At 63.3% G+C, this 230686-nt stretch carries 221 protein-coding genes, 2 tRNA genes, 1 rRNA gene and 4 riboswitches (1 of these 228 cut by a window edge); of the genes, 139 read left to right on the plus strand and 85 right to left on the minus strand.

Annotated features, from left to right (window positions below; genetic code table 11):
- The first annotated feature begins 117 nt into the window (after window positions 1–117).
- From rrf to N7568_RS03305, 3 genes are all read left to right on the plus strand, one after another.
- A 5S ribosomal RNA gene (rrf, locus tag N7568_RS03295) occupies window positions 118–234 on the plus strand.
- Between the two features lie 107 nt (window positions 235–341).
- A complete protein-coding gene (locus tag N7568_RS03300; protein WP_261609013.1) occupies window positions 342–836 on the plus strand; it encodes an SRPBCC domain-containing protein in 495 nt (164 codons plus the stop codon).
- Window positions 829–1368: a GNAT family N-acetyltransferase gene (locus tag N7568_RS03305; protein ID WP_261608496.1), complete on the plus strand. Its 540-nt coding sequence runs from the start codon at window positions 829–831 to the stop codon at window positions 1366–1368. The genes N7568_RS03300 and N7568_RS03305 overlap by 8 nt, the downstream gene beginning before the upstream one ends.
- Here the strand turns inward: N7568_RS03305 and N7568_RS03310 are convergent.
- On the minus strand, window positions 1365–2387 hold the full coding sequence (locus N7568_RS03310) for a LacI family DNA-binding transcriptional regulator (RefSeq protein WP_261608497.1): 1023 nt from the start codon (window positions 2385–2387) through the stop codon (window positions 1365–1367). The two genes, N7568_RS03305 and N7568_RS03310, sit on opposite strands and share 4 nt — an antisense overlap.
- 20 nt (window positions 2388–2407) lie before the next feature.
- A complete protein-coding gene (locus tag N7568_RS03315; RefSeq protein ID WP_261609014.1) occupies window positions 2408–4138 on the minus strand; it encodes a glycoside hydrolase family 13 protein in 1731 nt (576 codons plus the stop codon).
- Between the two features lie 322 nt (window positions 4139–4460).
- Here N7568_RS03315 and N7568_RS03320 point away from each other — a divergent pair, with 322 nt between their 5' ends.
- Both N7568_RS03320 and N7568_RS03325 read left to right on the plus strand, forming a co-directional pair.
- Window positions 4461–5906 (plus strand): FAD-binding oxidoreductase, encoded by a 1446-nt coding sequence (locus N7568_RS03320; RefSeq protein ID WP_261609015.1) that lies wholly within the window; start codon window positions 4461–4463, stop codon window positions 5904–5906.
- Window positions 5907–6036: 130 nt separating this feature from the next.
- Window positions 6037–7371 carry an MFS transporter gene (locus N7568_RS03325; RefSeq protein ID WP_261608498.1) on the plus strand — a complete coding sequence of 445 codons (1335 nt, stop codon included), beginning with the start codon at window positions 6037–6039 and terminating at the stop codon, window positions 7369–7371.
- 138 nt (window positions 7372–7509) lie between these two features.
- Here N7568_RS03325 and N7568_RS03330 read toward each other — a convergent pair whose 3' ends face one another.
- The 3 genes from N7568_RS03330 to N7568_RS03340 are packed head-to-tail and all read right to left on the minus strand — an operon-like array spanning window position 7510 to window position 10642.
- On the minus strand, window positions 7510–9018 hold the full coding sequence (locus tag N7568_RS03330) for a tripartite tricarboxylate transporter permease (protein WP_261608499.1): 1509 nt from the start codon (window positions 9016–9018) through the stop codon (window positions 7510–7512).
- A complete protein-coding gene (locus N7568_RS03335) occupies window positions 9018–9665 on the minus strand; it encodes a tripartite tricarboxylate transporter TctB family protein (protein ID WP_261608500.1) in 648 nt (215 codons plus the stop codon). Before N7568_RS03335 ends, N7568_RS03330 begins: the two co-directional genes overlap by 1 nt.
- The gene (locus tag N7568_RS03340; RefSeq protein WP_261608501.1) at window positions 9662–10642 is read right to left on the minus strand and encodes a Bug family tripartite tricarboxylate transporter substrate binding protein; all 981 of its coding nucleotides are present in this window, start codon (window positions 10640–10642) and stop codon (window positions 9662–9664) included. Before N7568_RS03340 ends, N7568_RS03335 begins: the two co-directional genes overlap by 4 nt.
- A gap of 241 nt (window positions 10643–10883) precedes the next feature.
- Between N7568_RS03340 and tcuA the strand changes: the two genes are divergently transcribed.
- Together tcuA and N7568_RS03350 are read left to right on the plus strand one after the other, a co-directional pair.
- The gene (gene tcuA / locus N7568_RS03345) at window positions 10884–12377 is read left to right on the plus strand and encodes an FAD-dependent tricarballylate dehydrogenase TcuA (RefSeq protein WP_261608502.1); all 1494 of its coding nucleotides are present in this window, start codon (window positions 10884–10886) and stop codon (window positions 12375–12377) included.
- A gap of 69 nt (window positions 12378–12446) precedes the next feature.
- Window positions 12447–13139 carry a GntR family transcriptional regulator gene (locus N7568_RS03350; RefSeq protein WP_261608503.1) on the plus strand — a complete coding sequence of 231 codons (693 nt, stop codon included), beginning with the start codon at window positions 12447–12449 and terminating at the stop codon, window positions 13137–13139.
- Between the two features lie 144 nt (window positions 13140–13283).
- Here N7568_RS03350 and N7568_RS03355 read toward each other — a convergent pair whose 3' ends face one another.
- A complete protein-coding gene (locus N7568_RS03355) occupies window positions 13284–13664 on the minus strand; it encodes a nuclear transport factor 2 family protein (protein ID WP_261608504.1) in 381 nt (126 codons plus the stop codon).
- A 161-nt stretch (window positions 13665–13825) separates the two neighbouring features.
- Between N7568_RS03355 and N7568_RS03360 the strand changes: the two genes are divergently transcribed.
- Complete coding sequence (locus N7568_RS03360; RefSeq protein ID WP_261608505.1) at window positions 13826–14314, plus strand: pyridoxamine 5'-phosphate oxidase family protein; 489 nt, start codon at window positions 13826–13828, stop codon at window positions 14312–14314.
- A gap of 84 nt (window positions 14315–14398) precedes the next feature.
- On the opposite strand, the gene N7568_RS03365 is transcribed toward N7568_RS03360, so the two are convergent.
- The 6 genes from N7568_RS03365 to N7568_RS03390 form a co-directional block, all read right to left on the minus strand.
- A complete protein-coding gene (locus N7568_RS03365; protein WP_261608506.1) occupies window positions 14399–15628 on the minus strand; it encodes an amidohydrolase family protein in 1230 nt (409 codons plus the stop codon).
- Window positions 15629–15664: 36 nt separating this feature from the next.
- Entirely contained in the window at window positions 15665–16687 is a 1023-nt protein-coding gene (locus N7568_RS03370; protein WP_261608507.1) for an ABC transporter ATP-binding protein, read from the minus strand.
- 8 nt (window positions 16688–16695) lie between these two features.
- The gene (locus tag N7568_RS03375; RefSeq protein WP_261608508.1) at window positions 16696–17751 is read right to left on the minus strand and encodes an ABC transporter ATP-binding protein; all 1056 of its coding nucleotides are present in this window, start codon (window positions 17749–17751) and stop codon (window positions 16696–16698) included.
- Window positions 17748–18749, minus strand: coding sequence for an ABC transporter permease (locus N7568_RS03380; protein ID WP_261608509.1), 1002 nt, complete (start codon window positions 18747–18749; stop codon window positions 17748–17750). The genes N7568_RS03375 and N7568_RS03380 overlap by 4 nt, the downstream gene beginning before the upstream one ends.
- A 74-nt stretch (window positions 18750–18823) precedes the next feature.
- Complete coding sequence (locus N7568_RS03385) at window positions 18824–20548, minus strand: ABC transporter substrate-binding protein (protein WP_261608510.1); 1725 nt, start codon at window positions 20546–20548, stop codon at window positions 18824–18826.
- A gap of 49 nt (window positions 20549–20597) precedes the next feature.
- Window positions 20598–21653, minus strand: a complete 1056-nt coding sequence (locus tag N7568_RS03390) for an ABC transporter permease (RefSeq protein ID WP_261608511.1) — start codon at window positions 21651–21653, stop codon at window positions 20598–20600.
- A gap of 144 nt (window positions 21654–21797) precedes the next feature.
- Between N7568_RS03390 and N7568_RS03395 the strand changes: the two genes are divergently transcribed.
- Together N7568_RS03395 and N7568_RS03400 are read left to right on the plus strand one after the other, a co-directional pair.
- Window positions 21798–23264, plus strand: a complete 1467-nt coding sequence (locus N7568_RS03395) for a chlorohydrolase family protein (RefSeq protein WP_261608512.1) — start codon at window positions 21798–21800, stop codon at window positions 23262–23264.
- A 34-nt stretch (window positions 23265–23298) separates the two neighbouring features.
- Window positions 23299–24000, plus strand: a complete 702-nt coding sequence (locus tag N7568_RS03400) for a GntR family transcriptional regulator (RefSeq protein ID WP_261608513.1) — start codon at window positions 23299–23301, stop codon at window positions 23998–24000.
- A 63-nt stretch (window positions 24001–24063) separates the two neighbouring features.
- Here N7568_RS03400 and N7568_RS03405 read toward each other — a convergent pair whose 3' ends face one another.
- From N7568_RS03405 to N7568_RS03425, 5 genes are all read right to left on the minus strand, one after another.
- The gene (locus N7568_RS03405; protein ID WP_261608514.1) at window positions 24064–25485 is read right to left on the minus strand and encodes a DUF4032 domain-containing protein; all 1422 of its coding nucleotides are present in this window, start codon (window positions 25483–25485) and stop codon (window positions 24064–24066) included.
- Window positions 25482–27068 (minus strand): beta-N-acetylhexosaminidase, encoded by a 1587-nt coding sequence (locus N7568_RS03410; protein WP_261608515.1) that lies wholly within the window; start codon window positions 27066–27068, stop codon window positions 25482–25484. Before N7568_RS03410 ends, N7568_RS03405 begins: the two co-directional genes overlap by 4 nt.
- Before the next feature lie 116 nt (window positions 27069–27184).
- Complete coding sequence (locus N7568_RS03415) at window positions 27185–28267, minus strand: ABC transporter ATP-binding protein (RefSeq protein WP_261608516.1); 1083 nt, start codon at window positions 28265–28267, stop codon at window positions 27185–27187.
- Window positions 28268–28473: 206 nt separating this feature from the next.
- Window positions 28474–29271, minus strand: coding sequence for a trehalose-phosphatase (otsB, locus tag N7568_RS03420; protein WP_261608517.1), 798 nt, complete (start codon window positions 29269–29271; stop codon window positions 28474–28476).
- Window positions 29261–30754, minus strand: coding sequence for an alpha,alpha-trehalose-phosphate synthase (UDP-forming) (locus tag N7568_RS03425; RefSeq protein ID WP_306422583.1), 1494 nt, complete (start codon window positions 30752–30754; stop codon window positions 29261–29263). Before N7568_RS03425 ends, otsB begins: the two co-directional genes overlap by 11 nt.
- A gap of 176 nt (window positions 30755–30930) precedes the next feature.
- Between N7568_RS03425 and N7568_RS03430 the strand changes: the two genes are divergently transcribed.
- The 4 genes from N7568_RS03430 to N7568_RS03445 all read left to right on the plus strand — a co-directional run bounded on the left by N7568_RS03430 (window position 30931) and on the right by N7568_RS03445 (window position 32709).
- Window positions 30931–31809: a DsbA family protein gene (locus tag N7568_RS03430; RefSeq protein ID WP_261608518.1), complete on the plus strand. Its 879-nt coding sequence runs from the start codon at window positions 30931–30933 to the stop codon at window positions 31807–31809.
- A 147-nt stretch (window positions 31810–31956) separates the two neighbouring features.
- Window positions 31957–32030: transfer RNA gene (locus tag N7568_RS03435), tRNA-Thr, on the plus strand.
- A 142-nt stretch (window positions 32031–32172) separates the two neighbouring features.
- Window positions 32173–32418, plus strand: coding sequence for a hypothetical protein (locus N7568_RS03440; protein ID WP_261608519.1), 246 nt, complete (start codon window positions 32173–32175; stop codon window positions 32416–32418).
- Between the two features lie 81 nt (window positions 32419–32499).
- A complete protein-coding gene (locus tag N7568_RS03445; protein WP_261608520.1) occupies window positions 32500–32709 on the plus strand; it encodes a hypothetical protein in 210 nt (69 codons plus the stop codon).
- 73 nt (window positions 32710–32782) lie between these two features.
- On the opposite strand, the gene N7568_RS03450 is transcribed toward N7568_RS03445, so the two are convergent.
- The 7 genes from N7568_RS03450 to N7568_RS03480 all read right to left on the minus strand — a co-directional run bounded on the left by N7568_RS03450 (window position 32783) and on the right by N7568_RS03480 (window position 36621).
- Window positions 32783–33220: a GNAT family N-acetyltransferase gene (locus N7568_RS03450; RefSeq protein WP_261608521.1), complete on the minus strand. Its 438-nt coding sequence runs from the start codon at window positions 33218–33220 to the stop codon at window positions 32783–32785.
- Between the two features lie 48 nt (window positions 33221–33268).
- Complete coding sequence (locus N7568_RS03455) at window positions 33269–33427, minus strand: hypothetical protein (protein WP_261608522.1); 159 nt, start codon at window positions 33425–33427, stop codon at window positions 33269–33271.
- A 138-nt stretch (window positions 33428–33565) separates the two neighbouring features.
- Window positions 33566–34033, minus strand: coding sequence for a hypothetical protein (locus N7568_RS03460; RefSeq protein ID WP_231341005.1), 468 nt, complete (start codon window positions 34031–34033; stop codon window positions 33566–33568).
- Between the two features lie 323 nt (window positions 34034–34356).
- Complete coding sequence (locus tag N7568_RS03465; protein ID WP_261608523.1) at window positions 34357–35034, minus strand: CalY family protein; 678 nt, start codon at window positions 35032–35034, stop codon at window positions 34357–34359.
- A gap of 210 nt (window positions 35035–35244) precedes the next feature.
- Window positions 35245–35430, minus strand: coding sequence for a hypothetical protein (locus tag N7568_RS03470; RefSeq protein ID WP_261608524.1), 186 nt, complete (start codon window positions 35428–35430; stop codon window positions 35245–35247).
- A 409-nt stretch (window positions 35431–35839) separates the two neighbouring features.
- Entirely contained in the window at window positions 35840–36073 is a 234-nt protein-coding gene (locus N7568_RS03475; protein WP_261608525.1) for a cold-shock protein, read from the minus strand.
- 131 nt (window positions 36074–36204) lie between these two features.
- Entirely contained in the window at window positions 36205–36621 is a 417-nt protein-coding gene (locus N7568_RS03480) for an SdpI family protein (protein WP_261608526.1), read from the minus strand.
- An 854-nt stretch (window positions 36622–37475) separates the two neighbouring features.
- Between N7568_RS03480 and N7568_RS03485 the strand changes: the two genes are divergently transcribed.
- The 3 genes from N7568_RS03485 to arr all read left to right on the plus strand — a co-directional run bounded on the left by N7568_RS03485 (window position 37476) and on the right by arr (window position 38973).
- Entirely contained in the window at window positions 37476–37760 is a 285-nt protein-coding gene (locus N7568_RS03485) for a DUF1905 domain-containing protein (protein ID WP_261608527.1), read from the plus strand.
- A 350-nt stretch (window positions 37761–38110) separates the two neighbouring features.
- Window positions 38111–38560 carry a Clp protease N-terminal domain-containing protein gene (locus N7568_RS03495; protein WP_261608529.1) on the plus strand — a complete coding sequence of 150 codons (450 nt, stop codon included), beginning with the start codon at window positions 38111–38113 and terminating at the stop codon, window positions 38558–38560.
- Window positions 38561–38562: 2 nt separating this feature from the next.
- Entirely contained in the window at window positions 38563–38973 is a 411-nt protein-coding gene (gene arr / locus N7568_RS03500) for an NAD(+)--rifampin ADP-ribosyltransferase (protein ID WP_261608530.1), read from the plus strand.
- Between the two features lie 12 nt (window positions 38974–38985).
- Here the strand turns inward: arr and N7568_RS03505 are convergent, their stop codons facing one another.
- The 6 genes from N7568_RS03505 to N7568_RS03530 all read right to left on the minus strand — a co-directional run bounded on the left by N7568_RS03505 (window position 38986) and on the right by N7568_RS03530 (window position 45526).
- The gene (locus tag N7568_RS03505; RefSeq protein ID WP_261608531.1) at window positions 38986–39639 is read right to left on the minus strand and encodes a DedA family protein; all 654 of its coding nucleotides are present in this window, start codon (window positions 39637–39639) and stop codon (window positions 38986–38988) included.
- A gap of 111 nt (window positions 39640–39750) precedes the next feature.
- On the minus strand, window positions 39751–40833 hold the full coding sequence (locus N7568_RS03510) for a LacI family DNA-binding transcriptional regulator (protein WP_261609017.1): 1083 nt from the start codon (window positions 40831–40833) through the stop codon (window positions 39751–39753).
- 38 nt (window positions 40834–40871) lie between these two features.
- Window positions 40872–41774: a carbohydrate ABC transporter permease gene (locus tag N7568_RS03515; protein ID WP_261608532.1), complete on the minus strand. Its 903-nt coding sequence runs from the start codon at window positions 41772–41774 to the stop codon at window positions 40872–40874.
- Window positions 41771–42652: a carbohydrate ABC transporter permease gene (locus N7568_RS03520; RefSeq protein ID WP_261608533.1), complete on the minus strand. Its 882-nt coding sequence runs from the start codon at window positions 42650–42652 to the stop codon at window positions 41771–41773. Before N7568_RS03520 ends, N7568_RS03515 begins: the two co-directional genes overlap by 4 nt.
- A 49-nt stretch (window positions 42653–42701) precedes the next feature.
- Entirely contained in the window at window positions 42702–44039 is a 1338-nt protein-coding gene (locus N7568_RS03525; protein WP_261608534.1) for an ABC transporter substrate-binding protein, read from the minus strand.
- 50 nt (window positions 44040–44089) lie between these two features.
- Window positions 44090–45526 carry a family 43 glycosylhydrolase gene (locus N7568_RS03530; protein WP_261608535.1) on the minus strand — a complete coding sequence of 479 codons (1437 nt, stop codon included), beginning with the start codon at window positions 45524–45526 and terminating at the stop codon, window positions 44090–44092.
- 331 nt (window positions 45527–45857) lie between these two features.
- Between N7568_RS03530 and N7568_RS03535 the strand changes: the two genes are divergently transcribed.
- The 3 genes from N7568_RS03535 to N7568_RS03545 all read left to right on the plus strand — a co-directional run bounded on the left by N7568_RS03535 (window position 45858) and on the right by N7568_RS03545 (window position 49900).
- A complete protein-coding gene (locus tag N7568_RS03535; RefSeq protein WP_261608536.1) occupies window positions 45858–47420 on the plus strand; it encodes a glycoside hydrolase family 32 protein in 1563 nt (520 codons plus the stop codon).
- A 68-nt stretch (window positions 47421–47488) separates the two neighbouring features.
- Window positions 47489–48103, plus strand: a complete 615-nt coding sequence (locus N7568_RS03540; protein ID WP_261608537.1) for a dihydrofolate reductase family protein — start codon at window positions 47489–47491, stop codon at window positions 48101–48103.
- A 129-nt stretch (window positions 48104–48232) separates the two neighbouring features.
- On the plus strand, window positions 48233–49900 hold the full coding sequence (locus N7568_RS03545; RefSeq protein WP_261608538.1) for a RecQ family ATP-dependent DNA helicase: 1668 nt from the start codon (window positions 48233–48235) through the stop codon (window positions 49898–49900).
- Here the strand turns inward: N7568_RS03545 and N7568_RS03550 are convergent.
- Together N7568_RS03550 and N7568_RS03555 are read right to left on the minus strand one after the other, a co-directional pair.
- On the minus strand, window positions 49897–50826 hold the full coding sequence (locus N7568_RS03550) for an NAD(P)H-hydrate dehydratase (protein WP_261608539.1): 930 nt from the start codon (window positions 50824–50826) through the stop codon (window positions 49897–49899). The two genes, N7568_RS03545 and N7568_RS03550, sit on opposite strands and share 4 nt — an antisense overlap.
- Window positions 50804–51580, minus strand: a complete 777-nt coding sequence (locus N7568_RS03555) for a histidine phosphatase family protein (RefSeq protein ID WP_261608540.1) — start codon at window positions 51578–51580, stop codon at window positions 50804–50806. The genes N7568_RS03550 and N7568_RS03555 overlap by 23 nt, the downstream gene beginning before the upstream one ends.
- A 135-nt stretch (window positions 51581–51715) precedes the next feature.
- Here N7568_RS03555 and N7568_RS03560 point away from each other — a divergent pair, with 135 nt between their 5' ends.
- On the plus strand, window positions 51716–53017 hold the full coding sequence (locus tag N7568_RS03560; RefSeq protein WP_261608541.1) for an NAD(P)/FAD-dependent oxidoreductase: 1302 nt from the start codon (window positions 51716–51718) through the stop codon (window positions 53015–53017).
- Here the strand turns inward: N7568_RS03560 and N7568_RS03565 are convergent.
- The gene (locus N7568_RS03565; protein WP_261608542.1) at window positions 52989–53723 is read right to left on the minus strand and encodes a 3-keto-5-aminohexanoate cleavage protein; all 735 of its coding nucleotides are present in this window, start codon (window positions 53721–53723) and stop codon (window positions 52989–52991) included. The two genes, N7568_RS03560 and N7568_RS03565, sit on opposite strands and share 29 nt — an antisense overlap.
- A 95-nt stretch (window positions 53724–53818) precedes the next feature.
- Here N7568_RS03565 and N7568_RS03570 point away from each other — a divergent pair, with 95 nt between their 5' ends.
- Window positions 53819–54280, plus strand: coding sequence for a GatB/YqeY domain-containing protein (locus N7568_RS03570; RefSeq protein ID WP_261608543.1), 462 nt, complete (start codon window positions 53819–53821; stop codon window positions 54278–54280).
- Window positions 54281–54304: 24 nt separating this feature from the next.
- Here N7568_RS03570 and N7568_RS03575 read toward each other — a convergent pair whose 3' ends face one another.
- The 3 genes from N7568_RS03575 to N7568_RS03585 form a co-directional block, all read right to left on the minus strand.
- Window positions 54305–55036 (minus strand): DUF72 domain-containing protein, encoded by a 732-nt coding sequence (locus tag N7568_RS03575; RefSeq protein ID WP_261608544.1) that lies wholly within the window; start codon window positions 55034–55036, stop codon window positions 54305–54307.
- A 39-nt stretch (window positions 55037–55075) separates the two neighbouring features.
- The gene (locus N7568_RS03580; protein ID WP_261608545.1) at window positions 55076–55318 is read right to left on the minus strand and encodes a hypothetical protein; all 243 of its coding nucleotides are present in this window, start codon (window positions 55316–55318) and stop codon (window positions 55076–55078) included.
- Between the two features lie 101 nt (window positions 55319–55419).
- Window positions 55420–55878 (minus strand): MarR family winged helix-turn-helix transcriptional regulator, encoded by a 459-nt coding sequence (locus tag N7568_RS03585; RefSeq protein WP_261608546.1) that lies wholly within the window; start codon window positions 55876–55878, stop codon window positions 55420–55422.
- Window positions 55879–56017: 139 nt separating this feature from the next.
- On the opposite strand from N7568_RS03585, the gene N7568_RS03590 reads away from it, so the two are divergent.
- The 12 genes from N7568_RS03590 (at window position 56018) to N7568_RS03645 (ending at window position 66599) form a co-directional block, all read left to right on the plus strand.
- On the plus strand, window positions 56018–56971 hold the full coding sequence (locus N7568_RS03590) for an SDR family NAD(P)-dependent oxidoreductase (RefSeq protein WP_261608547.1): 954 nt from the start codon (window positions 56018–56020) through the stop codon (window positions 56969–56971).
- Window positions 56972–56973: 2 nt separating this feature from the next.
- Window positions 56974–57864 carry an amidohydrolase family protein gene (locus N7568_RS03595; RefSeq protein WP_261608548.1) on the plus strand — a complete coding sequence of 297 codons (891 nt, stop codon included), beginning with the start codon at window positions 56974–56976 and terminating at the stop codon, window positions 57862–57864.
- A 1-nt stretch (window position 57865) separates the two neighbouring features.
- Window positions 57866–59101, plus strand: a complete 1236-nt coding sequence (locus tag N7568_RS03600) for an acyl-CoA dehydrogenase family protein (protein WP_261609018.1) — start codon at window positions 57866–57868, stop codon at window positions 59099–59101.
- A 54-nt stretch (window positions 59102–59155) separates the two neighbouring features.
- Window positions 59156–59611 (plus strand): MaoC family dehydratase, encoded by a 456-nt coding sequence (locus N7568_RS03605; protein ID WP_159708640.1) that lies wholly within the window; start codon window positions 59156–59158, stop codon window positions 59609–59611.
- A 38-nt stretch (window positions 59612–59649) separates the two neighbouring features.
- Complete coding sequence (locus N7568_RS03610) at window positions 59650–60975, plus strand: MFS transporter (protein WP_261608549.1); 1326 nt, start codon at window positions 59650–59652, stop codon at window positions 60973–60975.
- A gap of 12 nt (window positions 60976–60987) precedes the next feature.
- A complete protein-coding gene (locus N7568_RS03615; protein WP_261608550.1) occupies window positions 60988–62538 on the plus strand; it encodes an acyl-CoA synthetase in 1551 nt (516 codons plus the stop codon).
- Between the two features lie 20 nt (window positions 62539–62558).
- Window positions 62559–63005 carry a DUF3237 domain-containing protein gene (locus N7568_RS03620; protein WP_261608551.1) on the plus strand — a complete coding sequence of 149 codons (447 nt, stop codon included), beginning with the start codon at window positions 62559–62561 and terminating at the stop codon, window positions 63003–63005.
- Between the two features lie 195 nt (window positions 63006–63200).
- The gene (locus tag N7568_RS03625; protein WP_261608552.1) at window positions 63201–63698 is read left to right on the plus strand and encodes a DUF805 domain-containing protein; all 498 of its coding nucleotides are present in this window, start codon (window positions 63201–63203) and stop codon (window positions 63696–63698) included.
- 205 nt (window positions 63699–63903) lie between these two features.
- On the plus strand, window positions 63904–65103 hold the full coding sequence (gene lhgO, locus N7568_RS03630) for an L-2-hydroxyglutarate oxidase (RefSeq protein ID WP_261608553.1): 1200 nt from the start codon (window positions 63904–63906) through the stop codon (window positions 65101–65103).
- A 77-nt stretch (window positions 65104–65180) separates the two neighbouring features.
- Entirely contained in the window at window positions 65181–65408 is a 228-nt protein-coding gene (locus N7568_RS03635; RefSeq protein ID WP_261608554.1) for a hypothetical protein, read from the plus strand.
- Between the two features lie 126 nt (window positions 65409–65534).
- A complete protein-coding gene (locus N7568_RS03640; RefSeq protein WP_024819766.1) occupies window positions 65535–65837 on the plus strand; it encodes a DUF4193 domain-containing protein in 303 nt (100 codons plus the stop codon).
- 216 nt (window positions 65838–66053) lie between these two features.
- Window positions 66054–66599: an AMIN-like domain-containing (lipo)protein gene (locus N7568_RS03645; protein ID WP_261608555.1), complete on the plus strand. Its 546-nt coding sequence runs from the start codon at window positions 66054–66056 to the stop codon at window positions 66597–66599.
- A 108-nt stretch (window positions 66600–66707) separates the two neighbouring features.
- On the opposite strand, the gene N7568_RS03650 is transcribed toward N7568_RS03645, so the two are convergent.
- Entirely contained in the window at window positions 66708–68447 is a 1740-nt protein-coding gene (locus tag N7568_RS03650; RefSeq protein ID WP_261608556.1) for an APC family permease, read from the minus strand.
- A 506-nt stretch (window positions 68448–68953) separates the two neighbouring features.
- On the opposite strand from N7568_RS03650, the gene N7568_RS03655 reads away from it, so the two are divergent.
- Complete coding sequence (locus N7568_RS03655) at window positions 68954–70570, plus strand: HNH endonuclease (protein WP_261608557.1); 1617 nt, start codon at window positions 68954–68956, stop codon at window positions 70568–70570.
- A 64-nt stretch (window positions 70571–70634) separates the two neighbouring features.
- Here N7568_RS03655 and map read toward each other — a convergent pair whose 3' ends face one another.
- The gene (map, locus tag N7568_RS03660; protein WP_261608558.1) at window positions 70635–71414 is read right to left on the minus strand and encodes a type I methionyl aminopeptidase; all 780 of its coding nucleotides are present in this window, start codon (window positions 71412–71414) and stop codon (window positions 70635–70637) included.
- A 68-nt stretch (window positions 71415–71482) separates the two neighbouring features.
- Between map and N7568_RS03665 the strand changes: the two genes are divergently transcribed.
- Complete coding sequence (locus N7568_RS03665; RefSeq protein ID WP_261608559.1) at window positions 71483–71785, plus strand: helix-turn-helix domain-containing protein; 303 nt, start codon at window positions 71483–71485, stop codon at window positions 71783–71785.
- Window positions 71786–71818: 33 nt separating this feature from the next.
- Here the strand turns inward: N7568_RS03665 and N7568_RS03670 are convergent, their stop codons facing one another.
- Complete coding sequence (locus N7568_RS03670) at window positions 71819–72400, minus strand: helix-turn-helix domain-containing protein (RefSeq protein WP_261608560.1); 582 nt, start codon at window positions 72398–72400, stop codon at window positions 71819–71821.
- Between the two features lie 128 nt (window positions 72401–72528).
- Between N7568_RS03670 and N7568_RS03675 the strand changes: the two genes are divergently transcribed.
- Both N7568_RS03675 and N7568_RS03680 read left to right on the plus strand, forming a co-directional pair.
- The gene (locus N7568_RS03675; protein ID WP_261608561.1) at window positions 72529–73509 is read left to right on the plus strand and encodes an NAD(P)/FAD-dependent oxidoreductase; all 981 of its coding nucleotides are present in this window, start codon (window positions 72529–72531) and stop codon (window positions 73507–73509) included.
- 104 nt (window positions 73510–73613) lie between these two features.
- Window positions 73614–73835: a hypothetical protein gene (locus tag N7568_RS03680; RefSeq protein WP_261608562.1), complete on the plus strand. Its 222-nt coding sequence runs from the start codon at window positions 73614–73616 to the stop codon at window positions 73833–73835.
- 72 nt (window positions 73836–73907) lie between these two features.
- Here the strand turns inward: N7568_RS03680 and N7568_RS03685 are convergent, their stop codons facing one another.
- The 4 genes from N7568_RS03685 to N7568_RS03700 are packed head-to-tail and all read right to left on the minus strand — an operon-like array spanning window position 73908 to window position 77130.
- Window positions 73908–74294 carry a flagellar assembly protein FliW gene (locus tag N7568_RS03685; RefSeq protein WP_261608563.1) on the minus strand — a complete coding sequence of 129 codons (387 nt, stop codon included), beginning with the start codon at window positions 74292–74294 and terminating at the stop codon, window positions 73908–73910.
- Complete coding sequence (gene flgL, locus N7568_RS25925; RefSeq protein ID WP_261608564.1) at window positions 74291–75178, minus strand: flagellar hook-associated protein FlgL; 888 nt, start codon at window positions 75176–75178, stop codon at window positions 74291–74293. The genes N7568_RS03685 and flgL overlap by 4 nt, the downstream gene beginning before the upstream one ends.
- 3 nt (window positions 75179–75181) lie before the next feature.
- Window positions 75182–76615, minus strand: a complete 1434-nt coding sequence (gene flgK, locus N7568_RS03695; RefSeq protein ID WP_261608565.1) for a flagellar hook-associated protein FlgK — start codon at window positions 76613–76615, stop codon at window positions 75182–75184.
- Between the two features lie 32 nt (window positions 76616–76647).
- Window positions 76648–77130: a flagellar protein FlgN gene (locus N7568_RS03700; protein ID WP_261608566.1), complete on the minus strand. Its 483-nt coding sequence runs from the start codon at window positions 77128–77130 to the stop codon at window positions 76648–76650.
- Window positions 77131–77368: 238 nt separating this feature from the next.
- Here N7568_RS03700 and N7568_RS03705 point away from each other — a divergent pair, with 238 nt between their 5' ends.
- The 4 genes from N7568_RS03705 (at window position 77369) to N7568_RS03720 (ending at window position 80455) form a co-directional block, all read left to right on the plus strand.
- Window positions 77369–78205, plus strand: a complete 837-nt coding sequence (locus N7568_RS03705; RefSeq protein ID WP_278251948.1) for a flagellin N-terminal helical domain-containing protein — start codon at window positions 77369–77371, stop codon at window positions 78203–78205.
- Between the two features lie 125 nt (window positions 78206–78330).
- On the plus strand, window positions 78331–79713 hold the full coding sequence (fliD, locus tag N7568_RS03710) for a flagellar filament capping protein FliD (RefSeq protein WP_261608567.1): 1383 nt from the start codon (window positions 78331–78333) through the stop codon (window positions 79711–79713).
- Window positions 79714–79716: 3 nt separating this feature from the next.
- Complete coding sequence (gene fliS, locus N7568_RS03715) at window positions 79717–80166, plus strand: flagellar export chaperone FliS (RefSeq protein WP_261608568.1); 450 nt, start codon at window positions 79717–79719, stop codon at window positions 80164–80166.
- Complete coding sequence (locus N7568_RS03720) at window positions 80156–80455, plus strand: hypothetical protein (RefSeq protein WP_261608569.1); 300 nt, start codon at window positions 80156–80158, stop codon at window positions 80453–80455. The genes fliS and N7568_RS03720 overlap by 11 nt, the downstream gene beginning before the upstream one ends.
- On the opposite strand, the gene N7568_RS03725 is transcribed toward N7568_RS03720, so the two are convergent.
- The gene (locus tag N7568_RS03725) at window positions 80452–81681 is read right to left on the minus strand and encodes an amidohydrolase (protein ID WP_261608570.1); all 1230 of its coding nucleotides are present in this window, start codon (window positions 81679–81681) and stop codon (window positions 80452–80454) included. The genes N7568_RS03720 and N7568_RS03725 overlap by 4 nt on opposite strands.
- A 94-nt stretch (window positions 81682–81775) precedes the next feature.
- Here N7568_RS03725 and N7568_RS03730 point away from each other — a divergent pair, with 94 nt between their 5' ends.
- From N7568_RS03730 to N7568_RS03855, 26 genes are all read left to right on the plus strand, one after another.
- Complete coding sequence (locus tag N7568_RS03730) at window positions 81776–82435, plus strand: cyclodeaminase/cyclohydrolase family protein (protein ID WP_261608571.1); 660 nt, start codon at window positions 81776–81778, stop codon at window positions 82433–82435.
- A gap of 147 nt (window positions 82436–82582) precedes the next feature.
- Window positions 82583–82924: a flagellar basal body rod protein FlgB gene (flgB, locus tag N7568_RS03735; RefSeq protein WP_261609019.1), complete on the plus strand. Its 342-nt coding sequence runs from the start codon at window positions 82583–82585 to the stop codon at window positions 82922–82924.
- Window positions 82924–83316, plus strand: a complete 393-nt coding sequence (locus N7568_RS03740; protein ID WP_261608572.1) for a flagellar basal body rod protein FlgC — start codon at window positions 82924–82926, stop codon at window positions 83314–83316. The genes flgB and N7568_RS03740 overlap by 1 nt, the downstream gene beginning before the upstream one ends.
- On the plus strand, window positions 83316–83615 hold the full coding sequence (locus tag N7568_RS03745) for a flagellar hook-basal body complex protein FliE (RefSeq protein WP_261608573.1): 300 nt from the start codon (window positions 83316–83318) through the stop codon (window positions 83613–83615). The genes N7568_RS03740 and N7568_RS03745 overlap by 1 nt, the downstream gene beginning before the upstream one ends.
- A complete protein-coding gene (fliF, locus tag N7568_RS03750; RefSeq protein ID WP_261608574.1) occupies window positions 83615–85249 on the plus strand; it encodes a flagellar basal-body MS-ring/collar protein FliF in 1635 nt (544 codons plus the stop codon). Before N7568_RS03745 ends, fliF begins: the two co-directional genes overlap by 1 nt.
- Window positions 85246–86274: a flagellar motor switch protein FliG gene (fliG, locus tag N7568_RS03755; protein WP_261608575.1), complete on the plus strand. Its 1029-nt coding sequence runs from the start codon at window positions 85246–85248 to the stop codon at window positions 86272–86274. Before fliF ends, fliG begins: the two co-directional genes overlap by 4 nt.
- Window positions 86264–86908: a hypothetical protein gene (locus N7568_RS03760; RefSeq protein WP_261608576.1), complete on the plus strand. Its 645-nt coding sequence runs from the start codon at window positions 86264–86266 to the stop codon at window positions 86906–86908. Before fliG ends, N7568_RS03760 begins: the two co-directional genes overlap by 11 nt.
- A complete protein-coding gene (locus N7568_RS03765) occupies window positions 86905–88242 on the plus strand; it encodes a FliI/YscN family ATPase (protein ID WP_261608577.1) in 1338 nt (445 codons plus the stop codon). The genes N7568_RS03760 and N7568_RS03765 overlap by 4 nt, the downstream gene beginning before the upstream one ends.
- On the plus strand, window positions 88239–88664 hold the full coding sequence (locus tag N7568_RS03770; RefSeq protein WP_261608578.1) for a flagellar FliJ family protein: 426 nt from the start codon (window positions 88239–88241) through the stop codon (window positions 88662–88664). Before N7568_RS03765 ends, N7568_RS03770 begins: the two co-directional genes overlap by 4 nt.
- Window positions 88661–89326 carry a C40 family peptidase gene (locus tag N7568_RS25805; RefSeq protein ID WP_306422585.1) on the plus strand — a complete coding sequence of 222 codons (666 nt, stop codon included), beginning with the start codon at window positions 88661–88663 and terminating at the stop codon, window positions 89324–89326. The genes N7568_RS03770 and N7568_RS25805 overlap by 4 nt, the downstream gene beginning before the upstream one ends.
- Window positions 89327–89328: 2 nt before the next feature.
- Entirely contained in the window at window positions 89329–91296 is a 1968-nt protein-coding gene (locus N7568_RS03780; protein WP_261608579.1) for a flagellar hook-length control protein FliK, read from the plus strand.
- Window positions 91297–91314: 18 nt separating this feature from the next.
- Window positions 91315–91749 (plus strand): flagellar hook assembly protein FlgD, encoded by a 435-nt coding sequence (locus N7568_RS03785; protein WP_261608580.1) that lies wholly within the window; start codon window positions 91315–91317, stop codon window positions 91747–91749.
- A gap of 54 nt (window positions 91750–91803) precedes the next feature.
- Complete coding sequence (locus N7568_RS03790) at window positions 91804–92976, plus strand: flagellar hook protein FlgE (protein WP_261608581.1); 1173 nt, start codon at window positions 91804–91806, stop codon at window positions 92974–92976.
- Between the two features lie 109 nt (window positions 92977–93085).
- Complete coding sequence (locus tag N7568_RS03795; RefSeq protein ID WP_261608582.1) at window positions 93086–93367, plus strand: flagellar FlbD family protein; 282 nt, start codon at window positions 93086–93088, stop codon at window positions 93365–93367.
- A gap of 3 nt (window positions 93368–93370) precedes the next feature.
- Entirely contained in the window at window positions 93371–94198 is an 828-nt protein-coding gene (locus N7568_RS03800; protein WP_261608583.1) for a motility protein A, read from the plus strand.
- Window positions 94195–95016 carry an OmpA/MotB family protein gene (locus tag N7568_RS03805; RefSeq protein ID WP_261608584.1) on the plus strand — a complete coding sequence of 274 codons (822 nt, stop codon included), beginning with the start codon at window positions 94195–94197 and terminating at the stop codon, window positions 95014–95016. Before N7568_RS03800 ends, N7568_RS03805 begins: the two co-directional genes overlap by 4 nt.
- A 73-nt stretch (window positions 95017–95089) precedes the next feature.
- Window positions 95090–95986 carry a flagellar motor switch protein FliM gene (locus tag N7568_RS03810; RefSeq protein ID WP_261608585.1) on the plus strand — a complete coding sequence of 299 codons (897 nt, stop codon included), beginning with the start codon at window positions 95090–95092 and terminating at the stop codon, window positions 95984–95986.
- Window positions 95983–96717: a flagellar motor switch protein FliN gene (gene fliN / locus N7568_RS03815; RefSeq protein ID WP_261608586.1), complete on the plus strand. Its 735-nt coding sequence runs from the start codon at window positions 95983–95985 to the stop codon at window positions 96715–96717. Before N7568_RS03810 ends, fliN begins: the two co-directional genes overlap by 4 nt.
- Window positions 96718–97266, plus strand: a complete 549-nt coding sequence (fliO, locus tag N7568_RS03820; protein ID WP_261608587.1) for a flagellar biosynthetic protein FliO — start codon at window positions 96718–96720, stop codon at window positions 97264–97266.
- Between the two features lie 20 nt (window positions 97267–97286).
- Complete coding sequence (fliP, locus tag N7568_RS03825) at window positions 97287–98120, plus strand: flagellar type III secretion system pore protein FliP (protein WP_439898963.1); 834 nt, start codon at window positions 97287–97289, stop codon at window positions 98118–98120.
- On the plus strand, window positions 98120–98395 hold the full coding sequence (fliQ, locus tag N7568_RS03830) for a flagellar biosynthesis protein FliQ (protein WP_159708780.1): 276 nt from the start codon (window positions 98120–98122) through the stop codon (window positions 98393–98395). Before fliP ends, fliQ begins: the two co-directional genes overlap by 1 nt.
- A gap of 1 nt (window position 98396) precedes the next feature.
- Window positions 98397–99155 (plus strand): flagellar biosynthetic protein FliR, encoded by a 759-nt coding sequence (locus tag N7568_RS03835; protein ID WP_261608588.1) that lies wholly within the window; start codon window positions 98397–98399, stop codon window positions 99153–99155.
- On the plus strand, window positions 99155–100240 hold the full coding sequence (locus N7568_RS03840; protein WP_261608589.1) for an EscU/YscU/HrcU family type III secretion system export apparatus switch protein: 1086 nt from the start codon (window positions 99155–99157) through the stop codon (window positions 100238–100240). The genes N7568_RS03835 and N7568_RS03840 overlap by 1 nt, the downstream gene beginning before the upstream one ends.
- A complete protein-coding gene (locus N7568_RS03845) occupies window positions 100237–102288 on the plus strand; it encodes a flagellar biosynthesis protein FlhA (protein ID WP_261608590.1) in 2052 nt (683 codons plus the stop codon). The genes N7568_RS03840 and N7568_RS03845 overlap by 4 nt, the downstream gene beginning before the upstream one ends.
- Window positions 102266–103219, plus strand: a complete 954-nt coding sequence (locus N7568_RS03850) for a hypothetical protein (RefSeq protein WP_261608591.1) — start codon at window positions 102266–102268, stop codon at window positions 103217–103219. The genes N7568_RS03845 and N7568_RS03850 overlap by 23 nt, the downstream gene beginning before the upstream one ends.
- A gap of 4 nt (window positions 103220–103223) precedes the next feature.
- Window positions 103224–103466, plus strand: coding sequence for a carbon storage regulator (locus tag N7568_RS03855; RefSeq protein ID WP_261608592.1), 243 nt, complete (start codon window positions 103224–103226; stop codon window positions 103464–103466).
- Between the two features lie 185 nt (window positions 103467–103651).
- Here the strand turns inward: N7568_RS03855 and N7568_RS03860 are convergent, their stop codons facing one another.
- Window positions 103652–104203: a flagellar protein FlgN gene (locus N7568_RS03860; RefSeq protein WP_261608593.1), complete on the minus strand. Its 552-nt coding sequence runs from the start codon at window positions 104201–104203 to the stop codon at window positions 103652–103654.
- Window positions 104204–104415: 212 nt separating this feature from the next.
- On the opposite strand from N7568_RS03860, the gene N7568_RS03865 reads away from it, so the two are divergent.
- Window positions 104416–105231: a sigma-70 family RNA polymerase sigma factor gene (locus N7568_RS03865; RefSeq protein WP_261608594.1), complete on the plus strand. Its 816-nt coding sequence runs from the start codon at window positions 104416–104418 to the stop codon at window positions 105229–105231.
- Between the two features lie 64 nt (window positions 105232–105295).
- Here N7568_RS03865 and N7568_RS03870 read toward each other — a convergent pair whose 3' ends face one another.
- Entirely contained in the window at window positions 105296–106846 is a 1551-nt protein-coding gene (locus N7568_RS03870; protein WP_261608595.1) for an MFS transporter, read from the minus strand.
- A 72-nt stretch (window positions 106847–106918) separates the two neighbouring features.
- Between N7568_RS03870 and N7568_RS03875 the strand changes: the two genes are divergently transcribed.
- From N7568_RS03875 to N7568_RS03915, 9 genes are all read left to right on the plus strand, one after another.
- A complete protein-coding gene (locus N7568_RS03875; protein WP_261608596.1) occupies window positions 106919–107461 on the plus strand; it encodes a TetR/AcrR family transcriptional regulator in 543 nt (180 codons plus the stop codon).
- Window positions 107462–107550: 89 nt separating this feature from the next.
- Window positions 107551–107648, plus strand: a riboswitch (glycine riboswitch).
- A gap of 180 nt (window positions 107649–107828) precedes the next feature.
- Complete coding sequence (gcvP, locus tag N7568_RS03880) at window positions 107829–110675, plus strand: aminomethyl-transferring glycine dehydrogenase (protein WP_261608597.1); 2847 nt, start codon at window positions 107829–107831, stop codon at window positions 110673–110675.
- A gap of 12 nt (window positions 110676–110687) precedes the next feature.
- Window positions 110688–111821: a glycine cleavage system aminomethyltransferase GcvT gene (gene gcvT, locus N7568_RS03885; protein ID WP_261608598.1), complete on the plus strand. Its 1134-nt coding sequence runs from the start codon at window positions 110688–110690 to the stop codon at window positions 111819–111821.
- 191 nt (window positions 111822–112012) lie between these two features.
- A complete protein-coding gene (gene gcvH, locus N7568_RS03890) occupies window positions 112013–112399 on the plus strand; it encodes a glycine cleavage system protein GcvH (RefSeq protein ID WP_089593885.1) in 387 nt (128 codons plus the stop codon).
- Window positions 112400–112693: 294 nt separating this feature from the next.
- Window positions 112694–114106, plus strand: coding sequence for an L-serine ammonia-lyase (locus tag N7568_RS03895; protein ID WP_261608599.1), 1413 nt, complete (start codon window positions 112694–112696; stop codon window positions 114104–114106).
- Window positions 114107–114144: 38 nt separating this feature from the next.
- Entirely contained in the window at window positions 114145–114966 is an 822-nt protein-coding gene (locus N7568_RS03900; protein ID WP_261608600.1) for a DNA/RNA non-specific endonuclease, read from the plus strand.
- A gap of 119 nt (window positions 114967–115085) precedes the next feature.
- Window positions 115086–116174 carry a lipid II:glycine glycyltransferase FemX gene (locus N7568_RS03905; protein ID WP_261609021.1) on the plus strand — a complete coding sequence of 363 codons (1089 nt, stop codon included), beginning with the start codon at window positions 115086–115088 and terminating at the stop codon, window positions 116172–116174.
- Window positions 116175–116285: 111 nt separating this feature from the next.
- On the plus strand, window positions 116286–117602 hold the full coding sequence (locus N7568_RS03910; protein WP_261608601.1) for an aminoacyltransferase: 1317 nt from the start codon (window positions 116286–116288) through the stop codon (window positions 117600–117602).
- Window positions 117603–117629: 27 nt separating this feature from the next.
- Window positions 117630–119117, plus strand: a complete 1488-nt coding sequence (locus N7568_RS03915; protein WP_261608602.1) for a threonine/serine ThrE exporter family protein — start codon at window positions 117630–117632, stop codon at window positions 119115–119117.
- A gap of 63 nt (window positions 119118–119180) precedes the next feature.
- On the opposite strand, the gene N7568_RS03920 is transcribed toward N7568_RS03915, so the two are convergent.
- Together N7568_RS03920 and N7568_RS03925 are read right to left on the minus strand one after the other, a co-directional pair.
- On the minus strand, window positions 119181–120020 hold the full coding sequence (locus N7568_RS03920; RefSeq protein WP_261608603.1) for a siderophore-interacting protein: 840 nt from the start codon (window positions 120018–120020) through the stop codon (window positions 119181–119183).
- Window positions 120021–120072: 52 nt separating this feature from the next.
- Entirely contained in the window at window positions 120073–120840 is a 768-nt protein-coding gene (locus tag N7568_RS03925) for a uracil-DNA glycosylase (RefSeq protein WP_261608604.1), read from the minus strand.
- 108 nt (window positions 120841–120948) lie between these two features.
- Between N7568_RS03925 and N7568_RS03930 the strand changes: the two genes are divergently transcribed.
- The 5 genes from N7568_RS03930 (at window position 120949) to N7568_RS03950 (ending at window position 125536) form a co-directional block, all read left to right on the plus strand.
- On the plus strand, window positions 120949–121284 hold the full coding sequence (locus N7568_RS03930) for a DUF3263 domain-containing protein (RefSeq protein ID WP_439898955.1): 336 nt from the start codon (window positions 120949–120951) through the stop codon (window positions 121282–121284).
- A gap of 49 nt (window positions 121285–121333) precedes the next feature.
- The gene (locus N7568_RS03935) at window positions 121334–121942 is read left to right on the plus strand and encodes a LytR C-terminal domain-containing protein (RefSeq protein ID WP_261608605.1); all 609 of its coding nucleotides are present in this window, start codon (window positions 121334–121336) and stop codon (window positions 121940–121942) included.
- A gap of 170 nt (window positions 121943–122112) precedes the next feature.
- The gene (locus N7568_RS03940; RefSeq protein WP_011773737.1) at window positions 122113–122316 is read left to right on the plus strand and encodes a cold-shock protein; all 204 of its coding nucleotides are present in this window, start codon (window positions 122113–122115) and stop codon (window positions 122314–122316) included.
- Window positions 122317–122641: 325 nt separating this feature from the next.
- The gene (gene groL / locus N7568_RS03945; protein ID WP_089593895.1) at window positions 122642–124267 is read left to right on the plus strand and encodes a chaperonin GroEL; all 1626 of its coding nucleotides are present in this window, start codon (window positions 122642–122644) and stop codon (window positions 124265–124267) included.
- Between the two features lie 225 nt (window positions 124268–124492).
- Window positions 124493–125536, plus strand: a complete 1044-nt coding sequence (locus tag N7568_RS03950; RefSeq protein WP_261608606.1) for a ribonuclease HI family protein — start codon at window positions 124493–124495, stop codon at window positions 125534–125536.
- A gap of 92 nt (window positions 125537–125628) precedes the next feature.
- Here N7568_RS03950 and N7568_RS03955 read toward each other — a convergent pair whose 3' ends face one another.
- The 4 genes from N7568_RS03955 to N7568_RS03970 all read right to left on the minus strand — a co-directional run bounded on the left by N7568_RS03955 (window position 125629) and on the right by N7568_RS03970 (window position 128961).
- Entirely contained in the window at window positions 125629–125919 is a 291-nt protein-coding gene (locus N7568_RS03955) for a WXG100 family type VII secretion target (RefSeq protein WP_261608607.1), read from the minus strand.
- A 131-nt stretch (window positions 125920–126050) separates the two neighbouring features.
- Window positions 126051–127514: a sensor histidine kinase gene (locus tag N7568_RS03960; RefSeq protein ID WP_261608608.1), complete on the minus strand. Its 1464-nt coding sequence runs from the start codon at window positions 127512–127514 to the stop codon at window positions 126051–126053.
- 2 nt (window positions 127515–127516) lie between these two features.
- Entirely contained in the window at window positions 127517–128227 is a 711-nt protein-coding gene (locus N7568_RS03965; protein WP_026543233.1) for a response regulator transcription factor, read from the minus strand.
- A gap of 98 nt (window positions 128228–128325) precedes the next feature.
- The gene (locus N7568_RS03970) at window positions 128326–128961 is read right to left on the minus strand and encodes a LysE/ArgO family amino acid transporter (protein ID WP_261608609.1); all 636 of its coding nucleotides are present in this window, start codon (window positions 128959–128961) and stop codon (window positions 128326–128328) included.
- Window positions 128962–129029: 68 nt separating this feature from the next.
- Here N7568_RS03970 and N7568_RS03975 point away from each other — a divergent pair, with 68 nt between their 5' ends.
- On the plus strand, window positions 129030–129953 hold the full coding sequence (locus N7568_RS03975; RefSeq protein WP_261608610.1) for a LysR family transcriptional regulator ArgP: 924 nt from the start codon (window positions 129030–129032) through the stop codon (window positions 129951–129953).
- A gap of 69 nt (window positions 129954–130022) precedes the next feature.
- Complete coding sequence (locus N7568_RS03980; RefSeq protein WP_261608611.1) at window positions 130023–130247, plus strand: hypothetical protein; 225 nt, start codon at window positions 130023–130025, stop codon at window positions 130245–130247.
- Between the two features lie 30 nt (window positions 130248–130277).
- On the opposite strand, the gene N7568_RS03985 is transcribed toward N7568_RS03980, so the two are convergent.
- The 5 genes from N7568_RS03985 to N7568_RS04005 form a co-directional block, all read right to left on the minus strand.
- Window positions 130278–132377, minus strand: coding sequence for a multicopper oxidase family protein (locus N7568_RS03985; protein WP_261608612.1), 2100 nt, complete (start codon window positions 132375–132377; stop codon window positions 130278–130280).
- Between the two features lie 12 nt (window positions 132378–132389).
- Window positions 132390–132863 (minus strand): hypothetical protein, encoded by a 474-nt coding sequence (locus N7568_RS03990; RefSeq protein ID WP_261608613.1) that lies wholly within the window; start codon window positions 132861–132863, stop codon window positions 132390–132392.
- A 199-nt stretch (window positions 132864–133062) separates the two neighbouring features.
- Window positions 133063–134721 carry a DNA repair helicase XPB gene (locus N7568_RS03995; RefSeq protein WP_261608614.1) on the minus strand — a complete coding sequence of 553 codons (1659 nt, stop codon included), beginning with the start codon at window positions 134719–134721 and terminating at the stop codon, window positions 133063–133065.
- Window positions 134722–134764: 43 nt separating this feature from the next.
- On the minus strand, window positions 134765–137230 hold the full coding sequence (locus tag N7568_RS04000; protein ID WP_261608615.1) for a helicase-associated domain-containing protein: 2466 nt from the start codon (window positions 137228–137230) through the stop codon (window positions 134765–134767).
- Window positions 137231–137289: 59 nt separating this feature from the next.
- Window positions 137290–137505 (minus strand): hypothetical protein, encoded by a 216-nt coding sequence (locus N7568_RS04005; RefSeq protein WP_261608616.1) that lies wholly within the window; start codon window positions 137503–137505, stop codon window positions 137290–137292.
- A 231-nt stretch (window positions 137506–137736) separates the two neighbouring features.
- On the opposite strand from N7568_RS04005, the gene N7568_RS04010 reads away from it, so the two are divergent.
- Together N7568_RS04010 and N7568_RS04015 are read left to right on the plus strand one after the other, a co-directional pair.
- Entirely contained in the window at window positions 137737–138120 is a 384-nt protein-coding gene (locus tag N7568_RS04010) for a cold-shock protein (RefSeq protein WP_090820714.1), read from the plus strand.
- Window positions 138121–138124: 4 nt separating this feature from the next.
- On the plus strand, window positions 138125–138757 hold the full coding sequence (locus N7568_RS04015; RefSeq protein ID WP_261608617.1) for a DUF3027 domain-containing protein: 633 nt from the start codon (window positions 138125–138127) through the stop codon (window positions 138755–138757).
- A gap of 172 nt (window positions 138758–138929) precedes the next feature.
- Here N7568_RS04015 and serC read toward each other — a convergent pair whose 3' ends face one another.
- On the minus strand, window positions 138930–140060 hold the full coding sequence (gene serC / locus N7568_RS04020) for a phosphoserine transaminase (protein WP_261608618.1): 1131 nt from the start codon (window positions 140058–140060) through the stop codon (window positions 138930–138932).
- Window positions 140061–140364: 304 nt separating this feature from the next.
- Here serC and N7568_RS04025 point away from each other — a divergent pair, with 304 nt between their 5' ends.
- From N7568_RS04025 to N7568_RS04070, 10 genes are all read left to right on the plus strand, one after another.
- Window positions 140365–141060, plus strand: a complete 696-nt coding sequence (locus N7568_RS04025; protein ID WP_261608619.1) for a metal-dependent transcriptional regulator — start codon at window positions 140365–140367, stop codon at window positions 141058–141060.
- 194 nt (window positions 141061–141254) lie between these two features.
- Window positions 141255–141493, plus strand: a riboswitch (cyclic di-AMP (ydaO/yuaA leader).
- Window positions 141494–141497: 4 nt separating this feature from the next.
- Window positions 141498–142328 (plus strand): M23 family metallopeptidase, encoded by an 831-nt coding sequence (locus N7568_RS04030; protein ID WP_261608620.1) that lies wholly within the window; start codon window positions 141498–141500, stop codon window positions 142326–142328.
- Between the two features lie 146 nt (window positions 142329–142474).
- A riboswitch (cyclic di-AMP (ydaO/yuaA leader) is annotated at window positions 142475–142636 on the plus strand.
- A gap of 4 nt (window positions 142637–142640) precedes the next feature.
- On the plus strand, window positions 142641–143387 hold the full coding sequence (locus tag N7568_RS04035) for a C40 family peptidase (protein ID WP_261608621.1): 747 nt from the start codon (window positions 142641–142643) through the stop codon (window positions 143385–143387).
- A gap of 100 nt (window positions 143388–143487) precedes the next feature.
- Entirely contained in the window at window positions 143488–144261 is a 774-nt protein-coding gene (locus tag N7568_RS04040; RefSeq protein WP_261608622.1) for an NlpC/P60 family protein, read from the plus strand.
- 218 nt (window positions 144262–144479) lie between these two features.
- Window positions 144480–144980, plus strand: a complete 501-nt coding sequence (locus N7568_RS04045) for an HNH endonuclease (RefSeq protein ID WP_261608623.1) — start codon at window positions 144480–144482, stop codon at window positions 144978–144980.
- Between the two features lie 42 nt (window positions 144981–145022).
- A complete protein-coding gene (locus tag N7568_RS04050) occupies window positions 145023–145928 on the plus strand; it encodes a DUF6457 domain-containing protein (protein ID WP_261608624.1) in 906 nt (301 codons plus the stop codon).
- Window positions 145925–147283, plus strand: a complete 1359-nt coding sequence (locus N7568_RS04055) for a molybdopterin molybdotransferase MoeA (protein ID WP_261608625.1) — start codon at window positions 145925–145927, stop codon at window positions 147281–147283. Before N7568_RS04050 ends, N7568_RS04055 begins: the two co-directional genes overlap by 4 nt.
- 50 nt (window positions 147284–147333) lie before the next feature.
- Window positions 147334–149658, plus strand: coding sequence for an FdhF/YdeP family oxidoreductase (locus N7568_RS04060; protein ID WP_261608626.1), 2325 nt, complete (start codon window positions 147334–147336; stop codon window positions 149656–149658).
- 1 nt (window position 149659) lies between these two features.
- The gene (gene fdhD / locus N7568_RS04065) at window positions 149660–150526 is read left to right on the plus strand and encodes a formate dehydrogenase accessory sulfurtransferase FdhD (RefSeq protein WP_261608627.1); all 867 of its coding nucleotides are present in this window, start codon (window positions 149660–149662) and stop codon (window positions 150524–150526) included.
- A 172-nt stretch (window positions 150527–150698) separates the two neighbouring features.
- Window positions 150699–153728 (plus strand): alpha-mannosidase, encoded by a 3030-nt coding sequence (locus N7568_RS04070; RefSeq protein WP_261608628.1) that lies wholly within the window; start codon window positions 150699–150701, stop codon window positions 153726–153728.
- Between the two features lie 76 nt (window positions 153729–153804).
- On the opposite strand, the gene N7568_RS04075 is transcribed toward N7568_RS04070, so the two are convergent.
- The 7 genes from N7568_RS04075 to N7568_RS04105 form a co-directional block, all read right to left on the minus strand.
- Window positions 153805–154899 (minus strand): hypothetical protein, encoded by a 1095-nt coding sequence (locus N7568_RS04075; RefSeq protein WP_261608629.1) that lies wholly within the window; start codon window positions 154897–154899, stop codon window positions 153805–153807.
- Window positions 154900–154902: 3 nt separating this feature from the next.
- Window positions 154903–155811, minus strand: a complete 909-nt coding sequence (locus N7568_RS04080; RefSeq protein WP_261608630.1) for a hypothetical protein — start codon at window positions 155809–155811, stop codon at window positions 154903–154905.
- Window positions 155812–155824: 13 nt separating this feature from the next.
- Entirely contained in the window at window positions 155825–156631 is an 807-nt protein-coding gene (locus N7568_RS04085; RefSeq protein WP_261608631.1) for an amino acid ABC transporter ATP-binding protein, read from the minus strand.
- Window positions 156618–157277: an amino acid ABC transporter permease gene (locus N7568_RS04090; protein ID WP_261608632.1), complete on the minus strand. Its 660-nt coding sequence runs from the start codon at window positions 157275–157277 to the stop codon at window positions 156618–156620. Before N7568_RS04090 ends, N7568_RS04085 begins: the two co-directional genes overlap by 14 nt.
- The gene (locus tag N7568_RS04095) at window positions 157278–158093 is read right to left on the minus strand and encodes an amino acid ABC transporter substrate-binding protein (RefSeq protein ID WP_261608633.1); all 816 of its coding nucleotides are present in this window, start codon (window positions 158091–158093) and stop codon (window positions 157278–157280) included.
- Between the two features lie 240 nt (window positions 158094–158333).
- On the minus strand, window positions 158334–159041 hold the full coding sequence (locus N7568_RS04100) for a hypothetical protein (protein WP_261608634.1): 708 nt from the start codon (window positions 159039–159041) through the stop codon (window positions 158334–158336).
- On the minus strand, window positions 159038–159760 hold the full coding sequence (locus N7568_RS04105) for a hypothetical protein (protein WP_261608635.1): 723 nt from the start codon (window positions 159758–159760) through the stop codon (window positions 159038–159040). Before N7568_RS04105 ends, N7568_RS04100 begins: the two co-directional genes overlap by 4 nt.
- A 211-nt stretch (window positions 159761–159971) precedes the next feature.
- Between N7568_RS04105 and N7568_RS04110 the strand changes: the two genes are divergently transcribed.
- Window positions 159972–161633, plus strand: a complete 1662-nt coding sequence (locus tag N7568_RS04110; RefSeq protein ID WP_261608636.1) for an ABC-F family ATP-binding cassette domain-containing protein — start codon at window positions 159972–159974, stop codon at window positions 161631–161633.
- Window positions 161634–161635: 2 nt separating this feature from the next.
- Window positions 161636–163549, plus strand: coding sequence for an ABC transporter ATP-binding protein (locus tag N7568_RS04115; RefSeq protein WP_261608637.1), 1914 nt, complete (start codon window positions 161636–161638; stop codon window positions 163547–163549).
- On the opposite strand, the gene N7568_RS04120 is transcribed toward N7568_RS04115, so the two are convergent.
- The 3 genes from N7568_RS04120 to N7568_RS04130 form a co-directional block, all read right to left on the minus strand.
- Window positions 163550–163948, minus strand: a complete 399-nt coding sequence (locus tag N7568_RS04120) for an NUDIX hydrolase (RefSeq protein ID WP_261608638.1) — start codon at window positions 163946–163948, stop codon at window positions 163550–163552.
- Window positions 163945–164403, minus strand: coding sequence for a DUF6314 family protein (locus N7568_RS04125; RefSeq protein ID WP_261608639.1), 459 nt, complete (start codon window positions 164401–164403; stop codon window positions 163945–163947). The genes N7568_RS04120 and N7568_RS04125 overlap by 4 nt, the downstream gene beginning before the upstream one ends.
- A gap of 1 nt (window position 164404) precedes the next feature.
- A tRNA-Arg gene (locus N7568_RS04130) sits at window positions 164405–164477 on the minus strand.
- 108 nt (window positions 164478–164585) lie between these two features.
- On the opposite strand from N7568_RS04130, the gene N7568_RS04135 reads away from it, so the two are divergent.
- Window positions 164586–165371 carry a DUF998 domain-containing protein gene (locus N7568_RS04135; protein WP_261608640.1) on the plus strand — a complete coding sequence of 262 codons (786 nt, stop codon included), beginning with the start codon at window positions 164586–164588 and terminating at the stop codon, window positions 165369–165371.
- Between the two features lie 68 nt (window positions 165372–165439).
- Window positions 165440–166267, plus strand: a complete 828-nt coding sequence (locus N7568_RS04140) for a DUF998 domain-containing protein (RefSeq protein ID WP_261608641.1) — start codon at window positions 165440–165442, stop codon at window positions 166265–166267.
- Here the strand turns inward: N7568_RS04140 and N7568_RS04145 are convergent.
- Window positions 166206–166832: a hypothetical protein gene (locus tag N7568_RS04145; protein ID WP_261608642.1), complete on the minus strand. Its 627-nt coding sequence runs from the start codon at window positions 166830–166832 to the stop codon at window positions 166206–166208. The two genes, N7568_RS04140 and N7568_RS04145, sit on opposite strands and share 62 nt — an antisense overlap.
- Before the next feature lie 33 nt (window positions 166833–166865).
- Between N7568_RS04145 and N7568_RS04150 the strand changes: the two genes are divergently transcribed.
- From N7568_RS04150 to wsfD, 7 genes are all read left to right on the plus strand, one after another.
- A complete protein-coding gene (locus N7568_RS04150) occupies window positions 166866–167711 on the plus strand; it encodes an inositol monophosphatase family protein (RefSeq protein WP_261608643.1) in 846 nt (281 codons plus the stop codon).
- Window positions 167712–167855: 144 nt separating this feature from the next.
- Window positions 167856–169145: a PVV-CTERM domain-containing choice-of-anchor G protein gene (locus tag N7568_RS04155; RefSeq protein ID WP_261608644.1), complete on the plus strand. Its 1290-nt coding sequence runs from the start codon at window positions 167856–167858 to the stop codon at window positions 169143–169145.
- 42 nt (window positions 169146–169187) lie between these two features.
- Window positions 169188–169370 carry a hypothetical protein gene (locus N7568_RS04160; protein ID WP_261608645.1) on the plus strand — a complete coding sequence of 61 codons (183 nt, stop codon included), beginning with the start codon at window positions 169188–169190 and terminating at the stop codon, window positions 169368–169370.
- 94 nt (window positions 169371–169464) lie between these two features.
- On the plus strand, window positions 169465–170826 hold the full coding sequence (locus N7568_RS04165; RefSeq protein ID WP_261608646.1) for a glycosyltransferase family 2 protein: 1362 nt from the start codon (window positions 169465–169467) through the stop codon (window positions 170824–170826).
- 5 nt (window positions 170827–170831) lie between these two features.
- On the plus strand, window positions 170832–171422 hold the full coding sequence (gene xrtS, locus N7568_RS04170; RefSeq protein ID WP_261608647.1) for an exosortase S: 591 nt from the start codon (window positions 170832–170834) through the stop codon (window positions 171420–171422).
- Window positions 171385–172296 (plus strand): septum formation family protein, encoded by a 912-nt coding sequence (locus N7568_RS04175; protein WP_261608648.1) that lies wholly within the window; start codon window positions 171385–171387, stop codon window positions 172294–172296. Before xrtS ends, N7568_RS04175 begins: the two co-directional genes overlap by 38 nt.
- Window positions 172289–174004, plus strand: coding sequence for a glycan biosynthesis hexose transferase WsfD (wsfD, locus tag N7568_RS04180; RefSeq protein WP_261608649.1), 1716 nt, complete (start codon window positions 172289–172291; stop codon window positions 174002–174004). Before N7568_RS04175 ends, wsfD begins: the two co-directional genes overlap by 8 nt.
- On the opposite strand, the gene N7568_RS04185 is transcribed toward wsfD, so the two are convergent.
- The 3 genes from N7568_RS04185 to N7568_RS04195 are packed head-to-tail and all read right to left on the minus strand — an operon-like array spanning window position 173978 to window position 176981.
- A complete protein-coding gene (locus N7568_RS04185; RefSeq protein ID WP_261608650.1) occupies window positions 173978–174619 on the minus strand; it encodes a helix-turn-helix transcriptional regulator in 642 nt (213 codons plus the stop codon). The genes wsfD and N7568_RS04185 overlap by 27 nt on opposite strands.
- On the minus strand, window positions 174613–175758 hold the full coding sequence (locus tag N7568_RS04190; RefSeq protein WP_261608651.1) for a hypothetical protein: 1146 nt from the start codon (window positions 175756–175758) through the stop codon (window positions 174613–174615). The genes N7568_RS04185 and N7568_RS04190 overlap by 7 nt, the downstream gene beginning before the upstream one ends.
- A complete protein-coding gene (locus N7568_RS04195; protein ID WP_261608652.1) occupies window positions 175755–176981 on the minus strand; it encodes an ATP-binding protein in 1227 nt (408 codons plus the stop codon). The genes N7568_RS04190 and N7568_RS04195 overlap by 4 nt, the downstream gene beginning before the upstream one ends.
- Before the next feature lie 86 nt (window positions 176982–177067).
- Between N7568_RS04195 and N7568_RS04200 the strand changes: the two genes are divergently transcribed.
- The 15 genes from N7568_RS04200 to N7568_RS04270 all read left to right on the plus strand — a co-directional run bounded on the left by N7568_RS04200 (window position 177068) and on the right by N7568_RS04270 (window position 195608).
- On the plus strand, window positions 177068–177721 hold the full coding sequence (locus N7568_RS04200; RefSeq protein ID WP_261608653.1) for a response regulator transcription factor: 654 nt from the start codon (window positions 177068–177070) through the stop codon (window positions 177719–177721).
- 75 nt (window positions 177722–177796) lie between these two features.
- Window positions 177797–180340: a DNA helicase PcrA gene (gene pcrA / locus N7568_RS04205; protein ID WP_261608654.1), complete on the plus strand. Its 2544-nt coding sequence runs from the start codon at window positions 177797–177799 to the stop codon at window positions 180338–180340.
- A gap of 150 nt (window positions 180341–180490) precedes the next feature.
- Window positions 180491–181915: a putative Ig domain-containing protein gene (locus tag N7568_RS04210; RefSeq protein ID WP_261608655.1), complete on the plus strand. Its 1425-nt coding sequence runs from the start codon at window positions 180491–180493 to the stop codon at window positions 181913–181915.
- Between the two features lie 22 nt (window positions 181916–181937).
- Window positions 181938–182627 (plus strand): hypothetical protein, encoded by a 690-nt coding sequence (locus N7568_RS04215; RefSeq protein ID WP_261608656.1) that lies wholly within the window; start codon window positions 181938–181940, stop codon window positions 182625–182627.
- 264 nt (window positions 182628–182891) lie between these two features.
- The gene (gene sucC / locus N7568_RS04220) at window positions 182892–184061 is read left to right on the plus strand and encodes an ADP-forming succinate--CoA ligase subunit beta (protein ID WP_062070670.1); all 1170 of its coding nucleotides are present in this window, start codon (window positions 182892–182894) and stop codon (window positions 184059–184061) included.
- 11 nt (window positions 184062–184072) lie between these two features.
- Window positions 184073–184975, plus strand: a complete 903-nt coding sequence (sucD, locus tag N7568_RS04225) for a succinate--CoA ligase subunit alpha (RefSeq protein WP_089593936.1) — start codon at window positions 184073–184075, stop codon at window positions 184973–184975.
- A gap of 211 nt (window positions 184976–185186) precedes the next feature.
- On the plus strand, window positions 185187–185591 hold the full coding sequence (locus N7568_RS04230; RefSeq protein WP_261608657.1) for a tautomerase family protein: 405 nt from the start codon (window positions 185187–185189) through the stop codon (window positions 185589–185591).
- 161 nt (window positions 185592–185752) lie between these two features.
- Window positions 185753–186772: a 5-dehydro-2-deoxygluconokinase gene (gene iolC / locus N7568_RS04235; protein WP_231339568.1), complete on the plus strand. Its 1020-nt coding sequence runs from the start codon at window positions 185753–185755 to the stop codon at window positions 186770–186772.
- Window positions 186769–187743: a Cgl0159 family (beta/alpha)8-fold protein gene (locus N7568_RS04240; protein ID WP_261608658.1), complete on the plus strand. Its 975-nt coding sequence runs from the start codon at window positions 186769–186771 to the stop codon at window positions 187741–187743. The genes iolC and N7568_RS04240 overlap by 4 nt, the downstream gene beginning before the upstream one ends.
- 6 nt (window positions 187744–187749) lie before the next feature.
- A complete protein-coding gene (iolD, locus tag N7568_RS04245) occupies window positions 187750–189696 on the plus strand; it encodes a 3D-(3,5/4)-trihydroxycyclohexane-1,2-dione acylhydrolase (decyclizing) (protein ID WP_261608659.1) in 1947 nt (648 codons plus the stop codon).
- Between the two features lie 30 nt (window positions 189697–189726).
- Window positions 189727–191238: a CoA-acylating methylmalonate-semialdehyde dehydrogenase gene (locus N7568_RS04250; protein ID WP_261608660.1), complete on the plus strand. Its 1512-nt coding sequence runs from the start codon at window positions 189727–189729 to the stop codon at window positions 191236–191238.
- A 33-nt stretch (window positions 191239–191271) separates the two neighbouring features.
- Window positions 191272–192189 carry a sugar phosphate isomerase/epimerase family protein gene (locus tag N7568_RS04255; protein ID WP_261608661.1) on the plus strand — a complete coding sequence of 306 codons (918 nt, stop codon included), beginning with the start codon at window positions 191272–191274 and terminating at the stop codon, window positions 192187–192189.
- A 50-nt stretch (window positions 192190–192239) separates the two neighbouring features.
- Window positions 192240–193253 (plus strand): Gfo/Idh/MocA family protein, encoded by a 1014-nt coding sequence (locus N7568_RS04260; protein ID WP_261608662.1) that lies wholly within the window; start codon window positions 192240–192242, stop codon window positions 193251–193253.
- A gap of 10 nt (window positions 193254–193263) precedes the next feature.
- On the plus strand, window positions 193264–194136 hold the full coding sequence (locus N7568_RS04265) for a sugar phosphate isomerase/epimerase family protein (protein ID WP_261608663.1): 873 nt from the start codon (window positions 193264–193266) through the stop codon (window positions 194134–194136).
- A gap of 23 nt (window positions 194137–194159) precedes the next feature.
- Window positions 194160–195608: a sugar porter family MFS transporter gene (locus N7568_RS04270; protein WP_261608664.1), complete on the plus strand. Its 1449-nt coding sequence runs from the start codon at window positions 194160–194162 to the stop codon at window positions 195606–195608.
- Window positions 195609–195673: 65 nt separating this feature from the next.
- Here N7568_RS04270 and iolB read toward each other — a convergent pair whose 3' ends face one another.
- Both iolB and N7568_RS04280 read right to left on the minus strand, forming a co-directional pair.
- Window positions 195674–196567, minus strand: coding sequence for a 5-deoxy-glucuronate isomerase (iolB, locus tag N7568_RS04275; RefSeq protein WP_261608665.1), 894 nt, complete (start codon window positions 196565–196567; stop codon window positions 195674–195676).
- Window positions 196568–196584: 17 nt separating this feature from the next.
- The gene (locus N7568_RS04280) at window positions 196585–197325 is read right to left on the minus strand and encodes a GntR family transcriptional regulator (protein ID WP_231343410.1); all 741 of its coding nucleotides are present in this window, start codon (window positions 197323–197325) and stop codon (window positions 196585–196587) included.
- 318 nt (window positions 197326–197643) lie between these two features.
- On the opposite strand from N7568_RS04280, the gene N7568_RS04285 reads away from it, so the two are divergent.
- The 4 genes from N7568_RS04285 to N7568_RS04300 all read left to right on the plus strand — a co-directional run bounded on the left by N7568_RS04285 (window position 197644) and on the right by N7568_RS04300 (window position 201801).
- Window positions 197644–198639 (plus strand): substrate-binding domain-containing protein, encoded by a 996-nt coding sequence (locus N7568_RS04285; protein WP_261608666.1) that lies wholly within the window; start codon window positions 197644–197646, stop codon window positions 198637–198639.
- Between the two features lie 56 nt (window positions 198640–198695).
- Window positions 198696–199745 (plus strand): ABC transporter permease, encoded by a 1050-nt coding sequence (locus N7568_RS04290; RefSeq protein WP_261608667.1) that lies wholly within the window; start codon window positions 198696–198698, stop codon window positions 199743–199745.
- Window positions 199746–199757: 12 nt separating this feature from the next.
- Window positions 199758–200684 carry an ATP-binding cassette domain-containing protein gene (locus tag N7568_RS04295; protein WP_261608668.1) on the plus strand — a complete coding sequence of 309 codons (927 nt, stop codon included), beginning with the start codon at window positions 199758–199760 and terminating at the stop codon, window positions 200682–200684.
- A gap of 94 nt (window positions 200685–200778) precedes the next feature.
- The gene (locus tag N7568_RS04300) at window positions 200779–201801 is read left to right on the plus strand and encodes a Gfo/Idh/MocA family oxidoreductase (protein ID WP_261608669.1); all 1023 of its coding nucleotides are present in this window, start codon (window positions 200779–200781) and stop codon (window positions 201799–201801) included.
- A gap of 75 nt (window positions 201802–201876) precedes the next feature.
- On the opposite strand, the gene N7568_RS04305 is transcribed toward N7568_RS04300, so the two are convergent.
- On the minus strand, window positions 201877–204798 hold the full coding sequence (locus N7568_RS04305; RefSeq protein WP_261608670.1) for a chitobiase/beta-hexosaminidase C-terminal domain-containing protein: 2922 nt from the start codon (window positions 204796–204798) through the stop codon (window positions 201877–201879).
- A gap of 119 nt (window positions 204799–204917) precedes the next feature.
- The gene (locus tag N7568_RS04310) at window positions 204918–205709 is read right to left on the minus strand and encodes a gamma-glutamyl-gamma-aminobutyrate hydrolase family protein (RefSeq protein WP_261608671.1); all 792 of its coding nucleotides are present in this window, start codon (window positions 205707–205709) and stop codon (window positions 204918–204920) included.
- A 74-nt stretch (window positions 205710–205783) separates the two neighbouring features.
- Between N7568_RS04310 and N7568_RS04315 the strand changes: the two genes are divergently transcribed.
- Entirely contained in the window at window positions 205784–206923 is a 1140-nt protein-coding gene (locus N7568_RS04315) for an LOG family protein (protein ID WP_261609023.1), read from the plus strand.
- Between the two features lie 7 nt (window positions 206924–206930).
- On the opposite strand, the gene N7568_RS04320 is transcribed toward N7568_RS04315, so the two are convergent.
- The 3 genes from N7568_RS04320 to N7568_RS04330 form a co-directional block, all read right to left on the minus strand.
- On the minus strand, window positions 206931–207779 hold the full coding sequence (locus N7568_RS04320) for a matrixin family metalloprotease (protein ID WP_261608672.1): 849 nt from the start codon (window positions 207777–207779) through the stop codon (window positions 206931–206933).
- A gap of 222 nt (window positions 207780–208001) precedes the next feature.
- Window positions 208002–208892: a matrixin family metalloprotease gene (locus tag N7568_RS04325; protein WP_261608673.1), complete on the minus strand. Its 891-nt coding sequence runs from the start codon at window positions 208890–208892 to the stop codon at window positions 208002–208004.
- Window positions 208893–208977: 85 nt separating this feature from the next.
- Entirely contained in the window at window positions 208978–210141 is a 1164-nt protein-coding gene (locus tag N7568_RS04330) for a VIT1/CCC1 transporter family protein (RefSeq protein ID WP_261608674.1), read from the minus strand.
- A 245-nt stretch (window positions 210142–210386) separates the two neighbouring features.
- Between N7568_RS04330 and N7568_RS04335 the strand changes: the two genes are divergently transcribed.
- Complete coding sequence (locus tag N7568_RS04335) at window positions 210387–210578, plus strand: hypothetical protein (RefSeq protein WP_261608675.1); 192 nt, start codon at window positions 210387–210389, stop codon at window positions 210576–210578.
- Window positions 210579–210630: 52 nt separating this feature from the next.
- On the opposite strand, the gene N7568_RS04340 is transcribed toward N7568_RS04335, so the two are convergent.
- The gene (locus tag N7568_RS04340) at window positions 210631–210945 is read right to left on the minus strand and encodes a hypothetical protein (RefSeq protein WP_261608676.1); all 315 of its coding nucleotides are present in this window, start codon (window positions 210943–210945) and stop codon (window positions 210631–210633) included.
- A gap of 16 nt (window positions 210946–210961) precedes the next feature.
- A riboswitch (SAM riboswitch) is annotated at window positions 210962–211081 on the minus strand.
- A gap of 187 nt (window positions 211082–211268) precedes the next feature.
- A complete protein-coding gene (locus N7568_RS04345; RefSeq protein WP_261608677.1) occupies window positions 211269–212804 on the minus strand; it encodes a sodium:solute symporter in 1536 nt (511 codons plus the stop codon).
- 266 nt (window positions 212805–213070) lie between these two features.
- On the opposite strand from N7568_RS04345, the gene N7568_RS04350 reads away from it, so the two are divergent.
- Window positions 213071–213646 carry a helix-turn-helix domain-containing protein gene (locus tag N7568_RS04350; protein WP_024819844.1) on the plus strand — a complete coding sequence of 192 codons (576 nt, stop codon included), beginning with the start codon at window positions 213071–213073 and terminating at the stop codon, window positions 213644–213646.
- Window positions 213647–213680: 34 nt separating this feature from the next.
- Here N7568_RS04350 and N7568_RS04355 read toward each other — a convergent pair whose 3' ends face one another.
- On the minus strand, window positions 213681–214451 hold the full coding sequence (locus tag N7568_RS04355; protein WP_261608678.1) for an endonuclease domain-containing protein: 771 nt from the start codon (window positions 214449–214451) through the stop codon (window positions 213681–213683).
- A gap of 322 nt (window positions 214452–214773) precedes the next feature.
- Entirely contained in the window at window positions 214774–216747 is a 1974-nt protein-coding gene (locus N7568_RS04360; RefSeq protein ID WP_261608679.1) for an APC family permease, read from the minus strand.
- 221 nt (window positions 216748–216968) lie between these two features.
- On the opposite strand from N7568_RS04360, the gene speB reads away from it, so the two are divergent.
- A complete protein-coding gene (gene speB, locus N7568_RS04365; protein WP_261608680.1) occupies window positions 216969–218030 on the plus strand; it encodes an agmatinase in 1062 nt (353 codons plus the stop codon).
- The gene (locus N7568_RS04370) at window positions 218027–219742 is read left to right on the plus strand and encodes a thiamine pyrophosphate-binding protein (protein WP_261608681.1); all 1716 of its coding nucleotides are present in this window, start codon (window positions 218027–218029) and stop codon (window positions 219740–219742) included. Before speB ends, N7568_RS04370 begins: the two co-directional genes overlap by 4 nt.
- Before the next feature lie 73 nt (window positions 219743–219815).
- Here N7568_RS04370 and N7568_RS04375 read toward each other — a convergent pair whose 3' ends face one another.
- Window positions 219816–221150: an MFS transporter gene (locus tag N7568_RS04375; RefSeq protein ID WP_261608682.1), complete on the minus strand. Its 1335-nt coding sequence runs from the start codon at window positions 221148–221150 to the stop codon at window positions 219816–219818.
- A gap of 32 nt (window positions 221151–221182) precedes the next feature.
- Entirely contained in the window at window positions 221183–222211 is a 1029-nt protein-coding gene (locus N7568_RS04380; RefSeq protein ID WP_261608683.1) for an MBL fold metallo-hydrolase, read from the minus strand.
- A gap of 94 nt (window positions 222212–222305) precedes the next feature.
- Between N7568_RS04380 and N7568_RS04385 the strand changes: the two genes are divergently transcribed.
- From N7568_RS04385 to N7568_RS04415, 7 genes are all read left to right on the plus strand, one after another.
- Window positions 222306–223202, plus strand: coding sequence for a LysR family transcriptional regulator (locus tag N7568_RS04385; protein ID WP_261608684.1), 897 nt, complete (start codon window positions 222306–222308; stop codon window positions 223200–223202).
- An 86-nt stretch (window positions 223203–223288) separates the two neighbouring features.
- Window positions 223289–223771 (plus strand): MarR family winged helix-turn-helix transcriptional regulator, encoded by a 483-nt coding sequence (locus N7568_RS04390; RefSeq protein ID WP_261608685.1) that lies wholly within the window; start codon window positions 223289–223291, stop codon window positions 223769–223771.
- Window positions 223772–223781: 10 nt separating this feature from the next.
- Window positions 223782–225872, plus strand: coding sequence for an MFS transporter (locus N7568_RS04395; protein WP_261608686.1), 2091 nt, complete (start codon window positions 223782–223784; stop codon window positions 225870–225872).
- A 292-nt stretch (window positions 225873–226164) separates the two neighbouring features.
- Window positions 226165–227898, plus strand: a complete 1734-nt coding sequence (locus N7568_RS04400) for an ABC transporter ATP-binding protein (RefSeq protein ID WP_261608687.1) — start codon at window positions 226165–226167, stop codon at window positions 227896–227898.
- Window positions 227895–229973: an ABC transporter ATP-binding protein gene (locus N7568_RS04405; RefSeq protein WP_306422589.1), complete on the plus strand. Its 2079-nt coding sequence runs from the start codon at window positions 227895–227897 to the stop codon at window positions 229971–229973. The genes N7568_RS04400 and N7568_RS04405 overlap by 4 nt, the downstream gene beginning before the upstream one ends.
- A gap of 56 nt (window positions 229974–230029) precedes the next feature.
- Window positions 230030–230446: an acyl-CoA thioesterase gene (locus N7568_RS04410; protein WP_261609025.1), complete on the plus strand. Its 417-nt coding sequence runs from the start codon at window positions 230030–230032 to the stop codon at window positions 230444–230446.
- 80 nt (window positions 230447–230526) lie between these two features.
- A protein-coding gene (locus tag N7568_RS04415; RefSeq protein ID WP_261608688.1) for a copper homeostasis protein CutC crosses the window boundary here: on the plus strand, window positions 230527–230686 show its 5' portion. The gene runs 605 nt beyond the window's last position; the window shows 160 of its 765 coding nt (coding positions 1–160); it begins with the start codon at window positions 230527–230529; the stop codon falls past the right edge of the window.

Here is a 230686-nt window from a genome sequence, read left to right on the forward strand (position 1 = left end):
TTCCAGGAACCAACACAACAAAATAACAACACCACAGTTGTAACCACAGTCTTCCCACCCCGGAAAACACCAGCCCCACCAAGGGCCGGCACACCCCCGGGGGACGGGTAACAAAGTTACGGCGGTCATAGCGTGGGGGAAACGCCCGGTCCCATTCCGAACCCGGAAGCTAAGACCCACAGCGCCGATGGTACTGCACCCGGGAGGGTGTGGGAGAGTAGGACACCGCCGGACACACATTAACGGCAGAGCCCCGACCACGACGGTCGGGGCTCTCCCCATTTAAACCAAGCGTGTTTAACCCAGGCGTGCGCCTTGTGCCACCGGTAGAGTTGGTGGTCATGGAAAACCTCTTCAGCCACCCCGAGCCGGAGCCCGAGTTGTCCCAGCAGGGCAGCAATGACCTGGAGCCGCTCATCATCAGCGTCGTTGTTCCAACGACCGTCCCACACGCCTTTCAAGGATTCACGGACCATCCACATTTATGGTGGCCGCTGGAACAGGAGAGCGTCTTTGGCGTGGGTTCCCACGTCGAGTTTGAGGAGAACCTCATTCTGGAGACCGCCGATGACGGCCGCACGTCCGTGTGGGGAACAATCGACGATTGGCAGCCTCCCCTGTCCTTCCATGCCAGCTGGTACCCAGCGAGTACCCCACTCTGGTCTACCGAGATCCGGGTGGCTTTCCGGGCCGTGGAAGAAGGCACCGAAGTGCGTCTGGTCCATGACGGGTGGGAAGGTGCTGAGGACCCTGCCGCCTCCCGTGCGTCATACGCCGAAGGCTGGCCCCGTGTCCTTGAACGTTACGTGAGGTTCATGGGCGGAGCCGTTGCCTAGGATCCGCAGGCTGAGGGCGAGTGACTGGCAGTTGCTGAAGGCAGTCCGCCTGGAGATGCTGACGGACACGCCCATGGCCTATATCGAGAGCCTCGATGCTGCGCGCCGGCAAACCGACACCCAGTGGCAGGAGCGTGCCACGGCAATGTCCGCGGATGCGAGTGTCACCCTGGTAGCTGATTCGGGCGTCGACGGGAGTGGATTCTGTGGACTGATGCGTGTGGTGCTCAAGCATCCGCAAGATCCGGGGAAGCCCCTGCAAGCGATGCTCATCAGCGTGTACGTCGCGCCCCGGCATCGTGGGCTGGGGCTGGCAGACGAATTGCTCAACCGTGCGTGCAAAGCTGCCTGCGAAGACCTCGGAGCACAACATCTGGAGCTCGGAGTACACCAAGACAATTCCCGTGCGTTGGCGTTCTACCGACGCCATAAATTTGAGACCACGGGAGCCAGCCGGCCCTATCCGCAGGACACGTCCAAGCTGGAACTCTTTATGGAGCGCTGCCTGCCCTGGCAGCCAACGGCCAGCTAGGTGGTGCCGGCCCTGGGCACCGCGGTGCTTGTCCGAACCACCAGTGTGGTTGGGTGTTCGGTGTCGGCAGGTTCAAGGACCAAGCCGTTGGTGATCGCGCCCAGGAGGGTGCGGACCGCCAGCGCTCCCTGTCCCTTGGCGTCTTGGTCGATGGTGGTGAGTCCAAGGACATTGCCGAGGTCATGACCGTCGATGCCCATCACGGAGAGGTCGTCGGGGATACGGAGCCCGAAGTCCCGGGCGGCCAGGATGGTGCCGATGGCCATTTCATCGGATGCTGCGAAGACGGCGGTGGGTCGCTCGGGTGAGCTGGCCAGCAATTGCCGTGCTGCCGCGTAAGCGCCTTCAATAGTGAAGTCGGCAGAAACGATCCATTCGGGCCTGACCGGACAGCCGGCGTCGTTCATTGCTTTCTCGAACCCGCCGCGGCGGGTTCCGGGAAGCTGGAAGTCTTGGTCGTAGGCATCGTGGCCCGTGATGTGCGCGATTTTGGTATGTCCCAGGCCAAGAAGGTGGTTGGTGGCTTTACGGGCGATCCCGGTGTCGTCGATCCGGATGGTCGAGGCTCCCGGCAGGGGGCCGCCGATACCGACAATGGGCCGATGCATTGCATGCAACTGCTGGAGCTCAGCCTCGCTGAGCTCCAGGGACACCGCAATGACTGCATCCACCCGTTTACGCAGCAGGAAGTCGGTGAACACGCTGTGACGATGTGCAGGGTTCTCGCCGATGTTGTACAGGGTGAGGTCGTAGCCGGCCTCCAGCAATGCGGCCGAGGCGCCCTCGATCACCGCCGAATAGAACCAACGGTGGACCGATGGCACCACCAAACCAACGTTGTGCGTGCGCCCGGATGCCAGGCTCGACGCATGGTAGGACACCACGAAGCCCAGTTCGGCAGCTGCTGAGCGGGCCTTTTCCCGGCTGGTGGGGGACACATTGCCCTTGCCACTCAGGGCCCGTGAAACGGTGGCAACGGACAGGCCTGCGCGCTCGGCTACGTCCTTGATGCCGGTCATGCTGCTCCTCGGTGGGGAAGTTAGCTGGCCGTAAGCCAGATCGTCTCACCCGAGCCTAGTTGATCAGCGTTGGCTTCCGCCGCGGAGCTCCGCAGGAGGGTCTGGCCTGCAGGGAGTGGCATCGCTTCAGCTCCTACGTTCATGATCACCAAGGTGTTTCCGTTGAGATACGCGAGCGACGAGCCGGTGCAGTAGTCTTCCACCCATGCGAGGGAACCCTGTCCCAGCCTGTGCGTGGCCCGCACAGCGAGCATCTCCCGGTACAGGTTAAGGTGCGACGCCGGATCGGACTCTTGCTTGTCCCTCGCCAAGGCGGGCCAGGACTCGGGCTGAGGCAGCCAAGGGTCCATCCCGCTACCGAATCCGGCATGCTGCTCTGTGGAACGCCACGGCAGCGGCACCCTGCAACCATCCCGGCCGATCCTGGCTCCGCCGGTGCGGGCAAAGGTGGGATCCTGGCGCATGCTGCCGGGAATGCTGGTGGAGTCCGGCAAGCCCAGCTCTTCGCCTTGGTAGAGGTAAGCGCCACCGGGGAGGCCGAGCATGAACATGGTGGCCGCGGCAGCTCGTCGTCGTCCGAGTTCTTCGTTCGGCGGAACGTCGTCGGGGCCGATGCCGTCGCCGTCGCGGGGTCCCGCTCCGTCGTACCCAAAGCGTGAGACGTGCCGGACAACATCGTGGTTGGACAGGACCCATGTGCTCGGGGCGCCGACGGCGTCGAGCGAGACCAGTGAGTCCGTGATGATGTGTCGCAAGCGGTGAACGTCCAGGCCGGCATGAAGATACGGGAAGTTAAAGGCCTGGTGCATCTCGTCGGGGCGGACCCACTGCGCCAGCCGGGGGAGCGGATCCACGTTGGCCTCGGCACAGAGGATGCGGTCCGGGCCGTACTCTTCGAGGATGGAACGCCAGCGTCGGTAGATGTCGTGCAGGGAGGGCTGCCCGAACATCGGCGCGTCATGGCCTGGGAAACCCTCGGAGCTGTTGCCATCTGCACGGCCGCCCCAGTTGGGAAGGCCGGCCGCTTTGACCAGCGCGTGGGCGACGTCCACACGGAAACCGGAGATGCCGCGGTCCAGCCAGAAGCGGAGGACGCGTTCAAACTCAGCGTGGACAGCCGGGTTGTCCCAGTTGAAGTCAGGCTGCGAGGAGTCGAAGAGGTGCAGGAACCATTGGCCGGGCTGTCCGTTCGGTTCGATGATGCGCGTCCATGCCGGTCCGCCGAAATGGGACTGCCAGTTGTTGGGAGGCTCGTTGCCGTCGGGTCCTTGGCCGTCCCGGAAGATGAACATGTTCCGCTCAGGGCTGTCGGCACCAGCTGTCAGCGCGGATTGGAAGGCGACATGCTGGTCAGAGCAGTGGTTGGGTACAAGGTCCGCGATGACACGCAGGTTAAGCCTGTTCGCCTCCGCGATGAGTCCGTCGAAGTCGGCCAGGGTGCCGAAGAGAGGGTCGACGTCGCAGTAATCGCTGACGTCGTAGCCCGCGTCCCGCTGGGGTGAGCGGTAGAACGGCGATAGCCACACGGCGTCGACGCCCAAACCGGCCAGCTGCTCCAGTTCGGCCGTGATACCCGCCAGGTCGCCTACACCGTCACCGTTCAGGTCGCGGAAGGACCGGGGATAAATCTGGTAGATCACGGCGGAACGCCACCACCCGTGCGCCGTGGAAGCGTCGTGGACAGGCGTGAGCTGCGTGAATGCTGCTGAAGGCTGGTGGGCCGCAACCGGGAGCAATGAATCGACGGACATGGACACATCGTAGAAGACATCATCGAAAATTGAAAACGCTTCCAACCCAAAGTATCCTTATCGTTTCTGTATCGAAAGCGCGCAGGGATTCCCGGCTGCATATCCATGACCTCGCGTCTGGAAGCGCTTGCAGCGGCGTTGGGGCACTGCCGGGACGACGCCGTATTCACGTCAGGGACGCAACTCTTTGCGGTGCTTTTCTTTGCCGTGCTTCGCCCGCCGCGCTGGCTAGACTGTGACCACAGAAAACACTGCGAAGACTGCCGGTTTGGCGTGTCCGCGGTGCTCATGTGGAGGGAATGCCTTGTCGGACGAAACGGCCATGGCCGGTACATCAGAGGAAAGCATCAAGGACCGTACCGCCGGTCATGCGGAAGAGAACCGGCAATCGGCCGGGCAGCGGGCGTTTTTGCAGGAGTTGGCAGCCAATCTCCAGGCCGGCCAAATCGCGGAGGATGAGGAAACCCTCACCGTCTACTCCGTGGATCAAGGGCCGATGGTGGAGAGGCACCTGCCCCTCGCAGTGGTCTGGGCCGAGTCGGTGGCGGACGTGCAGCACGTCGTCCGCAGCTGCGCCGCGCACGGGGTCCCCATCGTTGCCCGAGGCGCCGGAACCGGTGTATCGGGCGGCGCACACGCCACCCAGGGGTGCGTCGTCCTGGGCCTGGAACGGATGAACCGCATCCTGGACCTTAACCCCGACGACGAGACCGCCGTCGTCGAACCCGGCGTCATCAACGCCGACCTGAACGCTGCCGCCGCTGAACACGGCCTCATGTACGCGCCGGACCCTGCCAGCTACAAAATGTCCACTATTGGCGGCAACGTCGCTACCAATGCCGGGGGACTGCGCTGCGCAAAATACGGAGTGACGCGCGATTCCGTGCTGGCTCTGGATGTCGTCATGGCAGATGGCTCATTGATGCACACCGGCCACCAGACTTTCAAAGGCGTTGCGGGGTACGATCTCACTGCGCTGCTGGTAGGTTCCGAGGGAACGCTTGGAATCGTGGTGGGTGTGACGGTTCGCCTGAAATACCTGCCGCGCGAAATCCACACCATGGCTGCCTTCTACCAAGACTTCCGCAGCGCGGCCGCCGGAGTCCTGGCCGTAGGCAGGGCCCGCGTGCAGCCAGCCATCATGGAACTCCTGGACAACGGCACGTTGGTGCAGCTGGACGAACTGCACGGCGGCGACCTGCAAAAGCGCGGCAAGTCCTTGCTTCTGATCCAAACGGACGGGTTTGGCGCAGCCGCGGAAGCCGACGTCGTCCGGCAAGTACTTGCCCAGGGCGGTGCCACAGTGACCACGGAAGCCAGTGCCGAAGCCGAAATGCTGGTGGAGCTGCGTCGCAACAGTCGTGGAGTCGAAGTGGACGATGAATTCAGGGTGGGTGAGGACATCGCTGTCCCGCGTTCCCGACTGGTGGACTTCGTAGCCGCGCTTGAGGCCATGGCGGAACGTTTCCAGGTACGGCTCAAAGTGGTTGCCCACGCCGGCGACGGAAACCTGCACCCCACTTTCTGGATGGACCGGGTTGATCCAGCCACGGATGCAGACGCCCTGCAACGCCTCAACGCTGCCCTGGACGAATCCATCCGCGTCGGCCTGGACATGGGTGGCACCATCACGGGCGAGCACGGCGTAGGCCAATACAAGTTGCGCTGGCTGGGCCTGGAGCAGCCCGAGCCGGTGCGTGAACTGCAGCGCAGGATCAAGGAGCTGTTCGATCCCCAGGGGATCCTGAATCCGGGGAAAGCCATCTAGCACTTCTGGTATTCCAAAACTTTCACTCGGCCCGCCTGTCATATCTGAACGGCATTATTACCTGCATTTACTTCCCACCATTCTCCCCCTAGGCTTACTTGGTATACCAAAGATGCTATGAGGAGAAGACGTGCGCGAGAAGCGGCAGGCCCGGGTTGGAGCAAGTCCGAGGTTGATGACTGGTTTGGTGCTGCTTGCGCTGGTCATGGTGTCCATCAATCTCCGGCCCGCCATCACCACCATCGCCGGTGTGATGGACCAGATTCCGGGCGTCTTCGCCCTTGACCCCGCACTGCTGCCGCTCCTGGGAACCTTGCCGGTCCTCGCCTTCGGAATCTCCGGGCCGATGGGGCCCTGGTTGGCTCGACGGCTGGGAACCGGTCCAGCGGTGGCCGTTGCGCTCACGGTCCTGGCCGCTGCACTGGTCCTCCGGGCCACAGTCCCGGCGCTCTTGCTGCCGGGCACCTTCGTTGCAGGCATGGCGATCATGACAGCCAGCGTGCTGGTTCCGCAGATCGTCAAAGCCAACCGGGGCACAGGCTGGTGGACAGGGCTCTGCACCATGGGCTTTGGGCTGGGGGCGGCGCTGGGGGCGGGGTTGGTGCAACCTCTCCGGCAGGCCTTAGGGGGGAGCCTGGCAGGGGCGCTGGCTGTGTGGGCAGTTCCAGCACTCTTCGGAGCTGTCCTCATCCAGCGCACAGGAGGACGCCCGACGGCGGCACTGACTGCCGCGGGCAAGGTCACCTCAGCGGCGGGGGACGCTTCGACGCCGAGGTGGGATGCGGCGTCGTCCGCTGTTGTCCCCACCGCGCCCGCTATGCCCTTGCGGAAGCAGCGCACAGCATGGGCGGTGACGGCATTCTTCGGGCTTCAAGCCATGCTTTACTTTGCCATCACATCCTGGCTGGCCGTGTACCTGGTGTCCCGGGGACTTGCGTCCGCTGACGCCGCAGCCCTCTTGGCCTGGTTCAGTCTCGCGGGGCTCCCGGCCAGTCTGCTGGCCCCGGTCCTTGCCAGCCGCCCGGCCATTCTGCGCTGGATGGCTCCGGGACTTGGCGTGCTGGTGGCCGTGGCACTGCTCGGTGTTCTGGTGGCACCAGCGGAGCTTCAGTTCCTGGCTGTCGGGGTGCTGGGAATCGTCCAGAGCGCCGGATTCGGGCTGGCCATGGCCCTGGTGGTGATCCGCTCGGCCGGGCCCCAGTCCGCGGGACGCCTGTCCGCCATGAGTCAGGGATTTGGCTTCGCTGCGGCGTCCCTCGGTCCACTCGGAGCAGGGCTTCTGCACTCCATGACAGGCGGGTGGGAAGCAACGTTCTGGGCGCTCGCGGCCGAGGCTGTGGTGCTGGCAGGCGCTGGCTTCTTTGCCATCCGGGCGCCGTTGGTGCGGGTGGATGAGCTTGGGGTGGCTGCGGAGCGTGACATGTCCACAACAGGCGTGGCAGGAACGAACCCCGCCGCGAGATAGGTTGCCAGAGCGCCTTTGTTGGCTCCTTCTGCGGCCACCACCACACTGGAGGAACCCATCTCCCGCAGCACGGCCGCTCCCGCGCGGGTGATCTCCACCCCGTAGCCGCGCCCGCGGGGGTGGATGTTGGTTGGGAACTTAGGCTTTGCTGCTGGCCCGGTGCCGGAGGTGTTGGATTGCACTGATCGCGAGTGCTGCTGCGAGAACCGCGTAGAGGGTGACGGTGATGGGACTGCCCACCAGAATGCCCAGATCCCCCTCGGATACTGCCAGGGCGCGGCGGAGTTCGGTTTCTGCCATGGGCCCGAGGATCACTGCGATGAGTACCGGTGCCAGGGGAATGTTGTAGCGGCGCATCAGGAATCCGAGGAGGCCGATGGCGATGAGCAGCCATAGGTCGAGGATCGCGGAGCTTACTGCGTAGACGCCGAGCATGGAGAACACTGTGATTCCGGCGTAGAGGTAGTGCTTGGGGATGCTCAGCAGTTTGGCCCAGACGGAGGCGAATGGCATGTTGATCATCACCAGAATCACAAGGCCAATGAATAGTGAGGCCAGCAGGGCCCAGACCAGGTCGCCACTTCGTTCGAAGAGCAGGGGGCCGGGTTGCATTCCGTATTGCTGGAAGGCGGCGAGCATGATTGCTGCCGTGGCTGACGTGGGAAGTCCGAGTGCGAGGAGGGCGCCCATCGCTGTACCGGCAGTGGCGTTGGCGGCGGCTTCGGGTGCGGCGAGGCCACGGATGGAGCCAGTGGTACCGAATTCCGGGTCGTTTCGACGTTTCGCTAGTTGTTTCTCGGTGCCGTAGGCCAAGAAGGTGGGTACTTCCGCACCGCCAGCGGGTATCAGACCAAAGGGAGCTCCGAATGCTGTGCCACGTAGCCAGGCGGGTAGGGCCTTTTTGAAGTCGGTGAGGTTCAAGCGGGCCCGGCCCTTGGTTTTGATTTGAGTGGCAGCGGGGTCGCGGTGGATGCGGGAGGCGATCTGGAAGACTTCGCCGAGTGCCAGGAGTCCGACGGTGATGACGATGACGGAGATGCCGTCAAAGAGTTGGGGCATGCCCAAGGTGAATCTGGCAGTGCCGCTGGGGCCGTCAATGCCGGCGAGGGCCAGGGCGAGGCCAATGCCCAGGGCTGCGATGCCGCGGATTACGGATTCGGAGACGACGGCGGAGATAGCCAGGAAGGCGAAGACTGCCAGCGCGAAGTACTCGGCCGGGCCGAACACGGTGGCCATCTTGACCAGGACCGGGGCGAAGAAGACCACGAGGGTGGTGGCGATCAGGCCGCCAATGAAGGCGCCGATGGCGCACGTAGCCAGAGCTTTGGCGGCCTGTCCGCTTTTGGCCATGCGGTGGCCCTCGAAGGTGGAGGCCATGGCGGAGGAGTTGCCAGGGGTGTTGAGCAGGATCCCGGAGGTGGAGTCGCCGAAGAGTCCGCCGAAGTAGATGCCGGCGAACATGATGAACGCCGCTGTGGGTTCCAGTGAAAAGGTGACAGGCAGGAGCAAGGCGACCGCCATGGCCGAGCCGAGTCCGGGAAGGACGCCGACGGCGGTGCCCAGGACGGCGCCGATCAGCACCCACAGGAGGTTGATGGGGGTGAGGGCGCTGGCGAAGCCGCCCATGAGGAGTTCGAGTTGTTCCATCAGAGGATCCCTCCTATGAAGCCGGAGGGCAGGCTGAGGCCCAGTCCGGCACCAAAAGCCAGTTGAGTTATTGAGGAAAAGAGCAGGCCTACGCCGACATCGAAGATGGGGCGGTGGCTGCCGAGGGCATATGCGACAACCCAGAACAGCATCGCTGCGCTGATGATCCAGCCGACGGGGTTCAAGAGCAGGACGAAGGCCACCAGGCCGGCCAGCATTATCCCTACTGTCCGCCAATCGGTGTAGGTCTTCCACGTTTTGGCCGGTGTTTGCGATACCCCGTCTTCAAACTTCTGGTCTTCCTCCTTTCCCAATTGACCCAGGTCGTGCAGCATGTCTGCGGAGAATTGGCCGTGTCCGGGGTGGACGGAATTGTCAGGGGCTTTGGGTGAGCGGAGGATCTGGATGGCCAGCAGGGTGGCCACCAGGTAGAGGATGATGCAGACCAGGATGGGAAAGAACTGCGGGCCGGGTGCCGACTTGCCCTGCACTTTCATCGTGGCAGTGCCGATGGTGAGGAAAATTGCCAGGGCGTAGAGTACGGCGACGACAATGAATTCGCTGCGGCCCGTTCGGAAGCCGGGTTGGGGGTTTCGCTGCGTGTCCTTGGCGGATCCTGCTTCTGGCTGGTGCTGGGTGATGCTCATAGGCCGAGGTCCTTTACGATTTCTTGGGCCGTTGCAACTTCGTCTTTGATGAACCGCTCGAATTCTTCGCCGGTTGAGAAGGTGTCTGTCCAGCTGTTGCGCTTGAGGGCTCCCTGCCAGTGGTCTGTGCTGCGCATCTCGGTGACGATCTCGATGAGCGATGCCTTCGCTTCGTCCGTGGTTCCAGGTGCCGCGACGAAGCCCCGCCAGTTGGACATGGATGCGTCAACACCCTGCTCCTTGAAAGTGGGCACGTCCACGCCCTCAAGCCGCTGGTCCGAAGAGATGGCCAGGGCTCGAAGTGTTCCGGCCTCGATCTGGTCCCGGACCTCGTTGTAGCCGGACATGCCAGCGGCAGTGGTGTGGGACAGGAGGGAAGTGAGCGCCTCGCCGCCCCCGGAGTAGGCGATGTAGTTCACGTCCTTGGGGTCGATGCCCACGGTTTTGGCCACCATGGCGCTCAGGAGATGGTCGATCGAGCCCAGGGAACCGCCGCCGATGGAGGTTCCCCCCGGATCCGCTTTCCACGCTTCCAGGAAGTCATTGAGCGTCTGAAACGTCGAATCGGCAGGCACCACCAGGGCCGCGTAATCATCGGCCATCCGGGCAATGGGGACAACGTCAGCCATGGACTCGGGGTTGTCGCCGAGCTCGATGGCCCCCACCATCACGCCACCGGTCACCAGAAGCGCATCTTCGCGCCCCGGTGTCTGCACGAACTGGCTTAGGCCAATTGTTCCGCCAGCTCCCGGGACGTTGACTACCTGGACGTTGTTGACGACGCCGCCGCTCTTGAGCGCCTGCTGCCCTTCACGGGCAAAACCGTCCCAACCACCACCAGGTGCTGCCGGGGCGATCAGGGCGAGCTTGTTTCGTGCCGTACTCGTACCACCGGCGGTACCGGCATTTATGAACGCAAGCGCGGCCACGACGGCAACGACCAGGCCGAACATGGCATTGCGTAGGGGGATTTTCATGGTTCTCGTTCCGTAACGACGTTGTTGGGCGGTGCGAAAAGTAGTGTGCCGTGAGCCACCTTAGCTATGGAAGCCATGCAGTGACTGGCAAGTATTCGTCAGCATACCTATGTATACAATGAAATACAGTTATACATGTGATGGCTGTCACGGGCAAGTCTTCGCCAGCAAATGAGTCTATTGTGCAAATGTATACGTTTGTATACAGTTGGATTCACTGACCGACTGAAAGGACTTATGGATGTCTATTGGTAATGAAGCCAAGCCAGCGGGCGCGGACAACGTCGACGTGATCGTGGTGGGCGGCGGGAACGCCGGATTCACGGCAGCGCACGCAGCCGCTGTCCGGGGGCGGAGAGTTGTTCTGCTCGAAAAGGGCAACGAGGACATGGCAGGCGGGAACAGCTTTTACACCGCCGGTGCAACCCGGATCGCACACGACGGGGTCGCTGATCTCCTGGACTGGGTGGAACCGGATGAGCGGCATAGCCGCACAGAAGTTCCGCCCTACTCCGCGGATGAATACGCCGCTGACCTCGCCAAAGTCACTGAAGGCCGAAACGACCCCGAACTGACCAAGGTTTTGGTCGAGGAATCCCAGCCCACGCTTCGCTGGCTCAACAGCCTGGGCCTGAAGTACCGTCTGATGTACGAACGCCAGGCCTTCGAACGCCCGGACGGCTCCTTTCTTTTCTGGGGCGGCCTGCACGTGGGAAACGTAGGCGGAGGCGAGGGCCTGATCGCCGACCACACCCGGGTTGCCACCGAGCTGGGGATCGATGTCCGCTACGGCCATGCAGCGCAGAGCCTCATTGTCGAGAACGGGCGCGTCACCGGCGTCGTCGTAACAACAGCTGACGGTGAGCTGCGCCTGCTTGCCGAGTCAGTGATCCTTACCGCCGGCGGGTTCGAATCCGATCCCCAGTGGCGGCGAGAGCATCTGGGAGAAGGCTGGGAAAACGCCAAGGTCCGCGGAACCCCGTACAACACAGGAGACATGATTGCTGCTGCGCTGCAGATCGGTGCCGCCAAGGGCGGTGACTGGAGCACGTGCCACAGTGTTCAGTGGGACGCCTTTACCGCCACGAATGAGAGCAATCGGGAACTTACCAACAGGCTTACGCGTCAGAGCTACCCGTTCGGAATCATTGTGAACACCGAAGGCGAGCGTTTCCTGGACGAGGGTGCAGACTTCCGGAACTACACCTACGCCAAGTACGGCAAGGAAATCCTGAAGCAGCCCGGATCGGTCGCATACCAGATCTTTGATGCAAACCTTCGTCCCATGCTGCGGACAGAAGAGTACGACATGCCGGGCATCTCCGTGGAAGTTGCGGACACTCTGGAAGAACTGGCAACCAAGATCGGCATTGACCCGGAACAACTGTCCAAGACGGTGACCAACTTCAATAACTCAATCGATCGCAGCATCACCTTTGACCCGAATATCAAAGACGGTCGCGCCGCGGCTACGGAGCCGGTCAAGAGCAACTGGGCCGCCCCCATCGAAACCGGGCCCTTCTACGCCTACGGGGTCACCTGTGGCATCACCTTCACGTTTGGCGGCATCAAATCCGACACCCATGGCCGTGTCCTCAATGCTGAGGGCAAGCAGATCGAAGGCCTCTTTGTAGCCGGTGAAATGCTTGGCGGCCTGTTCAGCGCCAACTACCCAGGCGGTAGCGGGCTTGCTGCCGGATGCGTCTTCGGACGACGGGCGGGACACCTGGCGTAAAGTTGCTTCGAACACGCCGCGGCAGCGGCGCTAGAGACAGCCCAGCCCCATTTTCCAAGGACCAGTCAAGTGACGGATACAGCATCAGCCCCACGCGTGGATGGCGAAACCATCTTCCTGACACTGCGGGGGGAAATCCTGTCCGGTGTACATCAACCCGGAACCGCTATCCGCGAAACGTCATTAGCTGAACGCTTCGGCGTCTCCCGGACGCCCGTCCGGGAGGCGCTGTCCCGCCTCCAGCACGAGGGGCTCCTTGAACGGGTAGCCAGGGGTCTGCAGGTTCCGCAAGTAGACCCGCAGCAGGTCATCCAGATCTATGACATGCGCATCCTCCTCGAGGAAGAAGCCGCGCGGCAAGCAGCCAAAGCCCGTCAATTCCCGGACCTCATGCGGCTCGAGGCATTGCTGCAGCGCGACAGGCAACTCCAGGACCCGGACGACCACACCAGAATTACAACAAACCTCGAGTTCCACGCCGCCGTGTGGAACTGCGCCCACAACACTGTCCTCCGGGACCTCCTGGACCGCCTGTCAACGCACCTTATCCACGCACCACGGTCCACGCTCTCTACCGGAAACCGCTGGGCCGAGTCCCTGGACGAGCACGAGGCACTCATTCATGCCATCGACCAGCAAGACAGTGATGCGGCCGGAAAGATTGCCCGGCAACACATGGAGACAGCGCGTGCCCTGAGGCTGCAGCTTCTACGGGAGACAGCCCTGCAACATCCGCTGGCAAGCCACAGTTCCCAGCGGTAGCGCACACTGCTTCAGGCGGCGGAAAAGGCAGTACCCCAAGCCAACGGTTCTATCGACTGCCGGAGCCAGTCCGGCATCCGCTCTCCGAGGGCCGCGCCGCGCACCTCGTGGCGTTCCTGTCGGACCCTGCGCCGGCCGGAGTTCTCAGTCGAGTACCACGACGGAGCCGGCGAGTACTTGCCAGCGGCCGTCAATGATCCGCCATTCCCGGTGCCACAGCAGCTGGACCTCGATCTGTGATCCGTGGATGTGGAGCACAGCGCGGGCAGTGGTGTCTGTTGTGCCGCTGCCGTCGGATTCGAGGGTGCGCCGGTTGGTTTCCTCGATTCGGTCAAAATTGGTGGCCCCAGTGCGGTGTGCTTCCAGATCTGCCTTCTTGGTGAGGACCGTGCCCTCAGGGCCGATGAACTTCAGGTCATCGGAGATGAGCCGGTCCAACGCTTCAAGGTCACTGGCCCGCATGGCATCCAGGAGTTCGTCTTCGGCGGCATCAATTGTGCGGCCAGCATTGTCGTGGGTGGTCACATCGAAACCCTAGCAGCGCGTTGGGCTGGTGCCGCTGAACGACGTCTGTCGTGAGTGGCCTTCGCGCCGGCGTCATGACCGAGGAGCCAGGCACTACCTCCGCGCTTCTCCGGCAGGCCACGGCCTGTTGAATGTCAGGGGCCGGGCGTATCCTCGGCGGTATGACGACTTCACCAGCCGGGGCCAATCAACCAGGGGCGCCCGCTACGGAAATTCTTGAGACCAACCAGTGTTGGGAGCTCCTCCGTGGAGTCTCAGTGGGACGGCTTGCCGTATGGGTGGACGACCACCCGGACATCTTCCCCGTGAACTACAAAGTGGACCACGGCACCATGGTGTTCCGTACCGGCGAAGGCACCAAGCTCCACGCTGCGCTCAGTGACGTTCCGGTGGCCATCGAGGCTGATGGCGTTAACGCCGACACCGGCGTGGCGTGGAGCGTAGTAGTCAAGGGCCAGGCCTCAGCTGTGGAACTCACCCAGGACGTGCTGGACACCATCGGGCTGCTGCTCTTCCCGTGGGAGGCCGGACAGAAGGACCAATTCATCCGTATCACTCCTAGCAAGGTGACGGGCCGGCGCTTCACGGTAACGCCACCGGTGACATGGTGGACGCCTCTGGACGATGCTCCCACAGCGCGAGGCGAGTAACGCTTAACGCAGAAACCCGTCCTCGTTCGAAACTCCCCGCGCTGCGCGGCGAGGTGTTCGGACAAGGACGGGTTCAAAGAGGAGCTATACGAGTTCCAGCTGATCTGCCACCACCTTGCCGGCGTGGATCACCGTACGGTCCTTGCCCCGGTCCATCACCGTGGAGGCCACCGTTTCACCGTCCACCAGCAGCAATTCGGCAGGATCACCGACGTCGACGCCGGGGCGGTGGGCTATGTCCTTCAGCCGGGTCGCGTTGGGGTCAAGGATGCTTGCCCCACCGATCGTGGCGATGGCCAGGCAGTGCTCGATCAGTTCGTCCCGCCGGAAGCCGTGAGTGAAGGCCAGTTGCCAGGTCCGGTCCAGCATGTCGGTGTTGCCGTAAGGGGACCAATAGTCGCGCTGGCCGTCCTCGCCGAGCCCCAAACGGACACCTGCCTCCGTGAGGAGGGGGATGGGCAACTGCCCGGCCGCGGACGGAGCAACCGATGCGAGGGAGACATCCAGCTCCGCAAAGGCATCGATCAACCGGCGGGTAGTGGCCTCGTTAACGCTGCCCAGCTGGTACGCGTGGGACATAGTGACCTTGCCTTGCATACCCAGCGCCCTGGTCCTTTCCAGCACCAGGTCCGTGCTGAAGACGCCCAGTTCGCCGGGCTCGTGGAGGTGGATGTCAATGGGCACCTGGTACTTCTCCGCCAGGCCGAACACGATGTCCAGGTGTTGTGCCGGATCCCGGTCAAGCGTGCACGGGTCGATGCCGCCCATCACATTGGCCCCGGCCTTGAGTGCCTCTTCCATGAGGTCCACCGTGCCCTTTTCAAGCAGCAGACCGGCCTGTGGGAACGCGATGATGTCCACGGAAGCCTGGCCCGCAAACTTCTCCTTGGCGGCAGCAACGGCGTCGAAACGTTCCAGCCTGCAGTCCACATCCACCTGCGCGTAGGAGCGGACCCGGGTGGTTCCGCGGGCGATCATCCGGCCCAGGGTGTCGTTGACGCGCTCCTGCAACGGAACCTCGGCATTTCGCCAGTTCTGCCGGTCGTTCATCATCATGGTCCACACGCCGGGACCGCCGGTGTGCTCACGGAAGGGCAGGCCGATCCGGGTGGAGTCAAGGTGCACGTGGACGTCGGAAAAGGAAGGCAGCAACAAACGTCCGCGGCCTTCCACTACGGTCACGTCGGCTGGAACGGCGCGGTCCGGGTCATGAGGTTCGACGCCGGTGATCTTGCCGCCTGTTTCGCCCGCAACAATACTTACGTCGCTGAGCGCTTGCCCCCACGGACGGACGGCACGGATCAGGGTATTCAATGGTTGCTCCTTTGGTAGTGAATCTATTGCCTGCGTCTATTTCACGCCTGCCAGGACCGCCGAGGCCACCCCGGTATGGTGGCAGGCCGGAGCCGCGGGGCTGGCTGGTGCGGGAATCTGGTCAATGCACCGCTGGCGTTGCTCCTCGGGAAGCGTGCCGATCAACGGGCAACGGGTCCGGAAGACGCAGCCGCTGGGTGGATTGGCCGGAGAAGGCAGGTCGCCGCGAAGACGGATTTTAACTTGTTCCCGTGCGGCACGGGGATCCGGCAGTGGTACCGCCGACAACAGCGCTTTGGTATAGGGGTGCAGCGGGTTCTGGAAAAGCTCGTCGCGGGGACCCTGTTCCACGATCTTTCCCAGGTACATCACGGCAACTTCATGGGAAATGTGCCGTACCACGGAGAGATCGTGGGCAATGAAGATGTAGGAAACGCCGGTGTCGCGCTGGATCTGCTGCAGCAGGTTCACCACCTGTGCCTGTACTGAGACATCCAGGGCAGACACCGGTTCGTCGCACACGATCACGGACGGGTTCAAGGAAATGGCCCGCGCAATTCCCACTCGCTGCCGTTGCCCACCGGAGAACTCATGGGGAAAACGGTTGTAGTGCTCCGGCTTCAACCCCACCTGGTCCAGGAGTTCCTTCACCCGGTTCTTGAGCCCACCCGGCGGATTGATCTTCTGGGCCACCATGGGAGCCGCAATGGCCGTGCCCACTGTCTGCCGCGGATTCAACGAAGCGAAGGGATCCTGGAAGATCATCTGGACTTTGCGCCGGAAGTTGTACAGCTCCTTGCCACGGAGTTGGCTGATATCCACCCCGTCCACCACAATCCGTCCGCCCGTCGGGTCCAGGAGCCTCGCCACCATGCGTCCGGTGGTCGACTTACCGCACCCGGACTCACCCACGAGACCCAAAGTCTGGCCTCGGGCAAGACTGAACGACACGCCGTCGACCGCTTTGACCGAGCCCTTTGCGGAGCCGGGAAGGAGGCCGCCCTTCAGCGGGAAGTGCTTCTGCAGGTTCTCCACCTGGAGGATTGGCTGATGTTCCATGGCGGGTCCTAACGCGAATTCCGGATGGTGATGATCTGCGGGCCGCTCAAATGGCAGCGCTTGCCGTGCCCGTCTTCGACGCTCAGCTGGGGCCGCTGGCTGGCGCATAGGCCATCGTTGACGAGCTCGGCGTACTGGCATCGCGCGCTGAAGATGCAGCCCTTGGGCAGGTCAAGGAGCGACGGCGGCTGCCCGGGTATGGGGTTCAGCTGGCTTGCGGCGCTGTTCAGCGTGGGCATGGAGTTGAGCAAGCCCAGCGTGTAGGGGTGCTGGGTATCGTAGAAGATTTCGTCCACCGGCCCGGACTCGACGCACTGCCCGCCGTACATGACCAGTACGTTGTCACAGACTTCCGCCACCACACCGAGATCGTGCGTGATGAGGATCAGTGCCGAATTGGTCTCCTCCTGAAGCCCGGACATGAGGTCCAGGATCTGGGCCTGGACCGTCACGTCCAGCGCAGTGGTGGGCTCGTCGGCGATCAAGAGCTCCGGCTCGCAGATCAGTGCCATGGCGATCATGGCCCGCTGGCGCATTCCACCCGAGAAGTGGTGGGGGTACTCGTCGTAGCGCTGCTCCGGGCTGGGGATACCCACCCTTCCCAGCATGTCGACGGCGGCCGCACGGGCCTGCTTCTTGCTCGCCTTGTTGTGGACAAGGTAGGCCTCGGCAATCTGGTGGCCAACGGTGTAGAAGGGATGCAGGGCGGAGAGCGGATCCTGGAAAATCATGCCGATGTTGCGCCCGCGGAGCTGGCGCATGGCTGATTCAGGCAGCGTGACCAGGTCCTTGCCCTGGAACATCGCCTGGCCGCTGACCTGCGCCGATGTGCCTTTGAGCAAGCCCATGAGCGCCTGGCTGGTAACGGACTTACCGGAGCCGGATTCGCCCACGATGCCGAGGGTCTGGCCGCGTTCCAGCGCGAAGTCCATGCCGTTCACTGCGGAGACAACGCCGTCGTCCGTTGGGAATTTCACGGAGAGGTTCCGGACCTCCAGGAATGGCGCGGTGGCTTCTGAAGCCGGGGCGCCCGCCGCTGCCGCGGTGGTGTGTAACTGGGTCATTGGAGCCTCACTCGGGGGTCGATGGCGGCATAGGCGAGGTCCACCACAACGTTGGCGACGATGACGAAGAATGCAGCCAACATGGTGATGGCCATGGTGACAGGGAGGTCGCCGGAAATGGCGGCATGCACTGCGGTGAAGCCCAGGCCGGGGACGGAGAAGATCTGTTCCGTGAGGACTGCCCCGCCCAGAAGGAGGCCAATGTCCATACCGAGCATGGTCACCACGGGAGTGATGCCGGCCCGCACGCCGTGCTTGAACGTGACAGTCCGCGGCGCCAAGCCCTTGGCGCGGGCAGTTCGGATGAAGTCCTCGCCGAACGTCTCGATCATGTTGGTCCGGGTGACGCGGATATAGGAGGCGCTGAAGAGGACCGCCAATGCGATCCAGGGAAGCAGATAGTTGGCTACCCACGCCCCTGGTCCTTGCGGGCCGAAAGGACTATTGATCTCGTTCGTCGTGAACGGCAGCAGGTGCAACTGGTTGACGAACAGGAGCAGCAGGAACAGGCCGGTGACCGGGATAGGCAGTGAAACGCCTACCGAGGCTGCGCCGACGATGAACTTGTCCACCGGAGAACCCTTGCGCAGGGCGGCAAGAAGGCCCAGCCCGACGCCGGTGATGGTCCACAGCACCAGCGCGCCGATGGCCATGGAGAAGGTGTAGGGGAGTGAGCGGGCGATGATGTCCGCTACGTTCTCATTGGTTTGGAAGGACTTGCCGAGGCAGGGCCACTCACACAGTGTCTGGGCGCCGGGGGCACCGATCATCCGTGAGGAGAAGAGCCCGCGGATGTAGTCGGCGTACTGGACCAGGAAAGGCTGGTCCATTCCCAAGGCAACGCGGGCCTCAGCGACGCGTTCGGGCGTGCATTCCTGCCCACAAGCAGCAGCCGCGGGGTCCGAGGGGCCCAGCTGGAAGAGCGTGAAGGTGATGAAGCTGACGGCGGCGAGAAGCAGGACCAGCGATCCGGTCCGGCGAAGAATGAAAGTCATCATGGTGGTGGTTGCGGGCCGCCCGCTGGTGCAGGCGGCCCGCTTCTCCTTCTGGACTATTGGTTTTCGAAGTCCGACTACTGCTCGACGCCGACGATCGAGAGGTCGATGCCGCCGAAGAAGTAGCCCACCTGGGCATTGCGGACGTTCGAACCCACCACGCTGTTGGTGTGGCTGCGGATGAGCGGGACGATCGGGTAGGTCTTCAACGCCGATCCGAAGGCCTCGGACCACTTCTTGCCCAGTTCCTCGGACGTGCCATCCGTATTGCGGAGATCAAACATGGCCTTGGAAACTACGGGATCGAAGTAGCGGGACGTGTTGGAGAAGCCGTAGCTGGTGCCGTCGTTGTTCGGGCCCAGCAGGGGATCTGCGGAGGTACGGATGGACGCAGGATCGGCGCCGCCGCACCAGCCGGAACGGCCCATGTCCGGGAGTTGCTCGCTGGCCAGGATGGAGTAGTAGTTCGGTGCGGGAATCGCCACCAACTCCACCTCGATGCCCAAGGCCTTCAGGTTCTGCTGCACCACGGTGCCCGTGTTCTTGAAGGCATCCCGGTTGTTGGCGTAGCCGTACGTGAGGCTCTTGGGGTAATCCTTGCCTTCCAGGAGCTTCTTGGCTTCCTCCAGCTTGGGCTTCCCCGTGGGATCCAGCTCCAGTTCGGTCTCCACGTAGCCGCGCATCTTGGAGTTCAGCGGGCTCTGGGTGATCTCGCCAAAGCGACGTCCGCCGTACTGGACCAGGATGGACTGGCGGTCCAGCGCCAAGGCGATGGCCTTGCGGACATCCGGGTCCTTGATCTTTTCCGTGTTCAGGCTCAGGACGTCGTTGCATCCCAGCAGGCCGGAGGCAACGCGGTCCTTGACCTGGGCGTCGGCCAGCTTGGCGGAATCCGAGGTCTGCAGGGCGCCGTTGGAGTCCAGGGTGATGGCGTTCGGGTCCGAGTCGGCCAGGAGCTGCTGGCTGATGGTGGCCTGCGACGTTGAGAGCGAGAAGCTGAACGTGTCCGGAAGGGCAGAACGGTTGGGGTCCGTGGCGGGATCCCAGTGCGGGTTGCGGACCAGCTTGAGGGACTTGCCGCGGTTGTACGACTCCACCATGTAGGGCCCCGAGGAAACGGGGTGGTTGGTGTAGTCCAGCTTGGTGTCCTTGGCCTTCGGAACCGGGGCCGTGTTGGACCGCGATGCCAGGGCCGGGAACTCGGCGAACGGCTTCTTCAAGTGGAAGACCACGGTGCGGTCATCGGGCGTTTCAACCGCCTTGAGCACAGCGGAAGGATCCTTATACGGCCCCTTGTACCCACCGGCGTCGAGCGCTGCATTCAGCTCCTGCGGCGCTTGGGTGAAGACGTCCTGCGCGAAAGTTCGCTCCACGCCGTATTTGATGTCGGCCGACGTGATGGGCGTGCCATCCTCGAACTTCACGCCTTCCTTGAGGGTGAACGTCCAGCTCAGGCCGTCATCGGAGACCTTGCCTGTGTCCGTAGCGAGGTCCGGCACGACAGTTGGCGGCTGGCCTGCGGTTTCCTTGGCCATGGTCAGCGTGCGGTAGTACAGCTGGCCGACGTTGGCGGTCTGGACATAGTTGCTGTTGCCCGGATCCAGGGTCTGGAAGTCGGAAGACATCAGGACGTTGATATTTCCGCCCTTGCCGTTGAATCCGGACTTGACCACGTTGGGGGCCAGCTCCGTGACGGACCCGGCGGGCTTGGAACTGCTGGGCTGGCTTTGTCCGGCGCCACAGCCCGTGGCGGCCATGGCAATCAGCACGGAAAGAGCCAAGGCTCTTGCAGGGGTTTTCATGATGCTCCTTGTGAGGGGGTGAAAGGCGATGCGGGGGATGGGATGAGGGTCAGTGGCGCGAAGCCTTGGGGTCCAGGGCATCCCGGACGGCGTCGCCCAAGAGGTTGAATGCCAGGACGGTGATGATGAGCATGACGCCCGGTACAGCAAGGAACCATGGATCACTGAGGTACCAGTTGCCGGACTGGGCAGCGTTGAGCATCTGGCCCCACGACGGTGTGGGATCCTTGACGCCGACGCCCAGGAAGGACAGCGCTGCTTCGGCTGAAATGTTGGTGGGGATCAGCATGGTGGCGTACACCAGGACGACGCCCATGACGTTGGGGATGATCTGCCGGAACAGGACACTCAAGTGCGAGGCGCCAAAGGACCGGGCGGCTTCGACGAATTCGCGCTCGCGGAGACTCAGTACCTGGCCGCGGACAATGCGGGCGAGGTAGGCCCAGCCGAAGAAGCCCAAAATGATCACCAGCGAGGCCATGGGCAGGAAGCTGCCTTCACCCAGCGGCGTATCCCGGAGCCGGGACTGCAGGATGGGCGTCAGGGAGAGCACCAGGAGAAGGTGCGGGAACGCCAGGAACAGGTCCATGATGCGGCTGATGATGGCGTCGGTCTTGCCGCCAAAGTAGCCGGCGGCCGCGCCGAGGATTGTTCCGAGGACCACGGAGACAACCGTGGACAGCAGGGCGATGGTGAGGGAGACCTGTCCGCCGTAAGCAAGCCTGGCGAAAAGGTCGCGGCCCAGTCCGGGTTCCACGCCCAACCAGTGCTCGGCTGATGGATACATGTAGCCCGGGAGCGGCAACCCGGGAGTTTGGAAGTCGTCCAGCACTTCGGGGCTCGTGTTGGACGTGTAGGGGTCGTTGCCGGACATGGCGCTGAGCACCGGAGCAAGGATGGCGAACAACATGATGGCCACCACCACGCACAGGCTAAGGAGCGCGATCTTGCTGCGCCGGATCCTCAACCACGCTGTTGCGAGCAATGAGCGCGCCTCTGCGGGGGCGGCAGCCCTACTTTCCGGCGTCATTGCCGAGGGAAGCGGCGGACTGCCGGTGTTCGGTTCGACGGACTGTAACTGGGTCAACGGTTCTGCTCGATTCATGATCCAGGGAGCTGGCTCCGTGATTTCTTGTATACCAAAATAGAGTAGAGCACGATTCATGCGATGTAAATCACAAATAATGTACTGTTTGGAATACCAGAGAGTAGTTACTGAGAGTCCATCCGGACAGGAAATGGAGTTGCCGTGCCAACCAAGGTCACCGCCCGCTACGTACTGGGCCATCTCAACGGACGCCACGTGCTGCTGGAAAACGCATGCGTGGTCTACAGCGGCCACACCATTGAGTACGTCGGCCATGACTACACGGGTCCCGTGGACGAAGAACGGGACCTTGGCGATGCCTTGTTGATGCCTGGACTGATCGACCTCGACGCCCTCACCGACATCGACCACCTGATCCTGGACAGCTGGGCGGGCCCGGAGCAGGCCAAAGGCCACCAATGGTCCGAGGACTACTTCCGCAATCGACGCGCAGACGTCTTCACTGCCGAAGAGCGCCAGCAGGTCCGCGAGTACGCACTGATTCAGTTGATCCTGCACGGCGTCACCACCTACATGCCCATCGCATCCGAGGTCCATTCGGAATGGGCCGAGCCTTTCGAGGAACTTGTAGGTATGGCCGATACCAGCCGTCGTTTGGGCCTCCGCGCATACATGGGCCCCGCGTACCGCTCAGGCGTCAACGTGGTGTTGGAGAACGGCGAACGCTCAGTAATGTTCGACGGCGACCGTGGCCGTGAAGGTCTGGCCGATGCCTTGCGCTTCATTGACCATGCGGCGGAACTCGACGATCCCTTGGTCAATGGAGTCCTTCTCCCGTGCCGCATCGAGACCTTGGATATCGAACTGCTGAAGGAGACGGCGGCCGCGTCCGGGGAACGGGATGCCTTGGTGCGGCTGCATTCGCTGCAGGGACTGGTGGAGCGTCAACTCATCCTGGAATGGCACGGGGTGACGCCCTTGGAACTTCTGGACCAGGTTGGCTTGCTCAACCAACGCCTCCTGATCCCGCACGCCACCTACACGGACCGTAATCCTGCCGTGTACGGCGAGGACCGGGGCGACCTCGCCCGGCTGGCGGACAGTGGTGCCAGCATCATCCACTGCCCTTTGACCTCCATGCGCTATGGCAGCACGCTGGATTCGTTCAATGCCTACAAGGACGCAGGCATCAATATTTCCCTGGGCACGGATTCGTTCCCGCCGGACCTCATCCGGGGCATCGACGCCGGCGTTCAGCTCGCCAAGATCCTCGCAGGCACCAACGACGCCGGTGACGTTGCCGGATACTTCGACGCCGCCACGCTGGGAGGTGCTCATGCTTTACGCCGCCCCGACTTGGGACGGCTGGAGCCCGGCGCCCAAGCAGATATGGTTGCCTTCTCGCTGGGAGACCTTCGCGATGGCGTCCACGACGACCCGCTCCGGACCCTTCTCCTGAACGGCACGGCCCGCCAAGCCGTACTGTCCGTAGTAGCCGGGCGAACCCTGATGGCGGACGGCGCGATCCCCGGCGTAGACCTTGACTACTGGCGCCTGAAAGGCCAGGAACTGTTCGACAAGATGCGCCGCGCCTACACCGCCCGTGACATCGGGAACCGCCCTGCTGGTGAGCTGTTTCCCTCCGTGTATGCTCGGTTGGAACGCTGACCGGCGCCGTCCGGCACATGGAGCGGACGCTGGCATGAAGGGAAGTTTGACAGTGGCTGAGGCGATGCCTGAAACCGGAAATGGCCGCGATGAAGAGGCCCGCGCGGAGAACGTCTACCAACTGGTGCTTGAGGGCATCGTCACGGGCAAGTACGCCCAAGGCATGCGGTTGCGTGAACGCGAACTTTCGGAGGTCTACAGCGTCTCCCGTATTCCCGTGCGGGAGGCTATCCAGCGCCTGGAGCAGGACGGCTTTGTGGAGACCTTCCCCCGCCGCGGTGCGGTGGTCCGGCAACTGACGCTCACCGATGTCAATGAGCTTTTCGACATTCGCCTGTGCTTGGAAACCTTTGCCGCCAGGATGGCTGCCACCCGCGTGGCGGAGGGCAGCGACGGCGGCCGGCTGGAAGAGCTCATGGATGCCTCCAAGGCAGCCATCGACGGGGACCGGTCCGAAGACGTGGCTGTAATAAGCGCGGAGCTGCACGCAGAGATCGTGCGACTCTCCGGGAACAGGCTCCTGATCGAATCCGTGAAGCCCTTGTTCGGGCGGATGCGCTGGATCTTCGGTCTGGCCCACAACCGCAGCAATGAACTCCAACGCGACGAACACACGGAATTGTGCAACGCGATCCTGAAAGGCCGGCCGGACCTGGCGTACTCGCTGGCGTACTCGCACATCGAGCTGGGCCGCGAACCAGTCCTTGCCGGCCTCGCCGAGACCCTGGACCCGTGAGTTTTTGTACAGATAACGCCCTTTAGGGGACCTCTTCCGGGCGTTATCTGTACAAAAACTCCGCTAGTCGTCCGCGTCCGGGTACTCGTCCTCGTCCTCGTCGTCGTACCGGCCGGATTCCTCTACCTCGACTTCAAGGATCTTGAGCAGCTCCGTATCCGGGTTCAACATGATGGCAGCCTCGTCGCGACGGTGCTGCAACACGGTGTCCAGGTAGGACTGCACCGTCTCGGCCAAGGGCACGTACCTGTCCTGTTTCTGGCTCATGTACCAGCGGTGCTCCAGGACCTCGTGAACCACTTCTGCCGGCTCCAGTTTCCCAGCGAGGTGCCGCGGAATGGACCGCACAATGGGCTCGAAGATCTGGCTGACCCAGATATGGGCGCTGATTTCCTCGTCCAGGTCCGGGTTGTTGTCTGCCCGGAACTGGTCCATGTCGTTGAGGAGCCTGCGGGCCTGGTTCTCCTGGGCGTCCAGCCCGGTGAGGCGCAGCAAGCGGCGCTGGTGGTGACCGGCGTCGACGACTTTTGGCTGGAGCTGGATGGTGGAGCCGTCCGCCGTGGTCTTGATGGCGTATTCCTCCACATCGAAGCCCAGCTCGTTGAGGCGGCGGATGCGGGCGGCCACGCGCCACCTTTCGCCGAGTTCGAAGGATTCCTTCTCGGTCAGCTCAGTCCAGAGCCGGCGGTAGCTGTCCATGATCAGCTCACTGGTGGCGACTGGGTCCACCTTCTCTTCGATGAGCCCGCCGTCCAGCAGGTCCATCAGTTCGCCGGCGATGTTCACCCGGGCGATCTCAAGATCGTATTCGCGCTGGCCCATGGACAGGTCCGGGTAGAGCTCGCCCGTTTCGGCGTCCACCAGGTACGCGGCGAAGGCGCCGGCATCACGGCGGAACAGCGTGTTGGACAGTGAAACGTCACCCCAGTAGAAGCCCACAAGGTGCAGGCGCACCAGCAGCAGCGCCTGGGCGTCGATCAGGCGCGTCAGGGTGTCCTTGCGCAGCATCTGGGAGAACAACGCACGGTACGGCATGGAGAACTTCAGGTGCCGCGTCACGAGCACAGGGTTCAACGGGCGCCCGTCCGCGGTGGTGCGTCCGGTGATGACAGCCACCGGCTCCACGCAAGGGACGTCCAGCCGTGCCAGCTTCCGCAGCATGTGGTACTCATGGCGGGCCACGTGCTCCGACGTTTCCTTGATGGCGATTACCGATCCACCCAAATGGGCGAAGCGCACGATGTGCCGGGAGATGCCGCGGGGGAGTGCGGCCAGGTTTTCAGCGGGCCAATCCTCCAACGCGATGTGCCACGGCAGGTCCAGAAGCTCCGGATCGGCCGTAGCTGCCGTGATGTTCAGGGAACCGATGACGCTGGCGGGCGGTGCAGTGTCCTGGGCGCTGGCTGCTTCAGTCCGGGGGAGCTTGCCGATTTGCCCGTAGTCGGTCGGTTCGTCGTGCCACTGGGCTTCGTTTTGCTCGCTCATACTTCAATTGTTCCGTACTTCTCGCTGCTGGCAGTCGCTGCGGCAAAGGGATACTCCGGTTTGGCGGACCATTCGACGTCGGGCGCTTCCTGGAAGACGACACCTTGCATGGCGAGCCGCTCGCCCAAGGCGCCCAGCCGACGTCGGAAGTCACCCGCGTTGCGGACCTCCTGGCCTGACCAGGCGACTTCTGCCAGGGAAACTGCCCTCGGGTACAGGAGCCATTGGGCCTGCTGGTTGGTGCGGACGGTTTCGGTCCACAGGGGGCCTTCGACGCCGAGGATCTGGTGGTCTTGCAAACCGCCTTGTGCAGGGTCCCAGTTGTAGTACTCGGACCAGGTGAAGGGTCCGCCCTCCACCCATGACAGGCCGATGGGGCTGTCCGATGTGTACTTCTGGTCCAGGTAGGTGGTAGCCGCAGGAGACATGATCACCTGCGAGCCGTTGTTCCCGGCCTGCCGCACCGTTGGCTCGAAATCGCCGTGCCAGTACTGGATCACGGCACCTTCCGGAAGCTCGACGGCGGCGAACTCGTTCCAGCCCACCACCGCCTTTCCGGTTTCGGCGCCGATCCGAACGAACTGCTGCACCATGGCCACGTAGTCGTCGTGGCCCGTGACATGGGCTTCGTCGCCGCCGATGTGGAGGTAGGGGCCCACAGTGATGGCTGCGAGTTGGTTGAGGACTTCGCGAACGAACTCATACGTGGCGGGCAGATCCGCGGTGAGGGTGGACCAGCCGACCTCGGCCGTGGTGCTCATCGGCTTGGCTTGACCATCGGGGTTGAGCTGGGGAATCGCAGCGAGGGCTGCGTTGACGTGGCCCGGGAGGTCGATCTCCGGGATCACCAGTACGTTCTTGGTGGCGGCGTAGGCCTGGATGTCCCTGAAATCCTGCTGCGTGTAGAACCCGTGGCGCCCGCGGGCCGGCACAGCGGTGGGCACCTCTACAGCGCCTTGTCCGCCGATAGCCGTGAGCTGGGCGTAGGGCAGCCCGGACGGGTTTCCTGCCGACCCAGGATCGTTGATCTCGATTCGCCACGCCTGATCGTCCGTGAGGTGTAGGTGCAGGGCGTTCAGTTTGAACTGCGTCATGACGTCGATCTGCTCCTTTACTTCCTCCACGGTGAAGAAGCTGCGGGCGACGTCCAGCATGAGGCCGCGGTACGCGAAGCGCGGGGCGTCCGCAATCTCGACGGCGGGAATCGTCCAGGTGCCTGCCGATGGGTCGGTACCTTCAAGGGAAGCCGGGAAGAGCTGTCGAAGCGTCTGAACACCGTTGAACAGCCCTGCGGCGGTGGAGGCCGTGAGCCGGACTCCATCGTCGGTGACGCTGATCGCGTAGGCTTCCGGGCCGCCGTCGAACGCTTCCATCAACTCGAGGGCGATGTCGCCGGGGCGGGTGTCCTCAGCGATGGGCAGTTCGAAACCGGTGCCGCGGCGCAGCAGGGAGGCGAGTTGTTCAGCGACCGGCGCAGTTGCATCGGCAGCGGTGATCCGTGCTGTGGGGGCGAGGGTGAAGGCCGGGCCGTCCAGGAGTGCGACGTGCGAGGGGCGGGGAATCAGGTTGTCCGTCGTGTTCATGCCGTTCTTTCTGGGAGAAAGGTTAACGCGAGAGCGGCCCGACCGGGAGGGGTCGGGCCGCTATCACAATGCGGATGTACTTGCCGGTGGGCGTACCCAGCCGGCTGCTGCCGGGATTAGTCGCCCAGGCGGAGGCCGGTCTTCGTGTCGAACAGGTGCACGTGGCCGGACTGCGGACGAACGAAGATGGACTCGCCCTTCATCGGGGGGCGACGACCGTCGACGCGTGCAACGATGTCGTGGCTCTTGCCATCCAGGATGGTGTGGCCGTAGACGTAAGCGTCGGCGCCGAGTTCTTCCACGACGTCAACCTCGACCTGGAGGCCTTCGCCGTTGCCGACAGTCTCGAGGTCTTCCGGACGGGAACCGACCGTGACGGTCTGGCCGTGAGCCTCTTCGAGGACGTCACGCGGCACGGGGTAAACCGTTCCGCCGAACTGGACGCCGCCGTCTACGACGGGGAGTTCCAGCAGGTTCATGGCCGGGGAGCCGATGAAGCCTGCAACGAAGACGTTCTGCGGGCGGTCGTAGAGGTTGCGCGGGGTGTCAACCTGCTGCAGCAGGCCGTCCTTCAGCACTGCGACGCGGTCACCCATGGTCATGGCCTCGACCTGGTCGTGCGTCACGTAAACCGTGGTGACGCCGAGGCGGCGGGTCAGGGATGCGATCTGCGTACGGGTCTGGACGCGGAGCTTGGCGTCAAGGTTGGAAAGCGGCTCATCCATGAGGAAGACCTGCGGGTTACGGACGATTGCACGGCCCATGGCAACACGCTGGCGCTGACCACCGGAGAGTGCTTTCGGCTTGCGGTCCAGGTACTGCTCAAGGTCAAGAAGCTTGGCGGCTTCGCGAACACGCTCTGCGCGCTCTTCCTTGGGGACGCCGGCGATCTTGAGCGCGAAGCCCATGTTGTCCGCAACAGTCATGTGCGGGTACAGGGCGTAGTTCTGGAAGACCATTGCGATGTCGCGGTCCTTCGGCGGTACGTCCGTGACGTCGCGGTCACCGATCAGGATGCGGCCTGCGTTGACGTCCTCAAGGCCTGCGAGCATGCGCAGCGAGGTGGACTTACCGCAACCGGAGGGTCCAACGAGGACCAGGAATTCGCCATCGGCGATGTCGATGTTGAGCTTATCGACGGCGGGCTTATCTGTGCCCGGGTACAGACGCGTAGCGTTATCAAAAGTAACTGTAGCCACAGTTATCAATCCCTTCACCGGCAGGTACGTGCCGGACGATCCGTTGTGAATGGTTCATTTTCTTCAGTTGAACTCCCCGGCCATTGGACGGGGAGGATCGTGTGACGTCGCACGGTTCTGTGCGTCACATCACATCCAAGAGTATGTCAGACTTTTTGACTAACTACCTAAATGTTACGAATGTCACATGTTGCACTGCTCACACGCTAGGCCCCGGCAGTGACCCGACGACGCTCGCGGAGCAACGCTTCCAACAATTCCGCGATGTGAACAGGCGCCTCCACGCGGTACTGCGCCTGCGTAAAGTCCAAGCCCACCTTGATCCCGACGTCGTCGCCCATCAGCCGGCCCAGCGCGTCCTCATCGGTGACGTCGTCGCCTGCAAACAGAATGGCCGTGGCACCCGTCGCCTGGCGAAGGAACTCCACGGCTTCGCCCTTTGAAGCGTGGACCACGGATGTTTCCAACACCCGCTTTCCAGTCTTCAGGTAGACGCCGGGATGCTCGCTCAGCACCCGTGTGGCGGCCTCGACGGCGTCTTCCGCAACGTCGTCGTCGGCCATCCTTGTGTGGAGCACGATGCCGGCAGGCTTGTCTTCGAGCAAAGTCCCCGGCGCGATATTGACGATTTCAGCGAGAACCTCCCTGACCGCGGCCAGCTTGGCGCGCTGCTCATCGTCCAGTTCCAAACCCAAGGATCCTTCGCCGAGCCAGACCTCAGCGCCGTGGCTGCCGATCAGCAGCGTGGTGGCCGGAGGCGCGGCGACCAGGCGCAGGCTGTCCAGTGCCCGGCCCGAGATGAGTGCCGTCGTCGTGCGTGGAAGCTCGGCGAGTGCCTCCAAAGCCGCGGCAGAGCGCGGCAGGGGGCGGGCGTCCTCGGCGCGGTCCACGATAGGGGAGAGGGTCCCATCGAAATCGAGGGCCACCAGGAGGTGTTCCGTGCCGGAAATGCGCCGGACTGCTTCAAGCAGCTCCGGCGACAGGGAAAGGCTCTCAGCTGTCATCGCGCACCACCTTCTCTTCCAGGGCGGCCAGGAACTCCGCCGACCAGTGATCGACGTCGTGATCCAGAATTTGCTTGCGCATCAGCTTCATGCGGCGGCGCGCTTCCTTGGCGGGCATGTTGATGGCCCGCAGAACGGTGGACTTGAGTCCGTCGATGTCGTGCGGGTTGATCAGGAGCGCCTGCTTGAGTTGGTCGGCAGCTCCAGCGAATTCACTCAGGACCAACGCGCCGTCATCCTCGGAACGGGCCGTGACGTACTCCTTGGCCACCAGGTTCATGCCGTCGCGCAGCGCGGTGACCAGCATGACGTCCGCAGCGAGGTACAGCGCCACCATTTCCTCCACCGGGTAGCTGTGGTGCAGGTAGCGGACCGCGGTGTTCTGGATGGTGTCGTAGGTGCCGTTGATGTGGCCCACGGTGCCTTCGATCTCCTCGCGGAGCAGCCTGTACTGTTCAACCCGTTCCCGGCTGGGGCTTGCCACCTGGATCAGGGTGGCGTCCTCCACCTTGATGTGGCCGTCCGCCAGGAGTTCCTCGAAGGCCTTGAGCCGGTGCCGGATGCCCTTGGTGTAGTCCAGGCGGTCCACGCCAAGGAGGATGGTTTTCGGATTGCCGAGGTCCTTGCGGATCTGCTGTGCGCGCTCGATGATCTCAGGGTTGGACGCGAGCTCGCGGATCTGGGCAACGTCGATGGAGATCGGGAAGGCCTGCGCCCGGGCAATGTGCGTGACCTCGCCGTCGGGACCCTTGACGTGCACCTGTTGCTGCTTGACGCTGGCGCCCAGGAAGCGGCGGGCCGAACGCATGAAGTTGCCGGCGTCGCTGGGCCGCTGGAAGCCCAGGAGGTCCGCGCCGAGCAAACCGTCAATGATTTCCCTGCGCCACGGGAGCTGGGCGAAGATCTCCGGCGGCGGGAAGGGAATGTGGTTGAAGAAGCCGATCTTGAGGTCCGGACGAGCCTCACGCAGCAGGCGTGGAACCAACTGGAGTTGGTAGTCCTGCACCCAGACAGTGGCGCCGTCCGCGGCGTGGCGGGCGACGGCGTCGGCAAACTTCCGGTTGACCTTGCGGTAGGAATCCCACCACGTGCGGTGGAATTCAGGCGGCGCGATCACGTCGTGGTAGAGCGGCCAAATGGTCGCGTTGGAGAAGCCCTCGTAGAACAGCTCAACATCGTCGCTGCTCAGCTGCACCGGTATGAGGTCCATGCCTTCATGGCTGAAGGGGCGCACCGTCTCGTCCGGGGCGCCATGCCAACCCACCCACGCGCCGTCGGACTTTGTCATCATCGGCGCGAGCGCCGTCACCAGGCCGCCGGGCGAACGCCGCCACCCGCTTTCTTCGTTGTCATCGCTGATGCGATCGACGGGCAACCTGTTGGAGACCACCATGAAGTCGAACTTGGTTGCCGTGGGCTTCTTGACGGGAGAAGCCCGGACGCCGTCTTCGGTCTTGAGTTTTTCGCTTGCCAAATCCTGCATTAATGCTCCCTGGGGTTGCTGTGACTCAACTCCCAGCCTACTAGCGGAATCTTCGGCCGCAGTTGATCGTTCAACAACCGGGCAAGAGGGTCCGCGGCAGATCTTCAAGTTTGCTCCCGTAAACTGACCCCGTTGCCCTAGCTATGCCCTTTGACGTCGAATACCCCGAGGAACTGATGAGCCCCGCAAACGAACCACGCCTGTCCAAGGCTGAACGCACCGCCCAGGCACGGGAAAAGGCTCGCGAAATCCGCGAAGCCCAGCTGAAGAAGGAGAAGCGCAACAAGCTTCTGGTCGGTTGGGGCATTGTGGTGGCCGTGGTGGTCATCATCGCTGTGGTTGCGTTTGTGATCGTCGGCAACATGCAGAACAACGCACCCATCGCCGACCAAGGCCCGACGCCGGCCAACGGCAACGTGCACGGCGGCGTCACGCTGCTGGCCAACTCTGAAGTTGTGAAGTCCGAACCCGCCACCGTCAACGTGGCAGACGTTCCCTCCCCTCCGGCCACCAAGCCCGCAACCGTAACGGTCCCGGGTGGCGAAGCCGAAGCCGGCAAGCCGGTCAAGGTTATTGCCTACATCGACTTCATCTGCCCGGTGTGCAAGCAGTTCGAGACCGCCTACGGTGAGTCGCTCACGAATCTTCGCAACGAAGGCAAGATCTCGCTCGAGTACCGCCCGCTGGGCTTCCTGGACCGCCAGTCCACCACCAACTACTCCTCCCGCGCAGCCAATGCTGCTGCCTGCGTAGTGAACTCCTCTCCCGAGAAGTACGCGGACTTCTTCAACCTGCTCTTCGAGCGCCAGCCGGCTGAAGGTGGCGCGGGCATCTCCGACAACGACCTCAAGGCCATGGCCACCGAGATCGGTGCGGCCAACATTGACTCCTGCGTCGACAGCAAGCAGTTCCGCCCCTGGGTGAAGGTTGCTACGCAGGAAGCTGCGGCGATCGGCATCACCGGCACGCCCACCGTGTTCATCGACGGCAAGCAGTGGGACGGCAAGGCCGACCTGAATGCCGAGATCCAGACGGCAGTTGATGCCAAGGGCTAACCCTTGGGAATTTACGACGGCGGCCGGTCACCTCTACGAAGTTGGGTGACCGGCCGCTGTTGTTCCGGCAAATTTCGTTGACGGGGATGGTCTGGGCTAACCTTATCTAGCGCTCTTTCGCGCTGTGCTTCGGGTTAACCGGAGTGTGCCTCCTTAGCTCAGTTGGCCAGAGCACCGCTCTTGTAAAGCGGGGGTCGTCGGTTCGAATCCGACAGGGGGCTCTACGAACCCCTCCATTCCGGCGATTTGCCCGGAACGGAGGGGTTTTTCGTGTCTGACTTGCGGCGCCGTTGCCTTCTCTGAAGACTAGGCACCGAGCACGGGCCGAGGGGCCGTGGAGCATTAACTGTTGGGGGGCCGAAAATGCTGGGTCAGAGAATGTATGCGTGGCGTCGCCCGTTGTGGCCGGTCACCTTCGTCATTGTCATGGCCGACATCGTGGTGTGGCTCTTGCTGATCAACAGTGTCACAGGCGGCGACCCAACCCTCGGCAATGTCGCGTTTGTGGTGACGATTGGGTGGCTTGTGCTGGGGCAGTCCATCGGCCCGAAGCTCCGGGCCCGGAGGGGCGGGTCCCAAGGCGCCAAGACTAAACCGGCAGGCCGGTGAGTTTCTCCTTGGAGTACCAGAAGAAGGCCATATTTTTTTGGGGGGCATCATGGAATGGTGGCGGGATGCGGTGGCAGAGCCATGAGGAAGTTCTTTGCCTTGTCCTGGCTGCAGGTCATTCTGTTCCTTGCCTTGGTCGCGTCAACGTTGTCGGTGCCCGACCCCAGCCCGTGGCGATTCGTTCTCGCCGGAATACTGCTCTTCGGCACGGGCATCAGCGTTGGCTTCAAACTGACCACTCCCAAGGCGACTCCCGACGGGCAAGCCTCGGACGTGAACACCGGGTCCTGAGTCCATCTGGAGAGGCCGGCTAAGGCGACATAGCGCGGGCGCAGGGGAGCGCTGCGGAATCCAGGTCTGCGGCTTAGCGCCCGTTGAGGGGTGACTGCGGGAACTGGTAGAAGAGTTCGGGGTCGCCTTCGTCCAGTCCGAAGACCATTCCCGCGGAGACCCATCCGCGGCGTGCGAGTAGGCGCTGCATGATCTGGTTCGAGAGGTTGGTCGAAGTAAAGAGCTTAGTGTGGCGCTCAGTGGACTCGACGTCGCTGATGAGCAGTTGACCGATGCCGGATTTTCTGTGGTCCTCTCCGACCACGATGAGCACCAGGAAGTCATTGCCGAAGAAGGAAGGCTCAACCACCGTATAGCCGACCGGGGAGCCGTCCTTGGTGGCTACCCTGACCGAACCGGACTCGAGCCATTTACGGAGTTCCCGTTGCCGGTCTGGATCCCGCTGTGCGACTTGGTCGAGAGCAAGCAGGTCGTCGAACTGAGCGGCATTCCCGTCCCCAATGATTTTCATGCTGACCCTACCTGCGCAGACGGAGGCGCTCGCCATGGGGCAGCGGCATCAGTTGTCCCCGGTCCGTGCCGCCCTCTTTAGCTCTGCGATCCTCAGCCTCAAGAAGATAATGGTCAGGACCAGCGCGTATACGGCCAGAACGGCCACGGCGATCATGAAGACGGCGTAGAGGATGCCGACGATTCCGAAAGCCGGACTTAAATTCATTGCTGCCCCCATTGGTCGTTGAGTCCCAATGCTACGTAGACCACCCGCGATTACCGTGGACCCGGTAGGGCGCGCCCCGTTCACTGACGATCGTTCCAAACAATCGCCGGATGATGCTGCCGCTGCATCGCGCGAGGCTCAGGGACAGTTCAGGGTGCCGGTGAGGGGCTGGCCAGCCCAGGCGTTGGTGGAGTTTGGAACCTTGTAGTAGCCGCGGATCTGGTAGGTCCACGTCCCGGACAGGTTGCTCACGCTTTGGACTCCTGAGCTGTACGACTTACCGGAGCTCTTGCTCAGATCGCCGGTGAACTGTACGACGCCATCAGGGTCGATGATCTTCAGCTCGTGGTAGTTCGCGTAGGCGACGGCGCTGAAATTGCCGACGCTGATTTTGGCCTGGGCGAACCAGAGGAATGAATCGCAGCTCTTGGTCACGGTCACCGTGTTGGCTGCCGGGGCCGGGATTCGGGCCGCGGTGACTGCCATTGCGCCTGTGTCGGTGTCGTTGAACTTTGCATGGGCCGGCGAGGCGGGGACGCTGATCATCAGCAGCACGACAGCCAGGATGATGGCTGGTACTTGCCAGATGATGCCTTTGCCCTGCATGTGCGTGTTTCCGTCCCTGTAGCGTGTTCGTTCAATTCAACTGTTCCAACCTCAACTGTGCCCCACCAGCCTCAGGAAAGGCCTTGGTGAACACTCAAGGTCCGCTCAAGACGGAAAATCTCCCGTGCGGGTCACTCACTGCCTGCTGCCTGGAGCTCTGGGGCGCTTTCCGGGCTGACATCTTGGGGTCTTTGGTCCAGAGGGCGGCGAGCATTCCGGCCTCGCGACTTGCCCGGGAAATGGGCCGGGGACCGGCCGGAAGGGCATGCCGGCCGGCCCCCGGGGCCTATTGGGTGAACCCCTCGCGGGGATTCGGGTGGTGGTTACTTGGTGGTTTCGGTGCGTTGGGTGCCGGTGAAGGAGAAGGCGAGGGTGGAGGTGGCGCCTTGGAAGTCGTTGTTCGCGGTGGCTGGCAGTGCGGTGGTGACTTTGAGGTTGTCGGTTTTGGTCGAGGTCAGGGAGGTCAGGTTGTTCAGGACCTTGTTCGCTGCGATGACGGGGCCGTTGGCCAGGACGGTGGTTTTGGTGCCGGCGCAGGTGTAGGGGGCGGCGGTGCCGGTCCAGGCGACGGAGCAGTTTTCGATGGTCAGCTGCAGCCCGTGCGTGGTGTCGGTGGTGAGCAGGGAACCTGTGGCGCCGGCGGAGGTGGTGAGGGTGACGTTGTTCAGGTCCGAGTTGCCGGTGTTGGCCAGGGTGACGAGCTTTTCGACCTTGTCGCCGGGCAGCAGTCCTGCGACCGGGACGTTGAGCGTGTTGTTCGCTCCGGTGCCCAGGGCGATGGTGACGGTCCCTGCGGTGACGGCCTGGGAGGCGGAGGTGGAGGAGGTGAACGCGCCGTAGGTGCCCATGCCGGCGACGGCGGCTGCTGTGCCGACCAGTGCGACGGAAGCGAGGATCTTGCCGGAGGTGGACTTCAGGGTGATGGCCATGGGGATCAGGTGTCCTTTCGTGTGGCCACCGTGATCGGCCGGCCGGTTCTTGCCGGCCTGCGTGGCTGACAAGAACTACTGTGCCGGGCCCGGATCAAGAACCCATCCGGTGTTCAGTCAACAGTTCCTCAGGAAAAACTCAAGACTCCCGCACCGGCAAAATCCTGGCATGATTCCGGGCGGTCGTGTCCGTCTGCACCCCGCAGGCGATTCAGAAACTCCCGATAGCCCTGGGCCGTGCGGCCTCTAAGGCCTCTTTCACTTGCGAAAGGGCGGTGGCTGTCATTCCTGAGGGACGTCCTGATCTCTGTTCTTGTCCTTCCAGGAGCGCCACAGGACTGAAATCACTGCCAGAGCCATGGCCGCCGCGGTGAACCACAACGAGGTGGAGCCCTGTAGAGCAATCGCTACAGATGCAGTCAGAATCGCTGAGGCTATTGCCATATAGACCCATGGTCCCGTGGTCATCGAATCACTCCTTGGCAGGTTTCCTCACGCTTATGGGGCGCACGCATTTCTTACTGGGGGATAAGTTCATGACCGGTAGTTGGCCACTTTTCGCTGCTTTTGTCGTCGCATAATTGGCCGTCGCCGGGCTAGCGGCCCCTGCTACGGCAGCGCCGGCTTGATGCGGCCCGTCCCGCTCCATGAAGTTTCTTTGATGCCACCCAACAGGCGGTATCTGTTGCCTTCCCGGATGATGGAGGTGCTTGCCCACCGCGTGTCCATGGATGCTAATGGCGGAGGTAGGTTTCAGTGATCGCGTCCGCCGAAGAGTTCGTGGCGCTGCGGTGCAGCGAAGACCCCGGGGAGTACTTGGCGTGCCTCTCCGGGACGTTGTCCGTCGGCTGGTTAGTTCTGATCGTACGATCGAGCCTCATGCTCGCATCTCGCTGTCAGCTGTCCTGACCGAGATCGCCCTGTAGGCGTACCCGTCCTGCTCAACGGCTTCCCAATCCAACTCCACCTTTTCCCCGGCAGTGAGCGACCGATAGCCGGCAACCTCGACGACGCTGAAATGAGCCCAACAGCCCCCGGCAGTCGGTGCGGAGTCAATGACACCCCACCCGTGTTCGTCGTTCCAGAAACGGACGACCCCTTGAGTTTTCATCGCACCAGTCTAGGTCCGCTACCGATGGGAGCGATGGCGACGTGACTCTGCCATGCGCGGGGCCCACTCGGTGAACGAGGAGCCACCGCAGCGTCTCCACGGACGGTGGCAAACGCAGCAACGGGCTGGCCCTAGTTTGCAGCCGAGCCGATCTTGGTTGCGACAGCATCAGCCTTGACGTACATCCGCATCAGAAGCACGACCAGGACTGCAGTGAAGCCAAGGCCACTGAAGAAGATCAACGGCACGCTGGCGTCATCCTTGGGCAGGACCGCGAAGAGAACCCACAAGGCTGCCGTGCACACGAGCAAGAAGACGGCTGTCCCTTTCAGAATCCTCAAGGATGCCTCATGGGAAGCTATCCAGGCTTCTTCGGAGGCCATGGTTGCCTTGGACCTGATGCCGAAAGTCGGATTCGGTCTGGACTGCCCCGCCTCGATCTGTGAAGCCAACATCTTCAGGAGTCCGGCAACGACCAGGAAAGCGATGCTGAACATGGTCGTGCTGGATGCTGCCCCCAAGAAGCTGCCCTTTCGTTGTGGCGTCACTTATCCGATGACCGACGCTAACCAGCCAGTATGGAGTGGCACAAGTCAATGACCTGAGCCGAGACTCCGGCCCGGCCGCTTGCCAGTGGCCGTTCGTGATACGAATGACAGCTCTTTCTGCAGCACGCCTCACCCGGTGCCATGCCCCACCGAGATCGGTTCGTCATGCTCAAGGACTATCCGCTGCGCCGAGCAGAGCCCCAGGTGTCTCCTCGGCCGATTACTTCACTCGGTTCTTCTGTTGAAGCCTCGCTGGCTGACCCTCTGTCGTACCGCACTTATCATCGGACGCACAGCGAGGGCTGCTGAATTCACGGAACGAAGAAACTTACTGGAATCTCCGATGAATCGTCCTCTACCACGCCAGGTTTGCGTCAGTTCCCACATGGTTCGGACAGCATGCACAGCGAGGACGACGACGAAGAGTGAGATCACCAGGCCAGCAATTGAGGCGGCCACGATCATCACCCCTGTGATGTGGACCAGGAGTACGGCAGTGATCACAACAGTGTGTGCGTCAAGAAGTTCCATATTCATTTCTCGTTATGCGGGAGGGCGGATCGGGTTTGCGCAGAAGGCGCGGGGAGGCGTACTCGCGCGGTGTCCGGCACGGTCAAAGCTGTTGAATGCCGGCACGACAAACGGACACCGAAGCTCACCTCGTGTCGTTTCCGGGCACCACTCTTACCAGGTTGTTCCCCCACAACACCAAGCCTCCCTGATTTCAGTTTCGTCTTATCCTAGCGATGAGCGCGCGGGCGTTCGTTGGCAACGCGTCAGGGACGAGTCAGAATCGACATGGGGAGGGAGGGTGTCCGGCGCGGCACTGCCCCCACTAAGGAGGAGAAGAGAAGATGGCAGAACCACAACCACTGGACATCACCTTCGTTGCCCGGCTCGGCAAAGTCCGATCAGGTGACACTTGGACCTGTGTCCAGCTCCCCGATTCTGCGAAGATCTTTGGAACCCGTGGACTGGTCAAAGTGGCCGGCACCGTAGACGGACACCCATTCACCGGTGCCTTCATGGCGCTGGGAGACGGTACGCACAAACTCCCGGTGGCTGCTCCTGTCCGCAAAGCCATTGGGAAGGACGACGGTGACGCCGTCGAAGTTCACCTCACTCAGCGCCTGAACTGACAGAGGGCAGTGGTGCAGCGTGCCACGGTTGTTCAGCTCTTGTGTGCGGCCGTCAAGTGTCGTACTGGGCGAGGCGGTGCCACAAGGGTTTGTCAGTCTGCATTGACAGGCGAGGGTTGTCAGTCTAGCCTGACAGTTATGAACGCTGATGAACTCTCCGAGCAGATTAGTTCGACGAGCCCCGCTATCGGCTTACGCGCGGTGGGAGCTCTTCACCGCCTGGCCGAACAGGTCGAAGCAGTCCACGTAGGGGCGGCCCGCGAACAGGGTTGGACGTGGGAGCAGATCGGTGACGCCCTGGGCGTTTCACGACAATCGATACACGCTAAATACCGGGAATGAGTTGAGCCATGTTTGAACAATTTACCCATGACACCCGACGGATCGTTGGGTACGCCATGGAAGAAGCCCGAAGCCGGGGCGACAAACGAATGGGAACGGAGCACCTCCTTCTTGGTGCACTCCACGAACCGGGTCCGGCAGCGGTCCTTGGCGTCAGCCTGGAAGACGCCCAAAAGGCAGCTTCGCGACTGGATGCCACTGCCCTGAAGAGCATCGGACTCGAAACCAAGGACCTCAAGCGGGCAACCATGCCAACCAAGGGGAGGAAGCCGCCGTTCAGTTCGGGGGCCAAGGAGACCATGGCCAGTATGCTCAAGCATGCCGTGGATCAAAAGTCCCGGCAGATCACCGCCGCCAACCTCATCGAGGCGCTCCTGGAGCGTGGCGAACACGACCCCGTGTCGGCACTTTTTGACGAGCTTCGCATTGACCGTTCTGCCGTGCGGAAGAGGCTGTAGCTGTGAACCAACCGTTGGACAAAGGACCGTTCTTTCACGGAACAAAGGCCAATCTTCGGGAGGGTGATCTCCTGGGCTCAGGCTTCAGGTCCAACTACCGTCCTGAAGTCGTGATGAACCACATCTATTTCACGGCTCTTCGAGATGGTGCGGGACTCGCTGCCGAACTTGCCGCCGGCGACGCTGAGCCACGCGTCTACGCCGTCGAGCCGACCGGGCCCTTCGAAAACGATCCGAACGTAACCGACAAGAAGTTTCCCGGCAATCCCACGCGGTCATATCGCAGCAGCGCACCACTCAAGGTCATTGGCGAAGTCACCGACTGGACACGGCTGGCGCCCGAGGCGCTGCAGGCGTGGAAGGAACGCTTGGCAACACTCCTGGCCGACGAACGCGGTGAAATCATCAATTAGGGCGGTTCTGCCCTACTTGGCGCTTTCCTTGCCTCGTCGTACCTTGCGGATAATGAGCCATGCCACGAAAGCGGCCACACCTGCGTACACGGCGTAGTTGAGGAACCGTGAGTACTGGTCTACCAGTTGGTATTGCTTGCCGAGCAACGCGCCCAGGCCAATAAGCAGGGCGTTCCACACCCCGGTCCCGGCAATCGTGAAGATGCTGAAGGTCATCAGGTTCATGCGTTCGGCGCCTGCCGGGAGGGAAATGAGGCTGCGAACGCCGGGCAAAAGCCTGCCGAAGAAGATCGCCGACTTGCCGTGACGTTCGAACCATTCGGCGGCTTTCTCGAAATCCTCACGATCAACCAGGGGAAGTTTCGACAACATGTTGATGGACCGTTCCAACCCCACCTTGTATCCCAGCCAGTACAACACCATTGCTCCGGCGTAAGCGCCGAGGGTGCTGGTGACAAACACCAGAAGAAGGCTCATGCCTCCCTGCTGGGTCAGGAATCCGGCGAGGGGGAGGATTACCTCACTTGGGATGGGAGGAAAGACCGTCTCCAAGAGCGTCATCAAGCCCACGCCCCATTCGCCAAGGGCTTCGATGACTTGCGCGGCGACACCGACAATGCCGGTCAATTGGTCCGCTGAACCCGTCGCTTCCAAAGAGCCGATCAAGCAGGTTTCCTTCCAAAGGGGTTACGGGTCCAAAGGGAAGCCCAGTGATGGGGGACCACTGGGCTTCCACCTCAACGCTATTCCCACTGACGCCGAAGGGCAACGAATGGATTACTGGGCTGGTGAATGCACGGCAACGGAGGAACGTTCAACCGGCGGGCAGGCAATCTTCACAGCGGATTCGAGGGGCGCAGCGTCCAAGCCCAGAAGCATGCGGACTCCGGCCGCACCCAGTTCATAGTGGGGCAGCGAGACCGTAGACAGTGGAGGACGAAGATGGGCCGCGATTACCTCCTGGTTATCGAAACCCACCACGGCAATGTCGTCTGGAATGGAGAGTCCGTTCTCTCTCAGGCCGTCGTAGAGGCCCATGGCCATGCGGTCGTTGTAGCAGTACACAGCTGAAACGTTGCGCTTGAGCAGGTCTTCCGTGGCGCCGTAGCCGCCCTCCTGATCCGGGTAGGCTTCCAGCACCAAATCAGGGTCAAAAGGAATCCCGGCTACTTGGAGTGCGTCCTTGTAACCCTGGAGTCGCCCGTCCTTGGCCGGCGCGGGGGTTGTGGTGTTGATGAAGGCGATTCGCCGGTGGCCGCCCCGGAGGAGGATATCCGTGGCCGACTGTCCACCCTGGGCTTCGTCCGGGACCACAGCGCGTGCGGCCCCGGATTTCGGTGAGAAGCAGTTGACCAGGACGAAGTCCGCCTCGCGAAGGGTTGGCGGGATGTCCGTGGGGCGATGGAACCAAGTGGAGTACAGGATGCCGCGTACTTTGTATTCCAGCATCATGGCGATCGCGTCTTTTTCGAGCTCCTGGTTGCCCTCGGTATTCGCGATGAGCAGGGCGTAACCATGTTTCCAGGCCTCGTCCTGGGCCCCGTGGATGATCTGGCCGGCGAACGGCGTGGTGGCTACGCCGTCGGCGACCAGCCCGATGAACTTCGAGGTGCCGCTGACCAGCGTCTTGGCCATTGCGTTTGGTCTGTAACCCAGCTGAGCGATCGCCGCAGTGACGCGTTGGCGGGTTTCGTCGGCAATGCGGGCGTTCTTCTTCTTGTTGATCACCAGGGAGACCGTGGCAGTGGACACGCCGGCCAGTTCAGCGACTTCGCGGAGGGTCACCGGATGGGCGTGGCCTCTCCTGACAGGAACAACGGGCGCGGCCGCGTTGCCTGAATCTCTCTCCTGCGAAATCATCTGTCCTCCATCAGGAGTATATCCGTCTGCCATGGCCGTCATCCCTTGTTTGCCCCGCTCTCAAGGCCCTGGATCATGGCCTTGTTGAGGACCAGGAACACCAGCAGCAGCGGTGTGATGGTCACGCAGACGGCGGCGAAAGTCGCCGTCCAGTCGACCTTGCCCATGGCGCCTATGTAGTTCTGCAGGCCCAGCGGAATGGTTTTCAGGTCCTCGGAAAGAACAAAGGTGTTGGCGAAGATGAAGTCGTTCCAAATGAAGATGCTGTTGACCAGCACAACTGTCACCACCGTGTTGAGCGAGAGCGGCAGGGTGATCAGTCCGAAGATGCGGTAAGGCCCGGCGCCATCCAGGGATGCGGCCTCGTAGGTTTCACGCGGAATGTACTCAAAGAAGGACGAGAACAGGTAAATGGACATCGGAAGGGCGAAGCCGGCCAGCGGAATGATCATCGACTGGTAGGTGTCCAGCAGGTTCACGGCGGAGTAATCGATGAACAGGGGGACCAACGCGATTTGGACGGGAACAATGATGCCAATGAGGAACAAGCCCCGGACGAACTTGCTGAGGCGGAAGCCAAGGACCTGGATGGCGTAGGCGGCCATCATGCCGAACAGGACAATCAAGATGTTGGCGCCCATAGTGACGATGAAACTGTTCAGGATGTTCCGTCCCAGGTCGCCGGTTTCAAAAGCGCGGGCATAGTTTTCCCACGTCAACGAGCTGGGAAGTCCGAACGGATCACCGGTGGCAAAGTCGTGTTCGGTCCGCAGGCTGGTCACGAACAGCCAGGCGAGCGGGTACACCTGGACGATCACGATGAGCATGATCAGGACCCTCGAGAGCGTCCGGTACAAGCTGGGCTTCCGACGCCGGCGCTGGGAGACGGGAGAAGGAACCCGGGCACAGGTTGGCTGGGCCGGGGCTGTCTGGGTGATCATGAATCTGCCTTCCGCTTGAGCATGAACAAGATGAGGCCGACGGCGACGAGGCACTCGATCACGATGAAGACGGCGATGGTACTTGCGTAGCCAAAGTCCGTGCTGGTGAAGGCTGTCTTGTACATATAGGTGGTGAGCAGCTCGGAGGACTGCCCGGGGCCGCCGTTGGTCATCAGGTAGGGAATGTCGAACCCGCGCAAACCGTAGGTGGTGGCCATGATGGTGGTGGTAATCCACACGGGCCGTATATAGGGAAAGCGGATCTTGGTGAAGAGTGTCCATTTCGAAGCGCCATCCAGTACCGCGGCTTCTTCGAGTTCCTTGGGCACAGCGATCAGGGCCGCATAAATGATGAGCATGTAAAGCCCGGTGAATCTCCATCCTTCAGGGGCGGACACGGCGGCTAGAACAGTGTTCACGTCGGACAACCAGGCCCGTTCAAAGGAACCCAGTCCCACCCAGTGCAGCAGCTGGTTCAGCAGCCCAACAGGGTCAATGGAGTAGATGCGGACAAAGAGGAACGCAATCGCCACGGTGGAGATCACCGCCGGCAGCAGGTACAGGGTCTTGATGAGTTCCCGGCCCCTGCGAAGGGAGGTGAGCAGGCTGGCTACAACCAGTGCACCGCCCAGCTGCAGGACCAGGCAGATTGCCAGGTAGATGAGGGCGTTGAAGAATGCGCGCCAGAAAATGTCATCTGCGGTGAGCATGCGCACGTAGTTCGCCAGCCCGACGAATTCCATGTCACTGATGCCGTTCCAGGAGAAGAAGCTCAGGAACAGGGATTGAAGAATCGGGAAGAGGACTGCTGCGCAGTAGAGCAGCAGTGGTGGAAGCAGGAAGACCAGGACTGAGGTCCTTGACCTGTTGGGAAGCATGGTGTGCCTTTCGGGCGGGGGTGCTTACGGGCACCCCCGCCGCTTGGGTCTACTTGAAGAACTTGGGAGCGTTCTGCTTGATGGCGTCGTCCATGGTCTTGGTGAACTGCTCGGGCGTGATGTTGCCCTGGACCAGGAGGACAAGTTCCTGTTGCAGCCTGCCGTTGGTGGTGGGGTCCAGTTGGGTATCCCACGGCATGGCCTGCTTGTCCCCGAGTGTGTTGGCGGTTTCGAGAGCCTTCTTGTACAGCGGAGTTGCGTTGGCCGGGATGGCTGTTTGCACGTTGGTGGTGGGGGAGAGGGCGCCGGTGGCGGCGTACTCAGCCGGGTACTTGTCCAAGGCGAACTTCAGGAAGTCGCTCACCAGCGGATCGTAGGTCTTCGAGTTCACCGCCATGCCGATGCCGGAGGGGGAGACGAACTCGTTGGCAGAGGTCACCGAACCCTCGGTGGTGGGCAAAGTGAAGAAGTCGATGTCGTCCCGCACTTCAGGGTTGAGCTTGTCGGTGGCGAGGCTGGGCAGTTCCCAGGTGCCGATGTTGTACATTGCAGCCTGGCCGGAGGTGAATTGGTTCTGCGCGTCCGAGTACCCCTGGGCGGAGAACCCATCCTGGAAGCACTTGGCCTTGCCGAGTTCAGCCATCCAGGTCACGGTCTTCTGTCCGGCAGCATCGGTGAAGGAGGCTTCGCCCTTCTTGAGCTTCTGGACGAAGTCGGGCCCTGCAGCACGGAACGGCTGGTACGCGACGTAGCGTTCAAGCGGCCACTGGTCCTGCCCGTCGATGGCGATCGGCGTGATTCCTGCGTTGCGCAAGGCGGTGCACATCGCTGGTATGTCATCGAGGGATTTCGGCACGGCAACGCCGGCCTTTTCGAGCAATGCCTTGTTGTACCAGATGAATTCCAGCTCGAACTGGAACGGGATCATGTACAGGGAGCCGTCGTCGAAGCGTTGGTAGTCCAACGCGCCGGGCCGGTAGTCGTCGTAGATCTCCAAGGACTTCAGCAGCTTGTCGGCGTCCACCATTTTGCCCTGCTTGGCCAACTGTTGGGCGAAGGGGGTGGCATCCGTGTCGAACAACTCCGGCAGCTTGTTGGCTGCGGCCAGGGTTTCGAGCTTTTGGATATAGGAGGGTCGGTCCGGGGTGGTGATGAGGTTCAGTGCAAAACCCGGGTGGTCCTTGGCATAGTCATCTGCGAGCTTCTTCATGATGTTGATGACGGCGCCATCGGCGGGCCTGGAAAGCAGCCACGAAATTTCGCGGGGTTTGATTTCCCCGGTGGGGCTGACGTTGGCGGGGTTGGTGGCGGCTCCTCCGCCGCCACAGGCGGTCAACGCCAGGGCAGTGACGGCTGCGACGGCGGCAGCACGGAACAGTTTCTTCATTGCGGCAATCTCCCTTGATTGGAACAGAGGTTGGGGTTGGGGCGGAATATTCAGTTGTCGGTGCGCTGGCGTATCTCAAGCTCGGTCAGGGTGGCGGATCCTTCGCCGGCAAAGACGCCGATCCGGCCGGTAGTGAGGTCGTAAATCCTGGCGCTGAGCGCCACTTGACGGTCGACGACGGCGACGCAAGTGTCGCCGTCGACGATGACCTCAAGGGTGTGCTCGCCCGGGGTGAGGTCACAGGGGCGCTCAAGTTCGACGTCGAACGGCACGTCACCGGAGACGTGCCACTGCGCGTCGCCGGTGATGGTTCGGGGCCAGCGGTCGAACACGAGCCGGCTGCGCTTGGGTTCCAGGCGCAGGATGTAGGAACGGTCGCCGTCGTGGCTTGAGCGCAGCAACAGCCCGCACTCGGTGGTGTTTTCGGCGATGTCCAGCACCACTTTGGCGTAGAACTGGCTGGGCAGCTCCTCGTCGGAAACCACAGCCGCGTATCCGTCGGGGGCGTGGAGCCTGGACGGCAAGGACTTGTTCAGGGATACCGGGACGTCGTCCCAGAAGCTCTCCAAGAGTTCGTCTGCGAGGGAGAATGCCAGTGTTCCGTCCGGGTTTTGGCGGGCTTCCAGCACGGACATGGTGCCCGCCCATTGCCACGGCCCTTGGTCGGTATTGCCTTCCTTGCTGGCGATCCATCCGAAGAAGAAGCGGCGCCCATCGCGCTCCGCAGTTTTTGAGGCATAGAAGGCACGGCCGTCGATGCTGTCGAGGGCCGGCACCGTCCAGGGGCCGTCGGGACTCTTGGCCATGCGGTAGCGCGTGGTAAACGATTCCGAGAACTCGGAGTACACCATGTACCACCAGCCGCCCCATTGGAAGACATCCGGGCATTCATGCGTGATGTAACGGCGCGGATCCCAGAAGGGTTCGGTGTGCTGCCAGGTCATGAGATCGCTGGACACGCACTGGGCGATGACCCCGCGGCGCCGTTCAGGCCCGGTGGAATGCCGTGCTGCCAGCAGCATCCTCCACTGGCCGTTGCTGTCGTCCCGGAACACGAAGGGATCGCGCCAGTCGCCGGACTCGTAGCCGTCCGGAGCGCCGAAGGTGAGCTCCGGGTGCTTGGTCCAGCTCTGCATGCCATCAGTGCTCGTGGCGTGCATGACCAGCTGCAGGGGTGCGCCGTCGGATCCCAGGTTGCGGGGGTTCTGGCCTGTGTAGAACAAGTGATGGACGCCGGATTCGTCCGTGACGATGCTGCCGGTATAGGCATTGAAGTCCAGGTCGGTTTCGCTGCCATGATGCAGGGAAACGCCGTGGTCCTCAAACTGCGTGAGGTCCTTGGTGGTGACAAGGTTCCATGAGGTGCCGGGTTTCGGGTCCGAGCGGTCTTCGTGGAGGTAGAAGAGCCAGAACTCCCCGTCCTTCTCGAAGGGGATGAGGTCTCCAACCCAGCCGTCGGCGGGTTGGAAGAAGACTGAGCGTTTCATCTGCGCTGATGTCCATTCTGCTAAAGCGTTTGATCACTCGTAAGTTAGCCCGGAATTCGACGTTGTTCAAGCGTTTTAGCAAAATTCATTCCCGCGAAATTTTTTGTCGCTAAAACGCTTGACCAGATGAGGTCCATCCCGCTAACGTCCTGCGTAGCCGATGAGCCAACAGCCCCCTGAACGCGGGCATGGCAATCCATCACCGGTTTCTCCACCTCACATATTGGCCAGCTGGCTGCCGGGAACGTGGACGTGCCCGCTCTGCCGCTGTGCCCACCACATGACGTCCAGCGGTCAACTGCGCCCGCGGGACTTGAGAGGAAACCCATTCATGACGCACCACATTTCACGACGCTCTGTCCTGCAAGGTGCAGGCGCAGGGGCACTCGCCCTTTCCTTCAGCGGACTCCAGCCCCTGGCGGCGGCGCACGCCCTGACCTCCCTTCGGGCGGTTTACCACATGACGCCACCCTCCGGCTGGTTGTGCGATCCGCAGCGCCCCGTCCATACCAACGGTGCGTACCAGCTCTATTACCTGCACTCCGGCCAGAACAACGGTCCGGGTGGATGGGACCACGCCACAACGACCGACGGTGTTTCTTTCACCCACCATGGGGTGGTGATGCCGCTGCAACCCGATTTCCCGGTCTGGTCCGGATCAGCGGTGGTTGACACTGCCAACACGGCAGGCTTCGGTGCCGGCGCGGTGATAGCGCTCGCCACCCAGCCCACGGATGGGATCCGAAAGTTCCAGGAGCAGTACCTCTACTGGTCCACAGATGGCGGCTACACGTTTACGGCATTGCCGGACCCGGTGATCGTGAACACTGACGGCCGGACCGCAAGCACGCCCGCCGAGATCGACAATGCCGAGTGGTTCCGGGACCCCAAAATCCATTGGGACGCCATACGCGGCGAGTGGGTATGCGTCATCGGGCGGGCCCGTTACGCTGCGTTCTACACCTCATCAAACCTGCGGGACTGGCAATGGACGTCCAATTTCGACTACCCGAACCATGCACTGGGCGGAATTGAATGCCCGGATCTGTTCGAGATGACAGCCGATGACGGCACACGGCACTGGGTGTTTGCCGCGAGCATGGACGCTTACAGCATCGGATTGCCCATGACCTATGCGTACTGGATGGGCACATGGAACGGCACGGCCTTCCTCGCCGATAACTTGACGCCGCAATGGCTCGACTGGGGCTGGGACTGGTACGCCGCCGTCACATGGCCATCGGTGGAGGCTCCGGAGACCAAGCGTCTTGCCACAGCGTGGATGAACAATTGGAAGTACGCGGCCCGCGATGTACCGACTGACGTCTCCGACGGATACAACGGGCAGAACTCGATAACGCGTGAACTGCGGCTTGAACGTCAATCGGGAGGCTGGTACAGCCTGCTCAGCGCCCCCGTTCCGGCGCTGTCCAATCACGTCACCGCAACGACAATTCTCCCTGACCGCACAGTCACCGGCAGCTCTGTGCTGCCATGGAGTGGGCGGGCGTATGAGCTGGAGCTCGACGTCTCGTGGGACAACGCCACAAATGTTGGGGTCTCGGTGGGACGCTCCGCCGATGGAACACGCCACACGAACATCGGCAAGTACGGCGCCGAGCTGTACGTCGATCGCGCGCCGTCTGACCAAGCGGGGTACGCGCTCGCGCCGTACACACGCGCCGCAGCACCCATCGACGCCAACGCACGGTCCGTTCACCTGCGGATCTTCGTGGACACCCAAAGCGTTGAGGTGTTTGTGAATTCCGGGCACTCCGTGGTTTCCCAGCAGGTGCACTTCGCCGAGGGGGACACCGGGATCTCGTTCTACGCAGACGGTGGTCCGGCAACCTTCACTGGAATCACCATCCGGGAGTTCGGCACCGCCATCTAGCAGCTGCCGGGCGGGATGCATGGCCGCACAGACCTTGACATCCCGCCCGCCGCCAACAGACTGGGTCCATGTACAGGAACAGCCGTGTCGCCGCCCAGTTTTCGGTGTCCCTTGACGGTTTCATTGCACGGGAGGATGACAACGTAGGGCCCTTGTTCGATTGGTATGAGGCCGGAGATGTTGAAACCTGGATGCCCGGACACCCGCGGCCGTTTCATCTCAGTGAGGCCGATGCCACCTATTGGAAATCGCTCCCGCGTGAGGGCGCGTTTATTGCCGGCCGCCGCATTTTCGACATAACGAAGGGTTGGGGAGGGCACCCGCCCAATGAGTCGCCGACAGTTGTGTTGACTCACCGCGAACCGCCAACCGGTTGGCCTCCGGCACGGCAGGATGGCAAACCCGCGCCGTTCGAATTTGTTGGTGACCTCGAAACCGCCCTCGATCGTGCAGCTGAACTTGCGGCCGAAGGTGAGATTGGGATCGCCGGCGCGGACGTGGTGCAGCAGTGCCTGCGGCGGGGTGTCGTGGACGAGCTTCGTGTCGATCTTGTGCCTGTACTGCTGGGGAGTGGAATCCGCTGGTTCGGGGAACTTGACCAGGACATTGTGCTCGAGGAACCGGCCGTGATTCCAGGCACCCGCGTCACTCACCTCAGCTATCAGGTGCGCTCCCGGGCCTGAGCCCGTAAGTGCAGACGATATCCACAACCGGAAGGACAGCGGACGACGGCGAGTCCTGGCTCGCGCTAGGCTGGTCACCTCGGCTGATGCAAGTGGCCGCAGGAACCATTTATGCGGAGCCATAGTTTAATGTCCGATGATCTTGCCCTGACGGCCCTTGCGGCGTCTTCATTCTCCTTGCCTGCCCTGCGCGACGGCCAACTCGCGGGCATGAGTGCCCTTGTCGAAGGTCGCGATGTCCTGGCCGTCATGCCCACCGGATATGGCAAATCTGCCACTTATCAGGTCGCAGCACGGTACCTTCACCAACAAACGGGACGCCCCGCCGTCGTGGTTTCACCCCTCATTGCCTTACAGGAAGACCAGCTGGACGGGCTGGCCGACCATTTGGGTGCCGGCGCCGCCGTGGCCATTAATTCTTCCCGCACTGATTCAGAGGTGGAGGCGGCCTGGCAGGCAGTCGAGTCCGGCGTAGCCACCTTCCTGTTCCTGGCGCCGGAGCAGTTGGCCAAGCAGGAGACGGCGGATCGGATCGCCAAGCTGGACATCACCATGTTCGTGGTGGACGAGGCTCACTGCGTCTCTGCCTGGGGCCATGACTTCCGCCCCGACTACCTCGATCTCGGGAAGGTTCGCGAGCGCCTGGGCAACCCGCCGGTGGTGGCACTGACGGCCACTGCATCCCCACCAGTAAGGGACGAAATCGTGGTGCGGCTTGGAATGCAGGACCCGCTGGTTCTGGTCCGCGGCTTCGACCGGCCCAACATCCGCCTTGAGGTCATCCGCCACGAGGAGGACAAAGACAAGCGCAAAGCCGTGTTGGAGCAGGTCTCGGCGTTGGCAAAGGCGGAAGGGATGGGACTGCTGTACGCAGCCACCCGCAAGGACACAGAGAAGTACGCCGCCAAACTGACCGGTAAGGGACTGCGTGCCGAGGCGTACCACGCAGGTCGGTCGTCCACTGTGAGGGAACGCATTCATGAGCAATTCCAGGACGATCAACTGGACGTGGTGGTAGCCACCACGGCGTTCGGGATGGGCATCGACAAACCGAATGTGAGGTTCGTTGTGCATGCCGACATTCCTGAGTCCTTGGACTCCTACTACCAGGAGATCGGACGCGCTGGCCGCGACGGAGCGCCTGCAGCCGCCATACTGCACTACCGGGCGGAGGATCTTGGCCTGCGGAAGTTCTTCGGTACGCACGCGCCTGACCCGGAAGCGCTCTTGGCCGTGCTGAAAGTCATTAAGAACGCCGGCGCCCCCGCCCCGAAGACCGCGTTGGTGGAGCTTACGGACTTCCCCGCCCGTCGAATTACCGCACTTGTGAACCAGTTGGAGGAAGCCGGGTGCGTCACCACAGGCAAGCGCGGGGTCCGGCTCAGCTCCAAAGCCAAACTTCCTGCGCTGGTGGGGCGCGCCGTCGAGCGGGCAGAAGCGCGGCAACGCGTCGACGAGTCCCGGCTCACCATGATGCGCGCCTACGCGGAGACGGACAACTGCCGCCGTCAGTTCCTGCTGGGTTACTTCGGTGAGGACATGCCGGAACCCTGCGGCAACTGTGATTCCTGCATTGGCGCTGCAGACGAGGTGGGCGGCGTTGGTTTTGCCCGCCACCCCGCCGCATCGGCCGACGAACCATTTCCGCTGCAGTCCGCCGTCATCCATAAGCAGTGGGGCCAAGGCTTGGTCATGCGTCATGAGGACGATGTCATCACTGTCTTGTTCGAACAGGAGGGGTACAAGACCCTCTCCCGAACGGCCGTGGTGGAGCACAAGTTGCTGAAGCCTGCTTAGGTATTCAGTTCCAGCATCAGGGCCGGCAGTTCGTCGGCGAGTTCGCGGGCCAGGAAACCGAGGGGGCCGAGTTTGCTGGCCAACCGGTCCGCAGCGGCGGCGTGAAGGTGGGTGCCCCAGCAGGCGGCCTGGGTGTCGCTGGTTCCCCGCGCCCGCAGTCCGGCGATGGCACCGGCGAGAACGTCGCCACTGCCCGATGTTCCCAATCCGCCGTACCCGGTGGTGATCTTCCACAGCTCCGCTTTTCCGTCCATTTCGGCGGACGGCCCGGCTATGAAGCCTTGGCAACTCACTACTGCATCGAATCGCTGGGCGATGTCGGCCACCGCGACTCCCAAGTCCTCCACGTCATGGCCCAGCAGGATTTCGGCTTCGGTGGGATTCGGTGTGAGGATCAGGCGGCCCCGCCACGGTCCAAGCTCCTCCTCAACCTTGGCCAAGGCCCCCAAAGCAAAAGCATCAAGCACGACGGCGGGACCTTCTGCGGCGTTCGCGGAACCATCGGCTTCCTCCCGCTCCAGCAGCGCTCGCAGCAGTGATTCGGCCAAGTCAAGGTCATCCAAGCCAGGCCCGACCAAGAGGGTGTCTGCACGCTCCACATAGGACGAGATGCGGTCCAGTCCCTGCCCGGTCACGGACCCGTCGGCGGTCTCGGGCAAGCCCACTGCTCCGCATTCCGGCAGGGCAACGCCCACCTGGGCCGCCACGGACTCGGCGACAGCCACAGTGATCTTTCCGGCTCCGGCCCGGAGCGCTGCGGTCCCTGCGAGGATGGCCGCGCCGGGCGTGGTCCGGGCCCCGCCAATGACCAGCACGGCACCGCGGGAGTACTTGTCGTCGCCGGGGGCCGGTAGTGGCCAGTCCCGAAGCAACGATGGCGTCACCAGCGTGGGTTCAGTGGAATCACTGCGGGTGGACACTGGCATCCCCTGCATGTTCGGTAACGGTCACGCCCTGCTCGGTAAGGTGGTCCGCCACATTGAAACTCTCCAGCTCCCAAGGGCCAGCGCCCGACGGGCGCACATAGCGGGTGATAGATGCATTAAGCACCGATGTGGTGGAGGCCAGGTCCAGGATTTCCTCCTCTGACATGCCCTCCAAAACGTAGCGGACAAGCAGGATGACGGCGTCGTGACAGACCAGCATCACGCGATGGCCCTTTCCCAGGGTGTTGAGTTCATCCAGGACAGAGCGCAGGCGGAGCGCCACGTCGGCCCATGACTCACCACCCGGCGGCCGGTAGTACAGCTTGCCCAGCCAGAGCCTCCGCTCGGCTTCGTCCGGGTATCGGGCCTCCACGCCATGACGTGTCAGCCTGTCCAGGATGCCCAGTTCCCGGTCGCGCAGACGCTCATCTGTCAGTACTTTCAGGGGCCACCCGGCCGTCTCAACAGCGATGTCCGCTGTCTGCCTGGCACGCGCGTAGGGGGAGGAAACCACTGTGTCCGGCCTTGATTGTTCAGGGATCCGGGCCAGCGCCGTGCCCAATGCTTTCGCCTGGTCCTGACCCGTGCCCGATAGGTTCACGTCGGGATCCCTGGCCGGGACGTCGATGATCTCCGCCCCCGCCAAGTGTGCTTCCGTGGCGGCCACGTTCCCTTCGCTCTCACCGTGCCGGATCAGCAGCAGCTCGACAGCTCCGGCTTCCTGCACAGCATCTGTCAGTCCGTCCTCGTTCATGAAGAATCACCCCTCCGCGTGCTTTGCCGAATGCAGAACACTACCCACTGCGTACCCACCGGGTCCAGACAGTAAACGCACGACGGCGATCGGGAACCTCTGTCGCACAGACCGGCAGTGAAGTAAGTTGCTCGCATGAAGGACACATACCCGGTCATTGTGGTCGGTGCCGGATTTGCAGGCGTTGCAGCAGCCAAAGAACTCGGCCGCAAGGGCGTACGCGTCTTGCTTATCGACTCGAACAACTACCATCAGTTCCAGCCGCTCCTTTATCAGCTGGCTACGTCCCAGATCGGCGTTTCGGCCATTGCCCGGCCACTGCGCGCCGTCTTCCGGCGATTCAAGACGGTCAAAGTTCTCACAGCCACAGTGAAATCCGTGGATGCAGCCAAGAGAACGGTCACCACTTCGGACGGCCAGACGCTGGAGGCCGGGATTCTGGTCCTCGCCGTGGGTGCCGTACCCAATTTCTTCAACACTCCAGGGGCTGAACAGATAGCTTTCCCGCTGTACTCGGTGACCGATGCCACCAAGCTGGGCACGGGGCTTACCCGGCTGCTTGACCAGGCCGACAGGAACCCGGACGGTTCCGTGGACGTGGTGGTAGTGGGCGGCGGTCCAACAGGGGTTGAGACTGCCGGGGCCATGGCCGAGAACGTCAAATACGTGGTGAGCAAATATTTCTCGCCAGAGCTCGCAGCACGCTGTCGTGTGCACCTGGTGGACATGGTTCCCAGCGTCTTGAACATGTTCTCCGCTAAATCCCAGAGCTATGCCACAGAACACCTGAAGAAGGTGGGCGTTCAGCTTCACATGGGACTGGGCGTTACGGAGGTCCGCGCGGACGGAGTGACCTTGGCAGATGGGAGTTCCGTGCCGGGACAGATCGTTGTGTGGGCCGGGGGCCTGAAGGCGGGCGACCTGATTGCCGGCTCAGGTTTGACCCAGGGGAGAGGGGGCCGGATCGATGTCCACACGGACTTGACTGCTCCTGACATGGACGGCGTGTATGTCATTGGGGATTGCGCCAACATCACCGATTCCACAGGTGCCAAATTGCCGCAATTGGGTTCGGTCGCCCAGCAAGCCGGAAAGTGGGCAGCCTCCAACATACTTGCGGATCTCAACGGCGGCAGTCGGACGCCGTTCAAGTATGTGGACAAGGGCTACATGGCAATGGTCGGGCGGGGCGCTGCTGTGGCGGAGCTGGGCCGCAAACGCATCCAGCTACAAGGGCTCTTCGCCTTCTTGTCCTGGCTCCTCGTCCATCTCGCACTGTTGTCCGGACTCCAGCAAAAGGTCCGGGCACTGTTTTCGTGGCTCAACGGTTACCTCCTGCACAGTCCTGCCCAAGTGGTGGTCAGTGGTCCCCTTGAAAAGGAGCCACCCGAAGAGGCAGAACCAAACGCTATGGGGCTGCCTGACCCGCGACTATGAACTTGGCTGCGGCAGCGACCAGCTGGGCATTTCCCTGGGCCATCGTGCCGTCCGGCAACACGAGAGTATCTTCCAGCCCGATACGTGAGTCCAAACCCCATCGAGCAGCAAGGCCCAGAGCCGGCCACGTGGAACGTTCCTCGCCGTGCAGCAGGATGGGCGTACCGTTTGCTCGATCGCGTGCGAAGGACACCAGACTTTCAGCTGTGGCGGTCACGTCCCCGGCAGGGATGTCCTGGATTTCCACCAGTACCCGCAGGCATTTGTTGTGCAGTGGCGAAGCAGCCCATCGGTGGGCAGCGTCCGAATGCCAGATTCCGGCTTCGATGCCGATTCCCCGTTCGTGAAGGGCCTGGGCAACATCCCCGGCGCCGTCTTCATGCCAGTTCACCGAGGCAAAATCAGGTACCTCAACCCATGACTCGATCATCTCCAACCGGGTTGCTGCATCAGGCGCGCTCCAAGCGCCAGTGGTCACGCCCAATGGAGTGCCCGGGCACGTTGCACGCAGGGTCGCCAGCCATGAGGCCACGTGGTGTGCTTCCAAGCTGTCTTCGCCACGGGGATTCTTCGGATGGACATGGATGGCACCTGCCCCGGCCGCCACTGCCACGGCTGCGTCCTGCGCAAGGTGGGCAGGATCGATGGTCAGCCGGGGATGTTCCGAAATTCTGCGGGCTCCGTTGAGACAGACCTGTAGCATCATCCGCCAATAGTAGGGGCCACCCCACGCGCGCCCGCAAGCGCCACTGCCGCCCCAAGCTGGGAAGATAACAGGAGGAACCCCGAACAAGGAGCATCATGACACTCAAAGAACGCTTGAAAGCTGACGTCGTCGACCACATGAAGGCCGGCAACAAGATCGCGTTGACCACTGTGCGCAACGTGTTGGGCGAGATCACTACCCGTGAGAAATCAGGCAAGACACCGGTGGAACTCGACGATGCGCAGGTGACGTCGCTGCTCCAGAAGGAAGCTGCCAAGCGCCGGGACACCGCCCGCATCTACACGGAGGCCGGAGAAGCTGACCGTGCTGCGGCCGAGGTCGCAGAAGCGGAGATCATCGAGGCTTACCTCCCCAAGCCACTCACTCGTGAAGAAGTTGAAGGGATCGTTGACGAGGCTATCTCTGCCCTGAAAGCAGAGGGGCAGGAACTGTCAATGCGTTCCATCGGTGCCGTCATGAAGCCGGTCACCGCCAAGGTGGCAGGTCGCTTCGATGGCAAGACCGTCAGCGAGATTGTCCGCGGACGCTTGGCCTAAGCTACACCCGTGGCCGGCAACGAATCAGTTGACCCCAAGAAGCCACCGCAAAGTGTCAGCATTACGCACCGCGTTGCCACCGCCGTCGTTGTTGAAATAGGCGTACACGTCCTTGCCGGAGCCGCTCCACTCACGGATCCGGTCAGCCCACCAGCGAAGATCGTCGTCCGAATAGGAGCCGCCGTAAAGGTGCTGGTGATCCGGGCCGTGCAGCCGGACGTAGACGAACGGCGCGGTGGCCCGCAGGATGCAGGGCAGGTTGGCGCCACTCATGATGCAGTACGCGGCTGCGTGGCTTTCAAGCAGCGCGTACACGTCGGGGTGGTCCCAACTGTCATGCCGGAACTCAACGGCAACGCGGATCCAGTGGGGCAGGGCAGCCAGAAAGTAGTCCAACCGGGCGTCGTCGCGGGCAAAACCGGGTGGGAGTTGGACCAACAGGACGGCCCGTTTGTCGCCGAGCCCGTGCCAGCAGCGAATGATCCGTTCCACCCACACCTCCGGACCGTACAGCTTCTTGGCGTGGGTGAGTCCCCGGGGCGCCTTGACGGACAAGGCAAAGCCCGCAGGCAGCCGGTCTCGCCAACTCGCAAACGAGGTGTCCCGGGGCCAACGATAAAAGCTCGCGTTGAGCTCCACGGTGCTGAACCTTGCGGCGTAGTGGGCCAGGCGCTTCGAGGGCGGAAGACCTGGCGGGTAGAGCACACCTTCCCAATGGGCGTAGCTCCAACCCGATGTGCCGATATGGATGCCCATGGGGTGGATGCTACCGGGTGACTGGAGCGTGCCAACAGGTCAGTGCTTGGCTGCCGTTCGTGCCATGAGGGCCCGGAGGTCGTCGGCAACCTTGGCCACCTCGCGTTGCCTGGCGCTTCGGCTCGGTTTCGAGCCATGGCCCGCAGGCCCGGCCTTCCGGGGAGCGGTGCGGGGTTGCGGATCGTGACGGAACGCTGCGTCGCGTCCAATCTGAGGATCACGCACGGGCGCGTCTACGGTGACGGCTCCCTGTAGGGGATCGTGGAAGAGCGGGAGGTTCATGGTCACTGATCCTGACACAAGCGTCCCAACTCCGATATGGACAGTTGCCTACAGGCCTTCCGAACGACTGTGCAGATGTCCATTCGGGCCGGGGCCGGGACCTAACCCCACAATGCCTTCTTGAGCAGTGCCCTCAGCTGCACGTTTTCTTCCCCGGTGAGGGATGCAAGCTGGGTTTCCTCGCAGACTTCCAGGGCGGCACGTGCCTTGTTGTGGATCCTCCGTCCCTCAGCCGTAGAAACGATGATCTTTGCGCGCCGGTCTTGCTTGCCTTGGGCTCGTTTGACCAAGCCGCGGTGTTCGAGGTCGTCAACCAGGCTGACCACCTGGCTGGGGTCCAGGCTGAGGAAATCGGCCAGTTCGCGCTGAGTGGGCTCCAGCCCGCTGCAGGCGAGTGTCAGCACGGAAAATGACCGTTCCCGGAGTCCGTAATCGGCCAGCGCCTTGTTGTTCAGCAGGGAACCCGTGGCGTGCAGTTTGGCCAGCAACAGGCCCACATCGCTGCCAATTTTTGCTGCGGCCAGGCGCGGGGTTTCCACTTCGGTGCTTTGCGGGCCCATGACAACTCCAATAGTAATGAAAAACAATCGTTGACTTTTTCAATGATCCGTATTCTCATTGATCATGACAAGGATCTCACGACGCAGTGGGATCGGCCCCACCGGCTCCGGCCGGTTACTGCATGCGAAGGAGCACGCCATGAGCTTGAACGGCAAAGTTGCAATCGTCACCGGGAGCGGACAGGGTCTTGGCCTCGCTTACGCGAGGGAGCTCGCCCGCCAGGGTGCCGCCGTCGTGATTAATGACGTGAATGCTGAGACCGCGGCGGAGGCTGTTGCGCTGATTGAGGCCGACGGCGGCCGGGCTACGGCCGTGGTGGTTCCGGTGGGCAACACTGATGCTGCGAAGGCTTTGGTGGCCGGTGCTGTTGAAACGTTTGGCCGGCTGGACAGTCTGGTGACGAACGCCGGGATTCTGCGGGATAAGAGCTTGCTGAAGATGACGGACGAGGACTTCGACCTGGTCATCAACGTCCACCTGAAAGGCACTTTCACCTGTGTCCGGGAGGCGTTCGCGTACTTCAAGGAGAACAACGTCGCGGGCCGGATCATCACGATTGGTTCTCCGACGGGCCAGCGTGGCAACTTCGGGCAGAGCAACTACGCCGCTGCGAAGGCAGGCATTGTGGGCATGGTCCGGACCTGGGCTTTGGAGATGAAGAGGGCCGGGGTGACGGTGAATTCGGTGATCCCGGTGGCGGCTACGGCGATGACCAAGACGGTCCCGTATTTCCAGAAGGCTGTGGAAGCGGACGAGCGTGGCGAGGCGATGCCGGCCTTCTTCCGTCACGATCTTGGTTTTGGAACGGCCGACGACGTTGCCGGGCTGATTGCCTTCCTCGCCTCTGATGAGGCTGCCGGGATCACGGGCCAGGCGATTGGTGCCGGTGGTGACCGGTTGCAGGTCTGGACGCACCCGACCGCGGCGAGCACTGAGTACCGAGAGGGCGGCTGGAGCTACGAGGCACTGCAGGAGAACGCCGGTTCGCTGTTCGGCGCCGAGGCGTTGCAGAGCTTCGGCGAGGAATTCCTTCCGCTGCCTGCGGAGCTCCAGCCCGAGCCGGCTAAATCTGAAGCGGTTCAGGCGCGCTGATCATGGCAGAGCGCTATGAACTTGGCATCGACGCGGCTGCGTTGGATGCGATCGACATGCATGTCCATCTCGAGGTGGACAGTTGCGGGCACGGGTCCTTGCCGGAGGCTTTGACGGAGGCATCGGCGAAGTACTTCAAGTCTGAGGACCGCACCCCGTCGCTGGACAGGATCGCGGAGGTGTACCGGGAGCTGAACATGGCCGCGGTTGTTTTCACGGTGGATGCCCGGACGCAGCTCAAGCATGAGCCCAACAGCATCCCGGAGCTGATTGCCGGAGCTGCGCGGAACAACGATGTGCTCATTCCGTTCGGCAGTGTTGACCCCAGGACCGGTGAGGACGCGATCGCGGGGGCGAAGCATCAGGCTGTTGAGCTGGGTGCCCGCGGCTTCAAGTTCCACCCGTCGTTGCAGGGTTTCGATCCGTCCAACGAGGCGTTCTACCCGCTCTGGGAGACGCTGCAGGAGTTGGGGTTGCCGTGTATTTTCCACACGGGCCAGAACGGCATGGGAGCTGGTCTTCCGGGCGGGTATGGGATCAAGCTGGCGTACTCGAATCCGTTGTTGCTTGACGCGGTGGCTGCTGATTTCCCGGGCCTGCAGATCATCATGGCCCACCCTTCGGTGCCGTGGCAGGACGAGGCAAACTCGATCGCGACGCATAAGTCCAACGTGTTCATTGACCTGTCCGGGTGGTCGCCGAAGTACTTCCCGGAGTCGCTCGTTCGTCTGTCGAATTCGGTGCTGCAGGACAAGGTCCTGTTCGGCACGGACTTCCCGCTGATCACCCCGCAGAAGTGGCTGGGTGCGTTTGCGGACTTGCCGCTCAAGGACGAGGTCCGCCCGAAGATACTCAAGGACAATGCGGTCAAGCTGTTGGGGCTCGGTGGCTGAGATGCTGACAACCACGACGACGGAAGCCGGCTTGGGTGCCCGACTGTACTCGGTAGCGGACTGGTACGACGCCGAGGCGCTCCTGACCACCGAAGAGCGCCGGGTGCTGGGCCGGCTGCGGGACTTCCTTGATACCGAGGCGAAGCTGTTGCTGGCTGAGTATTGGGAGCGGGGCGAGTTCCCGGAACAACTGGCTCGGCCGTTGATTGACCTTGACTTGATGGAACCGGCCGAGCTGACCGTCGAGGCCCCCGCGAGGGGGATCTTCCACGGCTTCCGGATCTTCGAACTTGCCCGCACGGACGCTTCCCTTGCTACTTGGTACACCGCCCAGGCGGGGTTGTTTCGGACCGCGATCCGGGTGGGGGCGTCCGACGAGCAACAGAAGGAGTGGATGCCCCGGGTCATCGACTTCTCCCTCAAGGGTGTCTTCTCGCTGACCGAACCGGAGCATGGTTCGGACATCGCCGGCGGGCTCGCCACCACCGCCCGTTTCGAACCAGGCCCTGGGACAGAGGCCGACGGCGGAAGCTGGGTTCTGGACGGCGCCAAGCGGTGGATCGGGGGTGCCTCCACGGCGGATGTGCTGTGTGTGTTCGCCCGTGACGTCGCCGATGGTCAGGTCAAAGCTTTCCTCGTGGACCGCACCGCCGCCGGAGTGTCCCTGGAGAAAATTCAGGGCAAGACCTCGCTGCGGATGATGCAGAACGCGCACATCACCCTCAAGAATGTCCGGGTCCCGGAGGCCATGCGCCTGCACAACGTGAACTCGTTCAAGGATGTCGCGGCGATGCTGAGGGCGATGCGCTCGGACGTTGCCTGGATCGCGACCGGCATCCAGGCCGGGGCGTTCGAAGCCGCCCTGGCGTATGTGAGGGAACGCCAGCAGTTCGGCCGGTCGCTGGGTTCGTTCCAACTGGTCCAGGAGAAACTGGCCCGGATGCTCGGCAACATCACCGCGAGTTTGTCGCTCGTGGTGCGGCTGACCGAGCAGCAGGGCTGGGGGATTTACCGGGACCAGGACTCGGCCCTGGCCAAAATGCAGACGTCCCTGATGATGCGCGAAACCGTCGCCCTCGCCCGCGAAGTGGTGGGCGGCAACGGCATCACGCTCGCGGCCGACGTCGCGCGTTTTCATGCCGACGCTGAAGCTGTCTATTCCTACGAAGGCACCCACGAAATCAACGCCCTCATCATCGGCCGCGCCCTCACCGGCGAGGGCGCTTTCACCCGCTAAGCGCCTGCTTTTCAGGCAACAACCAGTATTCAAACAACAACACAGGAGGCAAAGATGCCCAATCTCGTCGTCGATTTCGACACCCTGCTCACCATGTCCGGCAAGGACCTCGGCACCACCGATTACCGTGAAATCACCCAGCAGCAGATCAACCTGTTCGCCGACGCCACGGACGACCAGCAGTGGATCCACACCGATCCGGAACGCGCCAAGGACGGCCCGTTCGGTGCCCCGATCGCGCACGGTTTCCTCACCCTGTCCCTGATCATCCCGTTCTGGGGCGAGCTCTTCGACGTGGACGGCGTCACCACCAAGGTCAACTACGGCCTGGACAAGGTCCGCTTCACCTCACCGGTGAAGGTCGGCTCGAAAGTCCGCATGAACGGCAGCATCGCCGAAGTCACCGAGGTCAAGGGAGGCGCCCAGATCAAGGTCAACGCCACCATCGAAATCGAAGGCCAGGAACGCCCCGCCGTCGTGGCCGAATTCCTCGCCCGCTTCTACAAGTAAAACTCCCCACCCCTTCCCTCCTCTCGCAAGGAACAGCCATGTCAGGACACACTGCGCTCGCACCGTCGAGCACGGCCGCGAAGCGCAAAGAAGCGCGCACGGTCATCATGTCCAGCTATCTGGGCAGCACCATCGAGTTCTACGACTTCCTGCTGTACGCAACAGCGGCGGCGGTCGCTTTCCCCAAAGTGTTCTTCGCCGGTACGGACGAATGGGTGGGCGTCGTTGCTGCTTACGCCACGTTCGCTGCGGGCTATGTTGCCCGTCCTTTGGGCGGCATCATTTTCGGCCACTTCGGTGACCGCATCGGACGCAAGGGCATGCTCATCGTGTCCATGGCCATGATGGGCATTGCCTCTACCTTGATTGGCCTGATCCCTGGAGCCAACGTCATTGGCCCCTGGGGTGCCGTGATCCTGGTGGTCCTGCGTGTGTGCCAAGGCATCGCCGTCGGTGGTGAATGGGGTGGTGCTGCACTGATGGCTCTGGAACACTCGGATCCCAAACGGCGCGGTTTCGCGGCGTCGTTCGTGAACGCGGGTGCACCCACAGGTGCCGTTCTGGGCACAGTGGTCATGGGCATCTTCTCGGCCCTTCCGCAGGATGCTTTCCTGGCCTGGGGCTGGCGTGTGCCGTTCCTGTTGTCGTTTGTGCTCCTGATCGTGGGCATGTTCGTCAGGCTGAGGGTCTCCGAAAGCCCGATCTTCGCAGAAGCCGTGGCCAAGGAAACCGCCCAGGGCGCCAAGCGCAAGATTCCGCTGTTGGAAGTGCTGAAGCGTCCCAAGGCACTGATCATGATCATGTTTGCCGGTGCCGCCGGTTTCGGCCTCCAAGTGGTGCTGCCCACGTTCTCCGTGACCTATGCAGTATCCAAGGGCGCCCCGCAACAGGGCGTGCTCTATGCGTTCGCCGGAGCCTCGGCCATCTCCATCCTCTTCGTCCTGCTGGGCGGCAGGTTGTCCGATCGTTTTGGCCGCCGGCCAGTGATGGTCACCGGCTTGGCCCTGTTCATCCTGTACCTTTTCCCCATGTTCGGGATGCTCAGCTCGGGCAACATTGCCCTCGTCTTCCTGGCCTTCACCGTGGCGCTCATACTCCACTCTTCGCTGTACGGACCACTCGCTGCCTTTGTGTCCGAACAATTCGGCACCACCAACCGCTACACCGGCGCAGCCGTTGGCTATCAGTTGGCCACCTTGATCGGAGCCGGCTTCACACCTGGCATCGTCGCCGGACTTTATAAGGACGCCGGCCAGAGCATCGTCCCCGTGGTGGTGTTCCTGTCCCTCATGTCGCTGGTGTCGATTGTCTTCATCCTGCTGACGCGGGAGTCTAAGAACAACGACCTCTCTACGGTCAGTTAGGAGTAACACACCATGGACAACAACGGAGTTGGATCCTGGCTGCACCGGCGCCGCATCAAGTCCGGCAGCAAGACTGCTGTCATTTCCCGCGGGCAGACTTTGAGCTACGCGGAACTCGCCGACCGGACCGACCGCTTGGCCACCGCCCTCAGGGACAGGGGAGTGGCCAAAGGCCACCGGGTGGCCTATCTGGGCGAGAACCACCCCTCTTTTGTGGAGACCTTCTTCGCCTGTGGGCTGCTCGGCGCGATCTTCGTCCCGCTGAACACCCGCCTCGCAGCCCCGGAACTCCAGTTCCAGCTGCAGGATTCAGGGGCCCGGCTCCTGGTCAACGCCGCTGCTTTGGACACTGTTGCCGCTGCTTCCGTGGTGGACACGGACATCACCCACCGTCTTGTGGTGGCTCCCGACGGCGGGACCGACGGTTCCGCTGTTAAGCCGCCCTCCGGCGTCGAGCACTATGGCGACGTGATCGACGCGGCATTCCCGACGCCGCTGGACGACGCCGTTACCCTGGACGACGGGGCCATGATCCTCTACACCTCCGGCACCACCGGCAAGCCGAAGGGTGCACTGCTGACCCACGGCAACATCACGTGGAACTGCATCAACACGGTGGTGGACATGGACTTGAACCGCAACGATGTGGCGCTGATGATTTCACCGCTGTTCCACGTGGCGTCATTGGACATGGGCCTGCTGCCGATGCTGCTCAAGGGCGCCACAGTGGTGCTGGAAGCCAAGTTCGACGCCGGCCGGGTACTGGAACTCGTGGGCCAGCACAACGTCACCACACTCAACGGCGTCCCCACCACCTTCCAGATGCTCTGCGACCATCCGGACTGGTCGACGGCGGACCTCAGCTCGCTGGACAAGCTCACCTGCGGCGGTTCTGCCGTTCCGGGCCGGGTTTTGGAGGCGTATGAGCAGCGGGGTATTGGATTCACCAGCTGCTATGGCATGACCGAAACCGCACCCGGTGCGACAATGCTGCCGGCATCGAGGTCCAAGGAAAAGGCTGGCTCTGCGGGTCTGCCGCACTTCTTCACCGACGTGCGGATCGCGGATCCCCTGGGCGGGGTTGCTGCTCCTGGCACGGTGGGGGAGATCCAGATCTCCGGGCCCAACGTGATCAAGGAGTACTGGAACAGGCCGGAGGCGACGGCGGACAGCTATGCAGATACGTCGTGGTTCCGCTCCGGCGACATGGGCCACCAGGACGGGGAGGGCTTCCTGTTCGTTTCGGATCGAATCAAGGACATGATCATCTCCGGCGGCGAGAACATCTACCCTGCCGAGGTGGAAGCTGCCATTGCGGAATTGCCCGCAGTGGGGAGCGTGGCTGTGATCGGAGTCGCCGATGAAACATGGGGCGAAGTCCCGAGGGCCATCGTGACCCTGCGGGAGGGGGAATCGCTGACCGAGGAGCAGCTGCGCTCGCATCTGGACGGCCGGTTGGCCCGTTACAAGATCCCCAAGTCGGTGGTGTTTGTCGAGGAGATGCCGCGCACGGCCAGCGGAAAAATCCGGAAGATGGACCTCCGGAAGCACTACGCCCTGTGAACCCGTTCCCGGAGCCGCCCGTGTTGTCGTTCCTGGCGACGTTGAGCGTCAACGTGGACCCGCCGGTTGATGTCGGGGTAACGCCGGAGGGGCATCGGCGGATCATTCCGATTGTCGGCGGGACGGTAGCCGGCCCGGGATTCAACGGGCGGGTCCTGCCGGCCGGTGCTGACTTCCAGCTTCTTCGCAGTGCTGAAATGACCGAGCTGGACGCCAGGTACGCTGTGGAACTTGAGGGCGGAGAGGTGGTTTATGTGCATAACCCGGCGCTCCGGTTTGGAGCCGCGGAGGACATTGCCCGGCTTAATAGGGGCGAGGATGTGGATCCGGCGCTGATCTACTTCCGGTGTACACCGCGGTTCTCCACCGCAGCACCCGGGCTGGCGTGGCTGAATCACGTGATCGCTGTGGGAACGGGGCGGCGAAGGCCGGGTTTGGTGGAAATCGACGTCTTCACCGTCGCCTAAGGAAGCGAACATCAGGGAAAAGAAAAACGTGCGGGAGCGTTTTTCGGCGACATAATCCGTTATAGGGCTAAATCGGGGTTAATTTCATCCAACGAACTGCGTAATTGGCTTCCGGGGCATTACGATAGGCACGACTCATCATCACTGAGTACGACGCATCTCAATGACTCACACCTATCCCCGGGGGGAAAACCAATGACCAGCTACCCGCAACAACCGCAACAGACCCAGCCCTATGCAGCAGAGGCCGGCGAGCCGCCGCTGTGGGCTCCGTACTATGGCGCTCCTATCGGCGCAGCCGTCAAGCGCTTCTTCAAGAAGTACACAGACTTCACCGGCCGTGCGAGCCGCAGCGAATACTGGTGGGTGGCCTTGGCGCTTGGCGTCATCGGCTTTGTCCTGCAGATCCTCACACTGGTCCTTGGCAGCGCCGGTGCCACCGTTTCTGCAAGCGGGACGGCCACCCCAGGCCCGGGCTCGGTTGTGGGCCTGATCCTGATCATCGTCTTCTACCTCGCGGTCCTCATTCCTTCCATCGCGCTGCTGGTTCGTCGTTTGCACGATGGCAACTTCAGCGGTTGGTTGGCCCTCCTTGGCCTCATTCCGGGCGTTGGCGGCCTTGCCATCCTGGTCTTCGCGCTTCTGCCGTCCAACCCGGCCGGCCAGCGCTTCGACCAGCCGAAGGCCGCGTAGTAGCAACAGCACCACAGTAAAAGGGGCGGCACGCGATGTGCTGCCCCTTTTGCGTGCCCGCGGCGTACGTGCCCCGCGGCGTACGTGCCCGCGGCGTACGTGCCCCGCGTGACTGCCCGTGCAATGCTGTGACTGACGCGGACCGACCCCAACGACGAGGAGTGCCATGTCCAGCCCTTCACCGATGAGGCCCAACCCTCCACACATGAGGACCATCAGGCGCTGCGCTGTGGTTGGCGGCGGCATCATCGGCGTTGCCGTGGCGAGGGAGCTCGCCAAGAAGCTCGATGGCGCCCAGGTCACTGTCTATGAGAAAGAAGACCGACTCGCCGCACACCAGACCGGCCACAACTCGGGCGTGGTCCATGCGGGTCTTTACTACGAGCCGGGCGGCTTGAAGGCGCGGCTATGCCGCAGGGGAGTGGAGCTGCTGCAGGAGTTCTGCGCTGCCAACGACCTTCCCTATGAGGCCTGCGGCAAGCTGGTCATCGCCCAAACGCCGGAGGAATCGACGCGTCTCGACAGCATCTTTGCCCGCGCCACGGCAAATGGCGTCCCGGGTGCACGGATGCTTCGCGGCGACCAAATACGGGAGGTGGAGCCGAACGCCGTCGGGCTCTCTGCTTTGCACTCGCCGGAGACGGCGATTGTTGACTATGCGGCCATCACCAACGCACTCGCCGACGACGTCCGGGCCTCAGGCGGAACCATCCGGCTTGGGCTTGAGGTGACGTCGCTTGAGCAGCAGGGCAGCGGTGTGGTGGTCACTACCAAGGATGGCGGGGAACACTACGACCTCGTAGTGGCCTGCGCGGGACTCCAGTCCGACCGTCTCGCCAAGGCAACCGGTGAGCCATCCACCCCTAGGATCGTGCCGTTCTTCGGTCAGTATTTCCTCTTGGGCCATGAGGCGCGTGACCAGGTAAGGGGCCTGATCTACCCTGTGCCGGACCCTAAACATCCGTTCCTTGGAGTGCATCTCACCAAACGCATCGACGGCGAAATGATGCTCGGCCCGAATGCGTTTATCTCCTTCGGCCGTGAGTCCTATGCGTGGAACGACGTTAATGTGCCCGACATCCTGAATTACGCGCTGTTTCCAGGTTTCTGGAATTTTGCCCGGCAGAATGTGCCGTCGGCCGTCCGGGAATTCCAGACCGTGGTGAGCAGGAAGAAGTTCATCCGCGAGGCCATGCGGTTCGTGCCCTCGCTGGAAGGCGCCACCGTCCTTCCCGGCACCCGCGGGGTACGCGCCCAGGCCATGAACGGCGACGGTTCGCTGGTGGACGATTTTGTGATCGCACGACGCCGGGACACAGTGATGGTGCGTAACGCACCTTCGCCGGGGGCAACCTCGTCCATGGCTATCGCCGAGTACATCGTGGAGCAGGCGTTGCAGGACTGATGTGCCGAGCCCGACAGTTAACAAGCCCGTGACGTGGCGGAAACGGCGCCCGAATCCCCGCTGGATACGGTTGCCGCATGATCGCATCACTAGCCTCGTTCGCAACCCGCATCGGCTCCGCAATAGGGGAGTGGATCGAGGCCGCCTACGTCCTGGATTGCACCGACCCGTCGGCGGAGGAAGGTGCAGCCGTGGGACACCGGACACATGGAGATTTAGCCTGGCTACCGGCCCTCAGTGGAGTAACGGTAGCCAGCGCGCAAGCCATCCAGTCCCACGCCTTGAGGGCACGCACAACGCCGTAGGAACCGCCAGAAAAACTGCAGAATGTTGCGTTGGGCACACTATTCGTTTATCGCGGGCACTATGCCCTAAACTGCTTCACTGAGGTGCCGGTATAGGCACTATGCAGCAACGAAAGCGAACCCTCAATGGCTACTGATTACGATGCCCCGCGCAAGACAGAAGAAGAGTCTCCCGCCGAATCGCTTGAGGCCCTCCAGGCGTCCCGTGGAAACACTGCGCAGACTGCAGTTATTGACGTCGAGGAAAACGATACCGCCGAAGGAATCGACCTGCCCGGAGCAGATCTTTCCGGTGAAGAACTGACCGTCATTGTGGTTCCGGAGCAGTCCGACGAATTCACGTGCGGCTCCTGCTTCCTGGTCCGTCACAGGTCCCAGATTGCACTGGAAAAGAATGGCCTGAAGTTCTGCAAGGACTGCGAAGGCTAAATAACGCCCGGGTCACGTTATCTTCGGTCACGAATACGTGTGCGAAGACGTGTAAAACAAGCCGAAAGGGTGGCCGGAAGAGGCTTTCGATGACCCGCCCGTGACCACCCGGACGTCCCTTTAACGGTTGCGCGCCGAAGCGGCCACAACCGGTCCAAACCCTCCCCTGCGCTCCTACTGTTGAAGTATCAACTTCGCCTGAAGGGGGCACAAAAAATGAGGAAATCAGGAGCGGGTTTGGCAGCCGTCCTGGCAGCTGCCGGGCTCGGTCTGGTGGCGCCGGGGCCAGCCTCGGCAGCATCGTATTGCGGCATCATGTGGGGTTCATTGGCCAAGTCCGACCCAGATATGAGTTCCGCCAACGTCACCAACGTCCGCACGGGCCAACAGCCATGCTACGACCGATTGGTGATCGACATGACCGGCAAAGTGGCCGGCTATTCCGTGCAGTACGTTCCTGTGGTCATCCAGGACGCCACCGGCTATCCCATCCCCGTGCTCGGTGACGCGGACCTGCAGGTGGTGGTGACGGCGCCGTCGTACAACCAGTACAGCCAGCCGACCTACGTGCCCGCAGCCAAGGCAGAGCTCTCCAACGTGTCGGGCTACCAGACGTTCCGTCAGGTGGTCTTTGCGGGCAGCTTTGAGGGCACCACGAGCATCGGCTTGGGCGTCCGTGCCCGGCTTCCGTTCCGGGTCTTCACCTTGGACGGGCCCGACGGCGGGTCCCGGCTGGTAGTGGACGTCGCCCACCGCTGGTAGGGGTCGGCCGCGGCTCGCCACAGCGCGGGAAAGCGGCCAGTTCGCTGGAGACTTCCCTGCGAACTGGCCGCTTTCCTACGAACTCGGCGGAGGCGAACCGGGGGCGGACTACTCCGGCACTACCAGGGCCGGGGTGTCCTTGCGGATGGTCTCGCCACGGAAGAAGCCGGGCCGGACGCGGGACATGATCAGCATCACCACAGCCCCCAAAGCCAGGATCCCGATTCCCAGGACAAACACGAGTCCCACTCCGAAGATCTCCGAGCCACTGCCGAACTCAGGGGCCCAACTGTCCACGGCGGTCTGCAGGAAGACCACGAACAGGCCTACACCACCCAGAAGCGGGCAGACGAGCCGCAGGAAGAAGTTCCGTGCGCTGGAGAACACGCTGTTGCGGAAGTACCAGACGCACGCGATGGCTGTGAGTCCGTAGTAGAAGCAGATCATCAGGCCCAAAGCCAGGATGGTGTCGTTGAGGACATTCTCGCTGATCACGTGCATCACTGCGTAGAAGCCCGCGGACAGGATGCCGGCCGCAACGGTGGCAAAGCCCGGCGTCGAGAACTTCTTGCTCATGTGGCTGAAGCGCTCCGGCAGGGCGCCGTAGTGCGCCATGGCCAGCAGGCTGCGCGACGGCGACGTGAACGTGGACTGCAGGGAGGCCGCGGAGCTGGACAGCACGGCAAGGGACATGAGGATGGCGAACGGTCCCATCACCGGCGAGGCGAGGGCAGTGAACACGTTGGCGTGGTTTTCCTCGTTGTTCAGGCCGATCCCGGTATCGCCGACGCCGGCGAACATCATGGTGGCAATGGTGACCAGCAGGTAGATGCCCAGCACGATGACCGCTGTCAGTGTCCCGGCCAGGCCGGCAGTCTTCTTGCCGTTTGCCGTTTCCTCGTTCACGGTCAGGCAGACATCCCAGCCCCAGTAGACGAAGATCGACAACGAGATACCGGCCGCGATCTGACCGAAAGTCTCGATCTTGGTGACGTCGAACCAGTCCCAGCTGAACGGTACGGCGGTCTCGGAGGTGGACCAGTTGGCGAACGCCATTCCTACGAACAATCCCAAAACCAGCAGCTGGAATCCCACCAGCCCGTACTGGACGATCTTGGTAGTGTGCAGGCCGCGGTAGCTGATCCACACGGCCAGCGCTACGAAGACGAAGCAGGTGGCGACATTGAGAAGTTTGTTTGAAGCGAGGTCGGCGAGCTCCGGTGAGCCCGTGGCCTGCGCCAGGAACAGGTAGAAGAAGTCCACTGCGACGCCGGCCAGGTTGGACAGGACGATGATGTTGGCCGCGAGCAAGCCCCAGCCGCCCATCCATCCCACCCACGGGCCGAACGCCTTGGTGACCCAGGTGAACGTGGTGCCGCTGTCCGGGGAGTCTGCGTTGAGCTCCCGGTAAGCGAGCGAAACCAGGATCATCGGAATGAACCCGATCAGGAAGATGACGGGCAGTTGCAGCCCGACTTCGTTGACTGTTGGACCCAGCGCGCCCGTTAGCGTGTACGCCGGGGCGATGGTTGAAATGCCAAGAACGACGACGGCGAGGAGCCCCAACTGCCCCGTCTTCAGTCCCTTGCCGCTAATGTCGTGCGACTTTGCAGCTTCACTGTTGCTGCGGCGGATTGTCTGGCTCATGTGAGGCCCTTTCTGGATGGCCGAAGGCTGCTGCTGCGTGATGCAGTGGATGCCGCCGCCCCTGGCGAGCAGATCACGCGCGTCAACACTGACCACGCGGCGGCCGGGGTAGGCATCGGCGGGAATGCGGAGCGCTTTCCCGTCCATGGGGTCGTTGAATCTGCAGGCGTTGACGCCGCCGTCTCGGACGGTATGCGCCAAGCGCTCATACGGAGACTCCTTTGGATAGAGGTCTGTGCTTGTGCTTGTGCGGTACCGCGCGGTGCGTTGGGGTATGGGCTCCCCGTTTGGTACGGGCCAGGAAAGTCGGGGCTTCCAGGCTGGCAATTTCAATCATGGGGGGCAAGTACTCCGTGAGACGACAGTCACTAAATGAATAGCGTTCATTTAGTATGACCGGAGTCACGCTTCAGCGCAAGGAGCGTGCAGAATGCCATGCATTTATGACTGGTCTGGGGTGGGCGGTGGCTGGAGCTGACCCCGGCTCGAGGTACGGCCTGCGAGGGGCGACATCTCAACCAACCCCGCGCCCCGCACCATGGGGGGTGGGTGGGGTCGGTGAGGGGCTGCATCGCGGCTTGTTGTCGACGGAATGAACGCTCATCGAGCTGGGCTCCCTCGTGTCCTGGGGTGGTCTTGGGGTGGGTTTTCCACATAGGGAAGTTGGGGCCTGATGGTGCTGCGTGCCGGCTGGAAGAGTTTGGGGCATGGAGCAGATTCGAGCCACTCAGACGCCGTCAGGCACGGCTCTCGCTCGCGCCCAAAGGCCGCCGTCCAGGGGAGCCGGACCCTGGGTTTCTGATCTCATCACACTCCTGGGCGCAGTCCGCCTCGGCACCGACAGCGGAGCGCTGATCGATCAGATCCGCGGGTTGGAGAATCTGAAGTCCGCCGTCACCGGGTTGCAGGCGCGGATCGCTGTGGCTTTTGATCTGGCACAACGGCAAGAGCAGGCAGAGGCTGGTGTGCCTGCGTCCGAGCGGGGGCAAGGTGTCGGAGCCCAGGTTGCTTTGGCTCGGCGGGAGTCTCCGAATCGGGGTTCCCGGCTCCTTGGGCTGGCGAAGGCGTTGGTGGTGGAGATGCCGAGGACTCTGGCGGCGCTGGAATCAGGGCAGTTGAATGAGTGGCGGGCGACGCTGCTGGTCAGGGAAACGGCGTGCTTGTCTGTGGAGGACAGGTGTGCGGTGGATGAGGAGCTCGCCCCGGACACCGGAACCTTCGACGGCGCCGGAGATCAAGCGATCATTGCCGCCGCGAAAGCGGCCGCGTACCGGCGCGATCCGCGGTCGGTGGTGAAGCGTGCCAGTCACGCTGCGTCCGAGCGGACCGTGAGTCTTCGTCCGGCGCCGGACACCATGACGTACCTGACCGCGCTGCTGCCGGTCGCGCAAGGGGTCGCGGTGTATGCCGCGCTCACGCGTGGGGCTGATTCTGCCCGTTCGGCCGGTGATCCCCGGAACCGAGGCCAGGTCATGGCCGACACCCTCGTCGAGCGGGTCACCGGTACGCCGGGCGGGATCTCAGGGATCAATCTGGATCTCGTGATGACCGACCGAACCCTCTTTCAGGGCGACAGTGAACCGGCACGCGTGAAGGGCTACGGAATCGTCCCAGCAGGGTGGGCCCGGAAACTGGTCGGCGCGGGAGAAGCGGCATCACCAGGACACAGGCCAACAGCAGGCGTCGAACCCGCACCACGCCAAAAGCGACCGCCGGTCCCCGCCCCCTCGCTACGGCAGGGCTTCGGATCATCGCCAGACCGGAAGGACCCGCCAGGACGGAAGGTCCCGCCAGGCCGGGATGTTCCGCCGGGCCGGAAGGACCCGCCAGACCGGAATGTCCCGCCAGACCGGGATGTCACGCGGCGAGTCCCGCGGGGAAGGGATGTCCCGTCGGAGGGAGATCGCGAGTTCGAGATCTGGGTCCGCCGGCTTTATACGGCGCCTGCCACGGGAGAGCTCCTGACAACGGATTCCAAAGCCCGGATCTTCCCACCGCGGCTCAGACGCTTCATCGAAACCCGTGATGACACCTGCCGCACACCGTACTGCGACGCGCCCATCAGGCACATCGACCACATCGTGCCCTGGCACGCCGGAGGCACCACCACCCTGAGCAACGGGGCCGGACTCTGCGAAGCCTGCAACCACACCAAAGAAAACACCGGCTGGAGCGCAAGCACCATCAACGGGGACGTTCACACCGTGGAACTACGCACGCCCACGGGGCATGCGTACCGTTCCAAAGCCCCTGTGCTGCCGGGTGCTGGCACTCTTCGCGCCACGGCTGCAATGTCCGGGACGCCTGACATGGTCGTCAGCTGAACCGGGGGTCTCAGGGCTTATCTCGGCCCAGTGTCCAATAACCCAGTGTCCAATAACCCAGTGTCTAATAACCCAGTGTCGGCAACGTGAGGATTTCGGCTCCGTCGTTGGTGATGGCGATGGTGTGCTCGCTGTGGGCTGTCCGGCAACCCGTCACGCTGCGGAGCGTCCATCCGTCGGCGTCGGTGACCAGTTGCGCGGTGTCGGCCATGACCCAGGGCTCCAGTGCCAGCAGCAAACCGGGACGCAGCTTGTAGCCGCGGCCGGGACGTCCCATGTTTGGCACGTGGGGATCCTGGTGCATGGTCGACCCGATGCCATGGCCACCGAACTCGGTGTTGACGGGGTAGCCCGCCTCACTCAGGACCGAGCCGATGGCATAGGAGAGGTCTCCGATCTTGGCTCCGGGGCGGGCTGCTGCAATTCCGGCGCGCAGGGCTCGCTCGGTCACCTCGATCATCGCCACGCTCTCCGCCGGCCTCGATTCGCCCACGATGAAGCTGATGGCAGAGTCTGCTGCGACGCCGTGGAGGGAGACGGCGAGGTCGAGTGTCAATAGGTCGCCGTCGGCAAGTGAGTAGTCCCGGGGCAACCCGTGCAGCACGGCATCGTTGACGCCGGTGCAAATGTAGTGGCCGAACGGACCGCGCCCGAAGGACGGGGCGTAGTCGACGTAGCAGGATACGGCTCCCGCCTCGAGGATCATGGTCTTGGCCCATTTGTCGATATCCAAGAGGTTTGTGCCCACAGTGGTGCGGCTTTTGAGGCTGTGCAGAATATTGGCAACCAGCGCGCCTGCCTCCTTTGCTCGGAGCAGTTCAGCTGGGCTAAGGATCTCAATCATGCAGCATCTTTCTCTCATGTGACCAATAACTATCCCGGCCATATTATCCCGGTATTAGAATTGGAGCCATGGTCAGGTTGCCGCTAACACCCGCAGAGGCCGAGCGTGGACAGCGCCTCGGCGCTCTCCTGAGACGCGCGCGGGGCGAGCGTTCGATGTTGGAGACCGCCCTCGATGCCCGTGTCTCGCCGGAAACGCTCCGAAAGATCGAGTCCGGCCGCGTGGCGACGCCGGCCTTTCCCACTGTCGCCGCGATCGCCGATGTGCTCGGCCTTTCCCTCGATGAGGTGTGGGCTGAAATCAACCGGCCTGAGCTCGGTGCCGAGTCAGGTAGTTCCCGCCGGAACGCCCGTGAATGGCTGGCTTCCTAGGGCTCAGCGTCAACAATCTCAGCGTCAACAATCTCAGCGCTGGGGCCGGGCCCGGACGTGAAGGCGTTCGCCTTGCTGGCCGAACAAGGTGAGGAGCTCTACCGGCTCTGAAGTTGCACTGGCGAACCAGTGCGGCGTGCGCGTATCGAATTCCGCCACCTCACCAGGCTTCAGGACAAAATCGTTATCTCCCAGGACCAGCCGTAGCTTGCCGTTGAGGATGTACATCCAGTCGTAGCCCTCGTGCGACTGGGGCTCCGGAATCTCCTGACCCGTTCCACTCTTCAGGACCATCTTGAACGCTTGGATTCCGCCGGGTCGCCGAGTGAGGGGGAGGACGGTGCCCCAATCGTGCACATGCGGCTTGAGGTGGATGCGGGGATCACCCGTTTGCGGAGCATCGATCAATTCCTCGAGCGGGACTTGGTGGAGCCGGGCTATGGGCAGCAGCAGTTCCAGGGTGGGCTTCCGCTGGCCTGACTCCAGTCTCGAAAGTGTGCTGACGGAGATGCCCGTCGCCTCCGAAGCGTCCGCGAGCGTCACGTTGCGTTGTGTCCGCATGGCACGCAGGCGGGGACCAACGGCGTCGAGCATGGTGCTGAAATCGGTAGTCATGGACCCAGTTTGCCATAGCAGCAAATTTCTTTGCCAATACTGCTGAAGGTGCCGAACCATTGAACAAGCGGCACAAGTCGCCTGAGACCCGTGGAGGCGCAGTGAACGAAGAATCAAGAAGGAGCCAGATGGCCGAGCAATACGACGTCATTGTGGTCGGTGGTGGCGCAGCTGGGTTAAGTGCGGCGGTTACGTTGGGGAGGGCTCTTCGCTCAGTCCTCGTCATCGACGCCGGCGAGCCACGGAATGCACCTGCCGCGGGCGTGCACGGGTTCCTGTCCAGGGACGGAATCAATCCACAGGAACTCCTGGCACTCGGACGCGCGGAAGCGAGCCAGTATGGGGCAGGCATAGTGGCCGGAACAGTCGTCGCGGCGCGTTCGACGGCGGACCCAACGGCCGGCTCTGAACTTGCCTTCGAGGTGGACCTGGCTGATGGGCGGACCGCCGGTGCGCGCCGTGTGCTGGTCACCAGCGGGCTGGTGGACACACTTCCTGACGTTGGAGGCCTTCGCGAACGCTGGGGACGCGACGTCCTGCACTGTCCCTATTGCCACGGCTGGGAAGTGCGGAACAAGGCGATTGGAATTCTGGGTTCAGTGCCGATGGCGTTGCACCAGACCCTGCTGTTCCGTCAATGGAGCCCCAACATCACGTTGTTCCTGAACGACGTTGTGGAGCCGACGGAAGAAGAATGGGAGCAACTGAGTGCCCGTTCCATCACCGTGGTGGATGGCAAAGTGCGGTCCCTGGAAGTGACCGATGACGCCTTGAGCGGTGTTGTCCTGGCTTCGGGCACAGTGATTCCGGTGGAAGCCGTGGTGACCGGAACCCGTCTGGAGGCCCGGTCTGCCGTGCTGGAATCCCTGGGAGTCCCCTTGGTGCAGCATCCTATGGGAGTGGGGACCCACGTTGAAGTGAATCCGCAGGGTGGGGCGACCTCGGTGCCGGGTGTCTATGCCGCGGGAAACGTCACCGATCTTATGGGTCAGGTGATGGCCTCTGCTGCCGCGGGGGTCATGGCGGGAGCCGCCATCAATGCCGACCTCATCACCGAAGAGACAAGACGGGCGGTGGAGGCCGCGAGGCTCTCCGTGGCGACAGGCTGAAAGGCCTTGGACCGCAGTTACAGCTGATCCCGAACGGCCAAAACAGTCGACTTGTCGGCTCGACGAGAGGACGATTAAAGGACAGCCGTTGAAGGAGGTTGGGTATGTGCTACGCGTACTACGACGACTTCGAGCGGCGCACGAAGAAGGACTCCGCGCGCAAGCCCGAGATGCACACGTCTGAGACAAAAACGGATAAGGAACCAGAATCCCCTGCCCAAAGCCGTCCACGGACGGAAGGAACTCTGTGGACTTTCCTGGCCCGCCGTCGCAGGGAATCCGAGGTTTCAGAACCGAAGATCGACCGCATCCACGAGAAAGTCTAGGCACATCCTGGACTGGACCGAAGAAGACCGAAATGACGAAGGGCGCTGCACCTGCAGCGCCCTTCGTATTTCCTACCGCGCCAGCTCAGCCCGGAGCGGATACTTGGCCCCATCCAGGATCACCTGGACACAGGTGCCGTCCGCCGGATTCAGCAGGATGGGCGCCATGAGGTTCACTGTGGTCTTCTCCGGTGTCGGGTTGACCACCACCAGCATCGTTGCTTCCGAGAGACTGGAGAGCCCCACCGCTTGAAACGCGGCGGCCGGAACGGCGGGCGCATAGTCGGGCACGTAAACTGCAGCGTCTGCCAGGAACATCCGCACGCGTGGCTCGGAAACTTCCAGTGCGTACAAGCCCTCCGCTCCGGCCACTCCACGCAAGGCGAACCCCTCCGCCGACTCCAACCCAGGCATGGGCGAGGCAAAAGCCAGGGTGTCAAAAGCCAATGCCGTGCTCATCGGAGGAAGTCCATGAGCGTGGGCTGCAGCACCTTGGCCGTCACGGCAAGCGCCACCTGATAGTTGGTTTCCTGCAATTTCAAATCCATGACCGCCTTTCCCAAGTCCAGGTCTTCGACGCGCGCTCTTTGAGTTTCCAGCGTAGCCTTCATCCCCTCCAGGGAGTCCTGGGCCTGGCCGAGGCGGGTTTGCCGCATGCCCACATCGGACCTGCCGTCGATCACGGCTGTGATTCGCTCGCCGATGGCTGCCAGCCGTGCATTGGGGTCGGCACCTGACCGGATATCCGCGACGACGTCACTCACCAAAGCGAAAACGGAGCCAGCGCCGTCGCCAAAGATCGCACCGCCGTCGGAATCCACCCGCACGGTCCGCGCCGAATCGACGCGACGCTCCACCGAACTGCCACCGGCGCCGACGTAGGACGGGGGAGTGGTGTTGGTGAAAGCGCCCACCGTGTCCGAACTTCCGGCGAAGACATTTCGGCCCAGGTACTGGGTGTTGGCCTGCGTCAGGAGGTCTTTGCCAAGGCCTTCGATCTCGACGGCGATGGCCTCCTTGGCCGTGCTGTTGAGGGTTCCATTGGAGGCCTGGACCACGAGGTCCCGAACACGGTTGAGGATATTTGTTGACTGCCCCAGGGCGGTGTCCGCGGCGGCCAGCCAGCCGTTGCCGTCGCTGATGTTTGTGCCGTACTGAGCGGCCGCGCTCAGCTGGCCGCGCATGGCAATGGCCTGGGCTGCACCCGCCGGGTCGTCCGACGGGCGGCTGATGTTCTTCAACGTCATGGCCCGCTCCTGCAGCTCGGAGAGCCGGGACTGGGCAGACTGCAGGTTCCTCTGCGCGGAGGCAGACATCATCTGGTTGGTGACGCGATTGAGCACGGCTTACCTTCCTACCAATCCTGTGCGGTTAATCAGGACATCCAAAGCTTCGTCAATGGCCGTCATCACACGGGCCGCTGCCTGGTAAGCGTGCTGGCTGGCGAGCAGGGCCACGTTTTCTTCGTCCAGGCTGACGGACGCACCCGAGGATCGCTGCCCGACGGCGGCGACACTGGCCGCATCCGACAGCTGGGAGTGCTGCTGGGCCGACCTCGAGGCCATGCCAATGCCAGCCACCACGCCACTCCAGAACGTGTCGGGTGCGCCGGGGGCGGAGCCGATCTGGGCTACGGCGTCGGCAATGCTGCCGTCCAGGGAACCGGAACCAGGGGCGCCCGTCGCGATGCCGGCCGCGCTGGTAGGAACCACCTTGAGGGACAGGGCAATTGGAACGCCCGGCGTGCTGGTGAAGAAGTCCAGGTTGACCCCTCCGCTGGAGGATTGGCCGGTTCTATGGACGGCGTTGACGTCACTCATCAGTTGCGTGGCGAAGGCGTTGTAGGCTGCTGCTGCTTCAGCAATAGCTCCACCGGTGCCTGCACCTTTGCTGCCCGCCGCGGCGGGGGCCAGGAGCGATACCGCTCCGGCGAGCTGTCCGCCGTCGAGGTTTACTGCGACGCCGGAGCGGTCTGCCCACTCCAGCTGTACCGGCTGCCCGGCCGTGCCCATGGAGGTCTGACCCGCGAGCTTGAGCTCCCGGTGCGACGTGCCCGAGACCAGAGCGTTGCCCCCGATGAGAACGTCAGCGGTGCCGTCGGCATTTTCACGAACCGTGCCGCCCGCCAGCGCCGCTATGGACTCCGTCATCTGGTTCCTCGCGTCAATGAGTTCGTTGGCCGAGCCACCCGCGGCCAGTACCGAGCGAATGGTTGCGTTGAGGTCAGCGACCCTGCCGGCCGCAGCGTTCAGTTCATCCACGGTGGCCGATGCTTCGCCGCGGATCCGGGTCCACTGCGCGTCAAGCGCTTTGTAGCCCGCGGATACCGTTTCGCTCAGCGTCGCCGCAGCTTCCAACAGGACCGACGCCGGAGCAGACTCGCCCGGGTGGTTGGAGACTCCCTGCCACGACGCCCAAAAGGTTTGCAACGCCGTCGAGATTCCATGTGGTCCGGGCTCCTGCAGTGCATCCTCAAGCCGTTGCAGTTCGGTGGACCGGATCCCGGCGAAACCGGACTGGGCCGCGGTGTTGCGGACACCGGCGTCGAGGAAACTGCTTCCAAGGCGGGCGATGCCGTCAACGGAGACGCCTTGGCCGGCCTGGCCGATGGTCGGGTTGAGGCCAACGGGACGGGGCGCGCCGATGGCCGACTGCTCCAGCCGTTGCCGGGTATAGCCGGCGGTGGTGGCGTTGGCGATGTTCTGCCCGGCCAGGTTGATGGCCTGCTGCGCTGCGGTAAGTCCACGGTAAGCCGTGTTGAGTCCGCCAAAAGTGCTCACGTGAATGTCCTTTGCTGGTCCAACCGCTGCGGTCAGAATTGCCGGTCGACGAGGTGGGCGGCCGAAGTTTCCCCTGTCCGGCCATGGGAGTCATAGGTGCCGGCGGCGGGTTTCAGGTCGGCCAGTGTTTCCTGGGTGGAGCGGACAGCTGCCCGCAGGAATTGCTCGTTGGCATCACGAAGTTCCTTGATGGCCGAGGTCTGCTGGCGCATCGCCGTCACATGGGAGGTGAGGACCTCGGCCCACGCAGAATCGGGCGCCGCTGCGGCAAGTTCAGCCAGCGAGCAGTCAGGGGAAATGCCCCACTGCTCGGCCACGGCGGCGATTTCCACGGTACGGGCAAGTCCGGCCTTGGACACCCTGTCCAGAACCTGCTCCACTTCCCGGGTGCCGTGGGGCAGCCAGCGGGACTTGCCGGCCGTCAACAACAGTTGCTCTTCCTCGAGCTTGAAGGTCAGGAGGTCCAGGAGTTCACGCTCGCGCCACAGCAGGGCTGACAGTTCATGGATGGCCACGGGGGTCAACTCCAGTTCTGGTCGGTAGGGGTGCGGGATGGGATGGCGTAGGTCCTGCCAACTCCCCACTAGCTATCGGCCGCCAAGGTTCCATCGTTAGGCTGCGCAGCCCGTGAAAACGTTGATTCTTTTCCTCGGGATTTCTACTTACGGGTAGGGAAAGGGCCGTCGATAGTGGGGTGTGACGGCCCACGGATGGGCCGCCGCACAGTAAGTCCACATCACGGAGGAAATTTTCATGGGCATGCAGATCAACAACAACCTGATGGCGAACAACGCATACCGCAACCTGAACGCCACGCAGGACACCCTGTCCAAGTCGATGGAGAAGCTCTCCAGCGGCCTGCGCATCAACCGTGCTGCAGACGACGCAGCCGGCCTTGCCATTTCGGAAGGCCTCAAGTCCCAGGTCAGCGGCTCCGCGGTTGCCGCACGTAACGCCCAGGACGGCATCAGCCTCATCCAGACCACTGAAGGTGCCCTCGGCGAGGTTCACTCCGTACTGCAGCGCATGCGCGACCTCGCAGTCCAGGGTGCATCGGACACCAACAACACGGCCGCACGCGATGCCATCAAGGACGAAGCCGATTCGCTGGGCAAGGAGCTGGACCGCATCACGCAGTCCACCAACTTCAACGGCATCGACCTTCTCAAGGGTGGTTCCAAGAACATCCAGGTTGGTACCGCTGGTACGGCAAACGACACCATCGCAGTGACCCTCGGTGATGTCGCCACGGCAGCAGGCACCTTGTCCTCGGCCACCGGCGCCACGGGCTTCGACGTCAGCACCAACGCTGCAGCACAGACCACGATCACCGCTATCGACGCTGCGATCACCACGGTCTCCGCCCAGCGTTCGGACCTGGGTGCAAACCAGAACCGTCTGGACCACGCGATCAAGACGCTGAACGTCTCCGGCGAAAACCTGCAGGCAGCCCAGTCCCGCATCGCCGACACGGACATGGCAGCCGAAATGGTCAAGTACACCAAGGCCAACATCCTGTCCCAGGCAGGTACGGCCATGCTGGCCCAGGCAAACCAGTCCGGCCAGGGCGTTCTGTCCCTCCTGCGCTAAGCCTTCACAGCCTTTAGCCGCATGAGTCGACTGACCGCATAAATCGACGGCGACCGGCCGGGCCCCATAAACCGGCCGGCCGTCGTCGAGCCCTCAAATACACACGTCATCCGGAAGGGACACTCGTGGCAACTGCGATCGACGGCCTCGCCAGCGGCCTGAACACCACCGCGATCATCAACTCACTGATGTCCGTCGAGGCGCTGCCGCAGACCCAGCTCAAAACCAAGCTGGCGTCCAACCAGACCATCATCTCCACACTGCAGTCCTTCAACACCAAGCTCACCGCGCTGAGGGACCTGGCGTCCGGCAACGCCGCCGCGGGCGCCCTCAATTTGTTTACGGCCTCCAGCAGTTCGCCGTCCGTCACCGCGAAAACCACGACGACGGCCGCCGCCGGATCGATCGACCTTACCGTCACGCAGCTGGCCCAGACCCAGGTCAACGTCACTGCGGCCATGACCTCCTGGCCCACCGATGGCGGTGCACCTGCCCGCCTGACGCTGGTGGACTCCACCGGCAAGAAGACCGAAATTGCACCGGCAAGCACATCTTTGGATGACGTCGTCACTGCCATCAACGCCGCGTCCGGCGGCGCCCACGCCGTGAAAGTCCCGGCCGGTAATGGCACCTACCGCCTGCAGCTGACCGCCACGGCCTCGGGTGAGGCAGGTGCCTTCACCGCCTATCAGGGAACGGCCGCCCAGGTCACCGCGGGCACAGCGGTGGACCTGATGGCGGACCCGACTGCCGCCGTCGTGAAGTCCGCCCAGGACGCCAAAGCGACACTGTACGCCGGTACGCCGGCCGCGCAGGTCCTGACCTCGGGGACCAACACCTTCGCGGACGTGCTTCCGGGCGTGTCAGTGACGGCGACGGCTGTATCAGCCAGTCCTGTGACGATCACTGTGGCGAGCGACGTCCCCGGAATAACCAAGAAGGCCGAGGATCTGGTCAAGTCCGTCAACGACGTCCTGGGATTCATTGCCATCTACACGGCAGTGTCCAAGACCACCGATGCCAAGGGCGCCACCGTGCCCAAGGCGGGGATTTTCACGGGCAACAGCACCGTGCGCGCCGTCAACGATCAGGTTCTCACCGCGTTGTCGCGCCCCATCAACGGAAAGTCGCCCGCCGAGTACGGAATCAACATCACCAAGGCCGGCGACTTCACGTTCGACGCAGAGAAATTCTCCAAGGCACTCGCCGCGGACCCGGCCGCGGCCCAAGCCGCAGTGCAGGGCCTCGCCACCCGCGTTGCAGACGCCGCCAAGGCCGCCGCCGACCCTTACAACGGGTCCGTTTCCGGCCTGATCAAGGGCCGCGAATCGGAAGTGCGGGACTTGGGCAACAGGATCGCGGACTGGGACCAGCGCCTGATCACCCGCCGCGCCACCCTGCAAGCCGTGTACACCAACATGGAAGTCATGCTCGGCGGATTGCAGTCACAGTCGGCGTGGTTGTCGGGCCAGATTTCCAGTCTCTCGAAACAGTCCACAGGAGAATAAGCCATGACCTACAGCGCCCTCCGCGCCCAGCAGCTCTCCCGGTACAACGACGACGCAGTCCTGTCCGCACCGCCCGCCCGGCTGCTCACCATGCTGTATGACCGGCTCCTGCTGGACCTCAAGCGCGCCCAGCTGGCGCAGGAGAGCAACAACTGGGACGTGGCCCGGGAGAACCTGCTGCATGCCCAGGCGATCGTTGCCGAACTGCGCGCGACGCTGCGGACCGATGCCTGGGATGGCGCGGCGTCACTGGCCAGCATCTACGACTACTCCATGGAAGCCCTGATTGGCGCCAATATCTACCGCGATGTTGAGCGGACCAAAGAGTGCATCGAACTACTTGAGCCGCTGCGCCAAGGCTGGCATGAGGCCGCGGCTCAGTTGTCGGCAGAGGCTCCGGCTGCGCCTGCTTCTGATGCCGTTCCCAGCGGCAGGGCCCTCGGTGTCGCCTGAAAACCTGGAGTTGGCCGGGGACTGGTCAGCCATCCTGGACGGTTTTGAACGCGACATCGCCCTGGCCGTTTCCGGTGGCAACGTTCCGTCGTGGACGCCGCCGTCGGACGTCGGACCGTTGCCTGCGTCCCTCGCCGAGCGTGCCCGACAGGTCCTGGACGCCCAGGCGGACGCCATCGCCATCCTGAACCGCGTCAAGCACGACGCCGGCACCCAGTTGGGTGCCATCGACGCCGTGCCGTCGGGGTCGGCTTCGGACCGGCCGCTGTTGCTGGACGTTCGCGGCTAGCTCGTGCCAGTGCCCCCGAGGAACTCCCGTGCTGCCGTCACCAAGGCCTCAGTTCCTTTGGCCAGGGTGGGCTGGATCAGGGGTGCGAAGTAGGGTGAATGGTTGGACGGGATGTCCTCCGGGAGCCGGCCTGTGGTGGCCCATTCCTTGAAGAGTGCGGGGTCCGCCCCGCCCAGGAACCAGAAGACCAGGGGAGCGCCCGCCGCCGTGGCCAGGGTTCCAACATCTTCGCTGCCGGAGACGGGGCCAGGATCGATGACCTGGGTGTCGCCAAACCTGGCCCGGAAAGATGCGGCAATCCTGTCTGCAGCGGATGCGTCATTGACAGTCAGGGGGAAATGCTCCTCGTAATGGAAGTCCGGTTCCTTGGGCGCCCGGGACGCTGTTGCTTCGCTCTGCACAATCCGTTCGATGGAGCCGAGGATCTTGTCCCTGGTGGCATTGTTGAAGGTCCGCACGCTGAGCCCGAGCGTGGCCGTTTCAGGGATGATGTTGTTCTTGCTCCCGGAGTGGATCTGACCCACCGTGACCACTGCGGCATCACTGGCTGCGAGTTCACGCGAAACGATGCCCTGCAGCCGGACGGTGGCTGCGGCGGCCATGAGCACGGGATCCACGGTGGTTTCGGGCCGGGAACCGTGGCCGCCTTGGCCGTGCAGGGTGATGTTCAGGGAATCGGCGGATGCCATGGTGACCCCGGCGCGGAGCCCGAACCATCCTGCAGGGAAGGGTGCCACATGCTGGCCCAGGACGATGTCAGGTTTGGGCACCCGGTCATAGAGCCCGTCCGAGACCATGGTTTCCGCTCCGCCTCCCCATTCCTCAGCCGGTTGGAACAAGGCGATCAGGGTGCCCTGCCACTCGTTTCGTTGGCCGGCCAGTGTTTCGACTGCCCCAACCAGGCAGGTCACGTGCACATCGTGCCCGCAGGCGTGCATCACCGGAACGTCTTTGCCTTCATGGTCGACGCCGACTGCCGTGCTTGCGTAGTCCAGCCCCGTAGCTTCCTTGACCGGCAGCGCATCCATGTCCGCACGGAGCATGACCACCGGGCCGGGGCCGTTTTCGAGGACACCCACCACACCGGTTTTCCCGACGTTCCGATGGACGGTGAAGCCCAGGTTTTCGAGGTGCCCTGCTGCGATCCCGGCCGTTCGGGTTTCCTGGAAAGACAGTTCGGGGTTCGTGTGCAGGTCCTTGTAGAGCTCTTCGAGGTCAATGGTCATGAGTCTGCCCTTTTTCGTTCGACGCCGTAGGTTTGGCCAGTCTATCCACACGAAAATCTGCGCTGGCTGGGAAATCCCGGGCACACTGGGTGGCATGAATGATTCCCAGGCAGTAACAACGCAAGGATCCACTGTTGAGGATTGGACGCAGGCTCTTGCGGAGTCCACTGGCTCTCCTGGAGGGGGTGCCGGGACAGGAGTGATGCTGGCCATTGCCGCATCCCTGACCTCAATGGTGGCTGGCTACACGGAAGGAGACCAGGCCCGGCAGACAGCGTTGGCCGACCTTCACGGACGGGCCCGGGCGCTGCGCGAAACGGCGCTTCAATTGGCCGATGAGGACGCCGTGGCCTCCAAAGCATTCGGTGCCGCTTTTCGGCTGGACCCGGGCCCGGAACGGGAAGACGCGATTCACCGGGCATCCGTCGATGCGGCGAAGGCCTCGGCGGTGCTCGGCGAGAAGGCCATGGAGGCCATCGAAGACCTGGGGTGGCTTGCCTCCCATGGGAACCCGGCCCTCATAGCGGACGTAGTGGTGGCGTTCGGAGCGCTCAGGGCGGCGATCGCAGGTGCCCGCACCAACGTTAGTTTCGACCTTTCCTCGCTCACTTCTGCCGGCACTGACCTGGAGGAGGTTCGGGAAGAGCATCCCCATCTGTGGGAGACCGTCATGCGGCTGAGCCAGGCCTTGGAGCGGATCGACGAGCTGACGGCAAGCGTGGACGAAAAGGCGGCACCCACGGACGGGTTGTGAGGCATGGTGAAAGGCGCACGAGCTTTGCAATATTAGTCTGTCGGTTTTGCTAACGGGCATGTGAGCGCTGCCGATAGCTGTTGCTGAGCAGGGATCGCTCGATGCATGGCCACGGATTGGCCTTACGACACCACCAGGCAGGACTTTGTGCTTGAATCCGTGACTTCCGCCGCCTTGGCCAGCGCCTTGGACGCGCTTTCCTTGCGCCAGCGGACCATCGCCAACAACATCGCGAACGTGAACACGCCCAATTACCAAGCGAAAAGGGTCTCCTTCGAGGACCAGTTGGCGGCCTCGGTGCGTTCCGGTGATGGCAATGTGAACGCCACAATTTCCCCGTCCGATGAGCCAACCCGGACTGATGGCAACAACGTCAACCTGGACACCGAAACCTTGTCCAACATCGATACCGTGCTGCGCTACCAGTTCGCTTCGAGGGCCGCGGCAGGCGAATTCACTTCGCTGCGCACCGCGTTGAGGACCAACTGATGACGTTCGACGCAATTGGTGTCGCGGGCTCAGCCCTGACCGTCCACCGCAAATGGCTTGACGCGGTCTCGGACAACCTCGCCAACATGAACAACGCCTCCCGCACCGATGGCGAGGCCTTCCGTGCCCGCTACATCGAGGCTGCTGAAGGCAACAACGGAGATGGGGTGTATGTCAAGAGCGCACCCCTGGGGGACGGCGAAGGCCGCATCGTGCATCAACCCGACCACCCGCTGGCCGATGCTGACGGCAACGTGAGGTACCCGGACATCGACATGGCAGAGCAGATGGGCACGTTGATCATTGCCCAACGCGGATACCAGGCCAACGCCCAAGTGGTGGACCGGGCCCGCGAAACGTACTTGGCAGCACTCGAGATAGGAAAGTCCTGATGGCGTTGGGACCCATTCAAAGCATCCAGGGCGTTACGGGAACCGGTTATGTCAGCGCTGCGCAGCCAGCCACGGCAAGTGGCGACTTTGGCAGCGCGCTGACTGGCGCCGTCGACAATTTGCAGTCCCTGCAGTCAACGTCCAAGGAACTGGCGGTGTCCGCGGTGACCGGGAACCTCGACGATATCCACAAAGCAACCCTCGCCTCCACGCGCGCCCAAGTGACTTTCGAACTGGTGGCCACCGTCAGGAACAAGGGTATTGACGCGTTTAACGAGATCATGAGGATGCAGGCCTGATGCCACCCGGGATTTCCCAGTTCTTCCGCAAGCTTGGCAGCGGCATCCAAGCCTTTTCGCCCGCCCAGCGAACCCTCGCCATTCTGGGTGTGGCCGTGCTGGTCCTTGGCGGAGTAGCGCTGACGGCCTGGTTGGGAAAACCTGCGTATTCGCCGCTGTTTTCCGGGTTGAAGGACACCGACGCCAACAGCATCGTGGAACAGCTCCGCAAGGACAACATCCCCTACGAGCTGAGCAACGGTGGCTCCACCATCCTGGTCCCGGAAGACAAGGTGTACGACGAGCGACTCAAGGCTGCAGCCGCGGGCCTCCCGTCGGCGGCTGCCACGGGCTACTCGCTGCTGGACAAACTGGGCGTGACGTCCTCCGAGTTCCAGCAGTCGGTGACCTACAAGCGGGCCCTTGAGGGCGAGCTCAGTACCACAGTCCAGGCCATGGACGGCGTCAAGAGCGCAGCAGTGCGGCTCGCGATCCCTGAAAAGTCCGTCTTCGTTGACACCACTCCGGAGGCCACAGCATCCGTGTTCGTGGAAACCCAACCCGGCACCACGTTGTCCTCGGACAAGGTCCAGGCCATTGTTCACCTGACGTCGGCAGCCATTGAAAACCTCAAGCCCACCAACGTTTCCGTGGTGGACTCCCAAGGGAACGTTCTCTCCACCGTGGGCGGGGGAGCCACGGGGTCGTCGTCCAAGCAGGCCACCGATTACCAACAGCGCACCTCGGACGCCGTCAGGGCAGTCCTGGACAGCGTCGTGGGACCTGGCAATGCCACAGTTGCCGTCGCTGCGGACGTCACAGCCGAATCCGCGCAACAGCGCAGCGAAACGTTTACTCCTGCCGCCGATACCCCCGCGCTCAGCGAATCGACCAAAACGGAGACGTACACCGGAACGGGCGGCGGAGCAGCGGGAGTCCTGGGCCCGGACAACATCGCAGTTCCCGGTGGCACCGACGGCAACGGAAGCTACGATTCGAGCGATACCACCAAGAACAACGCCGTCAACAAAGTCACTGAAGACCGCACCATCCCGCAAGGTGCCGTGAAACGCCAAACCATCTCCGTGGCGATCAACCAAGCCGCTGCCGGTGGCGTCAACGTGGACTCGGTGCGGGCCCTGGTCACCTCGGCCGCCGGCATCGATGCAGCCCGGGGAGACGTGGTTACCGTGGAGGTGCTCCCGTTCAGCACTGCGGCGGCGGACAAGGCAGCCGAAGCCCTGGGAACCGCCCAAGCCGACGCTGAGGCAGCCAAGGAAGCCGCCCTCATGAACACGCTGATCCTCGCCGGCAGCATCATGTTGGCTGCTATCGCGTTGATCGTGGCAGTGCTCATCACTCTCAAGCGGCGCCAGCGCCGCGAGCCCGTTGACCTGGGGGAACCTACAGATTTCGACGCCCTGCCGGCACCGAGTCCGACGCCGGCCCTCACCGGACCGGCGACCACCGCCATTGAGCTGACATCCATCCAGCCTGCTGCCCCCATCCAGCCGACACCGGCCCTGCCACTCCCAGGGTCCGAGGCACTCGACGGCGAGCTGAAACGCGCCCAAATCGAGGCCATGGTGGCGGACAACCCGGCACGCACGGCCGAGTATCTGCGCGGACTTATGGATGAAAGGCAATCCGTATGAGCCACACGGTTCCGGAAGCATCGGCCCTGAGCGGGGTGCAGAAGGTAGCAGTAGTGCTTATGCAGATGAGCCCGGCCAGTGCTGCCTCGGTCATGGCACAGTTCTCCGAATCCGAAGCCGAAGACATCGCAGCTGAGATCGTCCGGCTCCGCCGCGTTTCCTCGGTCGTGGCGGACCACGTCATCAACGAGTTCCACGGACTGGCCGTCAGCGGCCGCCGCACGGCCCGCGGAGGCCAGGAGTTCGCCGTCGGGCTTCTCGAAGCGTCCTTCGGTGCAGACAAAGCCGCGGGCTTCATGGAGCGCCTCGCCTCCACCATGGCCGGAAAATCCTTCGAGTTCCTGGAAATGATGGATCCCGGCCAAATCCTGGCGCTGATCGACGGCGAGCTGCCGCAAACCATCGCGCTGATCCTCGCCCACCTGAGGCCGGGGAAGGCATCCGCGGTCATGTCCGGCCTGGGGGACGCGCAACGGATCGAGGTTGCCCGCTGCATCGCCACCATGGGCTCGGCGTCCCCGGAAGCCGTGGGCATTGTGGCTGAGACCGTCAAGGTCCGGGCCGGTGCTGTGATGTCGCAGCGGAAATCCAACGAGATCGTCGGCGGCATCCAGCCGTTGGTGGACATCATCAACCGCTCCGACGTCAATACCGAGCGCTCCGTACTGGACGGCCTGGGCACCCTGGATCCTGAGCTTGCCACCGAGGTGCGCGCGCGGATGCTCACCTTCGTGGACATCGTGAAGCTGGAGCCGCGGGACATTCAACAGATCCTCCGCGGGGTGAGCGCCGACGTCCTGGCCGTAGCCATGAAGGGCGCCCCGCCTGTGGTGCTGGATACCGTCCGCGCCAACATGTCCGGCCGCAACCTTGAAATCCTCGAGTCCGAGATGGCCACATCCGGTCCCGTCCGCGCTTCGCAGGTGGAGGAAGCACGTGCGGAGATCGTCAGGTCCATCCGCGAACTCGAAGCCGAGGGCGCCATCGTGGTCCGGCGCGGGGACGAGGACGACTTTGTCTACTGAGCACTTCACCCGCGTCACGTTTCCGTCGGTTGGCGCCTCCGTGCGTTCCAACGAGACCGATCGCGGTTTCGTCCAGGGCCACGCTGCCGGTTATGCCGCAGGGATGCAGGCAGCCGCGGCTGGGCAGCGCGATCTGCAGGAACGGTTGAGGGCTGAACATGGGGACATGCTCGACGCCGGCCGCTCGGCTTTGGCACGGTCCCTGCAGCTTTTGCAGGCGGCAGCCAGCGCGGCGCAGCAGCGTCAGGAAGTCGCCTTGGAAGAGGTGCAGGACGTGTTGGCGCGCAGTGCGATAGAGCTTGCCGAAGCGATCCTTGGCTACGAACTTGCACAAGGGGAGAACACAGCCAGGGCCGCACTGGCCCGGGCGCTGACGCCGCTCGGTGGGGGCGGTGCCGGCGGTGCCGGCGGCAGCACCGGCAGCACCGGCGTCACCTCGGTCCGCCTCCACCCGGGCGACATCGCGGCCTTGGCAGCGTCCGGCGTCACCGAAATCACCGGTGTTGAACTCAAGGCCGACGCCACGCTCAACCCCGGCGACGCCGTCGGGGAGTACCCGAACGGTTGGATCGATGCCCGCATCAGCACCGCGCTGGAAAGGGCCAAACTCGCGCTGCTCGGGGTCGCCTCGTGAACACCCGCCGGCCCCACACGGACCGCTTCCACGCAGCCCTGCGAGCTGCCGCACCGCAGCGTGTAGGGACAGTCACCTCCGTGCTTGGCCTCGGACTGGAAATCGCCGGACTGGACTGCGCGGTCGGTGAACTCGTCACAGTAGGCACCGGTCCTGCAACGCTCGACGCCGAAGTGGTCGCCTCCATCAGCGGGGCCGTGCGGTGCATGCCCCTGGGCCGGCTGACCGGTGTGGCAGCGGGAGCCCCAGCGCGGGCCAAAGGCGAGCCCATGCTGGTACCCACGGGCGCCGGGTTGTTCGGACGTGTGCTGGATGCACTGGGCAGGCCAATCGACGGCAAGGGGCCGCTGCCATCTTCAGTCCGTGTTCCGCTGGACCAGGAAGCCCCGTCAGCCATGAGCAGGGCACGCATCGACACGCCCCTCCAGACCGGCGTCCGCGTCCTGGACACCATGACCACCCTGGGGCGCGGCCAACGCATGGGCCTGTTCGCCGGATCGGGCGTGGGCAAGTCCTCCTTGCTGTCCATGGTGGCCCGTGGAACGGACGCCGAAGTCTCCGTGATCGCCCTGGTGGGGGAGCGCGGCCGTGAAGTCCGCGAATTCCTTGAGGACGACCTCGGCCCCGAAGGCCTTGCCCGCTCCGTGGTGGTGGTTGCCACGTCCGACGAACCCGCCCTCATGCGGCTCCGGGCGGCCGTCACCGCCACCCGCATCGCGGAGTCCTTCCGCGAAGCCGGCAAGGACGTGGTGCTCATGATGGACTCCCTGACCCGGGTGGCCATGGCCCAGCGCGAGATCGGCCTCTCCGCGGGTGAGCCGCCCGCCACCCGCGGCTACCCGCCGTCGACCTTTTCCGTCCTGGCGAGGCTGCTGGAACGTGCCGGTACAGCAGAAACCGGCTCCGTGACCGGCATCTACACCGTGCTGGTGGACGGCGACGACCACAACGAACCCATCGCCGACGCCGCCCGCTCCATCCTGGACGGCCACGTGGTGCTGGACCGCAAACTCGCCGTCACCGGGCACTTTCCCTCGGTTGATGTCCTGGGCTCCGTCTCACGCGTGGCGTCCAAGGTGAACCCGCGTGAGCACACCGCGCTCGCGGTCTCGCTTCGCCGCGTCCTTGCGGCACGGCGGGGCGCGCAGGACCTGATCGACGTCGGCGCGTACCGGCACGGCAGCAACCCGTTGGTGGACGCAGCCTTGGACCACGAAGCGGCCATCAACCGGTTCCTCCGGCAGGGCATGGGCGAATCGACGCCCCACGCTGATGCATGGGCAGAGCTCTCCCGACTTTCAGCGAACTTTGGGCATTTTGAAGGAGCCGCGTGAACCGACAATTCTCCTTGGCCGGGCTTTTGCGGCTGCGGCAGGCTGAACAGAAGTCAGCTGAGAGCGGGTTGGCAGCGGCCAACTCGCGTTCGGCGTCGCTGCGTGCGCGGCGGGCGGAAGCCCGTGAGGCGTTGGCCGATTCCGCCGGACACGCCGGGGACTCCGCGTCCTTGCTGGCCATCGCTGCCGCACGCGCCTCCTCGCAGAGCATGCTCGCCGAGTTGGATGCTCTGGCTGCTTTGGCCGAAACCGAGGCAGCCTCAGCCCGGGCCGAGTACACCGAAGCGAAGCGTCGTGCCGTGGGGCTGGAGAAGCTCGAAGTCCGCCACGACGCCGAGTTTGCCGCTTCTGCGCTGCGGGCCGAGCAAGGCGTGCTGGACGAAATCGCCACCACTGCATGGCACAGAAAGGCCAGCTCATGAGCATGACCGACGCCATTGGGCGGATCCAGAGCATCGAGGCCCAGCTGCAGCAGTTGGCCCAGGGTGCGCGGGCTTCTGCGACCCCTTCCTCTTCGGCTGCATCCAGCGCTGCTGCGCTGACGGATCCGGCGTCCTTCGCCTCCGCGTTGAGCAGTGCGTTGGGGACATCCACTTCCTCTTCTGCGTCCTTGGCTTCAGGTTTGAGCGCTGCCGGTTTGGGTTCCCTGCTGCCCGCCGCGGGAGGTACGACGGCGGCCGCTGGGGTTGCGGCAACCGGCACCAGCGGCGGGGCTGTTTCAGGCGACGCCGTGGTGGCAGCGGCCAAGAAGTACATCGGAGTGCCCTACGTCTGGGGTGGAACGAATCCGGCTGTAGGCATGGACTGTTCCGGGTTCGTCCAACGGGTCTTCAAGGACCTCGGCGTTGAACTGCCCCGGGTGGTCAGCGACCAAATGCACAAAGGCACTCCCGTTGCGTCGCTGGCAGAGGCGAAGCCCGGGGACCTCCTGGTCAGCTACGGCGGCGAGCACATCTCCATCTATCTGGGCAACGGCAAGGCTATTGACGCCCCCGTGCCTGGCCAGACCATCCAGATCCGGGACGCCTGGGAGAAGTACTCCAACCTGACCTCCATCCGCCGGATCGTCCCGGCCGGGGCTTAGTGATGCAGGCAGTGGTAGGAAGTGGCAGTGGCATCCGTCCGGGTACTGCCGGCCCCGCGGGCACAGGCGGTGGCGCCGGTGGCGGCGGGGTTCTTGGCGGCTCTTCGAGTGCTGGGGCCTTTGATGTGGTGTTGGCTTCGGAGGTTTCGCAGTCTGCCCAATTCGATGGCGCGCTGCCCATTCGACGGCTCCTACCGTCTATTCCGCAGCAAGCCGTCGAAACGGACGCGGCTGTTCCGGGTGCTCCTGTTCCAGATACCCACGACCCCGCCACAGACTCACCTGCCCATTTCGATGCTTCGCTGCCGGTTCGATGGCTGGAACGGCATGGTGCGCAGCAAACCCCCGAAACGGGCGAGCTTGAGGCGGACGCAGCTGCGGGTGCTGGTGGCGCTTCGAGTGCTGGTGTGCCTGGGGTTGCGGTAGCGCAGGTGGTCGTTCCGGGGCAGGCCTCCGAGGCTTCGGCTGCCCATTTCGATGGCTCGCTGCCAGCCCGACGGCTTCTACCGTCTATTCCGCAGCAAGCCGTCGAAACGGACGCGGCTGTTCCGGGTGCTCCTGTTCCAGATACCCACGACCCTGCCACAGACACGCCTGCCCATTTCGATGGCTCGCTGCCGGTTCGATGGTTGGAACGGCATGGTGCGCAGGGAAGCCCCGAAACGGGCGAGCTTGAGGCGGACGCAGCTGCGGGTGCTGGTGGCGCTTCGGGTGCAGGCATGCCCGCGGTTGCGGTAGCGCTTGTGGTCGTTCCGGGGCAGGCTTCCGAGGCTTCTTCGGTTGCCCATTTCGATGGCTCGCTGCCCATTCGACGGCTCCTACCGGCTAATCCGCAGCAAGCCGTCGAAATGGATGCGGATGTTCCGGGTGCTCCCGTTCCAGGTACCCACGACCCTGCCACAGACACGCCTGCCCATTTCGGGGCTTCGCTGCCGGTTCGATGGTTGGAACGGCATGTTTCGCAGCAAACCCCCGAAACGGGTGTAACGGCCCAAGGCAGTGGAACGGCGGGGGTGTCCGGGACTGGGGCTCCGGCTGGGTTGCCTGGGACTGGGACTCCGGCTGGGTTGTCCGTTTCCGGGACTCCGGCTGCGGTGGTCCCTCCGACCTCGGGTTCACCCGCGGATGCCGAGACCGCGTCGCCCACCCATTTCGATGGCTCACTGCCGGTTCGATGGTTGGAACGGCACGTTTCGCAGCAAACCCCCGAAACGGGCGAGCTTAGGGCGGATGTAGCTGCGGGTGCTGGTGGCGCTTCGAGTGCTGGCGTGCCTGGGGTTGCGGCAGTGCAGGTGGTCGTTCCGGGGCAGGCTTCCGTGGCTTCGCAGTCCGCCCATTTCGATGGCTCGCTGCCAGGTCGACGGCTCCTACCGTCTATTCCGCAGGGAACCCCCGAAACGAGTGCGATCCAAGCCCTCACGCCGGCCCCGCTCGCAGTCCACCCCACGGCCACACCCACCACCCTCCTGCCAACCCCAGCCGCGACCCCACTCCTGCCAACCCTTCAACAGCCACTCACACCCCAGCTCGCCGCGCCCCTCTTTTCACTGGCATCAGCTGCGCCGGGGGAGCACGTGATGACGCTTCGGGTGACACCGGAGGACCTTGGCCCCCTCACCGTCCGGGCCCACATCGACGGAACCGGAGTGCGCATCGAACTGTTCGCTCCCGGGGATGCCGGCAGGGAGGCGGTGCGGCATATCCTCCCGGAACTCCGTCGGGGCCTGGAGGACTCCGGCGCGAGCCTGAGCCTCTCCTCCCATAACAGCCCGCCGGATACCGGCAAAGACCCCGGCCAAGGAAATGGGGGTGCAACCGGCAACGCACCCCGTGACGCGGAACCGCAGCCCCGACGCTTCGACGGCACCGTGGCGAAGGAGACCGAAGACCAACCGCAGCAACGACGCCAGCCGCCACCCGGCGTCGAACATGACCCCAGCAGTTCAAACCGCCTGGACATCCTCGTCTGACATGAAGGAAAGAGAAACATGACCATTTCCGCAATAGCGGCCAGCAGCGGCGTCGGATCGGGGGAAGCTGCCCGCACTCCCGTCAAGACCATGGATTCCGAGGTTTTCATGTCCCTGCTGGTGACGCAGCTGAGGTACCAGGATCCCAGTGCACCCATGGACACCAACCAGATGATGAGCCAGTCCGTGCAGCTGTCCATGATGGAAAAGATGACCGAGCTGACCGCCGGTGCCAAGGAGAGCTTCTCGCTTCAGATGCGGACCGCTGCGGCGCAGATCATCGGGACCCAGGTGAGTTACACGCTCGCCGACGGGACCAAGGGCGACGGCATCGCCAGCGCGGTGTCCTTCGCCGGTGGTGTTCCGACCGTGACGGTGGGCGAGGCCAAAGTGCCGCTGGACCTGATCACCGGCATGGCCGCACCGGCCAAAACCTCCGAGCCCACCACCTGATTTCTCCCGAACGACCCCGAACCACCCCGAACCACCCCGAAGAAAGGCAACACCATGCTCCGTTCGCTGTACTCCGGAATTTCCGGCCTCCGCGCCCACCAGACCATGCTGGACGTCACCGGCAACAACATCGCCAATGTGAACACCACGGGCTATAAGTCGTCGTCCGCGCAGTTCCAGGACACGCTCTCACAGATGACCCAGGGCGCGGCGGGCCCGCAGCAGGACGTGGGAGGCTCCAACCCGGCACAGATCGGGCTCGGCGTCCGGGTGGCAGGCGTCAGCACCAACTTCGGCCGGGGATCCTCGCAGAGCACCGGCCGCGGCACCGACCTGATGATCTCCGGCGAAGGCTTCTTCGTCACCGGCAAGGGCGCACAGCAGTACTACACCCGTGCCGGCAACTTCCAGATGGACGCTGCGGGCCGCTTGGTCAGTCCCGACGGCGGTATCCTCCAGGGCTGGACGGCCACCAACGGCGTGGTCAACACGGGCGGAGCCACAGGCCCCATCACGTTGTCCCCGGACACCACCGCGCCGGCGGTTGCCACTACGCAGGCGACCCTCGGCGGCAACCTGCCATCAGACGCCGCTGTGGGCACATCGGTGGAACGCCAGGTCAAGGTGTTCGACGCCAACGGAGCAGAGCGCAGCCTCACCCTGACGTTCAGCCGCACCGCAACTGGCTGGAACGTTGCGGGTTCGGATGCCAACGGGGCCACGGGAGCGTCCACCCTCACTTTCGCCAACGGTGCGCTGACGTCCGGGGGGACCATGACCGTTGGCGGGATCACCGTCAACATGGGTTCCGTGACGGGCTTCGCGCAGATGAGCACCCTGGCAGTCACGGGACAGAACGGCGCCGAAGCCGGTGAGCTTGAGTCATTCACCCTCGCCGGCGACGGTTCCCTGATCGGTTCCTTCAGCAACGGTGCCAAGGAAGTCCTGGCCCGCGTGGCATTGGCCCGCTTCACCAACCCCGAAGGCCTTGAAAAGGCGGGCGGCTCCACCTATGTCGCCACGGCGAACTCGGGCGCTGCCCAGCTCGGCGTTGCAGGCGAAGGAGGACTTGGTTCGCTGACGTCGGGTTCGTTGGAGATGTCCAACGTGGACCTGTCCCAGGAATTCACCAACCTGATCGTGGCGCAGCGTGGATTCCAAGCCAACGCCCGCATCATCACTACCTCCGACGAAGTCCTGCAGGAACTGAGCAACCTGAAGCGTTAGTCATGGTGAGGGAGGCGGCGATCCGGCCGCCTTCCTAACGCCGCGCCTTGCCCGGCCGACAGTAAGGGACAGAACCACCTCCAGTCACATCCCACACCAGAAACGGCCCATGATCGTTGTCACCCGCCTGAATGGCACACGCTTTGCCGTGAATCCGGACATCCTCGAACGGATCCATGAGAGTCCCGACACCCATCTGGTGACTCTCGACGGCGCCGCTTACGTTGTGCGGGAATCGCTGGCCGAAGTGGTGGAGCTGATAGCGGATTATCGCGCCAGTGTGCTGCGCCGCGCCCACGATCTGCCTGCGGTGTCGGGCTACCCGCTGAGCCTGGTCCGGTCTCAGGACGCGGAAGAAGACCCAGAGCCCATCCACCCGAACGGAAGGTAGTCCATGACAATCGTTGGTCTGCTGCTGGCCTTCGCATCCGTGGTGGCCATGGTCACCCTGGAACACGCGAACCTCATGTCGCTGCTCCTGCCCGCGCCCATGATCCTGGTTTTCGGTGCCACCATCGCGGTGGGGCTGGCCGGGAACACCCTCGCCGATGTCATCAAGGCCTTCAAGGACGTTCCCAAGGCGTTCCTCGGTAAGCCCGCCAAGCCCACGGAGAGTATCGACGAGTTGGTCCGCCTCGCTGAGAAGGCCCGCGGCGAGGGCCTACTTTCCTTGGAGGAAGAGGCCAATAACGCCAAGGACCCGTTCCTGCAGCGCTCGCTTCAAAACATCGCCGACGGCACCGACGCCGAGGAACTCCGCCTCCTGATGGAGGACGAGATCGATACCAAAATGCGTGCCGACCACGTCTCTTCCAAGTTCTTCGCCGCGTTGGGCGGTTATGCGCCCACCATCGGCATTATCGGGACGGTGGTCTCCCTGACCCACGTCCTGGAAAACCTGTCCTCGCCGGACCACCTCGGCCCGATGATCGCCGCCGCCTTTGTGGCCACCCTCTGGGGCCTGCTGTCCGCGAACTTCATCTGGCTGCCGTTGAGTGCCAAGCTCAAACGCCTGTCCGAGCTTGAAATCGAACGCATGACCCTTCTCATGGAGGGCTTGCTGGCTGTGCAGAACGGAACCCAGCCACTGCTGCTGGCCGAACGTCTCCGCGCCATGGCACCGGCGGAGAACCGCGGCACGTCGAAGGGAAACAAAGACAAAAAGGACAAGGCGGACGACGGCGGCAAGCCCGGCAAGCTCTCAGCGTCCAGGGCAGCATGAGGTCGCGCAGGAGACGCGGCGGGCAGCCCGAAGAGCACCACGTCGACGAACGCTGGATGGCCTCCTACATGGACATGGTCACCGTGCTGATGTGCATGTTCATTGTCCTGTTCGCCATGTCCTCGGTGGACCAGGTGAAGTTTGAGAAGTTGCGTAACTCCCTGGCCACGGGATTTGGCACGGAGATCAGCCAGAAAGTGGACACGGCCAGCGGTGTAGTGGTGCCGGCCGAACTCGCCACGGCCAACGGCGAAGGCTTCTCGGCGTTGGAACTGGCCATCAAGGAGGCTGACAAGCTCAAGGCCCTGCAGGGTGACATGCAGGCCAAATTGGATGCCCAGGGCTTGGCTGCCAATGTGCAGTTCGTGGTGGGGGAGCGCGGCCTGACGGTAAAACTCGTGGGCTCCCAAACGTTCTTCCAGCCGGACATGCCTGATCTCACGCCCAAGGCCGTCCAGATTCTGAACACCATTGCTCCCACCGTGGTGGGTTCCGGCTTGGAGGTCATGGTGGAGGGCCACGCCGCCAAGGGTGTCACGGCGTTCGCGTCCACGTGGGAGCTTTCGGCGGCACGTTCCGTGAATGTGCTGCGGTATTTCGTTGACAACTCCGGCATGCCGCCCGGGCGGATTGGCGCGGTCGCTTTCGGTGCTGCCCGCCAAGTGACGGACGATTCCACCGAGGAACTCATGGAGCTGAACCGACGCGTGGATGTGGTGCTGCTGTCGGCGAGTCCGGAGGATGTCCGGGCCTTGATTCCGGGGGCCATCGAGGCCCAAACCAAGGAGTCGGCGGCCGCGGCAAAGGCGGCAAAATAACTGCCTGGTAGTCGCCGGATAGTCCTTCGGAGAAAGCCTTACGCCCCGTACTGACCTGCCGATAGTGCCATCCGTGGGAGAACAGGAAGATCGTGCGGCGGGCCGCCAACGCACCGTGGACGTCTATGACTTCCGCCGACCCACCACCTTGCCCCGCCAGCACAGCCGGGTGCTGGAAGTGGCTTTCGAAACCTTCGCACGCCAGTGGGGTACGCAGCTCACCGCCAAGGTCCGGCTGAAGTCCACCGCCACCCTGGAACAGCTCAGCATGCAGAGCTACGACGAATACTCCGCGTCCCTTCCGTCCGTCACGTCCATGGTGCTGTGCAGGATCGACGGCAGCGAGTCCCGGCTGGTGATCCAGTTCCCGGCGACAGCGGCCTTGTCCTGGCTCAGCCGGATGCTTGGCGGGTCCACGGACACCACGGCCCCGGAGCGGAAGTTCACGCAGATCGAGCATGCGTTGATTTCCCGCATGGTGGAGGAGGTCCTTGAGGATCTCCGGTACTCGCTGGGCAACCTCCTGACCCAGGCCGTGGCCATGGACGGCATCCAGTACAACTCGCAGTTCGCCCAGGCGGCGGCGCCGTCGGAGCTCATGATCGTGGCCTCCTTCAGCGTCAACGTCGGAGAGACCCAATGCGCTGCCACCTTGGCTATTCCGGCCGATGTCCTGCTGTCCAGGCTCGGCGATGTGAACCCCACAGTCCATAGCGTGGACAACGAGGCCTTGGTCCGCACACAGTTGGCCCAGGTCCCCGTGGACGTTGCCATCCAGTTGACCCCAGCGCCGGTGACCCCCGCGCAGATCCTGGGTCTCGCCGTCGGCGATGTCCTGTCGCTGCCGCACCTGGAAAACCGGCCGTTCGACGTCACCATCAACGGCACCCGCCTGGCCACGGCCGCGGCTGCCCGCCACGGCTCGAGGGCCGCCGCCGTCATCGTCACAACCGAGGAGCACCAGCGATGAGCAACATTTTGACCCTTCAGGCGGCGGCAGCCGAACGCCTCGCCCTGCATCTGCCGAGTGCGTCCACGCTGCGGGTTGCCGGCATCGTTCCGGCGCGGGACGCAGCGGCCCATGCTGCCCCTGCCGTGACGGCGACGTTCGTGGGTGCCTCGACGGTGGACTTCGCCTTGTTGCTGGTAGATCGTGCGTTCCTGGACGCCGCAGGCGGGTCCGGGCTGGTAGGCACCGTGTCCGCCGGCGACGTCCTGCGTCCCGCAATGGAACAGGCCGCGTCAGCCTTCGACGCCGGCGTGCTGGGGGAGTTGCGCGAGGAAGACGCCACCGGGCTGCTGAACGACTCCGGAACCGCGGTCTTCGAACTAAGGAGCGCCCATCAGGCAGATGACGGCGGCGCCCCCTTTGGCTGGTTCGCCGTCCGTGTGCGGGACAACGGCGCTGTTCGGGACACCGGATTCCAAGGCAGCCAGGACAGCGACATGGCCGCCCGTTTGGGCCTGATCAGCAGCGTGGAGATGGCTTTGACGGTGGAGATCGGACGGACGCGAATGTCCGTTCGGGACGCGTTGGCACTGGAGCCGGGGCGCGTGATTGAGCTGGACCGCTCTGCCGGGGCGCCCGCTGACGTGTTGCTCAACGGCCGGTTGATAGCCCACGGCGAGGTAGTGGTGGTGGATCAGGACTACGCCGTGCGCATTACCCGCATCCTGGACGGCGCAGAGGGACCGTTCTAGATGGACTCATTCATCCTGGGGCTGCGCGTGCTCGTGGCGCTTGGCGCTGTGCTGGGGCTGATCTGGTTCGTCCAGAAGCGCCTCGGCAAAGGCAAAGGCCGGCGACGTGCCGATGCTGCCCTCACGGTGGTGAGCCGGCAGGTTGTGGGTCAAAAGGCCTCGGTGGTTGTAGTCGACGCGGGGGACAAGCGCTTCTTGCTCGGCGTTACGGAGCATGCTGTCACTGTGCTGCACACCAGTGACGCACCAGTGGTTGTTTCGGAGACTGTCGAAGCTGTGGAGGAGCAGTCACCGGCGAGCTTCGCAGAGCTGTTCCGCCAAGCCTCGGGCGAGTCCCTGCCGGTGCCTCGAACTGAGGCTGTGACCGCCCCGCTGGGCCCGGTCACAGGATCGTTGCCCGTACTGCGCAGGCGCAGTGAACTCCACCGTGGCGGCCAGCCGCACCGTGGGGTCGATCCCGCCCGGCAGGCACCACCCATGCACGGCTCCATCCTGTCCGCTTCCACGTGGCGCCAGGCATCGGATGTGTTCAGGGGACGCCGCAATTGAACCGATCCGCTGATTTCGGCCTGCCCAGGCTGCGATCGTTGGCCGCGCGCCCGTGGCTTGCCGTGCTGTGGGTTGTGTTGCTCACGGCGGGATTCTTCTGGCTCGGAATGGCAGCTGGCCACGCCACGCCCATCGACCCCACCCAGCCAACACCGCCCACCCCTCCCGCAACACCGGAATCGGGCGGAAACGTCAGCATCGATATCAACGGCCTGGACGGGACACCCTCCACGGCCGTCGTCACGCTCATCGGGATCACGCTGCTCTCGGTGGCGCCTGCCCTGTTGCTCATGATGACGTCCTTCACCAAGATCTTCGTGGTCCTGGCGATGACCCGCAACGCCCTGTCCTTGCCGGCCATACCGCCCAACCAGGTCTTGGCAGGCCTGGCCCTGTTCCTCTCCCTGTTCGTCATGTGGCCGGTGGTCTCGGACATCAATACCGTGGCCGTGCAGCCCTACCTGAACGGCGGGCTGGACTTCAACGGAGCCATGTCCGCAGGGTGGTCCCCGCTGCAGCACTTCATGCTGGCCCACACGCGTGAAGAGGACATCGCCCTGATGACCCGCGCTGCGAAAATGGACAATCCTGCCAACCCTGAATCTGTCCCGTTCCAGACGCTCGTTCCGGCGTTCATGATTTCCGAGCTCAGGGCCGCATTCATCATTGGGTTCGTCATCTTCATCCCGTTCCTTGTGATCGACCTCGTGGTCTCGGCTGCCCTGATGTCCATGGGCATGATGATGCTCCCGCCGGTGATGATCTCGCTGCCATTCAAGATCCTGTTGTTTGTCCTGGTGGACGGTTGGGGACTGGTCATCACGTCCCTGATCCAGAGTTATTCGAGCGGCTGATGGATACCAATGCAGTACTGGATATTTGCCTCCAGGCCATGATCGTGGCGGCCAAGCTAGCCGCGCCCACCCTCGTAACCGCGTTGGTGGTTGGGCTGGCCATTTCCCTCCTGCAATCCATTACCCAGTTGCAGGAAGCCACCCTGTCCTTCGTCCCCAAGGCCGTGGCGGTGGCGATCGCACTGGTGGTTTGTGGCCACTGGATGATCTCGGAAATGGTCGCTTTCACCAACGAACTGTTCGCCCGCATCCCAGGACTGATCGGCGGAGCGTGAGGTGGACATTCCTGTGGACCAGTCGTGGATCCAGGTCATGTTGCTGGCCTCGGTTCGCATGACGGCCTTCCTGGTGGTGGCTCCACCCTTCGCCCATCACGCCATCCCGGCCCGCATCAAAGCGATGCTTGGAATCGGGCTGGGGCTGGCGGTCTCCCAACGGCTCTCCGCCGACGCCGTTCCGAAAGACACCGCCGGTTTCGTCATCGCAGTGTTGTTGGAGTTGGTCACGGGCCTGCTCCTCGGTTTCCTGGTGATGGTGATTTTCGCCGCGATCCAGTCCGCCGGCAGCCTGGTTGATCTCTTCAGTGGTTTCCAGATGGCGCAGGCGTTCGATCCCCAGATGATGGTCAACGGGGCCCAGTTCACGCGGTTGATGCAGATGGCAGCCCTGGCCCTGCTCTTTGCCTCGGATGGTTACCAGATGGTCATCGGAGGCCTCACTGGGAGCTACAACGCGCTGCCGTTGGCTGGCGGGCTGGACCTCAACCAGCCCATTGAAGCCATGATTGGTGCCCTGACGGGAATGTTCCTTGCCGCAGTACAGATCGCCGGTCCGCTGTTGGTGGTCCTGGTGCTCGCGGACGTGGGGCTCGGCCTCCTCACACGCGTCGCTCCGGCACTCAACGCCTTCGCCCTCGGGTTCCCACTGAAGATTTTCATCACCCTGGCGTTGGCCGGATTCCTGTTCCTTGCGTTGCCCCGGCTGGTGGCAACCCTCGCCGAGCAAGCGGCCAACACTTTGATGGGGGTGGGCTAGTGGCGGATTCACAGGAAAAAACCGAACAAGCCACCGACAAACGGATGCGCGAGGTCCGCGAAAAGGGCCAGCTCTCCCGTTCCCAGGACCTTATGGCGTGGCTGGCCGTGGGCGCCGCTGCCGCGATGCTCCCGGCAACCATTGACCACGCCTCCAACGCCGCGGTGGACCAGTTGTTCACTGTGAAGAGTGTCATCGCCGAGCCTGATCCGGCCAAAGCCGTGGCTGCGCTTGAAGCGGGGCTGGGTTCCCTGGCCGGAATCCTGGGGCCGCTGCTCCTGGTGGTCACTGTGGTGGTGCTGGCAGGATCGGCGTTGCAGGGCGGCATCCGTTTCAAGAAGTTCCGCGCCGAGTTCGAGCATTTCAACCTGCTCGCCGGCTTCAAGAGAATGTTTGGCGCCCAGGCACTGTGGGGAGGTGCCAAAGCGTTGCTGAAGACCGCCGTCGTTGGTCTTGTTCTGTACACCGTGGTGCAGGGGCTGATGCCCGTGCTCCTCACGGCGGGCGGGCTGCCGGTTGCCGGCGTGCTCGCTGCCGCTGCGGGCGGAATTGGTGCGCTTATCCAGTTCGCGGTAGCGGCCGGCCTGGTGCTGGCCGCGGCGGACATCTTCGTGGTGATGCGCCGCAACCGCAAGAAGACCCGGATGTCCAAGAAGGAAGTCCAGGACGAGAACAAGAACACCGACGGCGACCCCCTCATCAAGTCCCAACGGCGCTCCCGCCAGTTGAGCATGAGCCGCAACCGCATGATCGGCGCTATCGGGGACGCCGACGTCGTGCTGGTCAACCCGACGCACGTGGCAGTTGCGTTGAAGTACGACGCCGGCAAATCGGCACCCCGCGTCGTGGCCAAGGGATCAGGGCTCATCGCTGCCCGCATCAGGGAGGAAGCCGAAAGCAAAGGAGTGCCCATGGTCCAGGACATCCCCCTGGCCAGGGCCTTGCATTCAGCATGCGGGCTGGGCCAGGAGATTCCGGTTGAGCTATACCGCTCCGTGGCGGCCGTGTTGGCGTTCGTGATGTCGCTGAAGACGCGGGGAACATCGCGGGGGATTCATCAGATGAGAGAGAGCTTCCAGCCATGAGCAACAACAAGTTCGCCCGGCTTTCAGTACCGGTGGGAATCGTGGGCATCGTCCTGCTGCTGGTGGTTCCCCTGCCGGCCCCGCTGCTCGACTTCCTGATTGTCTGCAACATCCTGCTGGCGCTCCTGATCCTGCTGACAAGTATGTTCGTCAAGAAGCCCCTGGATTTCTCGGTCTTCCCGTCGCTGCTGCTGGTGGCAACATTGTTCCGGTTGGGACTCAACGTTGCGTCCACGCGGTTGGTACTGGGCCAAGGCTTTGCCGGGCAGGTCATCGAGGCGTTCGGAAAGGTCACCGTTGGCGGCTCCCTGATCATCGGCGCCGTGGTGTTCCTGATCCTGGTGGTCATACAGTTTGTGGTGGTCACCAAGGGCGCCGAACGAGTCGCCGAGGTGGGTGCCCGGTTCACCCTGGACGCCATGCCCGGCAAGCAGATGGCCATCGATGCCGACCTCAACGCCGGGCTCATCACGGACTCCGAAGCCCGGAAACGCCGTGCGGAGGTCTCGGCGGAGGCCGACTTCTATGGCGCCATGGATGGGGCTTCCAAGTTCGTGAAGGGTGATGCCATCGCGGGCATCATCATTATCATCATCAACTTCGTGGGTGGCATCGCCATCGGCGTGCTGCAGCGCGGCATGGACGCCGGCGATGCCCTCAACACCTACGGCCTGCTGACCATGGGCGACGGCCTGGTCACCCAGATCCCGGCCCTGCTCATGGCCGTGTCCACGGGCATGATCGTCACCCGGTCCAACGCCGAAGAGGACATGGGCCGCACGGCTTCCTCGCAGCTGATGCAGTCGCCCAACGCACTGATGATTGCCGGGCTGGCGGCCGGGAGCATGGCCCTCATTCCGGGCATGCCCATCCTGCCGTTCCTGGTGGTGGGAGCCTTGCTGGTACTTGCTTCGCGGCGTGTGGCAGCGCAACAGAAGCTCCGGTCCGAGGCTCAGGACGCCGAGGCCCTGGCGGCCGGCTCCGTCGATGAAGACCCCAATGAGCGGCTCATGGAGGACATGCGCGTCCATCCCGTCGAGATCCTGCTGGCTCCGGACCTGGTGGACATCGTCTCCGGTGCATCCGATGACCTGCTGGCCCGCGTCCGCTCCCTACGCCACAAAATTGCGATGGAACTCGGGCTCGTGGTTCCGCCCGTCCGCACCCGCGACGCCATGGACCTGCCGCCTTCCACCTATGCCATCCGCATCGCCGGCGTCGAGGCTGGAAGGGGAGTGGCGCCGTCGGGCAAGCTGCTTGCCTTGGGTGAATTCCTGGACGCCCTGCCTGGAACTGCAACCGTGGAACCCGTCTTCGGACTGTCCGGCAAATGGGTCCCCACGGAGATGCGTCACAGCGCGGAAATGACAGGGGCAACGGTGATTGATCGCGTCTCCGTACTGGTCACGCACTTGTCCTCGATCATTTCGGCCAACGCCGCCCGGCTCCTCACCCGTGAAGACGTCCGGGTACTCACAGAAGGCGTCCGCAAGCAGAGCCCGTCCGCAGTGGAGGAACTCACTCCGGCCCTGTTGTCCCTGGCCGAAATCCAGCGCGTGCTGCAAGGCCTTCTGGAAGAACAGGTGCCCATCAACGACCTTCCGCGCATCTACGAAGCACTCGCGCTGCGGGCCAAGGTATCCACCGATCCTGAGTCACTGATCGAGTCCGCGCGGCATTCACTCGGCCCGGTACTGGCGAACAAGTACCTCGACGGCGCCGTGCTCAACGTGGTCATGATCGATCCGCTGCTGGAACAGTCCATGTTGGAGGACATGCGACCAGCCGAGGGCGGCACCCAGATTGTCATGGGGCAAGCCAAGCTCGATGGCGTCCTCACCTCGCTGAAATCCGCCGTCGACGGCGCTGCCGCCGCGGGCCGGGAAGCGGTGCTGGTGTGTGCACCGGCCCTGCGCCCTGCGATCCGCCGCCTCGTGGCAGCACCCGATGGCAGCGTTCCCGTTCTCTCATACCGCGAAGTGACCTCCGCCAACATCCGCATCGAGACGGTGGGGGTGGTCCGCTATGCAGAAGCACTACAAGCTTAGTGGCGCGTCGCTGGAGGCCATCCGGGAGAAGGCCCTCAAGCAATACGGTCCCGGGGCACGGATCATTGCTGCCGAAAAGGTCACCAATCCGGGCATTGTGGGGTTGTTCGCCGCCGCTAAATTTGAGGCGACGGTGGAAGTTGCGGATGCCCCTGCTGCTCCGGGGCCTGCCGCTGCATCCGGCCCGGTTCGCGAGCTGCAGGGTCCGGTTCACGAGTTGCATGGGCCGGCCATCGCGGCCCTGTTGGAGCGTGCGGACGCCGCCGAACTCGAGCTGCACAGGCCTGCCCCTGCTCCCGTGTCCACAGCTTCCCCGGACTTCGCGGGCCTCCTGGAGCAGCTTGGAAAGGAACTCCAACCAGCTTCGCGGCCGCCAGCGCAAGCTCCGGCGCCGTTGCCGCCGTCGAACGCTTTCCGCGTGCCAGTACCCATGGCAGGCGACGGCAACCTCATCGTCCTCCTGGGCCTGGGTGATGATGCCCTCGGCCCTGCATTGGAGATGTCCATCGCCGCCGGCGGCTCGGACGTCCGCACGGGCGGCGACCTCAATGCCTTCGGTCACCTGCACGTCCAAGGACGGCAAAGTGCGACGACGGCACGCGCCCAGGCGGTGTTGACCGGGCAGACCGTGGTGGTCGCCTTCGGGCTGGGACGCCCGCGCGACGTGTCGCTCAAGGCTGCCCAGATCGCCAGCCTCGCTGCCGATCAACTGTGGATCGTCGTCGACGCCGGGCGCAAGCCCGAAGACACCAAGGCCTGGGTGCAGGCGTTGCAGGATTTGCTGGCAGGGGAGTCGGCGAGCGTGGCCGGGCTCGCTGTCATCGGAGCCTCGGAAACGGCGAGTCCGCAGACCGTCGACTCCCTTGGAATACCTATCGGCTGGGTCGACGGCAATCCGGCCACCGCACCGGCCTTCGGAAAGGTAAATTGAAAGCATGTTGGTACTGACGCGTAAGCCGGGCGAGAAAATCATGATCGGGGATGACATTGTCATTACCGTCATGGAAGGGCGCGGCGACGGCGTTCGGATCGGAATCGAAGCCCCACGCGGTGTGTCCATTCAACGGAGCGAAGTGGTGGCAGCCATTGCCGCAGCGAACCTCGCCGCAACCCAAGCCGGCCCCGATGCCGAAGAACTCCTGGCAGCCCTCCGCCCCCCTGCTCCCACCGTCGAATAGCACCCTCTCTCACCTAGCGTCGTGTTTTGGGTGACGCTCTCTCACCTAACGTCGTTTTTTGGGTGTCGCTCTCTCACCTAACGTCCCGTTTGGGGTGTCGCTCTCTCACGTCCGGTCGCCTCGCATCGACCTCATCGTTATTCCGGGGCTGTCAGGCTGAACTCGAAGGGACTAGAGCCCATAAGCTACAGGCCCAGGAAGTCCCGCAGCGTCGGGAGTGCGGCACCCTGGACCGCAGCAATGGCGCGTTGGACGTTCGCCTCGCGGGCCACGAATGCCAGCTCGTCCGTGTCCCTGGCCAGGTCAGCGATACCGGACTGCGAAAGCCCGGGGGCCGGATCCGAGGAAGCCGAGGAATCCTGCAGGAGCAGGACGTTGGCGGCAACGGCGTCGTCAATCCCCGCCAGCAGTGCGGCCATCCCGCGGCGGTGGTCCTCAAGGAGTTCGGGCCAGATTCCCGGTGGTGCGATCGAAATGAGGGCGGGAAGCGTCAAATGGTCGGGCGCTTTCCAGGCGGCGGCCACTGCCGAGGCTTCAACTCCGCGTGCGAGGGATTCGAATCGAAGGTTTTCGAGCACTTTTTCGAGTTCGGCCGCGGTGAAGTTCAGCCGGTGCCAGTTGCCTGCCCGGAGATGCAGGAGCTGCGTTTCGAGTAGGAAAAGCAGGAAATCAAGTTGCCTCCGCTCGCGCCACAGCGTTGCCGATAGCTCGTCCGCCCCCACGGTTCCCCAATTCATTTTATGGCCCGCCAAAATCACGATTTGGCAGGGTTTGTGATTACTTCTGTTGAGCGTACACGCAGAGTCGTTTTCAGGTGGTATGTTCACTGAACACGTACCTGTTCGTAGTCCCAAATTGTCGCTGTGATTGGTCTCTTGGCGTCCTTTCGGAACTGCGTAATCCCAGGTTCTTGCAACTCAATAATCCGGTCTCATGGGGGGACTCAGTTTTGAATCGCGAACAGCGCAACGAGCTGGTGTTGCAGCACCTTCCGCTCGTTGGTTACTTGGTCTCTGACCTTTGCGCGCGCGCCACACATCTGTCGCGCGACGATTTTGCTTCTGTTGGTTCCGTGGCGCTTATTACGTCGGCCGACTCCTTCGACCCGGACCTCGGCGTTCCGTTCGGTGCGTTTGCGCGCCGGCGGATCGTGGGCGCGTTCGCGGATGAGATGCGCGCAGGCGACTGGGCCACCCGCTCAGCCCGCAAGCGGATCAAGGAAACCACGGCTATCCAGGAGACCCTGACGGGCGTTCTGGGACGAAGCCCCAGCGTTGCCGAGATGGCCTCGGCCTTGGGCGTCGAACGCAGTTACGTCGAGGCTGCCATGGCCGACGCTGCGCGGACACTGACCTCACTCGACGAGGTTGTAGCGGACACCGTGGCGTCTCCCGCGGAATCCCCGGAGCACTCGGTCCTGGCCGATGAACGCATCAAGTACCTCCGCGCCGCCGTCGACGCTTTGCCGGAAAAGATGCGGTTCGTGATTCAGGAGATCTACCTCGCAGGGCGTTCCGTGAAGGAGCTCGCTGAGGAACTGGGCTCTACCCACGCCGCGGTCTCGCAGCAGCGGGCCGAAGGTATCCGGCTCATGCGCGACGGCTTGGCCGCCCACTACGCAGACAGCCCCGATCAAGCCTTTGAACCGGAATCCCGGATAACGGCCCGACGCCGGAATGACTACCTTTCCGCGTTGGCCACCGCAACCACGGGCGGGATCACCCGAGGCCTGGGACTGGGGTCAGCGCTCAACAGCGCGGTCTAGGCAGCAACACGCAAAAGAAGGCCGGGCCGCTGAGCGGCCCGGCCTTCCGGTTTTGACACGAGTACTACTGCGCCTTCGGCACACCCCGAAGTACGACGGCGGCGAGTACTGCCGCTCCAGCCATCAGGACCAGCCCAATCGCCGCAGTGATATGGACGCCGGACTCGAAAGCGATCCGGGCGGCGGCGGTCAGCGCCTCCGACAAAGGCGCGGGGAGGGCCGCGGCAGCATCAACAGCGCCAGCGAGCGTTTCATTGGAGTTCCCGGCAGCTTCACTGGAGATGCCGTCCGGAATGATCAGGTTGTGCTGGTAGGAAGCAGTGAGGATCGAGCCGAGCACGGCCGTTCCCAGGAGCGACCCCAATTCGTAGCCGGTCTCGGAGATAGCCGAGGCCGCTCCGGACTTGTCGGCCGGAACGGAGGCAAGGATGAGGTCGTTGGAGATGGTCTCCGCGGCACCCACCCCAACTGCGAGCACGGTCAGGGCTGACAGCAGGAACACCGGCCCGCTGCCGTGGTCGCCCACCACCACAACCAGGTAGCCCACAGCGCTCAGTGTCAGGCCGGCAGCAACAACGAACCCGGGCCGCACGCGCTTGACCAACGGCACTACCAGCAGGCCGGCGATGACCGTTGCCAGGAGTGCGGGAATCATCGCGATGCCCGCTTCCATGGGCGACTGGCCCTCAACAAGCTGCAGGTGCTGGGCGAAGAAGTAGATGAACCCGGTCATGGAGAACAGGGACAACACGTTCGCCACGATGGCCGTGCTGAACACCTTGTTCTTGAACAAAGCGACGTCCAGCATGGGGCTCTCGATCCGTTGCTGGCGGCGGACGAACAGGATGCCCATCACCAGTCCGAAGCCCATGAAGGCCGCAGCCGATGCTCCGAAGCCGTGAACCGCGAATTCCTTGATGCCATAGACGAAGGGAGCCATGGTGACCACTGACAGGACAATGCTGGGCACGTCCACGCGGCCAGGATTGGCGTCCTTGGATTCGGGGATGAGGACCCTGCCGAATGCCAGGAGCGGCAGGAGCAGGAACGCTGCCACCAGGAAGACGGCACCCCACCAGAAGTGTTCCACCAGCCAACCGCCGAAGATCGGGCCGAGGGCGGCGCCACCTGAGAAGCCTGCAGCCCAGACGGCGATCGCAAGCCGGCGACGGTTTGGATCGGTGAAGATGTTCCGGATCAGTGACAGCGTGGAGGGCATCAGCATGGCGCCGAAGACGCCGAGGCCCGCGCGTCCGGCGATGAGCCATTCAGCAGAAGGCGCGAAGGCTGTAGCAGCCGAAACCGCTGCGAAGCCTGTGCTGCCGACCAGCAGCAGCCGCCGTCGTCCGATCCTGTCGCCCAGGTTGCCCATGGAAACGAGCAACGCGGCGAGGACCAGCGGGTAAGCGTCCACGATCCACAGGAGTTGAACGCCGCCCACGTCCAAGGATCGGGCAATCTCAGGCAGGGCAAAGGTGAGCGCGGTGTTGTCGACGGCCACCAGCAGCACCGGGAACATCAGCAGTGCCAGGGCCGTCCAATCGCGCCACGGTGCAGCCGGGCCCATGACGGGACGAGCGGAACGGGGTGCTTGGGTTGAGGACGGCGAGAACATGTAATTTACTGTACCGTCCAGACGGTACAGTTTCAAATAGAACCCGACGAGCCTTTAGGGAATGATGGACATATGCCACGAAAACCAGTTGCCCGGGACGCCGTCCTGGATGCCTACGAAGCCCTCCTCATAGAGGTAGGGGAGCGGGCTGCCACGCTCGACGCCGTCGCCAAGCGGGCCGGGGTCTCCAAGGGTGGGCTGCTGTACCACTTCCCCAACAAGGAGTCGCTGATCAGTGCTCTGCTGGAGCGCTTGGATCTGTTGGCGAACGAAGACATTGAACAGATGAAGGCCGCTCCGGATGGCTCCGCTGCGTACTTCATCCGGTCCTCGCTGTGGGCCGATACGCCCATGGACCGCGCTTTCGTTGCCGCAACGCGGCTGGCCGAGGTGGCACATGAGGAAACCCGGCGCAGGTTCGCCGGCATCCAGCAGCAGTGGCTGGACGTCCTGGCCGAAGACGTGGGGCCGGAGGTCGCCAAAGCCGTCAGCTACATGGGTGACGGCTTGTATTTCAACGCAATGTTCGAAGGCGGCCAGGGGGACGGCAACGCCGGGCGGGAGGCCGACGTCGAGATCCTGCTGGGCGTCCTGGAGCGCCTGCGGAAGCAGTGAGTCGTCCATTTGCGGCGGCGCCCGCCGCATAGGACAATTAACTCTTGTGGCCTGCCCTGAACGGGGCCATACATAACTGAAAATGCCTTTGATCTGCGGCGGGAGAGTCCTGCAAGCACGTGATGCAGGCGCCGTAGGAGCAAACCCTCCCCAGGAATCTCTCAGGCCCACGCACCGCCGCGGCGAGGCAACTCTGGAAAGCAGCAGGCACTTAGCCCACCTCAGGGTGAAAGAGTGCTGTGCTCACCGACGGTGCAAGCGATGGTTGTTCACGCAACGCGCGGAAACTCTCAGGTCCAATACAGAGCGGGGAGGAACCCAGCCGCTGTGGCGTACCCAAACGCTGCCCAAGTAATGGAGTTCCTTCGTGACGGTTAGTTCTGCCTCCACCACCTTCGTCGATCGGCATATCGGCGCCCGCCGCCAGGCCGACATTGAGACCATGCTCAAGTCCGTCGGCTACGACACCGTTGATTCGCTGGTGGACACCGCCGTTCCGAACGACATCCGCCAGGACGTTGCCCTCACCCTGGAGAACGCGCTGAGCGAAGTCGAGGTCCTCGCCGGGCTCCGCAAGCTTGCCTCGAAGAACAAGACTGCCGTTCAGATGATCGGCCAGGGCTACTACGACACCGTGACGCCCCCGGTGATCCGCCGCAACATTCTCGAGTCCCCGGCCTGGTACACGGCCTACACCCCGTACCAGCCCGAAATTTCGCAGGGCCGCCTCGAAGCACTCCTGAACTTCCAGACCATGGTTCAGGACCTTGTTGGCCTGCCGATCGCCAACGCCTCCCTGCTGGATGAAGCAACGGCTGTGGCTGAAGCTGTCCTGATGATGCGCCGCGCCAACAAGAACAAGGCCGTCCAGGATGGCAAGACCGTTCTTGACGCCGACTGCCTGCCTCAGACCATCGCCATTGTGAAGGGCCGCGCCGAAGCCCTCGGCTTTGAGGTTGAGGTTGCGGACCTGTCGCTCGGCCTCCCGGAAGGCGCCATCAACGGCGTCGTCCTGCAGCAGCCCGGCGTTTCGGGCCGCGTGTTCGACCACTCCGCTGTGATCGCTGAGGCGAAGGAACGCGGCGCGCTGGTCACCGTGGCTGCCGACCTCCTCTCCCTGACGCTCATCACCCCTCCGGGTGAGCAGGGCGCTGACATTGCTGTTGGTTCCGCGCAGCGCCTGGGTGTCCCGCTGTTCTTCGGCGGCCCGCACGCCGCGTACATGGCCGTCCAGAAGGGCCTGGAGCGTTCCATGCCCGGCCGTCTGGTGGGCGTTTCCAAGGACGACGCCGGTGTCCCCGCCTACCGCTTGGCGCTGCAGACCCGTGAGCAGCACATCCGCCGCGAGAAGGCCACGTCCAACATTTGTACTGCGCAGGCGTTGCTGGCCATCGTGGCCTCGATGTATGCCGTCTACCACGGCCCGGAAGGCCTGAAAGCGATCGCCGAGACCGCCCACGGTCACGCCCGCACTCTCGCAGCGTCCCTGAAGGCTGCCGGCGTCGAGGTCCTCCACGGTTCCTTCTTCGACACCATCACCGTCCGCGTCCCCGGCAAGGCGTCTGAGATCGTCGCCGCTGCCGAGGCCAAGGGCATCAACCTGCGCGGCGTTGACGCTGACACGGTGGGTATTTCTGTTGATGAGACAACTACATCCGATATTGTCGGCGGTCTCCTCGCGGTCTTCGGCGCTTCGGTGCTTGAGTCCGCAGATGGCTTTGCGCTTGAGGGCTCTGTTGAGCGCACGAGCGACTTCATGCAGCACCCGGTGTTCAACACGCACCGCTCCGAAACCCAACTGTTGCGCTACATCCGCAAGCTCTCTGACCGTGACCTCGCGCTGGATCGCACCATGATTCCGCTGGGTTCCTGCACCATGAAGCTGAACGCCACCGCTGAGATGGAAGCCATTTCCTGGCCGGAGTTCGCTTCGATCCACCCGTTCGCTCCGGATTCCCAGACCGAAGGCTGGCGTGAGCTCATCACCGACCTTGAGGCGCAGCTGACCGAGATCACTGGCTACGACCAGGTGTCCATCCAGCCGAACGCCGGCTCCCAGGGCGAGCTCGCAGGCTTGCTCGCAATCCGCGGCTACCACCACTCCCGCGGCGATGAGCAGCGCAACGTGTGCCTGATCCCGGCTTCGGCCCACGGCACCAACGCCGCCTCGGCAGTGCTGGCGGGCATGAAGGTAGTTGTTGTAGCTACCGCACCCGATGGCACCATCGACCACGTTGACCTCAAGGCCAAGATCGAGGCCCACCGGGACGCCCTCTCGGCCATCATGATCACCTACCCGTCCACGCACGGTGTCTACGACGCTGACGTCCGCGAAGTCTGCGACGCCATCCACGAGGCCGGCGGCCAGGTGTACATCGACGGCGCCAACCTCAACGCACTCGTGGGCCTGGCCCAGCCGGGCAAGTTCGGCGGCGACGTGTCCCACCTGAACCTGCACAAGACCTTCTGCATCCCGCATGGCGGCGGTGGACCGGGCGTTGGTCCGGTTGCAGCCAAGGCACACCTCGCGCCGTTCATGCCGGGAGATGCCGCGTCCTGGACCGAAGGCAACGACGTCCCGATCTCAGCTTCCCGTTTCGGTTCCGCCGGTGTGCTGCCGATCTCCTGGGCTTACGTGAAGCTCATGGGCGGCCAGGGACTCACCGAGGCCACCAAGTCCGCGCTGCTTGCCGCGAACTACATCGCTTCCCGCCTCAACGACCACTTCCCGGTTCTCTACACCGGAGAAGGCGGACTTGTGGCGCACGAGTGCATCCTGGACCTTCGTGAACTGACCGCGAAGACCGGTGTTACAGCTGAGGACGTGGCCAAGCGCCTCATCGACTTCGGCTTCCACGCACCCACCCTCGCGTTCCCGGTTGCCGGCACGCTGATGGTGGAACCCACCGAATCCGAAGACCTCGTGGAAATCGACCGCTTCATCGAAGCCATGATCACCATCCGCAAGGAAATCGACCAGGTTGCCCATGGCGACTTCGCCGTGGAGAACTCGCCGCTGCGCAAGGCACCCCACACGGCTGCCGCCGTCGTAAGTTCTGATTGGGACCGCGCGTACCCGCGCGAGCAGGCCGCCTTCCCGGTCCACCACCTCAAGCAGGACAAGTACTTCCCGCCCGTCGGCCGCATCGACGGCGCAGCCGGAGACCGCAACCTGGTCTGCTCCTGCCCGCCGATCGAAGACTTCGAAAACTAGGACGGTCCCGCAATGACTGAGAACTACACCGCCCTCTACGAAGAGCACAAAAAACTCGGCGCGTCCTTCACCGACTTCGGTGGCTGGCAGATGCCCCTCAAGTACTCGTCCGAATTGGCCGAGCACCACGCAGTCCGCAAGTCCGCAGGCCTGTTCGACCTCTCCCACATGGGCGAAGTCTGGGTCACCGGCCCCCAGGCTGCTGCTTTCCTGGACTACGCCCTGGTGGGCAAGATCTCCGCCATGGCCGAGGGCAAAGCCAAGTACTCGCTGATCTGCCAGGAAGACGGCGGCATCATCGACGACCTCATCGCGTATCGTCGCGGCGAGGACAAGTTCCTGGTGGTCCCGAACGCGGGCAACGCCAAAGTTGTGGCTGAAGCCCTGCTGGAGCGCGCCGCTGGTTTTGACGTGCTGGTTGAGGACGCTTCGGCCGAAACTTCACTCATTGCAGTGCAGGGCCCGCTCGCCGAAGCCATCCTGCTGCGCTTGGTTCCGGCCGAACAGCACGCACTGGTCACCGAACTGAAGTACTACGCGGCCGTTGAGGTCCCCTTCACGTTCGACGGCGGCACTCAAGACCTGCTGTTGGCCCGCACCGGGTACACCGGCGAAGACGGCTTCGAGATCTTCGTAGCCAACGGATCCGCGGCCGCCCTCTGGCAGGCCATCGCGGATGCTGCTCAAGAAGGCGAACTCACTCCTGCCGGCCTCGCTTCCCGCGACTCACTCCGCCTCGAAGCCGGAATGCCCCTTTACGGCAATGAACTCTCCCGCGAAGGCAACCCCTTCGCTGCAGGGCTCGGACCCGTCGTGGCGCTGTCCAAGGAAGGCGACTTCGTGGGCAAGGACGCACTGGCAGCCCTCAAGGCAGACGGGGCTGGCGCAACCAGCGGACGCAAACTCGTTGGCCTCAAGGGCCTGGGGCGCCGCGCCGGACGCGGACACTACCCGGTTCTCAAGGACGGCGCTGTAGTTGGCGAAGTGACCTCCGGCCAGCCCAGCCCTACGCTTGGCTACCCGGTAGCGTTGGCGTATGTCGACGTCGAGCACTCAGAGCTTGGTACCGCGCTGGACATTGACCTGCGCGGCAAGAGCGAGCCGTTCGAAGTCGTCGCACTGCCGTTCTACAAGCGCCAAAAGTAGGCCGGGGCCGTACTCGACGGGTCGCCTGAAGCCCGTCGGGTCCGGCATCCTCCGCGTGCTCGGTCGCGGGAACGCCCGCTGAGCGGACGTGACGCTTCCTTGGACGCACGCTTCCGGATACCGGTCCCGAAGGGGCCGCGTACCTCCGGAGCGACCGTTAGATTTAGACCACTCAACGTAAAGGAATCAGAATGCCCAAAGTAGCGCCCGAACTTCAGTACTCCGACGAGCACGAGTGGGTTTCCCGCGGCGAGGGGAACTCGGTGTCCGTTGGTATCTCCGAGGTTGCCACCGACGCGCTGGGTGACATCGTGTACGTTGACCTTCCCGAGGTTGGCTCCACGGTCACCGCTGGCGAGACCTGTGGCGAAGTTGAGTCCACCAAGTCCGTTTCGGACCTGTACTCGCCGGTCACCGGTGAGGTCACCGAGATCAACGACGCTGTCGTCGGCGACCCGGCCCTGATCAACAACGACCCCTACGGTGCCGGCTGGCTCTTCAAGGTCGCCGCTGAGTCCGAGGGCCCGCTGCTCTCGGCCGAGGAATACGCCTCCAAGAATGGCGGAGACCTCTCCTAAAGTCCCTCCCGACCGAGTCCGATCCGGGGGTTCGCTGCGGGTCGTGCCGTGCGCACGTCATGTTCTGCAGCTAGACCCCGAATTGGGCGCCGGGATGGCCCGAACGCTCGCAGGCAGCACCGGCCCACAAGGCGTAGCGTGGGATTGTAGAACTGAATAGTATTGCGACGCCGGGTTGCCGCCTTTGGGGGCCATCCGGCGTCGTGCTTCGGTCGCCTTCCGCCACAAGCGGGGGAGACCATCCGGCAGGACCATCTGCCGGACCGTTTCAAGCTGTATTAAGGGATCCCGACCATGGCTGTTGGTGTTTTCGATCTGTTCTCTGTGGGTATTGGTCCGTCGAGTTCCCATACTGTGGGGCCGATGCGGGCTGCCGCTGTGTTCGCCAGTGAGTTGAAGGACGCTGATGTCCTGGGCTCGGTGGCATCGTTGCGCGTTGATCTGTACGGTTCATTGGCTGCCACGGGACGTGGCCACGGCACGATGACGGCGACGCTGCTGGGTTTGGAAGGCTATCACCCCGAGCTGATTCTGCCTGACGAGGTGGAGGAGCGGCTCGCCACGATCGCTGAGACAGGTGTCCTGAACCTGGCGGGTGCCTCCGGCGACGGTGTTGAGCTGCCGTATGCGGTGGAGGACATGGTGTTGCATCCGTTGACGGTGTTGCCGCGGCATACGAATGGGATGAAGTTTGCTGTGTCCGATGCTGCGGGGAACGTGGTGGTGGAGGCGACGTTCTTTTCTGTGGGTGGTGGGTTCATTGTCCGTGAGGGTGAGGAGAACGCGGCTCAGCAGGAGTTGGAGGAGACGAAGGCGGAGTTGCCGTTGCCTTTTAGGACGGCGGCGGAGTTGCTGGGCCGGTGCCAGTCCAAGGGGTTGGGGATCAGCGACATCATGTTCATCAATGAGCGGGCGTCCCGGTCGGAGGAGGAGATCCGGGAGGGTCTGTTGCATATCTGGTCCGTGATGGAGGCTTGCGTTGAAACGAGTTTGAAGCGTGAGGGTGTGCTCCCTGGCGGGTTGCGGGTCCGTCGTCGTTCTCCTGATTGGTTGGAGCGGTTGCTGAAGGAGGATAAGGACCGGAACGATCCGAAGTATTGGCAGGAGTGGGTGAACCTGATCGCGTTGGCTGTGAATGAGGAGAATGCCTCTGGCGGCCGGGTGGTGACGGCTCCGACCAATGGTGCTGCGGGGATCATTCCGGCGGTGCTGTATTACGCGTTGAATTATGCTCCGGGCATGGACAAGGCCTCCCAGGCTGATAAGGACGATGTGGTGGTGAAGTTCCTGCTCGCTGCGGGTGCGGTGGGTGTGTTGTATAAGGAGCAGGCGTCCATTTCGGGTGCTGAGGTTGGCTGTCAGGGTGAGGTGGGTTCGGCGTCGTCGATGGCTGCTGCCGGGTTGGCTGAGGTGATGGGTGGTACGCCGGGTCAGGTGGAGAACGCTGCGGAGATCGCGATGGAACACAACCTGGGGTTGACGTGTGATCCGATTGGGGGGTTGGTGCAGATTCCGTGTATTGAGCGGAATGCGATTGCTGCGGCGAAGGCGATCAACGCGGCGAAGATGGCGTTGTGGGGTGATGGGACGCATCGGGTGTCGTTGGATGAGGTGATTGTGACCATGCGTGAGACGGGCAAGGACATGTCCCATAAGTACAAGGAAACCGCGATGGGCGGCCTCGCCGTCAACGTCGTCGAATGCTGAGTCTTTTTACTGTCAGTGCCTAGTGCCATGCTGTATCCATGAGCGGGGGATACAGCAGGGATTTTTTGCGGGCACGCCTTGAACTGCCCAGTCCGTCGGCAACGACGATTCTTTTGGACTACACCCACTTTTCCGTGCGTTTCCGGGCTGCCCGGAAGCTTGCGGCGATCGTGGGTGTCAACATCAGCGGTGCTGAACTGAATCCACTGGCCCGCGAGGGAACCTGGCATTTCGATGACAGGATCCCCAAGGAACAGCAGGCCGGCCCGGACGTCTATAAGAACAACGCGTTCGACCGCGGGCACTTGGTGCGGCGTTTGGATCCGGTCTGGGGTGATGCGGCAACGGCGAAGAAGGCCAACCAGGACACGTTTGCCTTCACCAACGCAGCGCCGCAGGTGGATGACTTTAACCAAGGCAAGGAACTGTGGGTGGGACTCGAGGACCACGTGCTGGGCCACGCCCACGCGCATGACGCCAAACTCAGTGTGTTCACTGGGCCGGTCTTCCTGGAGGACGATCTTCCGTACCGCGGCGTCCAGATCCCGCGGAAGTTCTGGAAGATCGCGGCCTGGACCAACGACGCCAAGCTTGCCGCCGTCGGGTTCGTCCTGGACCAGTCGCCGCTACTGGGCAAGGTTGATCTGAAGAGAGCCATCGAGACGCGGCTCCTGGAAGGCGAACCGCCCCCGCTGGGTCCGTTCCGGACCTTCCAGGTCCCCATTGGGCAGATCGCGGACCTGACAGGACTGAGTCTCAGCAGGCTCACCAACGCGGACCGTCTTGTCAGCGGCCAGCGCGAACTGGGCCAGCAACCGAAAGCGATCAAGCTGGAGAGCGCGGACCAGATCCGTTTGTAAGCACCTCCAAGAGCACGTTCATCCTGGAAGAGCAGCCGATTTTTCCCGGCCCGATAGACTTGGAGCTGCATGTCCGCATGCGCACCACGCTTTTTGAACACTGCACCAAAACCCTGAGATTGGACACGGCCACCTTGCGAGAATTTACCGCCCGCTTTGCCACCGCCGAAGAAATCGATAACTGGGACAAACACGTCACGGCCAATCCGAACGGCGGCAACATGCTGCAATCGGACGCCTACGCGGCAGTCAAGGACGGCAACGGCTGGCTGGTCCGCCGACTTGTGGTGGAGACCGCCGACTACGCCAGCTACAACCTGCTCCTGGAGAAGAAGTTCCCCGTCATGGGCCGGCTCTGGTACCTCATCAAGGGGCCGGACGCTGCTGCCGTGGAGGACATCACCTCCATGCTCAAGGCCATCGCCGCTCTGGCCAAGGAGCAGAAGATGAACGTCTTCGCCATCAAGATAGAGCCCGACGTCGTGGAGTCACCTGAGGCGGTGACGCACCTGAAAGCGGCTGGCTTGGTCAAGGCCCCGAACATCCAGTCCAACGACTCGACGGCGATACTGGACATTTCAGCTCCGGCCAATGAAGTACTCAGGAGTATTTCCTCACGCGCCAGGAACGCAGTCCGCAGGGCGGAGCGTGAGGGGTGCGAGGTCCTCCAGGCTGAACCCGGCCACGACACTTACCGCAAGCTCTACGCGCTCATGCAGAACACCATGAATGCCAAGGGGGACATGCCGCTGCGGAGCTACGAGTACTACTCCACGTTCTGGGAAGAGTTCAGCAGCCGGGGCCAGGGTCACTTCTTCTTCGTTCACGAGGATGGGGCTCCGAGCGTTGGCGCTTTCGTCATCAATTATGGTTCCAAGGCGACGTACAAGGACGGCGGTTCCACCCAGAACCGCAAGCAGTACGGTGACTCACACTTGGCGCAGTGGGCTGCGATCCAGCGCATGCAGGAGCTTGGCTGCGTGGAATACGATTTCTGTGGCACCCCGCCGGCAGCACGGATCAAGGACAAGTCCCACCCGCTCTATGGCCTGGGATCCTTCAAGACGAGCTTTACCAAGACCGTCACGGACTTTGTGGGTTGTTACGACCTCGTGCTGGGACCCGTCCGCTACAAGCTGTGGCTCAAGGGTGCTGAGCGCATCTTCCGTCGTCTGGAAACCATGCGCACCGGCGGCCAGTTCTACTGACGGCCAGTTATCGGCAGCAAGCAAACTTCAGGCCCGCCCCGGCCACCAACGGGTGCAAATCTACTGTTAGGTGAGGTATTTTCTTTGACTCCGATTGAGGCTGGAACCGCCATGGAATTCGTGATTCTCAGTGACGCTGATTTCGAGACGTTTGCCAAGGGACACCCCCAGGGGAGCTTCATCCAATCCATGGACCTGACCCGCTTCCAGCGCGCCCGTGGTCAGGAAGTGGAACTCTTCGGGGTCATGCAGAGCGGCAGCCTTGTTGCCGCAGGAAAGCTCGTCTACACGGCAAACCGCTTCGGCTACAAGGTGTGCGACTGTGCCAAGGGGCCACTGATGGACTACAGCGACCCCGCGGTGGTGAGCTTCGTCGTCGAGCAGTTGAAGAAGCACGCGGCTTCGAAGAAGGCCGCGGAACTGCGGATCTCGCCCAACATCCGGTACATCGCACGGGACGAAGAAGGTGCCGAGCACCCCGAGGTGGAGGACAACCGTCCCCTGCTGAAGGAATTCGAGGGCTTGGGTTTCAAGCACCAAGGCTTCGACATGAACTTCGCCAACATCAACTGGATGTTCATCAAGCAGCTCGACGGGATCGCCGATTCCGAAGAGCTGATCATGGGCATGAACTACCGCACCCGCAAGGCCATCCGGAAAGCCGAAAAGAACGGCGTTTACCTGGAACAGGCCACGCTGGAAACGCTGGACGACTTCTACAACGCGCTGAGCACTGCCGGCGACGAGAAGGGCTTCACGTACCGCGAACGCGAGTACTACGAGCAACTGCTCCGCAACACCTCGGACGAGTTCACCAAGCTCATGATGGCCAAGATCAACATCCCCGAGTACCGGGCGTCCATCACCGAGCGCCTGAACGCTGAATCAAAGACCCTCGCAGACCTCAAACGTGAAGTCGAAGAGACTGGCAGCAAGAAGAAGGCCAACCGCGTCAAGGTAGTCCAGGATCTCGTGGACAGCTATGAGCGCAGCCTCAAGGATATCGAACGCTTCCCGGACTCCGTAGGCGTGGCGACCGTGGCTGCCATCCACTTCGCATGCTCGGGCGACGAACTGGTGTGCGTCATTGGCGGCACCGTGCAGGACTATATCTACTTCAACGGCGCTACGTCCCTGTACTGGGGCATGATGCTGCACGCGCTCAACAACGGATACTCGCGCTACAACTTCTACGGCACGTTCGGCATCCAAGGCCAGGACGAGACCGGCCACGGCGGCTACGAATTCAAGAAGGGCTTCGGTGGCGAGGTAGTCCAGCTGGTGGGGGACTTCGTCGCACCAGTGAACCCGCTCGTCTTCAACGCCTACCGCGTGGTCAGGAAGCTCGCAGGAGCCGCCCAGACAGTGCTGGGACGATTGCCCCTTGAGAAATTGCCAGTAGTCCGAAACCTGCGGGGGAACCGCTAATCAAACAAGTCAAGGGAGGATCACCGCGTGACTGAACGCCCCGAGGGGTCCGCCAGCCGACCCCATACCGACGGCTTGCCCAAGACCCAACCGCTGCGCCCGTCGCAGGTCCGGCAGAACGTTAACGCCAAACGCATGCTCATGCGCTTGGTCCAAGGCGATAGTCCGCCCACCGCCCCCATGAACATCGTGGATCGGCTTGCCGGGAGTCCCTACGCCAACCCCACCATCCAGGTGGTGGGTGTGGATGCCTCGGCCCGTAAGACCATCGACTTCGCCCTGCATCTGGCAGAGGTCATGTTCCGGTACGGGGCCGGTGCCCTGGAAGTCGAGACGAGCATGATCGCCGTTACGGCTGCCCTTGGCTTGAAGAACGTTGAAGTGGACATCACCAACCAGTCGGTGGCCATCAACTACGCTCCCAAGGACCAGACGCCCATCACGCTGCTCCGCGTGGTGCGCTCCTGGACCAACAACTACGCCGGCCTTGCGCAGGTCCATCAACTGGTCACGGACATCGTGGCCGGGGGAGTGGGGCGCGACGAAGCCGTGCGCCGGTTGAACGAGATCATCCGCAGCGCCAAGCCCTTCCCGCGGTGGATGGTCACCATGGCCTTCGGTGTCTTTGCCGCGGTTTTCGTGGGCGTGCTGGGCGGCGGCATCGGCGCGTCCGCGGTAGCGTTCGGCTCCAACATCCTCATAAGCCTGCTCTCCCGCCAACTCGCCAAGTGGCGGACGGCGGACTTCTTCAACACCATGGCGTGCGCGTTCCTGGTCACGTTCATCGCGCTGATGTTGCGTTGGGCGGGTGTGGACATTGCTCCATCCATTGTGGTGGCCGGCGGAATCCTGCTGCTGCTACCCACAGGCCGCCTCGTTTCCGCCGTGCAGGACGCCATCAACGGCTTCCCTGTGACGGCTGCTGGACGGTTTCTTTCCACCGCACTGACATTCGGTGCCATCGTGGCTGGTATCGGCGTCGCCGTGGTGGTCGGAACGCTGATCGGCAGCGAGGTCCTGGACGTCACGGACACATTCCCCGATGCGTATCCTCTCTGGGGCCGGGCGATTCTTATCGCCATCGCAGTAGTGGCCATCGGTGTGACCGAGCAAACGCAAATGCGACTGTTGCTTCCGACGGCGGCAGTGGGGTTTGTGGGATTCTTCGTTTTGTGGGGGGCCGGGGCAGCCGGCCTCGGCGACCGCTTGTCGCCCGCCGTAGCCGCAGTGGTGATCGGTCTGTTGGGCAGGGTCGTGGCGCTCAAACTGGGTGCACCACAGCTGGTGGTGGCCGTTCCTGCTGCGCTGATCCTGTTGCCCGGCCTCACCATATTCCGGTCGATGTATGTTTTGACCGTCGAAGAAGGAGACATCCTGGCGGGTGCTGGTGGCATGCTCAACGCCGGTGCGATTGTGTTGGGTGTGGCCGCAGGCATTGTCCTGGGCGACAACCTTGCCAGGCCGCTCACGAAGGGCCTGTCCAGCAATGAACGGCGCAGGGTCAGACGCCGCTAGCGACCCGGTTAATGCCGAACGGCGCCGCCATGAGGCGGCGCCGTTCGGCATTACGGACTAAATCTAGATCTGTCCTACGGGAAGTTTCTTCTCGGCTTGGAAGACTTCCTCCACCCGACCCTGAGCCCAGTAACCGGACAGAGACACTTGGGAACGTTCCAAGCCCCGCTGTGCAAAGAAGATCTCCCGGAGACCCTTCATGTACCCCCGCTCGCCGTGGGCGAAGACATCCACGCGTCCTGGCAACCATTCGGTGTTGCGGAGGGCTTCCAGCAGCAAATCACTGGATCCGGCAGGTACGCCGCTGCGCTGCAGCCAGTGCAGTTCAACGCCTTCGGGAGAGGATATTGGCAGGATGTCGGCCTCACTGTCTACCTCAAGGAAGACTGTCCCGCGGGCGTCGGGAGCAAGGGCCTCGACGCAGGCCGCTATGGCCGGAATCGCGGCGTCATCGCCGGCGAACAAGTACCAGTCGGCGTCAGGGGCGGGGTTGTAGCCGCCGCCCGGGCCCGTGAAGACCATGGAGTCGCCGGGCTCGGCTGCGGCTGCCCAAGGACCGGCCAGGCCTTCGTCGCCGTGCACCACGAAGTCGATAGCCAACTGTTGGGCTTCCAGGTCCACCCAACGGATGGTGTATGTCCGGGTGTGCGGCCACTGCTCGCGGGGCATGGTCTCGCGGATGGCCCACAGGTCCAGGGGGAGCTCGTAGTTGATGCCCGGCTGCGGGAAGACAATCTTGACGTACCGGTCCACGTACTCGTTGTTCACGTAATCGCTGAATCCAGGTCCGCCGGCCACGATCCGCACCATATGCGGTGAAAGGTGTTCCCTCCGCAGAACAGTCAGGTTGACCTGGGGGCGGGTTTTGCGTGTGGCGGACGAGGTGACGGGGAGAGCAGTCATATAGGTAAGCCTAAGCTAATTGCCTGCACGCCCGCTGGGTATGAGTCGAAGGTTACAGGACGGGCAGTTCCCAATTGATGGGGTCAGCGCCCCGGGCAACCAGCAGTTCGTTGGTCCGGCTGAAGGGTTTTGAGCCGAAGAATCCGCGGGAGGCGGACAATGGGCTCGGATGCACCGAGACGATGGACGGTGCGCCGCCCAGCAGCGGTACGACGCCCTCAGCGTCTTTGCCCCACAGGATCGCCACCAGCGGGCTTTGGTGGCCAGAGTCGTCGGTACGGTTGGCGACGGCGGTGACTGCCGCCGTCGTGATGGCTTCCCAGCCCTTACCCCGATGCGAGCCGGCTTTTCCGGCTTCCACGCTGAGGACGCGGTTCAGCAGGAGGACGCCTTGGTCCGTCCAGGCGCTAAGGTCGCCGTGGATCCGGGGCGGGAGGCCAAGGTCGTCGTGAAGTTCGCGGTAGATGTTGGCGAGGCTTCGCGGAATGGGGCGCGTTTGCCGCGACACGGCAAAGGAAAGTCCGACGGCGTGTCCCGGCGTCGGATACGGGTCCTGGCCCAGGATCAGTACTTTGACGTCGGCCAACGGCTGGCTGAAGGCGCGCAGGAGATTCCGGGCCGAAGGAAGAACGTGGGCGCCATCGGCTGCCCGCCCGGCGACATACGCCAAGGCATCGCGGAGTTGGCGTTCCACGGGGCGCAGTGCCTGTGCCCAGTCGGGTGCCATCAGTTCCTCCAAGGGGCGGTCAACCAGCGCCGCAAAGCCTGGATCCGCCACGCCCGCAGGTTCAAGGTCAAACAGTGCATCCTCGCCAGTCACTACGCCATTGTGCCCCGCGCGGCGCCGGCCGGGCGAATGACAGCGTTGTTATTCGCCCGTAACATAGGGGTAGGACATTTTCCCCAACAAGCGTCGAAGGAGTGTGCCGTGGCTGAACCAGCACCGGAACCGATGGCGTCGCAGGCAACAGGCTTTGCCCTGGAAGACCTCGCGGCCGGGACGCGCAGTGACTCCCCGCTCAGTGAACGGGATCAGCAAATGTTGGCCCTGGAGCGGCAATGGTGGAAATACGCGGGCGCCAAGGAACAGGCTATCCGTGAACTGTTTGATCTCTCCGCCACACACTATTACCAGATCCTTAACGCGCTGATCGATACCGAAGACGCGTTGGCCCACGATCCCATGCTCGTCAAGAGATTGCGTAGACTACGTACGTCCCGCCAGCGTGCGCGGACGGCACGTCGTTTGGGGTCCGACGCGTAAATCGCCCGGCTGATCTGTCAGCAGCTACCAGCAAGGACAACGCTTCACCATGACCAAATATGCCAAGGACGAATTCGACCAGGTCCCGCAGAACACTTCCCGGCAGGGCGTTCACCGCGACGCCCAAGAGACCACCCGCCCCACCTTGTGGCCGGTCCTGACCGTTGGTGCTGTTGCCTTGGTCCTCGGATTGGTGGCCTTCCTGGTCCTTCCGAACCTGGGCGTTGTGGCCCCCGGTGCCGCGCCCAGCGTGACGACGCCGGCGCCGCAGCAGACTGACGCCTCGCCTTCGCCAGCACCGAGCGAATCCAGCAGTGCACCGTCAGCTTCAAGCGAACCGAGCCCGTCAGGCGTTCCGTCCGAGACGTCATCCGCAGCCCCGGTGGACAAGACCACGCCGGTGGCCGTCTACAACGGTGCCGGTACTGCAGGCCTGGCAGGCCGGGTGGCTGGCCTTGTCGAGGGTGATGGCTGGGCGCTGAGCACTGTGGGCAACTGGGGCGGTATCCCGCAGCAGACGTCCGTCATCTTCTACAACGCTCCCGCGCAGAAGGCCAACGCCGAGGCTTTGGGAACCCTGCTGGGCATCCAAACGATCGTTGAATCTCCCGATGTCCAGCAGCCGCTGGTTGTTGTGGCGGGGCCTGGCTACCAGTAGATTCGGGGCCTGGGAGGGCAGGAAAGCCCCAACTCGGTTAAGCCTCAATAACAAAAGTGTTGCCCTGCCCCTCCACGCGAGCGCTGTGATAGTGACAGTGGTTACAGTGGATTGATTCCGGTACGGAGATCCCGGCAACCGGACTTGGCTACTGCGAAAGTGTGGGCATCATGGCATTGGGAACCGTCAAATGGTTCAACGCCGAAAAAGGCTACGGCTTCATCACTGTGGATGAATCCGGCGACGACGTCTTTGTACACTGGTCGGCTATCCAGATGGATGGCTTCCGCGCCCTCGAAGAGGGTCAGCGGGTTGAGTTCGAATTGGGGGAGGGCCAGAAAGGTCCGCAGGCCGAAGGCGTCCGCGTCGCATAGCCCGCGGGCGACGTCCCGCCCCTTCCCGTCAGCCCACGGCTGAAACCCCCTTTGTTTATAGAGCAAAGTGGCATCTCTGCTTGCACTCTCCCCGGTCGAGTGCTAATTATTGATTTAGCACTCTTACGGTTCGACTGCTAAGTCCGGCCCGGCTAATCCCGGGTGGTGGACGGTTGGCGAACCACCGGAGGATCAAGAAACACCTTGGTGGGGTGAGGTCCGGAGCGCGGGGCATACAGAGGCCGCGGGCAAAGGACCGTCCGTCGCGGGCACCCCATCTGACAGGTACCTTCTTAACGACTGTCCCGAAAGGACTACCGCCGTTATGGCCAAGATCATTGCATTTGATGAAGAGGCACGCCGCGGCCTCGAGCGGGGCCTGAACATCCTCGCAGACGCCGTCAAGGTCACCCTCGGCCCGCGTGGACGCAACGTCGTCCTCGAAAAGAAGTGGGGCGCCCCCACGATCACCAACGATGGTGTTTCCATCGCCAAGGAGATCGAGCTGGACGATCCTTACGAGAAGATCGGTGCAGAACTGGTCAAGGAAGTTGCCAAGAAGACGGATGACGTCGCTGGCGACGGTACTACCACTGCAACCGTTCTCGCCCAGGCACTGGTGAAGGAAGGCCTGCGCAACGTTGCCGCCGGCGCCGACCCGCTGTCCCTCAAGCGTGGCATCGAGAAGGCTGTCGAGGCAGTCATCAGCGAACTGCTGGCTTCCGCCAAGGAAATCGAAACCAAGGAAGAGATCGCAGCTACGGCTTCCATCTCCGCCGGTGACCCGGAAATCGGCAGCCTGATCGCCGAAGCCCTGGACAAGGTGGGCAAGGAAGGCGTCATCACGGTCGAGGAGTCCAACACCTTCGGCCTGGAGCTCGAGCTCACCGAGGGCATGCGCTTCGACAAGGGCTACATCTCCGCTTACTTCGTCACGGACGCAGAGCGCCAGGAAACGGTCCTCGAAGACCCGTACATCCTGATCGTCAACTCCAAGATCTCCAACGTGAAGGAACTCGTCACGGTTCTGGAGAAGGTCATGCAGTCGAACAAGCCGCTGCTGATCATCGCCGAAGACATCGAGGGCGAGGCCCTGGCCACCCTGATCGTCAACAAGATCCGTGGCACCTTCAAGTCCGTTGCCGTCAAGGCTCCGGGCTTCGGTGACCGCCGCAAGGCACAGCTCGCCGACATCGCCATCCTCACCGGCGGCCAGGTCATCTCCGAAGAAGTTGGCCTCAAGCTCGAGAACGCTGGCCTGGAACTCCTCGGCACCGCCCGCAAGGTTGTTGTCACCAAGGACGAGACCACCATCGTTGAAGGTGCCGGCGACGCCGAGCAGATCGCAGGCCGCGTGGCCCAGATCCGCGCCGAGATCGAAAACTCCGACTCCGACTACGACCGCGAGAAGCTGCAGGAACGCCTGGCCAAGCTGGCCGGCGGCGTTGCAGTCATCAAGGCCGGTGCCGCAACCGAAGTTGAGCTCAAGGAACGCAAGCACCGCATTGAGGACGCAGTCCGCAACGCCAAGGCTGCTGTTGAAGAAGGCATCGTTGCCGGTGGTGGCGTTGCCCTCATCCAGGCTGGCGCCAAGGCATTCGCCAACCTCACCCTCCAGGGTGACGAGGCAACGGGTGCCAACATCGTCAAGGTTGCCATCGACGCACCGCTCAAGCAGATCGCTTTCAACGCTGGCCTCGAGCCGGGCGTTGTTGTGGACAAGGTTCGCGGCCTGCCTTCCGGCCACGGCCTGAACGCTGCCACGGGCGTCTACGAAGACCTTCTGGCTGCCGGAGTCAACGACCCCGTAAAGGTCACCCGCTCGGCTCTCCAGAACGCTGCTTCCATCGCGGGTCTGTTCCTGACCACCGAGGCCGTAGTTGCCGACAAGCCTGAGAAGAACGCTCCGGCTGCCGGTGGCGACGACATGGGCGGCATGGGCGGCTTCTAGGCACCCAAGCTGTAGCGATACAGCGCCACGCATCACGCTTTAGAGCAAACGACGGCGGTCCCCACCAATTGGTGGGGGCCGCCGTCGTTTGCGTCGGTGCCCAAGGTCGGTGCCCCAGTAGGTAGCAGTAGGTGCCGTTTTGAGCGCTCACTACGGCCTGAACTGCTACTTGGTTGGGTGCCTATCACGGTTTCAGTGTCGGTGGGGTCTGGCAGGATTAACGTCATGACGATTATTGCTGCCGCCGATGGGTCCGCCCTCGGTAATCCTGGGCCGGCCGGTTGGGCCTGGTACGTTGATGACTCCTGTTGGCGGGCAGGAGGTTGGCCGCACGGTACCAACAACCAAGGTGAACTGATGGCCGTCCTGGACTTGTTCCGGTCCACGGCCCACGTGCCACATGAAGAACTGCTGATCCTTTGCGACAGCCAGTACGTCATCAACTGCATTACCAAGTGGATGCCGGGGTGGAAGCGGAAAGGCTGGCGGAAGGCCGACGGCAAGCCTGTGTTGAACGTGGACCTGCTCAAGGACATCGACCAAGCGATCGTTGGCCGCAAGTACACCTTCGAGTGGGTCAAGGGCCACGCCGGGCATGACCTCAATGAGGCCGCCGACGAGCGTGCACGCGCCGTCGCCACCGCTTACCAGCAGGGCGTCGCGCACCGGGCCGGGCCAGGCTTCCCGGGCTCGCTGGAGCAGGCCTCGCAGCCCGCAACGGACGTGGACGGGACCCAGCCCCGTTCCTCAGAGACCGTGCCTGCAGGCACCGCTGCCGGCTCCAAGGGGTTGGCGGGAGGGGGCTCCGCGTCAGCAAAGGTTGAGCGCAGCCCAAGGCCGCATTTCGAACCGACGCTCTTTGGTGAGTCCGGCATCTTCGGTCAGCCCGATCTTTTCAGTGAACTCGAAGGCGCTTCCGCACAGGAGCTCTCCGCCGAGGACACTGTGCTCGCATTGGAAAGGGAGCTGCTCCGGCCTGACGTACGGGCGGACATTGGCCGGATTGGCGTGCTCCTCCACCCGGATTTCGCTGAGATCGGCAGCTCTGGCCGGTTCTGGACCCGGGACGCCATGATGATGGCGCTGGAAGAGGACCCTGGTGAACCGACCGACCTGGAGCTGCTGAGCGCGGACCGCCTCAGCGACAACACTATTCTGCTGAACTACCGCAGCCTTGCCCACTCGGGTTCGGCGCTGCGTAGTTCTGTGTGGATGCTCGACCGCGGACAATGGCGGCTGCGGTTCCACCAGGGGACTGTCGAGAACTGATTCATGACCTGCTGGGAGCTGGCCCATGACCTGCGGGTCCGGATGCGCAAGGGGGAAGGTATCCGGACCCGCAGGAGCCTACGGGGCGGACATCAGTACATGAAGCGCTGGGTGTTGCCCTGTTCCACTTCCGAATAACTTGTTGCCGCCGAGGACAGGGCCATGGTGATGGAAGCGAGCGACGCCTCAACCTTGCTCTGCGTGAGCGACCATTCCACGACAAGTGACTGGAAGTTGGTGGCAGCAGATCCCCGCCACGTCCCTTGGAGTTCCTCCAGGCCGCGCTTCATGGCAAGCACATCCGAACTAATGCGATCAACAGTGCCTTTGACGTTGGCCGACTTGAGCTGAAGCAACTCAGTATCGACGGAGATGACGCTCATGGGTGATGCCTTTCGACGAAGATGTTCCGCAAATTGCGGCGGGATGCGTGGCCACAACATCGAGCCTAGGCAGCCGCCTGCAACCGTGAAACAGGCCTTCGTCGCTATGTGGACAACTCCGCAGACCAGCCCTAGCTGGATATCAGCTCGGCGGGTTCTTCATGGAAGGGAAGGCTGACCACCAGCGTGGCCCCGCCGCCGTCGGTCTCCGTGACCCGGACCGTACCGCCGTGGGACCCCACGATCGCGGCAACAATGGCGAGGCCGAGCCCGCTGCCGCCTGTCTCACGGGTGCGTGACGTGTCAGCCCGGTAGAAGCGTTCGAAGATCTTGTTGGTTTCCGTGTCAGGAATGCCGGACCCGTGATCGCGGATCTCGATGACCGAAACTGAACCCGCAGGAGTGTTACGGACGCCAACAGCGAGTTCGATCGGGCTTCCTTCCGGTGTGTACCGAAGGGCATTGCCCACCAGGTTGCCAATGACTTGTCGCAGCTTGGCCTCGTCGCCTTGGACAGGAGCGGCGGTGGGGGAGGCGTCGTCGAGTCCTGTGAGCGTAATGCTGCGGTCCCCGCAGGAGGCCTTGGTGTCCACCATGGCGTCGTGCGCAAGGAGTTGGAGGTCCACAGGCTTGAGCTGAAGCGGACGCTGCTCGTCCAGGCGGGCCAGCATCAGCAGGTCCTCCACCATGGAGCCCATGCGTTTGGCTTCGCTTTCGATCCGGCCCATCGCCATCGCGACATCTTCTTCGGAGGTGAGGGCGCCGTGCCGGTAGAGCTCCGAGAAACCACGGATGGTCACCAGGGGTGTCCGCAGTTCATGGGAAGCGTCGGCAGCAAAACGCCGCATGCGGCCTTCGGACGCGGCCCGCGCTGCAAACGAGGCCTCAATATGCGCGAGCATGGCATTCAGGGAACCGCCAAGGCGACCGACCTCAGTGTGGGGGTTGTCGATTTCCACACGGCGGGAAAGATCGCCCGCCGCGATGGCCGCGGCCGTCTTTTCCACCTTTGCCAGGGGCCGGAAGGACCGCGCAACGGTCCACGTGGCGATGAAGAAGGCCAAGACGAGGGTCAATAAGCCAACGCCTACCACCACCAGGACGGCATGCTCCATGACTTTGTCCACCGGCGTGAGGGGAAGCCCGATGAGGACCACGCCGTTTTGCCCGTTGGCTACGACGCCCACGGCGATGACGCGCCAGTTGGTGCCCGCTGTGCCTTTGACCTGGAAAGGGGTACTTCCGTGCTGTTTCGCTTCAGTGGGGGTGATATTGGGAATCGCGGGTCGGTCGGTCTGGCTGCCGCCCAACGGATAGGGATCAAGTCCGGGGACATAAAGCGTGAGCGAGTAGTCCGTGGGGACGGCGGAGTCGTTGGGCGCCGTGGGGTTGGGCCGGGACAGGTTGTCGAAAGACTGCTGGTCCTGGGCCAACGCGACAGCGGCTTTGAGTTTGTCGTCCACCTGGCCCTGCAGGTAGCTCTTCACGAGCGTCAGGGTGCCGGAGCCCGTCGCCGCCAGGGCCAGCAGGAGCAGGCCCATGATGATGGCGACGAGCTGCGACCTCAGGGACGCCGATTTCCAGCGTTGCAGCAAGGTCAGCGCTTCTCTGCCGTTCGCAGCACGTAGCCTACGCCGCGCTTGGTCTGGATGAGGGCTGCGGCATCGGGATCGATGTCCACTTTGCGGCGAAGGTAGGAAATGTAGGACTCAACGATCGAGGCGTCACCGTTGAAATCGTATTCCCAGACGTGGTCCAGGATCTGTGCCTTGGAGAGCACACGGTTGGGGTTGAGCATGAGGTAGCGCAGGAGCTTGAACTCGGTGGGGGACAGCTCGATCACAGTGCCGCCGCGGCGCACCTCGTGGGCGTCGTCGTCGAGTTCAAGATCGTCGACGCGGATCACGGCGTCGTCGTCTTCCAGCGGCTGGGTACGGCGCAGGACCGCGCGGATACGTGCCACGACTTCGTCGAGGCTGAATGGTTTGGTGACGTAGTCATCGCCACCGACGGTGAGGCCGGTGACTTTGTCCTCGGTGTCGTCCTTCGCGGTGAGGAACAGGACAGGGAAGTGCTTGCCGGCCGCGCGGAGGCGGCGCGTTACCGTGAAGCCATCCATGTCCGGGAGCATGACGTCCAGGACAGCGAGGTCGGGCGCATGGAGGTCGGCTGCCGCGAGGGCTTCACGACCGTTGGACGCGGCCACGACCTCAAAACCTGCAAAGCGCAGGGATGTGGAGAGCAGCTCGCGGATGTTGGGTTCGTCATCGACGACAAGGAGCTTGGCTTCGGGGCCGTTCTTTTTCATGACACCCATGATGCTCCCAGAAACTGGGAGTTGTCTGGATGCTGCATGTGAGCCGACTGCGTGGCTGGGCTAAGTACCCGACGTGCCGGGAGGCAAGATCACGCCCCCAGTGCCAAGCCCGTCCCCAGTGCCACCATGGTCACGGCAATGCCACCGTCCAGGATGCGCCACGACAGGGGCCGCGCAAAAAATCCGCGGAGATAGCGCGCGCCGAATCCCAGCGACGAGAACCAAATGATGCTGCCGAGCATGGCCCCGGCGCCAAACCACCACTGCAAGGGAGTCCCTTGCGCGCTGGCGATCGAACCCAGAAGGGCGATGTCCAGGTAGACGTGCGGATTAAGCCAGGTGAGTGCCAGAACCGTGGTCACAGCGGCCGCGAGGCCGCGTTTCGCGCCGCCGTCGTTGACTGGTCCTTCCGCAGTAGTCAGTGACTGCGGACGCAGGGCGCGGCGGGCAGCCAGCAGGCCATACGTCACAAGGAATGCGGCGCCGATGTAACGGAGGACGACGACGGCGGCAGGGGCTGCCGTAATAAGGGCACCGGTGCCGAGGACACCGGCCGCGATCAGTACGGCATCGGACAAGGCGCAGACAGCAACGATGGGGACGATGTGTTCGCCGCGGATTCCTTGCCGGAGTACAAAGGCGTTCTGTGCGCCGATGGCAACGATCAGGGCGAGGCCCGTGGCCAGGCCGAGGCCCGCGGAATTGAAGAAGTCAATAAAAGTCACTCTTCGAAACTATGGTGGGTCCGACCTTTAGGCCAGCTAAAGATTCTCACGCCACGTAAGCTGTGCTTATGCCCCAGTTTCCCTCCGAGCAACTCCTCACCTTCGCCACGGTCCTCTCCGAAGGCACATTGGATGCCGCCGCGCGCCTGCTGCACATCACGCCGTCGGCGGTGTCGCAACGGCTGAAAGCGCTGGAACAATTGGCTGGGCGGGTGCTGCTGCAGCGCAGCAACCCTGCCCAGGCCACAGAAGCGGGCGAAGTCGTGCTCCGGCTGGCCCGCCAAGTAGCACAACTTGAGGCCGACGCCGGCAGGGAGCTCGGAATGGGTACTGACGGGGCGAAGCCCGCCCTGCCGATCGTGGTCAACGCGGACTCGTTGGCGGTGTGGTTCCTGCAAGCACTGGCCGAGGTTCCGCAGGACCTTAATGTCACGTTTGACCTTCACCGGGACGACGAACAGCATTCGACGTCATTGCTGCGTTCCGGAACCGTCATGGCCGCCGTTACTGCCACCCCGGAGCCGGTACAGGGATGCCGGGTTGAGAGCCTTGGGGTCATGCGGTACCTCGCCGTTGCGGCGCCCCATTTTGTGGACCGCTGGTTTCCGGATTTTCCGAACGGGATGGACGGTGCGGCACTCAACGCTGCACCCACCGTGGACTTCGACCGCAAGGACACCTACCAGTGGGCGTTCGTACGCTCGTGGCCCGGCGCTTCGGGTGATCCTGTGCCGGAGCGCCGAGGTCCCCGCCACTACGTCCCGGCTTCCCAGGATTTCGGCGACGCGATCCGGTTGGGCCTTGGCTGGGGCTTGATCCCGGAGGTCCAGTGCGCGCCGGATATCGCGGACGGCAGGCTGATTGAGCTGGCCCCGGACCGGCCCTTCGATGTGCCGCTCTACTGGCAGCGGTGGAAGACGGCATCGAGGGTGCTTGACGTGCTGAGCGAGACCGTCCGGGAGGTGTCCGGCCAATACCTCGCCGCACCCTGAAAACCGCTAAATCCGAACACGCCCAAGGATGCTTCCAATAATGTCAGTGCCCCGCTCCACACTTAAAACATGGCAAAAGCAACAGCTCCAGTAAGCATTCACCAGCTTCAGGACAGCGAGGACGTCGAGTTCCACGTGACGTACCTGGACAGTGAGACCGGCCGGGTCCGGCGGGAGGACTTCCAGGACCTCACGGCCGCAGAACGTTTCGCCAGTGCCCAGCTCCGCGATGCCGACTCGTGGGCAGTGGTGGACCGGGTCAAGCTCCAGCAGATCAGCCGGATGGTCGCCTGAGTCCTTCTGCCGCACACGCCGCCGCCAGCACTATTCGGGCCGGTTGCGGGAGTGGCCGCCGTGGACAAACGGTGATGACACGCCCTGGTACTTCAGCAGCATCATCATTCCTTCGGCGGCATGATCAAGGTTGTGGCAGTGGTCCATCCAGATGCCTGGATTGTCCGCGTGGAGGAGCAGCTCCCACACTTCGCCCGGCAAGACGTCCACGGTATCCAGTACAAGCGGCGAGCCGCTGGGCGCTGCACCATTCCTGCTGAGCACTTGGACGTGGTGTCCGTGGGGATGCATAGGGTGTGGTTCAGCGGTGCGGTTGACCACCGTAATCTTCACGGTGTCGCCCGCAGCTACTTCGATGGACGGCACCAATGGGTACGCCGCCCCATTCACGGTGAATGCATAGAGTGGAATGCCCTCGACGAAGCGGAATTGACGGTCCAGGACCACTACCTCTTCGCGGGTGATGGTGGCCTCCTCCAGCCCTGGCCCGTCCCTTGGTACGCCATAGTCCAGCAGGTCGAGCACAGGGGTGGTGTTGAAAATCCCGGGAGGGGCCTTCTCGGGAACGATGATGTCAGGGACGTCGGACGGAGCTACCACCACCACGGCGTTGGACGCAGCATCGGAACGCAGGGTGACGGGCCTGTCCGGCATGGTGAACGCGATATCCACGCGGCCCCCGGCCCCGATACGGACCAGTTTGCCGTCAACATCCTCCGGCTGGTTAACCTCCGTTCCATCCACCGCCACGGCCCTGTAGCTGGTGCCTTCGAACAGATAGCGCTGCGGCAGCGAATCGGTGTTGATGAGCCGCATCCTCACAGTCGAACCCGGCATGGCCGCGTGCATGCTGCGGCGGTCTGAGGAGCCCAGCAACCCCAGACCGCTGAGGTCGTGTCCGGCCACCACCAAGTCCGTGTCAGCACGGGCGGCAGAGGGGTGGTGCACGACGAATGTGCCGTAGAGGCCCTTGCGGACCCCTTCGGCTGAATCCTGGTGGGTGTGATACCAGTACGTGCCGGCTTGGGCGGCAGTAAAGCGATAGGTCATGGACTGCCCGGGCATCACTGCATCCTGGGTTGCGCCGGCTACTCCGTCCATGGCATTGGGAACGTCATATCCGTGCCAGTGCAGGGTGACACCGGCAGTCACGTCACGATTCTTGAGCTCCACCTCCATCACCTCGCCCAACGTGGCCTCCAATGCAGGGCCCGGAAGGCTGCCGAACGTCCAGGCGTCCGTGCGCTGACCGGACGGCAGCGTGAGCTGCTCCACCCGGGCCGTGAGCTCGTAGCGCCGGACCACGGGATTGGCAGGGGACTCGCCCAGAAGGCTGGTCACGGGCGTCGGGTCCGCAACGGACGCGGCGTTCCCGCCGTCGTGATGCCCGACGGCGGCCGCGATCACCGCGCCGTCGGCTGACCTGCTCCCCAGCCAGGCAAATACTCCGGAGCCCAAAGCGGTACACGCCATGAGCCCGGCTACTGCTGCAGCCGCCGTCGGACGCCTGACTGCGGAAGAACCTGTACTTGTCGCCCGGCCGTGTCCCGCCAGAGCAACGCGACGCGGTGTGAACAGCGCGAGCCTGGCGAGCAGCACAGTCAAAGCCACCATGGACAGCAGCACCACGATGCTCCACGGAGCCGGGAAGGGTCCCAGGATGAACGTCAGGGCCAACGACGCCACGGCTGACGCCGCGGCTGCCACCATGGCCAGAACGGCCCGCTCCCGGCTTCGTTCGTCAGCGGGCCGTCCTTCTCCAGCGGGTTTGAAGCCGGTGTTCCGCCTCCTCAGCAAGAACGGAACACCGGCCAGCGCGGCCCAAGCCGCGGGGATGGCGGTCAGAGGCAGATTGATGGTTGCTCGTTCGCTGGCAAACCACCAACTGCCCGCCACCAAAGCAGGAAGCAATGCATAACGCGCCACCGTCAACACCACGGCAACGCCCACCAACAGCAGTGCCAGGTCAACCGCCCGTGACGCGAATGGCCTGTGGCCCGTGCTGACGGAACGGGCCGGCCGGGTGCTGGAAGCGGTTGACCTGACAGCCAACCAAACAGCGGTGACCCAGGCGCCGGCCGCGAGGACGGACAACACCAGGTCAACCGCCAGCAGCTGCGACCTGTTCACAGCTGCCGTGGTTCAGGCTGTGCTGGGCGAGGTGGAAGCATCCGAAGATGCTGCCTTGGGAGGCAGCGGTTGGGGATTAAGGGCCGCCGCCCGGGCGCGTTGGAACAGCCAGTACGACATGAAGATCATCAGCGCACCGACGATGGGGTGGATCGCGACGACCCACGAGCCTGCCGGGGTGATGAATTCCGGCGAAGAGCCGGTCAGCATGCCACCAATGATGAAGATGAACAACTGGAGCCACGTCAGCAGGAAAATGCCTGCCGCCAGCCAGATCGTCCGGGACCCCACCCGGGCAATCGCCGCGACGATGGCGGCCAGGAGCGCTGAGTAGCGCAGCACATACTGGCCATTTACTGCGTGGTAGACGCCCGCTTCACGCTGGGCTTCGATGGTGTTCTGGAAATGGAAGTATCCGGCGAAGAACAGCTGCGCGAGAGCTGACAGCAGGACGATCGCGGAGAGGACCAAGAGGGCTTTACGCATGGGGAATCCTCTGGTGGAAATTCTCAGATTCTTCTAGGCCTTCGAACCGCCGGCTCCCTGGCTGCGGGCTTCCCCCACCGCCGACGGCTGGCCGCCAGGCTGCCTGGACCAGGGGCAACCTATGAGGGCGGAGAGCTTCACTTGGAATCGTAAATTCGCTGGAGATGAATAGCAAGGGCTTATTGCTTCCCAGCCGGTTTTACTGTTCCTGCCCAACATCCTTGCCCACGTCTTTGGCGTCCATGATCCGGTAGGCGTAGCCCTGTTCGGCCAGGAAACGTTGGCGTTTGGCGGCGAAATCCTGGTCAAGGGTATCCCTGGCCACCAAGGAATAGAACCGCGCAGCACGGCCGTCCTGCTTCGGGCGCAGGAGCCGTCCCAGCCGCTGGGCCTCTTCCTGCCGTGAGCCAAAGGAGCCGGAGACTTGGATGGCTACCGACGCTTCAGGGAGGTCGATGGAGAAGTTGGCTACCTTGGAAACCACCAACGTGTGGATCTCGCCCTTGCGGAAGGCATCGAAGAGCTTCTGCCGCGCCTTGACCGTGGTTTCGCCTTTGATCAGCGGAGCGTCCAACCGTTCGGCAATCTCGTCCAACTGGTCAATGTACTGGCCGATCACCAGCAGCTGCTCGCCTTTGTGGACGGCCACGAGCTCCTCCACCAGCTTGGTTTTGGTTTCCGAGGTGGCGCAGAGCCGGTACTTGTCCGCGTCGTCGGCCATGGCGTAGGCAACCCGTTCGTCACGGGGAAGATCGACGCGGACTTCCACGCAGTCGGCGGGCGCGATGTAGCCTTGCGCTTCGATGTCCTTCCAGGGGGCGTCGTACCGTTTGGGCCCGATCAGGCTGAAGACCTCGCCTTCCCGGCCATCTTCGCGGACCAGCGTCGCTGTGAGTCCGAGCCTACGCCGGGCCTGCAGGTCCGCGGTCATCCGGAAAATCGGGGCGGGCAGCAGATGGACCTCGTCGTAGATGATCAATCCCCAGTCGTGCCCGTCCACGAGTTCCAAATGTGGGTAGAGCCCGCCGCGCTTGGTGGTCAGGACCTGATACGTGGCGATGGTGACGGGGCGGACTTCCTTGACCGCGCCGGAGTATTCACCGATCTCGTCCTCCGTCAGGGAAGTGCGCTTGAGGAGTTCGTCCTTCCACTGACGTGCGGAGACTGTATTGGTGACCAGGATCAGCGTAGTGGTGGACGACGTCGCCATGGCTGCCGCACCCACCAACGTCTTGCCGGCACCACAGGGAAGTACGACGACGCCGCTGCCGCCGGCCCAGAAGTTCTCCGTGGCCAGCTTTTGATACGGGCGCAGCTGCCAGCCGCTTTCGTCCAACATGATGAGGTGCGGCTGCCCGTCCACATAGCCGGCCAGGTCCTCCGCGGGCCACCCCAGCTTGAGGAGAAGCTGCTTCAACTGTCCGCGCTGGGAGGAGTGCACCACCACGGTTTCGCCATCGATGCGCGGCCCCAGCAGGGGAGCGATCTTCTTGGCACGGATGACCTCCTCCAACACGGGGTAGTCGTCGGTCCGCATGACCAAGCCGTGCTGGGCGTCCTTTTCAAGCCGAAGCCGGCCGTAGCGGGACATGGTTTCTTCAATGTCGATGAGCAGTGCGTGTGGAACAGGAAAGCGTGAGTATTTCAGCAGGGTGTCCAGCACCTGCTCGGCGTCAAGGCCTGCCGCCCGGGCGTTCCAGAGGCCAAGCGGCGTCAGCCTGTAGCTGTGCATGTGCTCCGGGGCACGCTCCAGCTCTGCGAAGGCGGCAATGGCATGCCGTGCCTCGGTGGCGAGCTCGTGGTCCACTTCCAGCAGTATGGTCTTGTCACTTTGTACGATCAGCGGACCGTCGGTCACTGTTGAATCCTCACTGCGCTGTTTTCTGGAACTGCGCGGTTTTTCAAGACCGCAGTTCTCCTGCGGGCTCCACATCGATGATCCGGTGGATGGACAACACCCGTTCGGTGTCCTTTGCGGGATCGAACACCCTGACCCTTCCGCCGGAGACGGATACAGGAACAACCGTTTCGGTGTTGGAATTCCCCAGGCTGTCCACCACGTTCATGGTGACCGCCTGTTTCAACCGGATGGCCGTCTGCAGCGTCTCAAGGCCAAGCTGTGTGGACGCTTCGCCGGCAGCCTCCGCCGGCACGCCGCGGTGTTGCCGCAGGACCGAAAGTTGAGCCTCCACGTCGTCGTCCGGGGGAGCCGTCCGGGGTGCGGTGTAGACGGGACGGGCGCTGCCCGGTACCGCTGTGGTCCGCTTGAAACGCACGACGGCGGGCTCGGCCTCCTGCACGGCAGGGGAAAGTCCCAGCTCGCGCAGGACACGTGCAGTCTCCCGCGGGCTCGCCGAGGAGGTCAGCACCGTAGGAGCGATGCGCACCAGGCTCAAAGAGGAGGTCCGGGCCTCCAGCAGCAGATCGGTAATGGCGGTTTCATCGTCACTTTGGATGAAGCTGGCGCTTGTGCCGACCCGGAGCCGCCCATGCCGGGAGGCAGTGTCCTGGACCAGGTACGCCAATGGTTGGGGCACCTCCGTTGCGGAGTGCTCACGGAGGAACGCCAACAGCGATTCCGCGTCCTGTCCGGCGTCGAGCGCCCGCCGGATGGTGGCGGCAGAGAACCGGTAGATCGATGCCGGGCCCTGACCCTCGGCGTCGGCCATCAACAGCAGCGTCTCGCTCAGTTCCGGCGCCAGGTAGCCGGGCGCCACAGCCGTCAGGTCCGCTTGGAGAAGGATGTGGTTCACGGCGGCGGGCAGATGCTCGCCGAGGATGGTCATCGCCTGTTCCGGCTGTGCGGCGGCAATCGCTGTACCTAATTGGGTCAGCGCGCCTGAGCCAATCAAGCCCAGGAGCGTAGCTTCCTCGAGGATGCCGCGGACCAGCGAACTGAAGCGGCGGGACATCCGGGGCTGCGCCCACTCAGCCCGCTGCAGGACGGCCCGGGCATCCAGGACGGGCGCCTTGCCGTCCGGCGCAGCGGCCTCCACCGTGAGTTCGTGCAGGATTTCCAGGATCCGCCGGCGGACCACGGGGGCATCGGGGCGTTGCGCTTCCGCGGACAAAGCGTTGATGGTGGTGCCGGCCGCGCCTTGATGGGCGGCCGAGCCCGTGGGACCTGTGAGGGGCTGGCCCACCAGTGAAGGCGCGCGCTCGCTGGCAAGCCAGGCATTGACCAGCCAGAGCCACTGTTCCTGCCGGGGCAGGTTGAGCCATTCCAGTGAAGGCGGTTGCACCCATGTGGAGCTGTCCACGTCCAGGCGCAGCAGTCCGGCCATCGCGCACAATTCAAGGAGTACGGCCGTCTCGTGCGCCCCCAAACGGATGGATTCAGCCAGGCGCCGCAGTTCCCGCACACCTACGCCCCCACTCCGGAGGGTAGCCAGAGGCTGCTCCCGAACCGCGAACAACAGCTCACCGGTCAGCCGCAGGATCTCGGCGATGGCACCCATGGCAGCGTTGCGGCGCAGGGCAGCGCTCGTGTGTCCGAGCTCAGGGACGGGTGGGGCCAGAGTAAAATCATCCACGATTGCGCCCCCACGAAGGGCAAGTCCCACGCTGTGGGGCAACTCCACATGCCCGGCGTCCAGGGGGACCAACAAGCCGCGCGCCAACAGCCAGTCGATGGGCCCCACATCGTGGCTCTCATGGGTGACTGACGCGCGCCGCTGCGCCTGGGGCACTGCGCCCATGGCCCAGCTGCCGAACTTATCCAGCAGGCCGATGGTCCGCTCCGGTGCCGTGGCCAGGATTGCGCGCAGGTTATCCGGGGTGGACGTCCAGCGCTGGAGTGCGAGGGCGGCATCCATCGGCGTGCTGGCCGGGTGGATGCCTGCGCCGCTTTGATGGAGTTCGGCCACCAGATGCACTACCCGCTGGGCGAAGGCCGGCTGCAGCCGGACCAGCTCGGTGTAGCTCCTGCCCAGGCCTGCCGGGTAGATACCGATGACATCCTTGAGGCTGCCCACCGGGAGATAGAAGCGCTGCCGCGATGACGTTACCGGCGAACCTGCAGGTGGCTCCGCCCGGTGAATCAGTGCCAGCTCCTGCAGCTTGGCGAGGATGGGGTCCAAGGCAGAAAGGGTGGAACCGGCAATGACCTTCTTCAGCCCGGCTGCGGAAATGCTGTGGCCGGTATCGGCGTTGGTACAAAGATGCAGGGTCTCCAAGACCTGCATCTCAGGCTTGTTGAGGCGTTCCAGAGCCCGCTGCACGCTGACTCGCGCGCTCGCCCTTGCCGCCAGCGCCGCAAAATCCGGTGCCATGGGGGAGATCAGGTCCGGCCGCGCGGCAAACAAGGCGCGCAGCGAATTGTCGCTGCGTGCTTCCAGTTCCTTGCTGAGCGCGCGTATAAGGGACATCAATCCAACGTTACCGCCCCCGGGCCGCTTGTGCGGGTCGAAGTGTTGGGAAGGGCAGGTTATTGCCGGCGGCGCTGCCGCACGGCATCCAATACCAGGACCGCCGCGAGCATGAAGGCAACAGGCAGGCCATAAAGTGCCGTAGACGTGACCCAAACCGGCGCCGAGCCACCGTTGTAGGCGATCGTCATGACGGCAGCCACGGCTGCCAGGGAGGCCACCGCGATGACGGCGGCAATGATCATGAGGGGGCGGCGGTAACCCGGGGAAGTCATGCGCACAACGCTAGCAGCAGCGCCTGGTGGGAACGCATTGCTGCTGCCTCGCTGCTGCTCTTCTCCTGTGTGATCGCGGCAAAGCGGGAATAGGGGGCCAGGCAGGATAACCTTGAAGGAACAGACCAACACGGACCGGGCTGTCACCCTCGATCCCGCAGAACCCTGCGGATGCGGTGTTTGGCCCGACGTGTCTCCCAAAAGCAAGCAAGAACGAAGAAGGTTGATTACGTGCCTACCGGCAAGGTCAAGTGGTATGACAAGGAAAAAGGCTTCGGATTCCTCGCGGCTGAGGACGGCCAGGAAGTATTCCTGCCCAAGACGTCCCTGCCTGCGGGCGTGACGGAGCTCAAAGCTGGAACCCGTGTGGAGTTCGGCGTTGCCGACGGCCGCCGCGGAGCTCAGGCGTTGGGGCTGCGTGTCCTGGAAAAGACGCCTTCCATCGCCAAGGCCAAGCGCATGAACGCCAAGGACCTCGCACCAATGGTGCAGGACTTGGTGACCGTGCTGGACAACCTCTCCGGCTCGTTGTCCTCCGGCAAGTACCCTGACGGCAACAAGGCCAAGGCCATCAGCATGGCGCTGCGCAAGGTTGCCGACGAGCTGGAAGCCTAGGACCATGACATCGGAATCCGCACAGGATACGAAGGCCGGAAGGGACGCCCAGGCAAGCCCTGGGGCCGGACCCGACGCTGCCCAGGCTCCTGGCAACGGGGATGCCCCCGCGCGGAAGCCAGTTGCGGCCAAAGTGGGTGCCGGTTTGCCCGTATGGCGCACCGGTAAGCCGGACGCCTTCCTGGCTGCCGCCGTCGACACTGCACGTGAAGCAGTGGAGGGCATCGCCAATCCCGGCGAAGTAGGGGCGCATCTCGGTGCCAAGTCGGAGGGCGACCGTGTGGTCACCCAACTGTTTGAGTCCAAGCTGGCCGGTTACGGCGGCTGGCAGTGGTACGCCGTGGTGACCCGCAACTCGCGCTCCAAGATTGTGACCGTGAGTGAACTTGGCCTGCTGCCCTCCGAGGATTCCATCCTGGCCCCGGAATGGGTGCCGTGGGCCAAGCGTGTCCGTCCCGAGGACGAGTCGCCCTTGGTGGAAGAGACCGTGGAGGACGTCACGGAGGAGTCCGTGCAGGCGGCCGAGGACGAGGCGACAGAACCCGCTGACTCGGTAGCCGATCCTGACGAGTCCGACGCAGACTCTCCGGATGACGCAGACACTCCGGATGAGGACGACGAAACGGCTGCCGAATAAGCGTTGCGGAAATCCAAGGTTAAACGACTAAAGGTGGACACTGATGTCCACCTTTAGTTGTTTAACCACCTGACCGCGCCTAACCACCGGACAGCGCCTTAAACGGCGGCGGCGCCGTCCGGGAACTACCGGGACGACGCCGACCCCCACCTGGCGCGGAAGCCGCGCCGGGTTACTTCTTCAGTTCGCCCACGACGTAGTCGATGCTGGCGAGCAGCGCGGTGACGTCGTCCGGCTCAATGGCGACGAACGTGGCGATGCGCAACTGGTTGCGGCCAAGCTTGCGGTAGGGCTCGGTGTCCACAATGCCGTTGGCCCGCAGGACCTTGGCGATGGCCGCAGCATCGATCGAATCGTCGAAGTCGATGGTGGCGATGACGTTGGATCGGTCTTCGGCGTTGGCGACGAACGGCGTCGCGTATTCCGAGGCCTCGGCCCAGGAGTAGATCCTGTTGGCGGAAACTGCGGTGCGCTTGCTGGCGAAATCCAGGCCGCCGTTGCTGTTGAGCCACTGCACTTGCGCGTCCAGGGTCACCAGGGTGGACAGTGAAGGCGTGTTGTATGTCTGGTTCAGCTTGGAGTTGTCGATGGCCGTCTGCAGATCCAGGAAGTCCGGGATCCAACGTTCGCTCGCCTTGATCCGTGCGGCGCGCTCCAGGGCGGCGGGGGAGAAGAGGCCCAGCCAGAGGCCGCCATCGGAGGCGAAGTTCTTCTGCGGGGCGAAGTAGTAGACATCCGACTCGGCGACGTCAACGTCCAGGCCGCCGGCAGCGGAGGTGGCGTCCACCAGGACGAGGGAACCTTCATCTGCGCCGTGGACGCGCTTTACGGGAGCGGCGACACCGGTGGAGGTTTCGTTCTGGGGCCAGGCGTAGACGTCAACGCCGGCTTCGGCCTCCGGCACCGGGCGGGTGCCGGGCTCGGCCTTGATGATCGAGGAAGCATCAAGGAACGGCGCCTTGTTGGTGGCAGCAGCGAACTTGGAACCGAATTCGCCAAAGGAGAGGTGCTGGGCCTTCTTCTCTACCAGGCCAAAGGCTGCAACATCCCAGAACGCCGTGGAGCCGCCAACGCCCAGGACAACCTCGTAGCCCTCGGGTGCCCGGAAGAACTGGCTGAGGCCCTCGCGGACCGAACCGACCAGGTTCTTCACCGGTGCTTGGCGGTGCGACGTGCCGAGGATGGTGGTCGACGCGGCAGACAACGCCTCGATCTGTTCGGGGCGGACCTTGGACGGTCCAGCGCCGAAGCGTCCGTCTTTGGGCAGCAGATCGGCGGGGATGGTGATGCTGTTGTCGCTCACGTGTGGCTCCAATGGGTATCGGCTAGAGATGGGTCGTGGCAGGTGGCATCAACTGCCCCTTCGACACCCCAATTCTGCCTGACGCGGCCGGGGGGCAGGAACCTGTGGTCGTCATAGTCCGCCACGTGGAACATCTCCACACTGGATGCGAACCATATGCGACCGGAATTATCCAGAGTAATTCCAAATAAGCTAGGCTGGTGGTTGGCGTTCATGGGGCGGCGGTGCACACCGTCCGCCCTGGTAAGGGACGCGGTACGGTGGAGATTACGCAAGGAACTGCGTTCGAGGAGAGCTGAGCTGGATGACGGATCTGATCGATACCACTGAGATGTACCTTCGGACCATTTTGGAGCTTGAAGAAGAGAACATCGTGGCTCTCAGGGCCCGCATCGCTGAGCGGCTGCGGCACTCGGGACCCACGGTTTCCCAGACGATCGGACGCATGGAGCGCGATGGGCTGGTGATTGTCTCCAATGACCGCCACCTGGAATTGACTGAGGTTGGGCGGAAACGCGCCACTGAGGTGATGCGCAAGCACCGCCTTGCCGAGCGACTGTTGGCTGACGTCATCGGCTTGGACTGGGCCTATGTCCACGACGAAGCGTGCCGCTGGGAACATGTCATGAGTGAGCGTGTGGAGCGTAGGCTCTACGAGCTCCTGGAGCACCCTACCGAATCTCCCTACGGCAATCCCATCCCCGGACTTGAAGCGCTTGGCGGCCTTCCCAGCCAGCCCTTCCCCAGGCTTGATGTCAACCTCCTGCAGGCGATGGAAGGCTATGCCTCAGAGTCGCGCGTGGTTGTCACCCGCCTCGCGGAGCCGATCCAGGTGGAGCCTGAACTCCTCACCCAGCTGGACGAAGGCGGAATCCGTCCGGGAGCAGCGGTCTCCCTGGAGCGGGTTGGCGAGTACATCTCTGTCAGGGTCCCCGGCATCGAGGGCGCATTGGAGCTTCCTCCCGAAGTTGCCGCACACGTTTTCGTCTCCCTCAACTAACGGCCCGGCCCTCCTCTTCGCAAGGCCGTGTCATATCTCACTTTTGCGCTTTCGGCGCGCGTGTGACCTGCGGTTTTTTGAGATTAGTGATAAGGGCCAGGGGCGACGCACGCGTTTCTGTTGATAACGAATTTATTACTACGGGCCTTAATCCCCTATAGTTATCTACTAGCGCTGATACCAAAGCGTTACCTGATCCGGAGCCGAGCTCTGCCAGCGGACCAGGTGTGTCATCCACCACTGGCAGAGGCGGGGGAACCACAAGCGGCTGTCTAAAGAAGCAGCCTTGGGGTGAAGTCCGCAGCAGAAGTGCCCATTGATGCAGGTCCCTCCTTGGATACCTGTGTGCCGTGAGCGCCTCGTGCGGACCGGGTCTTTGAACTCTCTGACCCGAATCCGACAGCTAACTTCGCAGGCTTTTGAGAGAGGAACAGAGTTTGACATCGCAGAACGTCAGGGGCCGACGCCGCGCGTCCGGCCCCGCTACTGAGCTGCGGCCAGCCCGCGTCGTATCGGAGATCCGGCCCCGCGACACCGAACGCCAGGTGCGTCGCCGTAAGAGCCCGCTGCGCCAGGTAGCCGATTTCGCCGCAGCCAGTGGCGTCGGGCAGAAGGCCGGAGTTGCGCTCGCCGCCACCGGGCTTGCCTTGACTGTCGGCCTGCCGGCCACGAGCCCCGTCTTGGCCACGTCCGAGTCGGGCCAGACCGAGTCCGCCCTTGCCGTCGCCGGTGGCAGCCAGCCGGAAGTTTCCGCGGCCGCTTCGGCGAAGATCGACTTCAGCCGGGCCGCCGTTGCCACGGCAGCTGATCCCGACGGCAAGTTGAAGCAGCTACTCAGCGCCCAGTCCGCCGGAAGCATCCAGCGTGCCTCGTCCGCAGGCACCATGGCCAGCCCCTTGGACACGCTGACCACGGCATCCCCTTTTGGCTACCGGGTCAGTCCCTTGACCGGCGGCGCCGGTGACTTCCACCGGGGTCAGGACTTCGTTGCGCAGTGCGGCACCGCTGTGCACGCTGCCGCAAGCGGCAAGGTCACTTTTGCCGGATGGCATGAGTACGGCGGAGGCAACCGCGTTGTGGTAGACCACGGCAATGGCCTCGAAACCACGTACAACCACCTGTCGTCCTTCACCGTCAAGGTGGGGCAGACCGTCAGCCGTGGCGACACCGTCGCCCTGAGCGGCACCACAGGCGCTTCCACCGGCTGCCACCTCCACTTCGAGGTCCAGGTCAACGGCGAAGTTGTCGACCCCATGGGCTGGCTCTAGAGCCAGTTGATGGTTGTCTCTCGCATTCGTGACACGCCCCGTGACCTGAATGTGACATTCACGTTCAACTGTTGTACCGTACAAAGCGCATCGGCTTTTTAGGGGGCCGGTGCACTTGAGTGGATTGCCTAGCTCTGCCACTACTCAAGGTCCGTTCGCATAAATCGTCTGGCAGGGGCGGGGGAACCACTTCTGGTCTTCGAAAGAAGGCCTTGGGGTTAAGTCGCAAAAGCTTCCTTGAAGCAGCGCGGCCGGATGACTCCCATCCGAATCCGACAGCTCACCTCGCAGGCATTGGGAGAGGCTACCTACGTGTCATCACGCACTACCCCTGCGCGCCACCGCGCCGAAACGGTTCGCACGAACCCGTTGAACACTCTTTCCAAGGCTGTTTCATCCAACGCCGGTACCGTTGGCCGCCAGGCTGTCGTCCTGGCAGCAGCCTCAGGCCTCGTCCTCAGCGTCGGTCTGCCCGCACAGGCAGCTGACACCGATGTTTCCAAGTCGGAAGCATCCAGCACCCAGCAGATGGTTGCCACCGCAATCGTGACTGCAGAGCCCACAGCCACTGTTTCGTTCGAGAGCCCCGTTGTGGCCACGAAGGAAGCCCCCAAGGTTGTACAGCGCGCATCGCAGGTTACCCAGCGGTCCACTGCGAACGGCACCCAGGACTCCGCAGGGGCTGTCACAGCGAAATCCTCCGAAGCCAAGGATGCCGCTTCCAGCGCTGCAGCATCCGGCCTTGCCGCCATCGCCTACACCGGCATTGGCCACCCGTACGTTTGGGGCGGCACCACCCCCAACGGCTGGGACTGCTCCGGCTTCACCCAGTGGGTCTACGCCCAGGCCGGCATCAGCATTCCCCGCGTCAATGCCTGGACGGCCATGAAGCCCACCAGCACTCCTGCCCCCGGTGACCTGGTCATGCAGAACGGCGGAGCCCACGTTGGAATCTACGTCGGCAACGGCATGATGATCAGCGCGTTGAACCCCGGCCAGGGCACGCTCCTGCACTCTGCTGCCTCCACGGGTACGTCCTCCTTCTTCACCCTCCGCTAGAAACTATCCGGTTCGAGGTTCGCCAGCATGCCCCCCAAGTGCTGGCGCGCCGCTTAGCCGCGTGTAACCCAACTGCACGCGGATACGAAAAGAGAAAATCATGACCAGTGCACACAAGGTTGCACGGCATCGCGCTGAGGCCCCCAAGACCAGCCCGCTTGCCGTCATCGCCAAGGCCGTCAGCGACAACGCCGGTGGCGTTGGTCGCCAGGCCGCAGTCATCGCCGCAGCTTCAGGCCTGGTCCTGACAGGCAGTGTGGCTGCCAACGCTGCCGACACCAACGTGGACCGTGAATCCACATCCACTACGGCCCTTGACGTCCAGTCGGTAGTCCAGGCCACTATCGCCGCGGACTCCACGGTTGCCATCTCCTACGAACGCCCCGTGGTCACCACGGTGGAAGCTCCGGCCCCGGTCGAGAAGAAGGCTCCCGCCAAGGCAGAGACCAAAAAGGCAGCGGAGAACACGGCTACGGCCGGCAACGCGACGCTGGCTGTCAACACGGCTGCTCCGGCCGCCAAGGCTCCCGCCGCTTCCAGCGGTCTCGGCGCTGCAATTGCCGCAGCTGCGTATGCCCAGCTCGGCGTCACCCAGGACTGCACCATGTTGGTGACCAATTCCCTGGCAGCCGTCGGCATCAACTTCCACGACTGGCCGGCCGGCTACCTCTCCCTCGGCCGCACGGTCAGCGCAGCAGAAGCGCAGCCCGGCGACTTGGCCTACTACGCCAACGGTGGTCTGGCTGGACAAGCCCACATCGCTGTTTACGTCGGCAACGGCATGGCAGTCCACGGTGGATGGAACGGATCCACCACGGCGCTGTTCAGCGTGAACGTCGGCTCCGGCCCGGTTTTCATCCGCGTCAACGGCTGATCCAAGCATTTCCACGAACACCCCGCAGGCTGAGGCCGGCGGGGTGTTCTGCTTTAACCCCGCATGAACACTTGCCGACACTGCAGGCGAAACGGCAGGAAAATTCGTTGATACGGCATATAAGTGCTTACCCTTATGTTGTCGATCCACAGCCCGTACATGCAGAGGGCAGCCGGCCCTCGTGCCCCTGACGGGTGCGGCCGTGAAGAGGTACGTGCATGCGCACACTCGTTCTGAATGCTGGATATGAACCGCTGGCGGTAATAACATTCCGCCGGGCGCTGGTCCTTGTGCTCACTGGGAAAGCTAGCGTTGTGGCCGAAGGCGACGAGCCTGTCGTCGGGCCGCAGGAGATTCTGGGAAGACCTTCCGTGATTCTCCTCAACCGCTACATCCGCCCCAGATACAACAGGGTTACCGCCGTGAGTCGCCGCGGGGTACTGCGCCGCGACGGCCATCGCTGCGCCTACTGCGGGAAAACAGCCCACACCATAGACCACGTCCACCCCAAATCCAGGGGCGGCGCGGATTCCTGGGAAAACCTGGTTGCGGCGTGCTTGAAATGCAATAACGCCAAGAGCGACCACACGCTGGCGGAGATGGGTTGGAAACTCCGTTTCACGCCCGGCGTGCCCCAGGGAACCATGTGGCAGATCAAAGAACTCGAGAAACCTGCGCCGGACTGGGACCCGTTCCTGTTGCCGGAATCCGCTGCCTGATCGATTTCTGCTGAGCCCCGCCGTCCCGGGTAATCTGGGCGGATGGAGTTCAATGCCGTGATTTTGGCGGGCGGCAGGGCCACCCGCCTCGGAGGCGTGCCCAAGCCGTCGTTGGAGTACGACGGCGCCACGCTCCTTTCGCATGCCCTGCTGTCGGTCCGGGGTGCTTCAGCGGTGGTCGTGGTGGGTCCGGATGTTTCAGGATATGCCGGTGGGTCCTTGCCGGACGGGGTCCTGCAGGCGCGGGAGGAGCCCGTCTTCGCTGGTCCCGCCGCTGCGATCGCGGCCGGTATGGCCGCGCTGAAAGAGAACGGGTCCATCACCCCGTGGACGTTGGTGGTGGCATGCGATATGCCCCATGCTTCCCTTGGAATGGGTCCCCTTTGGGAGGCCCTGGAATCGCATCCCGGAGTGGAAGGGGCCATGGCTGTTTCCCCGGACGGGCGGAAGCAGCCGCTTCTGGGGGCGTACAGCACAGCTGCACTGGACCGGGAAGTGGCCGTAGCTTCGGAAGGTTCCGGGTTAACGAACTCTTCAGTGTTCCGGCTGCTTGCTAGGCTGAACGTGCTGGACGTTGCTGTCCCCGAAGGATCCACGGATGACGTGGACACGTGGGAGGACGCTGCGGCCTTGGGCATTGACTACGAGTTGGAGGCGGACGTGAAGAGCCAGGAAGAGACGCTCGAGGAATGGTGCCGCACACTGCTGCAGGCATTTGAGCTTGAGGGCGTTGAAGTGGACGTCAATGAGGTCCTCGCTGTCGCTGGAGTGGCCGCTCACTCTGTGGTGCGTCCCGCCGCGCCCTTAACCACTTTCATTGCCGGATACGCGGCGGGCATGGCCCGTGGCATTGGCCAGGCCAGCGATGATGCTTCGATGAACGCGGCCTTGGAGCTGGCCCGCAAGGTTGCCAAGGAGTACTCGGAGTCCGGGACTGACGCCGAATGACAGAGGCCCCCGGCAAGGGCCATCACGCGGCACACACCTGGGATGAGGCCCGGCAACGCGCGTTCGATGCGGCCGCTCCCATCCCGCCGGGCCCGGTACCGCTCAGCTCGGCCGTTGGCCGCACCTTGGCTTCGGATGCCCTGGCAGTGCAGGACATGCCGCATTACGCGTCGTCCGCCATGGATGGTTGGGCTGTCAACGGCAGCGGTCCATGGATCCTCAGTGAACCGGGGCAGAGATTGGCTCCACACCAAGCCAGTCCCATTGTGACGGGCGGGCTGATTCCGCCCGGTGCCAAGGCAGTGCTTCGCAGCGAGAGCGGCGTTATCACCACGGACGACGACGGCCTGCCGGTGTTGGCGCTGGGCGGCACTGCGAAACCGGGGGAGCCCCGCAACGGCCAACACATCCGCAAAGCAGCAGAAGAGGCCGCCGAGGGTGAAGTCCTGCTCAAAGCCGGTACGGTACTGAACCCGGCACATATCGCCCTCGCGGCGCTGGCAGGCCTGGACCACCTGGACGTTCTCGGCAAACCGTTGGTCAGGTTCCTGTTGACGGGATCGGAAGTCGTGGCCCAAGGGATTCCCCTGCCGGGACAGGTCCGGGACACCTTTGGTCCGCAACTGGGTGCCGTGGTTGAACTCCTGGGCGGTATCGCCGGCGAGCAGCTCAGGGTGGGCGACAGTTATGGGGAATGGCTTGCCGCACTCCAGGACACCGAACCGTCCCTGGACGAACTCACAGCGGACGTACCCTACGCCGAAACAGAGCCGCCTGCCGACGTCGTCATAACCACGGGCGGGACGGGACGTTCCGGGACTGACCACTTCAGGAGGGCTGTGGCCGAACTTGGTGGGCGTCTGCTGATAGACGGAATCGCCATGCGCCCTGGACACCCCGCCGTGCTGGCGGAATTGCCTGATGGCCGGTTCGTGCTGGGGCTGCCAGGGAATCCGCTCGCTGCGATGATGGCCCTGTTTACCGTCGGGGAACCCTTGCTGGCGGCCTTGGGCCATGGGCGCTTGGACGAGGCAGGCGAAGTTCCTTGTGGCGCCATGATCGACGCAGACCCGGGCAGAACCCGCCTGATGCCGTTCAAGCTGGTGTACGGCTTGGCGTCGCCGGCGCAATACGCGGGTCCGGGAATGATGCGTGGGCTGGCCGGTGCGGACGGGGTCATGGTGGTGCCGCCGCACGGCGTCCAACTGGGCGAACCGGTCCCTGCCTTTGCGCTGCCATGGGGCAAGCCTTTGCCCGCGCCCAAGACGTCGGAGGACAAAATCCGCAAGGCTGCGCCGCGAGCGCAAAAGAAGACTTCATCGGGCCCGGTGGACTGGAGTGCGCTGGACGCCTGAGCACTGGGACGAGACCCAGGGTGGTGCCGACAAAGTGCAATGATGGACTCATGAACAGGCATGCTCCCGAACAGGACATCAACGAAGATGACCTGCAAATCCACCCGCCCAAACAAGCCGCGGCAGGCCTCAAGGCTGTCACTGTTGCCCTTGAACGGGGTTACGCCCAGGCCGGAGTTGCCCGCACGGTCCGATCCATGCTCAGGGTCAACCAACACGACGGCTTTGATTGCCCCGGTTGCGCGTGGCCGGAATCCATCACGGGCAGGCGCAGCCCCGCAGAGTTTTGCGAGAACGGGGCCAAGGCGATCGCCGAGGAAAGCACTACCCGGACCGTCGGTGCCGAATTTTGGGCCAAACATTCCCTGGCGGACCTGGAAGATAAGACGGAATACTGGCTGGGGAGCCAGGGACGACTTTCAGAGCCTGTGGTCATCAAACCGGGTGACACCCACTACTCGCCGATCAGCTGGACCGAAGCATTCGCATTGATCGGCGAACACATCAACGCCACCACGCCGGACAAGTGCGTGTTCTATACCTCGGGCCGCACGGCCAACGAGACCGCCTTCATGTACCAGTTGTTCGCGCGAAGCCTCGGCACCAACAACCTGCCCGACTGCTCCAACATGTGCCACGAATCCTCAGGCAGCGCCCTCAACCCCACCATCGGAATCGGCAAAGGCACCGTCTCCCTTGAAGACATCCATCACGCCGGGCTGGTGTTGGTGGTTGGCCAGAACCCGGGAACCAACCACCCCCGCATGCTGTCAGCCCTCAGGGATTGCAAGAACAACGGCGGGAAGATCGTTGCGGTCAACCCGCTGCCAGAAGCCGGCCTCCTGAACTTCAAGGACCCGCAGTCCCTCAACGGCGTGATCGGTGGCGGCACCACCATCGCTGACGAGTTCCTGCAGATCAAAGTTGGCGGCGACCTCGCGCTGTTCCAAGCACTGGGCCACCTCCTCCTGGAGGAAGAGAAGCGGAACCCGGGGACCGTCGTCGACCATTCCTTCATTGAAAAGCAGACCGAGGGGTTCGCTGCCTACAAGGAAGCGCGTTCGGTGCTGGACTGGGACGAAACCGAGCGGGCCACGGGCCTGACGCGCGGGGAGATTACCAAGGCGGCCGGGATGATGGCTGCGTCGAAGGCAACCATCATCTGCTGGGCGCTCGGACTGACGCAGCAGCCGCACTCGGTGGATACCCTGCGGGAGATCATCAACCTGCTTCTGCTTCAAGGCAACTTCGGCAAGCGCGGGGCAGGGGCCTGCCCGGTCCGGGGCCACTCGAATGTCCAAGGGGACCGCACCATGGGCATCTGGGAGAAGCCCAAGGAGCAGTTCCTGGCCTCGTTGGACAAGGAATTCGGCTTCCAGATGCCGCGTGAGCACGGCTATGACTCCGTGGAGACCCAGCACGCCCTGGAAAAGGGTGACGTGGATGTCTTCGTGTCCATGGGCGGAAACTTCGCTGCGGCGGGATCGGACACGGCAGCGCTGGAACAAGGCCTGAAGAACGCAGGACTGACGGTCCACATTTCCACTAAACCCAACCGCGCCCACGTGGTGCATGGGAAAACTTCCCTGATCCTGCCCACGCTGGGCAGGACGGACACGGATGACAAACACCCCAAGGGCAAGCAGTTCCTGTCCGTGGAGGACTCCATGTCCGTCATCCACAAAACGCAGGGGCGGCTTGAACCCGTCTCCGAGCATTTGTTGAGCGAACCGGTCATCGTGGCCCGCATGGCGCAGGCCACGTTGGGAGATGACCACGGCGTGGCCTGGCGGGCCATGGCCGAAGACTACGACGTCATCCGGGACCACATCTCAAGGGTCATTCCCGGCTTCGAGGACTTCAACGCGAGGGTCCGCACCAAGAACGGCTTTGTGCTGCCCAACCCGCCGCGGGACACCCGGACCTTCGCCACGGACATCGGGAAGGGTCGCTTCTCCGTTCGGCCACTCGAGTACCTGGAAGCGCCCGAGGGCCACCTGATCCTCCAGACGGTGCGCAGCCACGACCAGTACAACACCACCTTCTATGGTCTTGACGACAGGTACCGCGGCGTCTCCGATGGACGCCGGGTGATCCTGGTGCACCCGGAAGACATTGAGGATCTCGGCTTCGAGGACCGCGAACTGGTGGACGTCATTTCCACATTTGGGGGTACGGAGCGTCGCGCCAACAAGTTCCGGCTGATCGGGTACCCCACTGCCAAGGGATGTGCCGCAGCGTACTTCCCGGAGGCCAACGCCCTGGTGCACCGCGAACTGGTGGCCCGGGAATCAAACACCCCCGGCTACAAGGCGATGACCGTGCGGTTCGTCAAGCATGCCGGGGCGAACTCCAACGAGGAGAAGGGATCCTGACATGGGACGCGTGACGCAGCGCCGCAAGGTGCACAAGTTTGTCCTGGATGGCTCCCCGCAGGCCTTGGAACATCCGGTCCGGTTCAAGGAAGACGTGCTCGCGGTGGAAGAACCGCTGGAGATCCGTTTGGGGGACATGTCCTTCTCGGTGACCATGCGGACTCCGGGGGATGACTTCGACCTCGTGGCGGGATTCCTGGTTTCGGAGGGGATCGTATGGGAGCCATCGCAGTTGATCTCGGAGCGTTTCTGCGCGGGTGAGGACGAGGACGGGGTGCAGACCTTCAACGTCGTGGACGCACAGCTCCGGCCCGACGTAGAGCGGCCGGACACCGGCCGCAACGTCTACACGTCCAGTTCCTGCGGTATTTGCGGCACGGACTCCATCGACGCCGTCCGCAAGTCCTCCAGGCACAGTCCCAAGGAAGACGATGTCACCATCCCGGTCACGGCGCTCGCCGCCTTGCCCGACCGACTCCGTGAGGCGCAAGCGGTCTTCGAAAAGACGGGCGGCGTCCACGCAGCCGGACTCTTCAGGATTCACGACGACGGCACAACAGAGTTGCTGTGCCTCCGGGAAGATGTGGGCAGGCATAATGCGGTGGACAAGGTGGTGGGCTGGGCTTTGCGGGCCGGAATGCTGCCGCTGAAAGGCACGGTGCTGCAGGTTTCGGGCAGGGCGTCGTTCGAGCTTGTCCAGAAAGCTGCCATGGCAGGCATCCCGGTGTTGGCGGCCGTGAGTGCGCCGTCCAGCCTGGCAGCAGAGCTGGCTGTGGACTCGGGCATCACCTTGGTGGGGTTCAGCCGCGGGCTGAGCCTGAACGTCTACGCGGGGCGCGAAAGAATTGTAGGAGAAGCGGCCGCGTAAGGCTGCTTGGTGGCCGGGGATAGTGACCACTCACTTGGCTATTGTGCTGGAACAACGTAGATTTTATCCATCGATTGGAACCGCGGTGAACCCAGAATCACCGTCCATGCCCAGAACGCTGGGGGCCGGTCACCAAGCCTCGTCACCCAGCAAACTCCAAAAGGGGAATTAATTGCACGACGACCGCCGGATCACTGAACAGCGTCTCGATCGATTCGTTCGGGAACGCATTCTTCCGGCCATTTACGGCAGGGCCATACCGCTGCAGCTCAGCAGCTGGGAGGCTCCCGACGAACCCGTTCCGGCCGCCGAGGCCATGCGCCAACTCTTCACTCCGCAGGAGCACGGCGCGCCGTGGGGCAAGGCCTGGAGTACCAAATGGCTGCGTCTGCAAGGCGAAGTACCTCAGGACTGGGGCATGACGGACTCCACGTCGGTGGAGATCATCGTGGACCTCGGGTTCAACAGCGACGTTCCGGGATTTCAGTGCGAAGGCACGGCCTGGCGGGCTGACGGCAGCATTATCAAGGCGATTTCACCCCGGAACTACCATGTCCCGCTGAAACTGCTTGGCGGTGGACTGTCCGTAGATTTCTATGTGGAGGCTGCAGCCAATCCTGACGTTGCGCAAGGCTGGTCCTTCGCACCCACGCCGCTGGGGGACAAGGCCACCTCCGGTGACGACCCCCGGTACCGGCTTGGCCGCATCGCCATGGCAGAGCTGAACGAAACGGTCTGGGAACTCAACCAGGACATCTGGACCCTCAGCAGCCTCATGCACGAACTTCCCATGGAACTGCCCCGTCGCCATGAGATCCTGCGCGCGCTCGAGCGCATGCTGGACATCATGGACCCGGAAGATGTTGCCGGGACCGCCGCGGCCGGCCGCGAAGCCCTGAAGACGGTCCTGGGCCGGCCGGCGTATGCATCCGCCCATGAGCTCCTGGCGACGGGCCATGCGCACATCGACTCCGCGTGGTTGTGGCCGGTCCGTGAAACCATCCGCAAGTGTGCCCGTACGTTCTCCAACGTGGTGGCCCTCATGGATGAGGACCCGGATTTTGTGTTCTCCTGCTCGTCAGCCCAGCAGATGGCCTGGATGAAGGAATTCTTCCCTGAGCTTTTTGTCCGGATCCGGGAGAAGGTCAAAGCCGGGCAGTTCATTCCGGTGGGCGGCATGTGGGTGGAATCAGACACCAATATGCCTGGTGGCGAGGCCATGGCCCGCCAGTTCGTGGAGGGCAAGAGCTTCTTCCTGAATGAGTTCGATGTCGAATGCCAGGAAGCCTGGCTGCCCGACTCCTTCGGCTATTCCGGTGCCATCCCGCAGATCGTGAAGGAAGCTGGTTCGCGCTGGTTCCTCACCCAGAAGATTTCCTGGAACAAGGTCAACCGGATGCCGCACCACACGTTCTCCTGGGAGGGCATCGACGGCACCCGGCTGTTTACCCACTTCCCGCCGGTGGACACGTACAACGCTGAACTGCATGGTCGGGAGTTGGCGCACGCGGAACGCAATTACCGTGACCACGGCCGCGGGACCACGTCATTGGTGCCTTTCGGCTATGGCGACGGCGGTGGCGGCCCCACGCGTGAAATGGTGGCTGCAGCGCACCGTACTGCGGATCTGGAAGGTTCTCCAAAGGTCCGTATGGGCACTGCCAAGGACTTCTTTACCAAGGCTGAGGCCGAGTACACCAACCTGCCAGTGTGGGTGGGGGAGATGTACCTGGAGATGCACCGCGGGACGTACACCAGCCAAGCCAAGACCAAGAAGGGCAACCGACGCAGCGAACATCTCCTGCGGGAGGCGGAGCTGTGGTGTTCCACCGCTGCCGTCCGCCTCGGAACCGGCTACACGTATCCCCAGGACGAGCTGAAGCGGCTCTGGCGCCTTGTGCTGCTGCAGCAGTTCCACGACATCCTGCCGGGCAGCTCCATTGCCTGGGTTCACCAGGACGCCGAACGGAACTACGAGGCAATCTCCCGCGACCTTGAGGGCATCATCCGCCAGGCTGCCCAAGCGCTGGTGGGCGAAGGTGACCTTTCCTTCCTGCTCAACGCCGCTCCGCACCAACGCCGCGGTGTACCTGCGTTGGGCGTTGGCGAGGCCATCGGAACGGCTTCCGGCGTTCAACTGGACGATTCCGGCGAAGGCTTCGTCCTGGACAACGGCATTATCCGGGCTGTCCTGGACGGCAATGGCCTGCTGACCTCATTGGTGGATCACACCAGCGGGCGCGATGCCATCGCGCCTGGAGAGGCCGGTAACCTGCTGGAGCTCTTCCGCGATACCCCAAACGAATGGGACGCCTGGGACATTGAAGAGTTCTATCGGCGGAACGTCACCCAGCTGACCCAAGCGGACACCATCGACCCTGAGCGAACGCCTGCCGGCGCCGTCGTGGTGGTCAAGCGTAAGGTGGGCGCCTCCACCATTACGCAGCGCATAACGCTTGACGCCGGTGCGAAGTCGCTGGGAATCGCCACCACTGTCGACTGGCAGGAACGCGAAAAGATGCTGAAGATCGCCTTCCCGTTGGACGTGAGGGCGGATCGTTCGGCGTCGGAGACGCAATTTGGCCATGTTTTCCGTCCTACCCACACCAACACCTCCTGGGAAGCGGCGAAGTTCGAAATTTGCGCCCACCGCTGGATCCACGTGGCCGAGCCCGGTTATGGCGTGGCGGTCAGCAACTCGTCCAGTTACGGACACGACGTCACCAGGGCGGTCCGCGCCGATGGCGGTACGACGACGACGGTCCGCACCTCGCTGCTGCGCTCGGCCAAGTTCCCGGACCCGGAAGCAGACCGCGGTGAGCACACCCTGGAGCTGTCCATCAGGCCCGGTGCGGCGATTTCCGACGCCGTGGAAGAGGGCTACCGCACCAATCTGAAGCCGAGGTTCGTCACCGGCGGGCACTCGGTTGATCCGCTGGTCGCGGTGTCCAACCCGGCCATTGTGGTGGAAGCCGTGAAATTGGCCGAGGACGGGTCGGGCGACGTGATCGTCAGGCTTTACGAATCCTTGGGTGAGCGCTCAGCCGCGACTGTGAGGCCTGGTTTTGCCACTGTGGGAGCAACAGCCACTGACCTCCTGGAACGCGCGTCAGAGACGCCTGGAGTGACCGTGGAGGAAGACTCCGGGGTCAAACTGGTGCTCCGGCCGTTCCAGCTGGTCACACTGCGCTTTATCCGCTGATCCCGGAACAAACGCCAAACGGCACTGCATGGGAAACCATGCAGTGCCGTTGGCGTTTGTTCCGGTGGCCGTGGTGCTATTCCACCAGCTCGACGTCAACTGCGTCCTTGAGAACCTGGACGCGCAAGGGGATCACGGTCTCGTAGCTCTTGATTTCGGCGGCGATCTTCTTCGAGAAGACTTCCTCCACCAGGACAGGCATGTCTTTCACACCCGACAAGTAACGCTTGGCCGCGAAGTCAAACTCTGACCTGTTGTTCTTGATGCGGGTGTTAAGGGCCTTGGCCTCGTCAGCAATTTTGAACAATTCCTCTTCAGAGGCGTTGCGCGCGGTCGCATCATCGGTTTTCTGGACCAGCTGGTCCTTGAGCCGGACGAATTCGTTGTAGTTCTCTTCCGACTTGGCTGTGATCTCGGCGTTGGATTCGAGTTGCGCGACGCGATTGTCCAAAGTGCGGGCAAATTCGACGTAGGCCACGTTCTTGGATTGCTTGAGCTGCTCCGCGGCTTCCCTGCAGGGGGCTGCCGCCTGTCCGAGCAAGGTTTGGCGCTCCCTCAGGGTGGAGGCCTTGGAACCGACGAACAGGCCGTTGCAGCCCGCGCCGTCCGCCCGGAAGAGACCCTCAAACTCAGGGTAGGACTCCACCAGGCCTTCCATGTGGTCAACGAAGCCCAGATACGAGCCCTCGAGTTGTCCGACGGCGACGCCGATCCCATCCTCTCCCGAAGAGTGGGCGGACTGCACGTTCTTCAGTGCGGTTCGGGCCGCCTCCGCAGCCTGCTGGAACTCGTCCCGTTCCTTCTGGGAGTTCTTCTCTGCCTCTTCCTGCGAGGCGGGGGCGTTCCGCGCTTTCTTATAGGCTGCCAAGTACGTATTGGCTGCAGGTTGCAGCTTGCCCCGTGCGTCCACCAGCGCAGAGAGGTGGTCTTCCTTCAGGAGTTGCAGGCTTTCCTTGCGCTGTTGGCCGGAGATTTGGTTCACCGCCACGACAGCCGCTGCGGCAATCACCAGCAGAACCACAACGCTGGAGATCAGGATGAGCGCCAGCTTGCGCTTTTTGGGCGCCGGTTGCCCTGCGTTGTTCGGTTGCCCTGCGTTGTTCTGTTGCCCTGTGGGGTCCGGTTGCCGCGGGGGTTCCGGTTGAGTGGTGGGTCCGGGTTCAATCGTCATGGCTTATTCCCCGTCCTTGCCTGAAGCATCAAACTGGTCCGTGCGTTTCTTGAGAACACTTTCAAACGCTTTGTTGGAGTCATTGGCGTTGTTGATGAGCTGGGTGTATTTCTCCTTCGCGGAGCTCTCATACTTCGTTTCAGCGGTTTTGAGTGCGTCGTTGATGTCCAGCATGGCCAGTCCTGCCAGAGTGCGTTTGGCGAGGCGCTCGAATTCGTCCTTGCCATCCAGGACTTCCTGTTGCTTGTCCCGCTGTCCGCGGATGATGCCCTCAACCGAGGTCAGCAGTTCGGTTGTGTCGGCGTCGGTGTTCTCCTTGGCCGAGGCCACGGCCGTGAGGCAGGAGTCTGCGGCCTTGACGTAATCTGCGGAGTACGTCTCGCTGCCAACATTCAAGGACGAATGCAGGGGAGCGCAGGGACCACCAATGGATTGGGTAATATTCGCCGTGTTGACCACCAGCTGATCGTTGTAGGCGATCACAGCTCCGTAGTGCTCTTTGAACCGGTTGTAAGCGTCGCTGATTTCCTGTTCCTGCACTGCCGGTGATGTCCCCATCCGATCCAAACGGTCCCGGTTTATCCCTGACTCGCGTTTCAAGCGGTCACCATCCTGGTTGAGGACCGTGTCCTTGGCCTCTTGCCCCGCGGTTTCGGACATCACATTCGTCAGCCGGACCGAGAACTGGGTGACCAGTGGATCGTAGAGGTTCATCGAGTTGTCCAGTATGGCCCGTTCCTTATCCAGGCGGACAACGTCTGCACGCTGTACGCCGGTCGGGCGGGAGAGGGCAAACCATGTACCAAGCCCTCCAGCCAATACCGCTATCACCACCACCACGATGATGATGACCGTGCGTCTGGAGCTTTTCCGGCCGGGCTCCACTGTTGTATTCAAAGTCTTATCCCCCATTTTCCTGAGCCTCCTAGACGTCGTGCTGGAGGCGTTTTACGAAGAGTTTTGTCCGTTCCTGCGTGGGTGCGCGCAGGACCTCGGCTGCGGGGCCGCGCTCGACTACAACGCCGCCGTCCATGAAGATGACTTCGTCTGCTACGTGCTGGGCGAAGGCGAGCTCGTGCGTCACGATCACCATGGTCCAACCCTCTTCAGCGAGCTCCTTGATGACGCCCAGGACGTCCCCCACCAATTCCGGATCCAGTGCGGATGTGGGTTCGTCGAACAGGAGCAGCTGGGGCTTGAGTGCCAGCGCCCGAACGATTCCCACACGCTGCTGCTGTCCGCCTGACAGCTCGAAGGGGTAGGCGTCGCGCTTGTCGGCCAGCCCCACCCGCTCCAGCAGTCGTTCGGCTTCGGCGATGGCTTCGGCCTTGGGCCGCTTCTGGACCTGGACAGGCCCTTCGATGATGTTCTTGAGCACTGTCATGTGCGGGAACAGGTTGTAGTGCTGGAAGACCATGGCGCTGCGGTCGCGCAGGGCGGCGATCTCCTTTTTGCCAACCTTGGCACCGAAGTCGATTGAGAGGCCGCCTGCGGTATCGCTGTCCCCGAAGGTGACCGTGCCGCCGTCGGGAATCTCCAGGCCGTTGAGCGAGCGCAGGACGGTGGTCTTGCCTGAGCCTGAGGGCCCGATCAAGGCCACCACCTGACCACGGCGGATATCGATGTCGATGTCCCGCAGCACCACGTTGCTTCCGAACGCCTTGGCGAGGTTCCTGGCTTGCAGGACCGACGTGACGCCGGGCTCCGGGATGGATTCGTTAGTGGGCGACATAGCGGTCCAATCTCTTTTCCACGGCGGATTGAGCTGTGGAGAGGACCAGGCAGATGACCCAGTAAACCAGGGCTGCCTGCAGGTAGAGAGCCATGAACTCCTGGCTGAAAGCAGCGATCTGCTGGGCATTGCGGAACAGTTCGGTCACCAGGATCAGGGACGCCAGCGAGGTGTCCTTCACCAGCGATATGAAGGTATTGGACAACGGGGGAACGGATACCCTGGCTGCCTGGGGGAGGATGATGCGCACCAGCGTCTGCGGCCTGGACATGCCAATGGTGTGGCCTGCTTCCCACTGGCCCTTGGGCACGGACAAGATAGCTGCACGGATGATCTCGGCGGCGTAACCGCCCACGTTCAACGAGAACGCGATGATGGCACTCGGCCAAGGATCAAGCCGGATGCCAATGCTGGGGAGGCCGAAGAAAATCACGAACAGCTGTACCAGCAGGGGCGTGCCACGGATGACGGAGACATAGAACCGGCCGATTCCGGACAGCAGCCAGTTGGGACTCAGCCTCATCAGGGCCACCACCAGGGCGAGCACAAGGCCGAAGGCGAAGGAGGCGAGCGTCAGCGGAATAGTCCCCGTGACGGCGCCGGTGATGAGCGGGCCGAAGGAACTCCAGATGAGGTCCCAGTTCATCTATTTGGTGACGTCCGCGCCGAAGTACTTATCCGAGATCTTCGCCAGGGTGCCATCCGCCCGGAGATCGGCCAGGGCCTTGTCCACGGCCGAGGTGAGTTCGGTGGATCCCTTGCGGAAGACGAACGCGCTCTCGGTCTTGTCGGGAGCTTCGGCGGCGACCTTCAGGCCGGAGTCTGGAGTGTTCTTGGCGTAATCCAAGTACGTGAGTTTGTCGTTAACAGTGGCATCCACGCGTCCCTGTTGGACCAGGGTGGCGGACTGCGCCCAGCCTTCCACGGCCTGGACGTTGGCGCCGGCTTCAACTGCCATCTTGTAGAAGTTGCTGGTGAGCGACTGGGCGGTGGTCTTGCCCTTCAGGTCGGCGAAGCTGTTGATGCTGGTGTTGTCCGACTTGGTGACCACTACGCCGGTGGAGATGGTGTACGGCGTGGAGAAGTCGTATTTGGCCTTGCGCTCGTCATTGATGGAAATCTGGTTGGCGATCGTGTCGAAGCGCTTGGAATCCAACCCGGCGAAGATGCCGTCGAACTGAGTTTCCTGGAACGCGGCCTTCACCCCGAGTTTCCCGGCCACGGCCTGGGCGATCTCGACGTCGAATCCGGTGAGTTCCCCGGCCCCGTCAGCGTGGAAGCTGAAGGGACGGTAGGTGCCTTCGGTAGCGATCACCAGTTCGCCCTTGGACTTCACGTCGGAGAGGGACGTATCGCCGCCTGACTGGGCGGGCGCGGACCCGCCACCGCACGCAGAAAGTGCAAGAGCGGCCGAGGCCAGCGTAGCTGCGAGGACAGAGCGTCGGGTGCGAAGGCTGTTCATGGAGCCATCTTAGTCACCGACGGTACAGGGCGCCGGGTTGGGCGTGCGGGCATCATGACAAAGTGCCGTTAAAAAGGCTGAGTGGGGGCGGTCCCCAACAGCCCGCCACCACTCATCCCCCCAATTGTGCTCACGTGGGCGCCACACCCACCGGAAACCCGTTCTCTGATTCCGGTGCCAGGCTGCAGCCGCGTTCACACATTCATGATTGTGCCACGATCTAATGGTTTTGTGAAAGTCTTACGCTGAGAGACGTCGTTTTCGACGCGAATAAGCCTTGGAGAACCAGATTCCAGCCAAACCGATGCACGTGGACATGGCAGCCGAGTAATTGATGAGAACCCGCAGCCACGCCTCCGAAAACGGAATAAGCGGGAACAGCTGGGACAGCAGGAGCAAGCAAAGTCCCAGGAGCAGCAACCCGGAAGCTACCCGGAGCAGGACAGGGGCCGCGCTCACCACGGTGCGCCAGATGGCGGGCACCAGGCAGGCCGCAACGAAACCAGGATAGAAGCGGCCCATGAATGCGTAGGCCTCAAGGGACGGACCCCAGGTCAGTCCGCTCATGCCGGCAGATGACCCTTGCGTGTCCGTGATGACGAAGAAATACACGGTCAGGACCGCCACAATGGCCGCGACGGTGAGGCCAACAGGGCCCCGGATGGCGCGGACAGCGGACGGTGAGCCGAATGCCGTGGCGATCTTGATGCCCATGAGGAAGAACGTGGTGTACAGGAGGAAGCGCAGGATCAAGTTGCCCACGTTCATCCCGCCGAGCCAGCCGTCAAGGACCAGGTACGGCGCTTCGATGCTGATGAAGATGCTCAAGGAGATCAGCGAGAAAATATAAAAGACCACACGGTTCTCGCCCCGCAATGCGCTGGGGATCCGTGCAACAGTGACAGCAAGGCAAACAACCAGCGTCACCCATGGCAGGACAGCCGTCATCCGAGGTTCTCCCATATTCGTTCAGTACGTTCGTGGTCTTGTTCCTGCCGACGCAGCGTTTTGCCCAGCGCCAGGAGCCGTTCACCGGCCAGGGTTACCAGTGCGCTCTGGGACATGTTGTCCAGCGCTTCCTGTCGGGCGTTTGCCGGCCATCCGGCTTCGGCCTCGGTGATCAGCCCGCCAGCCACCAGCCCGCCCGCCGGTCCCACCCCGGCAGCGCGAGAGGTGGCGATGGCCAGTTCAGGGGGGAGCCTGTTGGCTGTCAGGTGGGCAGAGAAGTTTTGCGGGGCGATCCCGGTGGTGTCGCTGACCCGGTGGCGTAACTCGCCGTCGTCGATTGCGTCCACCCAGTTCCGCACCGATGTAGGGTGCGGCGGCTCGGAAAGGTTGCCAGCGGGCGCGGAACCTGGTTCGCTTCGTTCCACCACTGCCCGCAGCAGATCAATAGTGGCGATCTGGCTCACCAGTTCGCAGGCCGTGGGCGGGACCGGGGCGCCGCGGAGCTCGGCGTAAAGGTCAAAAGTGGACAGCGCTTCCACCGGGTTCACATGGAAGCCGCGGCTGATACTGACCAAAGTGGACTCGGCAACCTTGCCGCGGACCAACTGCTGGGCCAGTGTTGTTCGTTTGATGCCGGCGATCCTGCAGACGTCTGCAGTGCTGGCATCGGGCGCAACGCCATGAAGCCAGCGCTGGAACGCCTTGGATTGTAAGGGCATGTGGAACTTTCCGGGACTGGTCTCGATGGCAGGACAAGGGTAGGCCGCAAGTGGGAGTACGAATCGATTTTACGCGGACGCCACATTGAATTATGCTTGATGCTTGAACCCGTTGGTCCGTACACCCCCCAAGTCCGGACCAACGGGTTTTTCCATGCCTGCGGGAATCGCGGCCTGAATTCCTGCGTTTCCCCTGCTGGAGGATAGACAAATGACAGCAACTTTGGTGGCCAAGGACCTTGCCGGTGGCCACGGCCATCGCACGCTTTTTTCCGACCTTTCCCTGACTGTGGCGCCCGGCGAAGTCGTGGGCGTCGTGGGAGCGAACGGCGCTGGCAAGTCCACGCTGCTGCGCATCCTTGCCGGCGTCGATCAGCCTCAGGCGGGCAGCGTTAACCTGGCCCCTTCAGACGCCTTCGTGGGCTGGTTGCCGCAGGAACATGAGCGCACAGCGGGTGAAACGATCGCGGCATATATTGCCCGGCGCACTGGCTGTGCTCTGGCAACAGCAGAGATGGAATCCACTGCCGAGGCTCTCGGAACGGGAGCCCCTGGAGCAGACGATGCCTACTCACTCGCCTTCGACCGCTGGATGGCGTCCGGTGCGGCGGACTTGGAGGAAAGAATCCCGGCTGTGCTGGCAGACCTTGGCCTGGAGCTGGGTGCCGACGCCCTCATGACCGGCCTTTCCGGCGGACAGGCAGCACGCGTGGCCCTGGCTGCGCTGCTGCTCAGCCGGTTCGACGTCGTCCTCCTCGACGAACCCACCAACGATCTGGACCTTGATGGCCTGGCCCGCCTCGAAGCTTTTGTCCAGGGCCTTCGTGGCGGTGTGGTCCTGGTATCCCACGACCGCGAATTCCTGGCCCGCTGCGTCACCACCGTGGTGGAACTGGACCTGGCCCAAAACTCCGTAGCCGTGTACGACGGCGGGTACGAGGCGTTCCTCGAGGAGCGCGCAGTAGCCAAACGCCATGCCCGCGAACGCTACGAAGAGTTTGCCAACACCAAGGCAGACCTCGTCTCCCGCGCACGCACCCAGCGGGAGTGGAGCTCCCAGGGTGTTCGCAACGCCATGAAGAAAAACCCGGACAATGACAAAATCCGTCGCGCCGCGAGCAGTGAGTCGTCGGAGAAGCAGGCCCAGAAAGTCCGCCAAATGGAGTCCCGCATCGCCAGGCTCACTGAGGTGGAGGAGCCGCGCAAGGAGTGGCAGCTGCAGTTCAGCATCGGCCAGGCTCCCCGCTCAAGTGCCGTCGTCGCCACGTTGCGCAACGTCGTCGCGCGTCAGGGCGACTTCACGCTGGGACCGGTGAACCTCCAACTCAACGGCGGAGAGCGCATCGGTATCACAGGACCAAACGGCGCCGGCAAATCGACCCTGCTGCGCCTGCTGCTTGGGACGCAGGAACCGGACGACGGCGACGCCTCCATGGGTGCCTCCGTCGCCATCGGCGAAATTGACCAGGCCCGCGGACTGCTCGACGGCGGCCGGCAGCTTGGGGACGCCGTCGAAGCTGTGCTGGTGGACTGGAACAGCGCAGACGTTCGCACGCTCCTTGCAAAGTTCGGCCTCAAGGCCGACCACACCTCGCGGACCGTGGATTCGTTGTCGCCGGGGGAGCGGACACGTGCAGCCCTCGCGTTGCTGCAGGCCCGTGGCGTGAACCTGCTGGTGCTGGATGAACCCACCAACCATTTGGACCTCCCGGCTATCGAACAGCTTGAAGAGGCGTTGGAAAGCTACGAAGGCGCACTCCTGCTGGTCACCCACGACCGCCGGCTGTTGGAGAACGTGCGGCTGGATTCACGCTGGCACCTCGAAGACGGCCAGGTCCAGGAGCTCCACCACACCCCAAGCCAGGAGAAGTAACCATGAGCATGGACCGCGTTGCCTGGAGCTCGCTGTACAACATCACCACTGCCAAGAGCGGATCAAAGCCGTTCTCCAAGGAAACGCTGAAGCGGGTCCTGGCTTTTGCGGCGCCGCATAAAGGCAAACTGATTGCCTTCGTGATCGCCTCCATCGCGGGGGCTTTCCTGGCTGTCGCCACGCCGGTGCTTGCCGGCCAGGTGGTGGACGCCATCATTGCCAAGGCGGGTGTGGACACCGTCATTTGGTTGGCCGTCCTGATCGCCATCGTGGCTGTAGGCGAAGCCGGTGTGGGCCTGCTGACCCGATGGCTGTCCTCCATCATTGGCGAGGGCGTCATTGTGGACCTCCGCACCAAGGTGTTCGATCACGTGCAGCGCATGCCCATTGCCTTCTTCACCAGGACGCGCACGGGTGCTTTGGTCAGCCGTTTGAACAACGATGTCATTGGGGCGCAGTCTGCCTTCGCAGGCACCTTGTCCGGCGTGGTCAGCAACGTGGTGGCCCTGGCCTTGACCCTGGCCGTCATGCTGAACACCTCCTGGCTGGTCACAGTGCTGGCCATGGTCCTGCTGCCCATCTTCCTGATCCCTGCCCGGCGCATGGGCTCCAAGCTGGCGGACCTCCGCCGCGAAGCGGCCGCGCACAACGCCGCCATGGGCACCCAAATGACCGAGCGCTTCTCAGCTCCGGGCGCCACGCTGGTGAAGCTGTTCGGCCGCCCGGACGAGGAATCCCGTGAGTTCGCTGCCCGTGCCGGCCGCGTCCGGGACATCGGAATCCGGACCGCCATGCTGCAGTTCACGTTCGTCACTGCCCTGACGTTGGTCTCTGCCCTGGCGCTCGCCCTGGTCTATGGACTGGGTGGCTGGCTGGCCCTCGGCGGCCAACTTGCCCCGGGTGACGTGGTGGTCCTGGCACTCCTCCTCACCAGGCTCTACGCCCCATTGACCGCGCTCTCCAACGCCCGTGTGGAAATCATGAGCGCCCTGGTCAGCTTCGAGCGCGTGTTCGAAATCCTTGACCTGAAGCCGCTGATCACGGAGAAGCCGGACGCTGCAGCAGTTCCGGCCGGTCCCGTAGCCGTGGAATTCGACGACGTCAGGTTCTCCTATCCTTCCGCGGACAAAGTCTCCCTGGCGTCACTGGAAGAAGTGTCCACTCTCGACACCCGCGGCGGTGAGGAAGTCCTGCACGGCGTCAGCTTCAGGGTGGAGCCGGGCCAGACCGTAGCTTTGGTGGGTTCTTCCGGTGCGGGCAAGTCCACTGTGGCGCAGTTGATGTCCCGTTTGTACGACGTCGACTCCGGGGCCGTGCGCCTGGGCGGACACGGCTCTGGAACGGGCCTTGACGTACGCGATGTCCGCTTCGATTCGCTGCGGGACACCTTGGGCATGGTGACCCAGGACGGCCACCTGTTCCACGAAAGCATCGCGTCAAACCTGCGCCTCGCTCGTCCGGATGCAACCGAAGAGGACATGTGGGACGTGCTGCGGCGGGCGCGCCTGGAACCGATGATCCGCTCCCTGCCTGATGGCCTGGAAACCGTGGTGGGGGAGCGCGGCTACCGGCTCTCCGGCGGTGAACGCCAACGGCTCACTATTGCCCGCCTCCTGATCAAACAGCCGCGCGTCGTGATTTTGGACGAAGCCACGGCTGCGCTGGACTCCACCAACGAGGCCGCCGTCCAGGCGGCCTTGGGCGAGGCGCTCGAGGGGCGTACCGCCGTCGTGATTGCGCACCGGCTGTCCACTATCCGTGCGGCAGACGCCATTCTGGTGGTTGAGGACGGCAGGATCGTGGAGCGGGGCACGCACACGGAGCTGCTCGCAGCCGACGGTCGATACGCAGAGCTGTATCAAACCCAGTTCGCGGAAGCCACTGCGGTGGCGAAGGAAGCGGTCCCGGAGCTGTAGCTATTTCAGCAGTGGGATGACGTGGTCTGTCAGCAATGGGGCCAGGTCCGTGGGTAAGGGCGCTGTGAGGTCCAACCAGCGGATCTCCGCTATCTCGGCAGAAGGGTGTGCGTCCCAGGTCCCGGGAGCAGTGAACACCGTGGCTTCGATGTTCGTCGCCGTTTCGTTGGCAGCTACTGCGAGCCAGACGCCCAATGGCTCCAGGTCGCCCGAAGCCACTTCGATGCCGACTTCCTCGAACAGTTCCCGGGATGCCGCCTGCGCCGCAGTTTCGCCGGGCTCGGGCTTGCCGCCGGGGTGCATGAACTTGTTCGTCCCGCGCTTGCGGACGGTCAGCAGGTGGCCTTCGTCGTTGTAGACGCAGACTGCGCTGACCACAATGAGGTCCGTGGTGGTCACACTTGCCTCCCGGCGTCGATTCGGACCAGGTGCGATTCAAGCAGCAGATCCTTGGCGGGCCCACGGACATCCCAGGTAAAGCTGAAGGAATCGGGACCTACCCAGGCGTACTTGACGCGGTAATCGTCGGGATCGCACCAATGCTCGTCCCGGTTGCCCTGTGCAGCGAAACTCATGATGTGGAACGGCCTGCCGTCGGGAAAGAACACATCCATGGACGCGGGGTCTGCCCCCGGTTTGAGAACGTACTCGCGAAAAGCCGGGCCGGAATGGGTAGGCCACTGCATGGTGCCGTCTTCGCGGTAGTCCAGGCCGCCGTCGGGGTTCAGGGAGTAACGCACGACGCCGGTAAAAGTACCGCGGGTGCCGGAGGCCCGGTCCAGGAGGGTCCGCTCCACAGTCCAGCTGCCGGCCAAGTAGGCCTGCAAGTCCTGGGTGGGCTGCTGGTGGTTCAAGTGCCCTCGATTGGAATCGAACCAACGACACCGGCTTTAGGAGAGCCGTGCTCTATCCACTGAGCTACGAGGGCCTGTGTGTCCATGGCTCTAAATCCCGCTGCTGGAGCTCAAGGGCCCGGACACGACTACAAGCATACAAGCTGCCGGGGCGCTGCCCGAACACCGTTAGGCTGGCGAGCATGAAAGGGCACCCGATTGCACCGGCTCCGGCCGGATCATTCCTCCCCAACCTCCGCAGCACCAGGGCAAACATCGGTGGGTGGGCGCAACTGAGCGTCGTCCAATACTTCGTGGCCGAAGCGGCCGTCATTGAGGCATGGGCTGGTCCGCAGCCGTACAGCCGTGCCACCGGATACATCAGCGATCTTGGAGCAGTGTCATGCGGTGTGTACGAGGACAGGGCTGTTTGTTCACCGTTGCACTGGCTGATGAACGCTTCGTTTGTGGTCCAAGGCCTGGGCCTCATCCTGGGTGCACTGTTCCTGACCGCCGGGCTTCTGTGCGTAGCGGCCCGTCCGGGGATGACAGCCCGGCGCTTCCGGTCCGTAGCGACCGGTTCCACTCCCGCCCGCGTGCTGACTGTGCCGTGGATCCTTGCAGTCGCGATCCGGATCCTCACCGGAGTTGCCGGCGCAGGAACCGTCCTTGTTGGGTTGGTGCCTGAAGACCTCGACTCACCGTGGCATTTTGCGGGTGCCTTGATGTTCTTCATCGGGGGAGGGTTTGCCCTGCTTCTGCTCGGCGTCCTGTGGTTCCGGCAAACTCCGGTCAGCTGGTTCCTTGCCCTGTGCGGCCTGCTCTGTGTCGGTGCACTCATCGTGGGTGGGATCACCGGGATGGAGGTGCCCCTGCCCGGCCTTCTGGAGCGGCTCATGGGGTACCCGGTGACGGTCGGTCTGGCGGCGGCCGGCCTGGTGATCGCCCAGCGTTTGCACACAGAACGGAAAGCGGCACGTCTGCGCTGAGGGTGGACGTGGTGCGCGACCACGGAGCAAGTGGTGCATAGGGTGCACGCGGGGTCTATTCTGGCGCTATGACGACGCCGGGTGGTCCGCGCGGAGGCGACCGGGGACTTCTTCCTGACCTCGCAGGGCGCCGCGAACTGGTGGGGGGCTGGGCAGCGATTACGCCCATCCACTACTTCGTGGTGGAAGCCCTGGCGATAGCTGCATGGCTTGGGAACCCGGGCTATGAACGGCGGGCCCACGTCATCAGCGATCTCGGCGCGGTCCACTGCGGGCCCTTCAACGGGTATGAAGTCTGTTCCCCGCTCAATTGGTTGATGAACGTCTCGTTCGTGCTGCAGGGTGTGGCCATGGTCCTTGGCGCCGCGCTGGTGAATACGGCAGTTTTGTCAATCGCAGCGGAGCCGGGTGCGCGGGTCATTACTCCCCGGATGGCTTCGGAATCCCACAGGGCAGCCGAGTCCTTTCCCTGGATCGCAGCCGGCGCGGTGAGGGCACTGATCCTCGTGGCGGGCATAGGCCAGGCAATGGTTGGCCTGGTTCCGGAAGATACGGACCTGGCGTTGCATCTGGTCGGCGCGGGCATGTACTTCATCGCCGGCCCACTGTCCTTGGCGATCCTGGGCGTCGTGTGGCGCAGGCATACCCGGATGTCCTGGTTTGTCCTGGTATGTGGTGCGGTGTCCTTGGGGACCACCATCTACATACTTGCTGTGGGGCTGCGCGTGGAGGAGCCGGGTGCGATCGAACGCACCATGGCCTATCCGATCATCATGGGCCTATCCATGATGGGCCTGGTGGTGGCACGCCGGGTGACGAAGCAAAGGAAAGCCGTCAGGGCTTCTGTGCGCTCTTCCGCCCCAGGAACACAGCAGCCACACCGCACAGCAGGCTGACGAGGAAAAGCACCCATGAGGCAACGGTGAGGCCGGAAGCCAGGGCGACCGACCCGGCGTCGGGCGTTTCTGCGGCCAGCATGGAATCGATGGCGACGTTGGACCACAGGTGGGCCACGGCGAACAGCAGGGGAGCGGCCCACATTGCCCAGCGGAGGGACTTCCGCGCCACGTTGGTGCCGATCAGCAACAACCAGCTGAATCCGAAGATCAGCGGAAACAGTGTTCCCGCAGTCTTGTGGATGTAGTTCAACTGCCCGCGTGCTGACTCATCCATGGCGTCATGAAGCTGGGCGACATAGTCCTGCGAGAAACCGCCGATCAGCGAATCCGGCATCGCCAGGCCGCCGGAGAGCTGCGTCATCTGGTTAAGGGTCAGCAAGTGCAGGTACCAGAACAGGAACAGGCTGGCCACGACGCCCGCGATCACAATGAGCTTGGAGTTGCTCTGCGCCTTCTGCGGGGTGCGCTGGGTGGTGTTGTTGATCACGGGAGGAAGCGTGTGATCTGGAACCACTGCCTTTGCTCCGTGCTTCTTGATGCGCTGGGCTGGTGTCTTGGCCATGTCATTCATTATCCCGCCACATAAGCTGGAACCATGACCACCGGCAGGCACACAGCAACTGAACTCGATCCCTCACTCGACGACTACCAACTGGCCAGCGCCCTGGTCCGCGAAGCAGGCCAACTGGCGCTGCTGATGCGGATGGGCGGCTTGCAGGGCGAACGCAAGACGTCGGTGTCCGACGTCGTCACGGCAGCCGATCACGCAGCCGAGGCTTACGTCCTGGAACAGTTGCAGCGCTGCCGCCCCGAGGATGGCATCCTCGGGGAGGAAGGCGCGTCAGTGGCCGGAACCAGTGGCCGGACATGGGTGATCGATCCCGTGGACGGCACCTACAACTTCCTGCACGGTTCCACATACTGGTGCTCGGCCATTGCCCTTAAGAGGGACAGCTCTGACCACGGAACCAACCCGGTGGTAGATCCGGACGTGCTGCTCGGGGCCATTTACCAGCCCGAGCTGGACAAGCTCTGGCTGGGCGGCCAGGGTCACCCGGCCACGCTTAACGGCGAGCCGATCTCCGGTTCCGGCGACCGTTCCGTTGCCGACATCTGCGCGGCCACCTACATCCACCCCACGTGGTTGGCCGATCCCCGCACAGCGATGCCATGGCACGCTGCTGCCGTCTCCGCCGCCTCATTGCGCATGTTCGGCTCCGGGTCCTGCGACCTCGGCCGCGTCGCCGACGGCGAACTCGGTTGCTGGTTCCAGCACAGTTGCCCGGAATGGGACTGGCTCCCCGGTAAGGCGATCGTCCGGGCGGCTGGTGGGGACACCGCCGTCGTGAAGGTCAACGGACTGAATTGGTTCGTCGCAGGTGGCCCGACGGCGGTGCGCGAGTTGAGCGCCGCCCTCACCTCGGTCCCACAGTTCGCCTAGGTCCTGAAACAGCGTTAACCCCTTCGGGTACCCCCGCGAAGCTCCACTGTTTGCCCTTGTTATTTTGCACCGGGGGGCGATTGCCTCCACGGTCTCAGCTGCAGAACAGCCCTCTGTTCTGCAGCGTTCGCAAGGGGGAAGTACTTGAACAGCAAGAGCAAGCTGTGGCCCACAGCCGTCGGCGTTACCGCCGTCTCGGTTTTGGCGATCGGCCTCGTCGCCGCGCCGGCAGCAAACGCAGCACCCACTGACGTGATTTCCGTCGGCAGTGGCCAGATCATCGATGGTTCCGTCCTGGCCATCCCGAACTTCGCCGGCCTCGCAGCCAACGGCGCAGCCACAGCCGAGCAGATCGGCACACCGCCATCCGGCCCGGCCATCATCGAGAACAGCGACCCGCTGGACCTCAGCGCCGTCTTCGGTGTGGTCAACGTCGGCGCGGGCAACATTCCGCTGCTGCAAAACAACGGCATCATCCAGGTTGGCGCAGTCAGCCAGTACGGTAAGGCCGTCAACGACGGCTCCTCGGAAGCATTCTCGGGTACCGTCTCCGGCGCCCCGGGCCTGGTAACACTGCCCGCCGGCCTGCCCACCTCGGGCGATCCCGCCATCCCGGCCGCACGCATCACAGCCGGTACGGCGGCCATCCTTGGCGGTACCGACCTGGTTAACGTCACACTCGACGTCACCACCCTCGCGGCTGCAGCCAAGAAGGACCAGGGCGCAGCACCGCAGGGTGCTTACGCCGTTGCCGGTGTTTCGGCTGAAGTTGGCGGCACGATTGTTGGAGGCGTCGCCGGCACGGTCAGCACCGCCATCAATACGGCCAACGCGGTTCTGACTCCCTTGGGCGTCACTGTGGTCAACCCCGTCGCTGGCGGCACCATCGCCATCACCGAGGCTGACTTGCTGGCCGCGGCCGGCGTTGCCGACCTGAACTCGTTGCCGGCTGGAACGGATTTGGTTTCCTTCCTTCCGCAGGCTGTTGCCACCAAGCTGACCAGCCTGGTCAGCAGCACGTTGGCTACTGCCACGACGGCTGTGAACAACCTTGGGCCGCTTGCACAGCTCACGGCAGGTCCTGCGTTGGCACTGCTGACCACCACGCTGAACGGCGTGACGGGTGCTGTGGCAACGTCCATCGTCGCACCACTGGGTACCGCGCTGACCGCCCTGGTTTCGGCCAAGGTCAACGTCCAGGAAACGGCACCGTCAGGCGCGTTCACCCAGCGCGCCCTGCAGGTCGGAATTGCCGGCGGCTCCATCGCCACCGTCAACCTCGCCAACGCAACTGTTGGTCCCAACCTTGACGCAGCGGCGATCCCGCTGGTCAACGCAGACACCATGGCCATCAGCGGTGGCGTGGCCCTCCTGGCACTGCTCACCTGGCTGTTCGTTCGCTCGCGCCGCCGGTCTGCTGTAGCTGCTGCCTGATTGCCTTGAGCGCATCAAGCATCAGCGAAAGGAGAACGCCTTATGTACGGCCATAACTGGACTGCAGGCGGCACGGCAGCCGGAGGAACCACCCTCGCTGTCACCGGTGCCCCCACCCTCGGGTGGGTCATCCTGGTGGGTGTCGCCCTGCTGATTACCGGCTTCGTGGTCCTGCGTAACAGCAGGCTTAAGGCTGCGAAGCGGGATACGGGCCCCAACCCGTAGCACCACCGGCGGGACGGCTCCTGCAAGAGCCGTCCCGCCACCCTCACTTTTTCGACCAGGCCGCCCTTGGCCAAGCCCCAAGCATCGGAAGTAAATGTCGGTACTCGAATCCGCGCAGGCGTTGGCATTTGTGCTCCTGGTGGTTTTTCTGTCGTATATCCTCGTGATCCTGGTACCGTTCCTGCGGCGCAAGCCAGATCCTGAAGGCGATCCCGGCACGTTCTCCTGGCATGTGTTCATTCCGTGCCGGGACGAGGAAGTGGTGATCGGGAAGACCCTGGAGCTGCTCCGGGCGAAGTTCCCGGAAGCCCATGTCTGGGTAGTCGACGACGACAGCGACGACTCCACTGCGGCCATCGTCGAAGCCGCATCGGATCGAGACAGCATGATCCACCTCGTACGCCGCCGGCGTCCGCTGGCACGTACCGGCAAGGGGGACGCCCTCAACGCCGCCTACCGGACTTTGGACGGGTGGCTTCCCGCCGCCGTCGACCGTTCTTCGGTGATCGTCCTGGTGGTCGACGCCGATGGTCACCTTGCCGACAACGCGTTCCGTCAGGCCGCCGGTCCCCTCGCATTCGGCGACCCGGAAGTGGGCGCCGCGCAGACCGCCGTCTGGATGTCCAACCTGGACGACCCCGAGCTCCAGGGCGGCCAAGGGCTCCAACGCGTCAGGAAGGCGTTCGGCCGTTACCTGGTCCTGATGCAGGACATGGAATTCCGGACCACCATCGCAGCAATGCAGTCCCTGCGGCGCCACACACTGACCGTGGGGCTTGGCGGGAATGGCCAGTTCACCCGGCTGTCAGCTTTGGATGCCATCGCCAGGACGTCGGGACAACCGTGGCACGGCGCTCTCCTTGAAGATTATGAACTCGCCATCCACATCATGCTGGGCGGTTACAAGACCGTCTACATGCACGACACGCACGTGGCCCAGGAAGCGCTTCCGGACCTCCGCCGCCTACTGACCCAGAGGACGCGCTGGTGCCATGGCGGCATGCAGTGCAGCACCTACTTGAAGCGGATCTTCGAGTCTCCGTACTTCAGCAATGTGGGAGCGATTGAGTCCAGTTACTTCCTGATCCAGCCGTTCATCCAGATCATCGGCTTGGTGCTGTGGCCAACGCTGTTCATCACCATGGTGGCGCAGGGCGCGTTGACCATGGGCAGCTTCGCCGCCTGGATTTCAGCGGCCTGGTTCATCATTCCGCTGATCTTCGCCACTGGCGTGCTGCCCTTCGCCCTGTGGGGATTGGTGTACCGAAGGCAGGTGACCCCGGAAAAGAACTTCATGCTGGGCGTGCTCTGGGGCCTGGGCTATTGGCTGTACATGTACCAAAACTATGTGACCGTTCTGCGGGCAACGTACCGTCTCATCACCGGCCGCCAGGGATGGGCCAAAACACGTCGCAACCATGAGTCCGACGTCAAACTCCTAGCGAAGGAAGCCTAGTGGCAATGAGCGCTGACATCAGCAACACCACCGTTCCCCGTGGACCGCGCGCCATTCCTGTTCGGAAGGGCCGCGGCGGGGGCGTCATTGGGCTGGCCTTCATCGCTGCGGCCGTGGTGGCGATGCTCCAACAGGAGAGCATCCGGGCAGCGGAAGCGTGGCTCATGGCAACTGTTTTCGACGGAATCCTCGGTGGGGCTTCCTACAGCGTGGACGACATCATCTTCCACAACGTGGGTGGGGGCCAGCCCTATGCCTTGATGGTCACCGGGCTCTGCTCCAGCGCCGTCCTCCTGACCCCGATCGCCGCGTTCGCCGGAATCCTCTTCCTCATGGGACGCATCCCGGTTGCGCGGCTGATGCCCGCTGCGATCACGGCACTGGTCATCGTTTCTGTCAGCAACGCGGTTCGATACTTCATGATTGCAGCGGCGCAGCAGAGCTGGGGCCAGCAGGGGTTCGACCTCATGCACCACTTCCTTGGTTCTTTCGTGGTAATCCTCGGCTTCGTGGTCGCCATCATCGTCCTGGTGCGGGCCGCCGTCGTCCGTAAGGACCGTGCTGCTCCCACCCGCAGGGGGCGGCGTGCGTCGTAACCGGCTTACCGTGTTCCCGGCCATTGCGCTGGCAGCCGCCATGGCCTTGGCCGGTTGCGCGCCCGGTGTGGCCGGCCCGGCCCCTGAAGGCGCCGCAAAGGCAGTGTCCTTGGACCACCCCACAGTGGACCAGTGCCACGTGATCACCACCCCGGAGGAATACGGTGCAAGCAGTGACTCCAGCCCGGCGGTTGCCTGTTCCGGGCCGCACACTGCACAAACGTTCCTGGTGACCAGCGTCCCGGAACCGCTGGCCGGCCAGTCCGAGCGGCCGCTCCACGAGCAACTGCAGAACCTCACCACCCGTTTGTGCCCGGCAGCAGAGCTGCGCAAATACCTTGCCGGCACCGATCGTGACGCCACAGCAGGCATGGCGATCACCGGATACTATCCGAGCCGACTCGAGTGGGCCGCAGGAAGCCGGACTGTGCGGTGCGACGTGTTCCTTGCCTCGCCGGGACGGGCCCCGCTGGAAACCACGAGTGACCTGAAGGGTGCGCTCGCAGGACCGGACTCGGCACAGATCCGGCTTTGCTATGCCCAGGAAATCAAGGACGGCGTGCTCAGCGCCGAAGGTAAGGACACCACGTGTTCCGAGCCCCACACCACCGAGGACGTGAGCGCCTGGTTCGGTCAGGACGCTTCGCTGGTCAGCCTCGCCGCGCAGCAGGAACGGTGCCTGCCGTTTGTCCTGGAGTTCCTCAAGGTCGATGTCCTGCCTGCCGGGGTGGAAGTGCGGCCCATTGTCAGGATCGACGGCGGCGCAAGGGCTGTCCGCTGTGGCGTGGCGCCGCTGCAGGCCAGTCCGGAACCATGGACGGGAACGCTTGCGCCTTTGGCCGGCACAGCGAACGGGGGAGCGGCACATGGTTGAGACGAAGCAGGGGAAAACGGAATCTGAAACCGGGAAACCGGAGGCGGAAACCACCAAACATGAAGCGGGGGAGTTCGCGCCCGTTCCGGTGCGGTCAGGCAAGAACCCCCAACCGGGCCCGCTTCGCAGGCTGGCGACGTTCCTTGCCAGGGTCTTCGGACCGGGAGAGCTGACACTCGGCGGAGGCCGCACGCCGGCCATCCTCGCGGGCGTGGCGTCCGCCGCCGCCATGATGGTGCGGCTCTTCGTCCCGGGCCCGGTCGGTATGGGGGATCAGGGTGACGGCCATGGACTGGTCTGCGCACTGGGCGTCAGCAATGTCCGGCCGTGGGATTACGCAGAATTCACCCGGTTCATCTACCCGGGCTGGACGCCACACCAGTTTGCCGGTGAGGCCTGCGGCGCAGTTGGCTCCGGCGAGGCTGTCTACTCGTCCCAGCTGGCCTTCCTGTGGTTGGGAAAGCTCATCACCCCGGTGTTCGGTTGGGGCCCCGGGGTGGACATGCGGGCTGTGGGAATTGTCTGCTGCCTCGTTTTCGGCTTGCTGACCGCGGCGCTGGTGGCTGTCCTGCCGGGACGCGCCAGTTTCAGGATCCTGATAGCGGCATTGGTCACTGCCGTGATGGCGGACGGCGTCTTCGCCGATTTCTTTATTTCCCCGTATCCCGAACCTGCCGCGTTCCTGGGGACCCTGGCGGTGTTGGTGGCGTTGTTGCACTACTGGAACGGCCGTGGCAGCCGCTGGTTGGCGATTGTGTGGGTAGTGGGCGCCGGTATCTTCACCATCGCTGCCAAGGCTGAGATGGTGTCCTGGCTGCCAGTGCTTGCACTCGCCCTGTTGTGGCGCCCGCATGTTCCTTCCCGGCGTTCCGGGCGGCGTGTGCCGGAAACGCGGTGGTGGCGGCAGAGGATTGTGCCGTTTGCCGCGATCATGGTGCTTGCAGCGTTCGCAGTGGCCTTCCTTGCCGTCCAGCCCAAGCGCACCAGTGAGCTGAACGTCTACAACGCGGTTTTCGCTGAGCTGCTGCCGAACAGCCCGGTTCCTGAGGATGATCTGAAGTGGTTGGGGTTGGACCCGGGGTTTCTGTCTGCCAGTGGCACCACCGTGGCTTCGCCGCGTTCAGCTGCAGTGAACCCGAAGTTCAGCGAATTCCAGGAGCAGGTGGGACCGGCCAAGCTGGCTGGTTTCTACGTCACACATCCTGAACGGCTGATCGGTGTGGGTGAACGCGGAATCACCGCCATGCTGACACCAGAACTTGGCTACATCGGATCATTCATGGAAGGCCAAGGCCATGATCCGTTTGACAAGGACCGCCGGTTCCCGGTGGTTCTGGGACTCTTCACGGCTTTGAAGGCCGTGCCGGTGGCCTTGGTGGCCATGCAACTGCTGACCCTTTTGCTGGGATTTGCTGTCGCTTTCCGCAAGAAATCTGCTGTCGGGCGCCTGGCAGTGGTGGTTGTGGTGGCTGGATGGCTGCAGTTCTGGGTGGTCATGCTGGGATCAGGACAGCCCGAGATTTACCGCCAACTGGTGATTTCAGGTTTCCACGCGGCGCTGTGTGTGCCCCTGCTGGTGGCGTTGATCAGCATCCTGGCCTCCGAGCCACGGAAGCTGATGCTTCAGCAGCCGGAGCCCGGAGTGCAGGAACCCGGGACGTCGGAGCCAAGTGCGGCAACGCTACGTGACCCAGCCGTCAGTGTTTAGCTGCTTACGCAGGCTGATCACGTTGCCGAGCTTGATTCCGGCCGCGGCGTACCGCTGCCTGATCCTGTGCAAGTGGGCCTTGACCGTCTGTTCGCTGATCCCCATGGCGTCTGCCACGCCACGCACGGACAGCGCTTCACTTCCGAGGTAGAGCTCTGCGAGCCGTTGCTCGCGCAGGGATAGCTTGATCCGAACGGGGGCGGTGTCCACCATGACGGCGGCAGCGTCGGGGTGTATGTACTGTTGTCCTTCCGCCGCTGCCCGGACGGCGCGTTCAGTGTGTGCCGGACCTGCCGCTTTAGGCACATAGCCCAGGGCGCCGGCAGCATGCGCTGCCCCTGCTTCCCAGCCGTCCACGGCGGTGGCCAGGACCACCACGCGGAGGCCGGCGTCAACAAGCGAATGAACTGCAGGAACCAGCTCGGTTTGATGGTCCAGGGTTCCCAGCACGGCAACGGCAACGTCCTGGTCCTTGAAGTCGGGTCCTTCCGTGCTGTGCGGGATGGTGTTGAGCCCGGCAGCAACCACCAGGTCAGGGGCGTTGCAACGGAACCATGCATCCAGCGTCTCGATCATCAGTTGGTGATGATCCACAACCAACAATCGCGTCACCATGATCTTGGCGCCTCAACGGGGACCATGATGCTGGCTCCTCCAGGATCGGTGTGCACGCGGGGGACGCCCAATGATCCTAGTTCGCTCCACAGTGCAGGAGTGCAGCGGTTGGGGTTCATATGGGTCACCCGCCATGTAACGAGCACGGTAGCTGCGGTATGCGGTTCCACGAAGATGTGGAGCCGGCGCGGCCGGGCGGTCAAGGTGCTGTCAGCATCGCCTGCCGGCGCCGTCAGAAGCATGGTTGTGGCCAAGACTGCTGACCGGGAAGCAGGGCTCACCCGCTCCACGAGGTCCGATTGCGCCACGACCATGACGGTGGCTTCCAGCCCTGCCAGGGACAGCGACTCCGTGAGCCAGTTGGTGGACTGCGAAATCATCAATTGGCTGCGCAATTGTTCGGCCAGGACCTGCGCCTGTTCAGAGAATCCGGGATCGAGTGGGAGTCCTCGGCGCTCGGCGACCTTGGCGAACAACGCCTGGATCTGCTGGTGTGTTTCTGCAAGGTCTTCTGCCCTCTCGGCGTCGCGGGAAACGGACTGTGCGGTCAGGGTGTTCAAGGCCCCCAAGGTCTGGCGCTCCAAGGTTCTCTGCACTTGGTTGCGAAGGAAAAAGACTGCCAGGCCACCCAAGAGTCCGGGAAGGATCGTGATGAAGAAGATAAGGAGTCCCTCCCCGGAACCGAATCTCGGGGTAGCAGCGTAATAGGCGCCGCTGAGGACGGAGTTGGCGGCGACCAGGACCAGGAAACCCAGCAAGTCCCAGCGCATCGCGACGAGGAAGACCAGAGCTGTCCCGAAGAGAACGTTCAAGGCCAGCGACAGGTAGCCGGAGGTCGGCGTCACGAATTGGGCTGTCATTGTTCCCGATGTAATGGATGACGCCAACCAGATCAGCCGCAAGAAGGGCAAATGGTGCCTGGGTGTCTTCGGAGCCGAGGCCACAATCGCCACGGCAAGCCCCAGGAGGTCGAATGCCTGCGCGCCGAGTTTCAGGTGGTCCATGCTGCCTCCATCGAGGGAGCCAGCATTGAGAATGAAGGAAATGATCCAGATGGTCAGGCTCGTGACGACCAGGACGGCTCTGGAAATGAACAGGGGCCCGTCCCTGCGTGATGTGCTGAGATGGGCAAGGCTCATGCCGCGTCCGCTTCGAGGACAACGGTGGTACCGCGGCCTGGCGTTGAGATCACCTTGGCCCGTCCGCCCACGCCGCCCATCCGGTCCACTACGGAATTCCTGACTCCAAAACGTTCCGCCGGGATGGCCTTCGGATCGAACCCCCGGCCGGCGTCGCTGATCAACACCGACACCAGGGAACCGGAACGGGAGACCAGCACGTCAACGCGGTCCGTTCCCGCGTGACGGGCGGCATTGACCATGCATTCCTCGGCAGCATCGGCAATAGCCAGCTGAACGTCCGCCGGAAGTGTTCCCCCTTCGCCAAAAACGTCAACGGCGAATCCGTCGCGGCAGTGATGGCGGGCCCTGTCCGTCAGCAGCAGGGCAAGTTCACCGTCAGGTTCGACGGCGGCATCCGCACCTTGGGTGCGGACCGTACGTGCTCCGTTGCCTGTCGCCTCCCAGAGGTGGGCTGTAGCCGGCGTCGTCCGTGAACCCGGCCCACCGGCGTCGTGCGTTGCCACGGTGAGCATTTCCCGCACCTCGTCGGGGACCGCTCCCGCCCCGCCCCTTGCCAGGAGGGTGAGGGGCCGCAGGAGGGTGTCATGAAGGATACGGGCCTCTGCTGCGCTGGCATCGATCCTGGCGCAGGCAACGGCCTGGGCGGCGGCTGATTCCGCCCGGATCGATTGGTCGTTCCAATAGGCGGCGAGGGCCTTGGGGGCGGAGTACCGGACGACGAACATGATGTACCAGGCGCCGGCAACGATGAGCAGGGTGGTGGCGCCCAAGCCGTGGACAGCGGATGACATGAGCGTGTGCCCCATGACCAGCACGGCCAGCAGCCCGGTAAAGAGGGCCGATCTCCACGAGTTGCGGAGGGAAAGAACCAGGGTGGAACTCACGGCCAGGATGAGGCTGTGCGCCAAAAGCAGCGAGTCGGAATCCTGGCGGTAGGTGACGCCGGCAAGGAGTTCGGACAGCGTGATCAGGGCCGTGACCAGAGCCAGCCGGAGCGGCCAGACATCCGTCCACCACATAGCGGCGAGGCACACAAAAACAATGATCATCAACAGGGCAGCCCCGGCACGGTGCCACGGCGGTCCGCCTTCGGCCGGCCCCAGGTACAGCCCTGAAGCCGCAATGAAGACGAAGCCGGCCACGGCACCGCCGCGGACCAGCAGGTCCGAATAATCCTGCTCCGGCCGGCCTGTTACCAGCCGGGCAATCCCTGCCCCCATGAATGTCTCCCCCGAAACGTGTCACCTAATATGGTGACGATAATTCCAAATCATATGTGGGGAGGGCCAAGTTGTTGCGATACCCGGTGTCCCAACCCACCATCGAAGTCGACATCGTCGAAGACCATGCCGTATTGCGCGAAGGCTTGGCCCAATGGCTGCAGGCCAACGCCCCCGGGATCCGGGTGGTGGGCCGGTTCGGCTCCTGGGCAGAAACCGCCGCGAACCTGCGGGCATTGTCCGACGTCGTGGTCCTGGACGTACTCCTTGGCGACCAAGTGCCACTGCGCGCCAAGATCCAGGCCATCGCCTCCGCTGGACCGCAGGTTGTGGTCTGCAGCTCCGTTGTTGATCCGGCCGTCATACGCCAGGCAATCTCAGCCGGTGCCTTGGCGTATATCCCCAAGACAGCATCCGCCGGGGTTGTCGAAGCCGCGCTCCGACAGGCAGCAAAAGGACTCCCGTACATTACGGAAGAGGTCGCCGTGGCAATGGAAGCCGAGCAGGCCGGACCACAGTTGTCGGCGAGGGAGCACCAAGTGGTTTCCGTTTACCTGGGCGGCGCCGCGGAAACGCTCGCCGAGACCGCCCACATCCTGGGAATTTCCGTTGATGGTGTGAAAAAGCACCTGGCCGCGGTACGGCGGAAGTTCCAGGACGGTTCTGAACCCCTGACCAGGCTGGCGCTGCGGGAGAGGTTGGTGTCTGGTGGCTGGCTGCTTGAGGATCCCGATGCGTGACCCGCATGGCCCCGACCACGGCTGTGGACACCCCGCCTCATAGTGTCGGAGGCACCGCCTAGACTGGTAGGCACCATGGATATGTTGTTTGACCCCTACGCAGACGGACCCTTCAAAGCAGGCACCAAAGCCGCAGTCAAGGCTGCCCCGGAGCTTTCCCACACGGGCGGAGGCGCGCCCGGCGCCCGGCTCCAAGCTGGCAGTGGCGGGTCGGTCGACGCTCCCCACAGTCCATCTTCGGGAGGTTGGGGCAACCAAGGCGGATCAGGACTGCCCTCTGCGGATGCCCTCCTCCAAGGACTGAACCCGCAGCAGGAAGAAGCCGTCAAGCACGCTGGCAGCCCGTTGCTCATCGTGGCAGGTGCCGGGTCCGGCAAGACCCGTGTCCTCAGTAACAGGATCGCCTACCTGATCGCCACCAAGCGGGCACACCACGGGGAAATCCTGGCCATTACCTTCACCAACAAGGCAGCAGCGGAAATGCGGGAACGCATCGAAGCCCTGGTTGGCGGCCGCGCCAAGAGCATGTGGATCTCCACCTTCCACTCCTCCTGTGTCCGGATCCTGCGCAGGGAAGCCACCACCGTCGGCCTGAACTCGAACTTCTCCATCTACGACTCCGCGGATTCGCTGCGCCTGATCACCCTCGTGGCCAAGAACCTGGACCTTGATCCCAAGAAGTTCGCCGCCAAAGCCATCCAGCACAAGATCTCGGCCCTCAAGAACGAGCTCATCGACGCCGATTCCTACGCATCATCCGCGAATTACAACGATCCTTTCGAAACCGCCGTGGCCGAGGTCTTCAAGGGCTACACGCAGCGCCTTCGCCAAGCCAATGCCATGGACTTTGACGACCTCATCGCTGAAACCGTCTATATGTTCAGGGCCTTCCCGGCGCTCGCAGAATCTTATCGGCGCCGCTTCCGGCACGTCCTGGTGGACGAATACCAGGACACCAACCATGCGCAGTATGCCTTGGTCAGGGAAATCGTTGGATTGGGGACTGACACCAGTGTCCAACCCAGCGAACTCACCGTGGTGGGCGACTCCGATCAGTCCATCTACGCCTTCCGCGGTGCTGACATCCGCAACATCGTGGAGTTCGAGGCGGACTACCCCAATGCCCGCACTATCAAGCTTGAGCAGAACTACCGCTCTACGCAGAACATCCTCAGCGCTGCCAACTCCGTGATTTCCCGCAATCCCAATCGCCAGGAAAAGCGGTTGTGGACCGCGGAGGGTGACGGCGAAAAGATCATCGGCTACGTGGGGGAGAACGAGCACGACGAAGCGCAGTTCATCGCCAAGGAAATCGACCGGCTGCAGGACGAGGAAGGCCTGCGCCCGGGCGACGTCGCCATCTTCTACCGCACCAATGCCCAGTCACGCTCCATCGAAGACGTGCTGGTCCGGGTCGGCTTGCCGTACAAGGTTGTTGGCGGCACCCGCTTCTATGAACGCAAGGAAATCAAGGACGCCCTCGCTTACCTGCGCGTGCTGGTGAACCCGGATGACGACGTGAACCTGCGCAGGATCCTGAACGAACCCAAGCGCGGGATCGGCGATAGGGCTGAGGGTGCCGTTGCGGCCCTGGCCGAACGCGAGCGCTCGTCCTTCATGGCGGCCGCGCGCCGCGCAGACCAAGCGCCTGGAATGGCCAGCCGCTCCGTGAACCTGGTCCTCGGCTTCGTGAAGCTCATGGATGATCTCGCCGAGGTAGCGTCAGGCTCAGGTGCTGCGGCGGCCCTGGAGGCCGTCCTGGAGCAGACCGGATACCTTGCCGGGCTTCGGGCCAGCACTGATCCGCAGGACGAATCCCGCGTGGAGAACCTTGCCGAACTGGTGGCCGTGGTCCGTGAGTACGAACGGGACAACCCTGAAGGCACGCTGGGGGAGTTCCTGGAGCAGGTTTCCTTGGTAGCGGACGCTGACCAGATTCCGGATGCCCCGGGAGCGGACATCGACGCCGCAGTGGCCGAGGCCAAGCGCATGGGAGTGGTCACGCTGATGACACTCCACACTGCCAAGGGCCTGGAGTTCCCGGTGGTCTTCCTGACCGGAATGGAACACGGGATCTTCCCGCACCAGCGCTCGGCCACGGATCCTAAAGAGCTCGCAGAAGAACGCCGTCTTGCGTACGTGGGCCTCACCCGTGCACGCCAGCGCCTTTACGTCACGCGCTCGGAAGTCCGCAGCATGTGGGGCCAGAGCCAGTACAACCCGGCCAGCCAATTCCTCGAAGAAATCCCCTCCGAACTGGTGGAGTGGAAGCGCGAAGGCATGAGTCGCCAGGCGGGTGGCTGGGGCAGTGCGCCGATCGGTTCCAACCGCTACGGTGGATCGTTCTGGGGAGCGGGCACGTCCCGCGGAGCTGCTGCCAGCCCCACCGCGGGGTTCGATGCCGACGTCCCGGCCGCCGTCGCACGCAACAGGGTGCAGCCGCAAAAGGAAGTCATTTCCGTGGTGGTGGGGGACAAGGTCAACCACACGAGCTTCGGCAATGGCGTGGTGCTGGGCGTCGAAGGCACAGGGGACAAGACGGTTGCCAAAGTGAAGTTCGACGTCGGTGAGAAGCGGCTGCTCTTGCGTTACGCGCCGCTGACCAAGCTTGATGCATGAGCGTGCGTCGCTTCCTGTAGCGGCAGCCGGCCATTGTTTTGAACCCGGCACACCCCTAGACTGACCGGGCGTTGCACTGGGGCCGACGTCTGTTTTGCTGCCCCACCTTGCAACGCCAAAAAGGTTGTATTCCTGTGGGGGAGGACGCGCGTGGGCGCTTTTGTAGGGGAACGTCGATTATTTGCCAAGGCCGCGAGGCTGCTGCTGGTTGGGGCCGTGGCGAGCGCCCTGGCGCTCCAGTTCGCTCAGCCTGGGCTAGCCGATGCGGAGCCGTCAGCGTCGTCCAGCGAATCGGCAGCAACCGCCAGTCCGACGCGGACCGCCAGTCCGACGCCGACGGCCAGCCCGACGCCCACGGACGGCCCAACGGCCAGTGCGGGTCCCTCAGCCCCCGGCGCTTCGTTGGCGACCCCGTCGCCAACCGTCAGCCCTGCCGAGACCCAGCCACCCGCCGTCGCACAAGCCGTCATTGAGGCGACGGCCCCGTTGTCGGTCAAGATCAGCGAGGACCTCGCTTTTATCGGCAAACCGTTTGAGGCTCAGCTCCAGGTTATTGGCGGCACCGCACCGTACACCGTTGTGGCGAGCGATGTACCGGCAGGTTTGGTTTTCGACCCCGCGACCCTGAGCTTCACAGGAACACCCACTGGGCTGTATAGCCCATCGCCGTCCGTCACTGTTTCGGATTCCTCGGATCCCCGGCAAACACTGACTGAACAGATCTACATCAATATCAAGACCTACTACCCACCCAACGTTCACGTATCCGATGACGAGTCGTACCCGGGGTTGGGCTCGTTTGACGACGGCGTGGTGGGGAGGAACTACGACGAGGTCCTTGGTTTTTATCGTTCAGACCCTGAACACACCAAATTTTCAGTCGTTTCCGGGCAACTGCCGCCCGGTCTTGAGCTCCGCGAGTCATCAGTTTCCGGGGTGCCGACCACTCCGGGTACCTATGGATTTACCTTTCGTGTCCAGGACCGGTTCGGTTACACGGACAAGACGTTCAGCATCATCGTCCATGCCTTGGGAATGCAGACCACTGGTTTTCAGGTTCCGTCAGCTGTCTTGGGTGAGCCCTACTCGGCCAAGATCGCAGAGGCCTCCGGGGGAGTAGCCCCCTACGTCTTCGGCTACTCCACGCGGAGGCACTTTGCCGGAGGTCTGTCGTCGAGCGATCCCTGGCCGGAGGGTTTGGAGGTGGATGCGAACGGATTCCTCACGGGGATACCAACCCGTGTTGGCAGTTTCAGCATTGCTGTGTGGGTCCGCGACTCTGATCAGCTGAAGCAGCGCATTTTCTGGACAACGGTGACGGTCCTGGCCACCCGGCCACCCGCGGAGAACCCGCCGCCTGCTTCGGCAGTTCCAGCACCTCCGGCGGCGGTGACTCCGGCAGGAGCAGTGGTCCCGGCGTCGGGCGCTGAACTTACCAGCGCTGAACTTGCGGCGACCGGCCTGGAGTCCGAAAGGCTGCACACCATTCTGTGGGCTGCCGCGGCCCTGCTGGCCGCGGGCGCCGCACTGATGGTCTTCAACAGCCTCCGGCGCCGCCGAGGCAGTCCGGCGTGAGGTTACCGGCATAATTGGTGGCATGCGACGGACTGTTCTGGGGATTCTTGCTGCGGTGCTCATGGTGTTGGCCACAGGATGCTCCTTCGCAACCAAGGATCCGGATTACGTTCCGCCGGCGCCCCTGGCGCCCCTGGAACAGCTCCAACAGGTCCCCGTCACTGGGCAGACCACGCTGTCCGCGGGCGAGGATGTCACCGCCTTCGTCACGGAGGACCGGAACATTGTGTGCGCCATGACGTCCTCACGCGGCGGCCACCTCAACCTGCCCTACGAGGCCAATTCGTACTCGGACGCCGCCAACAACAAGTTCGCGGTGGTGCCCGTGGTGCACTGCGAACTGGCTAAGTACGCCAAGCCGGATCTTGATGACATCGCTGACGACTGCGCCGGAACCGGCCTTGGCTACTTGGGTGGCACGGTGCTCCTTTCTCCGGACAAGGCCGTCTACGGCTCGTGTCGTTCCGGCGTAACACAAATGGAGTCCGAGTATGGGCCCAAGGGAAGCCGAAGTGGTCCCATCTCCAAGCTCCGGGAGTTGCCGGACGGGCAGAACATCGAGCGGAATGGCTTGCGGTGCTCGGCGTATAACGGGGGCGTTGCCTGCGGAAACGTCTCCGGTGGGGTGGCGTTCTTCGTGACCCGGGAGGGATACCAGCTGATTTCCGACGGCGGCAAGACGGTGGGCGGGAACCTGAAACAGGGGTCCTAAGCGGCTCCGGATTCCAGCCCAACAGCCCAAAAACCGCGTCAGTATGCGGTTTTTCTACATCCGATAGAAGTGTAAGGTTACTCACTTAACGGGTAGTGTGTAGCTGGCGGGACTCCTCAAAGGGCTAAAGTTCCGAGAGGACCTTACGCAATGTGACCGGCTTCAATCCTGGTTGTTACCGCGTACTTTCCGCAGCTGGCTATCGCGGTCATCGCGGTTCCCGGCTGAACAGAAAACTACTTCGACGTAGAAGGACACTAAACCGTGGACCTGTTTGAATATCAGGCGCGCGATATGTTCGAGGCGCACGGTGTACCCGTGCTCGCCGGCATCGTGGCGCACACTCCTGAAGAAGCAAAGGCAGCTGCCGAGAAGATCGGCGGCGTAACTGTCGTCAAGGCACAGGTTAAGGTTGGTGGCCGCGGCAAGGCTGGCGGCGTCAAGGTTGCCAAGACTGCCGAAGAGGCACTTGAGCACTCCACCAACATCCTGGGCATGGACATCAAGGGCCACACCGTCAACAAGGTGATGATCGCCCAGGGCGCCGACATCGCCGAAGAGTTCTACTTCTCGGTCCTTCTGGACCGTGCCAACCGCAACTACCTGGCCATGTGCTCCGTAGAAGGCGGCATGGAGATCGAGCAGCTTGCCGTCGAGCGTCCCGAGGCCCTGGCCAAGATCGCCATCGACCCCGCTGTGGGCATCGACCAGGCCAAGGCTGACGAGATCGTCGCAGCTGCAGGTTTCGCCGAAGAACTGCGCGGCAAAGTGGCCGACGTCATTCTGAAGCTCTGGGATGTCTTCAAGAAGGAAGACGCAACCCTGGTTGAGGTCAACCCGCTGGTCCGTACCGGCGCAGGCGAGATCGTTGCCCTCGACGGCAAGGTCTCCCTGGACGAGAACGCTGACTTCCGCCACGTGCACCACTCCACGTTGGAAGACAAGGATGCAGCTGACCCGCTGGAGGCCAAGGCCAAGGCCCAGGACCTCAACTACGTCAAGCTGGACGGCGAAGTAGGCATCATCGGCAACGGCGCCGGTCTTGTGATGTCCACCCTCGACGTCGTTGCTTACGCCGGTGAGAACCACGGCAACGTCAAGCCCGCCAACTTCCTGGACATCGGCGGTGGAGCTTCCGCCGAGGTCATGGCCAACGGGCTGGACGTCATCCTTGGCGATTCCCAGGTCAAGAGCGTGTTCGTGAACGTCTTCGGTGGCATCACTGCGTGTGACGCTGTGGCAAAGGGCATCGTGGGTGCGCTTGCAGAGCTTGGTTCCTCCGCGAACAAGCCGCTGGTAGTCCGCCTCGACGGCAACAACGTTGAGGAAGGCCGCCGCATCCTGACCGAGGCCAACCACCCGCTGGTTACCCTGGCCGCCACCATGGACGAGGGCGCCGATAAGGCTGCCGAGCTCGCCAACGCAGCTAAGTAAGGGACGCGACAATGTCTATCTACCTCAACAAAGACTCCAAGGTCATCGTTCAGGGCATCACCGGCGGCGAGGGCACCAAGCACACCGCCCTGATGCTCAAGGCCGGCACCAACATTGTTGGTGGCGTCAACGCCCGCAAGGCCGGCACCACGGTCCTGCACGGCGACAAGGAAATCAACGTCTTCGGCACCGTCAAGGAAGCCATCGCTGAAACCGGCGCAGACGTCTCCATCGTCTTCGTCCCGCCGGCATTCACCAAGGACGCCGTTGTTGAAGCAATCGAAGCCGGCATCGGCCTCGTTGTGGTCATCACCGAAGGCGTTCCGGTTCAGGACTCCGCCGAATTCTGGGCGCTGGCCCAGTCCAAGGTTGACGCTGACGGCAAGCAGATCACCCGCATCATCGGGCCGAACTGCCCCGGCATCATCACCCCGGGCGAAGCCCTGGTTGGCATCACCCCGGCGAACATCACGGGCAAGGGCCCCATCGGCCTCGTGTCCAAGTCCGGTACCTTGACCTACCAGATGATGTACGAACTCCGCGACCTCGGCTTCTCCACCGCGATCGGCATCGGTGGCGACCCCGTCATCGGCACCACGCACATCGACGCCCTGGCTGCGTTCGAAGCCGACCCCGAGACCAAGGCAATCGTCATGATCGGTGAGATCGGTGGCGACGCTGAAGAGCGCGCTGCTGACTTCATCAAGGCCAACGTCACCAAGCCGGTTGTGGGCTACGTTGCCGGCTTCACCGCTCCCGAGGGCAAGACCATGGGCCACGCAGGCGCCATCGTTTCCGGCTCCGCGGGCACGGCCCAGGCCAAGAAGGAAGCTCTCGAAGCCGCTGGCGTGAAGGTCGGCAAGACGCCGTCCGAGACCGCCAAGCTGCTGCGCGAAGTTTTCGCAACGCTCTAGGTTTTCGGCCGCAAGGCACAAGCAGTACGACGACGGCCCGGCGCCTTCCCACGGAAGGTACCGGGCCGTCGTCGTACTTTAAGCGGACGTAGCTGACGCGTCCATCCATGAAAAGCCAAAGGCCCACCCGGGAGATCCGGAGGGGCCTTTGTTGCATCCCCGCACCATTAGTTTGTTAGTATGTAAGGACAAACTACTGAGGAGGCCGACCATGCCACTTGTTCGAATCGACGTCAACCAGGGCCGTTCGCCGGAAGAGTTGGCGGGGCTGAGCCGCGCTATCCACGATGCGATCCTTGCCGAGTATGGGATTCCCGAGCGGGACTACTTCCACATCCTCACGGAGCATCCGCAGGGCCAGATTGTGGCGCAGGATGCAGGGCTGGGTTTTGAGCGCACGTCCGGCGTTGTGATGATCCAGATCTTTACCCAAGGCGGCCGCAGCCAAATGGCCAAGAGCTCGCTCTTCGAAGCGATCGCGAGCGGACTGGCCGGGCTTGGCATTGTCGGAGAGGACGTCTTTGTGGGCTATGTGGAGAACTCGCCCGGGGACTGGTCCTTCGGCTTCGGGCGGAGCCAGTATGTCACGGGAGAATTGGCCGTTCCGCGCAAGTAACCCTCCCGGGTGTCATGTTGTAAATATGTCAGTACAAACCTTTGACAGGACATGAAATCTGAGGCAAAGTAGTCATGTGGCCTCGCTCACTCAGGGGTGGCAAGGCATTGGGGCCCAGCGCTCAAGGTTCAGAGTTCACAAGAGAAAGGTCAACGATCACCGTGACCCACGAACTACTCACGATCGGGCGCATCAGCGTTGATATCTACCCGAATGACATCGGAGTTGACCTGGAGGATGTTACGTCCTTCGGCAAATACCTCGGAGGCTCACCCTCCAATGTGGCCGTTGCTGCGGCACGCCACGGCCGCCGCACCGGCGTCATAACCCGCACCGGCGACGACGCCTTCGGCAACTACCTCCACCGGGAGCTCCACAAGTTCAACGTGGACGACACCTTCGTCTCCCCGGTCAAGGAGTACCCCACGGCTGTGACCTTCTGCGCCATCAAGCCTCCGGAAGACTTCCCACTCTACTTTTATGGCCGCTTCCCGACAGCCCCGGACCTGCAGATCAAGGCAGAGGAACTGGACCTGGAAGCCATCAGGAACACCGGGATCTTCTGGTCCACCGTCACCGGCCTCTGCCAGGAGCCGAGCCGAAGCGCTCACATCGCGGCGCACGAGGCCCGTCCGCGCACGGGCCTGAAGGATGGCCAGTTCACCATCCTGGACCTGGACTACCGCCCAATGTTCTGGGCCTCGGAAGAGGAAGCCCGCGCCGAAGTCGCCAAAGTCCTCCCGCACGTGACTGTCGCCATCGGCAACGACAAGGAATGCGCCGTAGCGGTTGGCGAGGGAACTCCCGACGAACAAGCGGATCGCCTGCTGGCCGCCGGCGTCGAAATCGCCGTCGTGAAGCTCGGGCCGGAAGGTGTCATGGCCAAGACCCGCACCGAGCGCGTCGTCTCGGCGCCCGTCCCGGTGGAAACCGTCAACGGCCTGGGCGCCGGTGACTCCTTCGGTGGCGCGTTCTGCCACGGCCTGCTGTCCGGTTGGCCTCTGTCCGAGGTCCTGGATTACGCCAACGCTTCCGGAGCGATCGTAGCCTCCCGCCTGTCGTGCGCGGACGCGATGCCGACGCCGGAGGAGGTCACCTCGCTGCTCGCGGAACGCGGTCGGCCCATCCCCGGTGCCACACTTGCAGCCTCCGCCACCATTCCAGAAGGAGCAGTGCGTTGAGCCTCAACGATGATCCCCGCCGTTACGAGCACTTGAGCCGGATCAGGCTCGAGGACCCCGAGGCTGTTGCCCGCGCTGCGGCCACCCGCCGCAAACATCCCGGCCTGAAGCACGGCGTCCAGAATTTCATCGTCGCTGCCGACCACCCTGCCCGCGGCGCCCTCTCCGTGGGTACGCAGCCTATGGCCATGGCTGATCGCCGCGACCTCCTGGACCGCCTGCAGATCGCCTTGGCCAACCCGGCAGTGGACGGCATCCTGGCTTCGCCGGACATCATGGACGACCTCCTGCTCCTGGGCGCCCTGGAAGGCAAACTTGTCTTCGGTTCCATGAACCGCGGAGGGCTGGCCGGCCTGGTCAACGAATTCGACGACCGATTCACCGGACATACGGCGGCTGCGTTGCAGGCCCTTGGCGCCGATGGCGGCAAGATGCTCACCCGCATCTGCCTTGGCGACCCGGACACGGTGGCCACGCTCGAAGCGACTGCCAAGGCGATCGATTCGCTTGCTGCGCGAAAGCTCATCGCCATGGTGGAGCCGTTCCTCTCCGTTCGCGATTCCCACGGCAAGGTCCGCAACGACCTCCGTGCGGACGCCGTCATCAAATCCGTCGGTATCGCCGAGGGCCTTGGCTCCACCAGCGCCTACACGTGGATGAAACTGCCGGTAGTGGACGAGATGGAACGCGTTATGGCCTCCACTACTTTGCCTACCGTGCTGTTGGGCGGCGACCCCAGCGGCACCCAGGATGAAGTATTCGCCAGCTGGCAGGCAGCTCTCGCGCTTCCGGGCGTTCGCGGCCTCACGGTTGGGCGGACGCTGCTTTACCCGCACGACGACGACGTGGCAGGGGCCGTTGCTACGGCCGCCTCGCTGCTGAACAACACGGCGTCAGCGCCCGCGATCGTTGAACAGGGCGCTTCAGAGCACTCAGCGTCAGACCGCATCCCCGTGAAAGTATCGGAGTAAAGACCCATGGGAACAGCAACCCGTCGGATGACTGTGGCGCAGGCCGTGGTCGAGTTTCTTTCCAAGCAGTACACCGTCGATGCGATCAACGGCGTCGACTACCGTGAGCGCCTGATTCCGGGCACGTTCGGTATTTTCGGGCACGGCAACGTTGCCGGCGTGGGGCAGGCCCTGAAGCAGTACCAAGCCGCGGACCCGTCGATCATGCCGTACTACCAAGGCCGGAATGAGCAGGCGCAGGTACATCAGGCTGTTGGTTACGCGCGGCACACGCGTCGCCGCCAGACGTTCGCGATCAGCACCTCCATCGGCCCGGGGTCCTCCAACTTGCTGACCGGTGCCGCCCTGGCCACCACCAACCGCCTGCCGGTGCTGCTGCTGCCCAGTGACACGTTCGCCACCCGCGCCGCAGATCCTGTGCTCCAGCAGTTGGAGTTGCCGTACGCGTACGACATCACGGTCAATGATGCTTTCCGTCCGTTGTCCAAGTTCTTCGACAGGGTCTCCCGTCCGGAGCAGTTGTTCTCCGCGTTCCACCACGGACTGCGTGTCCTGACGGATCCTGCCGAGACCGGCGCGGTGACCATTTCGCTGCCGCAGGATGTCCAGGCTGAGGCCTTCGACGTCCCGGAAGAGTTCCTGGCCGAGCGTGAATGGCGGATCCGCCGTCCTGAGGCCGAGGATGACGACATTCGCCGCGCAGTCGAGGCCATCCGCGCAGCCAAGCGCCCGCTGATCATCGCCGGCGGCGGCGTCCTCTACGCGTATGCCAACGACGAACTCGCGAAGTTTGCTGAAGTGACCGGCATTCCGGTAGGCAACACCCAAGCAGGCGTCGGTGTCCTGCCGTGGGACCACAAGCACTCCCTCGGTGCGATCGGTTCAACGGGCACGACGGCGGCCAACGCCATCGCTGCCGAGGCGGACCTCATCATTGGGATCGGTACGCGGTACGAGGACTTCACCACGGCATCCCGGACGGCGTTCCAGAACCCGGACGTGAAGTTCGTGAACATCAACGTCGCCGCGATTGATGCATACAAGCACGGCACCATGCTGCCGATCGTCGCTGACGCCCGCAAGGCACTGGTGAAACTCAACAAGGCACTGGGCGGTTACCGGGTCGGCGCCGATCTGGAAGAGAAGGTCGCAGCGGAGAAGAAGCGCTGGGACGCGACCGTGGACGAGGCCTTCGAGACCCGCTACACGCCGCTTCCGGCCCAGAACGAGATCATTGGCGCCACCAACAAGGCCATGGATGACCACGACGTTGTCATCTGCGCTGCAGGTTCACTGCCTGGTGACCTGCACAAGATGTGGCGCGTCCGTGACCCGTTCGGCTACCACGTGGAGTACGCATACTCCTGCATGGGCTACGAAATCCCCGGCGGCCTGGGCGTCAAGCGTGCCGCTCTGGCCGAAGCCGCCGCCGGTGGCCCGGACAGGGATGTGGTGGTCATGGTGGGGGACGGCTCCTACCTGATGATGCACACCGAACTGGTCACCGCCGTCGCCGAACGCATCAAACTGATCGTGGTCCTGATCCAGAACCACGGTTACGCCTCCATCGGTTCGCTGTCCGAGTCCCTTGGCTCGCAGCGCTTCGGCACGCAGTACCGCGTCCTGGACAAGGAACAGCACAGCTTTGACGCCGGTGAGAACCTGCCCATCGACCTCGCCACCAATGCAGAATCCCTGGGCGCCAAGGTCATCCGGATCGAACCGGGGGAGAACGTCATCGAGGCACTCGGCGCTGCCATTAAGGAAGCCAAAGCAGCCCCGGAAAGTGGCCCGATTGTCATCCATGTCGAGTCCGATCCTCTGTTGGACGCCCCGGGCTCGGAGTCCTGGTGGGACGTTCCCGTCTCGCAGGTTTCAGACCTCGAATCCACCCAGCAGGCCTACAAGACGTACACCGACCACAAGAACCGCCAGCGCAAGCTGCTCGGCTGAAATCCCAAAGACTAAAAGGAAGTCCGCACAATGACGACGACGACCACACTGGCCACCATTCACCACTTCATCAACGGCGCTGAAACCACAGGCGATGGGGACCGCACCCAGCCGGTGTACAACCCGGCCACAGGGCGGGTTTCGGCTGAACTGCGTCTGGCCAACGAGGCAGACCTGAACGCAACCGTCGCGGCGGCCCGCGCGGCAGCTGATTCCTGGGGCGATATTTCCCTGGCCAAGCGCACCGCCGTGTTGTTCAAGTTCCGTGAACTCGTCGCAGCGCACGTGGACGAACTCGCGGAGCTGATCACCGCCGAGCACGGCAAGGTCCTTTCCGACGCGAAGGGTGAGATCGGCCGTGGCCTGGAGGTCATCGAGTTCGCCTGTGGCATCCCGCAGCTACTCAAGGGCGACTACTCCGACCAGGTCTCTACCGGCATTGATGTCTTCTCCTTCCGCGAACCCTTGGGCGTGGTGGCAGGTATCACGCCGTTCAACTTCCCGGTCATGGTGCCGTTGTGGATGGCACCGATGGCCATCGCCACGGGCAACGCCTTCATCCTTAAGCCTTCCGAGCGTGACCCGTCCGCCCCGATGCTGCTGGCCAAGCTCTGGAAGCAGGCCGGCCTGCCCGATGGCGTGTTCCAGGTCCTGCACGGCGGCAAGGAAACCGTCGATGGGTTGCTGACCCACCCGGACGTGGACGGCATCTCGTTTGTTGGGTCCACTCCGATCGCCCAGTATGTCCACGAGACCGCCACCAAGCACGGCAAAAGGGTTCAGGCGCTGGGCGGGGCGAAGAACCACGCCATCGTGATGCCCGACGCGGACCTGGACAACGCCGCTGACCACCTCGCTGCTGCTGCTTTCGGCTCCGCGGGGGAGCGCTGCATGGCCATCTCCGTCGCCGTTGCTGTGGGGGACGCTGCGGATCTGATCGTGAAGAAGGTCGAGGAACGCGCCCTGGCCGTGAAGGTCGCCAATGGCACCGAGCCCGACGCCGAGATGGGCCCGGTCATCACCCCGGCCTCCAAGGAACGCATCGTCAAGATCGTCACCGAAGCCGAAACCGCCGGCGCCGCAATGGTGGTGGACGGCCGCGACCTGGTGGTCCCCGGCCACGAAGATGGTTTCTGGGTTGGGCCTACCGTGATCGACCACGTCACGGCCGAAATGACCGCGTACACCGAGGAAATCTTCGGCCCGGTCCTGGTGGTGGTCCGTGTGGCGGACTTGGACGAAGGCATCCGACTGATCAACTCAAACCCCTACGGCAACGGGACGGCGATCTTTACCTCCAACGGCGCTGCAGCACGGAAGTTCCAGCGTTCCGTGACTGTGGGCATGGTGGGCATCAATGTGCCGCTGCCTGTTCCGGTGGCCTACCACTCCTTCGGCGGCTGGAAGAACTCCCTCTTCGGCGACAAGCACATCTACGGCCCCGAAGGTGTCTCCTTCTACACCCGCGGCAAGGTCATCACCTCACGCTGGCCCGAACCCACCCACGCCTCCGGCGCCTCGTACAACTTCCCCTCCAACTGAATCCGTACCGCTGCAAAGAAGGACAACGCTGTCATGACTGATGTCGAGAATAAGCTGATCATCGGCACCGCGCCCGACTCCTGGGGCGTCTGGTTCGCCGATGATCCCCAGCAGACACCGTGGGAACGGTTCCTGGATGAGGTTGCAGAGTCCGGCTACAAGTGGATTGAACTGGGTCCGTACGGCTACCTGCCCAACGATCCCACCCGCTTGGCGGAAGAATTGAAGCAGCGGGACCTCAAGGTCACCGCAGGAACTGTCTTCACAGCCTTCCACCGCGGCGCCAGGCAGTATGACGAAGCGTGGGAGCCGGCCCGCAGGGTTGCAGAACTGACGGCAGCCATGGGCGGCGAACACATCGTGGTCATTCCCGCGATGTGGCGCGACGATGTCACGGGCGAGGCCGTGGAAAACGGCGAACTCACGGGCGGGCAGTGGGCAGACCTGTTCGCCGGCCACAATCGCATGGGCAAAGTCCTGCTGGAGGACTTCGGCCTGCACCAGCAGTTCCACTCCCACGCCGACTCGCACGTCGGTGCGCAAAAGGACATCGAGACCCTGCTGGCAGCGACCGATCCGCAGTACCTCAACCTCTGCCTGGACACGGGCCACGCTGAATACTGCGGCGCCTCCAGCCTGGAACTCATCAAGAACTACCCGGACCGCATCGGCTACCTGCACCTCAAGCAGATCAACCCTGGGATCCTGGCCGAGGTTAATGAGAAGAACATGACCTGGGCAGCCGCCAACCTGGCCGGCGTGATGACGGAGCCGCCGAACGGCCTCCCGGACCTGCGCGCCGTCATCGAAGCGGTGGAAGCGCTCAACCGGCCCATCTTCGGCATCGTGGAGCAGGACATGTACCCGGTAGCGTTCGATGTGCCGATGCCGATTGCCAAGCGCACCCGCAACTACCTGCTCTCCTGCGGATCCCGCACCCGCGTCCAGTAATACGGCCAGTAACGCCGTTCCAGCCAAGAACCCCACGAAGGACAGATACAGTGACAAAGACTCTCCGCGTTGCCGTTATCGGCGCAGGCCGCATGGGTGCGGATCACATCAAGCGCCTCAGTACCCGCATCCACGGCGCTGAAGTGGCCGCCGTCGTCGACGTCGACCTTGCACGCGCACAGGTTGCCATCGAAGGCATTGATGGTGCCGTGGCGCTGGCCAGCGCCGACGAGGCACTCAACAACGGCGACGTCAACGCCGTGCTGATCGCCACCCCGGGATTCCTCCACGAGGAGATTCTCTACAAGGCATTGGAGAAGGACTTCCCGATCCTGTGCGAGAAGCCGCTGACGCCGGACGCCGAAAGCGCATGGAAGGTGGTCCAGGCTGAGCAGGCGCTGGGGCACAAGCGCATTCAGGTGGGCTTCATGCGCCGCTTCGATGCCGAGTACTCGGCGTTGGGTGCGATCATCCGCAAAAGCGAATTGGGGGAGCTCTTGATGTTGCACCACCAGCACCGCAACCCGACCACGCCTGAGGGCTTCACCAACGAGATGCTGATCAACGACTCCGTGGTCCACGAGTTCGACGCGATCCGCTACTTCACCGGTGAGGAAATCACCTCCGTGCAGGTCCGCCTGGGCAAGGCAACGCGCAACGCGCCGAACGGCCAGCACGACCCCCAGCACGTGCTGCTGGAAACCGAGTCCGGTGTGTTGGCCGACGTCGAAATCTACGTCAACGCCAAGTTCGGTTATCAGGTGACCACGCAGGCGTCCTTCGAGGACGGCATCGTGAGCATCGGCGGTGACAACGGCCCCTACGTCCTGTCCGCGGGCAAGTGGGGCGGCAACGTCACCCCCGGCTTTGAGGAGCGTTTCGGTGCGGCGTACGACGTCGAGGTGCAGGCTTGGGTGGACGCCGCCCTCCGCGGTGACATCGGCGGTCCCACCGCCTGGGACGGTTACGCAACCGCCGCGTGCTGCGAGGCCGGCATCGAGGCCCAGAAGTCCGGCGAGAAAGTCAAGGTTCAGCTGAACACCAAGCCGGATCTCTACAAGTAGGGGATTGACCATGAAGATCGCACTGGACCCTACTCCGTTCCACCACAGCCACAGCCTGTTGGAATTCCCACGCGTTGCGGCCGACCTTGGCTACAAGTACCTCCAGATGACTCCGCACGCGGACCTCATCCCCTTCTACAACCACCCCAAGGCCGATGACGAACTGGTCGGGAAGCTGAAGGCAGCGTGTAAGGACGCCGGCGTCGACATCGCTTCCGTCTTGCCTGTGCTGCGCTGGTCCGGTCCGGACGAGGACGCCCGCGAAGCTGCCGTCCGCTATTGGAAGCGTGCCATCCAGATCGCCGTGGACCTGGGCGTCCAAACCATGAACACGGAGTTCAGCGGCCGCCCGGAGAAAGCCGAGGAGTCCGAGCGCGCGTTCTTCCGCTCCATGGAAGAACTGCTGCCAATCATCGAACGGGAAGGTATGGACGTCCTGATCGATCCGCACCCGGACGATTTTGTGGAGGACGGCTTGGCCGCCCTGCGTGTCATTCGCGGCATCAACTCGCCGAACATCGGCCTGGTCTACGTTGCCTCGCACACGTTCCACATGGGCAACAAGCCGCTGGAGATCATGCGGGCCGCTGGAGACAAGTTGCGCTTGGTCCACGTCTCGGACACCATGAACCATCACGCTTCCCACGGCCTGAGGTACATCACCAACCCGCCCGGCAACGCTGTCCGCGTCCACCAGCACCTGAAGATTGGTGACGGCGACGTGAACTGGGACGAGTTCTTTGGCGGGCTCAAAGAGATCGGGTTCCTGGATAAAGAGAACACCGTGATGGTGTCCTCAGTGTTCGCCGAAGACGACAACGCGGAAGACGTATCCCGCTACCAGCTCAAGTCGATGGTCGACTACGTGGCCCGGACAAACTGAGCAGGCAGCGAGAAAAGGAAGCTATGAGCACTCCTCCTTCAATCGAGACCGAAGCTGGTCGGCCAGCTGTCCTTCCCGCCACTTCCGGGAAGACCGGCAAACCGGCCAATCCCAAGAAGTTCCTCCGCAAAGTGGCGTTGTTCTCCACCTTCGGCGGACTGCTGTTTGGCTACGACACCGGTGTGATCAATGGTGCTCTGCCGTTCATGCAGAAGGACCTTGGCCTGACGCCGCTGACCGAGGGCCTCGTCACCTCCACCCTGCTGTTCGGCGCGGCCTTCGGCGCGATCAGTGCAGGGCGGCTGTCCGACCGATTCGGCAGACGCAAGACCATCATGGGCCTGGCCGTGATCTTCGCCCTTGCGACAGTGGGCTGCTCGTTGGCGCCCGGCACCGAGCTCCTGGTCCTTGCCCGCACAGTCCTGGGTCTCGCCGTCGGCGGTGCCTCGGTGATCGTTCCCGTTTATCTGGCGGAAATGTCGCCGGCCGCGCAACGCGGCAGGATCGTCACGCAGAACGAACTCATGATCGTCACCGGACAGTTCCTGGCCTTTACGTTCAACGCCGTGCTGGGCAACCTGTTCCCAAATGAAATGCATGTGTGGCGCTGGATGCTGGTGATTGCCACGCTTCCCGCCGTTATTCTATGGTTCGGAATGTTGGTGCTGCCGGAGAGCCCGCGGTGGCTCGCGTCCGCCGGCCGCTTCGGCGAGGTGATGGACGTTCTGCGGCGCACCCGCGCTGCCGGCGAAGTTTCCGGGGAGTTCGACGACGTCCGCCGCGCCGCCCGCGAGGATTACCAGTCCAGGATGGGGTCCTTCAAAGATCTGACGGTGCCGTGGGTCCGCAAGATTTTCGTGGTGGGCCTGGGGCTTGCGGTGATCAACCAGATCAGTGGCGTGAACGCCATCATGTACTACGGCACATCCATTCTTTCTTCGTCGGGTTTCGGCGACCAGGGTGCGTTGTTGGCCAACGTAGTGAACGGTGTGACGTCCGTGGTGGCCGTGATCGTGGGTATGTGGATGATGACCAGGCTTCCCCGGAAAGCAATGCTGATTGGTGGCCTGTGCGGCACGGCGGTGTCCCTGACAGCCATTTCAGTGATCTCGTTCGCCGTTCCCGAGGGAATGCTGCGGGCCTACCTCGTGCTGCTGTTCATGGTGACGTTCCTGGCCTCCATGCAATCGTGCATTGGCACAGTCACCTGGCTGACGTTGTCCGAGATCTTTCCCATGCATGTCCGCGGCGTGGCCATGGGCATCTGCGTGTTCGTGCTGTGGATCTTCAACTTCATGGTGGGCTTCTTCTTCCCGCAGATGGTGGCGTGGATGGGTGTCTCTGTCACGTTCCTGGTGTTTGTCGCGCTGCAGCTGGTGGCCATTGCCTGGGTGAAGCGCTCCATGCCGGAAACCAAGGGCAAGAGCCTGGAGCAACTGGAAGAGTTCTTCAAGGCCCGCGCGCAGGCTTAGCCGCACCAGTTCAAGAGCACACAGCGAAGGCCCCCTGGAAATCCAGGGGGCCTTCGCTGTAGGGATCAGGCGCCGAAGGGGAGCCTGGGATCGATGTCCTGGCCTTCCCAGGTCTGTCGGATCCAGCCATGGTGGGGGTCGTCGCTGATGAGCCAATCACGGACACGTCCGGGGCCGGCCATGACGTTGAGGTAGTAGAGGTCGTAGCCGGGGGCAGCCATGGCCGGACCGTGCCAGCCATATGGCACCAGCACGACGTCGCCCGTGCGGACCTCCGCAGAGACGTCAATGGGCCGTTCGTCGGATGCGTACACACGCGCGTAGCCGATGGCGTCGGAGTCTTCCGGTGCCGGGGATTCAGGCGCCACGCGGGTTTCGAAGTAGTAGATCTCTTCGAGGCTGGTCTCGCCCTCCTTCTCCTCATCGTGCTTATGGGGAGGATAGGAGGACCAGTTGCCAGCGGGGGTGATGACTTCGCAGACGATGAAGCGGTCGGCTTCCAGGGCGGCAGGGGTGCCGAAATTGTGGACCTGGCGTGAGCAGTTGCCTGCTCCGCGCAGCTCCACGGGAGTTTCCGCCGCCGTGATCAGGCGCGTGGGGTACCCGGCCTTGGCCGGTGCGGTCGCGACCGCAACCCGGCCGCCGTCGTTCGAGCTGATGGTGACGGCCTTGTCGATACCCGTGTACAGGACGTCGCTTGGCCCGTGGAAAACCGACTGCCGACCCGCGAGGCGGTACTCGTCGTCGTCGACTGTCACGGTAAACGAGCCACTCAGCGGGACCACGATGCGCTCTTCCGCAGCGGCGGGAAGTTCGACGGCGGCGTCTGCGGCGAGCGTCGCGACCTTCAGGCCAGTGTGGGCCCAGCCGTCAATGGCCTGGGTGGAATCGGAAGTCCCCAGCGAGATGTCCCATTTGCCGTCGTTGGCTGTTCCCAGCGGGTATACCCAGTTGGCCATAAGTAGTTGTCCTTGTGTTAGCGCTGTACGAGTGTCATTTCAAAGCTGTAGGAGTCGGCGCGGTAGACGTGGTGGCCGGTTTCCACCATGCGTCCGGTGTCGTCCACCGCCGTGCGTTCCATGGTGACCAGTGCTGAGCCCGCCTCGGCTTCGAGGAGGGGAGCCTGGTAGTCATTGGCGATCATGGCGCCGATGCGTTGGGAAGCCAGCCGGAAGTTCACGCCTCCACGCCGGAGGATGGCGTAAAGCCCTTCCTTGGCGAGCTGGGCTTCATCGATGCTGGTGATGTCGTCGCGGACCCAGTTCTCCATGAGCGCCAAGGGTTTGCCGCCCACTTTGCGCAGACGGGTGAAGTGGTAGACCTTGGACCCGGCAGGTAGTTGGAGAGCTGCGAGCGTGAGGGGGTCTGCCTCCACGTGGGAGAAGCTCAGGACCTCGGTGGTGGGCTTCTTGCCGTTGTTGCTGAGGTCGTCGTAGAGGCTTGAGAGTTCCAGCGGGCGACGGACCTGGCTGGAGACCACCTGCGTTCCCACACCGCGTTTGCGGACCAATAGTCCGGCGCGGACGAGCTCGTCCATGGCCTTGCGCATGGTGGGGCGGGACAGGTTGAGCTGGGCTGCGAGGTCGATCTCGTTGTCCAGGCGGCTGCCGGGTTCCAGGATGCCGCTGTGGATCGCGGCCTCGATGCCCTGGACCACCTGATGGTAGAGGGGCACGGGGGACGAACGATCGATGCTGAGACTGAGTTGGTTCGCCACTGGATTCTCCTAGACGCCTGCTGAAGGCCGGGCGGGGAGCGGGTTGCGGCTCCTGTGCCGGATGGATGCGTATGTCCGCTCATGTTCTCTTGATAGGACATATTGCCTTTTTCTGATAATAGCAGCCGGGGTGCGGCCGTCAAGGAAATCGCCACCGGGCGGGGCCGTGAGGCCTTCCGCTCGAGAAGGTTACGTTAAAACATCCTAATGTCAGGACAAACTCTTGACAAAGTGTGAGGCGAGTCACCATGATCTGAGTAGCAGGTCATCCGGGTACGAGTCTCCGGAGGCCTGAACCTGACATCAAAGGAGATAACGGTGGCAAAATTCTCATGGCGCACAGCGGCAGTGGTCGCAGCAGTGGTTCCCTTGGTGGCACTGAGCGCCTGCTCCAGCCAGGGTGGCAGGCCGGCTGATACCGGCGGGGGCGCAGCCGGCGGCCAGGTTGCCAGCACCGAGCGAATCAAGATTGCCCTCATTACGCACGCTGCCCCTGGAGATACGTTCTGGGACATCGTGCGCAAGGGTGCCGAGGAGGCCTCGGCCAAGGACAACGTGGAACTCCTCTACACTTCCGATCCTGAAGGTGGACGGCAGGCTCAACTGATCGAACAAGCTGTTGACCAGAAAGTTGATGGCATCGCCGTAACACTGGCTAAGCCCGATGCGCTGAAAGACGCCATCAAAAAGGCTACCGATGCGGGTATTCCTGTGGTCAGCCTCAACGCAGGAGAATCTGTTTCCGCACAATTGGGCGCGTTCACACACTTCGGGTCAAATGAGCGGCTCGCTGGCGCAGCTGCTGGTGAGAAGCTTGCGTCCCTTGGCATCAAGCACCCAGTCTGCGTGATCCAGGAACAAGGGCACGTTGGGCTGGAAGCCCGTTGCGCCGGCGTCAAGGAAAAAGTCCCCGCAACCGAAATCCTCTACGTTACCGGTACAGACATGACCCAGGTGTCATCTACCGTCACGGCAAAGCTGCAGGCCACCTCGGACGCGGACGTCGTCATAGGTCTGGGCGCGCCGTTCACCTTGACCATCCTCAAGGCCGTGGAGAGCGCCGGAAGCAGTGCCAAGGTGGCTTCCTTTGATATGAACGCTGAGCTTGCACAGAAGATCTCGGAAGGCAGTGTGCTGTTCACTGTGGACCAGCAGCCGTGGCTGCAGGGCTACGGTGCCGTGGACTCCCTGTGGCAGGCAAAGCGTGGCGGTTTCAAGATCGGTGGCGGGCAGCCTGTGCTGACCGGGCCCACCATCGTGGACAAGGATGCAGCTGCCAGCGCCCTCACGTTCGCCCAGCAGGGTATTCGCTAAACCCAGGCCGCGTGGCCCGGCAGTGATGCCGGGCCACGCACCAAAGGAGAATGATCATGACTTTGACTGAAACCGCATCAAAACCCGCGCTGGGTGACGAACGCGTAGGCCAACGCAACCCTCTTCAGAAGCTCCTGGGCCGCCCCGAAGTTGGTGCACTGGTTGGAGCTATTGTCCTCTTCATCTTTTTCGCGTCGGTGTCGCAGACCTTCATCCAACCGAACGCCTTCGCTACCGTCCTCTACGGCAGCTCCACCATCGGCATCATGGCTGTGGGTGTTTCGTTGCTGATGATTGGCGGCGAGTTCGACCTCTCCACCGGTGTTGCCGTCATCTCTTCGGCGCTGACGGCCTCGCTGTTCAGCTGGTACTTCACCACCAACGTCTGGGTGGGCGTAGGCCTGGCGCTGGTGGTATCGCTGGGAATCGGCCTCATCAACGGCTGGATCCTGGTCAAGACCAAGCTGCCCAGCTTCATCGTCACGCTTGCCACCTTCCTGATGCTGACCGGGCTCAACCTCGGCCTGACGCGACTTATCGGCGGCTCCGTATCATCGCCGTCGATCTCCACCATGGATGGTTTTGAATCCGCCCGTGCCGTCTTCGCTTCCTCGGTGTCCATCGGGGGCGTGGAAGTGAAGATCACGGTGTTCATCTGGATCGCCCTGGTGGCCGTTGCCTCCTGGATTCTGCTCCGAACCCGCGTTGGCAACTGGATCTTCGCAGTGGGCGGCGACGCCAATGCAGCCCGGGCTGTGGGCGTCCCGGTGACAAAGACCAAAATTGGACTGTTCATGGCCGTGGGCTTCTGTGGCTGGATCCTGGGCATGCACAACCTCTTCGCCTTCGATTCGGTGCAGTCGGGTGAGGGCGTGGGCAACGAGTTCCTGTACATCATCGCCGCCGTCATTGGCGGCTGCCTCCTGACCGGTGGCTACGGGTCGGCCGTGGGTGGCGCCATCGGTGCCTTTATCTTTGGCATGGCCAACAAGGGCATCGTGTACGCACAATGGAATCCAGACTGGTTCAAGTTCTTCCTGGGCTTGATGCTCCTGCTGGCCACCATCGTCAACCTGATCGTCAAGCGCCGGGCAGAGCTCAAGTAAAGGACCGGAACAATGAATGCACACCAGATTGACCAGCAGACTCTGCTCAAAGACGAGAAGGATCCCTTGACCCACACACCGGTCCACCTGCTTTCGCTTGAGGCTGTGGGCAAGCACTATGGCAACATCATCGCCTTGCGTGATGTGACCATGGCCGTGGACAACGGCCGGGTCACTTGCGTCCTGGGCGACAACGGCGCGGGCAAGTCCACGCTCATCAAGATCATCGCGGGCCTGCACCAACATGATGAGGGCACCCTGCACGTGATGGGCGACGCCCGAAAGTTCTCTTCGCCCCGTGAGGCCTTGGATGCCGGTATCGCCACCGTCTACCAGGACTTGGCGGTGGTCCCGTTGATGCCCATCTGGCGCAACTTCTTCCTTGGCTCTGAGCTGACCAGCGGGTTTGGGCCGTTCAAGAGCATGGATGTCCAGAAGATGAAGGACATCACCAAGAAGGAACTCGCGGACATGGGCATCGACCTGCGCGATGTTGAGCAACCCATCGGCCAGCTCTCCGGCGGTGAGCGCCAGTGTGTCGCGATCGCCCGTGCGGTGTACTTCGGAGCGAAAGTGCTGATCCTGGACGAACCGACGGCCGCGCTGGGTGTCAAGCAGTCCGGCGTCGTGCTCCGCTACATCCTGCAGGCCCGCGACCGCGGGCTGGGCGTCATCTTCATTACCCACAACCCGCACCACGCCTTCCCCGTGGGTGATCGGTTCCTCCTGCTCAAGCGCGGCAAATCGATCGGCTACTACGACAAGAAGGACATCACCTTGGATGAGCTGACGGCCCAGATGGCCGGCGGCGCCGAGCTGGCCGAATTGGCCCACGAGCTGGAGCAGCTCGGTGGGCATTCGGATGCCCTCGAAGAAGTCAAAGCCGAAGTAGCTGGAGTTACTGACCCGACGTCGGGCAGCCCAACCAAACGGCACTGAACTTTCCGCGGAGCGACCCCGGCCGATGCTTGTCAGCCGGGGTCTTTCCATGGCGTTTGGCCGTACATATTTCGACGGACTTATGGAGGAAGACATGAAGGTAGTAACCCTCGGCCTGGTGGGTGTTGGCCGGATCGGCGTGATGCACGCGAAGAACATCAGCGCGCTCAACGAAGCCCTGAGCCAGGACGGTTACCAGGTCCACCTAAAACTCACAGACGTGGCAGAGGAGCACGCCCGCTCCGTGGCCGCGGATTCAGGAGCGGAGTTCTTTGGCTCGGTGGAAGAGCTCATTGCCTCAGGCGTTGACGGCCTGGTCATCGCTACGGGCACGGCAACCCACCCGGACCTCATCCGTGCCGGAGTGGACGCCGGCATCCCGGTGTTCTGCGAAAAACCGGTAGCCGTGAACGTGGCGGAGTCCCTCCCGGTCCTTGACTACATCCGTGAGAAGGCTGGAGTAGTGCAGATCGGCCACCAGCGCCGTTTTGACGCAGGCTATCTGGAAGCCAAGCGCTCCTATGAGGCCGGTGAACTCGGATGGATCCACTCGGTTCGGGCCGTCACGTGCGATATGACCCCGCCACCAGTCCAATTCCTTGCCACGTCCGGCGGGTTGTTCCGGGACTGCTCCGTCCACGACTTCGACATCCTCCGTTGGCTCACCGGCAAGGAAATCGTGGAGGTCTATGCCAAGGGCTCCAATAACGGCGACCCGGCCATCGGTGAGGTTGGCGACGTCGATACCGCCCTGGCTTTGGTGACTTTCGACGACGGCACGGTAGGCACGGTATCGGCCAGCCGATACAACGGGGCCGGGCATGATGTCCGGCTGGAACTCCAAGGCTCCGAGCGCTCCGTGCTTGTGGGAATGGACCAGCAGATGGCCTTGCGGTCAGCCGAACCCGGAGTCGAATTCCCCACCGGTGCCTCCCATACCACCTTCGCCGAGCGCTTCGATCAGGCGTATCGCTCAGAGATGGCCGCGTTCGTGGAACTTGTGCTTGGCCAGCGCAAGAACCCCTGCACTCCCGAAGATGCTGTCGCGGCCTCGAAGGTGGCAGACGCTGCGCAGGAGTCCTTGGAGAAAGGCGCCCCGGTAAAGGTTGCCCCGTAGAGGGTTGGGACATGGCTGACGCGGGCCGAAGAGTCTGGGGGAAAACTCCGACCCGCGCCAGGTTCATGGGGCTGGCTAGGCGATGATCTTCATGGCCTGCCAGCCGGTGCCGAGGCTGGTTGGCGGCACGTTGGTGAGCGCTCCGCCTCCCGATCCGGGATACAGCCACAAGGTGTCTCCGATGCGGCCTACGACGTCGTTCTTGCCGTCGCCGTCAAGGTCCCGCGGTCCGGCCATTGCAGTCCGGGTTCCCCAGCCCGTCCCGATCTGCGTCCACTGCAGCCAGCCCCCGGAACCATTGCCCGGATATAGCCATAATGCGCCTGTATCCGCACGCCGCGCCAGTACATCGCCCTTGCCGTCACCGTTGAAATCGCCGGTGCTGAAGATCGCGTTCATCACGTCCCAACCCCAGCCGACGGTATAGGGAGCGCGCTGCCCTCCGGTCCCGTTTCCTTCATACAAACGGAGCTCGCCGTTGCTTCGCCGACCGATGAAATCGGGGATGCCATCACCGCTGAAGTCGCCGGGGGAGAAGAGCTGTGTCATGGTGCTCCAACCGGTGCTGACCTGCTGGCGCGCCCCGAAGCTGCCTGCGCCGTCGCCAGGGTAGAACCAGAGGATGTCGCCGGCACGGGCCAGGAGGTCGGGTTTGCCGTCCTTGTTGAAATCGCCCGGGGTGATGGTGTCCGTGATGGTTGACCAGGCGGGGGCGGGAAGGGCGATCTGCCGGGGCAAGAGTCCACCTGCACCGTTCCCCGGGTAGAGGTACAGGTTTCCGGCGGTATCGGCGGCCAAGACGTCAGCGCGGCCGTCGCCGTTGTAGTCATGGGCCGACGGCGGTCCGGCTGCGGGCACGGTGTAGGTCTGGGTGCCCACGGCCGAGGTGTTGCCGGCGGTGTCTACGCCGATGTACTTGAGCACCAGGGTGGAGCTGCCCATGACGATCGGATTGGCGGCGTTGTACCTGATGTTGGTGGGTGACTCCGTGGCCGTGGGCGTACTGCCGTTGGTGGTGTAGTAGATGGCGGCAGGCTCGTTGGCGGACAGGGCGATGGTGGCTCCACTGGCCAAAGCGCGGCTGGTGGGGTTGGCCGTCACGGTGGGGGCCGCAGTATCCGGTGGCACGGTGTACGTCTGGGTGGCCACCTCGGAAACGTTGCCCGCGGTATCCCTGGCAAAGTACTTGAGCGTCATGGGCCCAGGACCGTTGAAGGGGATCGCCGTGGTGTAGGGGAGCCCGGCCGTCAGCGGATCGGTGCCGTCCGTGGTGTACCGGATATCGGCGGGCTCGTTAGCGGTCAGTGTGATGGTGGTGCCAGGGGCGTACTGACCGCCCACTGGGTTGGCCGTCACTACGGGCTTGGTGACGTCGGGACCTGTTGAGTACGTCTGCGTGGCCACGGCCGAGGAGTTGTTGGCGCTGTCCACGGCGAAGTACTTCAGGGTCAGCGGGCCGCTCAGTGTCAGCGGAGCGGTGTACTTGCTGCTGGCCGTGGTGGGGGTGCTTCCGTTGGTGGTGTAGTAGATGGTGGATGTTTCATTGGCGGTCAGGGTGATGGCCTGGCCCACGGCATAGGTTCCACCCGGGGGTGCCGCGGTGACGACGGGAGCCACATTGTCCGTTCCGAGGTATGCCTCAAATTCGGCCAACCCGGCGTTAGTGGTTCCGGAACTGACTGAGGTGATGTTGAGCCGCACCGAGCTCACTGTCTTGGCGGGGAAGTTGATGGTGAGTCCTGATCCGTTGTTCGGAAGGGAGGGAACCGGCACTGTGCTTCCATCCGAGAACTGCAGGTTTCCGGCGGTGATCTGATCCGTGAGGAGTGGACGGTCGGACAGGGTGACCGCGCTGATGGTTCTTGTGGGGGAGAAGTTGTATTGAATCCAGCTACCGGCCTTCTCACCAGCGGAGACCCATTCGCGGGTGGCGTCCATGGGAGCACCCCATTGGTATCCGTCCCGGACCTTTTCCGGGCCCTGGGCGGTGGCCTTCTGTGAGGAGGCCGTGACGGTGGTGCCCGCTGATTTGGCGGCGTTGCCCACCCACTCGATGGCTGTGATGTATTGCCGCTTCAGCCATTCGTCGTAGGGGGAGTCCGGGCACCCTTCGCCCGGGCTGCTGCAGACGTACATGTCGAAATCGGCGAACCGCACAAACGTGTCCACTTTGGCTGTGAGTTCGGCCCCGGTCACGTTCTGGGCATACTCATCGATCACATAGGCGTCGTACGCCAAGGACGTGTGGGGTCCGGTGTAGCTGCGGGTCGCAAGCTGGGCGAACTTGGCTGTGGCCCAGTGGTCACTGTGGTCATAAGGACTGTTGAAGTTCCCTGTCCAGTCCTGGGTGCGGAAGGTGGTGGGCTGGAAGTTGGCCACCAAACGGTTCAAGGCGTTCTGGAACTGGGTCTTGGTGAAGGTCGCCGCGTTGTCCACGGGACGGATGGACGACAGCCGTCCGTCCCAGAGTTTGAGGATGCTCTGGCTGTTGTACGCTGCGCTGCCCAGGCCGTTGGGGAAGCCGTCCGGCAGGCGCATGTACACCACGGAGACGTTGGGAGCGCCGTTCAGGGTCCGCATGGTCAGCGGGCGGCCCGGCACACCGGCATCGGATGTAGTCCAGCTATTGGAGACACCGGCCATCTTGGCGTAACTGGCCTGGATTCCTGACTCAAGGCTCCGCCAATAGGTGGCTCCCTCACCCGCCTCGCCCGCCGTGGCGAACACCGTTTGTACACATCGTTTGGCTTGGATATCGCGCATGAAGTCCGGGCTGAGGAACAGTAAATCGTCGTCTGTGTGGGCGACTATCTGCATGGCGCCACCCGTGCCTGCACAAGGCGGATCGGCAGCGGCGGCGGGAGACGCAGAGCCCAAAACGAACCCACCCCAAACCAGGGCCGGGGCGACGAACAGGCCCAGGAGGCGTTTGCTGAGGGAACGGCGGTTATTCTGACGAAAGGGACGACTGACGTATTTTGGACGGTCCACAACCATGCTCCTTTGAGCAGATGTTGGGCCCCCCAGCCGGCAAATTTACGACGCCCTCAGGACGTCACTCGAACAAACAGCGCACTGCCGGACTTTCAAGAGAGCTGAAAGCGATGCAGTGAGCGCTACTGTACTCCACCAGGCGGAGCCTGGGTAGGGTTCCGGCACACTTCCACAAAGGACTTAAACGGCATCAAACGTTCGGAGCCGGGAAGCTGGGACGCCTCCGGATGCCATTGCACCGACACTACCCACCGGGACGGGTCTTCCAGTGCCTCCACGGTGCCGTCGTCCGCGATGGCCGTGACCAGCAAGCCTTCGCCCACCCGGGCAACAGCCTGATGGTGCCCTGAGGCGATCTTGACGGTGGTCCCTTCGGGGGAACCATACAGTGCTGCGGTCTTCGATCCGGCCGTGAGGACCACATCGTGCCAGGCCCACTCGCCGGCGGCGGGGTCGTGGGGATCCAGGCCGTTGTGGATCACGGCAGACTGTTCCATGTCCTGGATCAGCGTTCCGCCATACAGCACGTTCAACAACTGGTGGCCGCGACAGATCCCCAACAGCGGCAGGCCGGCGTCGATGGTTGCCCGGGCGACATCCATGTCCAGGTGATCCTGCTCCGGGTTCACGTCATAGACGGACGGATCGGGATCCTGCCCGTAGAGGCGGGGATTGAGGTCGCCGCCTCCCGGCAGCAGCACGCCGTCGAGCGTTTGCATCTCGGTAGCCAGTTGTCCGGCGCTGTCCGCCGAAACCGGGGTCAGCAGTACCGGCCGCGCACCTGCTTCACGCAGAAGGTCCACGATGTATGTGAAGAGCTGGTTGGCTTCGCCCACCCGGGCATCGGGGGTGTCGGAGCTGCTGAGCCGGACCGGGACGCCGATACGCGGACGGACATCTTCTGAACTCTTCATGCTTCACTATGCACCGCACTGCAGCCCAGCACGCAAACGCCTGCCTCACCGTGCCGCACTACTACGCTGAAACCATGAACCGCAGTGCAGCGTTGAACCCTAGCCCTCGAACCCTCGATGTGGAGAGCCTGGTTGACTTCGACAGGCTGGTTAACTCCGGTGCCGGGTCCATGAATGGCTGGCATGCGCAGTCGCTGGACCTTCGGGGGCACTCGCGGGACCTGAAGGCGATGGATCCCCGGGGCGCGATCTTTCTGGGGTGCACCTTCGACGACGGCGTGGAAGAAAGCCTCCGACGCCGTGGAGCGCTCATCTTTCCCAAGCTCCAAGGCGTGCCCTTCGATCCGTACCGGGGGAACCTCTACTCCGCCGCGGAGCTCTACAAGGACATCTCTTCCACCGAGTACGAGTCCACCCTTGATGCGCAGGTCTACCAGTGGAGCATCCTTCCCGGTCAACGGGCCAGCCTCGACGCCACCCTCGCCGCGGCCCTGCACGACCACGCCATAGGTGACGCCCTGGACGAATTGCTGGATCACGGAGCGCTTTCCGGGACCAGGATCGTGGGTGTCATGGGCGGCCACGCCGCCCAGCGTGGCACCCGCGAATTCGCCGACGCCGCGCGGTTGGGCCGGTTGCTCGCCCACGCCGGTTTTGCCGTAGCCACAGGCGGGGGACCCGGGGCCATGGAAGCCGCCAACATGGGCGCTTACCTGAGTGGACTGCCCGACGCCGACGCTGCCGCAGCATTGGTCGCGCTCGCCGGGGTACCTGGGTTCAGGCCCTCGGTGACGGCTTGGGCGCGACAGGCCGCGGCCGTCGTCGAAAATCATCCGGAGGGTACCCCGACGCTCGGAATTCCGACCTGGTTCTACGGTCATGAACCACCCAACCTGTTTGCCACCCACATTGCCAAGTACTTCGGCAACGCCATCCGGGAAGCGATCCTGCTGGAGCTTTGCAATGGTGGAATCGTCTTCCTCCCGGGAGCGGCAGGAACGGTACAGGAGATCTTCCAGGACGCCTGCGAAAACTACTACGGAGCGCCCGAAACCATCACGCCCATGGTGTTGGTGGGACGGGAACATTGGGAACGGACCTTCCCTGCGTGGCCCATGCTTCAAAGCCTTGCAGCGGGGAAACCCATGGAGGACAGAATCTTCCTGGTGGATACCGTGGAGGATGCGCTGGCTGTGCTGTCAGGAAAGGCGTGACGCGCGACTAGAAGTCTTTGCTGCATGGACCCGAGCCGAGTTGGGCCAGACCGGTCCGGTCGCCGGCAGCGTATTGCCGGACCCAGGAAGCCTGGTCAAACATGAGCTGGCGGGGGTCGTCCACGTGGTCCAGGCCCAGCAGGTGACCCAGTTCATGCATGATGACCGCGACGCCGATCTCCTTACCCTCGGCGGTATCCACAATGCCGGCGAATTGCGGTGCATCCAAGGAAACCGTGCCTGTCACGTACGCTTTATAGCCGTTGCTCAGGCCGATCGAGGAGCTTCCGCCCAGGCCCACTGTTTGGCCGGTAAGGCGTGGCACCTGCTCCGGAGTGCTCCAGGCAATGAGCACCGGCGCCCAGCGGTCGCCGTACCTATCGGGTTGGTAACCGGCTCTGTTGGTGGAGGGCACTTCGGAGCTGGGACCGTCGAAAACGAATCTCAAGCCCGTAGCCACGCTGGCCTGTCGAACGGCTTCGTCCACCAGCGGCTGCCAGGAAGGATCCGCGAGGTCCGAATTCACCACGTAATGGATGGGCCTGCAAGGGGAGTAGGCCAACGGGGAGCCGTCTTCTTTGACAGCGAGGAATTTGTACGAGGTACTGGTCCGGTTTACTGGAGCCGGCGTCCCAAGGGGCGCGTCGGCTTCTTCCAGTCCGGGAAGTGGATCCTGGCGCTGGCCGAACGGAACCAACCCGGGCCGGGGCGCCTGGCTCTGCGTCGCTGAAGATCCGTAGATGAAACGGTAAAGGTCACCGCTGAAGTAGGCGCCCGCACATACGAGGCCCAGGACACCGAACAGGAACAGTATGGCCGCGATGCTGCTGTGCTTGATCGGCGGTCGTGGCGGCACTGGGGGGTCTGGTGGGCGGGGACCAGGGGGCAGGTACTGGGGGCGAGGGGGATCGGGGTCCGGCCACTTGGGCGACCCGTAAGGTTCCATGGAACCCCCTGACGTGGAGGCCGCGACGGGAGGTGGGGCGCCGCCGTCGGCCGTAGTCGCCAGCATAAGACCGCCGCCGCCGTGAGTCCATGCCGGAATGATTCCGGCATGTGCCCGGAACAGGAATGCCGGTCAGATATCTTTACGGCACGGCGCCGACGAGAGGAGGTGCAGGCCGTTCAGGTCGCCCGCAGCGAGTCCATCCGGGGCTCCGATCTCGGGGTACATGAGCTGCACCGGATCATCGACGTGGTCCAAGCCCATCACGTGCCCCAACTCGTGTTGCATGACCGCCAGGACGTAGTCGGCGCCTTCCGGGTCAGCCAGCAGTTCGGTTACCTGCGGGGTGTCCAACTCCAGGCTGCCGGTGATGTAGCTCTTGGGGCCGTTGTTGAGCGAGTACATGGTGCTGCCACCGGTGCCGATCACCTTGTCGGCAAGCGCCGGTGCGGCCTCCGGCGTGGTCCACGAGATCAGCAGGGGAGCCCACCGGTCGCCGTACTTGGACGGCTGGTAAGGCTCGCGCCGCTCCACCGGCAACTCGTCGGTGGTCCCGTCGTTGACGAACTGGATGCCGGAAGCGGCGGAAACATTGGCGATCGCCATGGCCAGCAGTGCATCGGAACCTTCCGGTGCGGACGCGTTGTTCACAACGTAGTGCAGTGGACGGCACGGCGAATATCCCACCGGAGTGCCGTCGTCGTTGGTGGCCAGGAACTTGTACGAATCGTTGGCAGATTCGGCCGCCGGCGGCGAGGCCAGCGGGGCATCCGCCTCCTCAAGGCCCGGCGGCGGGGCGTCTGCGGCGCGTGGAGGTACCGCTTGGGTTGTCCCGCCTTGCGCGGCACCCGGGACACTCACCCCCGGGAACAGGGCGGTGATACGGGGGTCGCCGTGCAGGAATCCGCTGACCAGGACCGCTACGACGGCGGCGATGCCTGCCATGAGGAGGCCGCGAAGGACCCGCCAGGCAGTTGCCGCACGTCGGTGCTTTGGCGCACGCGTTTCCCGCTCCGAGTCCACGGTTCTCCATTCCTCACGCCCTGGTCACGCGGGGCAGCGCGGAGGACGAACCAACATTACGGTCTGCGGAGGGAGGCGTCCAAACTTAGACGATCGTTGCGCCGAACACCAGGCCCAGCCCATAGGTGGCAGCCGCTGCTCCAAGACCAATGGCGAGCTGCCGCAACCCGCGGCTCAGCGGCGACGTTCCGGACAGCAAGCCCACGACGGCGCCGGTCGCCAGGAGCGCGATGCCCACCAGCACGCCGGCAACCAGCAAGGCGGCGACACCCGTCATACCGAAGATAAAGGGCAGGATGGGAACGATGGCGCCGGAAGCAAAGAAGCAGAAGCTGGACATTGCCGCGCCCCACGCCGACCCGACTGATTCGTGCTCGTCCGTGGTTGGCTTCTCCGGCTGCAGGGACAGGCTGGGATCGCAGTCGCAACTGAACACGCCCATGCGCTCAGCGGCACGGTGCTCTGCGGCCTCGCGGGTCATGCCCCGGGCGAGGTACACCAGAACCAACTCGTTGTGCTCGATGTCCAACGACGGTGCCGCTGTGAGGGTGGCCTGCGTGGGCAGCGTGGCGTTGAGCAGTTCCCTTTGGGAACGTACTGAAACGTATTCACCGGCGCCCATGGACAAGGCGCCGGCCAAGAGGCCCGCCACGCCACTCATCAGCACCACCGGGCTGGGCACTCCGGTTGCTGCCATGCCCATGACCAGCGACAGGTTGCTCACCAGGCCATCATTGGCGCCGAAGACGGCAGCCCGGAAGGTACCGGAGAGCCTGTTGCGACCCCGTGTGGCCAGGCCACGGACTACTTCTTCGTGGATTTGCTCATCAGCCACCATGGCCGGGGTCGCCGCAGGTTCGGTGCCGTACGGGGAACGGCCCTCGGCACGCTGGGCCAGCGCAAGCACAAACACGGAGCCGAAGTTGCGGGCCAGGAAGCCCAGGAACTGGCTGCGCGTGGACGCTGCCTTGGGCATCCCGGCGTGCTCACCAAGGAGCTTCAGCCAGTGGGCTTCGTGCCTGCCTTCGGCTTCGGCCAGGGCGAGCAGGATTTGGCGTTCCTCGCCGTCACGCCGCTGGGCCAGTTCGCGGTAGACGGCTGCCTCGGCACGCTCATCCGCCAAGTACTGGCGCCACCGCCTGATGTCCGCATGCGAGGGTTGCCTCGAGGCGCTTTCCGGGGTTGCTTGCTGGGGGGTGGGGTCCGGAGCGGGGCTCGACGAACCGGGGGATTCCTGGTGCTGTTGCACTGTCTCTCCTGGGCTGGGTGGGGTAGTTGCGGCCCCATTGCACGGCCCACTGTACCGCTTATTGGCGGGGATTTTTGGCTGGTATTCCTTAGTTGGAATGTTCGGTGCGCCGTAATTTCGGGCGTTCCTTGACCCTCGCCTGAGGCGGTGCTCAGATGGAAGGACAGGGGCGGGTCCCTTCCCGCATACGATTCCTGCATTCGGTTCAACGGGCCGTTCGCGGCCCACGAGACGGAGGTTGCACCATGAACACCACCGAATCAAACGCCCAGCACCCGGAACGGGCAACCATCGAGTCAGACCCGGCCTACGACTACGCCGAAGACCAGGAAGTAGACGAAGCCTGGGTGGAGGAAGTGGACGCTCCGGAGGATGACGAGCGCGTGGTCCCGATCGACGAAACCGAAGAATTCCGCGAGGAAGACGAGGAAATCTAACAAGCGGATCCAACAAGCGGATCCAGGCAGGGCAGATCCAGGCAGGGCAGATCTAGGCAGGGCCCCCGCTGCTGAAGACGAACTGCCGCTGCACACCCTCGCGCTTGCCGACGGCAGCCACCGTCACAGTCAGTGTCTTTGACGCCTCGCACCATCGCGTTGGCCGGACAGCCTGAACCAGCGCTTGTGCGATCAACCGCGGTTCCGCATGCCTGAACTGCGCGGTTCCGGAGTTGGACGTGATGGTGACCGTGCCGTGGAAAAGGTCGACGGCGGGAATGACCGTGACCGTGGGGGCTGCTGTCGTGGCAGGGGTGCTTGGTGCGGGGATGGTTGTTGCGGGGGTGGTATCGCCTTGATACGGCAAGGGACTGCTCCTTGATGGAGTGCTCTTGCCCGCTCGGTTGTCTCTGGTCCGGGACGGGCCGCTTCCTCATCCGAACCACCCGTGAACATGGGGTTGGTGTGTGGCCAGTCGGAGCTTGGCACCACATCTCTTGAAGCTGGGACCACCTTACCGCACGATCGCCGTTGCGGGGCCTGGTCTGCACCCTTTTCGGGATCCTTGGCAGGTAAAGCAGGCCCCGCAACGCAGCTATCGGCGGGCGTATTCCCGGGGACAAAACAACGGCGGCGCTTCCCCGGAAAGGGGAGGCGCCGCCGTCGAACTTTGCTCTGTTGCTTGTTGCTTTACTTGTGGCTGCTGACCGGGTGGGCCTCAGGCGGGAGTTCCTCAGAGACGGCACCTGCCACGCGCTTGTCCCAAGCCGCGCGGACGGCGGGATCCGTTGGCGGGGTGAGCAGTGAAATCACTACGTAGGCGATGAACGAGGCAGCAAGGCCGTAGTAAATCGGTTCGTTGGCGTAGACGCCGTCCGCGCTCGGAATGACACCCACGGCGAAGAGGATCAGCAGCGCCAGGGTCAGCACCGATCCCACTGCCATGGACCACGCAGCGGCGATGCCCGTGCCGCGCTTCCACACCAAGCCGCCCAGAATTGCTACCAGGAGGCCACCAACCAGGATGTCGTAGGCGATGGTGAGGGCAACCACCACGTCCTGTGCCGCCATGGAAATCAGTACGGCCACGATGCCGAGTCCAAGAACCCAGTAGCGGTTTGCCTTGACGTCGTGCTCGGGGTTTTCGCTGTCATCGGTGTTGATGGTCTTGCCGAACCAGCTGGCCACGAACGGGACAACGTCGGCACGTGCCACCGTTGCGGCAGCAATCAGGGCGCCGGAAGCGGTGGACATCATGGCTGCAACAGCCGCGGCCATGACCAGGCCGCCGATGCCGACGGGCAGGATGTGGGTGGCTACCTCTGCGTAGACAACGTCCTTGCCGAGGTTGGCGACGTCGATGTCCGGCAAGGCCACGCGGGCAGCCAGACCGATCACGGCGCCGGCGATGCCGTAGAGAATGCAGTAGACGCCGGCCGTGGCGCCACCCCAACGGGCAACCGTGGGGGTCTTGGCGGTGAAGACGCGCTGCCAGATGTCCTGGCCGATCAGGAGGCCCAGGGTGTAGACCACGAAGTACGTGATGATGGTCTGGGCGCCGATGCCATCGATCTGGAAGAAGGTGTCGTCGAGGCGCTCACGGATGCCGTCCATGCCGCCGGCAGCGTTCAGGACGAACGGGAGCATCAGGAAGAAGATGCCTACGGTCTTGATGATGAACTGGACCTGGTCGGCCAGGGTGATGGACCACATGCCGCCAATGGTGGAGTAGACCAGGACGATCGCGCCGCCAACGGCGATGGCCAGCCAGCGTTCCCAATCGAAGAGCACCACGAAGATGGTGGCGTAGGCGCCGGTGGAAGTAGCGCACAGCATGAGCGTGTACGCCAGCATGACGATGCCGGAAGTCTGTGTGGCCCTGCTGCCGTAGCGAAGGCTCAGCATCTGGGAGACCGTGTAGATCTTCAGGCGCTGGATGGTACCGGCGAACAGGAGGCTGAGAAGCAGCACGCCTGAGCCGATGGCCACCACCAACCACATGCCTGAGATACCGAACTTGTAGCCGAGGCCAACGCCGCCCACGGTGGATGCGCCACCAAGGACCACCGCGGCCATGGTGCCGGTGTAAAGGAAGGGTCCCAGGCGGCGGCCGGCCACCAGGAAGTCGCTGTTGTTCTTGGTGCGGGACTTGCCCCACCAGCCGAATGCCAGCATGGCGAGCAGGTACACCACCACGATTGCGATGTTAATAGCCGAAGATTCCATGAACGGTCCTTGGAGCTGATGCACAGAGGTTGGGGTTTTCGACGATACTCCTGCGAAGCGTCGAAGTCTCTGTGCTGATGATTGGAGATTGGGGATGTGTTGTGTGCCTCACAGACAACACTTGTTGCCTATGAGGATATGTTGTGATCGGAGTAACAGTCAAGATGCTTTAGTCATGGTTCCGCTGGTTCTGGCCCTCTTGGCCTGTCACCCGGCTACTATTGCTCCAATGACAGGGCCACATGACAGGCCTGAAAGGTTCGTGAATGAAGGCTCTACCCGTTGAACCGAGCAATGTTCCCGTTGCCATCGGTTCCAGAATCCGCGCAGCCCGGCAGGCGCAGCGCCTCACCATCGAGCAAGTAGCGGATGCTACCGGGCTGACCAAGGGCTTCCTCAGCCGCGTCGAGCGCGACCTGACATCGCCGTCGGTCGCTTCGCTCGTCACTTTGTGCCAGGTTCTGTCTGTATCCGTGGGCGATTTGTTCGCGGCTCCGGAGACGCACCTGACCAAACGCGATGACGGCCCCCGCATTTCCCTGGGTGGCCAAGGCATCGTGGAGCGCCTGCTGACGGCACGCTCCGAGCGTCGTCTGCAGATCCTGCAGGCCACCATCGAGCCGCGTGGCCGTGGTGAAAACGAGCTGTACGCCGTGGATTGCGATGTCGATGTCCTGCACGTGGTCAAGGGCAGGATCAAGCTCATCCTGACCAACGAGGAGTATGACCTTGAGGAGGGGGACACCCTCTCCTTCCCGGGCCGCGAACCCCACACCTGGATCAACCCTACGGACGAAACCGTCGAGGTGCTCTGGGTGCTGGTTCCAGCGGCCAGTCGGTAGGTTCCCCCTCCCCGCGTGGTGCGCTCCCTCCCGGTTACCTGCCGTTCTGGAGCCGGGGGAGCGGGCTGAACCCTGGAAACCCGGGGTCCAGAGGTGGGTGATTGCCCGCCAACTGGGCAGGAGCGTCACGACGAAGCCTGAGAGCCGCGCGGATCTCCGCAATCGCCCGCTCCGGCTCGAACCAAATCACCTCCGGTGGGTACCTCAGCACTGCATAACCGTTGACCGTGGAGGCGTTGTTCCGTGCCAAATCGTTCCGAAAAGCGTGTCGGTTGGAATGGAACGCGAATCCGTCCACTTCGACGATGAGAAATCCTTCGAGAAGAAAGTCGACGCGCCCCACTCCAGGTATGGCTACCTGCGCGTCGAAGGCGATTCCGTGTGCGCGGAACAAGTGCTGCGCATCCACCTCAACAATGGACTCCGCACGTAGGTCGAGCTCGTGCAGTGCCGTCAGCGCTGGCCTTGATCTGTCCCCGCGAAGATGCTCCTTGAGCAGTGCCAGAGGCACGCCGTGCAGACGAATTGCCGATGTGGCTATGGCTGTTGATGCAGGAGGTTCCAGGCATGTCATCGCCTGAAGCACCACGTCTTCAATCGCTGCAACAGGGAGTGTGGGGTGAGGTTCGAAACGCGCCGTTCTGTGTCGGATGAAGCCGCTGCCGTGCCCGTGGTCGCATGTCAGATGATGTTCGCTGGGTGCGGTTCTTAGCCAGAGACCGAAATGTTTCGCGGCGCTGGCGCAGGAGGCAAGAGCGTTATGCCGGATGGCCGCGGCGAACTCCGGCTTGTGGTCACGGAGCATAAACACTCCCCGGCGTGGACGACGTGCTCCCCGGGATGTGAGGGAAGCAACGTCTGACCGGGAGAATCCTGCCCTGAGAAGTTGCCCCGTTCGGGCTACTCCACCCACTTCTTGAAGGTATTGGAAGATGTCCATGGGGCCAGTTCACAGACTGCGGGCAGTTGGCGGCACAGTCAACTTCCGGTATGTGGATAAGCGTGTCTGCGCTCCTCCCCAGTTGCAGACCGTTCCATGAACCGCCGAGCACCGCCGGCCCCGGGATTCCAAGGGGCGGCGGTGCTGAGCGGCTGACTAACTGGGAAGGAACGCGCGGGGGCAGCGGCTAGCCCACGTGCACCCACGGCCGGCGGGTGATGTCCGGCTCAGCTTCCCGCAGCACTTCACGGGTTACCGGGGCGATCTCACCTTCGCCAAAAAACAAGAACTTGCTGAGGTTGGAGATCGGGTTGCCCTCGGTCCAGCGGAAGTAGATGTGCGGCATGAAGCCGGTGACGTCGCGGATGTGGAGGAGTACTGCGGCTACCGTGTTTGGCACGTTGTTGCTGTGCACTTCCAGGATCTTGAACCCGTGCCTCTGCTTGCCCACGACCTGGAGTTCCTGCTCGAAGTCCGAGCTGTCGTCCACGATGACCTCGATGAACACTGCGTCGCAGTCAAGGGGCAGGTGGTTGGCCTGCTGGGCATGCTGGAGCTTCTCCCGGTAGCGGCTTGCACTGAGGTGCTTGGGCTCGTGGGCGATGATGCGTACAGGTCCTTCGGCAGCGTTCGCCGTGAACTCGAGGGCTTTCTCGTCCATCTTGATGTGGGTGGCCCTGAGCTCGAAGGCGCGCCGCATGCGGGAAATGAAGCTGACAACCATGATGCCCAGGATGAAGAGCGCCGCAATCTTCAAGCCGTCGGGCCGTTCGATCGAGTTGACCACGGTGGTGTAGACGAACACGAGGGAGATCAGCCCGAAACCGATGACCTGGGCCCGTTGCTTCTTTCGCCGTGCGGACAGGGTGACGGCTATGGAGGCCGAGGTGATGAGGACCAGCACGCCTGTGGCGTAGGCGCCACCCTGGGCGTTGACGTCCGCCTTGAAGATGATGGTGACAAGGAAGGCGATGACTGTGAACACCAGGACCAGTGGACGAAGGGCGCGGGCCCACGCCGGAGCCATGCCGTAGCGGGGCAGGTAGCGGGGGACGAGGTTCAAGAGTCCGGCCATGGCGGAAGCGCCGGCGAACCAGAGGATGGCGATGGTGCTGACGTCATAGACCGTGCCGAAGCCGTCGCCCAGGAATTTGTGGGCGAGGTAGGCCAGTGCGCGGCCTTCGGCTTTGCCGCCGTCTTGGAATTCGGCGGCGGGGATCAGCATGACCGTGGTGAAGCTGGACGTGATGAGGAATGAGCTCATGATGATGGCTGCGGTGGTGAGCAGCTTGTGGGCGCCCTTGATCCGGCCTGTGGGCTTGGCTTCGGTGTCTGTGGCGTGGCCCTTGATCTGGGGCATCACGGCGACGCCGGTTTCGAATCCGGAGAGTCCCAGTGCCAGGCGGGGGAATACCAGGAGTGCCAGGGCGATCATCATGATGGGGTCGCCATGGGAGGTGGTGAGCGCGGTCCACCAGTCGGTAATGACGCGGGACTCGGTGAAGAGGTGGGCCATGGATACGGCAATGACCACCAGGTTCAGTGCCAGGAACGCTGCCACCAGGATTACTGCCACGTTGATGGCTTCCTTGAATCCCCGGAGGAAGACGACTCCGAGGCCTGCTATCAAAGCCAGTGTGATAACCACTTGCTGGCCTTCGAGGAAGTGCGGAGCGAAGGGGTTCTCGATGAGGTGGGCCGTGGCGTCGGCGGCCGAAAGCGTGATGGTGATCATGAAGTCCGTGGCGGCGAAGCCGAGGAGGGCCAAGACGAAGAGCTTGCCTCCCCAGCGTGGCAGCAGGCGTTCCAGCATGGCGATGGACCCTTCGCCGCGCGGGCTTTCCTTTGCCACGCGCCGGTATACGGGCAGGGCTCCGGCAAGGGTTGCGAAGACCAGGAGCAACGTGGCCAGCGGGGACAGCAGGCCGGCGGCAAGCGCGGCGATGGCCGGCTGGTAGCCGAGGGTGGAGAAGTAGTCCAGGCCGGTGAGGCACATGACCTTCCACCAGGCTTGGGGCTTATGCGAGTCTGACGGGCGGCCGTGGGGGCCTTGCCGCTTGCCTGAGGTATCCGGCATTCCTTCCAGCAGCCATGACTTGAGCTTGAAGGAATTCTTTGGCCGGTTGGCCGGGTCGGCCGGAGGCCTCGTCAGGGTGGTCACGTTGTCCTTTCGCGCAGCAGGATGCTGCTTCCGCTAGGAGCGTATGGCCGGGTTCGACGCCGGGACCCCGGTTTTTATGGAATCTTTACGCCCGCTGTGACCGGCATCTCATGACGCGCGCCCTCAAATCTGACTTGTAAACAAGTGATGCATATTGGACAACTTTGAGTGTATGATGGGTGTCACATGCATCCCAGCTATCCACTAAGGAGTGGCGCATTTTGGAAGAGCTCCGTATTGAGGCCAACGGGAACATCGGTCCCATTGATTCATCCCGCATCCCGCGCTATGCCGGTGCCGCCACCTACGCCCGCCTGCCCCGCCTGGACCAGGTCGCCAAGGCCGACGTCACGGTAGTTGGCGTTCCCTTCGACTCCGGTGTTTCCTATCGTCCCGGCGCCCGTTTCGGCGCCAACCACGTGCGTGAGGCCAGCCGTCTGCTGCGCCCGTACAACCCGGCCTGGGACGTCAGCCCGTTCGAGAACATCCAGGTTGCCGACGCCGGCGACATGGCCGTGAACCCGTTCAACATCAACGAGGCCATCGAGACCATCCAGCAGAACGCCCTGGACCTCACTGCCAGCGGCAGCAAGCTGGTCACCCTCGGTGGCGACCACACCATCGCCCTGCCGTTGCTCCGCGCAGCAGCAGAGCGGGCCGGTGAACCCATCGCCATGCTCCACTTTGACGCGCACCTGGACACCTGGGACACCTACTTCGGCGCTGAATACACGCACGGCACCCCGTTCCGCCGCGCAGTGGAGGAAGGCATCCTGGACACGGAGGCCATCAGCCACGTCGGCACCCGCGGTCCGCTGTACGGCAAGAAGGACCTCGACGACGACCACCGCTTCGGCTTCGGAATCGTCACCTCCGCTGACGTCTACTACCAGGGCGTCCTGGAAACAGTGGCAAAGATCCGCGACCGCATCGGCAACCGCCCGCTGTACATCTCCGTGGACATCGATGTCCTGGACCCGGCCCACGCGCCCGGCACCGGCACGCCCGAGGCAGGCGGCATTTCCAGCCGCGAACTCCTCGAAATCATCCGTGGCTTCCGCGGCATGAACCTCGTGGGTGCGGACATCGTGGAAGTCGCCCCGGCCTACGACCACGCTGAGATCACCGGCGTTGCAGGCAGCCATGTGGCCTACGAGTTGGTCACCCTCATGGCGGACAACGCCGTCGAAGGAGACCGCCATGGTGCCCCGAACGGCTACGCGCAGCAGGCACTCGGCGCCCGCATGGAAGAGCTCGCGAAGGCAACCGGAGACCAGCGATGATCGACTTCGATCCCGGTACAGCAGCCCCCACCAAAGGTAAGGAACCGGGGACCAACCAGCGCAACGGCGGTGACCTCGTCGTCGAGACCCTCGAAGCTCTGGGAGCCAAGACCGTCTTCGGCATTCCTGGGCAGCACGCGTTGGGTCTTTTTGACGCCATGGGCCGCGGCAATCTGCACTTCGTGTCCTCACGTGTGGAGAACAACTCGGCCTTCGCAGCTGACGGTTACTCCCGCGCCACCGGCGAGGTCGGTGTGCTGTTCCTGTCCACCGGTCCCGGCGCTTTGACGTCCCTTGCAGGGCTGCAGGAGGCTTACGCCACGGGTGTTCCCATGGTGGTTGTTGCCAGCCAGATCCCGCTTGACGGCCTGGGCGCACGCCGCAAAGGCATGCTGCACCAGCTCGATGACCAGAAGGCTTCGGCCGCGAACGTCACCAAGAGCCAGCGGCTGATCCAGCACGCCTCCGGTATCCCGTCGGCCATCCAGGACGCCTGGACCGAAGCGATCTCCTCGCCGCAAGGTCCTGTGTGGATCGAAATCCCGCAGAACGTCCTGCTGGACCCGATCATGGTTCCCCCGGTGGAGGACGCGCTCGCCGAGGCGTTCGATAACCCGCCGCGCGTGGAGTTGATCCGCGAAGCCGTGAAGTGGCTTTCGACGGCGGAACGTCCGGCGATCATCGCCGGTGGCGGTACGCGTCGTGGCCGGGCCGAGAAGTCGCTGCTCTCCATCGCCGAGCAGCTGCGTGCCCCGGTGATCTGCACCCCGGGCGGCAACGGCGCGTTCCCGTGGACGCACGAGCTGTCACTGCAGTCCTGGATCGAGGACCGGTACATGACCGACGTCCTCGAAGACGCCGACGTGCTGATCGTGATCGGCTCCTCGCTGGGCGAAGTGACCTCGAACTACTTCACCTTCGAACCCCGCGGCCGCATCATCCAGATCGATGCTGAACCGCGCGTCCTCGAATCCAACCGGCCAGGCTTGGGCATCCGTGCCGACGCCGGACAGGCCCTCGCGGCACTGGACGAAGCCCTCGCAGCAGCAGGTGCGGCTGAGGCGACACAGCGTTCATGGCATGGCACCACGCCTGAAGACCTGGTCAAGGAGTCCCTGGCCAAGGTGAAGGCGCGCCTGGAATCACAGGACCTGGCCAAGGAACTTAAGTTCATGTCCGACATCCGCGAGGCAGTTCCGGCTGACATGCAGACGTTCTGGGACATGACCATCTCCGCGTACTGGGGCTGGAGCTGCTGGGACGCCCGGCAGGGCCAGTTCCACTCCGCCCAGGGAGCCGGCGGCCTCGGCTACGGATTCCCTGCGGCAATCGGCGGGGCTGTGGGCCTGGAAACCACGGGCAAGCCGAGCAGGGTACTGGCAGTGTCCGGCGACGGTTCCTCCATGTACTCCATTTCTGAACTGGCTACCGCCAAGCAGCACAACGTCCCGGTCACCTGGCTGATCGTGGACGACGGCGGCTACGGCATCCTGCGCGAGTACATGGTGGGTGCTTTCGGCCAGGCCACGGCCACCGAGCTCGCCCGCCCGGACTTCGTGAAGCTGGCCGAATCCTTCGGTGTCCCGGCCCGCCGGGTTGCCCCGGAGGAAGTGGGGGACGCGCTCAAGGCCTCGTTCGAAGCTGACGGACCCAACGTCGTCGTGGTTGAAACGCTGCTGAAGATGTTCGGCCCCACTCATTTGGACGACTAAACGCCCCGGATGACAAATACGCAGGCAGCCCCCGCACGGAACACCGTGCGGGGGCTGCCTGCTTTAAAGACACTCAGTCGAGGTCGCGCTGGGTGCCCTCCGGGGTGAGTTTGACGGCAACAACCGCCGCAAGCATCGCAGCAATCCAGAACACTGCAATGAGCCACAGGCCACCCCCGGCCGCGAGGCTGAGGCCGGCGACGATCATGGGCGTGAAACCGGCACCAATCATCGAGGCACCTTGATACGCCAGCGAGGCTCCTGTGTACCGGTTGCGGGTGGGGAACTGTTCTGCGACGTAGGCGGCAATGGGGCCGTAGAGGAAGCCCTGTACCGGCCCATTGCCCAACACGATGGCCAGGGCAAATGCCCACAGTTCGCCGTTGTTGATGAGCAGCAGGATGGGGTAGGCAAGGACGGCACCCAGGAGGGACGCTCCGATGAGGACCCGACGACGGCCGATCCGGTCGCTGAGGCGTGCCGAGTAGAAGCAGATGATCAGCGTGAGAAGTGCCGCGAACGCCTTGATGTTAAGGACACCGTTCTTGTCGGCCCCGTTCTCAACGGCTACAGAAACACCCCATACCGTGGTCATTGACTGGCAGACGTAAAACGCAGTGGTTGCGAGCAAGCCGAGCACCACGGCGCGGCGGTTGTTCTTGAGCACGTCGAGAAGGGGCACCCGCCGCCTGGCTCCCTCTGCTTCCAGCTTCTGGAAAGCAGGAGTTTCGGACACCTTGAGGCGGATGACCATTCCAACGGCAATCAGCGCAGCACTCAGCAGGAACGGTACGCGCCAACCCCACGCCAGGAAGTCGTCACCGGAGAGTGCTGCGAACAGGGACAGTGCGAGCGTGCCCAGGATGGCCCCGGCGGGTCCGCCGGCGTTGGCGAATGCTGCCGCGAACCCGCGGTGTTTCTTTGGCGCGTGCTCAATGGCCATCAGCGCAGCGCCGCCCCACTCGCCGCCTACAGCGACGCCCTGGACCAGCCGGAGCACCACCAACGCGATGGGCGCGGCAATCCCGATCTGGGCCGTGGTTGGCAACAAGCCGATCATCGTCGTGCCGAACCCCATGATGAGCATGGACAGGACCAGCATCTTCTTGCGGCCCATCCGGTCTCCGAAGTGGCCGAAGATGAGGCCGCCGAGGGGACGGGCTACGTAGCCGACGGCGAGGGTGACAAAGGATGCGAAGAGCGCGAAACCCGGACCCAGATTGGCGAAGAAGACCTTGTTGAAGACCAGGCTGGCGGCCGTGGCGTACAGCATGAAGTCGTAGTACTCGATGGCACTGCCGATGAAGCTGGAGGCAAGGATGCGGCGCATATCCTTTGACTTCATGGAGTGTTCGGGTGCAACGGTTGCACTTCCTTGCAGGGTGTCCTGCGGTGATGCTGGGCTCATGTGATTCCTCAGGTGGCTAGGGGGTTCGGCTGTCAGCGCTGACGGGCGAACGGAATGACGTCGAGATCGTTGGGGACTGTGAACGTGCCGGTGAAATGCTCTTCGGCTTCGAGCCAGACCGACGCGGAGGCCGAACCGGGGACGAGGTGATGCAAAGCGAGGTGCCTGGCACCGGCAGCCTCGGCCAGCTTGGCAGCCTCCCGCACACTGGTGTGGGACTTGTAGTGGTGGTCGCGGGCCGCCCGGCTGCCCTCGTCGGTCTTGTCTGCGTACAAGGATTCCACCCAGTCGAAGTCAATGGCCTCGTGCAGCAGCAGGTCCGTGTCCTGGGCCAGGGTGATCATGTTCTGTGTGTAGGCGGTATCGCCGGAAATCGTCACGGAGCCCTCGGCGGTCTCGAAGCGGAAGGCGAACGCCGGAGCAACCGGCGGGTGCTCCACCAGGATGGCCGTGACTGTCACCAGTTCATCGCGGTAGACCTCGAAAGGTTCCATGTCCGGCGTTGGGTTGCTGTTGGGGTGGTAGCCGGACCCGGTGGGGATGTGGATATCTTCGGCATTGAAGATTTCCAGGGGGCTGGGGCGGAGGCTGTCCAGGATGCGGTCGTTGAGGTCCGTCGCGTGGGCGGCCATCAGTTGCTCGAACATCTGCCGGGTGCCCGGCGTCGGATTCTCCGGCGCCAGCGGAAGCGGTTCGACGACGGCGCGTGGCGACACCGGGGGAAGCTCACCGCGGTTGCCGGGTCCAATGATGCGGACTGGATTCTCCGTGCGGTCGGTGAGGGCATACAGCCCGAAGATGCCGAGCCCGGCGAGGTCGTACACATGGTCCGAGTGGAGGTGAGTGATGAAGAGGGCGCGGAGGTCCTTGAGTTCCAGCCCTGACTGGCTGAGCCGTCGGCCTGCGCCTTGGCCAAAATCAACCAGGTAAAAGGCGTCCCCGACTACCACTGCGGTAGCAATTCCCGTTCGCTCGCCGGAATCGGCTGCCGCCCACCAACGCGGACCGCCGGCGGTCCCCAACGTGACGATATGTGGTTTCAGGGATGACGTCTTCGTCATGGTTTCTCCTTGCAATTTTGGCTTTCCTCCAGTGTGGTCCGGCTCACCTCACTTGTATAATCAATCAATTCAAAGAAGTTCATAAGGAGAACTGATGGGTGAAGTAACGTTGCGCCAGCTCGAATACTTCGTGGCGGTGCTGGATCACGGTTCCCTGACGAAGGCGGCCAGCGAAAGCAACATCTCCCAGGCCGCGGCTTCCATGGCCATCGCCCAGCTTGAGAAGAGCCTTGGCCTCGACCTGCTGATCCGGACCCGGGCCAAGCGTGTTGAGCCGACGCCTGCGGGTATTGAGCTGGGCGTGAGGGCGCGGCGAATCCTGCGGGAAACCACCGATCTTCAAGGCGCCCTGCTGGGTTCCCACGAAGAAATGCGCGGCCGCGTGACCATCGGGTGCATGATCGCCATCTCGCCCCGGCTGATGCCGGCACTCATTGGCCATTTTGCGGAGAAATGGCCGGAAGTTGAGCTGGACTTCGTGGAAGGCACGGCCGAGGAACTCCAGCGCGCGGTGGGGGAGGGGGAGCTTGATATTGCGTTCGTCTATTCACTCCAGGTGGTGCCCGGCGTCGACGTGGTGAAGGTGGTTGAATCCCGCCCGCAGTTCATGCTGGCGGCTACCCACCCCCTGGCTACCAGGAAAGCGCTGCGTTTTGCTGACGTGGCCACCGAGGATGTGGTCCTCTTCAACGTCCCGCCCAGTGCCGACCGCGTGACGGCCATGTTTCATTCGGCCGGTATTGAGCCGAGGGTGCGCTGGAAGAGCGTTGTTGCCCAGACGATTCGCGGGATAGTGGCGAGTGGGCTGGCCATCTCCGTAACGCATGCCTGGCCCGGGGTCGCTTCCGTATACGCCGATGCCAAGGTTGCCTTGGTGCCCATCGAGGATGAGCTTCCGGAAAGCTGGCTTGTTGCGGCTGTGCCTCCAGGCGTGGAGCGTCCCCGGCGAGTGGAGGAAGTCGTCGCCGCAGCGCGGGTGCTGGCCCTCTAACACCCAAGAGCCCTCATCTTTAGTTTCCCAAAGCAATCAATCTGAGTTATAGTTGCTTTAGGCAAGCAAAAAGAGGGGTGTTTCCCATGTCCGTCGGTTCTGCCACAGCAACCGATCTTGTGCATCAAATCTTCGATCTCCAGCGCACGCTGCGCTGCGTGGTGACCGCCCACATGGCCCGCGTTCCCGACGTCGGTATGGCTGTGCAGGGTGTCATGCGGTTCATCGGCGAGGGGGAGACCCGCGCCACGCACCTGGCCACGCGCCTGGGTGTCAGCGCCCCGGTCCTCAGCCGGCACATCACTGAGCTGGAAGAGCTTGGCTTTGTGGTCAGGCGGCCGGACCCCGCGGACGGAAGGGCTCAACTTCTTGCCCTGACGGAGGAAGGCGCGGCGAAACTCCGCGAATTCGAAGAACAACGCAGCGTGAGACTGCGGGATTACCTGGCGGATTGGAGCGAGGCAGACGCCCTCGAGGCCTCCCAGGTGATCAACAAACTCACGGTGTCCCTCAAGGACTCAATCCGGGCAACGGCGGCCGGCTCCATCACAACAAACCACACAGCTTAGGAGCCCACGCATGGCTACACCAGCAGTACAAAACTCCAAGGCGGTGGACGCCTCAGTTAACGGGGCGGCCGCGCCCATGACCCACCGGCAGATCATGGAGGCCCTCACCGGCCTCCTCGCAGCCTTCTTCACGGCGATCCTCAGCAGCACCATTGTTGCCAATGCGCTGCCCACCATCATGTCCGAACTCAAGGGCACCCAAACCGACTTCGCCTGGGTCATCACGGCCGCGTTGTTGGCTAACGCTGCAACCACCCCGATCTGGGGCAAGCTCGCGGACCTCTTCGACAAAAAGCTCCTGGTCCAGCTGAGCATCATTATCTTTGTGGCCGGCTCCGTCATGGCCGGCCTGTCCGAAACGATTCCGCTGCTGCTGACCGCCCGCGTCATCCAGGGTGTAGCGATGGGTGGCCTTACGGCCCTGGCGCAAGCGATCATCGGTTCCATGATCCCGCCGCGTGATCGTGGCAAGTACTCCGGTTACATGGGCGCAGTCATGGCTGTGGGCACCGCCGGTGGCCCGCTGCTGGGTGGTTTCATCGTGGACAGCCCTCTCGGCTGGCGCTGGACGTTCTTCGTCTGCGTGCCGCTGGCCGTCGTCGCACTCATCCTGCTGCAAGTAACCCTGAAGATCCAGCACATCAAGCGCCCCGCCAAGATCGACTGGCTCGGTTCGATTTTGCTCACCTCCGGCGTGAGCCTGCTCCTGATCTGGGTCTCCTTCGCCGGCAACCCGGACTACTACGACTGGTTCTCCTGGCAGTCCGCGCTCATGGTGGGTGGCGGCGTAGCGTTGCTGGCCCTCCTGGTCTTCGTGGAAACCAAGGTGGCCCAGCCCATCATCCCGCTCAAGATCATTGCCGAGCGCACCACCGCACTGGCCATCGTTGCGTCGGTTGCCGTTGGTATCGCGATGTTCGGATCGTCCACCTTCCTGGGCCAGTACTTCCAGGTTGCGCGCGGTGCCACGCCCACCGAGGCCGGCCTGCTGACGCTCCCCATGATCGCGGGAAACCTTATAGGTTCGGTCGCGTCAGGCATCCTGATCAGCCGCTTCGGTAAGTGGAAGAGGTTCCTGATCGCAGGCTCGGTCCTCCTCATTGGCGGGCTCGCGTTCGCCGGAACCATGGACCACACCACTGAACTGTGGATCGTAGCGATCTACACCGGCGTGTTCGGCCTTGGGTTGGGCATGCTGATGCAGAACCTCGTGCTCGCCGTGCAGAACACGGTCCAGGCCAAGGACATCGGCACCGCGAGTGCCTCCGTAGCGTTCTTCCGCTCGGTGGGTGGCGCAATCGGCGTTTCCGTCCTTGGTGCCATCATGTCCAACCACGTCAAGGACCTGGCCGTTGAAGGCATGGCTGCCGCGGGTATCCAGGTCCAGGGCGGCACTTCCGGAGCCAGCATGGACCTTGCCGACATGCCGGCCCCCATCGCCGAGATCATGCGCGCTGCCTACGGTGACGCCACTGCACAGATCTTCCTGATCTCCGCGATCATCAGCGTTGTGGCCCTCCTGGCTGTGGTCTTCATCAAGGAGCGCCCGCTGCGCCGCACCGTGGATGCCGCTCCTGAGAAGGAACTCATGGCCACGGCTTCGGGAGACGCCGGGATGTCGCTGGATACCTCGTCTCTGGACGCAGTGAAAGCTGACGATGTAAAAGCTGACGACGACGGCGCACGCACCTTGGGTGCCGTACGCACTGTTTCCGGGGCCGGACGTCAGGCTCCGAAGCAGGACTCCGGGGCCGACCTCGACCTTGAATTCGCCCGGATCCTCACTCAGGAACGCCCGCACGCCACCCCTGATGTGAAAGAAGCAGCTGACGTCAGGGAAGTGCAGGAACAGCTGTCCCGCACCCAGTACGTCCTGGCCGAACAGCAGTTGCAGCTCAGCCGCGCCAACGTGGAACTGCAGGCACGGTTGCGGGAGCAGCAGACCATCGCGGAGCAACAGGCCAACACCGCGGAGGAACTCGCTGCGATCCGCAAGGAGCTCAAGCGCGAACGGAGGCAGCAGGAGCGGATGGCGTTGCTGCTTCTGCAAGGTGTTGAAGCGCGCGAGGCACGCCCCGACCACGGCAAGCACGCAGGCTAACCTCTACAGATTCCGTCCTTGTTCGAAACTCCTGGCGTAGAACGCCCGGTGCAGCGAACAAGTGAGGTACGACAAAGCGCCGGCTGGAAACCCAGCCGGCGCTTTCTCGTGCCGGTACCGCCGCCTCGGCAGGAGTACCCACGACACGGCAAATACTCCGCTGGGATGATCTTTTCCGTATGTTGTTTCGCCGGGGCAACGGATTTCGTACAGTAGGGAGGCTAATACTGTCAGCCCCGGCTGCGACACTTCTCTTATCTCATTCACGCACTCTTTCTAAGGACCCGTGGGCATGCTTGTCACCCTGATACGGCGCTACTCCAAGCCGTATTTGCCGCAGATCGTGGCCGTGCTGATTTTTCAGCTGGCGTCCACCATCGCCACGCTCTACCTCCCCAGCCTCAACGCCAAGATTATTGATGAGGGAGTTTCCCGCGGAGACACCGACTTCATCTGGCAGACCGGTGCGCTCATGCTCGCTGTCGCCCTTGGACAAGTGCTCACAGCCATCATTGCCGTGTACTTTGGCTCCCGCGTCGCCATGGCCATTGGCCGGGACCTGCGCCGCAGCGTCTTCAGGCAGGTCAGTAGCTTTTCCGCCCAGGACGTCAACACGTTCGGTGCTCCCACGCTGATCACCCGGGGCACCAATGATGTCCAGCAGGTACAGATGCTGGTACTCATGGGCCTGAACTTCATGGTTTCAACACCCATCATGTGTGTTGGCGGCATCATCATGGCGCTCCGTGAGGACCTGAGCCTTTCCTGGCTGGTCTGGGTTTCCGTCCCTGTCCTGGTGGCCGTCGTGGGCTACCTCGTAGTCCGGCTCATGCCTCTGTTCCGGTCCATGCAGACCAAGATCGACGCCATCAACGGCGTACTGCGTGAGCAGATCATCGGTATCCGCGTGGTCCGTGCTTTCGTGCGCGAGCCCCATGAGGCCAAGCGTTTCGGCGACGCCAATGAAGACCTCACTGCGGTGTCGGTTAAGATCGGCAATCTGTTCGTCCTGATGTTCCCTGCCATCGGCATGATCCTGCACCTGTCCACTGCGGCCGTACTGTGGTTCGGCGGCCAGCGCGTGGACTCCGGCGAGATGCAGGTGGGCGCGCTCACGGCATTCCTCCAGTACCTGCTGCAGATCCTGATGGCCGTCATGATGGGCACGTTCATGGCCATGATGATTCCCCGCGCGTCCGTCTGTGCAGACCGCATCGGCGAGGTTCTGGACGTTGAGCCTTCCATTCACAACCCCACCTCACCGGTGGTGCCGGCCGAGAAGAAGGGACGCGTGGAGTTCCGGGACGTCACGTTCAAGTACCCCGGTGCCGAGGCGCCGGTGCTGAGCAACATCTCCTTCACCGCCGAGCCCGGCAAGACCCTGGCCATCATTGGCTCCACGGGTGCCGGCAAGACCACCTTGGTCTCGCTGCTGCCGCGACTTTACGATGTCGCTTCCGGTGATGTACTGCTCGACGGCGTGCCCGTCACCAAGATGGACGCATCGGAGATCACCAGCCGGGTATCTGCGGTGCCGCAGAAGCCGTACTTGTTCTCCGGGACCATCGAGCACAACCTGCGCTTCGGCAAACCGGACGCCACGGACGAGGAACTCTGGGAGGCGCTGGAAACCGCGCAGGCCAAGGGCTTCGTGGAAGAAAAATCGTCCGGCTTGAACCGGCGCATCGCCCAGGGTGGTACCAACGTCTCCGGTGGCCAGCGGCAGAGGCTGTCCATTGCGAGGGCGTTGGTAACCAAACCCAACGTGTACCTGTTTGATGACTCCTTCTCCGCTTTGGATGTGGCTACCGATGCCAGGCTCCGCAAGGCCCTGAAGGCCAAAACCCGGGATGCGACGGTCATCATTGTGGCCCAGCGCGTCTCCACCATCGCGGATGCGGACGAGATCCTTGTGCTGGATAACGGCAGGATCGTTGACCGCGGAACGCACGACGAACTGCTGGAGACGTCACCCACGTACCAGGAAATCGTTGAATCCCAGCTGAGCGTGGAGGAAGTGGCATGAGCGAGCAGAACCAGCAGAAGAAGCGTGGCTGGGCTGCCAAGGCTCAAGCCGCAAAGGATGCAAAGGCCACAGCCGAGGCTGAGGTAGCAACCGAAGCCCTGGACGACGACGACTTTGTCGAAGAGGAATACGTCCCCTCAGAAGCCGATGGTGGCATGTTCGGCGACGTCCCGGCAAAGAAGGCCAAGGAATTCTGGCCGTCCGCCAAGCGACTCATGGGCCTGCTGAAGCCCGAGGCCGTTGGCGTGTACATCGTGATCGGGCTGGTCATCGTCTCGGTGGTCCTCAACGTGATCGCCCCCAAGGTCCTGGGTAACGCCATGGACGTCATCTTTGGTGGCGTCATGGGCAAGCAGATCCCCGAGGGCGTCTCCCAAGAGCAGTTCGTGGAACTCATGCGCCAGCAGGGCCAGGGCAACTTTGCGGACATGGTCTCCAAGATGGAGCTCACCAACGGGGTCGACTTCCCCAAGCTGACGTTCCTGATTTCGATCGTGCTCCTCATGTACTTTGTGGCCAACATCTTCCTGTGGGCCCAGGGTTGGCTGCTCAACAGGATCGTTATGCGGGTCATCAAGAAGCTCCGCAACGACGTCCAGGCCAAGCTCAACCGGCTTCCGTTGAACTACTTCGACACCCGCCAGCGCGGCGACATCCTGTCCCGGGTGACCAACGACGTCGATAACGTCCAGCAAGGCCTCCAGCAGGCGTTCTCCCAGTTGGTCAGCTCAGTGCTCACGGTCCTTGGCATCACGGTCATGATGTTCATCGTGTCCTGGGAGTTGGCGCTGATTGCGTTGATCGCCTTGCCGTTGTCCGGCATCGTGGCGGGTGTTATTGGTGCCCGCAGCCAGAAGCTCTTCGCAGCACAGTGGAAGAACACCGGCGCACTGAACGGCCAGATCGAGGAATCGTTCTCAGGCCACGACCTCGTCAAGGTCTTCGGGCGCGATGCCGACATGCTGGAGCGTTTCGACGAGAAGAACGAGGAACTCTACAAGGCCTCCTTCGGTGCACAGTTCGTGTCCGGCGTCATCTTCCCGGCCATGAACTTTGTGTCCTACCTGTCCTACGTCGGTATCGCCGTGGTGGGTGGCCTCCGTGTTGCATCGGGTTCCATGAGCCTGGGCGACGCCACGGCCTTCATTCAGTACTCGCGTGAGTTCACCCAGCCGCTGGGCCAGATCGCCGGTATGGCGAATATGCTCCAGTCCGGCGTGGCCTCTGCCGAGCGCGTCTTCGAGTTCCTTGACGCTGATGAAGAAGTCGAAGAGAACGGCACACGCCACCTGCCTTCCAAGACCGACGGTCACGTTGAGTTCGAGCACGTCTCGTTCAGCTATGTGGAGGACAAGCCGCTCATCGAGGACCTGTCGTTCGCAGCTGAACCTGGCCACACGGTTGCGATTGTCGGCCCCACCGGTGCCGGCAAAACCACGCTGGTGAACCTCGTGATGCGTTTCTACGAGCTCAACGGCGGCCGGATCACCTTGGACGGCGTGGACATCAAGGACCTCACCCGTTCCGAGCTTCGGTCCAAGGTGGGCATGGTGTTGCAGGATGCCTGGCTGTTTGGCGGGACCATCTACGACAACATCAAGTACGGCAACCTGGACGCCACCGAGGATCAGATCATGGAGGCGGCCAAGGCCACCTACGTGGACCGCTTCGTACGTGCACTCCCGGACGGCTACCAGACGATCATTGACGAAGAAGGAAACAACGTCAGTGCTGGCGAGAAGCAGCTGATCACCATCGCGCGTGCCTTCGTCTCCGACCCCTCGTTGCTGATCCTGGACGAAGCTACGAGCTCCGTGGACACCCGTACTGAGCTGTTGCTGCAGAAGGCCATGGCTGCCCTCCGCACGGACCGGACGAGCTTCGTGATCGCCCACCGCCTGTCCACCATCCGCGACGCCGACACCATCCTGGTAATGGAGAACGGCAAGATCGTGGAACAGGGCAACCACGCCCACCTGCTCACCCTGCAGGGTGCGTACTACCGGTTGTACATGTCCCAGTTCGCTGGTGAGGAAGAGACGGCAGTGGACGACTCGACGGCGGTGCACAGCTGAGCACGGATTCACTGAAGGAGTCCTTGTCACCCCGGCGCATTGAGGTCCTCGTGCCCATGCGCTGGGGTGACATGGACGCTTACGGACACATCAACAATGTTCAGATTGTCCGCATGCTTGAGGAAGCCCGCATCGCAGCCTTCGGGCCACCCCGCGGGGCGGGCCTCCCCGGCATCGAGCCTCCGGCCGCCCTCTTCAACGACGTTGAGGAGGGCACCATGACCCTCGTGGTGGAACACAAGGTCCGGTACGTCCGGACGCTGGAATACCGCAACATCCCGGCAGTCGTAGAGATCTGGGTTGGTGCCGTCAAGGGTGCGAGCTTCGACCTCCACTACGTCATCAAGGATCCGGTCACCCGGGAGGACTGCGTCAAAGCCACCACCCACCTTGCTTTCGTCGCCGAGGCCACCGGGCGGGTGCTCAGGCTCACCCCGGAACAAAAGGAAAAGCTCGGGCGCTACCAAGCCTGACGAGTTTTTGTACAGGTGATGCCCTTAAGGAGCCTTCTTAGGGGCATTACCTGTACAAAAACTCCGCGTAGAGTTTCAGCATGAAACTTGAAATTGCCGTGGTCAGCGCTGCGGGAGCAGGCACGGCCGCTGCCGAGGGAGCCAACCGCGTTGAATTGTGCAGCAGCCTGGAACTTGGTGGCATCACGCCCAGCCAAGGACTCATGGAAGCCAGCATGGAACACGTCGACGGCCGCCTCG

This window comes from Paenarthrobacter aurescens, from assembly GCF_025421775.1.
Lineage (GTDB): Bacteria > Actinomycetota > Actinomycetes > Actinomycetales > Micrococcaceae > Arthrobacter > Arthrobacter aurescens_B.

Bases quoted from the DNA above. Each gene is read 5' to 3' on its own strand.
- xrtS (WP_261608647.1), top strand. From the start codon at position 170,832: ATGAGCGCTGACATCAGCAACACCACCGTTCCCCGTGGACCGCGCGCC.
- lhgO (WP_261608553.1), top strand. From the start codon at position 63,904: ATGAGGACCATCAGGCGCTGCGCTGTGGTTGGCGGCGGCATCATCGGC.
- N7568_RS03740 (WP_261608572.1), top strand. From the start codon at position 82,924: ATGACGTTCGACGCAATTGGTGTCGCGGGCTCAGCCCTGACCGTCCAC.
- N7568_RS03360 (WP_261608505.1), top strand. From the start codon at position 13,826: ATGACGACTTCACCAGCCGGGGCCAATCAACCAGGGGCGCCCGCTACG.
- N7568_RS04185 (WP_261608650.1), bottom strand. From the start codon at position 174,619: ATGGTGACGCGATTGTTGGTTGTGGATCATCACCAACTGATGATCGAG.
- N7568_RS03430 (WP_261608518.1), top strand. From the start codon at position 30,931: ATGAGCCCCGCAAACGAACCACGCCTGTCCAAGGCTGAACGCACCGCC.
- pcrA (WP_261608654.1), top strand. From the start codon at position 177,797: ATGGATATGTTGTTTGACCCCTACGCAGACGGACCCTTCAAAGCAGGC.
- N7568_RS03455 (WP_261608522.1), bottom strand. From the start codon at position 33,427: ATGAATTTAAGTCCGGCTTTCGGAATCGTCGGCATCCTCTACGCCGTC.
- N7568_RS04335 (WP_261608675.1), top strand. From the start codon at position 210,387: ATGAACACCACCGAATCAAACGCCCAGCACCCGGAACGGGCAACCATC.
- N7568_RS04390 (WP_261608685.1), top strand. From the start codon at position 223,289: ATGTCCGTCGGTTCTGCCACAGCAACCGATCTTGTGCATCAAATCTTC.
- N7568_RS03405 (WP_261608514.1), bottom strand. From the start codon at position 25,485: ATGAGCGAGCAAAACGAAGCCCAGTGGCACGACGAACCGACCGACTAC.
- N7568_RS04095 (WP_261608633.1), bottom strand. From the start codon at position 158,093: ATGAACAGCCTTCGCACCCGACGCTCTGTCCTCGCAGCTACGCTGGCC.
- N7568_RS04310 (WP_261608671.1), bottom strand. From the start codon at position 205,709: ATGAAGAGTTCAGAAGATGTCCGTCCGCGTATCGGCGTCCCGGTCCGG.
- N7568_RS03315 (WP_261609014.1), bottom strand. From the start codon at position 4,138: ATGTCCGTCGATTCATTGCTCCCGGTTGCGGCCCACCAGCCTTCAGCA.
- N7568_RS03895 (WP_261608599.1), top strand. From the start codon at position 112,694: ATGGCTGTTGGTGTTTTCGATCTGTTCTCTGTGGGTATTGGTCCGTCG.
- N7568_RS04380 (WP_261608683.1), bottom strand. From the start codon at position 222,211: ATGACGAAGACGTCATCCCTGAAACCACATATCGTCACGTTGGGGACC.
- fliN (WP_261608586.1), top strand. From the start codon at position 95,983: ATGAGCAACATTTTGACCCTTCAGGCGGCGGCAGCCGAACGCCTCGCC.
- N7568_RS04050 (WP_261608624.1), top strand. From the start codon at position 145,023: ATGGAGTTCAATGCCGTGATTTTGGCGGGCGGCAGGGCCACCCGCCTC.
- N7568_RS03955 (WP_261608607.1), bottom strand. From the start codon at position 125,919: ATGAGCGTCATCTCCGTCGATACTGAGTTGCTTCAGCTCAAGTCGGCC.
- N7568_RS03320 (WP_261609015.1), top strand. From the start codon at position 4,461: ATGGCCGGTACATCAGAGGAAAGCATCAAGGACCGTACCGCCGGTCAT.
- N7568_RS03910 (WP_261608601.1), top strand. From the start codon at position 116,286: ATGGAATTCGTGATTCTCAGTGACGCTGATTTCGAGACGTTTGCCAAG.
- N7568_RS03860 (WP_261608593.1), bottom strand. From the start codon at position 104,203: ATGAATTGGGGAACCGTGGGGGCGGACGAGCTATCGGCAACGCTGTGG.
- N7568_RS03460 (WP_231341005.1), bottom strand. From the start codon at position 34,033: ATGCAGGGCAAAGGCATCATCTGGCAAGTACCAGCCATCATCCTGGCT.
- gcvT (WP_261608598.1), top strand. From the start codon at position 110,688: ATGACTGAGAACTACACCGCCCTCTACGAAGAGCACAAAAAACTCGGC.
- N7568_RS03340 (WP_261608501.1), bottom strand. From the start codon at position 10,642: ATGAAAATCCCCCTACGCAATGCCATGTTCGGCCTGGTCGTTGCCGTC.
- wsfD (WP_261608649.1), top strand. From the start codon at position 172,289: ATGGTTGAGACGAAGCAGGGGAAAACGGAATCTGAAACCGGGAAACCG.
- N7568_RS03555 (WP_261608540.1), bottom strand. From the start codon at position 51,580: ATGAACGAGGACGGACTGACAGATGCTGTGCAGGAAGCCGGAGCTGTC.
- N7568_RS03550 (WP_261608539.1), bottom strand. From the start codon at position 50,826: ATGCCAGTGTCCACCCGCAGTGATTCCACTGAACCCACGCTGGTGACG.
- N7568_RS04190 (WP_261608651.1), bottom strand. From the start codon at position 175,758: ATGAGCCTTGCCCATCTCAGCACATCACGCAGGGACGGGCCCCTGTTC.
- N7568_RS04055 (WP_261608625.1), top strand. From the start codon at position 145,925: ATGACAGAGGCCCCCGGCAAGGGCCATCACGCGGCACACACCTGGGAT.
- N7568_RS03330 (WP_261608499.1), bottom strand. From the start codon at position 9,018: ATGGAACAACTCGAACTCCTCATGGGCGGCTTCGCCAGCGCCCTCACC.
- N7568_RS03615 (WP_261608550.1), top strand. From the start codon at position 60,988: ATGGACAACAACGGAGTTGGATCCTGGCTGCACCGGCGCCGCATCAAG.
- N7568_RS04100 (WP_261608634.1), bottom strand. From the start codon at position 159,041: ATGACGGCTGTCCTGCCATGGGTGACGCTGGTTGTTTGCCTTGCTGTC.
- gcvH (WP_089593885.1), top strand. From the start codon at position 112,013: ATGCCCAAAGTAGCGCCCGAACTTCAGTACTCCGACGAGCACGAGTGG.
- N7568_RS04345 (WP_261608677.1), bottom strand. From the start codon at position 212,804: ATGGAATCTTCGGCTATTAACATCGCAATCGTGGTGGTGTACCTGCTC.
- otsB (WP_261608517.1), bottom strand. From the start codon at position 29,271: ATGACAGCTGAGAGCCTTTCCCTGTCGCCGGAGCTGCTTGAAGCAGTC.
- N7568_RS04150 (WP_261608643.1), top strand. From the start codon at position 166,866: ATGACCACCGGCAGGCACACAGCAACTGAACTCGATCCCTCACTCGAC.
- N7568_RS03965 (WP_026543233.1), bottom strand. From the start codon at position 128,227: ATGAAAAAGAACGGCCCCGAAGCCAAGCTCCTTGTCGTCGATGACGAA.
- N7568_RS04400 (WP_261608687.1), top strand. From the start codon at position 226,165: ATGCTTGTCACCCTGATACGGCGCTACTCCAAGCCGTATTTGCCGCAG.
- N7568_RS03485 (WP_261608527.1), top strand. From the start codon at position 37,476: ATGGCAGAACCACAACCACTGGACATCACCTTCGTTGCCCGGCTCGGC.
- N7568_RS03990 (WP_261608613.1), bottom strand. From the start codon at position 132,863: ATGCGTAAAGCCCTCTTGGTCCTCTCCGCGATCGTCCTGCTGTCAGCT.
- N7568_RS03535 (WP_261608536.1), top strand. From the start codon at position 45,858: ATGACGCACCACATTTCACGACGCTCTGTCCTGCAAGGTGCAGGCGCA.
- N7568_RS03870 (WP_261608595.1), bottom strand. From the start codon at position 106,846: ATGTTCTCGCCGTCCTCAACCCAAGCACCCCGTTCCGCTCGTCCCGTC.
- N7568_RS03425 (WP_306422583.1), bottom strand. From the start codon at position 30,754: ATGCAGGATTTGGCAAGCGAAAAACTCAAGACCGAAGACGGCGTCCGG.
- N7568_RS25805 (WP_306422585.1), top strand. From the start codon at position 88,661: ATGAGCATGACCGACGCCATTGGGCGGATCCAGAGCATCGAGGCCCAG.
- tcuA (WP_261608502.1), top strand. From the start codon at position 10,884: ATGTCTATTGGTAATGAAGCCAAGCCAGCGGGCGCGGACAACGTCGAC.
- N7568_RS03805 (WP_261608584.1), top strand. From the start codon at position 94,195: ATGAGGTCGCGCAGGAGACGCGGCGGGCAGCCCGAAGAGCACCACGTC.
- N7568_RS04060 (WP_261608626.1), top strand. From the start codon at position 147,334: ATGAACAGGCATGCTCCCGAACAGGACATCAACGAAGATGACCTGCAA.
- N7568_RS03670 (WP_261608560.1), bottom strand. From the start codon at position 72,400: ATGACTACCGATTTCAGCACCATGCTCGACGCCGTTGGTCCCCGCCTG.
- N7568_RS04355 (WP_261608678.1), bottom strand. From the start codon at position 214,451: ATGCTCCGTGACCACAAGCCGGAGTTCGCCGCGGCCATCCGGCATAAC.
- N7568_RS04015 (WP_261608617.1), top strand. From the start codon at position 138,125: ATGACATCGGAATCCGCACAGGATACGAAGGCCGGAAGGGACGCCCAG.
- N7568_RS04025 (WP_261608619.1), top strand. From the start codon at position 140,365: ATGACGGATCTGATCGATACCACTGAGATGTACCTTCGGACCATTTTG.
- N7568_RS04290 (WP_261608667.1), top strand. From the start codon at position 198,696: ATGACTTTGACTGAAACCGCATCAAAACCCGCGCTGGGTGACGAACGC.
- N7568_RS03625 (WP_261608552.1), top strand. From the start codon at position 63,201: ATGACCAGCTACCCGCAACAACCGCAACAGACCCAGCCCTATGCAGCA.
- N7568_RS04305 (WP_261608670.1), bottom strand. From the start codon at position 204,798: ATGGTTGTGGACCGTCCAAAATACGTCAGTCGTCCCTTTCGTCAGAAT.
- iolD (WP_261608659.1), top strand. From the start codon at position 187,750: ATGGGAACAGCAACCCGTCGGATGACTGTGGCGCAGGCCGTGGTCGAG.
- N7568_RS03790 (WP_261608581.1), top strand. From the start codon at position 91,804: ATGCTCCGTTCGCTGTACTCCGGAATTTCCGGCCTCCGCGCCCACCAG.
- N7568_RS03495 (WP_261608529.1), top strand. From the start codon at position 38,111: ATGTTTGAACAATTTACCCATGACACCCGACGGATCGTTGGGTACGCC.
- N7568_RS04140 (WP_261608641.1), top strand. From the start codon at position 165,440: ATGACGACGCCGGGTGGTCCGCGCGGAGGCGACCGGGGACTTCTTCCT.
- N7568_RS03440 (WP_261608519.1), top strand. From the start codon at position 32,173: ATGCTGGGTCAGAGAATGTATGCGTGGCGTCGCCCGTTGTGGCCGGTC.
- N7568_RS04385 (WP_261608684.1), top strand. From the start codon at position 222,306: ATGGGTGAAGTAACGTTGCGCCAGCTCGAATACTTCGTGGCGGTGCTG.
- N7568_RS04000 (WP_261608615.1), bottom strand. From the start codon at position 137,230: ATGTCCCTTATACGCGCGCTCAGCAAGGAACTGGAAGCACGCAGCGAC.
- N7568_RS03900 (WP_261608600.1), top strand. From the start codon at position 114,145: ATGAGCGGGGGATACAGCAGGGATTTTTTGCGGGCACGCCTTGAACTG.
- N7568_RS03375 (WP_261608508.1), bottom strand. From the start codon at position 17,751: ATGACCCAGTTACACACCACCGCGGCAGCGGCGGGCGCCCCGGCTTCA.
- N7568_RS03445 (WP_261608520.1), top strand. From the start codon at position 32,500: ATGAGGAAGTTCTTTGCCTTGTCCTGGCTGCAGGTCATTCTGTTCCTT.
- N7568_RS03560 (WP_261608541.1), top strand. From the start codon at position 51,716: ATGAAGGACACATACCCGGTCATTGTGGTCGGTGCCGGATTTGCAGGC.
- N7568_RS03705 (WP_278251948.1), top strand. From the start codon at position 77,369: ATGGGCATGCAGATCAACAACAACCTGATGGCGAACAACGCATACCGC.
- N7568_RS04165 (WP_261608646.1), top strand. From the start codon at position 169,465: ATGTCGGTACTCGAATCCGCGCAGGCGTTGGCATTTGTGCTCCTGGTG.
- N7568_RS03665 (WP_261608559.1), top strand. From the start codon at position 71,483: ATGGTCAGGTTGCCGCTAACACCCGCAGAGGCCGAGCGTGGACAGCGC.
- N7568_RS04045 (WP_261608623.1), top strand. From the start codon at position 144,480: ATGCGCACACTCGTTCTGAATGCTGGATATGAACCGCTGGCGGTAATA.
- N7568_RS04090 (WP_261608632.1), bottom strand. From the start codon at position 157,277: ATGAACTGGGACCTCATCTGGAGTTCCTTCGGCCCGCTCATCACCGGC.
- N7568_RS03565 (WP_261608542.1), bottom strand. From the start codon at position 53,723: ATGATGCTACAGGTCTGTCTCAACGGAGCCCGCAGAATTTCGGAACAT.
- N7568_RS03515 (WP_261608532.1), bottom strand. From the start codon at position 41,774: ATGATCACCCAGACAGCCCCGGCCCAGCCAACCTGTGCCCGGGTTCCT.
- N7568_RS04395 (WP_261608686.1), top strand. From the start codon at position 223,782: ATGGCTACACCAGCAGTACAAAACTCCAAGGCGGTGGACGCCTCAGTT.
- N7568_RS03545 (WP_261608538.1), top strand. From the start codon at position 48,233: ATGTCCGATGATCTTGCCCTGACGGCCCTTGCGGCGTCTTCATTCTCC.
- N7568_RS04250 (WP_261608660.1), top strand. From the start codon at position 189,727: ATGACGACGACGACCACACTGGCCACCATTCACCACTTCATCAACGGC.
- N7568_RS03585 (WP_261608546.1), bottom strand. From the start codon at position 55,878: ATGGGCCCGCAAAGCACCGAAGTGGAAACCCCGCGCCTGGCCGCAGCA.
- N7568_RS03540 (WP_261608537.1), top strand. From the start codon at position 47,489: ATGTACAGGAACAGCCGTGTCGCCGCCCAGTTTTCGGTGTCCCTTGAC.
- N7568_RS03400 (WP_261608513.1), top strand. From the start codon at position 23,299: ATGAAGGGAAGTTTGACAGTGGCTGAGGCGATGCCTGAAACCGGAAAT.
- N7568_RS03520 (WP_261608533.1), bottom strand. From the start codon at position 42,652: ATGCTTCCCAACAGGTCAAGGACCTCAGTCCTGGTCTTCCTGCTTCCA.
- N7568_RS03800 (WP_261608583.1), top strand. From the start codon at position 93,371: ATGACAATCGTTGGTCTGCTGCTGGCCTTCGCATCCGTGGTGGCCATG.
- N7568_RS03575 (WP_261608544.1), bottom strand. From the start codon at position 55,036: ATGGGCATCCATATCGGCACATCGGGTTGGAGCTACGCCCATTGGGAA.
- fliS (WP_261608568.1), top strand. From the start codon at position 79,717: ATGACCTACAGCGCCCTCCGCGCCCAGCAGCTCTCCCGGTACAACGAC.
- N7568_RS03370 (WP_261608507.1), bottom strand. From the start codon at position 16,687: ATGGAACATCAGCCAATCCTCCAGGTGGAGAACCTGCAGAAGCACTTC.
- N7568_RS03725 (WP_261608570.1), bottom strand. From the start codon at position 81,681: ATGACCATTGACCTCGAAGAGCTCTACAAGGACCTGCACACGAACCCC.
- N7568_RS03645 (WP_261608555.1), top strand. From the start codon at position 66,054: ATGAGGAAATCAGGAGCGGGTTTGGCAGCCGTCCTGGCAGCTGCCGGG.
- groL (WP_089593895.1), top strand. From the start codon at position 122,642: ATGGCCAAGATCATTGCATTTGATGAAGAGGCACGCCGCGGCCTCGAG.
- N7568_RS04075 (WP_261608629.1), bottom strand. From the start codon at position 154,899: ATGACGATTGAACCCGGACCCACCACTCAACCGGAACCCCCGCGGCAA.
- N7568_RS03525 (WP_261608534.1), bottom strand. From the start codon at position 44,039: ATGAAGAAACTGTTCCGTGCTGCCGCCGTCGCAGCCGTCACTGCCCTG.
- N7568_RS04135 (WP_261608640.1), top strand. From the start codon at position 164,586: ATGAAAGGGCACCCGATTGCACCGGCTCCGGCCGGATCATTCCTCCCC.
- N7568_RS03450 (WP_261608521.1), bottom strand. From the start codon at position 33,220: ATGAAAATCATTGGGGACGGGAATGCCGCTCAGTTCGACGACCTGCTT.
- N7568_RS03685 (WP_261608563.1), bottom strand. From the start codon at position 74,294: ATGAGCACGGCATTGGCTTTTGACACCCTGGCTTTTGCCTCGCCCATG.
- fliO (WP_261608587.1), top strand. From the start codon at position 96,718: ATGGACTCATTCATCCTGGGGCTGCGCGTGCTCGTGGCGCTTGGCGCT.
- N7568_RS03975 (WP_261608610.1), top strand. From the start codon at position 129,030: ATGCCCCAGTTTCCCTCCGAGCAACTCCTCACCTTCGCCACGGTCCTC.
- N7568_RS03655 (WP_261608557.1), top strand. From the start codon at position 68,954: ATGGAGCAGATTCGAGCCACTCAGACGCCGTCAGGCACGGCTCTCGCT.
- N7568_RS04410 (WP_261609025.1), top strand. From the start codon at position 230,030: ATGCGCTGGGGTGACATGGACGCTTACGGACACATCAACAATGTTCAG.
- N7568_RS03570 (WP_261608543.1), top strand. From the start codon at position 53,819: ATGACACTCAAAGAACGCTTGAAAGCTGACGTCGTCGACCACATGAAG.
- N7568_RS03935 (WP_261608605.1), top strand. From the start codon at position 121,334: ATGACCAAATATGCCAAGGACGAATTCGACCAGGTCCCGCAGAACACT.
- N7568_RS03940 (WP_011773737.1), top strand. From the start codon at position 122,113: ATGGCATTGGGAACCGTCAAATGGTTCAACGCCGAAAAAGGCTACGGC.
- N7568_RS04370 (WP_261608681.1), top strand. From the start codon at position 218,027: ATGATCGACTTCGATCCCGGTACAGCAGCCCCCACCAAAGGTAAGGAA.
- N7568_RS04265 (WP_261608663.1), top strand. From the start codon at position 193,264: ATGAAGATCGCACTGGACCCTACTCCGTTCCACCACAGCCACAGCCTG.
- N7568_RS03920 (WP_261608603.1), bottom strand. From the start codon at position 120,020: ATGACTGCTCTCCCCGTCACCTCGTCCGCCACACGCAAAACCCGCCCC.
- N7568_RS03380 (WP_261608509.1), bottom strand. From the start codon at position 18,749: ATGATGACTTTCATTCTTCGCCGGACCGGATCGCTGGTCCTGCTTCTC.
- N7568_RS03610 (WP_261608549.1), top strand. From the start codon at position 59,650: ATGTCAGGACACACTGCGCTCGCACCGTCGAGCACGGCCGCGAAGCGC.
- N7568_RS03605 (WP_159708640.1), top strand. From the start codon at position 59,156: ATGCCCAATCTCGTCGTCGATTTCGACACCCTGCTCACCATGTCCGGC.
- N7568_RS04105 (WP_261608635.1), bottom strand. From the start codon at position 159,760: ATGCCCTTACAATCCAAGGCGTTCCAGCGCTGGCTTCATGGCGTTGCG.
- N7568_RS04040 (WP_261608622.1), top strand. From the start codon at position 143,488: ATGACCAGTGCACACAAGGTTGCACGGCATCGCGCTGAGGCCCCCAAG.
- N7568_RS03410 (WP_261608515.1), bottom strand. From the start codon at position 27,068: ATGAACACGACGGACAACCTGATTCCCCGCCCCTCGCACGTCGCACTC.
- N7568_RS04405 (WP_306422589.1), top strand. From the start codon at position 227,895: ATGAGCGAGCAGAACCAGCAGAAGAAGCGTGGCTGGGCTGCCAAGGCT.
- N7568_RS04085 (WP_261608631.1), bottom strand. From the start codon at position 156,631: ATGTCGCCCACTAACGAATCCATCCCGGAGCCCGGCGTCACGTCGGTC.
- N7568_RS04005 (WP_261608616.1), bottom strand. From the start codon at position 137,505: ATGACTTCCCCGGGTTACCGCCGCCCCCTCATGATCATTGCCGCCGTC.
- N7568_RS04315 (WP_261609023.1), top strand. From the start codon at position 205,784: ATGAACCGCAGTGCAGCGTTGAACCCTAGCCCTCGAACCCTCGATGTG.
- fliF (WP_261608574.1), top strand. From the start codon at position 83,615: ATGCCACCCGGGATTTCCCAGTTCTTCCGCAAGCTTGGCAGCGGCATC.
- N7568_RS03475 (WP_261608525.1), bottom strand. From the start codon at position 36,073: ATGAAAACTCAAGGGGTCGTCCGTTTCTGGAACGACGAACACGGGTGG.
- N7568_RS03590 (WP_261608547.1), top strand. From the start codon at position 56,018: ATGAGCTTGAACGGCAAAGTTGCAATCGTCACCGGGAGCGGACAGGGT.
- N7568_RS03640 (WP_024819766.1), top strand. From the start codon at position 65,535: ATGGCTACTGATTACGATGCCCCGCGCAAGACAGAAGAAGAGTCTCCC.
- N7568_RS04230 (WP_261608657.1), top strand. From the start codon at position 185,187: ATGCCACTTGTTCGAATCGACGTCAACCAGGGCCGTTCGCCGGAAGAG.
- N7568_RS03950 (WP_261608606.1), top strand. From the start codon at position 124,493: ATGACGATTATTGCTGCCGCCGATGGGTCCGCCCTCGGTAATCCTGGG.
- fliG (WP_261608575.1), top strand. From the start codon at position 85,246: ATGAGCCACACGGTTCCGGAAGCATCGGCCCTGAGCGGGGTGCAGAAG.
- N7568_RS03470 (WP_261608524.1), bottom strand. From the start codon at position 35,430: ATGACCACGGGACCATGGGTCTATATGGCAATAGCCTCAGCGATTCTG.
- N7568_RS04115 (WP_261608637.1), top strand. From the start codon at position 161,636: ATGAGCATGGACCGCGTTGCCTGGAGCTCGCTGTACAACATCACCACT.
- N7568_RS03680 (WP_261608562.1), top strand. From the start codon at position 73,614: ATGTGCTACGCGTACTACGACGACTTCGAGCGGCGCACGAAGAAGGAC.
- N7568_RS04110 (WP_261608636.1), top strand. From the start codon at position 159,972: ATGACAGCAACTTTGGTGGCCAAGGACCTTGCCGGTGGCCACGGCCAT.
- N7568_RS03390 (WP_261608511.1), bottom strand. From the start codon at position 21,653: ATGAATCGAGCAGAACCGTTGACCCAGTTACAGTCCGTCGAACCGAAC.
- N7568_RS04295 (WP_261608668.1), top strand. From the start codon at position 199,758: ATGAATGCACACCAGATTGACCAGCAGACTCTGCTCAAAGACGAGAAG.
- N7568_RS03300 (WP_261609013.1), top strand. From the start codon at position 342: ATGGAAAACCTCTTCAGCCACCCCGAGCCGGAGCCCGAGTTGTCCCAG.
- N7568_RS03850 (WP_261608591.1), top strand. From the start codon at position 102,266: ATGCAGAAGCACTACAAGCTTAGTGGCGCGTCGCTGGAGGCCATCCGG.
- iolB (WP_261608665.1), bottom strand. From the start codon at position 196,567: ATGGCCAACTGGGTATACCCGCTGGGAACAGCCAACGACGGCAAATGG.
- N7568_RS03635 (WP_261608554.1), top strand. From the start codon at position 65,181: ATGATCGCATCACTAGCCTCGTTCGCAACCCGCATCGGCTCCGCAATA.
- sucD (WP_089593936.1), top strand. From the start codon at position 184,073: ATGTCTATCTACCTCAACAAAGACTCCAAGGTCATCGTTCAGGGCATC.
- N7568_RS03980 (WP_261608611.1), top strand. From the start codon at position 130,023: ATGGCAAAAGCAACAGCTCCAGTAAGCATTCACCAGCTTCAGGACAGC.
- N7568_RS03530 (WP_261608535.1), bottom strand. From the start codon at position 45,526: ATGAAACGCTCAGTCTTCTTCCAACCCGCCGACGGCTGGGTTGGAGAC.
- fliQ (WP_159708780.1), top strand. From the start codon at position 98,120: ATGGATACCAATGCAGTACTGGATATTTGCCTCCAGGCCATGATCGTG.
- N7568_RS03745 (WP_261608573.1), top strand. From the start codon at position 83,316: ATGGCGTTGGGACCCATTCAAAGCATCCAGGGCGTTACGGGAACCGGT.
- map (WP_261608558.1), bottom strand. From the start codon at position 71,414: ATGATTGAGATCCTTAGCCCAGCTGAACTGCTCCGAGCAAAGGAGGCA.
- N7568_RS04300 (WP_261608669.1), top strand. From the start codon at position 200,779: ATGAAGGTAGTAACCCTCGGCCTGGTGGGTGTTGGCCGGATCGGCGTG.
- N7568_RS03310 (WP_261608497.1), bottom strand. From the start codon at position 2,387: ATGACCGGCATCAAGGACGTAGCCGAGCGCGCAGGCCTGTCCGTTGCC.
- N7568_RS03580 (WP_261608545.1), bottom strand. From the start codon at position 55,318: ATGAACCTCCCGCTCTTCCACGATCCCCTACAGGGAGCCGTCACCGTA.
- N7568_RS04215 (WP_261608656.1), top strand. From the start codon at position 181,938: ATGCGACGGACTGTTCTGGGGATTCTTGCTGCGGTGCTCATGGTGTTG.
- N7568_RS04145 (WP_261608642.1), bottom strand. From the start codon at position 166,832: ATGGCCAAGACACCAGCCCAGCGCATCAAGAAGCACGGAGCAAAGGCA.
- N7568_RS03385 (WP_261608510.1), bottom strand. From the start codon at position 20,548: ATGAAAACCCCTGCAAGAGCCTTGGCTCTTTCCGTGCTGATTGCCATG.
- N7568_RS04350 (WP_024819844.1), top strand. From the start codon at position 213,071: ATGAAGGCTCTACCCGTTGAACCGAGCAATGTTCCCGTTGCCATCGGT.
- N7568_RS03510 (WP_261609017.1), bottom strand. From the start codon at position 40,833: ATGATTTCGCAGGAGAGAGATTCAGGCAACGCGGCCGCGCCCGTTGTT.
- N7568_RS04375 (WP_261608682.1), bottom strand. From the start codon at position 221,150: ATGAGCCCAGCATCACCGCAGGACACCCTGCAAGGAAGTGCAACCGTT.
- N7568_RS03600 (WP_261609018.1), top strand. From the start codon at position 57,866: ATGCTGACAACCACGACGACGGAAGCCGGCTTGGGTGCCCGACTGTAC.
- N7568_RS04255 (WP_261608661.1), top strand. From the start codon at position 191,272: ATGACTGATGTCGAGAATAAGCTGATCATCGGCACCGCGCCCGACTCC.
- N7568_RS04160 (WP_261608645.1), top strand. From the start codon at position 169,188: ATGTACGGCCATAACTGGACTGCAGGCGGCACGGCAGCCGGAGGAACC.
- N7568_RS03845 (WP_261608590.1), top strand. From the start codon at position 100,237: ATGAGCAACAACAAGTTCGCCCGGCTTTCAGTACCGGTGGGAATCGTG.
- N7568_RS03730 (WP_261608571.1), top strand. From the start codon at position 81,776: ATGAATGATTCCCAGGCAGTAACAACGCAAGGATCCACTGTTGAGGAT.
- N7568_RS04195 (WP_261608652.1), bottom strand. From the start codon at position 176,981: ATGGGGGCAGGGATTGCCCGGCTGGTAACAGGCCGGCCGGAGCAGGAT.
- N7568_RS04080 (WP_261608630.1), bottom strand. From the start codon at position 155,811: ATGGGGGATAAGACTTTGAATACAACAGTGGAGCCCGGCCGGAAAAGC.
- N7568_RS03785 (WP_261608580.1), top strand. From the start codon at position 91,315: ATGACCATTTCCGCAATAGCGGCCAGCAGCGGCGTCGGATCGGGGGAA.
- N7568_RS03595 (WP_261608548.1), top strand. From the start codon at position 56,974: ATGGCAGAGCGCTATGAACTTGGCATCGACGCGGCTGCGTTGGATGCG.
- fdhD (WP_261608627.1), top strand. From the start codon at position 149,660: ATGGGACGCGTGACGCAGCGCCGCAAGGTGCACAAGTTTGTCCTGGAT.
- N7568_RS03855 (WP_261608592.1), top strand. From the start codon at position 103,224: ATGTTGGTACTGACGCGTAAGCCGGGCGAGAAAATCATGATCGGGGAT.
- N7568_RS03795 (WP_261608582.1), top strand. From the start codon at position 93,086: ATGATCGTTGTCACCCGCCTGAATGGCACACGCTTTGCCGTGAATCCG.
- N7568_RS03875 (WP_261608596.1), top strand. From the start codon at position 106,919: ATGCCACGAAAACCAGTTGCCCGGGACGCCGTCCTGGATGCCTACGAA.
- N7568_RS03335 (WP_261608500.1), bottom strand. From the start codon at position 9,665: ATGAGCATCACCCAGCACCAGCCAGAAGCAGGATCCGCCAAGGACACG.
- N7568_RS03675 (WP_261608561.1), top strand. From the start codon at position 72,529: ATGGCCGAGCAATACGACGTCATTGTGGTCGGTGGTGGCGCAGCTGGG.
- N7568_RS03780 (WP_261608579.1), top strand. From the start codon at position 89,329: ATGCAGGCAGTGGTAGGAAGTGGCAGTGGCATCCGTCCGGGTACTGCC.
- N7568_RS04270 (WP_261608664.1), top strand. From the start codon at position 194,160: ATGAGCACTCCTCCTTCAATCGAGACCGAAGCTGGTCGGCCAGCTGTC.